Genomic DNA, 230,686 nt, shown 5'->3' with positions numbered 1-230,686 from the left:
TTTTTGACCCCGACGACGGCTTATCCAGCCCCTTCGATTGAGGAAGACTTACAAAGCGATAGCATTCGCCAAAGACTGCATGAGATCGAATCGCTTGGAAAAAGTGCTGCGGGTGAGTTGATCGAAGAAATGTTTGCCAAGAGCTATGCTCTGACACCTTACACTCAATTAGCCAATTTAACGGGGCAGCCAGCCATCAGCTTGCCAACTGCTCTTAGCGAGGAAGGGTTGCCGCTAGGGATCCAATTTATGGCGTCTAAAGGCAGAGAAGATCTACTTTTCCAAGTCGGCTATTTATTTGAAACACAGCAACGATTTCTGTTGCCAAAACAAGGAGACTAAGAGGAGGATATTATGAAACAAGTTAGAAAAGGGAAAATCGTTGCAATGGTTGGCTTTTTAGGTTTATTTGCGGGAGTCTTGTTAAGTGCCTGCAGCAAACCAACGGAAGAAGACACCAGTCTAAGCAAGGTGGAAGAAGCCAAAACATTGGTTGTTGCTACTTCGGGAACCTTGTATCCATCGTCTTACTATAACGATGAAAATGAATTAGTGGGCTATGATGTCGATGTGGCAAAAGAAGTCGCCAAGCGATTAGGCGTAGAGATCACATTTAAAGAGTACAATGTCGATGGACAAGTTTCTTCTTTAACACGTGGAGAAGCTGATTTTGCTGCCAACGATTTTGGTTTGACGGATGAACGGGCGGAAAAATTCAGTCTCTCAACGCCTATCAAATACTCGTTCGATAGTATGATCGTGCGAAAAAGTGATGACTCTGGGATTGCTTCTTTAGAAGATTTGGATGGCAAAAAAGCTGCTGGTGAACCGAATACCAGCTACATGCGCTTAGCGGAATCCTATGGGGCAGAATTAGTGACTTACGACAACGCAACGAATGATCAGTATTTGACAGATGTTGCGAATGGTCGAACGGATGTGATCTTGAATGATTACTATTTGCAAAAAATGGCAGTCGCTGCTTTGCCAGATATCCCTGTAAAAATTTTGGAAGATGTCTACTTTAATCCGAATGAAACGGGCTTCTTATTCGTGAAAGATCATCAAGCATTACAGGAAAAAGTGGATGCTGTTTTAGCAGAAATGAAAGAAGACGGCCGTTTAAAAGAACTTGCGGAAACGTATTTTCAAACCGATATTTCAGTAAAATCTGATCAAGCGATCCAAACGGTTGAAACAGACTAATGTATATTCCAACCCTTGATTTGCCGTTGATGTGGGAGTCATTGCCCTATTTGCTGTCGGGCTTGTCCTACACGGTCGGCATTGCTGTCGTTTCGTTTCTAGGGGGCAACGTATTAGGGATCATGCTCACCTTCTTAGGGATGCTGGAAAACCCCATCATTAGAGGGTTCGTGCGGGGCTACCTCTCGTTTCTAAGAGGCGTCCCAGCGTTGGTCTTGTTGTTCCTACTGTATTTTGGCTTGCCTTATCAATTGTCGGCGCTTACTGCTGCGATCATCTGTTTTACATTGACTAGCAGCGCATTTATCGGAGAAATCTACCGAGGATCAATTGCGGGTGTGGATCGTGGGCAATTTGATGCTGCCTATGCGTTAGGGTTATCCTTTACGAAAACGATGCGTCTGATTATTTTGCCGCAAGCCTTTCGTATTTCTGTACCGGCATTGAGTAATGTGGCAATGGATTTGTTGAAAGGAACCTCCTTGGCAGCAATGATCACGATTCCTGATATTTTTCAAAAAGCTAAGATCGTTGGCGGACGAACCTTTGATTACATGTCCATGTATGTGCTAGTTGCCATCATCTATTGGCTGTTGTGCATTTTGATTGAAGCCGGGCAAAAGCGATTAGAACAACATTTTTCAAAACGCTTTGCCGCTAATGAGGCTGTAAGACAATAAAAAAAGAGCCGAGGCTCGATCACTGCAGAAATCACTCTCTTCTTGAATTGATTTCTGCAGTTTTTGTATTTGAAAAGATAGAAGAAAGGAGATTGCCATAGTAAAACAATGAGCGAAGGCAAGGAAGATAGAGAAATTTCTGTAATGTCAAACTAGTTTCAGTATGAAAATGGTGCTGACCAAGTTATTTTCCTTCACTTAAACAGCCTATATTTCATTCGATCGGCTCAAGTGATTCATGGTAAAATAAAGAAAAGCAAATCGAGGAGGGTCCTTATGAAGTATGAATGGCGCAAACTAGAAAAAGAGCTCTATCTTCCCAAAAAACCAACAGTGATCGAGGTGCCAACGTATCAATTTATCAGTTTAAGCGGCAGTGGCAATCCGAATCGACCTGAATTCAGCGAAGAGATCTCCGCTTTATATACGATTTCTTATTCACTCAGGATGGGATTAAAAAAAGGGGCTTTTGGCAATGAACCCTTTGAATACACGGTCTTTCCTTTAGAAGGTGTGTGGACCTCTCTGACAAAGCCAGACGGTGCCGTCAACAAAGAAGAATTGATCTACAAAATCATGATTCGCCAACCAGAACCAGTCACGGAAACACTGTTTCAAGAACAGCTCTTGGCCGTCAAAGAGAAGAAAGACAATCCAAATCTAGAAAAGCTCATCTTTGAGCGCTATGAAGAAGGATTGTGTCTGCAAGCGATGCATACAGGTTCTTTTGACACTGAAGCGGAAACATTTATGAAAATGAAGGAGCTGTTAAAACAAGAACAGTTAGTGATCCGTCCAACGATGGACACGTTCCAGCATCGAGAAATCTATTTGTCTGATCCGCGAAAAGTTTCACCAGATAAAGCCAAAACCGTCCTGCGATGGGCAGTAGAAGCAGAGGGTGGGATTCAGTGAATAAAAACTATTTAAGCATCGACATCGGCGGCACGAAAATCAAATCGGCTGTCGTTGATCGCTCGGGGAATATTCTGACACGAGGACGGATGGATACGCCGAAAAATCTTACGGAATTTCTGACAGGGATTGAAACGATCGTTGAAGACGTTCATGGGAGCATTCGGGGCATTGCTGTTAGTACTCCAGGAAAAGTCAACCCAGAGACAGGGACGATCTCGTTTGGCGGGGCATTGCCTTTTTTAGATGGAGTCTCCTTAAAACAGCTGCTGGCAAAGTACCAAGTGCCGCTGGCTGTGACCAACGATGGCAAGGCAGCCGCATTAGCTGAATGGTGGCTAGGAAACCTTAAAGGGATTCAAAATGGGGCTGCCATAACCTTAGGTACTGGTTTGGGTGGTGGTGTAATCGTTGAAGGAAAACTGATCCAAGGTGCACATTTTCAAGCAGGGGAATTAAGTTTTCTACTAAATGCCACTAAGAGAAGCGATGCTCCAGAAAACGCTGAGCAACCAAATAATCAGGGATTGACCCTGCAGCAATTGGCAGGTTTTAGCGGTTCAGCGTTCGCCATGATCCGTCGCAGCGCCCAACTGCTAGGCTTAGCTGATCTTGCGGATGGTGAAGCAGTTTTTGACGCTATCAATCAAAAAGAGCCACGGGTCTGGGCACTGTTTACAGCGTATTGCCGAGAAATTGCGTGTGTCATACTCAATGTTCAAGCCGTGATCGACTTAGAGCGCTTCGTGATTGGTGGTGGCATCAGTGCCCAAGCGATCGTGGTGGAAGAAATCGACCGTCAGTATCAGCAACTGCTGGCTAGTTTACCGATTTTGCAGCAGACCTTGACGAAGCCGGAAATCCAAGCCTGCAAATTTCAAAATGACGCCAATTTATTAGGGGCGCTCTATCATTTCTTTTTGGAACATGAGATGAAATAAAATAGAAAAAAACTGCCGCGAACCAACGATTCGCGGCAGTTTTTTTAGGCTTTTTTCTTGGTGTCTTTGTCTTCGTCACCTAGGTAATCTTTGCTAGTGAAGGCACTGTGGAAGTATTTGCCGTCTTGACCGTAATAGCGGTTGTAGCGCTGCTTGAATTTGCGGAACACGTAAACGACAAGAACTTTTAGCAGACAATAAATCGGGATTCCGAAAATCACCCCAACGATTCCCATCAAATCACCCATCACCAATAAAACAACCAGAATCGTAATAGGATGGATTTTCAAACGGTCACCCATCACACGGGGCACGACTAAATCGCCATGAAGTAGCTGTACAGCAAACCAAGCAATCAAAAACTTAACCAACATCCCGGTGGAGTCTTGTGCGGCAATGAAAAGCCCCGGGAAAAAGACGATAAAAGGTCCGATATAGGGGATGATGCAAAGCAGACCAGCAGCGATCGCCAGAATACTGGCATACTCTAGGCCGATCAAGAGAAAAACGACCCAATAGATCGCCCCTAAAATCAAGGATGAAATGATTTGTCCTTTCAAAAAGGCACCGACTTGTAAGTCAGAGATCTTGACGATTTCATTAAAGTCTTTGCGAAAACGTGGTGGCACTAATGAGAGGACCGAAAAATAAAACTTGTTTGGGTTACGCAATAAGAAAAAGGCAATGATCGGTCCAGTAAACAAAGCAATGAACAAGGTCGAAATGGTTGAAAACAAACTGCTGAGCCCAGCGGCACCAGTTTGCCAATAGTCACCAATAAAACTCATCATATTACTGGTGATATTTTGTAGTGTGTCTGTAATTTGTGCCATCTCATCTTGAAATGGGGTATTTTCTAAAAAGGCGGTCGCGTTTTTCTCAAAGTCACTGACCAAACTTGGTAAGCTATTGATCAGATCGGTGGTTTGCTGCTCCAAAATCGGATAAAGCTGGAAACCAGCAAAGACGATCAACAAAAGAATCAACAGATAGATCCCAGCAATCGAAGCACTGCGGGGAATTTTTTTCGTTTCCAATTTATCGACCACCGGATTAAACAGATAGTAAAGGATCAGCCCAAATAAAAAGGGTGGGATAATAGCTGTAAGAATGGCTGAAAAGGGTGTAAATAAAAAAGAAATCTGATTTAGCAAAAAGACAGCAACTGCCGACAAGATAATCAGTCCTAAGACATAATAGCTTGTTTTGCCGCCTAAAAAGTGGATCAATCGGTTATTTTTCATAATAAGCCTCGCTTTCTTAGCTACATTATAACGAAAGACCCCTGTTCTGTAAAAAAACAACGTACCTTTCGAAAAAACCACGCTCACATTCTCAATATCTTTATAATGAAAGAATATCTTTAATAAGGCGTTGACTGGTGACCTCTTTCTTCAAAACAGACCAAAAAACGCTCCCGTGAGCACAATGCAGGAGCGTAAAGGATTATTTGCGCACAGTCGTTAAAGTGCAGCGCCCAACGGCAGTTTTTAACCCGCTAGCTAACCAAATAGTGGCTTGCCAAGTTTGGATACGAGCGCCGATGCGATCAGGACTAGCTTCTACAATCAGGGTTCCTTCTTGGGCGGCGGCTAGATGGTTGACTTGCAGGTCAACGCCGGCGGCAAAGGCCTCTTCTTGAGCCAAAGCTTGATTGGCACCGATGCTGCAGGCAGTCTCGATCAAAACACCGTTAATGCCACCGTGAACGAGACCAAAAGGCTGTTTGTGCTGCGCTTTGATCGGCATCCGTAAACGAACAAAATCGGCTGTTGCTGCTTCTACTTCGATTTCTAAGGCTTCCAGTAAATTCATTTTTTGCTCCTTTTTCTAAGAAAGTTACCATGATTGTAGCACGAGTTTTGGTAGAAATAGCCGAAGATCTCAGAAAGTCGGCAACAGGGGGAGAAGTCTTAAGAAATTCCCTTAACCAAAGCAATTTCTAACGAAAAGCGACTAGATATGTGTATAATAGAGCTATGTGAATTGAGGAGGAACAAGTAATGAGAGAATGGAAAACCTTAAAAGAGTACGATGAAATTTTGTTTGAACAACATGGAAAAGTGGCGAAAATCACGATTAACCGCCCAGAAGTCCACAATGCGTTTACACCAAAAACGGTGTTTGAAATGATTGATGCATTTTCGATCAGTCGCGATGAACCAGGCATCGGTGTGATTATTTTGACAGGCGCCGGCGATAAAGCCTTTTGTTCAGGCGGAGACCAAAAAGTCCGTGGTCACGGTGGCTATGTTGGGGAAGATCAGGTTCCTCGCTTAAATGTATTGGATCTGCAACGCTTGATTCGCACGTTACCAAAACCGGTGATCGCCATGGTCAAAGGCTGGTCGATCGGTGGCGGAAATGTTTTACAATTGGTTTGTGATTTAACGATCGCCGCTGATAACGCTAAATTTGGTCAAACAGGACCAAATGTCGGTAGTTTTGATGGTGGCTATGGTTCGGGCTATCTTGCACGAACGATCGGTCATAAAAAAGCCAAGGAAGTTTGGTTCATGACAAAACAATATACCGCCGAAGAAGCATTGGCGATGAACTGGATCAATACAGTCGTTCCTCTTGATCGAGTAGAAGATGAAACGATGGAATGGGCAGAAACGATGCTGCAAAAGAGCCCGTTGGCGTTACGCATGATCAAAGCATCAATGAACGCCGATACGGACGGATTAGCTGGCATTCAGCAATTAGCTGGCGATGCGACCTTATTGTATTACACGATGGATGAAGCCAAAGAAGGTCGTGACGCGTTTAAAGAAAAACGTCAACCAGACTTCGACCAATTCCCTAAATTCCCATAATGACTGGGAGTTGGCTGCAAAGGCAAGCACAACTTCATCCAGAACGACCAGCTTTTTATTGGCATGAAAAAAGCTGGTCGTTTGCTGCCTTGCAAAAAGAGGTTTATGCTTACGCTGCTTATTATCAAGCCCAATTCGTTGATCAGCCAAACCGGGTAGCTCTTTTTAGCAATAACTCCCCTGAAATGGTCTTTACGATCCTTGCGTTATGGGAGTTGGGGATCGAAGTCCAGCTGCTGAATACGCGATTGACAGCTGCTGAAATCTCCTTCCAATTGCAAGATGCCCACTACGACTGGGTGATCACGGCGGATCAGGCTGCGGTTTCGGATGTTCGCAGCTTGACCTTTGGACAAGCGATCAAACAGGCGGAGGCTTTTATCGGTTCTGTTGTTCCTTCGTTTGTTCCTAATGAAGCAATCTATCAAGCAGAGCAAGTGGCTTCAATTATGTATACCTCTGGTACGACTGGCAATCCCAAGGGTGTGCCTCAAACCTTTGGGAATCATCTAGCAAGTGCCGAAGCGACTCAAAAAAACTTAGCCATCACTAGCGAGGATTGTTGGCTTTGTGCAGTTCCGCTGTATCATATCAGTGGGTTATCAATTCTCTTACGGTCCTTGCGACTTGGGATGAGTGTTCGTTTGTATGAGCGCTTTGATGTTGGAGAAATGGCAAAAGACCTTGAAGCAGGGAAAGGGACGATCGTTTCTTTGGTGGCAAAAATGTTGACAGATTTGCTGCCCTTGGTGCCCCAACAAGGCTTTGATTCGTTGCGTTATATCCTGCTAGGCGGCGGTCCGATTGCCAAAAGTGTATTGGAAAAATGCCAGCAAAAACAGCTTTCTGTGATTCAATCCTATGGGATGACAGAAACCTGTTCACAAGTGGTGGCATTGCCGCCAGAAAAAGCTTCTGAAAAAATCGGCGCCTCTGGGGTTCCCCTGCAAGGTGTTCATTTACGAATTGCGACTGATGGGAAAATGGCAGACCACCAGACTGCTGAAAATACCCAGCCGATCGGAGAGATCCAACTGCAAGGACCTGCGATCACGACTCGTTACTTGAACGATCGCAGTCCACAGCAGTGGGACCAAGAGGGCTGGTTTGCCACAGGAGATCTAGGTTATCTTGATCAAGAGGGCTTTTTGTATGTAGTCAGTCGTGCAAGCGAACTGATCATATCTGGTGGAGAAAATATCTATCCCGCAGAAGTGGAGCAAGCCTTGTTGCAGCATCCAGCGGTCAAAGAGGCAGCTGTGGTGGGGGAACCAGACGAGGAGTGGGGACAATCTGTCGCGGCTTATTTAACGTTAAATCAACCGATCCACTTCCAAGCTTTATTGGATACGTTAGAAGGGCAGATCGCCCATTATAAATTTCCGCGCCGCTTTTATCACGTGCGAGAAATGCCGCGCACAGCAAGCGGTAAAGTTTTAAAAAGGCTATTGCTGAGTGAAGAAAGAGTGAACTACATTGAACAGCAAATCAACAAGTAATTATGAGGCAGCGATCGCTGCCGGGAAAACCTATTTGAGTGAGTATCAACCTATAGAAAGGTGTGTCTTACTGGCTCTTTATGCAGCGGCACAAGAATATCGAGGGGAACGCTATTTCTGGCGTACCCCTGATGAAACGACCAGTATAGTAGGGTTGGGTTGGTTAGCCACTTTTTCGCAACCCAAACTTGCAGACTTTTCAGAAGTCCGCTCTCTCTTAAAGCAAGCCCACTATCAACCAGAGGCACCTTTTCAGGCGCAGTTAGTTGGCGGCTTTGCTTTTGATGAACAGGCAGAAGTCAGTCAGGATTGGGCTGAGCTAGGTGCTGGTCTCTTTGCGTTGCCAGAAATACTGGTCAGCAAAACTGGCGATCAGTGTGGCGTCGTTTATACAGTAGCCGCTTCTTCCGAGGAACAACGACAACAAAAAGTCGCTGCCTTACAGGAAAAAGTCGCAAGCTGGTTGCAGGCCAATTCGGACAAGAGTCTTGTAGCAGAAACGCCTGCTTTTCAGGCACAAGAGGAACTAGATGTGCCCCAATGGCTGCAAGCGGTCGAAGAGACAGTGGCAGCCATTCGCTCAACTGAAACACCGTTGAAAAAAGTGGTTCTGGCAAGACGAATGGAGGTAGAAACGAAGCAGTCGATCATTAGTGCTGCGGTGTTGCAACGGTTGGCGCAACAGCAGCCGAATACCTATCTTTTTGCCATCGAACATGGGGGCCATGTTTTTGCTGGTGCGACGCCAGAACGCTTGCTAAAAGCGACTGTCGATCAGTTTGAAACGGTAAGTATCGCAGGTTCCGCACCAAGAGGCAAAACCAAAGAAGAAGATGAGGCACTGGCACAAGCCCTCTTAGCGGACGCAAAAAATACCCATGAACATCAAGTAGTTGTCGATCGCTTAGAAACGGCATTGGCCACTTTGTTAGCTGACGGCTTTCAATCAGAAGCCCGTTCCGTGATTAAAAATCGTGACATTCAGCATTTGTTTGTTCCTTTAGCAGGGCAAAGAAAGGCAGGAGTCAACTTTCTGACCGCCGTACAAAAACTACACCCGACCCCAGCATTGGGGGGAGAACCGAAAGAAGCAGCCGTCTCATGGATTCGTACCCATGAACCAGCCAGCAGAGGGATGTACGGTGGACCGATCGGTTGGTTGGGTATTCAAGAAGATATTGGCGAGTTTGCTGTGGCGATCCGCTCAGGATTCTTTAGCGGCAATCAAGCAACGCTGTATGCGGGCTGTGGGATCGTTGCCGATTCAGATGCGGAATCCGAACGTCAAGAAACACGGTTAAAATTTCAACCGATGAGGAGAGGGATCTTAGGAGATGAATAATCAGACAGTCATGACAGACTATTTACTAGCGGCGATCCAAGGACTAAAAGCAGCGGGGGCGAAGCGAGCAGTCATTAGTCCTGGTTCACGCTCCACGCCATTGGCGCTACTATTGCATCGTGATCCTGAGATCACCTGTACGGTGGCTGTCGATGAACGTTCGGCTGCTTTTTTTGCTTTAGGGATGTCCAAAGTTGATCTCCAGCCGACGATCTTACTGTGTACTTCTGGAACTGCAGCAGCCAATTATTATCCAGCTGTTTGTGAAGCAGAAGCTACCAACTTGCCACTGATCGTCTTAACGGCTGATCGCCCACCAGAACTGCGGGGCGTTGGGGCGCCACAGGCAATGGATCAACAGAATTTGTATGCCTCTCATGTCAAAAAGATGGTAGAGATGACGGTGCCAGAAAACGATCCTGCTTTGTTGCGTTATAGTTTTTGGCAAGCTGCAACTTGCACGATCGAAGCGCAAAAACAGCCGAAAGGCCCTGTCCAAATCAACTTTCCATTACGGGAGCCGCTGTTGCCTGACTTTAGTCGCCAATGCAGTATGCAGCAAGACGTGAGCTATCTGGCACCACAACAAGAGCTGTCAGCAGAGATGATCACCCAGCTAGCCCCATACTTTGATAAAAAAGGTATTCTGATTGCTGGAGAAAGCCTTACGATCGAAGAAGCGCAGCAGTTGCTGGCTTTTTCGGAGAAATTAGGCTGGCCGATCGTCGGCGATCCATTGACCAATCTGGCGACAGCCGGTACCAAAGTAGGAACATTTATCAGTCAAGCCGATCTTGTTTTCCCGCAATTGACTTCTGCCTTCCAACCAGAAGTGGTCGTGCGTTTTGGTCGCTTACCAGTCACCAAAAATGTCCTATTATGGTTGAACAAAGCAGCCGATACGACGACGTGGCTCTTTGTTGATCCATCAGGGCAGTGGCAAGATCAGCTGCATCGGGCAAACTATTTGATCGATGCAGCAATCAGCGCCTTCGTGGCGGCCATCACCCAGTTGCCGATCGTCAAACATACGGCGTGGCAACAACAATGGCAAGCACTTCAAGCGCGGGCAGATCAGGTGATTGCTGCAAGTCCCCAGTTGCAACAATGGGATGAGAGCAGCGCTGTGCGCATGCTCCAACAATGTTTGCCTGAAGAAGCGCAAATTCTTTTGGCAAACAGCAATGCGATCCGTTTTTTTGATCGCTACGGCAGCAAAACTACCTCCAATTATCGCGTGTATGGAAACCGGGGCGTCAATGGGATCGACGGCCTTGTCTCGACCGTGGCTGGGATTGCTTCCGCCAGTCAAAAGCCTACCTACTTGTTGATTGGTGATTTAGCGTTGTACCATGATATGAACGGCCTACAACTACTGCGCCAGTATCAATTGCCAGTAACGATCATTTTACTGAATAATAACGGTGGTGGGATCTTTTCCTTTCTGTCACAAAATACCTTAGAACCAAACGACTTTGTCCCGCTCTTTGGTACTCCGTTAGATCTTGAGTTTCAAAAAGTGGCGGCCTTATATGAGGCAGATTGGCACACACCGACCTCTTTGCTAGAGTTTCAAACGATTTTAGCGGAAACAAGTCAACAGCCGCGCTTTCAAATAATCGAAGTGAAGGGTGAGCAAAAAGATCCGGTCAATACTTGGCAAGCACTCCAACAGCAGTTTAGCGAGGCGGGAGCGCAGCAATGAAGGACACGATAAATGGCGTCAGTTATTTTTATCAGTGGCTGCAGCCGTATCGACCATCCTTACCAACCCTTGTGGCATTGCATGGCTTCACGGGTTCTTCGGAAAGCTTTCGACCGGTTTTTGCAGAGGAAGGTTCTTACAATGTATTGGCAATCGATTTGATTGGACATGGACGCTCATCGATTTATGTCCATCCCATGCGTTATGAACTTCCTTTACTGGTGGAGGATCTCGCACACCTTTTAGCGAAGTTAGGGATTGAACGTTATGGCCTGTATGGCTACTCGATGGGGGCGCGAATCGCACTTGTCTGGGCGGTCATGGAACCAACGGCAGTGACCCATCTTTTGCTTGAGAGTGGTTCACCCGGGTTAGCTGATCCAGCGGAACGACTCGCTCGTCAGCGGCACGATCGTCGCTTAGCGTTGCGCTTACTAAGGGAGCCTTTGGTCGATTTTGTCGATTACTGGCAAGAACTGTCGTTGTTTGCTAGTCAAAAGGAGCTACCTTTAGCGCAGCAGGCTGCTGTACGGCAAGGACGCTTGCAGCAAAACAAATTTGGCTTGGCAGTAAGCTTGGTTTACGGTGGTACCGGCAAACAGCCAAGCTGTTGGTCGGCACTTCCGCAGCTAGCTTGTGAAATTCTTTATTTAGCGGGGGAAAAAGATGTAAAGTTTCGTAAAATCGCCCACCAAATGAAGCAGCTGCAACCAGAGATGACCATCAAAGTCGTTGCTAATGCTGGACATTGTATCCATTTAGAACAGCCGACACAGGTTCGTCATGAAATCGATCAATGGTTTGTAAAAGGATCGGGGCCACAGTCAGCTGATTGACAAGGAGAGAACGCAATGAAGATTGAAAAAATTGAACGCATCGCCTGTCGCTTGCCCCTCAAACAACCCTTTGTGACAAGCTATGGACAATTAACAGAAAAAGCTTTTGATCTTTATTTGGTGACGACAGAGGATAAAACGATGGGCATCGGTGAATTGGTCGCTTTTGAGCAGCCAGATTACATTGAAGAAACCCTCTTTTCTGCTCGACAAGTGATTGAAACAGCACTGATCCCATTATTGATTGACCAAGAGATCGAGCATCCGCAAGAAGTTTGTCAACTGTTTCGAACGGTCCAAGGAAACTACATGGCAAAATCGGCTTTGGAAACAGCGATTTGGGATCTATATGGCAAGCAAACGCATCAAAGTGTGAAAGAGCTTTATACCGCAACCCGACCGAGTGTCGCTGTTGGCGTTAGTCTTGGCATACAAGACTCTGTCGAAAAACTAGTGGCTCTTGTTGCCGATTATGTCGCCCAAGGGTATCAACGAATCAAATTAAAAATCAAGCCTGGGCAAGATCTGGTACCCTTGCGAGCGATTCGACAAGCCTTTCCAGAATTGCTTTTGATGGCAGATGCAAACGGAGCCTATCAGAGTGAGCCAGAACGCATTTTGGCACTTGATGACTTAGGCTTGGTGATGATCGAGCAACCACTTAAGGTACGAGATCTGGTGGGGCACAGTCAGCTACAGCGGCAGATGAAGACGCCTCTATGTTTGGATGAAGATATTCGAACGGCAGAAGACGTCGATACCGTCGCAGCCCTGGACAGCTGCCGTGCGATCAACCTGAAAATCCCCCGTGTCGGTGGGATCACCGAAGCCTTGCGAATCCTTGATCGATGTCAAACCCATGGACTACTCGTTTGGTTAGGCGGCATGTTTGAGTCTGGTGTGGGACGAGCCATGAATTTGCAATTTGCGAGTCAAGATATTTTCCATTTTCCTGGGGATCTTTCCGCTTCTGATCGTTACTTTTATGATGATGTCATTACACAGCCTGCAACTTTGCATGAAGGCAAGCTGCTGGTACCTGATGGAAAGGGCTTTGGCATCACGCTAGCAGAAACAAAGCTAAGTCAATATGGGCAACCTAAAGAATGTATCTACTCAAGAAAACGATCAGCGAAAGAATAACATCAGCAAAGAAAAAACAGTAAAAATAAAAGAAATGGCCAGCAGGGAAATCTGCTGGCCGTTTCTTTTGCGTTATTCTACATTTTTGAATTCTTTTTCAATTTGTAGTCGTTGGACTTTCATGGTTGCTGTTCGTGGGATATCTTCGTAGTGGCGTAAAATTGGCTGATTGAGGTGAGGGAGATCTTCCACCATTTTCCACCAAGCATCCCAATCCATTTGACGATTTGGTGCTAAAGCAATGATTGGTTGCGGTGAGTTTTCTTTGTCGCGAACGATCACGACTTCGGCAAGGAAGTCTAAATGATCCAGCAAAAGGTCTTCCAAGGCAAGATTGCTTTCAATATTTTTGATCAAGTCCACTTGACGGTCTTTTAAGTAAAGATGTCCCTGATCATCCATCATGCCGTAATCACCACTGTCCCACCAAGCGCCATAGACATTGTCAGCAAAACGCTGATCTTCTTTATAATAGGTCAACGCGCGTCCTTTTGAAAGGAAATGGATGTGCCCATCGGTATTGGCTGGCAGCTCGTTGCCCTCGGCATCGGCGATCCGTGCTCTCGTTAAGTCCTCCAGACCGACACCCATATCACGGGCATCGTTGGTAGCGATGCTTTCTAAGGTATGTGCTTTTAGGATCATTGGCCCGCATTCACTTTGGCCATAGACTTGTAAAAAGAGTGCTTCTTTTGTTGCTGAAGTATTTAAAAAAGTCGCCATTGTTTGATTGTTGATAGCATCAAAGGTTGAGTGATAGTAACGAATATTAGCAAAAGCATCTGGTTGTTCTTTTGCCACAAAGCTCCATTGGACAAAATTGTTTGGATGAGTTTCCAAAGCGATCGGCGGGTATTCTTTTAACATGCCTACGACATGAGCACCGTTGGCATTGGCTAATGGCATCATCGGAAAGCCCATCGCCATCAAGGAGGAGATACCGATATTGAAGCGGGAGTGCACCGGTGAAATATGGAACGCAATTAAATCAGAGTCAGCTTTGGTGCGATCGATCTTGGTGAAGATCGTTTTTTGCCATTTTGTCCGCCAGCCCATGGAGTTTGCTGAATGACAAATCAATTTTGGAATACCCGTCGTTCCAGAAGTATGGGTCATATAGGAAATTTGATCCACCGGTAATTCAGTTTGTTCCACTGGTTCCGCTGGTTGTTGTAGCAAATGGCGAACAGCGATCTGTTTGTCAGTACTGCTATTTTTCACTTGTGCGACGCGGCCTTCGGTTTCTTCATCAAATAAGATGTAAGGATCTTCTAAGCGATCCACAAACACTTCGATGGTTTCAGCAGGAAAATGATAGGAGATCATAGCAGGAACGGCACCAAGGTAAGAAGCAGCCGTTGCTAACAAATACGTATCGAATTTTGAAGATTTATACAGAATGATTTTATCTCCTGCTTGCACGCCAAGTGAGGCAAGTTGATAAGCACGCTTTAAAATCATTTCATGGCTCGAACGGTAGGTACTACGATAGCCAAGCTCAGGAAATGCTGGCAACACTTCATCATGGATGATGGGGGTGTCAGGAAACGTCTCAGCAGCTTCGCGATAATTGGTGTATAGATTCAATGGACGATAGTCTAAAATGGACAAATAGAACACTCCTTTAAAAGTTCGTGAAAAACTTCATTTGATTTCTCCATTTTAGCACAGGAATTCCTCGATACAATAGATATTTTGTGTTTTTTATTTATTTCTAAAAAATCATCCGGGCAAAGACTTTCGAAGAATGAATGACTGTGATGTGTTATCATTCATTCCTCGTACTAAGCGGAAAAAGTGCATAATCAACGGGTGTATTTTGCTACAAAATCTTCGATTGGGAGGCGAAAGTCTAAATAGCGTGCTTTTAATTCTGCACGATTCCAATTCCACCAAGCGATTTCTTGCAAAGCAGTGATCGTTTCTGGATCAAAGCGGTATTTGATCGCTTTTGCTGGAACCCCGCCGACGATCGCATAAGGCGGCACATCTTTGGTTACGACTGCGTTTGAGGCGATCACGGCACCATCACCGACGGTCAAACCAGATTGGATCACGGCACCGTGGCCGATCCAGACATCATTGCCAATGACGGTCGTTTTTGCTTTGCGTTTTTCTAAGAAGGACTCGTCCTTTGGCGCAAATCCATAGCCTTCGCCATTATAGGCAAAAAGATGCTGACTAGGGCGTCCATAGGGATGATTGGTAGGGCCGATGCGGACCATCGCTGCGATACTGATAAAACGTCCTAATTGGCTGTTCTGAATAAAGCAATATTGCCCCGTATAGGTATAATTGCCGATGGAAGAATGATCAATGTGATTGGCTTCGCCAATTTCGACATAGTCTCCTAAAGTTGTGTCTTGAAGCTGCGAGTCTTTGCCAACGATCGGCTGTTCATCTGGAAAATTTGTGATCGATAGGTGCATAGAAATCATCCTCTCTTGCGTATTGCTATCATTTTACCGCACTTTTTTGTACTATTTGACTAATACGCACTAAAGACAAAAGGAGGTCTGCTTTATGGAGACGATTTATCAGTTAGATAAGATGACCGAAACGATAGCTAAGCGAGCAATCAAAAAAGGATACTCGTTAAAAAATCAAGCGGCCCCAGAGGCGCTGTTTGTGCGCAGTTCAACGGTTCCTAACGAATTGATCACTCCAGAATTAGCTGTGATCGCTCGCTCAGGAACAGGCACCAATACGATCGATTTGGCACGGTGTACTCAAAATGGCACAGTAGTTTTCAATAGTCCTGGTGTCAATGCCAATGCAGTCAAAGAGTTGGTGCTATCCAATTTATTTCTCAGCGTTCGCCCCTTATTCAAAGCGATCCAGACGGTAGCCGATTTACAAGAAGAACTAGCGTCCGGTCAAATTGAAGCAGAAGAGGTGTTGAAGGTAGCTGAAGAACGGCGAAAAGAAGTGATTGGCGAAGAATTAGCTGGAAAAACCATCGGTATTTTAGGGTTAGGAGAGATCGGTGAACGGGTGGCAAAAGCCTGTCATCAGCTAGGGATGGAGGTTTTGGGCTATGCCCGAACGAAGAAAGCAGCACACGATTACGAGCAAGTCAGTGACCTGCAAATGCTGTTGACCGAATCAGATTTTGTGGTGGTCTTGCTCCCTTTAAGTCAAGAGACCAAAGGCATGCTGAATCGAGAAACGATTCAGCAGATGAAAAAAAATGCAGTGTTGATGAATTTTGGTCGCGGGGAAATCGTGGAAGAAGCAGCCGTCTTAGAAGCATTAGCCAAAAATCAGCTCAAACAATACATCACTGATTTTCCTAGTGCGGGCTTGATCGGACAACCGAAAGTGTTGTGTTATCTGCATATCGGCGGCAGTACTACCAATGCCTTGGAAAAGGGGGACCACGTAGTTTTTGATCGCATGCATGCCTATTTACTCGCTGGGACGATTCAAGAATCGGTCAATTTCCCCCATGCAGAGTTGCCTTTTTTGGCACCGTATCGCTTAGCGCTGTTTTATCACGACAAGCCTGGTGCTTTTGCCCCATTATTGCGGATCATTTCTGAAGCAGGCGTGGATATCGATAATTTGGCGAGTGAGAGAAAAGCCGGAGTTGCCTATACTTTGATTGATCTTGATGAGACAAATGAAACACTGCTGCAAGATCTACAGCAGCAGATACAGCAAGAAACAGCGATCATTCGTGCCCGCTTGATCAAAAATTCGCGAACCAGTGAATAGTTGCCACCAACAATGTTTCTTGTTATGATGAAAAAAAAGTAAAGGAAGTTCATCATGACGAATAAGTTTCAAGATAAAAAGAAGGTCGCTTTGCCTCGTTATCAGCAGATTGCCGTAGCGATCGCGGAACGAATCGTTGAAAATCGCTACCAAGTTGGGCAAAAGATCCATGCACGCTCAACGTTAGCCAGCAATTTCAATGTCTCTCCTGAAACAGCCCGCAAAGCGATCAATGTATTAGTTGATTTAGAAATCATGGACGTCCGTCATGGCAGCGGCGCCTATATTGCTTCAAAGGAAAAAGCACAGGCCTTTGTGGAACAATACCAAGATGTGCAGTCGATCCAAGAAATTAGACAAGATATTTTAGACAGTGTAGAGCGGCAGCAGCAAGAGCTGGATAATTTTTCTGACTTGTTGAACACGCTAGTGCAGCAAACCAAAAAGGTACACCACATGAGTCCGTTTGTGCCCTTTGAGCTTCAGCTGACGGAACAGGCGCAGCATTTGGAAAAAAGTATCAACGAATTGAATGTTTGGCAGGCCACGGGGGCGACGATCATAGCGATCCAAACAACCGAAGAATTGTTGTTGTCACCGGGCCCTTATGCGAAATTCAGTGCAGGCAATACGATTTATTTTGTCGGGAATGAATTGGCGTTGCAGCGCATGACCAATTTCTTCTATCCAACGGACCATTCAGCGTAATTCTTTTTCCTGATTCCCATGCTTTTTTTGCAAAAGAAAAAGCATTGGGAAATTTTTTTTGACAAAGTGACCACATCTTGTTAAGATAGTATGGTCACTTTCGTGAAATTTTTCAGAAAAAGGAGTATTAATCATTTGAGTAAAGTTAAAGTGGAACACTTAACCAAAATCTTCGGTAAGAAAAAGCAGCAAGCTCTTGCCATGGTCAAAGAACAACGCAGCAAAAACGAGATTTTAGAAAAAACGGGTGCCACCGTTGGGGTCTATGATGTGAACTTTGAAGTCAACGAAGGCGAGATTTTCGTCATCATGGGCCTTTCTGGAAGCGGGAAGTCAACATTGATTCGACTATTGAATCGATTGATCGAGCCGTCTGGCGGAGATATTTACATAGATGGCGTGGATGTTGCCAAAATGAGTAAAGAGGAACTACGAGAAGTTCGCCGTCACAAAATCAACATGGTTTTCCAAAGCTTTGGCCTTTTCCCTCATCGGACAATTTTAGAGAACACAGAATACGGACTAGAAGTCCGTGGGGTCTCGAAAGAAGAGCGAACAGCGAAAGCGGAAAAAGCGTTAGAAAACTCAGGATTGCTTTCTTTTAAAGACCAATACCCTGACCAGCTGTCTGGAGGGATGCAACAGCGTGTGGGACTTGCCCGTGCGTTAGCCAATGATCCAGAGATCCTCTTGATGGATGAGGCCTTTTCAGCATTAGATCCGCTGATTCGCCGTGAAATGCAAGATGAACTTTTAGAATTGCAAGCCAATGTTCAAAAAACGATTATCTTTATCACCCATGATTTGAACGAGGCCTTGCGGATCGGTGACCGGATCGCTTTAATGAAAGATGGTCAGATCATGCAGATCGGTACAGGAGAAGATATTTTGACGAATCCTGCCAATCAATACGTGCGTGATTTCGTGGAAGATGTCGATCGTTCCAAAGTCTTGACTGCGCAAAATATCATGGTCCCAGCATTGACGACGAACATCGAGATCGATGGACCAAGCGTAGCATTGAACCGGATGCGGAAAGAAGAAGTCAGCATGCTGTTAGCCGTCGACAAACGTCGTCACCTAAAAGGAAGCCTGACAGCCGAGTCTGCTCGTGAGGCACGGAAAAACAATCTGACCTTGAAGGAAGTTATTGATAAAAATGTTAAAAAGATCGATAAAGATATGCTGGTAACGGATATCTTCAATTTGATCTATGATTCGCCTACACCTTTAGCCGTGGTAGAAAACGATCGTTTGATCGGAGTCGTGATCCGCGGAAGTGTGATTGAAGCATTGGCTGAGACTGATTCAGCCGCTCAAGCAGAGGAAGGGGTAGTGACAAATGGATAATTTCTTACAACATACGATTCCGGTGGCTGATTGGGTCGAAAACTTTACTGATTGGCTAACAGGAACTTTCAGTGGATTGTTTTCAGCCTTACAGTCTTTCGGACAATTTATCATGGACGCTATTACAAATGTATTACTGTTTGTACCACCGTTATTAATGATCGTCTTATTGACGGCTGCTGCCTTTTTCGTTTCACGCAAAAAATTCGGCTTGCCAGCCTTTACTTTTGTCGGGTTGCTGTTCATCTATAACCAAGGGTTATGGACAGACTTGATGAACACCGTGACGTTGGTCTTATTGTCGAGTTTGGTTTCGATCATCATTGGGATTCCACTAGGGATCTTAATGGCGAAAAGCGAAAAAGCGCAAAGTATCGTGACGCCGATCTTAGACTTTATGCAAACGATGCCTGGTTTCGTTTATTTGATTCCTGCGGTTGCTTTCTTTGGGATCGGGATGGTTCCAGGGGTCTTCGCCTCAGTGATCTTTGCTCTACCACCAACCGTTCGGATGACAAACTTAGGGATTCGCCAAATTTCTCGTGAATTGGTGGAAGCCTCTGATTCCTTCGGTGGGACTGGCTGGCAAAAACTGATCAAATTAGAATTGCCACTAGCCAAAAGCACTATTTTGGCTGGGGTCAACCAAACCACGATGCTGGCATTATCAATGGTCGTGATCGCGTCAATGATCGGTGCTCCTGGGTTAGGGCGCGGCGTCTTGTCCGCCTTACAACGAGCACAAGTCGGTAACGGATTTGTCAGTGGGGTATCCTTAGTTATTTTGGCGATCATCATGGATCGCTTTACCCAGAATTTGAATCGTTCGGCACATCAAAAAGCAGCCAGCAAGACAAGTCGCAAACAAAAGCGTCTTTTTGGCGGGATTGCTGCAGCGGCGGTCGTTGCTTTGATTGGCGCATCGTTTGCCTTTGGAAATGTTTCTGACAGCAAAGGCACGGTGAACTTGGCGTATGTCGAATGGGATACGGAAGTTGCATCTACCCATGTGGTGGCAGAAGTTTTGTCGCAAATGGGCTACGAAGTCAATACGACGCCTTTGGATAATGCCATCATGTGGGAATCGGTGGCAAAAGGGGAAGTTGACGGGATGGTCGCTGCTTGGCTGCCATCTACGCATCAATCCCAGTATGAACAGTACCAAGACCAAGTTGAAAACTTAGGTCCTAACTTAGAGGGGGCAAAACTGGGGATCGTTGTACCAAGTTATATGGATGTTGATTCCATCGCAGACCTTTCTGACGAAGCTGGAAAAACCATCACTGGTATCGAACCAGGCGCTGGTGTTGTAAATGCAGCGGAAAATACAGTTGCAACGTATGACAACCTTTCCGATTGGAATGTCGCTACCTCTTCTTCAGGAGCGATGACAGTGGCATTAGGCCAAGCCATCAAGAACCAAGATGAGATCGTTATTACTGGCTGGTCTCCACATTGGATGTTTGCGAAATATGATCTGAAATATCTGGATGATCCAGAAGGAACAATGGGTGAAGCAGAAAGCATCAACACTGTTGTACGCCAAGGATTAGCAGATGACATGCCAGAAGTCTACGAAGTACTTGATCGTTTCAACTGGACACAAGAAGACATGGAAGAAGTCATGTTAGCAATCAATGACGGAACGTCAGCCGAAGATGCAGCCAAAGATTGGGTAGCCAATCACCCAGAAGAAGTTGCTGCTTGGACGAACTAACTTCTTTCAAATAAATGTATAAAATCTTCAATCGATTTTAATGTTGAGAAAGCACGCATCCACCTTCGGATGTGTGCTTTTTTTGATCGTTTATTTGCTGCACAAACTTCAGGTATAAAGAAAATGAGCGAACAATGACCGATGATTTTTGACAAGAAATAGCAAAGAATGGCCAGTCAATGGAGTCGCTCGTGTAAGAAAATAGAAAAGCAAGTGTTTCAAAATCTTATAAAAGTTCGTTCATCAACTTATACAAATTCACGGGAACTTCTATAAAATGAGAGAGAAGGAAGTCGAGTGCATAGAGAAGGAATTAGGAGGGATTGGATGACGGCTTATTTATTTTGTCATTTCACTGGCGAGCAAAAAAATGGTGAGCAAGTATACTTTAGTGTGAGCAAGGATGGGTTGACTTTTACAGATTTAAATCAAGGCCATCCCGTTTTGAAAAGTGATCTTGGGGAAAAAGGAGTCAGAGACCCTTTTCTGGTTAAGGGGAAGGACACGTATTATCTCATTGCGACAGATTTGCGTATTGAAAAGGGACTTGGCTGGGCACAGGCTCAAACCAATGGTAGCCGCCAGATGGTTATCTGGTCATCAACGGATCTGGTGTATTGGACAAACCCATGGACCGCAACGATCGCTCCAGAAGATGCCGGGAATTTGTGGGCGCCAGAGGCAATTTATGACGCAGAAAAAGAGACATTTTTTGTCTATTTTTCTGCAAATGTCAATGGAAAACATAAGATTTATTCTGTTTCTACCAAGGATTTTCAGACGTTTACTGAGCCAGTGCTATTTATTGAAAAAACGATGGATGTGATCGATACAACGATTGTTTTTAGTCAGGGGTATTATTATCGTTTTACAAAAAACGAAGAAAATAGTCGCATTTTTTTAGATCGCAGTCAACAGCTGACAGGAGACTATCAGGAAGTAACTTCTGAATATCTCGCTCAATTAGAAGGGGTTGAAGGACCGCAATTGTACCAATTACCTGATGGCAAATGGGCGCTGATCGTAGATCACTTTAAAAAAGGCACCGGATATGGGATCGCAGTAAGTGATGATCTCGCAACAGGCGTTTTCGAACCTGTTTCTGCCTTTGACTTCGGTCAATCTATCAAGCGCCATGGTGGAGTGATTACGATCACAGATGATGAGTATCAACGATTACTGACCTATTATCAACAGAAAAACCCGGTTTTAGATGGTCTTTATGCAGACCCTGATTTGGTGTCATTTAACGGGAAATTTTACTTATATCCAACATCAGATGGTTTTACCGATTGGTCTGGGACAAGCTTTTCGGTATTTGAATCAGAAGATCTTACTCAGTGGACAAATAAAGGAACGATCCTTGATCTAGCATCCTCGCAAGTGAAATGGACGATCGGTGGTGCGTGGGCACCTTGTACAGCAGAAAAAGAAGGAACGTTTTATTTTTACTTTACTGGAAAAATGGCGGATGGACGCTCAGGAATCGGTGTCGCTTATGCGGATCATCCAACAGGTCCCTTTATTGCAGATGAGAAACCGCTTTTGAGTCCTGACCTTATCGATGACTATGGGTTAAACATGAGTCAAGTCATTGATCCATCTGTTTACGTAGAAGCTGGAAAGTACTATCTATTGTTTGGCAATTCTGCGGGAGGAACGGCTGCGATCGTAGCGTTGGGAGATGACATGCGAACAGTCAAACTTGATACGCTAGCAGAATATCAAGGGCTGGAAGATTTTCGAGAAGCCATTACCGTTTTGAAAAAAGATGATTTGTATCATTTTACTTGGTCGGGAGAAGATACCCGCAGCGAAGACTATCATGTGAATTATGGTACCTCCTCTTCATTGTATGGACCGATTCACTATCATTATCCTGTCTTACAAAAAAATGGTGAAAAAGGCATTTTAGGAACCGGTCATCACAGTATTTTAGAGCATTCTGATAGGTATTATATTGCTTATCACAGCTTTGCTGTTCCACTTAGTAAGTATCCAGAAGAAGCCCGCGGATTTCATCGACAGGTTCGCATTTCCCCATTAGATTTTGACGAAGCAGGCTATATGAAGCAAGTAATCGTATAAGAAAAAGGGTGCAGCGATGCATCCTTTTTTGTCTGCAAATTCAGTTAGTTTCTTTTACGAACGTTAGAAGGAGCAAGATGATAATGCTTTTTAAATAGTTTACTAAAATAAAAAGGATCATGATAACCTACTTTTTCTGCGATTTCTTTGATGGTCAAATTGGTATGAAGCAACAGCTCATAGGCATGTTTGAGCCGAATCTCGATCAAATATTTAATCGGACTACGACCAGTGATTTTCCGAAAGACTTTTGAAAGTTGGGCAGGACTAATATAAAGCATGTCTGCTAGCATTTCCAATGTGATGTCTTCTTGGTGATGATTCTCCAAATAATAAATCGTATGGTTCACTAGCGTTTGTTTTTGTTTATCTTTTTCAGAGATCACTGCCAGGCAATTGTTTGGATCGGAGGGCGTCAAACTTCTTAAAATCAAAGCTAGCATTTCGAGAATGATTCCTTTGCCCATCAAATCGTGATGAAGGTTATGGCTATTGAACTCCTGGGTCAGCTGCCAAGCTTTTTTGAAAAACGCTTCTTGATAAATTCCCAAGTCTAGTAGGGGATTTTCATTTGGAAAGGTATTAAAAGGAAGTCCTTCGATCAAAATATTGGAAAGGCCGATATGAAGTTCATGGGATTCCATCCCAGCCGGATGGATTTCGGTATGAGGAAGACCAGGGTTAAAAAGGAGGGCATCTCCAGTAAATAACCTTGTGCGGGTCTCATTAAATTCATAATCAACGGTTCCTTCTAATACGATGCTGATCTCAATGAAATCATGATGGTGGTAGCCCCGAAGATTTTTCTTTTTATTCCAAAAGTCAACGACATAAATAATTTCAGGATTAAATATATTCGAATGGATGTGGTACATAGTTCCCTCCTATTACCTACGAAAAGGTAGGCGTTTTTTTTCTTCATATCATATAATACATGAAAATGAATCGGATAGACTATGTTCTTCATTAAATGTTTTAGTAAAATTAAGTGAAAGAAAGCGATTTCTTTACTTGAGTATTGGTAAAAGGGAGGTTAGGGATTAAATGGAAAAACGTTTTTTGAATGAATGGCGATTCTCAAAACAAGAAGAAAAAGAAGCATGGAAAAAAGATTTTGATGATTCTACTTGGGAAAAGGTAACGATTCCTCATGATTGGGGTGTCTCTTATCCCTTTGAAAAACACTTTTCAAGCGGAACAGGATATCTACCCGGAGGGATAGGTTGGTATCGAACCAAACAGTCGCTGCAAGCGTTGGGTGACCTTACGAATAAAGTCGTAAAAATTCATTTTGAAGGTGTTTATAAAAACGCTCGGGTTTGGATCAATGGCTATCATATGGGGATGAGACCTTCAGGATATGCTTCATTTTATTATGATTTGACAGAGATTTTAACTTACAATTCGGATGATAGCTTGCTTATTAGTGTCCGTGTCGAGCACACGGATTTGGCAGATTCAAGATGGTATAACGGAAATGGAATCACGCGTCCTGTTTCTCTTGAAATTCATGATTCTATTTATATCGACGAATACGGAACGAGTTTTTCAACCCCGTGTGTTACAGACCAGCAAGCAGAGCTAGTGATTGAACATCGGCTAGTAAATACCTTAAAACAAGACCGTGTTGTTAGGATCGAACAAATGCTGGAAAGCTTACAAACGGAAAAAGTGAGGAACATAAGTCAGGAAATCCAACTTAACGCAGGGGAACGCCGCACAGTCACATTGAAGGCAAAAATTGAAAAGCCAGAGCTATGGTCACCTGAAGTGCCGAATCTTTATCAGCTACGAACAAAGCTGAGCTATCAAGAAGAATCCTTGAAGGAAAATGAGAGCGTATACAACGAGTATGTCGGGATCAGATCCTTTCAATTTGATGTCAATGAGGGTTTTTCTTTAAATGGGCAGCAGCTGAAAATCAAAGGTGTTTGCTTGCACGAAGATGCGGGCTCTTTCGGTACAGCTGTTCCGATGGAGGTATGGGTACGGCGTTTAATAAAGTTAAAAGAGATGGGGGCAAATGCTATACGAATGGCACACAATCCTCATTCGTTTGCTTTGTATCGTTTATGCGACACCATGGGATTTTTAGTCTTTGATGAAGCGTTTGATGAATGGGAAAATCCTAAAAATAAATGGTGGCAAGGTCATAATGTGTATCCACCCAAGTTAGAAGGAGCAGCAGAACATTTTCCAACTTGGTATGAAAAAGATTTGGAAAATATGATTTTACGCAATCGAAACCATCCATCGATCATTGCTTGGAGCATTGGCAATGAGATTGATTATCCCAATGATCCATATGCTAGTCCATTGTTTGCTGAAATGACAGGGAATAATGACAATAGCAAACCAGAAGCTGAGCGTATCTATAATCCACATCGCCCTGATATGAGAAGGTTACGCACGATAGCCGAAAAGCTGGTCCGTTTGAGCAAAACACTTGATCCGACTCGACCAGTTACCTTGGCAGCAGCTTTTCCAGAATTATCTACGAAAATTGGCTTGATCGATCACTTGGATGTCGTTGGCTATAACTACAAAGAACATCTATACGAAGAGGATCATCGCAAATTCCCAGATAAACCTTTTATTGGGAGTGAGAACAGTCACGGGTTTAAAGAATGGCAAACGGCAAACACTCTTCCGTATATCGCTGGACAATTTTTATGGACGGGCATTGATTATTTAGGGGAAGCCCATGGCTGGCCTATTCACGGATCTGGGGCAGGCTTATTGACATTGGCTGGTATTGAAAAGCCTAGTTATTACAAGAGAAAGAGCTGGTGGAGTCAAGAACCGACTGTTTATTTGACAACGATTCCTTACGAGAAAAACAAACGAAGAGCAGAATGGGAACCCACCTATCGAAAATGGTCTTACCCAGCTGAGCAAGAAATTGAAGTAAGGTGTTATACAAATGCAAAAGAGATTCGATTGAAGGTTGGTAACTTGGAAGTACCCAATGTTCGTTATGATGATACCTTTGGTTATTATGTTGCACGGATCAACTATCAGCCAAAAACCTTGTCGGTGGAAGCGGTATTTGAAGAAACGATTCTGCATGATGAAATAAGACCCGAAGCAGCGCCAACTGCTTTGGTAGCTATGAACTATGAAATTCCTCAAAGATGGCGGGAGAAATTGGCTGCTACCGATTTAACACTAAATAAGAACCTTCATCAAATCGAATGCCAAGTCTTGGATTATGCCGAAAATCCGATAGCAGCAGAAGTAATGGTCTATTTAGAAGTCGAAAATGGGACATTACTAGGTTTGGAGAATGGTGATCTAGCAGATACTACCGCTTATACAGGGTCATTCCGTCGAACGATGCAAGGAAAGTTGCTTTGCTTTGTAGCAGGAGCGCGCAAGAAAGAGACAGTTGTGACGCTGCGCTCACCTGGACTACCAGATACACGATTGACTCTAAAGAATAGAGAGGGAAGTACATGATAAAAAAGCGGACACTCCTTATTCCTTTGGTCTTATTGAGTATACTGACAGCGTGTGGAACGGTCGAGGAAAATACACAGAAAGAAAAAGAGCCAGAGACAGATGAAGTCATTGAAACGGCGACGATCACCTTAAATACGGCAGAAACCTATCAGACAATTGAAAGCTTTGGCGCAAGTGGAGCTTGGTGGAGTCAAGATGTCGGTGGCTGGATCGAAGAAGAAACAGCAGAACTTTCGAAGCGAGAATATATCGCAGAATTATTATTTGATCCGCTTGAAGGGATTGGCTTGACGTCTTATCGCTACAACTTAGGCGCCGGAAGTACGTTACAAAATAGTCCTCGCATTGAAGATCCCTGGCGACGAGCAGAAAGTTTTGAAGAAGGACCCGAAGTCTATGATTGGTCGAAGGATGAAAATGCACGATGGATGCTGAAAACAGCGGTTGATTATGGAATTGATGATATCTATTTATTCGTCAATAGCCCATTGACGAGGCTAACGAAAAATGGTTCTGCGTATGGTGATCAGCTAGAAGAAAAACGCAGTAATCTAGCTCCTGAGAATTATCAAGCATTTGCCAACTACGTCTATGATGTAACGGAACACTTCTTAAAAGAAGGCATCCCCGTCACGCATGTGTCGCCAATCAATGAACCACAATGGGATTGGACTGGTGGTCAGGAGGGAACCTACTACGATCCAGCTGAAGTAGTCGCACTCTTAGAGGTATTTATTGAAGAAAAACAAAAAAGACCAGAGTTGAAACAAATAGCGCTATCGATGCCTGAATTAGGAGAATGGGCAAACACCAGCAAGGAATATTTCGAAGCAATCATCGAAAATGATACATTGATGAATTACTTTGACACGTGGGAAGTCCATTCATATTGGACCACTTACGTCGAGAAAATGAATTTTAAAGAGTGGTTAGACGAAAAGGAAATCGATGTTACCTTAAAAATGTCTGAGTGGACAAAAATGATCAATGGTCGCGACTACACTATGGACTCTGCCCTAAACTTAGCCAACGAGATGCACGATGATTTAACGATCCTTGATGTGGTTGCTTGGCAATATTGGATCGCAGTTAGTAGTTACGATTATCGAGATGGTCTGATTTATGTAAATTTGGGTTCAAAAGAAATTATTCCGACAAAAAGACTTTGGGGGATGGGAAATTTCAGCAAGTTTATTCGACCAGGGTACACGAGAGTTTCCGCAATCAGCGACGACAAAGAGGTGAATGTCGTAAGCTTTTTGGGAAAAAATGAAGCAAACGAAGAAGAACTTATTACAGTGCTTATCAATAATAGTTTTCAGGAAAAAGAGATTGATCTTCAAGGCGTCGGATTTGACGAAATCATCAGCTATACGACAGATAGTGAGTCTGATTTAAAAGAGAGCATCGCTTCTCAGGCTCTGACAATCCCTCGGCAATCGATCGTTACCTTGAAGAGCGTTACAACGAATGAATAAGAAAAGGGGAAATGGCTATGAACTTTGGGAAAATTGCTAAAACATCTTTATTGGCGTCTTCAGTAGTCTTATTTGCTGCTTGTGGGCAAGAAAACAACAATAATGATTCGGATGGAGAAATCACGACGATCCAGTTTTATACGTGGGGAGGTGAAGGTGACCTTCCCATCTATGAGCCACGTATCAAAGCCTTTGAGGAAGCGAATCCTGACATAAAAGTAGACTTCGTACAAGTGCCAAGTGATTATGACACCAAACTGCAAACAATGTATGCCGGAAATGAAGCACCTGACGTTGTCCAAGTGGCAGAAAATGGGCAAAACTTTGCTTCTAAGGGATTATTTATTGATCTTTCAGACTATATTGCGGAATCATCGATTGACGTAGAAAGCAATTGGGGGGATGCAATGACCCAATATACCTATGATGGCCAACCATTTGGTTTGCCGGATAGAGGGGGCCCAGAAATTCTTTACTACAATAAAGACTTATTTGATGAAGCAGGGATCGAATACCCGACGAATGATTGGACGATTGAAGAATACACAGCTGCTGCCGAAAAATTAACAAAAATAGAAAACGGCGAAACGGTTCAGTATGGTGCTAGTGGAATGGATTGGGTGCCAAACTGGGGAGTATTTGTCAAGTCCAATGGCGGTTCCCTTGTGGAAGATAACGAGGTTGTGATCAATTCTCCCGAAAACTTAGAAGTTCTTACTTGGTTTAATAATCTATACCAAGACGGTTATGTTGGCACATATGAATTTTATGAGTCTGTTGCGCAGTCTGGTGCGGATTCAATGTTCTCACAAGGTAGAATTGGTATGTTGACGACAGGATTTTGGAATATTGGCAACTTCACACAACTGGATGATTTAAATTTTGATATTGCACCGATGCCTTTTTTCAATGAAAAAGTTACGTGGCCTTTCGGAAGTGCCTTAGCGATTTCTAAGCAATCGACCAAACAAGATGCCGCCTTTCGATTCATTGAATATATGACGAGCGAAGAAGCACAAAAAATTCTTGGTGAAAGTTTAGTGGATTCCCCTGCCAATATCAAAGTATTGAACTCTGAAGAATTTACCAATAGACAAGTAAATGGGAAAGATCTTCGCTTGGACGTCGTAGGAATCTCGACAGAACGTGTTGTGATCGATGGTATTTTCGAAGGTCCTTACTACGGAGAACTGACCGGAGAGTTCAGCAATCAAGTAAAAGAAATGCTCCTTGGCCGTTTAACACCAGAAGAAGCGCTTGAGAAAATGCAAGAATCTGGCGAAAAAATCATGGAACAATATTAATTCAGAAAAAGGATAGCTTAGGGAAGAAAAATTTTCTTCCTTAAGCACCTTAGTTAAGGAGGGTTTCCTATTGGATCATTCAGCGACACAACTTCAACTAAATCAAAAAAAGCGTAAGCGGACTCAGTCCCGCTGGTTTTTTGCCTTTGTTTCACCTTGGATCATTGGGTTTGTTTGTTTTACCATTGGACCAATGATTTTTTCGATCATCATGAGTTTTACTGATTGGGATATGTTTTCGGAATTTAATTTTATTGGGTTTGATAACTACCTGCGTCTTTTTAAGGATGATATTTTTTTAAAAGCTTTAGCAAATACGTTTCAATATACCTTGATCAGTGTGCCAATCAATTTATTACTTTCATTAGGTATGGCTTATTTATTGAGCTTTCATTTGAAAGGGATGCGTGTTTTTCGTACCATCTATTACTTACCCTCCATTGTACCAATCGTTGCGAGCACGATGCTGTTTACCCGTTTGCTTTCTTCCAAAGGATTAGTCAACCAGCCATTAGCCTTATTTGGTATCGACGGACCAGTTTGGCTGTTGAGTAAGGACCATGTGCTTTGGAGCTTCGTATTCCTTTCTCTATGGGGTGTCGGTGGAACAATGATCTTGATGCTGTCTGCCATCAATAGTGTGGGGGAAGAAATGTATGAATCGGCACTTCTTGATGGTGCATCCAGATTCAGAATGTTTATTAGTATAACCATTCCCCAAATTTCGCCGATTTTATTTTTCAACCTGATTACCGGAGTTATCGGGTCCCTTCAGACCTTTACTCAAGTGTATATGATGACCGGTGGTGGTCCTGATTATGCCAGCGAAATGATCGTTCCCTACCTTTATCGAAATGCCTTTTCATTCTATCGGATGGGCTATGCCTCGGCAATGGCATGGGTGTTGTTTATGATCGTGATGGTCTTATCCTTGATCGTGCTGAAGAGCTCAAGCTTATGGGTATTTTATGAAGAGGAGGTGAAGTAAGTGTTAGATAAAAATCTATCCAAAGTATCTAAATTATTGATCTATCTGACCTTGGTTTTGTTTGCGGGAATTTTGATCATTCCATTCGTTTATATGATTTCGATTGCACTAGCTTCGCCAGAGTCAAATATCAAAGAACAGTTTACTTTACTGCCAACGGAATTCTATTTGTCCAATTTCACCAATTTGTTTAGAGATTCCTTTTCAGGAGAGCGACCAATCTTGTTGTGGTTTTTCAACACGATGCTGATCGTCGTTCTCAGCATTGTTGGACAAATTATTTCTTCGACACTGGTTGCTTTTGGCTTTGCCCGAATGAAGTATAAACATAAAAACAAATTGTTTCTATTGGTATTAGGAACAATGATGTTACCAGGTCAAATCACCTTGATTCCTGTATTTTTGATTTTTAGAAACTTAGGTCTTTATAACACTCTTTGGCCACTGATCATCCCGCAATTCTTTGGCTCTGCCTATAATATCTTTTTTACTCGCCAATTTATTACGGCGATCCCGGGAAACTTATTTGAAGCAGCAGAAATGGATGGTTTAGGACCATTTAGATCCTTTACCAAAATAGTCTTACCGTTGATCAAACCAGCGATGGCTGCTATTGCTATTTTTACCTTTAACTTTGCTTGGAGCGACATCATGGGTCCTTTGATCTATGTATCAGATACGAGCAAAATGACCTTAGCTTTAGGCGCACAATCTATGTCCGCCACCTCCAATCCAGTGGGTACCGTCAATATGTCAATGTTGATGGTAATGTCATTGCTGCTGACACTTCCACAGATCATTATCTATTTCTTAGGACAAAAATATTTATTCCAAATCAATTTGGGGATTGGCAATAGCGGGACAAAATAAGGTGAAGAGCTTATGGAAAAAACTGACGACCTCATATAGAAAAATAGGGTTATAAGGAGCGACAGATGAAAAAAAATGTTCGACAATCGGAGATTAATCAAAAAGATAGCTACAAACTGTTTCATCATCTATCTTATTTAAACTATATTATCTATACTTTTCTAGGGACGCTGCTATTTTGGTTGTTCAATGTACCCCTTCTTTTTTTATTGCTAACAATGGAAATCAAACTTAGCACCTTACCATTGTTTCTCCTGTCCTTCTTGCCAGTAGCACCAGCTTTTACAGCGTTACTCATCTATTTGAAAGAAGCAAAGGAGAAAGATGGTACCCCAAAAGTGTTTTTATTGGCCTATCGCAGGAAATTTAAGCATAGTCTTCTAGGGTGGCTTCCTGTTTTAGTCGTTATTGGGTTATGTAGTGCAAATTTATTGTTACTGAGGGTCACGATCCAAATCACTGAATTGAAATGGTTAAATCTGTTTCTGCTGATCGTCGCCTTGACGTTTGCGATCAACTATTTTTTAGTGGTCGCAACGGCACCGTCTCTTTCAATCAAGGAAGCTCTTTTGCTTAATCTCCAATTATTTATTTTGAAATCCAGCCGATATATGCTAAGTTTTATGATCATCATTAGTAGTTGGCTGCTGTTAGCCTTGGTTCCAATTTATCTGGCATTATTTGGCGTAGGGCTGATTGGGATCTTATTATTACTGAACTTTGCGCCAGTCATGGAGTTTGCGCGAAAGCATTCGGTTCGTTGAGCAACAAAAAATCACCTGATCATGGAGCAACCTCGAACAGTTAGACCAAAATTCTAACAAGTCGAGGTCGCTTCAGTGTGTGTGTTATCAGGTGTTTTTAGGTTAAGCAAAACGATGAAAAATCGGCTGCATCTGTTCAAACGTACAGAGCTTAGTAAATCCTAATGATCGTAAAAGATCTTGGCCCTCTTTGATTTGAAACCCGAGGTGCTCTGGTTTATGACTGTCGCTGCCGATGGTTATCACGCTTCCCCCCAAGTCACGATAAAGCTTGAGGATCTCGATCGATGGCGTATACCCGTTGATTCCGTAACGGTGGGAAGAGGTATTCAGTTCAATGCCTTTGCCATTTTTGATCACGACTTTCAAGATCTCTGCGATTTGTTCTTTCGTTTGTTCAAAAGCGTCCTTCTCTTTATCTAAATAACGACGAATCAAATCCATATGGGCTAAGACGGAATACTCTTTATATGTCGTGACTAGCTGATACATTTCATCATAATAGCGCTCGTAGCATTCCTGTTGGCTGCGTCCTTTTTGAAATTCTCCAGTCCAAAATTCTTGATCGTCTACCTGATGAACGGAAAGTAAAATGAAGTCAAAGGGATGCGAATGATAAAGACGGGTAAATTGTGGGATCGTGTGCATTTGTATCCCAAATTCCAGCCCAGTTTTTAGCTTGATTTGGTCACTGTATGTTTCCTTTAAGCGTGCCAGTTCGTTAAAATACAAGTCGTAGTAGACATTTTTTACAACTTTATTGGCCCCGACGAGGTACGTATCCGTCGCTTGCCAGTCTTCTTTGACTCCATAATCCACATGATCGGTAAAGCAGATTTCTGCTAAGCCTAGTTTAATGGCGTCTTTGACTACATCTTCCATCAAATACCAAGAATCATCGCTGTAATCACTATGGACGTGATAGTCTGTAAAAATCATGGCGTCTCCTTTTGTTTCGTTATTTTTGCTGCTTCTGCCAGTCTGCTCGTTTTTGATGATAGAGCTGGGCGGCAGTTTCCCAATGTTCTTTGTCAGCCGGCTGAATCTCACGGATCACACGGGCTGGATTGCCACCGACGATCGTATTCGGCGGCACATCTTTTGTGACGACGGAACCAGCAGCGACGATGGCATGTTTGCCGATCGTGACACCTGGTAAAATCGTACTATTGCCCCCGATCCAAACGTAATCTTCGACGGTGATCGGTAGGCCAAATTCCAAATCTTGACTGCGGACCACAGAATCGATTGGATGACCGGCGGTATAGAAGCTGACCCGTGGTCCCACCATCACATGATCACCAATCAGAATCTTATTGACATCTAAAAAAATGCAATCCATATTGGCATAAAAGTGATCGCCAATCTCAACATGGCGACCATAATCAACATAAAGGGGTGGTTGGACAAAGCAATGCTGCCCAAATTTGCCAAAGAGTGCTTTTTCTTTGGCGATGATTCGTTCTCGGTCATCGACTGGTAAATGGTTGATTTCCTGGGCACGTTTTTTTCCCTCCGCTGAACCATTCTCAGGGAGAATGCCAGCAGCTTGATACAATTGACCAGCCAACATCGCTTGATAATCAAAGTCTTCTTTCATTGCAAAATCCTTTCTAAGACGGTAAATCGTCGGTGGTTAATTCAATCAAATTGCCTTCGGGGTCTTGGACAACTGCTTCATAATAGCCATCGCCTGTTGTACGAGGACCATTTAAAAGAGGGTAGCCATCTTCAACAAACCGTTGAGCGTATCGATCGACGTCAGCTTGGTCACCAACTGCCATCGCAAGGTGAGTGTAGCCTAAGCTTTCGCTGATACGAGGACTTAAAAATTTCTTGGTCGTTAATTCTAACCGACTTCCAGAATCAAAGGTCAAAAAATAGGACTGAAAGCCTGTTTTCGGATTATGGTATTTTGGGTTGCTGACCGCCTGAAAGTAGGTTTCATAAAATGTCCTCATTTTTTCCAAATCATTGACATATAGTGCGATGTGTTCAATTTTCATTATCGACAACTCCTTTAATAAGCAACATAAATCGTTTTTTTTTACTTAGTAAACTTTGTTTAATAAGTTGCTTCTATTATACCTTTGTTAACAAAATTAATAAAGGTATATTCCCAGCTTTTTATCTGTTAAAATAGGAGCGTTGAGGGGGAGAAAAATGAAAGCTTATCAGCCAACAACCATTAAATTACATAATCAGGCAGTATTGCTGGATTTGCTAAAACAGCAGCAAGCGCCTATGACCAAGCGCCAACTGGCAGATGCCTCTCAATTAAGCGTGGTAACGATCAACAAGCTGCTTTCTGAATTGATTGAAAAGCAGTTGCTTTTGACGACGGATCAACCGCAACGAACGGGAGGACGTCAAGCTGCGGCTTACCAGTACAATGCGCAACGGACACTGTTGTTGATCATTCAGTTTATCGAAGAAGACCAGCAGATCGTGATTCGTTTTTCAGTCGTCGATCTCGTCGGGAACATTTTGCATCATGAGCAGTCAGCAGAGGGCCGATTGCCGCAGTTCTTGCAAGTGATTCGTCAGATAAAACAGGAATACCCGAAAATCAGCTTGGCAGTCGTGGGAATTCCTGGTGTGGAAATTGCTGGAAGACTGAAGATCATGGATGCTCCAGCATTTAAGGACATGGCGCTAGGGGAATTGATTGAAAAGGAGATCGCTGTAAAAACGCTTATTGAGAATGACGTGAATGCTGCGGTATTTCATTTCAAAGAAGAGAAAAAAATCGTGGCTGGCATTTATTTTCCGAAAAATTATCCGCCAGGTGCGGGACTGGTCATCGACCAACAGCTCTTTAAAGGAGCCAACCATTTAAGTGGCGAAATCAAGCATTTGCCGCATCTCTACACGGCTTCTTACCCTTTGGCAACAGAGGCGATCCCAGAACAAGTGACTGCCACTCTTCAAGCGATCGTGGCAGTGACGGACCCGCATCAAGTCATTTTGTTTTTGCCCTCTGAATGGCAGGCGCTCGTGTCGCGCTCCTTTTTGGAAAAGCAGCTGGCAGCAGTGTTTCAATATGGCGTCTTGCCAAAATTACACTTTTCCGATCGGTTTTCAGAAAATTATTTGGCTGGGTTGATCACGATGGGAATCGAAGCAGCTGGCTTAGGGCTTTGATTCCCAGCATTCAACTGGTACTGAGGACAAAAACTGCCGCTGCTTCCTTTATTCAGAAGTAGCGGCAGTTTTTTTGAAAATACGAGAACTCACAGCTTGGCGAGTTTCTGTGCTTTTTCGGTATTCGCAAAATGCAGTTTGGCATATTGGCCTAATAGTGCTATGCCACCTTGCTGCAGTAATTTTGCTGCAACTTGATCAGCAGCTGCGTGGGCGCCAGAAGGCAAGCGCAAACCGACTTCTTTAGAGGCTGCATCTAATTCATCCAAAAAGACTGTACGACATAAAATAGAGGCTGCCGCTACTGCTAAATGATATTGTTCACCTTTCGTCGCAAAATAGAGCTTTTCAGTGACCGCTACTTGTTCCGACTTTAAATAGGTGCGATAATTTTTTTCGCTCGTGAACTGATCGATCAAAATGGCATCTGGTGTCTCAGGAGCAATCTTTTGCAAAAGCAAACGAATGGCTTGATTATGCAAAGCAACTTTCATTCGGACTGTGTTGTATTTTGGTTGGATCTCGTTGTATTTGCTGGGCGTGACGGTGAGCAATTGGTAAGGAACCAATTCTTTGATTTTCGGCGCCATCTTACGAATCTCTGGATCTGTCAGCATTTTTGAGTCCTTGACTCCTAAAGCTTTCAGCTGTGGTAATTGCTCTTTTTTTGCATAGACGGCACAGACCACCAAAGGACCGAAATAACTGCCATTACCGACCTCGTCACTGCCGACGACGCTTTTTTCGCTAAATCCTGCTGGCAACGCAGTGGATGAAACAGTCGCTTTTTTCTTATCTGGTACAGCACTTGCCGTATCGCCCCATAAGGAAGCTTCTTTTTCAGCAGTCGCTCCTTGGAACATGACTTTTCCTGACGTATAAGCAGTGATCGTCGTTGGCCCTTTTTTGGCGACAAACACTGTATAAGGAACTTTCTTAGCTAGCAAATCTCGTTGGTAAAATTGCTGCATCTTTTGGATAGTTGAAGTTGGTACTTTGATAACGATCGTACTCATTTGATTCCTCCTGATTTTTTGTCTTTTTTTAGGTAGACAAAAGGATACTTTAAGATTTTACCATACTTCTTATTCTTTTTTACTAAGACGATCAGCAAACAAACGATTGGCATGGAAATTCATAAGAAAATCACGTATAATAGTTAAGAGTTTGCGACACATGTTCAATAAGTGATAGAATAGAGCAGAATGTAAGCAATGGGAGGAAATATTCCTATGACGGAGCAAAAGAAACGTTATAAAGCAGTTATCGCGAATCAAAGTTACACGATTATTGGACGCGAAAGCAAAGAACACATGGATATGGTGACAAGATTGGTCAATGACCAACTGCTTGAGATCATGCAATTATCGCCACAAACCGATCAAGAACAAGCGTCGATCTTATTAGCGATCAACGCTGTTTCCGACCAGCTGAAAAAACAAGAACAGCTTTTGGTCCTACAAAAAAAGGTGGACGAGCTGCGAGGACAAGCCATTAAAGCAACGGAGCTTGAGAATCGCATTAAGCGGATCGAAGCGATTGAATCCGAAGCACGGAAAGTTCTCGATGAGACAGGTCGCAGTGATGTGGAGATCCATAATCATGTGGAAGCACAACAGATCTTAAATGAACAAAGGAAACGAAAAATTCAAGAAAAGACAGCCCATGGGTAGTGCGGCGTAGAAAGGATACCTAAATGATTGGATTATTTGTCTTGGTTTTGTTGTTGGCAGCATTTTACGGCGGCGCACGGCGCGGAACCAGTTTACAATTGGTCTCAGTTTTGGGCTATTTGATCTCTTTTTTCTTTGCAGTTGCAAATTACCAAGAAATTGCGAAGAAAATTGAGCTCTATGTTCCTTATATGTCAGTAACGGCGGACTCAAAGTTAAAATACTACGATATGGAACTGGCTTTAGATTTAGACAAAGCCTATTATGCAGCCATCGCTTTTGTGATGGTGCTCTTTGCTGGATGGCTGATCACAAAACTAGTGGTGATTTTTGCAGACAGTTTGCGTTACAAACGCCTAAGTTTTTTAGGTGGTTATGACTGGGCAGTTGCGGGTGTTTTGAATGTTATCTTGATGTATATCAATTTGTACATGTTTTTCATGATTCTCTCAATGATCCCGTTTGCCACGATTCAAAATCTGTTTGAAACGAGCGGAACTGCGAATTTCATCGTTGATCGGTCGCCGATTCTCTCAGATTACTTCTATCGATTGTGGATCACAGATGTGATTGGGTAAAAAGCAGGCAGATGGTTGCAGAGCCATTCTGCCTTTTTCTTAGGAACAAAAAGTTAAAACAAAGCAGGTGAGAAAAGAATGAATACTAAGATCCTTGATGTTTTAGGATTTGAACAAGTAAAGAGTCAAATCGGTCAGTATATTGTAACAGCCCAAGGAAAAGAAGCCTTAGCAAAGCTTGTGCCATCAAGTGATGTGCAAGTCATTTCCTCTTGGCTGGCAGAAACAGAAGACGCGATCAAGATCCAACGTTTAAGAGGCGGAATCCCTGTACCAAAGATTGAGAATATTCGTCCCCAAATGAAACGGATCGAAATTGGCGCCGATTTAAACGGCATTGAGTTGGCACAAGTTGCCCGTGTCTTATCAACTACGCAGGAATTGAAACGCTTTTTTGCTGATTTGTCTGAAAGCGAGATTGAATTTTCCCGCTTGTATCACTGGGAAGAACAGTTGGTGTCTTTGCCAACCTTGAATCGACGCTTGAAAGAAGCTATCGATGAGGATGGCCGAGTCACAGATGATGCCTCTCCAGCACTACGTGGAATTCGCCAATCGATCCGACGAGCAGAACGGACGATTCGCGAGACATTGGATGGCATCGTCCGAGGTGGCAATGCAAAGTATCTAAGTGATACGATCGTAACCATGCGAAATGAGCGTTATGTGATTCCAGTCAAACAAGAGTACCGAGGTGTTTTCGGCGGGGTAGTCCACGACCAAAGTTCCTCTGGTCAAACCTTGTTTATCGAACCGAAACAAGTAGTGGAACAAAATAACCGTTTGCGTCAGCATCAAATTGCGGAACGGGATGAAATTACACGTATTCTAGCAGAATTGTCAGCAGAGTTAGCCCCATATCAAAGAGAGATCCTCCATAATGCGTATGTGATCGGGATCATGGATTTCATGAATGCCAAGGCTCGTTTTGGAAAAGAGATGAAGGCAATCGTACCATCGATCAATCAAGACAACCATGTCTTTTTTAAGCAAGCACGTCATCCATTGATCGATCAAGAAAAAGTCGTTCCTAACGATATTACGATTGGAAAAGACTATCAAGCCGTTGTCATTACTGGGCCGAATACCGGTGGGAAAACCATCACCTTAAAAACATTAGGGCTATTGCAGATCATGGGCCAAGCTGGTTTACCGATTCTGGCAGAAGAAGAAAGCCAAATGGGTGTCTTCAATGAGATTTTTGCGGACATTGGGGATGAACAATCCATTGAGCAAAGTCTATCGACCTTTTCTTCTCATATGACAACGATCGTTGAAGTGTTGAAAAAAGTCGACGAGACAAGCTTAGTTCTCTTTGATGAATTAGGCGCAGGAACCGATCCTCAAGAAGGGGCGGCACTAGCGATTGCGATTTTGGACGAACTTGGGGCTAAGTCGGCTTATGTCATGGCGACGACCCATTATCCTGAATTGAAGGTTTATGGCTATAACCGATCCAATACGATCAATGCCTCTATGGAATTTGATGTTGATACCTTAAGTCCGACCTATCGCTTGTTGATCGGGGTTCCAGGACGAAGCAATGCGTTTGAGATTTCGAAAAGACTTGGCTTGCCAGATACGATCATTGATCAAGCCAAAGAGATCATGGATGGAGAAAGCCAAGACCTGAATGAAATGATCGCTGATTTAGAAAATCGAAGAAAAATGACGGAAACCGAGTATCTTGAAGTCCGTCATCATGTAAAAGAAGCGGCCCGCTTGCACCAAGAGCTAGAATCAGCCTATAGTTATTTCTTTGAAGAACGTGAAAAAGAATTGGCGAAAGCTCGGCAAAAAGCCAATCAGATCGTTGAAGAAGCCAAAGAAGAATCTGAAAAAATCATTACCGATATTCGTAAAATGCAGTTAGCCGGCGGTCAAACGAAGGTCAAAGAACACGAGCTGATCGACGCGCGCACCAAGTTATCAGGTCTACAGCAAGAAGAACATCTGCAAAAAAACAAGGTTCTGCAAAAAGCCAAGGCAGCCAAGACGCTGAAAGAAGGAGACGAAGTGCTCGTAACTTCTTATGGGCAGCGAGGAGTCTTGTTGAAAAAAGCAGGCAAAAATCAATGGCAAGTCCAAATTGGTATTTTGAAAATGAATTTGCCAGAAACAGATCTCCAACCAGCAGCGCCAGTGAAGGAGCCTACACAGCGTATCGTCAATACGATTCGTTCTGCTGACAGCAGTCCAGTGGTCAATCAGTTGGATTTACGAGGCAAGCGGTACGAAGAAGCCCTCAATGAAGTGGATCAATATTTGGATGCGGCGATTTTGGCAGGTTATCCGCAAGTGACGATCGTCCACGGAAAAGGAACCGGTGCGCTGCGTCAAGGGATTACCGATTATTTGAAAAACCATCGCTCGGTGAAAAGTTTCGAATTTGCGCCAGCAAATCAAGGGGGCAATGGGGCGACCATTGTGAAGTTTAACTAACCTTTAAGAACCCTTACCTTTTGTAAGCAGACGATTTTAAAAAACTTCCGATACGTGGTATACTTTTTTTAGTTTTAAAAATGGAGGGGAAGTACGATGGCAAAAGAAATTACTGATAAAACTTTTTCAGAAGAAACCGATAAAGGCTTAGTCCTTATTGATTTTTGGGCAACTTGGTGTGGTCCATGTCGGATGCAAGCGCCGATCTTGGAGCAATTAGCGAATGAATATGAGGAAGACGAATTGAAGATCGTGAAAATGGATGTTGATGAAAATCCTGAAACACCAGCTTCATTCGGGATCATGTCTATTCCAACTTTGTTGTTGAAAAAAGACGGCCAAGTCGTTGATAAAGCAATTGGGGTGCATACAAAAGATCAATTGAAAGCTTTAGTTGCGGAACATATGTAATAGAAGAAACGTTTTTGAAGCAATAGCCGAAAGTGGCTATTGCTTTTTTTATTTTGGGGACGTTTTTTTCAAATTTTCTATTAGGCAGTGGTATACTTAAAGTGGGTAGTGGCACTAAAAAATATCTTGTTAATATAGTAAGAAAGTGATACCAAAATAGTCTTAAAGGGGGAATAAAAATGAAAAAGTTGAAACGTGGGTTGCTTCAAGGCGTTGCGATTGTTGGGGTACTGGTCGCACCCATCGCAGGAACGATCACACAAGTTTATGCAGCAAATGAAGGGGATCCGACAGCACAGGAGACGACGTCAGAAAGTTTCTCAGAAGAGAGCGCAGCATCATCTCAAGAGGCAAGCACAGAGAGTACAGAGTCAAGCACGGCAACTGAGTCTTCATCAACGTCTACCTCTTCATCAGAAACAACGTCAAGTACTAGCACGGCTGCAACTGAGACCAGTCAGACCGAGACCACACAAGATTCATCTACTCAATCGACAGAAGAATCTTTTGAAGAACCAGACCTAGGGATCATTGATGTTGAATCAATTGCAGATAAAAACCAATATGTAAAAATCAATCCGGTTGCAGCAGCCAATCCTGAAACGCAAAACATCCTTTACCGTTTAGAGAAGGATCAATTGATCGAGCAAGGAACGATCAATGAATTAGCTGGCAAGGTATACCGTAGTGTCAAACGGTATCAAGGTGTCGATAAGCGGACCTATCTTGAAATTCGTGACGATCAAAAGGTTGTCGGTGTCGTAGCAGAAGCAGCAGTGAAAGTTGCCAGCGGAACCTTCAAAATCGAGAAAAAATATGCAACCGTTACAAGTGCGAAAGAACCGCTTTGGCAAGATGTGTTTTTAGATAAAAAAACGAGCACTTCTTCAAGCATTGCTGGTCAAACCTTTGAAATCAAAGAAGTATTCACGACGAATAATAACGTGGTCTATTACGCATTGTATTCAAATAAAAATGTTCTCATCGGTTGGATAAAAGCTACTGGCGTTAAGTTAGCGACAACTCCTGGGGGTGTGTGGCGTGCTGAATCAAAATATGCGACTATTACTAACAGTAAGTCTACACTATGGCAAAATTTTTTGACAAGAAAAACTAGAGGAAATACAACTAAGTTAAAAGGTAAAACGTATAAGGTTAAGGGAAGCTTTCACCACCTGAATGGTTTCGTTTACTATTCCATTTTTGACAATAAAAATAATTGGATGGGTTATATTTGTGAAACTAATGTAAAACTTAGAGATGGGGCTCAAGGTGCCTATGAAAATTATGGCAAGTATGTTTCTCTGACTAAAAAAAATATGACTATGTTGGGAAGTTTTAATTTAAAAAGCCAAAAATATAATACAAGTAATTTTTATTATAAAACCTATTTAGCCAAAGGGAAATATACTCATTTTAATGGCACAACTTATCTGACAATCTATGACTCACATGACAAATGGATGGGCTATATTGATGAAAAAGCTGTAACGTTAGCCAATACAAAAGGAGGAGTCTGGCAGAGTGAAAAGAAAACTATTCGTATCAAAAATAAAAATGATATCATATGGCAACATTTGAATTTCACAAAAAAATTGGGTACTGCTGAACAATATGTGAATAAAAATATACAAGTTAAAGGGAAATTTTTACATTTCAACGGCTCCACCTACTACTCCCTCTATCTCAACAACAAATGGTTAGGCTACATCAATGCAAGTGGGGTGACCAATGCCCATACGATCACTTCTCAAAGCAACATTAGTCGCTACGTGGTCGTCAAGAATGGGGATGGCAATTTCTTTGAAAAAGCCGATCCAAATAGTGCCAAACTTGGGAAAAAGAGTGCCTACAAAGGCTATATGGCACAAGCGACCAAACTAGCAAAAACGAGTGATGGCAATTACTTGTATCTCGTTTCGCCAGCTGGTCGAATCGGTTGGGTCAAAGAAAATCAAACCACAAATGTAAATAGCAACTTTTGGATGTATACTACAGGAGGGAAATATCCTTCATTAAACGTTAAAAACTTAAACATTGAAGTATCTATCAGCAAACAGCGGGTCTACATCAAATCAGGAAATAAAGTGATTTATACGATGCTTTGCTCGACCGGTGCCTTCAATACGCCAACACCTTTAGGGAATTTCCGTATCCAAGCAGAAAAAGGCTTAGCTTTTTCAGGAGCCGCTTACTACCGTTCCTTTAAAGATCACGGCGTCTATTTATTCCATACGATCCCAACGAGCATTGCTTGGTCCACTAATGCTTTTAGTTCTGTTGAAGGACGAAAATTAGGCACTCGGGCTTCTCATGGCTGCATTCGTTTAGCAGTCCCAGATGCCAAATGGTTTTACTATAACATCCCTTATAATACGCCTGTCAAAATTGCTAACTAATGTTCAAAAAGTCGTTTCCCCTAGTGGAGACGGCTTTTATTTTTCAAAAAAAGATTGACGCTGGTTATATCATTCGATAATATATCATTAAGTGATATAGCTAGTGGGACGGAGGAATCAAATGGATGAGGCATTGACAGATTCAACCTATTTGATTTTATTAGCGCTTTTAAAGCCGAAACATGGGTATCTCATCATGAAACAGATCCATGAGCTGAGCCAAGGGACGTTTGAGATTGGTCCCGCAACGATGTATACGATTTTAAAGAAGCTGACGAAAAAGGGGTGGATCGATTTAGAGGAGAGCGTTGACCGAAAAAAAATCTATCAGATTACACCAGAAGGAAGACAAGTTCTGGAGAAAGATATTCAACGACGCAAATTATTTTATCAAATCGGAGAACAGGTTTTCGAAGCGTTAGGGGGAGAGCAAGATGGGCATCAATAAGAAATACCTTCTTTCACTTGGTGTAGCCTATTACCCAGAAAAGGAAATGGTTCGTCTGCAAAAACAAGCGTCGTTAGGGTGGCACTTTGTGAAGATGAATCGGTTAGGGTTTTTGAAGTTTATCAAAGGAGACCCAGAAACGACCAAATATGCAGTAGACTTTTTCGAAGGAGAGCCCTCTGAGATCGTTGATTACTTAGCGATGTATCAAGCAGGAGGCTGGACTTATATCAGCAATTATAAAGATCGCTATTTTTATTTTAAAGCGTCTCCTGACACACCAGCGATTTTCAGTGACCAAGAAAGCTATCAAGAACGGATCGATAATGAAACACGGTATTTAATGAAAAAATCGATTCTACTTTCGGTGATCAGTTTAGTGATATTAGCAGCAATTTATTTTCTGATCCGTTATTTCAATATTCGCACAAATCCATTTTGGTCCTTTGGACTAGGTTTGATTACGGGGTTGGTGTTTATCCCGATTGGGGTAGGATTGACCACGATCCTGATGAAATTCTTATATAAAAATCGAGCAAGTTATTACAATGAACCAGAGAAACTGGCGAAGCGTCAACGAGTGATCCGCGATACCGTCATCTTGATGTTTGTCGGAGCGATCATTGGCGCCGTTATCGGCTTTTTCTTTAGTGATATATTTTATTAGATAGGGAAGGTGAGCATGTGTTAGAAGCAAAACAATTAGTAAAAACATTTGGCGATTATACAGCAGTCGATCAATTGTCCTTTACCATCAATGATGGACAGATCATGGGCTTGATTGGTCAAAATGGTGCTGGTAAAACGACGACATTCCGATTGATCTTGGATTTCTTGAAAGCCGATCAAGGGGAAGTATTGTGGGATGGCCATAAAATTAGTGAAAAAGAATACAATATTATCGGCTATCTGCCAGAAGAACGCGGCTTGTTTCCAAAAGTAACGATTGAAGATCAATTGATCTATTTCGCGCGGTTACGAGGCAAGAAGAAAGAAGACATCGTACCAAAAATCGACTATTGGATGGACAAATTTAAAGTCAAAGGCAAGAAAACAGATAAAGTCAAATCGCTATCAAAAGGAAATCAGCAAAAAGTTCAGCTGATTTCAACGTTGATCCATGAACCAAAGTTGGTGATTTTAGATGAACCATTTAGTGGGTTAGACCCTGTCAATGCAGAACTGTTGAAAAATGGGATCATTGAACTGAAAAAAAATGGCTCATGTGTCATTTTCTCCAGTCATAATATGGATAATGTGGAAAAAATCTGCGATCACTTGATTATGCTGCGGGATGGTCAAACCGTCTTAAACGGAAAAGTTCATGAAATTCGTGAATCCTTTGGGCGGACGAAAGTCTATTTAGAATCCAACTTGACGAAAGAACAGCTCTTGGCAGTGGCAGGTGTCGAGGAAGTTCTTGCCAGAGAAGATGGCAGCTATGATATTACGATCGCTGATCCTGCAGTAGGAAAAACCTTATTTGATTTAGCAACGGCGGATGGTTATATCCCTATGTTCAATCAACAACCGCCAACGTTAGAAGAAATCTTTAAGCGGAAGGCGGGAAAAATAAATGAGTAAGTTTTGGGTAATCGCATTAGATGTTTATAAAAAAAATATCAAATCAATTTCGTTTTTGATTATGATTCTCGGGCCATTTATTGCAACGGGGGCATTTTATCTCATTGGTTATTTTGCTGATGGTATGAACAGTGTCGACAAAATTGCCGTTTATGCGAATGAACCAGCCATTGCGCAGACCTTTGTGGACCAAAGCGGCGATGATTTTAAATTTGAAATTGTTGACAGCGAAGAACAAGGGCAGCAACAGATGGCAGACAAAGATGCTGATGCTTTGTTACTTATTACTGCTTCTGGGGATACGCTGCAAGGGGAATTATTAAGCGAGTCCTCGATGGGGCAAGCTTTAGAGCTGACGATCCAACAGTTATTGACGAGTTTGCAGTCTTCCTATAGAGCTAGTGAGCTTGGCTTGACTGCTGAGCAAGTGGCAGTCCTTAGTGAAGTCGCACCACTTGATCGTCAAAAAGTATCCTTCGGTGAAGATGGCGAAATGACTTATGGGGAAGACAATACCGCGATGCAATCACTAGTAAGTATGATCGCAACAATCATCCTCTTTTTCTTTATCATTACTTACGCACAGATCATTGCACAAGAGATCGCCTCTGAAAAAGGCACACGCATCATGGAAGTCATTTTGTCTAGTACACGGGCGCAAATCCATTACTATGCCAAATTGACTGGTGTAATCATGGTTGCAGCGACCCAGCTAGTTGCTTATGTTGCGATTTTTGGCGGGAGTTATTTCTGGATCAAGGATAACCCAATGGTAAAAGACTTGTTGGCAAACTTTTCGACAGATGGCATTTTTGGTCCCTTCCTGGTGTTTGCGATCGTTTTCGTCTTCTTAGGAATTTTGATCTACTCGGTCTTGTCAGCCCTTTGCGGGTCGTTAGTGAACAAAGCAGAAGATACGGCGAAGGCCATCATTCCAGTGACGTATCTTTCATTGGGCGGGTATATGCTTGGAATCGTGCTAGGCGGTATGGATCCTCATAACGTGGTCTTGCGAGTAACTTCCTATGTACCATTTTTATCTTCCTTCATTATGCCAGTACGGCTTGCTAATGATACAGTGGGTATCGGCGGTGCATTGATTTCAGTAGGGATCCTTGCTGTTACCACGATCATCCTGATGCTGGTTTCTGCAAAAATGTACAAATCAAATGTCTTGATCTATAACGACAATGGCATTTTAGCAACGTTGAAACAATCATTAGTGTTAATGAAAAACGAAAAATAAGCAAAACGCCCGATCCTTTTCGTGATCGGGCGTTTTTTATTCGCTAAAATCTAGAAACAAGATGCAAGCCTTTAGAATTCCTGCACAAAAAAGTTGAAGATCGATTGCTCAGAAGGCAGCTTGTGAGCGGCTAGCTCAGGATGCCACTGAATGCCTAAGATCGGTGCGCCATAGGCGGTGGATTCAATGGCTTCAACGACACCATCAGGAGCGGTGGCAATCACGTTGAAATCATCCGCAACGGTTTTGACTGCTTGGTGATGAAAAGAATTGACGTGATAGGTTGTGCCTAAAAGAGCAGCCAAACGACTGTCTGCCTTGATTTTTACCCGATGTGTAGGGAATTGAAAGAACGTCGGCAATTGCACGTGTTTGATCGTTGGGTGATCGATCAAAGAGAGATCTTGGTACAAACTCCCACCAAATGCGACATTGAGTAACTGCATGCCGCGGCAGATGCCAAAGATCGGTTTGTTTTGAGCCACTGCTTCTTTGATCAATGCCAATTCAAAGACATCACGTTCAGGATGAATGCCTTGAATCAATGGATGAGGATCTTCGCCATAGTGAACAGGGGAGACATCATGACCACCGGCTAACAAGAGTTTATCGATTTTGCTGATGTAAGTTGCAGCATCTTCCACGACACCCATTGGTAATAATAGGGGGATGCCTTGGGCTTGTTGGATATGGGTCACAAAATTTTTGGGTGTATAGGACAACCAATGTTCTGCTTCTTCAATCATTGGTCGTTCATTAGCAGCGATGCCGATAATAGGCTTCATTTGATCAAACCTTTCTACTAGTAAATGGATCGAAAAAGAAAAAAGGACACGAGGTCCTTTTTTCGATCACCTTCGCTTTATTTTTCGCGAATAACTTCGATTTTGTAGCCATCAGGATCTTTCACAAAATAGTAAGAAGGAGAAGTTCCTGGGAGTCCTTTCAGATCAGTGACATCAAATCCAGCCGCTTGGTGCTTCTCATGAAGCGCTTCTAGATCATCGGTACTGATGGCGATATGGCCATAGCCGTCGCCTAACTCATAGCCAGGATGGTCATAGTTATAGGTCAACTCTAGCTCGTAATCATCACCAGGCAAAGTTAAGTAAACCAAAGTAAATTTATGTTCAGGAAAATCACGACGGCGAGATTCTTCAAAACCAAAGGCAGTTTGATAAAAATCTAGAGAAGCCGTTAAGTCTTTGACGCGGACACATGTGTGAGCCATTTTCATGGGTAAATCATCCTTTCGATCTTGATAGTTGTATGATAACATATTTTCTCTTTTTGTAACGAATAAAAGACAACCGAGCGTTATTTCCAGCTTGTCCAGACTATTGGCATAGGGTAAAATGGAAAGAAAGTGTTGGTGGAGGGAATCATGCCAGAAAAGGAAATTGTGTTCGGGGAAAAAGAAGCGGGGAAACCATACAAATCAAGATATGGGGCGTATGTCGTTCTTCCAAACGAAAAAAATGAAGTGATCTTGGTGCAAGCACCCAACGGCGCATACTTTTTGCCCGGTGGTGAAATTGAACCAAATGAAAGCAAAGAAGAAGCGATCCAACGAGAATTGATTGAAGAACTTGGATTTGAAGGGGAGATTGCTGAGTATCTAGGGGAGGCAGTTGAATACTTCTATTCGCGCCATCGCGATACATTTTACCATCACCCGGGCTATTTCTATTTAATGACACAGTGGAAAAAAGTTTGCGAACCGACAGAAGAAACCAATCAATTGTCTTGGCACACGCCAGAAGAAGCGATCCAACGATTGAAACGCGGCAGCCATAAATGGGCAGTTGAACAGTGGGTGGCAAAATAAAAAAGTCAGGCTTCCGATAAAAAGGAAACCTGACTTTTTTTGCACTTAGTTATTTGTTAAAACATACTTGTTGATCACTTCTGCTACACCGTCTTCTTCATTTGAAGCGGTGAGGACATCAGCGGCATTTTTCACGTTTTCAGTAGCATTGGCCATCGCCACACCGATACCAGCATATTCCACCATGGTTAAATCATTTTCATTATCGCCGATCGCCATGACTTCTTCTTGTTTGATGCCTAAGTGCTCCGCCAATTTTTTGACAGCAGCTCCTTTATGGGCTTGTTTATTTAGGACTTCCAAGAAGTAAGGAGCACTTTTGACCACATTGTAGTTGTCGGTCAAACTGCTCGGCAATTGTGGGATGATCTGATCCAGTATTGCGGGATCATCGATCATCATCATTTTGATGATATTCAAGTCAGCAGTCATTTCTTCTGGTGTCCGATATTTCAATGGCATGTTGACTAAGAAGGCTTCATAAATCGTGTAAGGACTGATATCGCGGTTAGCGGTATACATGGTATCCTCAGTTTCTACATGAAGGTGAACCCCTAATTTTCTCGCAGTCATCTCAACAAAGAGATAGTCATCTTGGGACAAGCCGAATTCAGAGATGATCTCTTGATTTTTGGTTTTTTGAACCAAAGAGCCATTGTAGGTAATCACGAAATCATTGTCCGTAAATAAGTCTAGTTCCTTCAATAAATCTTGGACACCAGTTAAGGGGCGTCCCGTACACAAAACGATGCGCACGCCTTGTGCTTCTGCGTCTTTTAATGCTTTGTAAACTGCTGGAGTGATCTTGCGGTCGTTGTTCAGCAGGGTACCATCGATATCGATGGCGATCAGTTTGATACTCATAAGTTCCTCCTAGTGGCTTGGTTTGATCAAAGCACCATTGCGAATGTGCTTGGCAAACTCTTGATACGTCTCTCCAAATAAATCATAGTGATTTTGGATGTTGGGGTCAATCATTTCTTTTGGAAAATAAAAGCGTTGGTCACCTTGGGTTTGTCCTGCTAAGGCTGCAACAAGTTGACTGGCTTGGGATAATTCTACAAGGGAACCATCTTTTTCCTGTAATTCGATCTGTGTCCGATGCTTACCAGAAGTTGGTCGATAAAAATCATAAGGCAGATCAAAGCTTGAATTGATGGCAGTATAGTAGCGGGGATTGAAGCCGACTTTTTCCACCAGTCCCTGCATTTCTTCAATCATCGGCAACTGCGTCTCATCGTCAAAGCGAGCGGATTTCAACGGTTTACGATTTAAGAACCGCTTGGCTAAATCGCTGAGGATCGGATCATTCTCTTCCGTCCATTGGGTAAAGTAGGTATTCAACACGCCATCGTCGAGTTTCAAGTATTCATCTAAAGTGAATTCTTGTTTTAAAAACGGGAGAAGCAGTTGCGAATGGCTTTGAAACATTTCCTGATCCACTTGATAAAGTTCTGCAGCACGATCCAGCAAATGGGCTAAGATCACTTCCATCCCTCGAGAACTCGCATGGAAATAAACTTGCACATACATTTGGTAACGACTGACGATGTAGTCCTCCACAGCGTGCATGCCATTCATAGAAAAAGCAATACCGCCTTCGTACGGACGAATCACTCGTAAAATTCTGGTCAGATCAAATGTGCCGTATTCAGTGCCGGTAAAATAAGCATCGCGCAGCAAGTAGTCCATCCGATCAGCATCGATTTGACTGGAAATCATTTGAACGACTTGGGGATTTGGATAGGTTTTAGTGATAACACTTGCCACTTTCTCAGGAAATCCAGCCTCCACTCGGTTCAATATCTGATGAACTTCCGTTTCAGGAGAAGTGATGATCGCCACTGTGATGGCTTCATGGTCTGTATGGAAAATATGCTCAAAGGTGTGGGAGTATGGACCATGGCCCACATCATGAAGCAATGCTGCACACAAGGTCACTAAACGCTCCTTATCATCCCAGCCGTTCGGTCCAACTTTTTCAATCGAATAATTGCGTTGGAAAATATCGCAAATGCGGCGGCTGATTTCATAAACCCCCAAGGAGTGAGAAAAGCGGCTGTGTTCTGCTCCGTGAAAGGTGAAAGAAGCAGTCCCTAGTTGTTTGATTCGTCGCAAACGCTGCACTTCTTTGGAATTGATCAAGTCTAAAATCACTTGGTGCTGCACATGGACATAATTGTGAACAGGGTCACGAAACACTTTTTCTATCGCTAAGGTTTGATATTTATATGGTAGACTCATCGCTAAACTCCTTTATTGGGTGATTTCGCTTTTCCATGCCAGCTAAGCGTTGCTGCATTTGTTCGCTAAGGTTATTTTCTGAAAGCCATTGATCCAGTGACTCAAGCGGATATAGGGATTGGTCTGTGATCAAGAAAAGCAGGGCTTTTTGCAAGCGGTCAATCACCTCTTGTGTGGTAAACTTACGGCCGAGAGCCGCTTCTAAAGTGGTCATGCTCGCAGGATTGACGGCTGGATAGCCATCCGTACCAAAGCGCTCTTTTAAACCTGCTTGGTAAAAACGACGAACGAGAGAGCCGCGGGCTGGTTGGTCGCCATTGATGCTCAGATACATCATGACAGCCACGCCGTCTTTGATCCGTCGTTGTGCTGTGCCAGCAATTTTTTTTCCGTCAATACTCAGGTCATAGGTGCCTGGGCAGTACGAGTCAGCAATTTCATAAGCCAAAATTGTCCGCTCAGGAAAGGCTGTTTGCAACAATGTCGCCATCATTTCATAGGCTGCATCCGTAGTGGCAGCCAAATGTTTAGGGAAAATGAGGGAGACATTCAAAATACCGGCATCATTGATGACCCCAAGCCCGCCTGAGTTGCGGATGATCGAGGCATAGCCAGCTTCTTTCAAAACCTGCAGACCATCTATCAAAAAAGGCAGCCGGGTATCTTTCATTCCTAAAATCATCGTATCGGACAACTGCCAAAAATGACAATAAACTTGTTCAAGTTTGCCAGCAGCTTCGGTGGCAACATCGGTGAAAGCAAACGGCTCATAAGGATTGTGGATACGTGGTAAGGTTTGATCCATTATATAGATAGTCAAATCGGTTAAACTCCTTTAAAAATACCTGTTATCCTTATTATATACGATTCTTGGAAAATTACTTGGAGAAAAGAATGAAAACTTGCTTTTGTTTTCGCTTTTTTATTTTCAATGAAGAAATAGACCAAGGAGAATCAACTGAAATGATTGACAAACGAATGAAAAAAAGCAAGAATGAAACTGAAATCTTCAAAGGAGGCACACGTACATGCAAGAATTATCAAAAGGAATCCCAATCTCGATTCATTTAACAACCAATGTACGTCAAGCAGGGGAAACAGAGAACTTTCTGTTTGATCTGCAAGGACAAGCGGTCAAGATCGGTGATACCTTATATATCCGTTACAAAGAGATCCAGCCAGACGGCACCGACGTTCCCGTCACGATGAAAATCATGCCAGACGGATTGATTCAATTGATTCGCTCAGGGGAAATGCGCATGCGCTTGAAATTTTCTTATAAGGAACGTTTAGAGACGAGCTACCAAACCCCGTATGGCTTGATGATGTTCCACACCTTCACCAATCACTTGCACGTTAGCTTGAAAGACCGTCCATATTCGGGAAAGATCGATATCGATTATGACTTGTTCATGGCTGCTGACAAAGTCGGCGAATACAAACTATCTTTAGAATTTACCGCTTGATCAAAGGGAAATTGAAAGAAAAAATTGCAATTTGAGACGTAATTTTGTATGATTAGGAGTAGACTGTGAAAGGACGTGTCCCGTTTGGAAATTAATGTATTTGAAGGTGTAAATAAAAACGAATTGTCGATGATTGAAGTTGCCCATGCGATTTTAGAGCAGCGCGGTGACGTGATGGATTTTTCTGATTTGGTCAACCAAATTCAAAACTATCTTGAAACTTCAGACAGCGAGATTCGTGATTCATTGGCGCAGTTTTATACAGACTTGAATATCGACGGTAGTTTTATTTCTTTAGGCGACAATCGTTGGGGCTTACGTTCATGGTACGCCATTGATTCGATCGATGAAGAAGTCAACCATGGCATCGAAGACGAGGATGAAGATACACCACGTCGTCGCAAACGTAAAAAAGTCAATGCCTTTATCAACGATGATGAAGACGCAATCGATTATAACGATGATGATCCTGAGGATACTGATTTGTCAGATGACGAAGAAGATGATCTCTTTGATGATGATGATGACGAGGATGAAGAAATCTCGGCATACAATTCAGACTTGCAAGAAATCGGCGCCGACAATAGCACCGATGATGAAGAAGAATTACCTGACAGCATTGAGGAAGATCTAACCATTATCGATGACGATGATGAAGATGATTTTGCGGATGAAGAGGAAGAAGAGGAGTAATCCTCTTCTTTTTTTCGCCTTATGGCTGCAAGCAGCTTTTAATCGTTGAAGGACGAGTTCGCCTTCTTACATAGATACAAATAAAAAAAGGAACCGCATCAGCGGTCCCTAAGTGCTTTTGAATTATTGATTTGAATCGAGTATACTTGTAACGAAAAGAAAAAACGCGCCTTGAGGGAATCGAACCCCCGTCTCAAGAACCGGAATCTTACGTGATATCCACTACACTAAAGGCGCGAAGCACAAATATTAGTTTAACCAATTTCAGTGAAAAAAACAAGAGGTAGAATGATGAAATTTCAACAGCAATTTTCACAACAACAAAAACAGACGCAAAAGCTTGCTATGACGCAGAAATTACAGCAATCGATCCAAGTGTTGCAATTTTCTGCAGACGAATTATTGTCCTTCATAGATAACCAAGCATTAGAAAATCCATTGATTGATCTGGGGGAATATGATTCGCCCATCACACCAAGCAAAAGCAATGGCTCATCAGAACAATTGATGGATTATTTAAGCCAGATCCCTGACCAGCATACGTCTTTATTCGAATACCTCATTGATCAAGTGCATTTAAACTACCGAGATACCTTCTTGCGGACGATCGTTTTATTTTTAGTCGAGTACATTGATTTAAACGGCTTTTTGACGATTGATCTGGAAGAAGCTGGAAAGCTTGTTGGTGGGACCCCAATCCAAATGCTTGATGCCTTGACCTTGATCCAGCAGCTAGATCCAGCAGGCGTCGGTGCTCGTGATCTAAGAGAGTGTTTGATGCTGCAAACGGAAAGAGATGACTATGCGCCGCCAATGGCCTATCTCATTTTAGAAGAATTTTTTACGGAAATGGCAGAGCGCAAGTGGGACAAAATCAGCAAAGCGCTGCAGATTCCATTAACTGAGATCCAAAAGGTCTTTGACTATGTTCAAACATTGACCCCCACACCAGGGGCTGCGTTTGGGTCGACCGATGGGCTTTACATCGTTCCTGATCTGCGGGTGACGGTTGAAAAAGGACAGCCGATCGTGAAATCAAACAAACGCGCCTTGCCAGAGGTTCGCTTTCAGCAGCAGTATTTTGATCAATTGAAGCAAAGCGGTGATCCAGAGGTCTTAAGTTATTTAGACAATAAAGCCCAAGAGTTCGAGTGGCTGAAAAAGACCTTGCTGCAACGAGGGGATACCATCTATCGTGTCGGGGTGCAGATCGTTGCACGGCAAAAGGAGTTTTTCACTCAACCAGATCGCCCATTAAAGCCATTGGTTTTAAGAGAAGTTGCCGAAGAATTAGGGATTCATGAATCAACGGTCAGCCGAGCGGTCAACGGGAAATACTTGGAAACCTCCTTTGGGGTGTTTGAATTAAAACTATTTTTTGGACAGAAAGTTTCGACACAAGAAAGCGGTGATGACCTGACGACGGCATCGATCAAACAGCAGCTAAAGGCACTGATCGATGAAGAAAACAAAAATAAACCATTGTCAGATCAGAAGTTGACAGATGCCCTCAAAGCCCAGGGCATCGATATTTCCAGACGAACGGTGGCAAAGTATCGTGAAGCTATGAATATCCCAGGTTCTTCCAAGCGGAAACGATTCGAGTAAAGCAAAACGTACTATTAACGAGTAGGAAAGGCAGCAAAGCCTTTCCTTTTTTTATCGATCCTTTCCTCTTTTTCAAATTATGACGATTTTATGAAAAGCAAGATTTTGTGACTGAAATAGTTGCGTATCAAGGCGATAAGTGCTACTATTATTGGTGTAGGAAACAGATTTAAATTTTTTTTGCAATCGATGGGTCATTTTAAGTCATTGTAGGACGAAAATTGTCCAACGGGAGGATATAAAATGCTCGATGAATTAAAATTGATTGAGGCAATCACCCCGGATATTCTCGCTGTACTCCAGGAACGTTACCGTATCTTAAGAAATATTTATTGGATGCAGCCCGTTGGCCGCCGGACACTTTCGGAAAGTTTATCAATGACGGAACGCGTGTTGAGGACGGAAACAGATATCCTTAAAAAGCTAAAACTGATCGACTCTTCAAAAAGCGGCATGCAATTGACCGCCTATGGAGAAGAAGTGTACACGAAGATCGGTGCACTGATGGATCAGCTGTTCGGAATGCACCAAATCGAAAAACGATTATCAGAGACCTTTGGCATCGAACGTTGTTTGATTGCGAGCGGCGATGGTGATCGACAACCGAAAGTGATTGCTGAATTTGGCCAGTTGCTGAATGAATCGTTGGATCTCTTATTGCCAGAAGGCAAAAACACCATCGCAGTGATGGGAGGGACGACAATGGCGAAAGTTGCCGAGGAATTGGGCAATTTGGAAACCGCCAAACGTCATAACTTGTTTGTTCCAGCCCGTGGCGGTATCGGAGAATCAGTCAACGTGCAAGCAAACTCAGTCAGCTCAGTAATGGCGATGCAGACAAACGGCGATTATCGCTCCTTGTTTGTACCAGAACAATTAAGCATGAACACCTACGAGTTTCTCTTGAAAGAACCCGCCATCGTTGATGTCTTAAACTTGATAAGTCAAGCGAATTGTGTTATTCATAGTATTGGACGGGCGTTGCATATGGCGGCTCGACGAAAAATGTCAGAACAAGAAATTCTGATGTTAAAACAAAAAAATGCAGTTGCAGAATCCTTTGGGTATTTCTTTAACGAAGCTGGCGAGGTCGTCTACAAAGTTCCTCGCATCGGACTTCAATTAAAAGATTTGCAAAAAGTCCCAATCATTTTTGCGGTCGCTGGCGGACAATCAAAAGCCAAAGCGGTCAATGCATACATGAAAAATGCACCAAAACAAACCTGGCTCATCACCGATGAAGCTTGCGCAAATGAGATTTTAAAAGGGGCAACCCTTTAAAATAAATATTTTTATGATTTTCATAAGGAGGAAATCTTAAATGACAGTTAAAGTAGGTATTAATGGATTTGGACGTATCGGACGCTTAGCATTTCGTCGTATCCAAGAAGTAGAAGGAATCGAAGTTGTGGCTATCAATGACTTAACAGATGCTAAAATGTTAGCTCACTTGTTAAAATATGATACAACACAAGGACGTTTCAACGGTACAGTTGAAGTTCACGAAGGTTCATTCAATGTGAACGGAAACGAAATCAAAGTTTTAGCTAACCGCAACCCTGAAGAATTGCCTTGGGGCGAACTAGGTGTTGAAATCGTGTTAGAATGTACTGGATTCTTCACTTCTAAAGCAGCTGCTGAAAAACATTTAACAGCTGGTGCAAAACGTGTAGTTATCTCAGCTCCTGGTGGAAACGATGTTCCAACAATCGTTTACAACACAAACCATGAAACTTTAACAGGTGAAGAAACAGTTATCTCTGGTGCTTCATGTACAACAAACTGTTTAGCTCCTATGGCGAAAACATTGAACGACAAATTTGGTGTAGTTGAAGGATTAATGACTACAATCCACGCTTACACAGGTGACCAAATGACTCTAGACGGACCACACCCTAAAGGTGACTTCCGCCGTGCCCGTGCTGCTGCTGCAAACATCGTGCCTAACTCAACTGGTGCTGCTAAAGCGATCGGCTTAGTAATCCCAGAATTGAACGGCAAATTAGATGGTGCTGCTCAACGTGTTCCTGTTGCAACTGGTTCATTAACTGAATTAGTTACTGTTCTTGACAAAGAAGTAACTGTTGATGAAATCAATGCAGCAATGAAAGAAGCTTCAAACGAATCTTACGGTTACAACACAGACGAAATCGTTTCTTCTGATATCGTTGGTATGACTTACGGTTCATTATTTGATGCAACTCAAACAAAAGTTATGACTGTTGGCGACAAACAATTAGTTAAAACTGTTGCTTGGTACGACAATGAAATGTCATACACTGCACAATTAGTACGTACTTTAGAATACTTCGCTAACCTATAAGAGTTGCGAACGACTTTAATTTAAACCATCGCAAGAGAAAGCGGGGAAGCATCGCGCTTCTCCGCTTTTTTTAACAATTATGCTAGGAGGAATCTGTTCATGGCGAAAATGACAGTTCAAGATATCGATTTAAAAGATAAAAAAGTTCTTGTACGTGTGGACTTCAACGTTCCATTGAAAGATGGAGTGATCGGAGACGATACACGGATCAAAGCAGCATTACCAACAATCAATTACGTGATCGAAAACGGTGGAAAAGCAATTCTTTTCTCACACTTAGGTCGTGTGAAAGAAGAAGCAGATAAAGCTGGAAAATCTTTAGCGCCAGTTGCGAAACGTCTAGGCGAATTGTTAGGCAAAGAAGTAACTTTCGTGGATGAAACCCGCGGCGAAAAATTAGAAGCAGCGATCAACAACATGCAAGATGGCGATGTCGTTGTTTTTGAAAACACTCGTTTCGAAGACATCGATGGCAAAAAAGAAAGCAAAAACGATCCTGAACTAGGTAAATACTGGGCTTCTTTAGGCGATGTTTTTGTAAATGATGCCTTTGGTACCGCACACCGCGCACACGCTTCAAACGTAGGGATCGCTTCAACAGGTATCCCAACAGTTGCTGGTTTCTTAATGGAAAAAGAAATCAAATTCATCGGTGAAGCAGTCGAAGAACCAAAACGTCCAATGATCGCGATTCTTGGTGGAGCAAAAGTATCTGATAAAATCGGCGTAATCGAAAACTTGATTCCTAAAGCAGACAAAATCTTGATCGGCGGCGGAATGACGTATACGTTCTACAAAGCAAAAGGCATGGAAATCGGTAATTCTCTTGTGGAAGCAGACAAAGTAGAATTAGCAAAAGAATTGATCGAAAAAGCTGGCGATAAATTAGTATTACCAGTTGATTCAATCACTGCTGCTGAATTTTCAAATAATGTCCCAACAGAAGAACATACTGGTGATGTTCCTGAAGGACAAATGGGCTTAGATATCGGACCTGAAACTATCGCTTTGTTTGCTGAAACATTAAAAGGCGCAAAAACAGTCGTTTGGAACGGACCTATGGGTGTGTTTGAAATGTCTAACTTCGCAAACGGTACGATCGGTGTTTGTGAAGCAATTGCCAACCTTGAAGATGCAACAACGATCATCGGTGGCGGTGACTCTGCAGCTGCAGCAGAACAATTAGGTTTTGCTGACAAATTTACCCACATCTCAACAGGTGGCGGTGCCAGCCTTGAATTACTAGAAGGAAAAACACTTCCTGGCCTAGCTGCGATCAACGATAAATAATCAATGACAAGCCGTGCAAAGGATCTCCTTTGCACGCTTGATAACGAAAAGGAGTGCCAGAACATGCGCAAACCAATTATTGCCGGAAACTGGAAAATGAACAAAACTGCGAAAGAAGCAAAAGAATTTGCTGAAGCAGTCAAAACAAAAATTCCTAGCAACGATACAGTTGACTCTGTGATCGGTTCGCCAGCTCTATTCTTAGAAACATTAGTGAATGCTGCTGAAGGAACAGAATTAAAAATTGCTGCTCAAAACAGCTACTGGGAAAATGAAGGTGCCTTTACTGGTGAAACTTCACCAGCAGCTTTAGCAGATTTAGGTGTTGACTATGTCATCATTGGTCATTCAGAACGTCGTGAATACTTCCATGAGACAGATGAAGACATCAACAAAAAAGCCAAAGCAATCTTTTCAAACGGCATGATCCCAATCCTATGCTGTGGTGAATCTTTAGAAACCTATGAAGCTGGCAAAACAGCGGAGTGGATCGAAGGACAAATCACTGCTGGCTTAGACGGTTTAACAGACGGTCAAGTAAGTAATCTTGTGATTGCGTACGAACCAATCTGGGCGATCGGTACTGGTAAATCAGCGGATGCAAACATCGCAGACGAAATTTGTGGCGTTGTCCGCAAAACCGTTGAAAAATTATACGGCAAAGAAGTTTCAGATAGCGTGCGTATCCAATACGGAGGTTCTGTAAAACCTGAAAACATTGCTGAATACATGGCAAAAGAAAATGTTGACGGAGCATTAGTTGGCGGCGCAAGCTTGCAAGCTGATTCATTCCTAGCATTATTAGATGCTGTAAAATAATTTCATTTTCATGAAAATAACATTTGCAGAATCGTGATTTTTTCACTACAATTAAGTTGTTCGCAAGGGGCTTTCCCCTTAAGATAAAACAAACTCAAAGGAGAGACAAAACATGTCAATTATTACTGATGTTTACGCACGCGAAGTCTTAGACTCACGTGGTAACCCAACTATCGAAGTAGAAGTCTACACAGAATCAGGTGCTTTCGGCCGCGGAATGGTTCCTTCAGGAGCTTCAACAGGTGAACACGAAGCAGTTGAATTACGTGATGGCGACAAAGCTCGTTATGGCGGTAAAGGTGTAACGAAAGCAGTTGACAATGTAAATAACATCATTGCAGAAGCTATCATCGGCTACGATGTACGTGACCAAATGGCTATCGATAAAGCAATGATCGCTTTAGACGGAACTCCTAACAAAGGCAAATTAGGCGCAAACGCGATTCTTGGTGTTTCTATCGCTGTTGCTCGTGCAGCTGCTGATTACCTAGAAGTACCTTTATACCACTACTTAGGCGGATTCAATACAAAAGTATTGCCAACTCCTATGATGAACATCGTCAACGGTGGTTCTCACTCTGACGCACCAATCGCTTTCCAAGAATTCATGATCTTGCCTGTAGGCGCACCTACATTCAAAGAAGGCTTACGTTGGGGTACTGAAGTATTCCACGCTTTGAAATCAATCTTGTCTAAACGTGGTTTAGAAACTTCAGTAGGTGACGAAGGTGGTTTCGCTCCTCGTTTTGAAGGAACTGAAGACGGTGTTGAAACAATCTTAGAAGCAATCAAAGCTGCTGGTTTAGAACCAGGTAAAGATGTATACCTAGGATTTGACTGTGCATCATCAGAATTCTACGAAAACGGTGTTTACGACTACTCTAAATTTGAAGGCGAAAACGGCGTAAAACGTACTGCTGCTGAACAAGTTGACTACTTAGAAGAATTAGTTAACAAATACCCAATCATCACTATCGAAGACGGTATGGATGAAAACGACTGGGATGGTTGGAAACTATTAACTGAACGCTTAGGCGACAAAGTTCAATTAGTAGGGGATGACTTGTTCGTTACAAATACTGAAATCCTTGAAAAAGGAATCAAAAACGGTATCGGTAACTCAATCCTGATCAAAGTTAACCAAATCGGTACATTGACTGAAACATTCAATGCTATCGAAATGGCGAAAGAAGCTGGTTACACTGCAGTCGTTTCTCACCGTTCAGGTGAAACAGAAGATTCAACAATCTCTGATATCGCAGTTGCAACAAACGCTGGCCAAATCAAAACTGGTTCTCTATCACGTACTGACCGTATTGCAAAATACAACCAATTGCTACGTATCGAAGACCAACTTGGTGAAGTTGCTGAATACAAAGGCTTGCAAGCATTCTACAACTTGAAAAATAAATAATCAATTTCATTGATTTGCTCTGATGTTCTGTGGGCGGCTGATTCTTATCAGCTGCCACGACATCAGAGTTTTTTGTTTAATAAAAGTTAAGAGATCTTATAAATAGACACAAAAATAACCAGAAGGTTTTAAAGAATCTGCTAAAATTTTTTTAATATAAAATGAAAATAAATGGATGTTTTATGAAAGTTTTCATCGGTATTTTCAAAACGATAGTTTCTAATAAGTGAAATTTTGTTGAAGGCGTGGTAAAGGCTTTGGGTAGTTGAGTTGAAACAAAAAGACTTTGGTCACGATCAAAACAATCTTTATCGATTTTGACTATTTTTTATGAAAGTATTATTCTTTTATATTTTGATTTTAAAGAAATCCTATTTCATTTTCACAAATTCGCTTGAAATCAAAAGACAGGTATCAATGGTTTCTCTCACTTTTTTCACAGAATTTAAATTTTACTAGCTTTGCTTTTTTTCTTCTTTCCGATTAGGATAATCACCTGAGTAAAATTTGTTGTTTGGAGGAAGAGAAATGCGTACTTATGTGAAAAAAATATCTTACCCGATTGTTATGTTGTCTTTGCTTGTAATGTCCTATGTGACACCATTGTTACCAGTCGTTACAGCTCATGCGGACATCGAGGGAAACACCAAAATAATTCTATTTCAAAATGAAAAAGGAACAGCGCAAGTGACCTCATTACCAGATCTTACGACAGGAGAAATCACTTGGACGATCGAGGTAGAAAAGAATCAGCAGTCTGCTGCTAATCAACTGGCATTCAGCTTGAGTGAAGGAGAACAAACGGTTCTGCCAGAATCAATCCAAAGCAACGGCACGCTATTTACATATGATCCGCAAAGACAGCAGCTGATGGAAAAAACTACTAGCAGCTCCTTTAGCCAAATGACGCTAACATTTCAGACAAAAGGTCTTGAAACATTGACAATCAAATCCGCGTTTCTTCAAACAGAGGAAGAAAATGGACAAGTGAAAGAAAACATTATCAACACAACAGATGTAGCAGTTGTTCTACCTGACAATCAATCCACAGAAGCAACGAGTGCCGAAGCAGTGCTTGCTGACAGTCAGGAACAAACAGAGGCTTCCGAAAAACAGCCTGCCACAAAAAGCAGCGAGTCACAACCACAAGCAGAATCAACTACCGCATCAACAGCAATCGAATCACCACTTGATACACAAGCAAGTGCGCCAGCAGCTTCACAACTTTCAAGTGGCGGCAGCTTTAAAAATGATGTGCCAGAAGTTGATAACGTACTTCTAGGAGAAGCTCAGTATTTTCATATTTTTGCTAACCATGCGACGCTAAATACTCACACGAACGGAAACTTAGCAGGGGGGGAACTAAATGGCAATGTCAATTTTGGAACCAGTATTCAGGATGGTTCGTTGACAACAGAAATCAATTATATTCAAAAGGTCAATACGATCGCAAATTCTTCTTTTGTGTCAGGAAATGATAGCAGAAAAAACAAAGTTGTCTTTGGCCCATCAGTCACAGTAGATTTAGCAGATCAAAATCAACAACCTGCCGTTTTTGTAAATGGACAGAGAATGGATCACTTGAAAACTTCCGAAGTTTTCCAAGATCAATCCGCAAGTGAACCGTATATAGATTTTAAAAAGGTATTTTCAACGTTACAGGCGACGTCAGAAAGGCTAGGAGCCTATCCGCAAACACCCGGTGTAACCAAAGATTTTACTGATAATAATCAGCGGGTCATCAATACCGCCCGTGCTGAAAATGATACGCAAGAGGTTGTGTTGACCTTAACGGATGAACAAGGCAACCCGCTTGATGACGGTGTTTACGAACTTCAAAATAAAAAGACGCATAAAGAGGTTGATGAAGAGGTCACAAATGATGATGGACAAGTAATCGAAACGGATCTTCCAGAAGGGGACTATTCCTTTGTTGAAACAGAAGCGCCAGATGGTTATCTAATCGACAAGAAACCAATTTCCTTTTCGGCAGATACTATTGATGAAGAAGATCAAAAGGTAGTCGTTACTCTTTCAAAAACAGAATTAGAAAAAGATACACCAATTACCATCAAAGGGCTAACAAAAGGCACGACTCCTGTACTCATCAATGTGGATACCGAAGGAGCAAGTACCGTTAATATCAAGTCGCAAATCAAACTAGAATATACAGATGGCACGACGCGCAATAGTCATGAAACAGAAGATTTTGATGATGCCGTTATCCTGTGGAATTTTATTAATCAGCCAGAAAATCAAATGATTTCGATTAATAGTCCCTTCCAAGGAACAATTTTGGCTGTTGGTGATACAGTTGATGTCCACCAAAATGTTGACGGCAGTATCATTGCTGATACGGTATTGGTCAATGCGGAAACCCACCGCTGGGATCTTCAAGCCAATGAAACGATTGTACCGATAATCAAACTAGCTGCAATGAATCACCTGCTGTCTCTTGATACAACGACAGTCAGCGGAACCAAAACGTGGGACGATTATGACAACAAATTTAATACCCGTCCGACAAGCATCACGGTTCAATTACTGCAAAACGGTGAAGTGTTCCAAACAAAAACGGTTACCCCGAATAAAGAGGGGGAATGGCATTATGAATTTACCGATCTACCAACAACCGACGAATCTGGTCAGACCTATGACTACGCAATTCAAGAAACACCCGTTGAAGGATACACCACCAAAGTAAATGGCTATGACCTAGTCAACACCTACCGCAATACTGAAACAACAGAAGTATCGGGAACGAAGACGTGGAATGATTATGGTAACAAGTTCAATACCCGCCCTGAAAGCATCACTGTCAAGCTGATGCAAAATGATAAGGAAATCGACGATCAAATCGTAAAAGCAGATAAAAAAGGCAACTGGACCTATCGCTTTGATAAGCTGCCAAAATACGACGCCGAAGGAAAAGCATATACTTACAAGATCCAAGAAGAAAGTGTTCCAGGATACACCAGTGAAATCAACGGTTATGACCTAGTCAACACGTACCACAATACGGAAACAACAACAGTTTCAGGTACGAAAACATGGAATGATAACAACAATCAGCTCAACACACGGCCAGAAAGTATTACTGTAGAATTAATGCAAAACGGTAAAGAGATCGACAAACGAATTGTAAAAGCAGATAAAGAAGGCAACTGGACTTATCGCTTTGACAATCTGCCAAAATACGATGCCGAAGGAAAAGCCTACACTTACACGATCCAAGAAGAAAAAGTTTCAGGATACACAACCAAAGTAAACGGCTATGACCTAGTCAACACCTACCGTAACACCGAAACGACAGAAATATCAGGAACAAAGACATGGAATGACTACGACAATAAGTTCAATACCCGCCCTGAAAGCATCACTGTCAAACTGATGCAAAATGATAAGGAAATCGACAAGCAAGTCGTAAAATCAGATAACCACAGCAACTGGACTTATCGCTTTGATAAGCTGCCAAAATACGACACCGAAGGAAAAGCATATACTTACAAGATACAAGAAGAAAATGTTCCAAGATACACCAGTGAAATCAACGGTTATGACCTAGTCAACACGTACCACAATACGGAAACAACAACAGTTTCAGGTACGAAAACATGGAATGATAACAACAATCAGCTCAACACACGGCCAGAAAGTATTACTGTAGAATTAATGCAAAACGGTAAAGAGATCGACAAACGAATTGTAAAAGCAGATAAAAAAGGCAACTGGACTTATCGCTTTGACAATCTGCCAAAATACGATGCCGAAGGAAAAGCCTACACTTACACGATCCAAGAAGGAAAAATTCCAGATTACACCACCAAAATAAATGGCTATAACTTAGTCAACACTTATACAGGGCCAGAGACACCAAAAACACCGAGTGATCCTAAAAAGCCGCAGGTCCCGTTGTCACCTAAAAAGCCAGATACTTCTAAACAATCGGAAGATGACAACAAGAATGACGCAAACCATGCGACTACTGAAAAACGATTGCCTAAGACAAACGAGCGCTCTTCTTATGAGTGGAGTATCCTTGGAAGTATTTTACTCGTTACAAGCGTTGGCATACTTTATCGACGAAAACATAGTTAACCAATTAAAACTTTGTCCTGCTTCTCTGCTAGAAGTCAGGGCAAAGTTTTTTTAAAGTATAGGACTTATTTAAGACGTGCGACAAAACTTTGGCTGAAATCCATTGTAAATGGTAAACTAAAATTAAGGGGGGATCCTATGGTTTGGCTATTGCTATTACTGCTTATTTTTGGTTTTTTGGTGTACTATGTATATCGCACGTCTGTTTTGAAAAAGGGCGTACGCTATTTTGTTTCGGCGATCATTATGCGAAACAATGAATGGTATGAAAAAGAAGGCAGAAAGAAACTGGGGATTCCATACAAAGAGCGGATCGCAACAAAGAGTTCGGCTTTTTGGGCACAAGGTTCGGAATGTACGGTAACGACCGCCGATGATCTGATCCTAACAGCGGAAGTCTTTGATCAGTGTGCAAAAACGTGGGTGATCTGCTTGCATTGGTATCGCAGTGATGGGCAAGCAGATTGTCAAGAGGCGGCCGAGAAATTCTGGTCTGCTGGTTACAATGTTTTAGTTCCTGATTTACGTGCACATGGCCGCAGTGAAGGCAAAGAGATCGGTTTAGGGTGGCTAGATCGGATGGATCTGTTTTTGTGGATCGATAAGATTTTGGAAAAAGACCCACAAACACAAATCTTCCTCTATGGTTTAGGAATGGGGGCTGCGACCTTGCTGCTGGCTAGTGGAGAAGTCATGCCGGTGCAAGTGGCTGGGTTGATCTCAGACAGCAGCTATACGTCCGTTTACAGTGCGATCCGATCAAGCTTGCCGCAATTTTATCGGTTACCGATCAAACGCTTTTTGCGCTTAGCGAATCGCTATAGCAAACAATTAGTCGGTTATCCCTTCTTGCAGATCTCGGTGACCCGACAAGTCGGCAGCAACCATTTACCTGTGCTGTTTTTACAAGGAGAAAAAGATTCGTTTCTTTCGGAAAAAGAGATCAATACCTTAATGGAAGCAACGGCTGGACCGAAACAAAAAGTCCTCTTTGCGAATATGGGACATTTACAGGCAGTGAAAGATGCACCAGAATATTGGCCAACCGTTTTGCAATTCATTGAGAATATCAAACAAAATACAGACATCGTCTGATAGAAAGGAAGAAAGCAATGGAAATCAAAGAAGAAAATAAACGTTTTGCTTTGTATGATGGAGAAAAAGAGGTGGGAGAAATCACATGGCAAGAAACGCCAGATGATGTTCTAGAAGTAGACCACACCTTCGTTAATCCTGATTATCGCGGCCAGCAATTGGCGCAAAAATTACTCAAAGCGGTTGTTGAAAAAGCAAGACGGGAAGAGAAAAAAATTATGCCTGTCTGCTCCTTTGCGGTCAAAGAGTTCAAAGAAAAACCAGAATACGATGACGTACTCGTTCGCTGATTTGAACGAAAGTGATCTATGAGAAAAAGGCTGTCAGAAAGGACAGTCTTTTTTTTAAACCGTCATGCAACGGTCAATGACAAAAAGAGAGTAGTAATTTCCAGCGGAAAATGCTAAAATGGAAAGGACGACTTTAGCAAGCAAGGAGGAGCTAACGTGTATAACATCTTATTAACTGCTGTGATCGTTATTTCGATTTTAATGGTCATTACGATCATGATGCAGCCTAGCAAGCAAAATAGTGCAGCTAGTGCCTTTACTGGCGGTGCAGATCAATTGTTTGGTAAGCAAAAAGCCCGTGGATTTGAAGCGGTGATGCAGCGTTCAACGGCCATTTTAGGTTTTGTTTGGATGGTCTTGCTCTTTATTTTGGCTTTTCTTTCATCAAACTAATCACTTTGTTAGCGAACCTCTCGTAAAGAGAGGTTTTTTTCTTTTTAACGGGAAGATTTTGATCGCATTTGTCGAAGTATTCTTGCTAACTATGGTAGAATTGGACGTGAGGTGAAAGGAAACATGAAAACATTTAATCAACCAAAACCGGTTTTTGCTGAACACGGCAAACGAGCGGTCATTTTGTTCCATGCCTATTCAGGCAGTCCTAACGATGTGCGCATGCTTTGTCGTTCGTTAGAACAAAAAGACTACACGGTTTATACACCGATGTTTACTGGACATGGTACACCGAATCCAGATGATATCTTAAATCAAGGAATGACTGTTTGGCAGCAGGATGCTGCGGATGCAGTTGCTTATGTGAAAGAAAAAGGCTATGAGGAAGTTGCCGTTCTTGGACTTTCGATGGGTGGGATTTTAGCGATGGATCGTTTGACGCAAGACCCAACATTGATGGGCGGCGGTCTTTTTTGCTCACCGTTATTTGAAACCAAGAACGAAGTACCAGTCAATTTTGAAAAGTATGCTGAAATGGTCATACCCTACGCTGATTTAGATGAGGCGACCCAAAAAGAAATATTGGCAGAAGTCCCTCGTAAGGTCAGAGAACAACTGCAAGGAATCGAAACAGTCGGACAAACCACAGCCGAGCATTTAGGAAAAATCGAGCGCCCAATCTTCCTGGCGCAAGCAGGAAGGGACCAAATGATCGATCCACAGACGGTTTTCAAAACCGCAGCGGCATTGTCCCATGTTCCCTATACGCTTCAATGGTATCCTCAAAGTGGTCATGTGGTGACAGTTGGACCAGAACGGAAAAAATTAGAGCAGGATGTGTTTGCTTTCTTAGAAACACTTGCTTGGAAAGAGTGAGTTATGACAGAAACGATTAAAACAAAAATTGTTCAGTTTCTCGAAGAAAGCCGTAAAAAAAGTTTTTCAATGGAAGAAATTGCTGAAGGTCTAGGACTTCAAAAAAGTACAGACTTTAAGAATCTTGTCCAGACAGTAGCGGCGATGGAACGAGAAGGCAGTGTGATTTTTAACAAAAAAGGCAAAGTGAAATTACCAATGAAACGAGTGTTTGTGGAAGGAACCTTTCGTGCCAACGAGCGGGGCTTCGGCTTTGTCACGTTGGATGAAGAAGAAGACGATATTTATATCCCTAAAGAAGCAACAGGCTATGCCATGGACGGCGATACCGTTGCTGTAGACATCGTGCATGTTGCCGATCCTTTTTCAGATCGCGGCGCAGAGGGAAAGGTCGTAGAAATCAAACAACGCGCCATTAGTCAGTTGGTCGGCGAGTTTACATTATTTGACGAAAAAGAGATCGAAGAATCGGATCTATATGGCGTTGTTCAACCTAAAGATAAAAAACTAAGTGATTTAAAGGTGTTTATCGGCGCCCAAGGAATTCGTCCAGTAGACGGCAGCATCGTGATCGTTGAGATCAGCCATTATCCAGAAAAAGGCTATTCGAAAAGCTTAGAGGGGTTGATCACAAAAGTTGTGGGGCATAAAAACGATCCTGGAATGGATATTTTATCGATCGTCGTGGCGAATGGGATTCCCACAAAATTTGAGGAAGAAACCTTGGCATCGGCAGATGCAGTACCCGATACGATCGATCCTGCTGACTTTCCAGAACGACGGGATTTGCGAGATCAACAGATCGTAACGATCGATGGAGCGGATGCCAAAGATTTGGATGATGCGGTGACGGTAAAAGCATTGCCTGACGGCAGCTTCTATTTGGGTGTGCATATCGCAGATGTTTCTTATTATGTGACAGAAAACAGTGCGTTGGACAAAGAAGCTTTTGAGCGGGGAACGAGTGTCTATCTAACGGATCGAGTGATCCCGATGATCCCACAACGTTTATCAAACGGGATCTGTTCGTTGAATCCGAATGTCCCAAGGTTGGCCATGAGCTGTGAAATGTGGATCAACCGAGAGGGGATCGTCACGGATTACAATATTTTCCAAAGTATTATTCAAACAAGTGCCCGCATGACTTATCAGGCAGTCAATCAAATTATTGAAGACAATGATCCAGAAACCAGCAAAGAATATGGGGAACTAGTACCGATGTTCCATGATATGGCCGCCTTGCACCACGTGTTAGAAACGATGCGGATCAAGCGTGGGGCGGTTTCTTTTGAAGACCGCGAAGCGAAAGTCTTGGTCGATGGAGAAGGACACCCGCAAGAAATCGTTCTGCGAGAACGTGGCGTCGGCGAACGATTGATCGAGTCCTTCATGTTGGCAGCCAATGAAACCGTGGCGCGCCATTTCAATCGGAAGCATTTACCATTTATTTATCGGATCCATGAGGAACCAAAAGAAGAGAAAATGCGTCGCTTCTTTGATTTTGCTTCTGCTTTAGGGATTGTAGTCAAACAAACCAACGGCTCGATCTCACCAAAACAACTGCAAAAAGTGGTTGAAGATGTCGCAGATAAGCCAGAGGCAATGGTTGTCAATACGATGCTGCTCAGAAGTATGCAGCAAGCGAAGTATTCAGAAGAAAACGTCGGCCACTATGGTTTGGCAGCGGAAGATTATACTCACTTCACGTCACCGATCCGTCGGTACCCCGACTTGATCGTGCATCGCTTGATTCGTTCTTACAGTGAAGATGTCTCTGAAGCCAACCAAAACAAATGGGCTGAAATCTTGCCTGACATCGCAATGCACAGCTCCCAAATGGAACGACGAGCAGTCGATGCAGAAAGAGAAGTCGATGCGCTTAAAAAAGCTGAGTATATGGCCGATAAAGTAGGAGAAGAGTTTGACGGTATCATCAGTTCCGTCGTTAAGTTTGGCTTGTTTATTGAATTGCCTAACACGATTGAAGGGCTGATCCATATCAATAATCTGAAGCAAGATTACTTCCATTATTTGGAAAACCATCTGGCACTTGTAGGTGAACGAACAGGCTTGACCTTTAAAATTGGTCAAAAAGTTCGTATCAAAGTCGTGAAAGCTGATCCTGAAACAAGAGAGATCGATTTCGAATTGGTAGCAGCAGAAGAAGTCGAAAAACTGCAAGCACCAAAAGCCAACAAACGAAACAACCATCAAAAAAATGAAGCGAACCGTCGCGGGAAAAAACAACACAACCCTGAGAAAAAACAAGGGAAACGCTTTGAACAAACCGGTAAAGGCAAGTCAAAGAAAGGTGGCAAAGTGAAAAAGAAAAAACCTTTTTACAAAGGAATCAAGAAAAAATAATTGGAGGGATGGCCCGTGCCTAAAGGAGAAGGGAAATTAATCGCCCAAAACAAAAAGGCCCGCCATGATTACACGATCCTCGATACGATCGAAGCGGGGATCGTCTTACAGGGAACAGAGATCAAAGCGATCCGTAATAGTCGGATCAATTTGAAAGACGGCTTTGTACGCATTCGCAATGGTGAGGCATTCTTAGTCAATGTGCATATCAGCCCATACGAGCAAGGAAACATTTTTAATCATGATCCACTACGGACAAGAAAACTGTTACTGCATAAAAAGCAGATTGCTCGTCTGATTGGCGAAACAAAAAATACAGGCATGACGATCGTTCCGTTAAAGGTGTATATCAAGGATGGTTATGCCAAAGTTTTGATTGGTTTAGCGAAAGGAAAACGCGAATATGACAAGCGGGAATCCTTAAAACGCAAAGATCAAGAAAGACAAATTGACCGAGTTCTTAGAAATTTCTAATTTTCTAAGAACTTCTTTTAGAATCCGATAGAGGTTATTGCTTTGAAAATCGCGCTAAATTTGGTAGCATTTAAGGGAAAGCTGTTGATATAACAGGCTTTTTCTTCCACATAGCGACACGGGAATTTTTCATTTAATTTAGGATTTTTGGCATTGTGAGTTTTTTGTCTAATTTTCTTGAAAATGCTTTGAAATTTTCCATTCGTGGTGGTATGATACCGATTGTTATGAGAGGAAACGCATTGTAACACCAGATTTTTTTCTGGAGATGACAGGAAAAGAGGTGAGAAAGATTGGAAGATAAATCGCTTATGTTTCATATCGGTCCTATATGGTTTGATGGAACTGTAGCTATGATGACAATCATTTCTTGTATTATTGTTTTTTTGGTGGTCTTTATTTGTACACGTAATCTGCAAATGAAACCGAAAGGGAAGCAGAACTTCATTGAATGGGTCATTGACTTTGTTCGCGGTATCGTAGCGGACAATCTACCAGGATCTCAAGTGAACAACTTTCATTTGCTCGGTGTAACAATGTTTCTTTTTGTGTTTGTGGCAAATGAGATCGGGTTAGTCACAAAAATCGTGACGACAGATGACATTACCTTATGGAAAAGTCCGACAGCAGACCCGTTTGTTACACTGACACTCGCACTTATGGTTATTTCCTTGACACATTTCTTTGGGATCAAGTCGTTGGGCTTCAAAAATTACTTGATCAATTCGTACTTGAAACCGGTGGGGTTCTTATTACCGCTAAAAATCATCGAAGAATTTACGAATGTCATCACGTTAGGCTTGCGTTTATATGGAAATATATTCGCGGGGGAAGTGTTATTAGGATTGATTGCCAACATGTTTATTAGTCTTGGTTGGTGGTCATTACCGATCGTGATGCCGCTAGAAATGATCTGGATTGGCTTCTCACTCTTTATTGGAGCGATCCAAGCTTATGTATTTGTTACATTGACCATGGTATTTATGAGCCACAAAATCGTGGCAGAACATTAATCGAATCGACATACAATTAGGAGGAAAAAAGAATGAACTTTATTGGAGCAGGATTAGCAATTATCGGAGCAGCAATTGGTGCAGGGTATGGTAACGGACAAGTAATCGCAAAAACGATCGAATCAATGGCACGCCAACCTGAAATGTCAGGTCAACTACGTTCAACAATGTTTATCGGGGTCGCGTTAGTCGAAGCTGTACCGATTCTAGGGGTAGTTATCGCGCTGTTATTAGTCTTCCGATAAGACAAGCACGAAAAGGCAGAAACGAACAATTGCACTCGTTTTTGCTTTTTTCTAATGAAACAATGACTTTCAGAAAGGAAGAATCGTTATGCTAAATCAGTTGGTTATAGCGGAAGTTCAAAATCCAATGCTTGGCAATATTATCGTTGTCAGCGGATCAATTCTTCTTTTGCTATTCTTATTGAAACATTTTGCATGGGATGCCATCAGCAGCATGATGCAAAAACGGGAAGATAAAATCGCCAATGATTTGGATTCAGCGGAACAATCACGCTTGAATGCAGCAAAATTAGAAAAAGAACGCCAAGAAAAATTGGCACGTTCTCATTCTGAAGCTGCGGAGATCATCAAGAGCGCCAAAGATAGCGGGGAATTGAGTCGACAAAATATTTTGAGCGAGACCAAAGAAGAAGTGGCTCGTTTGAAAGAAAAAGCAAACTCAGATATCACCCTTGAAAAAGAAACTGCGTTAAAAGAAGTGAAAGATGATGTTGCAGAACTTTCGCTTCAAATCGCAGAAAAAATCTTAGGCCGCGAATTGACTCCCGAAAATCATGAATCCCTAATCAATCAATATATCGAAGGATTGGGTTCAGTTAATGAAACTCGATAAATTCACAGTGGGAAAACGCTATGGAAAAGCCTTGTTCGAATTGGCGATGGAAGAACAGCGCTTGACAGAAGTTTACCAAGAATTAATGACCTTGCGTCAGATTTATCAGGAGATTCCAACATTCGGTCAGATAGTGACGGATAACCGCTTGGATCTCCATGAAAAAAGACAATTAGTCGATCAATTGCTGAAGGGCTTTGAAGGCTTGGTCAGAAATTTCTTAGAGATCGTTTATGAATATGATCGCATGGATGATCTATTGCTGATCATTGATGAATACGAACGTCGTTACGATGAATATCAAGGTCTTGTTCTCGGAACGATCACAACGGCTGTTGCTTTGTCAGCAGAACAAAAAAGCAAAATCGAAAAGCAAATCGCCGATAAGCTTGGGTACAAGCAGGCACAATTGAAAGAAACGGTCGATCCAACGATTTTAGGCGGAGTCATCGTTGAAGCAAATCATCAAGTGATCGACGGTAGTATTAAGAGCCAACTGGATTATCTGCGACAAAAAATCGGCAGATAAACAAGAGATAAGAGGTGAATCGGATGGCCATCAAAGCAGAAGAAATTAGTGCCTTGATCAAAGAGCAAATTAAAAATTATCAGAACGAACTTTCTGTAGAAGAAATCGGTACTGTCACATATGTTGGGGACGGGATCGCCCGCGCCCACGGTTTAGAAAATGCCATGAGTGGAGAACTGCTTGAGTTTTCAAACGGTTCTTATGGGATGGCACAAAACTTAGAATCAAACGACGTCGGGATCATCATCCTAGGTGATTTTGAAACCATTCGTGAAGGAGACAAAGTAAAACGAACCGGTAAAATCATGGAAGTTCCTGTCGGCGATGCATTAATTGGCCGGGTAGTGAATCCATTAGGGCAACCGATCGATGGCTTAGGTCCGATCGAAACAGACAAATCACGCCCAGTTGAAGCAGCCGCACCAGGTGTAATGCAACGGAAATCCGTATCGGAACCAATGCAAACAGGGTTGAAAGCTATTGATGCTTTAGTGCCAATCGGACGCGGCCAACGGGAATTAGTCATCGGTGACCGGAAAACCGGGAAAACAACGATTGCGATCGATGCGATCATCAACCAAAAAGGGCAAGACATGATCTGTATCTATGTCGCTATTGGCCAAAAAGACTCAACGGTTCGTGCACAAGTAGAAACATTACGCCGTTACGGTGCACTTGATTACACGATCGTTGTTTCAGCAGGTGCTTCACAACCAGCACCATTGCTTTACATCGCACCTTATGCCGGGGCAGCAATGGGAGAAGAATTCATGTATAACGGCAAACATGTTTTGATCGTCTTTGATGACTTATCAAAACAAGCAGTCGCTTACCGTGAACTTTCTCTACTTCTACGCCGTCCGCCAGGTCGTGAAGCATACCCAGGGGATGTCTTCTACTTGCATTCTCGTTTATTGGAACGTGCAGCGAAATTAAGTGATGAACTAGGTGGCGGATCAATGACGGCACTGCCATTCGTTGAAACGCAAGCGGGGGATATCTCAGCCTATATCCCAACCAACGTGATTTCTATCACAGATGGACAAATTTTCTTAGAAAATGACCTGTTCTATTCAGGTGTGCGTCCTGCCGTAGCGGCTGGATTGTCCGTTTCACGGGTTGGTGGTTCTGCACAGATCAAAGCGATGAAGAAAGTTGCTGGAACCTTGCGTTTGGACTTGGCAAGTTACCGCGAACTAGAAGCCTTCACACAATTTGGGTCTGATCTAGATGCTGCGACACAAGCCAAATTAAACCGCGGTCGTCGCACCGTTGAAATCTTAAAGCAAAAACTACATGAACCATTGGCAGTCGAAAAACAAGTCGTGATTCTTTATGCGTTGACGCATGGATTCATTGATAGTGTACCTGTCAATAAACTATTGGACTTTGAAGCAGAATTATTTGAGTATATCGAAGCAAACGCAGCAACGATTTTTGAAACCATTCGGACAACGAAAGACTTGCCAGAAGAAAGCTTGTTAGATGACACCATTAAAGCATTCAAAGATATTTTCATGGCATCCAACAGTTCTCGGGTGACACCGCAAGATAAAATATCGACAATGCAAAACGCATAAAAGAGGTGAGAGAAAATGGCTGCTTCATTAAATGAAATCAAGCAACGAATTGCCTCAACAAAGAAAACCAGCCAAATCACAAAGGCCATGCAAATGGTTTCAGCTGCAAAATTAACAAAATCTGAAGCTCATTCGAAACAGTTTCAAGTGTATGCCAACAAAGTACGTGAAATCGTTACGCATTTGACTGCGCAGCAGCTTTCCGATCTTGCAGGTTCTGGTCCTAAAGATGGTGTGAACTATAACAGTATGTTGGTTAGTCGCCCGGTCAAACGCACAGGCTATATCGTCATCACTTCTGATGGCGGTCTAGTGGGCGGCTATAATAGTTCCATCTTAAAACAGATGATGACCATGCTGGATGAAGACCATGCAAAAGAAGAAGAGTATGTCATGATTGCCATTGGTGCAACTGGCGCTGACTTTTTCAAAGCACGGGGCATCAATTTGGCGTACGAGTTAAGAAACCTTTCGGATCAACCAAGCTTTGATGAGGTACGTAAAATCGTAACATTGGCAACCACGATGTACCAAAACGAGGTCTTCGATGAATTATATGTGTGTTATAACCATCACATCAATTCATTGACTAGCCAATTTCGTGTGGAGAAAATGTTGCCGATATCCGATTTAGATCCTGAAGAAGCCGAAAGTTATGAACAAGAATACTTGTTTGAACCTTCCAGAGAAGCGATTTTGAATCAATTACTGCCTCAATACGCTGAAAGCTTGATTTATGGTGCGATTGTTGACGCAAAAACAGCCGAGCATGCTGCCGGAATGACAGCGATGAAAACAGCAACAGATAATGCCAAAAATATTATTGGGGACTTGACGATCTCATACAACCGAGCGCGCCAAGGAGCGATCACCCAAGAAATTACTGAAATTGTGGCGGGGGCATCCGCGTTAGAATAGTTTCAAGAACGAATGGAGGAATACGAATGAGTTCAGGCAAGATTGTTCAAGTCATTGGTCCCGTTGTTGACGTGGAATTCTCTCTAGACCAATCATTACCAGATATCAACAATGCGTTGATTGTTTACAAAAAAGATGAGCAGAAAACAAAAGTTGTGTTAGAAGCTGCCCTAGAACTTGGCGACGGCGTTATCCGTACGATTGCCATGGAATCAACAGATGGCTTACAACGAGGAATGGAAGTAATCGATACAGGCGCCTCCATCTCTGTTCCAGTTGGGACAGAAACATTAGGACGGGTATTTAATGTCTTAGGGGATACCATCGATTTAGAAGCACCATTTCCTGAAGAGGCACCCCGCAGTGGGATTCACAAAAAAGCACCTGACTTTGATGAATTGTCAACAAGTACGGAGATCCTTGAAACTGGGATCAAAGTCATTGATTTGTTAGCTCCTTATTTAAAAGGGGGGAAAGTTGGACTTTTCGGTGGTGCCGGTGTTGGTAAAACCGTCTTGATCCAAGAATTGATCCACAACATCGCCCAAGAGCATGGTGGGATCTCTGTCTTCACAGGTGTTGGTGAACGGACACGTGAAGGAAATGACCTTTATAATGAAATGAAAGAATCTGGCGTTATCGAAAAAACAGCCATGGTGTTTGGACAAATGAATGAACCACCAGGTGCCCGGATGCGGGTAGCCTTGACTGGTTTGACATTAGCCGAGTACTTCCGTGATGTGGAAGGACAAGACGTGCTTTTGTTTATCGATAATATCTTCCGCTTCACCCAAGCAGGTTCTGAAGTATCTGCCTTACTAGGTCGGATGCCGTCTGCCGTTGGGTATCAGCCAACATTAGCAACTGAGATGGGGCAATTACAAGAACGGATCACATCGACGAAAAAAGGTTCGGTTACGTCTATTCAAGCCATCTATGTCCCTGCCGATGACTATACAGACCCAGCACCTGCGACTGCTTTTGCCCATTTGGATGCAACAACCAACTTGGAACGTAAATTGACCGAACAAGGGATCTATCCTGCCGTTGATCCACTGGCGTCTTCTTCTAGTGCGTTAGCACCTGAAATCGTTGGTGAAAAACATTATGAAGTAGCGACTGAAGTACAGCATGCGTTGCAACGTTATCGGGAATTACAAGACATCATCGCCATCTTAGGGATGGATGAACTGTCTGATGATGAAAAAACCTTAGTTGCCCGCGCACGCCGCATTCAATTCTTCTTGTCACAAAACTTCCACGTAGCGGAACAGTTTACGGGACAACCTGGTTCTTATGTGCCAGTTGATGAAACCATCAAAGGATTTGCAGAGATTCTTGAAGGAAAATATGATGATCTTCCAGAAGAAGCCTTCCGCAGTGTTGGACGAATTGAAGATGTCATTGAAAAAGCGAAAAAAATTGGCTATTAATTAACCAGCCTTGAAGAAAGAGGGGAACCTCATGGATCAATTTTTAACAGTCAATGTGGTGACACCTGCTGGTTTGGTTTACGATCATCACGCGAAAATCGTGGTTGCACGTACGACAGATGGTGAAATCGGTATTTTGCCGCACCATGCCCCAATCATCGTTCCTTTGACGATTGATGAAGTCCGAGTCAAACGGATCGATTCAGATACCCATGTCGACTGGGTCGCTGTCAACGGCGGTATATTAGAAGTGCGAGACAATGTTGTCTCGATCGTAGCCGATAGTGCGGAACGTGATCGTGACATCGACGTTTCACGTGCAGAAAGAGCAAAACAGCGTGCAGAACGCCAAATCGAAGAAGCCAAACAAGTCGAGGATATCGACCAGCTTCGGCGCGCAACGGTTGCTTTGCACCGCGCCATCAATCGAATCAACGTGTCAAAACATTCCTAAAAAACAAGGGCATCTTGCCTTTGTTTTTTTGTTTCATCAAGAAAACGTTTTAAAAACTTTTTAAAGTCTTTTCATGAAGGTTTCAAGAAAGATTATTTTTTATCTTGACATCTTTGTGGTATGATAGGAATGTTCAATTATGAAAAAAGGAGCAGGAAGTATGCAAGTGTATGGAATTGATGCAATCATTCGAATCGTGAGTCATTTAGCGTTCATCTATTTAGCATTTTGGGCATTGCAATCTGTGCGGATCGATGCTTTTTTTAAAGCTTTACGAACGACTCAGATACGAATGGTCATGGTGTTTCTTGCGATTGCATTAGGCTACACCGCCAGTACTTTTTTCCTTGAGTTGATTGCGCTATGTCGTAATTTATTTTTAACAGGTTTTTAAGAATTTCATTAATATATGCAAAAACACCGAATATTATGCTATAATTGGCAAGATTTGTGTGAGTCACTGCATTATTTGGAGGGAACATAAATGGAAGAGATGATCGTTCAAGGTGGTAATCGATTAACTGGAACAGTGAAGATCGAAGGGGCAAAAAATGCTGTTCTACCTATCTTAGCGGCAAGCTTATTAGCGGAAGAAGGAACAACGACATTAACAAATGTACCGATCCTTTCCGATGTATTAACAATGAAAGAAGTGATTCGGCATTTAAATGTCGCAATCGATTTTGAAGAAGAAACCAACACAATGACGATCGATGCGTCACAAGAATTAGCAATCGAAGCACCGTATGAGTATGTGAGCCAAATGCGCGCTTCAATCGTAGTCATGGGGCCTTTGTTAGCCCGTAATGGACATGCCAAAGTGGCAATGCCTGGCGGCTGTGCAATCGGCAAACGACCAATTGATTTACATTTGAAGGGATTTCAAGCACTAGGCGCGCAAATCATCCAAAAAGATGGATACATAGAAGCGATCGCCGATGAGTTAAAAGGCAATAGCATTTACTTGGATTTCCCAAGTGTCGGCGCAACGCAAAATATCATGATGGCTGCCGTAAAAGCTAAAGGCATCACCATCATCGAAAACGTCGCTCGTGAGCCAGAAATCGTTGATTTAGCAAACATATTGAATAAAATGGGTGCCAAGGTCTTTGGTGCAGGAACCGAAACGATGCGTATTGAAGGTGTCGAACACCTGCATGCAGTAGACCATTCGATCGTACAAGACCGTATCGAAGCAGGAACCTTTATGGTTGCAGCAGCGATGACTCAAGGAGACGTTATTATTAAAGATGCGATCTCAGAGCACAATCGTCCATTGATTTCAAAATTGATCGAAATGGGCGCAGAAGTGACTGAAGTCGCTGAAGGGATTCGTGTGGTCGGACCAGAACGCTTGAAAGCGACTGATGTAAAAACGATGCCACATCCAGGTTTTCCTACGGACATGCAAGCGCAAATGTCTGCTATTCAATTATTAGCGCAAGGAACGAGTGTTGTGAATGAAACGGTATTTGAGAATCGTTTCCAACATTTAGAAGAAATGCGTCGCATGAATGCCCATGTAAAAATTGACGGCAACGTTGCAGTGATCGAAGGCGGTCATGAATTACAAGGTGCGCTGGTCTATGCGACAGATTTACGTGCCGCAGCAGCGTTGATTTTATTAGGTTTGCGATCAACGGGACGGACGCGTGTTCGCAATCTAAAATATTTGGATCGCGGCTACTACAAATTCCACGAAAAATTGCAACAATTAGGGGCATCTGTTGAACGAGTTTCTGACGCAGTAGAAGAAGTCGTACCAGTTAACGCCTAATAGGAGTAGGAGAGAAAAAAAGTGAAGTTGAACCGTTATATTTTAACTAGCTTGATAAAAATTTTAATCGTCATTTTATTAGCTATTTTATTGTTCCTAGCAGGAACGATGATTGGTTATGGAGTGATCGGTGACGGCAGTCCTTTTAAAGTATTCTCTCCAAGTCTTTGGAATCATATCTTTGAGTTTATGAAATAAACCATAACTAGGACTTACGCCACGTGCTGAGTCCTAGTTTTTTCTATCTATCTTTACTGAATCGTACCTAAAAAGAAAGGCTGGCAAGGAATGAGTAAACTTTTGATCGGCTTTGTTCGTTTCTATCAACGTTTTATTTCCCCATTATTTCCTCCTAGCTGTCGTTATTATCCGACTTGCTCAGGATACATGATCCAAGCCATCCAAGTCCATGGAGCAGCCAAAGGAGGCTTGATGGGGGTAGCTCGTATCTTACGCTGCCATCCCTTTGTAAAAGGCGGAATAGATTACGTACCCCAGACGTTTACTTTAAAACGAAATACGAAAGACAAAGTCAAACCAACGTACCGTTATCGGAAAAGTTAAAAGGAATCAACAGAAATATAAAAAAGGAGCCAAAAAGCCATGATTCGTCCAATCGCCCCTAATGAAGCGTATCCTTGGGCGTTGCTGCTGGATGCAGATCCTGAAAAAGCAGTCGTAGAAAGCTATCTATATAATAGCCAAACACTTGTTTATGAAGAAGCTGGAGAAATGATTGGTGTGCTAGTTTATCAAAATCAAGGCAAGAACTGGGAGATTATGAATGTGGCCGTTTCGCCAGAAAAGCAAGGAATGGGCATCGGTCGTCAATTGCTGCAAGCTGCCGAAGAAGCGATCCTTAGTCAGTACCTCGGGGCAAAACGGCCGATCGTAGTGATCAAAACTGGTAGTCTGCCCTCTGCAGCCTTGACTTTGTACCAAAAGCAAGGCTATGTTGAAAAAGAGCGAGTGAAGAATTATTTCACCACCCACTATGTCGAACCGATTTTTGAGAATGGGCAGCAGCTGTTCGATCAAGTGATTTTGGAAAAACAACTCTAATGGATGAAGAGACAGTCTAAGTGAATGAGACTGTTTTTTTCTTGTCCTCGGAAATCGCTTTCTTCAAGCGCCGACTTGCGGTAAAATAGACAGTATCAGAATAATAAAGGATTGAGGGAAAAAAATGGCGATTTTAGTCTTTGATATGGGTGGTTCAGCAGTAAAATATGGCGTCTGGGCACAAGATTCTTTGGTGAGTAAAGGGAAGTTCACTACTCCAAATACTTGGGAGGAAATGAAAGCACAGCTGCAGCAAGTGAGGGCAAGCGTAGATGAAGAGATTGAAGGCGTTGGAATCAGTGCGCCAGGTGCGGTCAATGCCCAAGAACGGCGGATCGACGGCATTAGTGCGATCCCTTATATCCATGGGTTTGATATTTACTCAGAACTCGAAGCAGCGTTTGGGGTACCCGTAACCATCGAAAATGATGCCAATTGCGCTGGGATGGCTGAATTCTATCAAGGAGCGGGCAAAGAGTATCAGCAAGCAGCCTTCGTTGTGATCGGAACAGGCGTTGGCGGTACCCTGTTTCAAAATGGTGAGCTAGTCCGTGGGGCACATTTATACGGTGGCGAATTTGGGTTGATGATCCTAGATCAAGGCAAAACATTTTCGCAACTAGGGACAGCGGTTCAGATGGCCTGGCGGTATTGTGATCGGATCGGAGTGGATCGAACGACGATTACCGGTGAAGAGGTCTTTCAACGTGCAGAAGATGGCGATGCCATTGCGATCGAGGAAGTCAATAAATTTTACAACTATTTAGCACAAGGACTGTTCAGTATTCAGTTTGCTTTTGATCCTGAAGTGATCATTATCGGCGGTGGTGTCAGTGCCAAAAAAGGCTTGTTAGAAGAAGTTGACCAGCGCTTGGAAAAAATGTTGGCGGATCAAGCATTAAATGATTTCGTCCCATTGATCAAGTTATGTGACTATCGCAATGATGCCAATTTAGTTGGGGCGGCAGCAAATTTTCAAGCATTGTATCCACGAAATAGCCGCTAACATGAGGATGTAATGTTTTCAAACGTCCGTTTGAAGAAAAAAGTATCAAATCAAAGCGTATCGGCAGCAAGCAAAGGGGAAAAACCTTTGCTTGCTTTTCTTTTTATCAAAAAATTAGAAAAGCGATTCCATTGTTGCTGGATCAATGTTTTAAAAGCACCATTTTTTATCGGCGAAAAAAATAAATTCTGAATAGGTGAAATATTCTGATAATTCGTTGACATTTCCTAGATTTTTCAGTATATTGGATAACATATTCAGGGGAAGTAAAGGAGAGGAAAATTATGAAAAAGAAATTTGCATTTTTGTTTGCGAGTTTGTTTTTATTGACAGCTTGTAGTGCAGGACCAACAGGTGGACCAACGGATAGCAGTGGTGCTGCTGAAGGTGGCAATAAACAAGAGGGAGATACCATTAAGATTGGTGCCAACTTAGAGTTGTCTGGAGCAGTTGCTGCTTATGGGACGGCTGAAAAAGAGGGGATCGACTTGGCGGTCGAAGAAATCAATGCTGCCGGCGGCGTTCTTGGAAAACAAATTGAAATCATTTCGAAAGATAACAAATCAGATAACAATGAAGCTGCGACAGTAGCAGCCAACTTAGCAACCAATGATAAAGTCGTTGCCATTATTGGACCAGCAACTTCAGGTGCCACAAAGGCGGCTTTACCGAATGTGACGAGAGCCCAAGTACCGATGGTCACTCCTTCAGGTACCGATGATGCGATTGCTTATACCAGTGGAAAAGTCCAAGAATTTGCGTTCCGTTCTTGTTTCCAAGATAGCTTCCAAGGAACAATCTTGGCAAAATATGCAGCAGAAAATTTGGATGCTTCAAAAGCCGTAATCTTGGGTGATAACTCAAGTGACTACGCAATTGGTTTGACGGAAGCATTTAAAGAAAGCTACCCAGGCGAAATCGTCTTAGAGGATAACTTTACCGAAGGCGACAAAGATTTCCAAGCAGTTCTTACAAGAATCAAAGATGTCGACTTCGATGTCTTGTTCATTCCAGGCTACTACACAGAAGCTGGTTTGATCATCAAGCAAGCGCGAGAATTAGGAATTGATCAAGCAATCATTGGTGCGGATGGATTCGGTGATGAAAAAATGGTTCAAACAGCTGGTGCAGAAAATGTCAGCAATGTTTACTATACAGGTCACTTCTCTTCCAAAGCACCAGCAAACGACAAAGTTGAGCCGTTTGTGGCAGCTTTCAATGAAAAATATGGCAAAGAGCCTTCTGCTTTTAATGCATTAGCCTATGATGCCGTTTATATGATCAAACAAGCGATCGAAGATCAAAACTCAGCAGATTCATTGGCGATCGCAGCTGGTTTGTCTGAACTGAAAGACTTTGTCGGTGTGACCGGTGAAATCACGATGGATGAAAATCATAACCCTGAAAAATCAGCAGTTGTTTTAGGATTGACTGACGGGAAAGAAACCTCAGCAGACACTGTGGAACCTTAAAAAACCCGCAGTTGTTTGGCAGTGAAAACTGGGACAGACCTGATGTGTTTGTCTCAGTTTCTTTTCTCTAAAAGAATGACCATAATAAATGATATTGGAAGTGAGTATATGGAAATGATGATCCAACAATTGATCAACGGCTTGTTTCTAGGCAGTATCTATGCCTTGTTAGCGTTGGGTTATACGATGGTGTATGGCATCATCAAGTTGATCAACTTCGCCCACGGAGAAGTTTACATGATCGGTAGTTTTATCGGTTACTTTTTGATCAATCAATGGCAATTAGGGTTTTTCCCCGCGTTGTTCATTTCAATGATCGCCAGTGCAGCTCTTGGGGTAACGATCGAATTTTTAGCGTATCGTCCCTTACGCAATTCCACGCGAATTTCGGCACTGATCACGGCAATCGGGGTTTCTTATTTTTTGCAAAATGTCATGATCTTTTTCTTTTCAGCCAATGTGCGCCCCTTTCCGCAAGCGATTGAACGACAAACTTATTCCATCGGGTTTGTTCAAGTAAGTAATGTCCAGTTATTGATCTTGGCTGTTTCGGTTACCTTAATGATTCTCTTGCAATTGATCGTGAAAAAGACCCGTATGGGAAAAGCGATGCGGGCAGTAAGTGTTGATGCAGATGCAGCGCGTTTGATGGGGATCAATGTCAATCTAACGATTTCCTTTACCTTTGCCTTAGGCTCGGCTTTGGCTGCAGCTGGCGGGATGCTGATCGGTTTGTATTATAATTCCATTGATCCATCAATGGGCGTCGTTCCTGGTCTGAAATCTTTTGTTGCAGCGGTTCTTGGCGGGATCGGGATCATTCCTGGAGCAGCCTTAGGTGGCTTTGTGATCGGTTTGGTGGAAACAGCAGCGACAGCGCTTGGTTTTTCTGATTATAAGGATGCTTTAGTGTATGTCATTTTAATAATTATATTGTTGGTTCGTCCAGCTGGGATCCTCGGCAAAAATATCAAAGAGAAAGTGTAGGTGGCAGAAATGAAAAAGAATTTACGTTACAACTTAATCTGGCTCGCTCTGGCAGCTATTCTTTATTTTGGATTATTTGCAGCCTACAATGGCGGAATGATCAATTTGTTCTCTGATGCCATCATCGTCAATATCGGCATCAATATCATCTTGGCAGTCAGTTTGAATCTGATCATCGGCTTTTCAGGGCAATTCTCCTTAGGACATGCTGGATTTATGGCAATCGGTGCTTATGCTGGCGCGATCCTGTCGGCAAGCAATCCAACCTTTGGTGGCTTTTTAACTGGTTTACTGGTGGGGATGCTGGTTTCAGGTGCAGTCGCATTAGTGGTTGGGATTCCGACCCTCCGTTTAAAAGGCGACTATCTAGCGATCGCTACCTTAGGTGTGGCAGAGATCATTCGGATCTTGTTGGTGAACCTACGAGGCTTGACCAATGGTCCTGCTGGAATTTTCGGATTGCCCCAATTCAGTAATTGGCAGATCGTCTTTCTCTTTGCCGTTTTATCGATTCTTGTCGTGTCAAACTTTATCCATAGCGGACCAGGTCGGGCGACTTTAGCGATTCGGGAAGATGAGATCGCTGCAGAATCAATGGGGGTCAACACAACGAAATACAAGGTAATTGCGTTTGTAATGGGGGCAGTGATGGCAAGCATTGCTGGTACCCTTTATGCCAGCTATCAGCAGTCGGTTTTCCCACGAGATTACGGTTTTATGAAATCGATCGATGTATTGATCATCGTCGTTTTTGGAGGGCTTGGGAGTACCACAGGAGCAGTTGTTTCGGCAGTAGTGCTAGGAATCTTAAATATGTACTTGCAAGGCTTCTCTGATTTGCGCATGATCATTTATGCATTGGCTTTGATCATCATCATGATCTTTAAACCAAGCGGACTTTTAGGGACATGGGAATTCTCCGTAAAAGGACTGCTGGATAAATTTAGAAAAAAGGGGGATGACAACGATGCCTCTATTAGAAGTTAAAAGCTTAACGAAAAACTTCGGCGGTTTAGCTGCTGTTTCTCATGTAGACCTCCATTTAGATACCAATGAGCTGGTCGGATTGATTGGACCAAACGGTGCTGGCAAGACAACGCTCTTTAATCTCCTGACAGGTGTGTATGAACCTAGTGAAGGGGAAGTGCTTTTTGAGACCCAAGGTAAGCCAAAACGTTTAAATGGCGTGAAGCCCTATAAAATTGCGGATTTAGGTCTTTCAAGAACCTTCCAAAACATTCGCTTGTTTAAAAATTTGACTGTGATGGACAACGTCTTGATCGCTATGAACAGTAAGCATAAAGAAGGACTGCTGACTAGCATCCTGCGTTTGCCAAAGTACTACAAAAACGAAGCGTCCATGAAGAAAAAAGCCTTAGAGCTGTTACGGATCTTTGATATGGATGGCAAAAGTCAAACGTTAGCGAAAAATTTGCCTTATGGCGAGCAGCGTCGGTTAGAGATCGTACGCGCATTGGCTACAGAACCAAAAATTCTGTTTCTTGACGAGCCGGCTGCGGGGATGAATCCTCAAGAAACAACAGAACTGACAAAGCTGATCTATAAGATCCAAAAAGATTTTCAATTGACGATCCTCTTGATTGAGCATGATATGAGTTTGGTCATGGAAGTGTGCGAGCGGATCTATGTGCTGGAATACGGCCAAGTCATCGCCCACGGTGAACCAGAAGAGATCAAAAACAATCCGCGGGTGATCGAAGCTTATCTAGGAGGGGAAATCTGATGCTGGAAATTCAAAATTTAAGTGTACACTACGGCATGATCCAAGCGGTCCATGATGTTTCCTTCCACGTCAATCAAGGGGAGATCGTTTCACTGATTGGTGCCAATGGTGCAGGGAAAACCACGATTTTACGGACGATTTCTGGATTGATCCGCCCCTCAAATGGCTCAGTCACTTTTGAAGGAAAACGAATTGAGAAAGAAGCGCCGCAAAAAATCGTCGCAAACGGCTTGTCGCAAGTGCCAGAAGGGCGGCATGTCTTTTCAGGATTGACGGTTCAAGAAAACTTAGAGATGGGCGCCTTCTTGCGTAAAGACAGTGGTGTCAAAGAAGACTATGAACAAGTTTACCGCAAGTTTCCTGTATTGAAAGAACGCCTCTCGCAAGATGCGTCGACATTATCTGGCGGTGAGCAGCAGATGTTGGCAATGGGGCGGGCATTGATGTCAAAACCGCGCTTGCTCTTGCTGGATGAGCCCTCGATGGGCTTGGCACCGATTTTTATCAAAGAAATTTTTTCAATCATTCAAGAAATCAAGCAGCAAGGAACGACTGTGCTACTGATTGAACAAAATGCAAAAATGGCTTTATCGATTGCCGATCGCGGCTATGTATTAGAAACGGGGAAAATCGTTTTAGAAGGTACTGGAGAAGAATTACTAGCAAGTGATGAAGTAAGAAAAGCGTATCTAGGAGGCTAAACAATGAGCGTAAGTGATTTTATGACGAAGACGGTCGTCACCGTCGATTCGCAGACACCGATCTTTGATGCAGTAGATTTAATGAAGCAGCACGATATCCACCGTCTGCCCGTCGTTGACGATGGTAAATTAGTAGGGTTGATCACAGAAGGAACGATCGCTGAAGCAACTCCCTCAAAAGCGACAAGCTTAAGCGTTTATGAAATGAACTATCTCTTAAATAAAACGACGGTCGCTGATATCATGTTGAAAAAAGTGACCACGATTGAACCAGATGCACTATTAGAGGACGCCATTTCCGTCATGCGTAGTGAAAACGTGGGGGTTTTACCAGTCATGGATGATGATGCCTTAGTGGGAATCATTACCAACAATGATATTTTCGATGCCTTTTTGAAAATCACTGGCTACCATGATGGCGGAACCCGAGTGTCCATCGAGATCACGGATGACCATGTAGGCGTGTTAGCAGACGTGACCAAACTGCTTGCCGATCATCAGATGAGTATTTTGACCATCGTAGTCAATCGGATGGCGCTAAAAACGATTGTTGAGATCCAAGTAGAGTCGCGCCAAGTCGCAGCGATTGAGAAAATCTTAAGCGATGCGGGGTATGCCGTAACCAGTGCTGTCTTGACGAACCAGAAATGAGACAAAGCAGCAAAAGTAGTCGATCGTAACGATTGACTACTTTTTTTCGTTCCAGATGAGATTTTCTTTTTCTTTTGCTGGTTTTCTGTTAAAATAGGAAGGTGCTGTAAAGAAAGAGGTGCAATCATGTCTAAGAAAAACAAAGATATCGAAGTCCGTATTGAAGAAACAACGAAAGCCATTCATGGCAAAGACTATACCGTCAATGAATTATTTATTGGTAAAAAACGTATCGGTGAGATTTTAACGACTGGACCGAAAGAATTTCAAAGCTTTTTAGGGGATGAAGATCTAGGTTCAAGCAGAAGTTTAGAAGCTGCGATCGAGATGATTATTCGCCAATGGCATTTACATGAATAATTTCTAGAAAAATTTACTTTTTGCTCTTGCAATTTGTTATCTTTTTCGGTATTATAACTATTGTCAGGTTTGAGAAAAACCTTTTGGAGGAGTAGCGAAGTGGCTAAACGCGACGGACTGTAAATCCGTTCCTTAGGGTTCAGTGGTTCGAATCCACTCTCCTCCACCATTATTGGGGTATAGCCAAGCGGTAAGGCAACGGACTTTGACTCCGTCATGCGTTGGTTCGAATCCAGCTACCCCAGTCAGATGAATACGCAGAAAAAAACAGCGAATAGTCTTGCTGTTTTTTTTCGTTATTTAACCATTATTTTTTTTGGTTTGAGGAAGGGCTATAAGTTGAAGATTTTTTTTATTTGCGATACGCTAGTAGTAAAGTATTCGGGAGATGAAAACACATGAAATTTAAACTGAATCTAAAAGAAAAAGTAACGGAAGTTGCCGAGCATGTCTATGACGTTGTCAAAAAGGAAGACTATGCGATTCGTGTGGCTCCAAAAGGAATCAAAGTAACAAAACAACGTAAGACAAAAGACACGATCAAATGGCGCGCAAAAAATCATTGATACGAATCACGGAAACATTTTTTTATTAAAGGATCCACCTTGAGAAGCACTTGTGCACAGCACGGTGCTTTTTTTGTTTTCTTGAAAAAATAAAAATGAAGAAATAATTAGCGATAGTTTACTAATTCGTCAGCTTGTCATCACCGATCGTTTTGTATGCTTTGTTATATTATTATAGGCTGTTTTTTCTAATTGAATTTAAATAATCAAAAAATAAAATATTTTGATGTAAATTGCCTTATTTTAGGCGATAATTTATCGATTTTCTAGATAAAATAGGGAGGTTATTTGCACAAATTATAAGTTTTATATTGAGTATCTGTTATCATATGGTACTATTACTTTATAACTGAAGCGCTTACAGATAGGTTTAGTATATTCGGAACCCAATAATTAGATCAAAATGAATAATAGCAGAGTGTATCTTTTCTGGTATTGCAGCGAAAATTAACAACCTAAGAATCAAAGAGAGAGTTTAAACAATGTACCACAGTGAGTAAAAGAATTATGAGAATTTTCCGATAACAATTTAAAAACGACGGCTCGTTAACATGTATCGTTTCTCATCGTTACGATTAAAGGGTGAAGGAAAAGACTCTGGTTAAACGTTTACGTAATACGTACGTAAACGTTTAACTAAAAAAGATTGCCTAGCGCTTAAGGAAAGTTGTCCCATTTCCATTAAGAAATAAAAGACAAAATAAAATTGAGGAGTGTTTTGTATGAAAAATAGCAAAATAGTAAAGTCGGTCTGTTTGTTCTCCAGTGTATTTATTTTGGGAGCGTGTAGTAACTCGGATGATCAAGAAACCATTGGTTCTGGAAATCATGCAACACAAGGGGAAGAAGGGACTCCTGCCTGGCAAGAAGAAGAGATCGATCTGGTTTTTGCCAGCCGCTATTATGGGGAAGAAAATAGCGAAAATCCAATGTGGTTAAACATCGAGAAATTTATGGAGAAGTATCCGAATATCAATGTTATTCGTGATGCGCAATTTGCCAATGGTGAAAATGGAAACTTTGAACAATTGGAAATGCTGAATGCCCGTGCACAAGACAATGACTTACCTGACATTTATTTTTCGCCGATGTCTGCTGAAGTTTACGATCGTGAATTTACGCTTGATTTAACCCCTTATTTAGAAGCAGATGATGAAGCGCAATGGATCTCTGAGAACGCAATGGAGTTTTTACGTACCCATGACGGAGAAGAAATCTATGGCTTGGCGTGGCAGTCTGTTTCTCAATATGTGTTAGTCAATACACGGCTCCTAAGAGAAAACAACATTGCGATTCCAGACTACAACTGGAGTTATGAGGAGTACGAAAATCTTCGAAGTGAAATTGCAGTTCTAACACCAAACAGCCCAATCTTTCCAGGTGTTGTCGGATTTGGTGAAATAGGTCCAAATTACTTTGATGATATTCCCAATGGCTGGAAAGGATTCAATATTGAAACAGAACGCTGGGACTTAGCTAGTGCAACTAATTTTGGTGAATATTATGAGCGATTTGCCCGCGAGGCAATCGAAGGGTTGCATTTTTATGATCTGAGCGAAGAGGAAAGAGTAGCAAAAGTCGGCAACTTGAGTTGGGCGTTTGGTGATGGCTTGCAAGTGTTAGATAGTGGCTGGTTATGGGCGTTAAGTGGCGATGTTTCTGAATTGATCGAAACGCGGGATATGGAGATCGATATTTACCCAATGCCTACTGCTCCTCGTGGTGAAACCTATATTCCAGGTTACTATGATACCTTCAGTATCTCTAGCCAGTTAGAAGATGATCCTGTCAAGGCGCAGGCGGCATTTGAGCTATTGAAGTGGTTGACTTATGGTGAGGAAGGATTGCTGTCCAGATGGGCATTGATCGATGAATATACAGGTCTTCCAGAAGATGCACCACTACGAGCAGAAGATCGCTTGATGGACTTTATTCAAGGATGGCCAATCACGACCAATCCAACGGTACTAGCAAATCATCCACTGGTAAAAGGCTTCGATGAAGAGAGCGGATTAGCAAACTACAATTTTGCTGCCTTTAAAGAAGAAGCATTCCAACAACAGCTTTCAAACCCAGTGGCTTACCCAAGACAGATGCCTGGATTCTCTAATGTTCAAGGAGATGTCGATCCTTGGGAAATCATGCATCAAATCAAAGATGAAGGTGTTCGCTACAGTGACATTGCAAGCGAATGGGATCGCAGAATCAATGAACAGATCGAAGAATACTTACGACAATACAATCGATGATCACTATAGTCAATACCTACCTTGTTATGGTCATTGGAACCATAACAAGGTTTCCTTGCATCAAAAAATGAGTGATAGGTTGGGATGCTATGACGAAGAAGAAAAATAGAAGGACGGTCAAAATCGCCTGGTCGATCGTAGTAACGATTGCGATTGTATTCGCAGCAGCTCTTTCTTCCCAAAACGATAGTGGAGGGGAGCAAGAAGCAGAGGGGAATGAAGTAAGGGCTACTGAAGAAGTAATGGCTTTCTCCTATGAAGCGGACCACTATTATGCGATTGCGATGAGGCGAGCGAAAGAAGGGCTTGAGATTCCCCTTGAGGAATTGACCAATCAAGCGCCAGAACGCACAGGTGGCGAATTAATTCCTCCTTCTCAGAGTAAAAACTATGAGGGCCATGTCACCAGGATTCAAGCTGGGGACAAAATAGTGTTTGACATCAATGTGCCAGTCAGTGGTTTGTATGAAGTGTGGATGGATTATCGTGTAGATGAGCAAACATTTTTAAATCCAGAATTGTCATTGAGAATCAACGACACCAGTCAATTTAATGAGATGAATGCATTGACGTTGCCGCTACAATGGCAGCAAACAAATGATGAAGCCGCTATTCAATTTGACCGTTATGGCGATCAGCTTCAAGTACGATCAGAACTAGCTGGGGAGTGGGCGCAACAACCATTGAAAGACCCAAATCATTTTTTTGCAGAACCATTGAAGTTTGAACTTGAGCAAGGCGCGAATACCTTTTCTTTTGAGGTAAATGAAGGGGTTCTTTTGCTAGGAGATATCATTATCAAGAATACGCAACAATCGATTCCCTCGTACGAAGAATATCTTGCGTTGCATGAAGGAACATCAAGTCAAAATGAACAACAATTGTTGACGATCGAGACGGAAGCGCCTTTGACAAAAAGTCGCAGAAGTATTCGTGGGCAATATCTCCGAAACCCAGCATTGAGCCCTTATGACTATCAAACTCGATTATTGAATGTATTAGATGGTGCTTCTTTTTCAGAACCCGGAGACAAGGTGACGTATCTTTTTGATGTAGAAGAGAGTGGTTTTTATCAGATCACCTTCAAGTATTTACAAAATATGAATAACGGTATGCCTGCTAGAAGACGAATCGAGTTGAATGGCGAAGTTCCATTTGAGGAAATGAGTACCTACACTTTTGATTACGCAAATAAGTGGACGCATGAAACCCTAAGTGATACTGAGGGGAACGCGTATGTTTTTTATTTAGAAGAGGGACAGCACACGATGTCTCTTACGATTGATAGCACGTTAGTAGCAGCACCCTATCATGAATTGCTTGCATTACTGGGAAAAATGGATGCCATTGGTGCAGAAGTCGTGCGCTTGACGGGTGGTTTGGTCGATCGTCAAAGAGACTGGCGGATCGAAACTTATTTTCCAGAACTCAAAGCTTCATTAGCAGAGATCCTAGAGGGATTAGAAACACAAAAAGAAGTGCTTATCGATTTATTCGGCAACGAAAAATTGCCCATTTTAACTGAATTAGCCGTGGCTATCTCAATGGTAGAGAGTTTCTATGAACAGCCTGATACTTTGCCGCATTATTTGACCCGTTTTAATCAAGGGTATTCTTCGGCATACGGAAGGATTCAATCTGTTCTGCCAACATTGATCACTAGTCCGTTATCAATGGATCGCATTTTCATCCACGATGCCAATGCGGAATTACCAAGGGAACGAGCTGGGATCTTTACTACAGCCTTTGAAGGAGTTAAGGCATTTATTTATACCTTCATCAATCCAAGATATAGGCAAGTCAATGAAACTGAGGGAGAAGCAATTGAGGTCTGGGTCAATCAATCACGATTGAACTTGGAGATCATCCAGCGATTGGTTGATGAAGAATTCACACCAAAAACAGGAATCCAAGTGAACTTATCTTTGTTACCAGATGAACAACGAATCATTTTAAATAATGCTGCAGGAAGTGTACCAGATGCTGCTCTCAGTGTCAGTCATGGGATGCCGTTTGAGCTGGGTTTGCGAGGGATCATCGAGGATCTTAGTGCATTGGAGGGATTTGACCAGCTTACTACTGATTACAATCCTAATTCCTTTACGCAATACATCTATGATGAAGGCGTCTATGCGATTCCAGAAACGCAAACCGTCAAACTGCTATATTATCGCAAGGATCTATTGGAGATGATCGGAGAAGAGCCGCCACAAACTTGGGAAGAAATGATCAGTATCATTCCTTTGTTGCAAAGATACGATATGAATATCTATATTCCTTTAGGATCAGATAGCTCACATAAAGGTTTCGACACGACGACACCTTTTATTTATCAGTACGGCGGCAGACTGTTTGATGACACAGGGAGTCAAACGGAGATTCATTTAGGCGGTGCCTATGAAGCGTTTGATTTTATGACTAGTCTATTTACGGTCTACAATATGCCCTTGACTACTGCACAATTTTATCAGAGCTTTCGGGATGGGAAAACGCCGATTGGGATCGGTGATGCGAACCTGTATGTGCAATTAAAACACGCAGCACCTGAAATCGCTGGACAATGGGGGATGATCCCAATTCCTGGTATAGAAAATGCAGAGGGAGAAATCGAGCGCTGGGACCCTACCTATGGTTCTGCATCGATCATTTTTAGCGATAGTGAGAAAAAAGCAGAAAGCTGGTCATTCTTACAATGGTGGAACAGTAGCGAAACACAGGCGACGTTCTCCTATGATCTGAAGGCGACCTTGGGGCACCAATTCCTTTATCTGCCCGCTAATCTAGAAGGGTTCAAAGCAAGCGCTTGGCCGCAAGAATCAAAGCAAGTGATTTTAGACCAATGGCAATGGATTCAAACCACAGGCAGAGTTCCTGGAGATTATATTGTTGAAAGAGAGCTAAGCAATGCTTGGAACAAAGTAGTTTTAGATGGGGAAAATCCACGAATCGCCATTGATCATGCCGTCGGGATTATCGATAAAGAGTTGGAAAGAAAATTGAGGGAATTTGGGTATATCCAAGAAGATGTCTTGGTCCGACCTTTTAATGTCCCCGTATTAGAAACAATTGAAAGGTGGATACCAAGTCATGATGGGGATAACTAAATCAAGTCAAAAGACAACGAAAAAAGAGCATCGCTGGCTAGATCGTCTGCTGAATTCATCGTTTCTCTTTCTTTCGCCTTATGCACTATTATTCGGTTTACTGATTTTATTGCCTGTTTTAGTCGCTTTTATTTTATCCTTCACCTATTTCAATACCGTTCAATTTCCAGAATTTATTGGTTTTCAAAACTATATTGATTTGATCATGGGGGATACGATCTTCTTGCAAAATGCACTGATGAATACGATCTTGTATGGGGTGATCGTCGGTCCAGTAGGCTATATGTTGGCTTTTTTCCTCGCGTGGAATATCTCGCAAGTCACGCATCGGATGCGAACCATATATACGGTGATCATTTACTCGCCTTCAATTACGGGCTCTATTATGATGGGAACGGTTTGGCGCGTTTTATTCAGTGGCGATGAGACTGGCTACTTGAATCATTGGCTTTTAGAATGGGGGATCGTTCGAGAACCGATTCAGTTTTTACAGCAGCCTACGATTTTATTTGTCATTATGATTTTTATCGGGATTTGGAGTAGCATGGGAGTCGGCTTTTTAGCCATGTTAGGTGGACTTTTGAACATCGATCGTTCACTTTATGAAGCAGGAAGTATTGATGGTGTGAAAAATAGATGGCAAGAAGTTTTCTTTATTACAATTCCTTCTATGAAACCTCAAATGTTGTTTGGGGCAGTCATGGCCATCGTTGGCACGTTTAACACAGCCGGATTGGCGGCGACTTTGAGTGGTGGAAATCCACCTCCGCAATATTCCGGTTGGTTGATCGTTGATCATGCGCAAGACTTTGGCTTTACACGGTATGAGTTAGGCTATGCGTCAGCCGTCACAGTTGTGCTATTACTTATTGTGATCCTATTTAATCGTGTCAGCTATAAGCTGTTTAGTGAAAACTAAAATTATTATCTAGAGAGTGGTGAAAAGATGTCGAGTCCCGTTAAAGTGAATCCACAACGATTTCATAAAGACCAAATGAAGATCCACGTACTTTTGATCTTCGTTTCACTGATCATGGGGTTACCAGTGATCTTTATAATTAATCATGCATTTAAACCATTTACCGAGTTATTTGCTTATCCGCCGACTTTTTTTGTTCGGCAGCCTACATTAGAAAATTTTCAGCTCTTGACCAATTTTTCCAATCAATCCGGTATCCCAATGAGCCGTTATTTGTTCAATAGTTTATTCGTAGCGTTCACGTTGATTGTCTTGACGTTGTTGATCAGCTCCTCCGCTGCCTTTGCACTATCTAAGCTGCATTTTAAAGGCAAGAAGACCTTTAACAAAATCAATACTTTGGCGCTTATGTTTGTGCCTGTTGCGGTGGCGATCCCGCGGTTTTTGATCATTGTTCAATTAGGACTTTACAATTCGATTTGGGCACACATTATTCCAATGTTAGCAATGCCTGTCGGTTTGTTTTTATTGAAGCAGTTTATTGACCAAATCCCAGATTCCTTGATTGAAGCAGCCAAAATGGATGGGGCAAGCTTTGCTCGAATTTATTGGAGTATCATCATGCCGATGATCAAGCCCGCGCTGATCACGGTTTCATTACTGACGTTTCAGTCGGTGTGGGGCAATGTAGAAGCTTCCGCTATTTTTATGGATAGTGAAGCCATCCGAACGCTTCCTTTTTACATGTCGACTCTTTCTTCACAAACTGGAAATGTTGTCGCTAGTGCAGGAGTGGAAGCGGTCGGGGGACTCATCATGTTTGTACCGAATTTGTTATTGTTTATCATTTTGCAAAATAAAGTCATGAATTCGATGGCGCATACGGGGATCAAGTGATATGAAAAAGAAGACGATGCTTATTTTATTGGCGCTGCTCTTGGCAACTTTAGTACCGGAATCAGTTCTTGCCCAAGAAGTACCCTATTTCACCTTCACTACAGATAGTGAAAATTACTTTCTACGGACGCAAACGGCCTATACACCTGTAAAAGAAATCACCACCTTTGATGGGCGATCCTTTGTCGAACCTAATCATGTTTTCGTTGATCGCGAAGACAATGTGTACATTTCTGATACAGGGCTGAATCAAGTCATCATTCTTGATAAAGAACTGTCCTATCAAGGAACTTTAGCTAGCGAAGAATTGGTTGAAGTGCAAAGTACCTTCGTCACAGATGAGATTATTTACGCAGTAGATACGAGCCAAAATAAAATCTTTTTATATGACAAAGAGACGCATGAATTCTTACAAGAAATCGGTACGCCAGACGCACCCGTATTCAATGAAGGTTACCCTTTCTTACCGACGCATCTAGCGGTCGACATGCGAGGAAACCTCTATATTCGAGGCTCTGAATCAAGCAACGGCTTGATCATGCTGAATCGCGCTGGAGAGTTCGTTACCTTCTTTGGTGCCAACCCTTTAAATGTTCCACTGTTAGATCAGATTCGTTCTTTCTTTTTAACAGAAACGCAGCAACAAGCAATGGAAACTGTTTTTCCAAATATTATCGCTGATGTGAGTATCGATCAAAAAGGATTTGTTTATACGGTGACTTCTTCATTGGCAGCTGGAGCGATAAAAAAGTTTAATGTCGCAGGAACCAATTATTTTCCGGATGATCTGTTGGGGGAATTTAATATGGAAAGTATTTGGGTCGGTCAACAAGACAGCGTCTATGCCGTTTCCTCAGATGGTTGGATCTATGAATATGATGCGCAAGGACAGTTGCTCTTCGTGTTTGGAGGCAATGATGTGATCTCTAGTCGTTTTGGGATTTTAAGTCGTCCTACGAGTATCGCAGCCACCTCAGACAATGAACTGATCATCGTCGATCAAGGAGCATCTTCCTTGGTAAAGTATGAACGTACTCGTTTTACAGAAGCGGTTCATCAAGCCATGAGTAGTTATCAGCAAGGGGAATACCGAGTGAGCCAAGAGCTTTGGGCGTATACCTTGAATTATAATTCCGTTTTCGATAACGCACGGATTGGATTAGGCAATGCCTATTTACGAGAAGGTGACGCTCAGTCAGCTTACCAGGAATTTATGAGTGCTGAGTTTACCCCTGGAATATCGGCGGCTTTTTGGGAAATTCGGCAAGATTGGCTGAGTGCCAATTTAAATACCTTGTTTGTCCTGATGATGATTGGCTTTCTCCTATGGAGCATATGGCGATTGTTAAAGAAATTTAGTCGCCGTTCTCTTTCGTTAAGTCATAAACTTCAATGGGTGAAAAAGTACAAACTTGTCGATAATTTCTTGTTTATTTTTGAGTTTCATCAAGCGATTTTTGATGGAATCTATACGATCAAACGTCGCAATCGGGTATCAGTGTTTTTCTCTATGATTCTCTTTTTTCTCTATATTGTTTTGTTTCTGAGCTATCATCAATGGACAAATGTAATTTTTGTAGCAAACAATCAATATCTATTATATGAACTAGCACTCCTCATTTTTTTAGTCTTATTATGGGTAGTATCAAATTATTTGATTTGCTCGATCAATGATGGGGAAGGTACGTTTATCCAAAGTGTCAATGGAACTGCTTATGCGATGACACCACTATTATTTGTTTTTCCAGTCGTTATTCTTTTGAGTAATGGTCTTACCTTAGAACAAAGTGTCTTTTTCTACTTTCCACAAGCAGTTACAGGACTTTGGATCTTATTTCTACAATTTATTGTGATCAAAGATCTTCACAACTATGACGTAGGCGAGACGTTTTCGATCATCTTTAAAAGTATTTTTACCATGTTGATTATTGGGCTATGTGTATTTGTCCTGTACACATTAGGTAGCCAGCTTGTCAACTTTATTCTAGATGTGATAACTGAGGTGAGTGCCCGATGAATAAAAAATGGCTGACTTATATACTAATTTTACCAGTAATTGCTTTCCTAGTTGTTTGGCTGATCAGTCCGAAAGAAGAAAAGCCCAGAATCGAGCCGATAATGAACGATTTTCAGGCAGTGACAGTTAACACAGCAGCAAAAGCTTCTGAGGAAAGCTATGATGTACCGTCTGAAATTCCAGCTTCTTTTCGGTTAGTAGCTGAAAATGAGCAACTGATGTTGTATGTCGAAGAAGAGACGGCGGCTATCATCGTCTTTGACAAGGTGAACGGCGAGCAATGGACTTCCTATGACTATCAAGCAGATTATGTTGAGATGCAATATAGTCAAGAAATCGTCAATTATATCAAGTCTGGTGTTTCAATCGTTACGTATGATCGCGCAACACCAGGACGACGGACACTCATGGATTCGGGTGTCACGAAAGAATACCAATTTCACGAGAGTGGTTTTGTTGCCAGTATTGATTTTACTTCACAAAAGATTCGTTTTGAATTGAGGGTCAGTATTCAAGGTGGCGATCTTCTTGTTCATATTCCCAAGGAAAGTGTTGAGGAGTACAATGAGCATCTCTGGCAGCCAGGAAACAATAATATTTCACTGAATCAACTGATCTTGTATCCATTTTTCGCTAGTACAGAAGGTGAAGAAACAGGGTATCTAGTTGTACCCGATGGTCCAGGGGCAATCATTCGCCTAGATGATACCCCAAGATCTCTGGTCGGGTATTCTGCCCCTGTTTATGGCTTAGATCAGGGGTATGAAGACAATCCTCGAGGAGGTGCCTACCCGTCAAAGCCAATTGAGCTTTTGACGTTACCGATCTATGGAGTGATTAAAGAAGAGAACACCGCTGGCGTGTTAGTTATTTCTGAAAACGGAGAAAGCTATGCCACGTATAACTATCGACCCAAAAATACAGATACGCATTTTTATCAATCCTATTTTACTTATACCTATCGTACCGCTTATTCACAATTTCAAAGTCGGATCAATGAAGATCAACATATCTTAGGCTTTCAAGAACTTCCCAATGATTTTGATGTCGTGCAACGCTATGTTTTCTTGCGAGAAGATGAGGCGAATTATGTTGGTCTGGCAAAAAGTTATCGAAGCTTTATTGAACAGATTGGAGAGACCAAAGAAAAAGCGACACCTGTTCAATCGATGCCTGTGAAAGTCGATTTCTTAATGAATGAAGTAAAGCTGGGAAATTTGGGGATTGAGGAGGTAGCGCTGACAGATCATCTGCAAGCACAAGCAATCACAGAGCAATTACTAGAAAGTGGCATCGATCAGTTAACAGTCACTGCTAAATCGTTTTTACAAGATCGCTGGGCATATGGCATTGGCCCGCAAAAAGACCTAAAGAATAACCAAGACTTTCAAGCGTTGTTGGCAACCTTTGATGAGCATGAGATCGCTTTTAACTTTTATGTGGATTATACGAAATCTTATCATAATGCAAGCAATCAGCAAACGTATAAATTAAATAGGAACGATTTTCAGTTTTTTGATCCAGAAAAGGCAACCCTCAATTATATGAATAGTCCTTACTCCTATGCTTCATCATTAGAGAAGGACTTAACGACACTCGCTGAGCTTGAGGGCGTGAGTCTGGCTTTGGCTGGTTTCGATCACAACTTGTTTACTTTTTTTGAAGACCGTCAGATCCATAGCAGCCTGGTGACGATGACAAGTGTCAAACAGTTGCTTGAGCGATTGGAGGAAGCTGAGGTAGCAGCGAATATGTATCGACCAAATGCGTATCTTTTCCCTTACCTCGATGATTATTATGATACGCCTATCTATTCTTCAGGGTTTGTTTTTATTGATGAAACGATTCCATTGTTGCAACTGATTTTAAGTGGACAAGTTGAGATGTATGCCACCTATCTGAATAGTGTTTCCCATGACCAAGATACCCTTTTGCGACTGATCGAATTTGGTGTTTATCCTGCATTCGTCTTGACGGGGGAACCCGCATACAAAATGAAAGGTACCGGTGCGAGTGCAATCACTGTTTCTGAATATGAGTATTTAGCAGAACGAATCACCTTTTATTATGAGGCAATGAACGAAGCCTTGGCAGGTGTCAGAGGAAGTGAGATGATCGGCCATCAACGCTTAGCAGAGGGGGTCGTTCAAGTAACCTATGCCAATCAAAAGACACTAACGATCAATTATAATGAAACGACCTTTGATACAGGGGAAGTCACAGTAGAAGGAAAGGGGGTCGTTGTTCGATGAAATTATCCATGGAAAAGAAAAAGAAGTTAACAGGGGTGCTTTTTGTCAGTCCTTGGATCATTGGGTTTCTGACGTTAGTCGCCTATCCGCTTAGTCGAACGATCTTCTTTAGCTTCCATAACGTCTCCTACGGGATTCGTTCAGGCTGGCGTTATAATTGGGTCGGTTGGGAGAATTATGACCGAATCTTGTTTCAAGATATTGACTTTGTGATCGCCTTGCAAGACTTTTTTGTGGCTACCTTATTTCAGGTACCCGTGATCATCGCCTTATCCGTGATTATCGCCATGCTATTGAACCAAAAAATCCGTGGTAATTGGTTCTTTCGTCTGATCTTTTTTCTACCTATTATCATCTTAAGCGGCAAACTGATGACCATGATCAGTGAGTATGGTGGAACAGGAATTGTGGCGAATCTCGTGATTCTCGATATTTTAGAACTTTTTATTCCTTCACAAGCGGTTGTTCTACTGATTGCAGAGCTATTTGAAATGATTGCGCAACTGCTATGGTATTGTGCAGTTCCAGTATTGATTTTTCTAGCATCCTTGCAAAATGTCAACCCGAGTATCTATGAAGCTGCATCGATCGACGGCGCCTCTTCTTGGGTCAGTTTTTGGAAAATCACTTTACCGATCATTTTTCCGTTGATCAATGTCGCTGTCGTGTTTATAGTCGTTTTTTTAGCAAATTTCGAAGCAAATCCAATAGTTTCCATTATATTAGAATCCACTTATGACGGGGCTAGAAGAGAAGGCTATGCATCAGCGATCGCTATATTGTACACACTGTTCCAATTTTTAATGATTGGTATTTTGTATACGATCATAAAAGAGCGCAAGAAAAGTAAGGCGGGTTAAGAACATGATGATACGACGAAGAGGAAATACCCATAGAATGAAAAAAATGATACTGGGAACGAATGTTACAAATGGTTTACTAGGGAAAATCGCCATATATGCAATCTTGATCGTGCTGAGTTTTGTCTTTATCTTTCCCTTGATCAATATGATAACGGTTGGATTGATGTCAAATTTAGATTTGGCAGATCACTCGATCGAATGGATCCCTTCAGAATTTTATTTAGAAAATTTTCGTCTGACCTGGCGAGCGTTGCGACTGCCAGGGAGTTATTTCACTACTGTGCTGGTTGCAGGGGTCTCCACCGTGTGCTTGATGCTCTCATCTGCGCTGATTGCGTATGGCTTAGCTCGCTTTCAAGTTCCCTTCAAATTTCTGATCTTTTCATTGCTTTTATTTACCTATCTAGCACCCAAAGTATTGTTTTTTATTCCGCGATACCAACTCTTTACTACGTTTGGGTTAAGTGGAAATATGGGTGCGTTGATCTTCCCAGCTCTAATGGGGCAAGGGGAACAAGCAGCTTTATTTATTTTGATCTTCTATCAATTTTTCAAAATGATACCAACGGCATTAGAAGAAGCCGCCTTTCTAGATGGTGCAGGAGCCTTTAAGACGTTTTATAAGATTGCGTTACCGATGGTGAGACCTGCATTTGTAATTGTCGGGATCTATGCTTTTGCGTTGTATTGGAATGAAACGTTGTTGACTTCTTTTTATCTTGAAGGAAATATTCAAACCACACCTATGCTACTCAATTCATTGGAGAGTCAATTTAACAATGTCGTCAATAACACGGCGACCCTAGGCGATCCGGGAACCAATCCAAATCTTAGTTATACGGAGGCAGTGGCATATTCGGGAACGATCTTGAGCATTTTTCCGTTGATATTCTTTTATGTTTTTGTTCAGAAATGGTTTGTGGAAAGTATCGACAAGTCAGGAATCACGGGAGAATAAGCGGTAATCATAGCTCTATTTTCCCTTTTATTCTTGCTTTGACGATAGCTAGAGGACGTTTTTACTTCTTCTAACTATCGTTTTTTCTTCAATATTTGTTAGAATAGAAGAGAAATAAATGGCTATGAATGCTAATGAGATAAAAGTAGCAAGCTTTTTCATTTGATCAGAAGCAACGGATACTAAAGCACACAAAAGGAGATTTGAGATGGCTGCGACTATAAAAGATATTGCTCGAGAGACAGGCGTTTCGATTGCCACTGTTTCGAGAGTGCTGAATAATATTGGCGGGTATAGCAAAGAAGTTGAAGAGCGAGTCCTTTCGGCAGTTAAAATGCTAGGATATCGCAAAAATGAGACTGCCATCAGTTTAGTGACCAAAACAACTAAGACGGTGGGAATCATTATGCCAAATTCTGATACTTCTTTTTATGTGAAAATCATTGAAGGAATTGAAGAAGAAGCACACGCAAGAGGATTTAGCGTGATCGTGACCCATGCAGGGATCGGGGGAGAAGGCTTCCAGAAGAGTTTGGATCTCATGGCTGAACGTAGAGTGGACGGCATTATTGTGTTTTCCATTTTTTTATCAAAGTACGATTTGGCACCAATCGAAAGCTTGAATATCCCGATTGTACTCGTCTCAAGTACGGACACAAACAACAAAATTCCTTCCATAAAAGTGGATGATTATTTGGCAGCGTATACGGCGGTTGACTATTTGATCAAACAGGGACATGCGAATATTGGGCTGGCAGGATTAAGCTATGATGATGAGAATACGAGTGTACCGAGGATCAAGGGGTATATTGATGCCTTAGAGAAGAATCAGATCCCCGTTAAAGAACAATTTATTGAGTATGGGTACTTTGGTTTTCAATCTGGGCGACGAGCAATGAGTGCGTATTTGGAAAGAAAAGAACCGATTACAGCGGTCTTTTGTGCAAGTGATGAAACAGCATTGGGAATCATCTCCATTTGTTACGAAAACCATATCGTCGTACCAGATGATCTTTCAGTCGTTGGTTATGATAATTCCCGTATTGCCGCAATGGTCAGTCCGCCACTGACTACCATTTCACAGCCCTTTCATCAGATGGGAAAACGGGCTTGTTTGAAACTGCTTAATTGTGTACTTAATGGGAAAAAGATCACCTCAGAGATCATCCCTTTCGAATTGATCGAACGTAAATCAGTAAAAAAGAATCGTGAAAAATTGCAAGAAACCCGTCCCTGAGAGCTTATGATCAGGGCGGGTTTTTCTTTGGAGGAAGAAAAGACCATGTGTATGTTATCAAGGGAAGATTTAATGCTTTTTACACGAGTGAGATAGTCAGTGAAGGGAATGGTGATGGGTAACTTTTCTTTAGCAGTTATTCCTCAATTTCAATCCCCAAGACAGTTAGGTGACCGTTTGCCACTAGTTTGATGACGAGTTTTGCTAAATGGTCGGCGTGCATCGTTGTTTCTGCCGTTAGCCACCAATGCAGCGTGCCAACAAATATTGAGGTCATATAATCAATGATGAAGTCTAAGGGCACTTCAAGATCGCCTTCTGTGATCTTCAAGGTTGAAAAGATCTCTTGATACCGTTCCGTTAAAATCAGCCCCAGTTTTTTACGAATGATCTCAATGGCAGACGCATCCATGATCGTCAAATAAAAAGAGCGATTCTTTTGAATGTGTAAAAAAAGTTCGGTCATGGCCGCTTCGATTTTGCGGATCTTGATTCGATTGCCTTGGACGAAATCTTCAAAGTCAAGGATCGAGGTAAAAGATTCGACGGCCAAGTCAAATATTTTTTCATACAAGTCTTGCTTGTCTTTGTAATGGGCATAGAAGGTCGCGCGGTTGATCATGGCTTCGTCTGCGATATTTTGGACAGTCACTTGCTCGAAGCCTTTTTCTTCAACTAAGCGAATAAAGGCTTCAATAATGTACTTATTGGTTCGTTTGACACGTAAATCCAATTTTTTCATATTGTGAATTTCCTTTCAAAATAAACGACAAAAAACGTCTAATTGTTGTTTATCCCACACCTTCGTTGGAATTGTTTGTTGAATTATCAATTAAAAGAATTACAATGAACATAAGTATTATAACAAACGGCTTGTTAGATAATCAACAAAGTGTTGTTTAGATGGAGGCAACAAATGAAAAAATATAAGGCGGGCATCGATGTCGGTTCAACAACGGTCAAGATGGTTCTGTTAGATGAACGCAATCAAACGTGTTTTTCAAGGTATGAACGACACTATGCAGACATCCAAAAGGCAGCGGAAAAAATTATTAAAGAAGCGCAAGCAGTAATCCAAGATCAGTCAGTTGCGCTGGCGATTACCGGATCAGGCGGAATGGGGCTGGCAGAAGTTTTGCGGATCCCTTTTGTCCAAGAGGTCATCGCTTGTACCAAAACAGTCGAGACAGTGATCCCAGAAACGGATGTGGCGATCGAATTAGGCGGTGAAGATGCGAAGATCACCTTTTTTGAAGGTGCGTTGGAGCAGCGGATGAATGGCAGTTGTGCCGGTGGGACCGGTGCGTTTATTGATCAGATGGCGGTTTTATTGAAAACGGATGCCAATGGGGTCAATGAGCTAGCCAAGGGATACCAAACCCTTTATCCAATTGCCTCACGCTGCGGGGTCTTTGCCAAAACTGATGTGCAGCCACTGATCAATGAAGGAGCGGCAAAAGCGGACATTGCTGCGAGTATTTTTCAAGCGGTGGTCAATCAAACGATTGCTGGCTTAGCAGCTGGTCGTAAAATCAAAGGCAAGGTAGCCTTCTTAGGCGGTCCACTGACGTTTATGTCGGAATTGCGTCAACGATTTATCGATACGTTGAACCTGCAAGAGGCAGATATCATTTTTCCCGAGAATCCAGAACTGTTTGTGGCGATGGGGGCTGCACTGTATGCAGAAGAAGCGCAGCAGCTTTCTGTACTATGCGACCGCTTAGCCAATGAAGAAGACGGCACACTTGCGCCAACAGATACGCTAGATCCTTTATTCAAAGACGAAGCAGAACTGGCTGCTTTTCGTGCCCGCCATGCCCAAGCGGTTGCTACAGAAAAACCTTTGTCGGAGCATAAAGGTGCTGCTTATTTGGGTATCGATGCTGGATCAACGACAACGAAAGTCGTCTTGATCAATGATGCAGGGGATTTGTTGTTTTCTTTTTATGGCAACAATGAAGGCGAGCCGTTAGCGACAACGATGGCGGTTTTACAAGAGCTTTATCGTCAGATGCCTTCTGACGTTTACATCGCAAAGTCAACGATCACAGGGTACGGTGAGCATCTGATCAAACATGCACTGAAGGTCGATATCGGTGAAGTCGAAACGATGGCCCATTACAAAGCTGCTGAACATTTCCAGCCAGGTGTTGATTTTATCCTGGACATTGGTGGGCAAGACATGAAGGCGATGACAGTCAAAGACGGTGCACTTTCTTCGATTCAGCTAAATGAAGCCTGTTCGTCAGGATGCGGCTCGTTCATTGAGACCTTTGCCAAATCTATGAATCAGGATGTCAAAGAATTTGCGCTGGCAGCGACAAAAGCCCAAGCGCCGGTTGACCTGGGTTCGCGTTGTACCGTCTTTATGAACTCAAAAGTCAAACAGGTCCAAAAAGAAGGAGCCTCTGTTGGCGACATTTCGGCTGGCTTGTCTTACTCGGTCATAAAGAATGCTATCTATAAAGTGATCAAGGTTCGGCGCCCCGAAGATCTTGGCGAGAAAATCGTCTGCCAAGGAGGGACTTTCTATAATGAAGCGGTTCTGCGCGCCTTTGAATTGATCAGCGGCCGTGAAGTCGTACGACCATCGATCGCTGGCTTGATGGGCGCTTATGGGGCGGCGTTGATCGCGTTAGAAGAAGCGGCGATCGACGATGTCAGTACGTTGTTGTCTCCTGCAGAAATGGCCGATTTTCAAGCAGAAAAAGAATTTACAAATTGCGGTCTTTGCGAAAACAATTGTTTATTAACCGTGACCCTCTTTTCGGATGGTCGAAAATTCATTACGGGGAATCGCTGCGAACGTGGTGCGCGGATCAAAATCAAAAAAGAAGACCGCAAAGTCAATCTCGTGGATGAAAAATACCGCCGCTTGTTCAAGTACCGTTCTTTGCGTAAAAAAGATGCCCTCCATGGGGAAATCGGCTTACCAAGAGTGTTGAATCTTTATGAAAATTATCCGCTATGGCATACCTTTTTCACCCAGTTAGGGTTTCGGGTAACCTTGTCGCCGCGTTCTAATAAAGAACTATATGAGCAAGGGATCGAAACGATTCCTAGCGATACCGTTTGTTACCCAGCCAAACTAGCCCATGGGCACATCCAAGCACTGATCGATCAAAACATACCGTTGATCTTTTATCCAGGAGTCATTTTTGAGCGAGTAGAGAACACTGCCGCTGAAAATCATTTTAACTGTCCAATCGTACAAAGCTATCCAGAAGTGATTCGTAACAACGTCGATGCGATTCGTGAAGGGGCGGTTGACTACCGCTGTCCATTTTTAAATCTGGCGGATGAAGCCTCAATGGTCAAAACCTTAATGGGGACGTTTCAAGATTTTGGTTTTTCTGAAGACGAAATTGCCCAAGCGCTGCGCAGCGGCTTCGAGGAACTAGATCAGTTCAAAGCAGATATTGCGCAACGGGGAGAAGAAACGCTGCGAATGCTGATGACGACCAACCAAAAAGGGATCGTTTTATCTGGAAGACCGTATCATTTGGACCCTGAAATCAACCATGGGATAGCGGAAGTCATTACCCAAGAAGGCTTTCATGTACTGACCGAGGACAGTATTGCTCATTTAGCAAATGTCGGCGATCTGCGGGTCGTGGATCAATGGGTCTATCATTCACGGTTGTATGCGGCTGCACGAGTGGTGGCGAAAAACAAGCAGTTGGAATTGGTTCAATTAAACTCCTTCGGCTGCGGGATCGATGCAGTGACCACCGATCAAGTCGAAGAGATCATGGCGCAATATGGCAAGCTGTATACGGTGTTGAAAATCGATGAGGGTGCAAACCTTGGGGCGATTCGGATTCGGTTGCGTTCCTTGAAAGCAGCAGTCAACGAACGGGATAAACAGCACTTTGTTCCTAAAAAGCAATACGAGGAACCAGCAAAGATTATTTTTACCAAAGAAATGCGCAAGCAGCACACGCTCTTATTGCCGATGTTGAGTCCCATCCACCAAAGCGGATTAGTAGATGTCGCTTTGCAGGCTTCTGGGTATCAAGTGGTCTGTCTGCCCAGTGAAGATCGAGAAGCAGTCAATGTCGGTTTGCGCTTTGTCAATAACGATGCCTGCTACCCGGCCATCATTTCCATTGGACAGCTGGTAGAAGCGTTACAAAGCGGAGAATATGACGTCGAAAACACCAGCGTATTGATGACCCAGACGGGCGGGGGGTGTCGCGCAACGAACTATATTCCCTTGTTACGTAAAGCATTGAACGATGCAGGATTTCCGCAAGTACCGGTGGTATCTATTTCGATGGGCAATACTGGTGTTGAATCAAATCCGGGCTTTCGCTTTACCTTGCCGATGATGAAACGCTTGGCGGTGGGATTTTTATACGGGGATCTCTTTGAACGAGTCGTTTATCGCACCCGTCCATATGAGCAAGAAGCAGGGGCTGTCGATCGGCTCCACCAAGAATGGCTGGAAAAAATTGCCAAAAATGTCCGCAATGGCTCCTTCAGTCTCTTTAATCGCAATATGAAGAAAATCATTCAAGACTTTGATCAAGTGCCGTTAAATGCTATCAAGAAGCCACGTGTCGGTGTCGTGGGAGAGATTTTAGTGAAGTATTCACCGACTGCCAATAATGATGTCGTTCGCCTGTTAGAAGCAGAAGGAGCGGAAGCGGTCGTACCAGATATTGTCGGCTTCATGAATTATTCCCTCTACAATCAGATTTGGCGCTACGAGCATTTGGGGATGGCGAAGAAAAGCAAAATGATCGCTGATTTTGCGATCATGGCGATTGAACGGCTCCAAAAACCAATGGATAAAGCGTTGCGGGCGTCAACGCGCTTTGAGGGCATTCATTCGATCCATCAGCTTGCCGAGCAAGCGAGCGAGATTGTTTCCATCGGCAATCATACGGGAGAAGGCTGGTTCTTGACCGGTGAGATGATCGATCTGTTGGAAAATAATGTCAACAATATCATTTGTCTGCAACCATTTGGCTGTCTGCCCAATCATGTGGTAGGAAAAGGTGTTATGAAAGAATTACGTCGTCAATACCCGCAGGCGAACACTGCAGCGATTGATTACGATCCAGGTGTCTCGATCGTCAATCAATTGAATCGCATTCGCTTGTTGATGGCCACGGCCAATAAAGCGTTGGCTGAATAAATTCTCAAGCCAGCGACCGAACCAATTTAAAAGCAAAGAGACTGCTCTTGTTTGGACAATTTGTGATAACTTCTTTTTCTGCCTATAAAATGGGGGAAGAGTTCGCACAAATTGAGAAAAATTGAGCAGTTTTTGCTTTTTTTATTAGCTATTTAGGTATATACCAGTTATAATAGGAGGGGAACGGAGGAATGTGTAGTGGTGGAAAAATTACCTGTTTATATCCAGATTCATGATCAAATCAAAGCCAATATCGAAAACAATACATACAAAATCGGGGATCGTCTGCCTTCAGAACGGGAGTTGTCAAAACAATTCGGCGTGAGTCGCATGACGTTGCGGCAAGCGATCCAAACCTTAGCGGATGAGGGGATTCTTGAGCGCAAAATCGGTTCTGGCACTTATGTGGCTCGCCAAAAAGTACAAGAGAAAATGACGGGCACGACGAGTTTTACCGAAATTATGAATTCTCTTGGTCGTAAGCCTTCCAGCAAAGCGGTCGCTTATTTCTTGACGGCACCTAGCTCCAGTGAGATGGAAAAGCTGCAATTAGAAGCACACGAAACGATTTTACGGATGGAGCGGATTCGGTATGCGGATGATGTGCCGATCTGTTTTGAAGTAGCGAGTATCCCTGAAAAGTTTATTCATGACTTTAGCAAGGAGGAGATCATCTCTTCCCTCTATAAAGTGTTGGAAGAAAAAGGACAGCGGAAAATTGGCGGCGCTTCGCAAACGATCTCAGCTATGGTCGCTTCCGAGCAAATTGCTGATTACTTACAAATCAAACGCGGCGATGCGATTTTACGTATGCGGCAAATCACTTCATTTGAAGATGGGCAACCATTTGAATATGTGCGCACCCAATATGTCGGCAATCGTTTCGAATTTTATATGGAAAAATAAGCTGCCTGAGACGGCTGGAAACAAAAAAGACGCGAAAAAGCCGAAAGGACACTGCGAGCATACGTGCTGTTGCTCCGCATCGGTCAATTCGGTTTTTCAACGATTGGGCGTTCCTGCATTTGCTGCAGCAAGCGGCATAAGAGTCCGCGCTTTGAGGAAAAAGAGCAAACCTGACAGGTGCTTGTCCTGCATAGTTACTCGGTTGGCTCCTCGATGAGGCGCTCTACATATTCGGTCTTGCCTTTGTTTAGCTTCACTTGCCCTTGCAGCAAATCAATCAAAGCGGCTTCTTGGTCGGTAAGCGTTGCTTCAGGAATCATTAAGGTAACAACGATTTTCTCGGTATAAGCAATGTCTTTTACGTAGATGTTCTGCAGTTCTAAATAGTTTTGCAGCTTACCTAAAAGGGGATAATCAATGGTCAATGCAAGCTCTTGATGCAAAACGCCTTCGACGATTCCCACCGCCTTGATGCCAGCGGAAGCTGAACTGGAATAAGCGCGGATCAATCCGCCAGCGCCAAGTTTCGTTCCACCGAAGTAGCGGGTAACGACAGCGACCATATTGATCAAGTCATTTTTCTTCAATACTTCTAAAATCGGTACTCCAGCGGTGCCGCTAGGTTCACCATCATCACTGCTGCGTTGGATCTCATGGTTTTCACCCAATACATAGGCGCTGCAATGATGATTCGCCTTCCAATGTTCTTTTTTGAGGGCTTGTATAAACGCTTTGGCTTCATCTTCTGATTGGATTCGTTTTAACGAACAGATGAAACGCGATTTTTTGATTTCTATTTCCGTTTCTCCATCTTGTCGGATCGTTCGATAAGTCACGCGTACGATCGCCTCCTTTATGTTTCTAGTATAGGCAATCGGAAGGAAAGTTACAAATAGAAGAAAGAAAAAGGCACCAACACAGACCTGAAAAAGAGGAGGCAGTTGCTTTGGGTAGACGCAAAAAGTACGATACGATCACGCACTATTTAAAAAACAACGGCGGTTCACAAATTACGTTAACCTTTACCCAGTTTGATGAATTTCTTTTCCCAGCATCTGGCTTGCCCAAAAGTGCCCGCACGAGTACGGATTGGTGGGCAAATGATTACCGACATCCTGAAAACGGGGCCTATGCGTGGCTGAATGCCGGCTATGAGGTAGTCCACGTCAATTTAAAAAAAGAGTATGTCGTTTTTAACCGTTTAGTAAAATCAAACTGGCTGCTGGATAGAAAGCGTTGACAAATTTCAAACTTGTTCTATACTAGAGATAGGAAATGTTATCTTATTCTTAAAATTCAAGGAGTGTTCGATATGGCGAAAAAAACAATTATGTTAGTTTGTTCTGCAGGAATGAGTACAAGCTTATTAGTAACAAAAATGCAAAAAGCAGCTGAAGCAAAAGGATTAGAAGCAGATATTTTTGCAGTTTCCGCTTCAGAAGCAGATCAACATTTAGAAAGCAAAGACGTAAATGTTTTATTATTAGGACCACAAGTTCGTTTCATGAAAGGCGATTTTGAGAAACGTCTAGCGCCAAAAGGAATTCCTTTAGAAGTAATCAACATGGCAGATTACGGCATGATGAACGGCGAAAAAGTCTTAGATCAAGCTTTGACATTGATCGGTGAATAAGCAAGACCTGCTGTTGAAGCAAACAAGAAACCTGTAATCGGTTCAAGTACTTTTCAAAAAGTACTTGAACCGATTTTTTTGCGTACTTAAAACTGAGGTGTATGTTATGACCAATCAAAAAGGAAGACAATTTTTTGTTTTAGATGAAACAATGAATGTAGGAAAACCCTTTGATTCTCGACCGGCAATGCTCGAGCAGGGGCAGAGAATCGTTTGTCAGCGATGCGGTTCTTCCCATCGCAAGCCGTCGGTGCAATTACCGATAGGCAGCTATTACTGTCCAACCTGTATTCGCTATGGTCGGATCACATCAAATGGGCGACTGGTGATTCAACCTACGGAAAGTCCAGCCATTGATCACCACATCGTCTGGCCAGGAGCATTGACGCAGTTTCAGCAAAAAATTTCCCAGCAATTGGTGTCTAATTGTCGACAAAAGCGATCCTCGCTTGTTTGGTCGGTCACGGGTTCAGGGAAGACCGAAATGATCTTTGAAACGATCCGCTACGTTCGGCAAGAAGGTGGTCGAGTGGCGATCGTCTCACCTCGGATCGATGTTTGTCGTGAATTGTTTCCGCGGATTCAGCAAGCATTTCCACAAGAGGAAAGCTTGCTCCTTTATGGAAAATCAGAAGAGCCTTATCGCTACACAAACATCCTTATTGCCACCACCCATCAGCTACTGCATTTTTATCGGAGCTTTCAACTGATCGTGGTGGATGAGGTAGATGCATTTCCCTACGAGGGCGATGCGCAGCTGCGTTACGGATTATACAATGCCTTAGCCAAAAACGGGTGTCTGATCTATTTAAGTGCGACGCCTTCAGAACGACTGCTGCAAGAAATTCGTGGAAAATTCGCTGTCTTGAGAATGCCGCTGCGGTTTCATCAGCGTCCATTGATCGTTCCAAAACCTGTTCATTATAGTCACTGGGCGCAGGCTTATCGCAGAAAACGTTGGCTGCGACCATTGCTGCAGCAGTTGCAGCGGCTGCTTCAAAAAAACTTTGTCTTGGTGTTTTGTCCAAGCATTGCGCTGATGAAGGAAGTAGAAGCGGCTGTCCGCCGACAAGGCACGTCATGGTCTTTGACTAGCGTTTCGTCGCAAGATCAAAAACGGAGCGAAAAAGTAGCGTCTGCTCGTCGACAGATTTACAAGGTGTTGTTTACAACGATGATTTTAGAGCGTGGGGTGACGTTTGAAAACGTCTCAGTCATCGTATTGGGTGCTAATCATCCAGTCTTTACAAAATCGGCGCTCGTGCAAATTGCTGGTCGTGTCGATCGTAAAGGGGCCTATACGGAAGGGGAGGTCATTTTTTTCTACGACCAAATGACGGAAGCGATCCGAAAAGCACTCAACGAAATCAAGGAAATGAACCAATTGGCAAAAAGCTGGCTGACCGATGGTGTGTAGTTGGTGTAAAAGGACTTTTCCTAGAGAACGAACGATCATTGAGGTGTTGGCTCCTTGGCGTATCCCAGAAAATGAATTGTGCCCGCAATGTGCCCAAAAGTTTTCAGTGATCGATTGGCGAACCTGCTGCCCTTCGTTTGGAAAAAAAGAAACTGAGTTTTGCAGCGATTGTCTCTATTGGGAAGAAACGTGTCCCATGATACAATTGCAGCACCGAGCGCTATTTGCTTACGATCAAGGAATGAAGGATTGGCTTCACGAATACAAACTGATGGGAAACTATCAGTTGCGGGGGACGTTTGCGCCTGTGATCAAACAGAAACTCAACAGGTTTGACTATGAGTGTTTGATTCCCATCCCACTATCGGCAGAGCGTTACCAACAGCGAGGGTTTAATCAAGTCACCGCTGTGCTGGAAGCCGCCGGAGTCAGATTTCAAGAGTTACTGGAGAAAGTTGTTGATACCGCACCACAGGCACAACGTTCTCGCAGGCAACGATTAGTAGAGGCGCAACCCTTTGCAGTGAAGCCAGATGTAGCGTGTGAAATCAAAGGGAAAAAATTATTGTTGATCGATGATGTGTATACTACCGGTAGAACGTTATATCATGCAGCTGAAGCACTGCAGTCCTTTGGCCCCCAGTCGATTCGTTCTTTTTCTATTGCTCGTTGAAACGTTATTTTGAAAACGCTTAAAGAAAATTGTTCGATTTACTAGGCAAATGACCAAGAGTTCGATATAATAGAGTTAAGAAGAAGAAAAGAGTGGTCCTTTTCCTTCTTTACTGGTAGACGAAAGGGGTAATTTTTATGTTTAGATATAATGTGCGTGGCGAAAATATCGAGGTAACAGAAGCGATCCGTGATTACGTCGAGAAAAAAGTAGGTAAATTAGAACGTTATTTTAATGATGTGCCAGAAGCAACAGCACACGTTAATTTGAAAGTTTATACAGAAAAAACTGCAAAAGTAGAAGTAACGATTCCTTTACCATTCCTAGTTCTACGTGCGGAAGAAACTTCACCTGATCTATATGCTAGTATCGATTTGGTTGTTGACAAATTGGAACGCCAAATCCGCAAATTCAAAACAAAAATCAATCGCAAATCTCGTGAGACAGCGTTGGTTCCGCCAACAGATGGTGATTTGTTCACAACTGAAGCAAACGATGAAGAAACCAATGGTTCTGATTTAGACATCGTACGTACAAAACGTTTGTCTTTAAAACCAATGGATAGTGAAGAAGCTGTTTTACAAATGAACATGCTTGGACACAACTTCTTTATCTTTGAAGATGCGGAAACGAATGGAACGAGCATTGTGTATCGTCGGAAAGATGGTAAATACGGGTTGATCGAAACGGATTAACACGTGTGGAATCCTTTTGGCGACACCCCCAAAAAAAGTCTTTTTTGACAGAGTAGCTGAGAAGCTGCTCTGTTTTTTTATCTTTTGGAATGAAGCAAGAAATCTTTCTATATAAAAGTTGGCTTTGTTTCTCTTTTGTTTTATTGTGTTATACTATAGATGAAATAATACAGGGAGAGTGAATCATGACTACGTTAGCAGATGTCGCCAAAAAAGCAAATGTTTCCGCAATGACCGTTTCTCGAGTGATCAACCATCCAGATAAAGTGACCGAAGAGCTAAAGCAGCTCGTTCATCAAGCAATGCTAGAACTGGATTATCAACCGAATATTGCTGCCAAATCATTAGTTTCCAAGCGTTCCCATATCATCAAAGTGTATATCTTAGAGGAGATGGACACGACGGAGCCATACTATATGAATTTATTAGTGGGGATCGCTCGTTCCATCGGCAAAGCGCATTATTCGTTGCAGCTGGTTACGACGGATGGGGTGGATCGTGGCCCAGCAGATGGTTGTATCATTACGGGATTTCGCCAAAAGGATATGGACTGGATAAAAAATTTAAAGAAACCCGTCGTTCTATTTGGTGAAAATGAAGCTGGATTCAGCTTTGTTGATAGTGACAACTACCAAGGGATCGTTTCTGCTTGTAAACACGCCCTCGATACTGGCTATCAACACTTGGTCTATATTGGTTTAGAGTTGGAAGAAGCATTTACGAAAAGCCGAGAAAAAGGGTACATAGATACAGTCACAAAAACAGGACAAGCACCAAAAATCCATCGTTTTGAAAACCGTTCTTCCGCAGCCCGCACGTTTATCACAGCACAGAAGGAGCAATTTGCGGAAAATACTTGTTTTATTTGTGCGACGGATCGTTTGGCACTAGGCATCAATCAAGGCTTGCAGTCGATTGGCGCGCAGATACCAAAGGATTTTGGGATTGTCGGCTACGATGGGGTATTCTTGGATCAGGTCAGCTCACCCAAGTTGACGACTATGAAGCAAGCCATCGTTGAGATGGGCGAAGCTTGTGGTGAATTACTGATTCAAAAAATTGAACAGAACGATACGAGCCTGCGACAACAGCGCTTTTTACCGCAACTCGTGGTTCGTGAATCCACAAGGTGAAAAATTAAGCAAATGGTTGCGCAATTTCTTTTCAATTCCTCGATATCTTAATTTAAAGGCTTTTTCAATTTTTGTTATCGCTAACATTTAGAAAATGTTTGCCATTTTAAGAAACCGGTTGCATAATAGAGTTACAAATTGCAGGAGGTAAACAGGATGAAAGTGAATTGGAAAAAGGCAGCTCTAGGATTAGTTTCAGGAAGTGCGTTGTTAGCGCTTGCAGCATGTGGCGGCAACGGCGGTAGTACCGATGGTAGTAATGCAGATGCAGGTTCAGGTAGCGATGAAAAAACGATCACGGTCTCTGTAGGCGCAGACTATATTGATTATATCAATGAAGTGAAATCTGACTTTGAATCTGAAAATGATGTCACCATCAACGTTGTGGAAATGGACATGTTCGATCAAATGGATGCGCTTCAACTAGACGGTCCTGCTGGGAAAGGCCCAGATGTTACGATGTCTCCTTATGACCGTGTGGGTCAAGTAGGCTCCCAAGGGCATTTGGCAGAAATGACTTTGCCAGATGATGGACGGTACAGCGATATAGACAAGCAACAAGTGACCATCGATGATAAGATCTATGGCGCACCAGCAATGATCGAAGCGGTTGTCATGTTCTACAACAAAGACTTGATCGATGAAGCACCAGCAACTTTTTCTGATTTAGAAGAACTAGCAAAAGATGATCGTTTTGCAGAAGGCGATGACAATGTTGGTTTCTTAGCTCGTTGGACGGACTTTTATTATACGTATGGTCTATTAGCGGGGCATGGCGGGTATGTCTTTGGTGATGAAGGAACAGATCCATCTGATCTAGGGCTGAACAATGAAGGTTCTGTTGAAGCAATCACGTATGCAACTGATTGGTTCCAAAATGTCTGGCCGCAAGGAATGCTTGATGTATCAGCCAACGAAAACTTGATGTTGGATTACTTCAATCAAGGCAAAACAGCAGCTATCATTTATGGACCATGGGGCGTGAACGGCTTTGAAGAAGCAGGCATCAACTATGGAGTAGCGAAAATCCCAACGCTAAACAACGGCAACGACTATGAAACATTTGGCGGCGGAAAAGCGTGGGTGGTATCTAACTACTCACAAAACAAAGACGTTTCTCAACAATTTGTCGAGTATTTGACCAACGAAGCCAATCAAGAGAAATTGTATGACATGCGTCATGATATTCCAGCGAACATTATGGCTCAAGAAACAGTCGCTGCTTCTGATGATCCAGTAGCAAAAGCAGTGATTGAGCAATACAGTGTTTCACAACCAATGCCAAATATCCCTGAAATGTCTGAGGTTTGGGTAGGGGCTGAAAACATGCTGTTTGATGCAGGTTCAGGCAATATGACTCCTCAAGAAGCAGCGGATAATGCTGCCAAAACAATCGAAGAAGCGATTGAGCAGAAATACTAATAATTAGCCGATTACGGTCTGTCATTCATGTCGACGATTCTATAGAGGATGTTTGTCAAAAGGATTCCTTGCAACGTAGCACGCAAGAAATTGCTTGACGAGATTGTTTTCTATCGATCGTCGGCCGCTTGGCAGACTTTCGATTTTAAGGAGGATACATATGAGGACGAATTCACAAGCCATGCAGACAGCGCTTCTTTCAATCATCCCTGGTGGGGGACAATTCAAAAATGGTCAGAAATTCAAAGCGGGTCTCTTTTTTGCAGCCTTTCTGATTTTTCTGGTCGAAATGCTTTTGTTTGGTGGACAAGCACTTTATAACTTTGTCACACTCGGATCAGTGCCGATGGAAGACAACTCTTTGTTCTTGTTGATTGAAGGAACACTGCAGGTCATCGTTACCGTTATTTTCATTATCTTTTGGGTTTTAAATATCAAAGATGCTTATCAGGTTCGGCAAAGCATTGAAAAAGGCTTCCCGGTAGCTGTTACGAGAAAAGAATTTTTTAAAAAATTATACGAAGATGGGTTCGCGTACTTACTGACGATCCCTGCCTACTTGGTAATGATCGTAGCAATTATTTTTCCAGTAATGGTGACGCTCTTTATGGCATTTACCAACTATGATTTTCGACACATTCCGCCAGCAAACTTAATCGACTGGATCGGTTTTTCGAATTTCACGAATATCTTCACCTTAAGTTCTTACCGCGACACCTTTGTAAAAGTATTCAGTTGGACGGTGATTTGGACCGTTTTAGCAACCACCTTGCAAATTACACTCGGCATACTGACAGCAGTTGTTGCCAACCAAAAATTTGTGAAGTTTCGTCGCGTCTTTGGGGTGATTTTCTTGCTTCCTTGGGCGGTGCCAGCGTTTATCACAATCATGAGTTTTTCAAATATGTTTAATGATACCGCAGGAGCGATCAATACGCAGGTGATCCCGCTATTGAACAATCTGCCTTTTGTGGATATTGGGAACATTGCTTGGAAGACCGATCCGTTTTGGACGAAAACGGCGATTATTTTGATTCAGGGTTGGTTAGGGTTCCCCTACATCTATGTAATGGTTTCGGGGATTTTACAATCCATTTCCGAAGATTTGTATGAAGCAGCAAAAATGGATGGAGCCAATGCGTTGCAGCGTTTTCGGAACATTACGCTGCCGGCAATCTTTTTGGTAGCAGCCCCAACCTTCGTTACGCAATATACAGGGAACTTTAATAACTTCTCGATGATCTATCTATTTAACGAAGGTGGACCAGGAAGTTTAGGCGGAAATGCTGGATCGACAGATATTTTGATTTCATGGATCTACAAACTGACGACCGGCGGCTCACCACAATATTCGATTGCTTCTGCATTGACCTTGATCATTTCCTTTGTGGTGATCTCCATTTCATTACTGGTGTTTAAAAAGACGAATGCATTTAATATGGAGGATTGAGGATGAAAAAGAAGAAGTTTTCTTTCAGCAAATTATTTACCTACTTGTTTATGATCGCGTTATCGATCATTATCATCTATCCCTTGTTGATTACCGCAACCTCAGCCTTCAAGGCAGGGAACATGATCGCTTTTCGCTTAGATTTTGATGCGGATTGGACATTGAACAACTTTCGACGTTTATTCAATGAAACCCCGTATTTGACATGGTATAAAAACACCTTGATCGTGGCCGTTTCGACGATGATCGTTCAAGTAATGATCGTAACGTTAGCAGGGTATACTTACAGTCGTTACCGTTTTGCTGGTCGTAAAAGTAGTCTGATGGTGTTCTTGATCGTTCAAATGGTACCGACAATGTCGGCGTTGACCGCTTTTTATGTCATGGGCTTATTAGCAAACGGTCTAGATAGCTTCTGGTTCTTGACACTGATTTATATCGGTGGTGGGATTCCGATGAATACTTGGCTGATGAAGGGGTACTTTGATACGGTACCGATCGACTTGGATGAATCAGCAAAACTTGATGGTGCAGGGCATTTTCGCATCTTTTGGCAAATCGTTTTGCCCCTCGTAAAACCAATGGTTGCCGTCCAAGCATTGTGGGCCTTTATGGGACCATTCGGCGAATTCTTGCTGGCGCGATTCTTGCTTCGCTCACAAGAGCGTTTGACCGTCGCAGTCGGGCTACAAACCTTTATCAATGATGCCCGTAACCAACGGGTCGCACTCTTTGCGGCTGGGGCGATTTTGATCGCCGTACCGATCGCTGCACTGTTTTTCTTCTTACAAAAATACTTTGTTTCAGGTTTGACCTCTGGCGGAACAAAAGGATAGGAATGATAGGATGTCTGAACAACGATTTCCCTTAACGTACTTTGGGGCCATTTTTTCTCCAACAAAAGTCTATGCATGGCGTAAAAAATTAAATCGCTGGCAGCAAGTGTTCGTCTATGTTTTCTTGATGTCCTTGCTGATGATCCCGTTGACCTTAATGATCAGCAAGCAAACGGATCAAGCCTTTGCGGCATTTTTTCCCCATGCAAAAACACTCGTGACGGCAGAAACGGCAGCAAAATACAATGAGTTGCAGCTGGAAGATGGCAAACTTTTAGCGGATGAGTCACAAGTCTTTTCCCAAACAGAAGCGGGGATCATAGGCGTTGCGCTTTCAGAAGCGGCTCTTGAAAAAGCGAAATACGCCATCAATTTTCGGGAAACAGACTGGACCATCAAAGAAGAAATCGATGGACAAACTTATCACTATGAAATGCGTTACACGGCGGAAATGGCACCTGATCAAGTAGATGATGCGGCTTCGTTTCAAAAAGCAATCGAAGACGGCTTCTATCGCAACAACGAGACAGCGATTTTCTTCAGTCAGACGATCACAGTGGCATTTTTATTGGTGACAATGAATAGTATTCTAGTCATAGGCGCAGCGTTTTTCCTCTGGTTGACGAAAAAATCACGACTATCGACAATCGGCAGCTTCAAAGAAAGTACGAACGTGATTTTAAATGCACTGGGGGCAGGCTCTCTCGTTGCGATGTTGGCAGGATTTATTGGCGCTGATATCGTCTTGATGATCGGGATTCAGTCTTTAGGCATGCTACTAATGCTCTTCTTAGCTTTCTTAAAAACCCGTTTTAAAACGGCATAATTTGCAAACCTTCGCAACAAGACGTTTGGGCGTGTGCTGGACTTTCAGCGCCGATCAATGGCTTGTTGCGTGTTTTTTTTCCCGCGTTTCTTTAAAATCTGTGAAAAAAGGTTAAGAATCCGTTTATCACGCAAGATTGATGCGATAGTTCTATCGAAAAATATTTCATTTATGGTGAACTAGTGCTAAAATAGTTAGGAGAGTTTCCAGCTAGGATAATGCAGAAGTAAAAGGAGAATTATTAAGGTATGGCCAATTTTTTTAGAAAATTAATCGAAAACGACAAAAAAGAATTAAAACGTCTTGACCATATTGCGAATCAAGTTGAATCACATGCGGATGAAATGGCCGCTTTATCTGATGAACAATTACGCGGGAAAACCGATGAATTTCGTCGTCGTTTCCAAGAGGGAGAGACTTTGGATAAATTATTACCTGAAGCCTTTGCAGTAGTACGTGAAGCTGCAAAACGCGTTTTGGGCCTTTATCCTTACCACGTCCAATTAATGGGTGGGATCGTCTTGCATGATGGGAATATCCCAGAGATGCGTACGGGTGAAGGGAAAACCTTGACGGCGACATTACCTGTTTATTTGAATGCTTTGAGCGGTCAAGGTGTCCACGTCGTAACTGTCAATGAATACTTGGCAACTCGTGACTCGACTGAGATGGGGGAGCTGTACAACTTTTTAGGGTTGACGGTCGGCTTGAACATCAACTCAAAATCAGCAGAAGAAAAACGTGCGGCATATGCTTGTGACATCACTTATAGTACAAACAATGAATTAGGGTTTGACTATTTGCGGGACAACATGGTGGTTTACCGTCATCAAATGGTACAGCGTCCACTAAACTATGCCATCGTCGATGAGGTCGATTCGATCTTGATCGATGAAGCGAGAACACCGTTGATCATTTCAGGACAAGCAGAAAAATCAACTGCGCTTTACAATCGGGTCGACAATTTTGTCAAACGCTTGACGGAAGAAGACTACAAAATCGATATCCAATCAAAAACGATCGGTTTGACAGAACGTGGGATCGAAAAAGCGGAAGAGACCTTCGGCTTAGAAAACTTGTATGATATTGAAAACACGGCATTGACCCATCACTTGGATCAAGCACTACGAGCGAATTACATTATGATTCGCGATATCGATTATGTCGTGCAAGATGGGAAAGTAATGATCGTTGACCAATTTACAGGTCGGATCATGGATGGTCGCCGATATTCTGATGGGCTCCATCAAGCGATCGAAGCGAAAGAAAGTGTCGAAATCGAAGATGAAACCAAAACGATGGCGACGATCACATTCCAGAACTACTTCCGGATGTACAAAAAACTGTCTGGGATGACTGGTACAGCAAAAACGGAAGAAGAAGAGTTTCGAGAAATCTATAACATGCAAGTCATTCAGATTCCAACGAACAAACCAATCTTACGGGATGATCGTGCGGACTTGCTTTATCCAACGCTTACGAGCAAATTCCAAGCAGTCGTTCAAGACATCAAAGAGCGTCACCGCAAAGGACAACCCGTGCTTGTAGGGACGGTCGCTGTTGAGACTTCTGAATTATTGTCATCGATGCTTGATCGTGAGAAAGTTCCTCATGAAGTATTGAATGCCAAGAATCACTTTAAAGAAGCAGAAATCATTTTGAATGCGGGACAAAAAGGCGCTGTAACGATCGCGACCAATATGGCTGGTCGGGGAACGGATATCAAGTTAGGTCTTGGTGTTGCAGAACTAGGCGGCTTGGCAGTTATCGGTACTGAGCGTCATGAATCACGACGGATCGATAATCAGTTGCGGGGACGTGCGGGACGTCAAGGAGATCCAGGGATGTCGCAATTTTACTTATCGCTAGAAGATGATTTAATGAAGCGTTTTGGTTCTGAACGAATCAAAGTGTTCTTGGATCGGATGAAGATCGATGAAGGCGACGCCGTGATCCAAAGCAAGATGCTTTCAAAACAAGTAGAATCTGCCCAACGACGAGTGGAAGGCAATAACTACGATACTCGGAAAAACGTCTTGCAATACGATGACGTGATGCGAGAACAGCGGGAAGTTATTTACGGACAACGTCAAGAAGTGATCATGGAAGAAACGGATCTTTCACCACAATTAATGAATATGGTGAAACGTTCCATCAGCCGAGTCGTCGACAGTCATACGCAATTAGAAGAAAGCAATTGGAACTACGAAGGAATCGTTGATTTTGCGGCGAATGCACTTGTTCATGAAGATACTATCAGTATCGAGGACATCAAGGGCAAATCAGCTCAAGAGATCAAAGACTACCTAAACCAACGGGCAGAAGAAGTCTTTGAACAAAAGAAAGCACAACTTAATAGTCCAGAACAATTACTGGAATTTGAAAAAGTCGTCATCTTACGAGTTGTCGATACGAAGTGGACCGACCACATCGATGCTATGGATCAGCTGCGTCAATCGGTTGGGTTACGGGCTTATGGACAAAACAATCCATTAGTTGAGTACCAAACAGAAGGATTCAATATGTTTGAGAACATGGTTGGAGCGATCGAATATGAAGTAACTCGTCTCTTTATGAAGGCAGAGATTCGTCAAAACGTTCAACGGGAACAAGTTGCTCAAGGGGAAGCACAAGGGGTAGAAGAAGCACCTGCTGCCCAAGCACCAAGTTTCAAAAACGTTGGTCGTAACGATCCTTGTCCATGCGGCAGCGGGAAAAAATTCAAGAATTGCCACGGGAAAAATATGTAACACGTTTTGAAAAAGTTGAGAGTAGGCTGGCAGACGTTTTTGTCCAGTCTACTTTCGTTTGTAAGAAAAAAAGAAAGAAGGAATTTTAATGGAAATCGCAGATATTCGGAATCAATTGACCCAGATGAATGAAAAAATAATCAGTTTTAGGGGGTCTCTTTGACTTAGATCAGTTAGAAGAGGACATTGCGGAAGCGGAACACCAAATGGCAGATCCCACCTTTTGGGATGACTCAGAAAAAGCTCAACAAGTCATTAACGCAAACAATGCCAACAAAGAGACCTACGATCAGTTCAATCAGTTAGCAGAAGAATTGGAAGAGCTGGAAGTGATGTTGGAAATGATTCAAGAAGAAGCAGACCCAGAAATGGAAGCAGAACTTGAAGCACGGATCACGAAGCTAAACGAGAAAATGGCGTCTTATGAATTGTCGATGCTGTTAGATGAACCCTATGATCGAAATAACGCCATCATCGAGCTTCATCCTGGTGCAGGCGGTACCGAATCACAAGACTGGGGCAGCATGCTGTTACGGATGTATACTCGTTTTTGCGAACAACACGGGTATCAAGTAGAGACCCTCGACTATCAAGCTGGTGATGAAGCGGGGATCAAAAGTGTCACTTTACTTGTAAAAGGCCACAACGCCTATGGGTATTTGAAATCGGAAAAAGGCGTTCATCGTTTAGTTCGGATCTCACCTTTTGATTCAGCCAAGAGACGGCACACGTCATTTTGCTCGGTGGATGTGATGCCAGAATTAGATGGGGCGATCGATGTGGAAATCAACTCAGATGATTTGAAAATCGATACGTACCGCGCAAGTGGTGCGGGTGGACAGCACATCAACAAAACCGAATCTGCTGTGCGGATCACCCATATTCCGACAGGAACGGTCGTTGCTAGCCAAGCCCAGCGCTCACAATTGAAAAACCGTGAGCAAGCGATGGGGATGTTGAAAGCCAAGCTGTATCAATTAGAAGTGGAAAAGAAAGAGCAAGAGGCAGCAGCTTTGCGAGGCGAGCAGTTAGAAATTGGTTGGGGCTCGCAAATCCGTTCTTATGTCTTCCATCCCTATTCGATGGTCAAAGATCACCGAACGAATTTCGAAACTGGGAATGTACAGGCAGTCATGGATGGCGATTTGGATGGCTTTATCGACGCGTATTTGAAGCTGAAACTGAATCAAAAATAACCTTGTGTGACTTAAACAGATTGAAACATAATTGTAATCTGTTGCAAGCAAGGTGAAATATATTCATGCTATAATAAGCCAGAATGAAAATTTGAGATGGAGAGATAGCTGTATGATAGAAATGAAAGATATAATGAAAAAGTACTCTAATGGTACGACTGCTATCCGTAACCTTTCGATTTCAATTGATCAAGGAGAGTTTGTTTATGTCGTGGGCCCATCGGGTGCCGGTAAATCAACCTTTATCAAATTGATGTATCGGGAAGAAAAAGCAACTAAAGGCGTTTTGAATGTCGCAGGATATGATTTGGTCGGCATGAAAAACCGCGAGATCCCATTGATGCGTCGGGAAATCGGCGTGGTCTTTCAGGATTATAAACTTTTACCACGGAAAACGGTCTTTGAAAATGTTGCTTATGCAATGCAAGTTATCGGCCGCAAACCTCGTGATATCAAAAAACGGGTGATGGAAGTGTTAGACTTGGTCGGCCTGAAACATAAGGTGCGGGTATTTCCAAGTGAGCTTTCCGGTGGGGAACAACAGCGGGTGTCGATCGCTCGTGCCATCGTAAATACGCCGAAAGTATTGATTGCGGATGAACCAACGGGGAATCTAGATCCTGAAAACTCATGGGAAATCATGAAGCTGCTTGATCGGATCAATGCCCAAGGAACAACGGTCGTTATGGCGACCCATAATAGTACGATCGTAAATACGATTCGTCATCGCGTGATCGCGATTGAAAATGGCCGCATTATTCGCGACCAAGCGGAAGGAGAATATGGTTACGATGATTAGAACATTTTTCCGTCATCTCCTGGAGAGTATCAAAAGTTTAAAGCGTAACGGCTGGATGACTATTGCGTCATTGAGTGCGGTAACGATCACACTGACATTAGTCGGTATTTTTCTAGGTGTAATCTTAAATGCAACAAAACTAGCCGAAGACATTCGCGAGAATGTGGACGTTTCGGTTTTCGTTGATATTGGTACGGAACAAGAAGACATGGATGCTTTGGAACAGTCCTTAAATGATCTGCCGAACGTTTCAGAAGTGAAATTTTCTAGCCGAGACGAAGAATTGCAGAAGATCCAAGATGCAATGGGGGATTCATGGAACTTGTTCGAAGGCGACAGCAATCCGCTGTATAACGTGTTTGTCGTCAGTGCAACAGATCCAGAGTATACGACAGAGATCGCTGAGCAAGCTGGCGAATTGCCAAATGTTTTCAAAGCCGATTACGGCGGAGATTCTTCTGACCGAATCTTTGAATTGTCTGCTGCTGTGCGGACTTGGGGCTTAGCTGCTGCTGTCTTATTGATTTTTGTGGCAATGTTCCTGATCTCTAATACGATTCGGATCACGATTTTGTCTCGTCAAAGAGAAATTCAGATCATGCGTCTGGTGGGGGCGAAAAACGGCTACATTCGTTGGCCATTCTTCCTTGAAGGCGGCTGGATCGGACTCTTAGGTTCGATCGTTCCGATTGCATTAATGTACTTCGGCTACCACCAAGTTTATGCAATGGTCAATCCATCCTTACTGCGTTCAAATTACAGTTTAATTGCACCAAATATGTTTCTATTACAAGTTTGCGGTGTGATGGCACTGATTGGGATCGTGATCGGTTCACTTGGTTCTGTCTTATCAATGCGACGTTTCTTAAAATTCTAAACCGATGTTTTCTTAAAGTCGATCGTCAAGATCGGCTTTTTTTGTTTCATCACAGTGTTTCTTTACTTTAGGTACTATTTTTTGATATGCTTTAGTAGCGGGAAATCGGGGAAGAGGTGGAGAAATGGTTGTAATGGATAATTTGGTAACCATTTTATTTATAGTCAATATTTTGTTATCAATCATTATCATTTTCAGAGAAAGGCGGCAGACTGCTCAAACGTGGGCCTGGCTTTTGGTCTTGATGTTCATTCCAATCGTTGGCTTTGTGCTTTACTTTTTCTTTGGTAGAGGGATCTCTAAGGAAAAGATCTTTGATATGCGCTCACAGGCAAAGGTGGGGCTGAATGTTGAATTAGAAGAACAAAAACAAGCCCTCGCTCGTCAGCTGTTTCCGCATCCGCCGACCGCGCAGGTAGAAGTGCAGCAGCTGGTCTACCTGTTGACAGTCTTTGGGCAATCCCTGTATACGACAGCGAATAGTATGACGCTTTATACCGACGGACGGCAGAAATTTGATGCCTTGATCGCGGATATCGAACAGGCAAAAAATCACATTCATATGGAATATTACATTTATCGCAGTGATACATTGGGAAATGAAGTCAAAGAGGCACTGGTGCGCGCGGCGAAGCGAGGCGTAAAAGTAAGAGTCTTATTAGATGCTTGGGGCAGCACCCAAGTATCATTGAAGTTTTTTGATGAGTTGCGTCTACATGGCGGTCAAATTGCCTTCTTCTTTCCTTTATTCGTTCCTTATGTCAATCCGCGAATCAATTATCGAAATCATCGGAAAATCGTGGTGATCGATGGAGAAATTGGCTATACAGGCGGTTTTAATGTGGGAGATGAATATCTAGGGCAAGTGGAAAAATTCGGTTATTGGCGAGACAATCACTTGCGAATTGCCGGTTCAGCTGTCTATTCGCTGCAAAATCGGTTTTTGATGGATTGGAATTCACAACATGCGTTGGAGATCAAATATGATCCTTCCTTGTTTCCTGAAATTAAACAAGTCGGGACAGTTGCAGCCCAAGTCATCACGAGTGGTCCTGATACGGAACATGAAGAAATCAAAATGACCTATCTGAAAATGATCAACTTAGCCAAAAAGGAAATCTTGATCCAAACACCTTATTATATTCCGGATGAAGCCATTCACAATGCCTTGAAGTTGGCACTGCTTTCTGGGGTGAAAGTTCATATACAAATCCCTAACAAACCGGATCATCCCTTGGTATATTGGGCGACCTATTCCTTTGCGGCTGAGCTGCTGCATTTTGGGGCAGTCATCGAAACCTATGAGAAAGGGTTTATGCATGCAAAAACGATGATCATTGACAGTGGGCTCGTTTCGATTGGTTCAGCAAATATCGATGTCCGATCGTTTCGTTTAGACTTTGAGGTCAATACGATCATCTACGATGCACAACTCGCGACGCAAACGAAAGAAGCGTTTCTGGCGGATTCGATCGATTCTAAGCACTTAACGATCGAAGCGTATCAGCAAAGAAAGCTGACGATCAAAATCAAAGAAGGCTTGGCACGCCTTGTGTCACCCTTGCTGTAAAAAAAGTGCCCTTTTCCAAAAGATGGAAGCCATCATTTTGGAAAAGGGCACTTTTTTAATAGGATTAACCCATAATACTTGTGTATGCTGCTAAGAAAATCGAGCCAACAGTGAGAATAAGCATGGTCCAGATCACGACTTGCGTGATTTTTGCAAAGGTACTTTTTGGTTTTTTCTCGTTCATTCTAATCCACCTTTTAGAGTTATTCTAGTGACAGTTTACCCTCAAATACACAAGAACTCAAGTTGAACCAAGGAGAAATTAAGAAATTTTCAATTTCAGGACAAAAAAAATCATTAGAATGGCAAGATAGACTTGTTGAAGATACGCCCTTCTGTTTTAATAGGTAAAGAAATGCATTCTTCAAGACTTTCAAAAGTCGGCTGGTGAACAAAGAGGCTCCTTAAAAAATTTCATGACTGTCTTATTCCAGCTCAGATTTTTAAAAGAACTGAAACACGGATGTAAAGAAAATAAAGTATAGTGACACTAGTTGTTAGAAAGGATTTTGCTGTATGTCTGGATTTAATCCAATCGTTTTGTTTTGGTATATCTTCCCTGTGCTCGTCTATTTCGCCTGTCGGTTCATTGTTTCCGCGTTGTCCTTGAATGATCGTTACCACGTGAAGGCACCGGATTTAGCAGTACCGTTTTTGATGGTCGGGATTCATCAATTATCAAAGTATACTTTTGATCAAGCGATCACATTGTACTATTTGATCTCCATTTTTTTATTAGGGATTCTGCTGGCAGTTTTTCAGGCATATTACTATGAGGAGATCCAATATGGTCGCTATTTAAAGATGTATTGGCGTAGTATTTTTCTATTTACGATCATTTTTCATGTCGTTTTGATCATTCTAAATATTGTTAGTTACTTATAGTGTTTTGACTCTTGATAAACGCCCATTTTTTCACTTAAAGTTTTTTTAAAAACTTTAAGTAGTCGGTTTTCCTCTTTTTCCTCATTTGGTAAAGAAAAGTCAAACAACTTCCCTTTCAAATTTCATATAATTTGTGGTAGAAAGTGGGGGATTGTGGTAGACTGTGAATATCAGGTGGAGATCGGGGGTTATTTATCGATGTTTATGGGTGAATTTCAACATTCGATAGATGCAAAAGGCCGACTAATCGTCCCTTCAAAACTACGAGAAAAACTCGGAGAAAAATTTGTTGTGACACGTGGATTAGATGGCTGTTTATTTGGCTACCCCTTATCTGAATGGGAAAAACTTGAAGAAAAACTAAACGAAATGCCTTTAGCGAAAAAGGACGCTCGGACATTTGTCCGCTTCTTTTATTCTGCTGCAACAGAGTGCGAAATCGATAAACAAGGACGAATCAATATCCCTGTTACATTGAGAAATCATGCAGACCTTACCAAAAGCTGTGTGATCATCGGCGTTTCAAACCGAATCGAGATTTGGGATGAAACGCGTTGGCAAGCATTCTCTGAAGAAGCAGAAGAAAACTTTGATGAAATTGCTGAAACAATGATTGATTTTGGCTTATAGGCTTGATAGGAAGAGGAAAAAACACATGGCAGATTTTCAACACTACACCGTTATGCTACAGGAGACCGTTGATGGGTTAAAGATTCGTCCAGAAGGCGTCTATGTCGATTGTACATTAGGTGGAGCCGGTCATAGTGAATATTTATTGTCGCAACTGTCTGAAGAGGGACATCTCTTTGCTTTTGATCAAGACCAAACTGCTATCGATCATGCGAAAGAACGTTTAGCACCATATGTTGCTAAAGGAATGGTTACGTTCATTAAAAGTAATTTCCGCTATTTAAAGGAAGCATTGCATCAACACGGTGTGAGCCGAGTCGATGGGATTTTGTACGATTTAGGTGTTTCCTCACCCCAATTAGATGAAGCCGAACGCGGCTTTAGCTACCACCAAGATGCACCGCTGGATATGCGGATGGATCAAACTGCAGCATTGACTGCCTATGAAGTAGTCAATCAATTCGACTACCACCAATTAGTCAAAATCTTCTTCCGTTATGGAGAAGAAAAATTCTCGAAACAAATCGCTCGTGAAATCGAGCGGGTGCGACAAGATCATCCAATCGAAACAACGGGTGAATTGGTCGATATCATCAAAACAGCCATTCCGGCGCCAGCAAGAAGAAAAGGCGGACACCCTGCAAAACGGGTTTTCCAAGCCATTCGCATTGCAGTCAATGATGAGCTAGGTGTGATTGAAGAATCACTTGAACAAGCGATTCATCTTTTAGCAGTCAACGGACGTGTGAGTGTCATCACGTTTCACTCTTTAGAAGATCGCATCGTGAAATCGATGTTCAAGGAATACAGCACACCGAAGGATATGCCGCCAGGTTTGCCGATGATACCAGAAGAATTCCAACCAACACTTAAACTTATAACAAGAAAACCACTTCTTCCAACTGAGGAAGAAGTAGCTGAAAATAATCGTTCTCGCAGTGCGAAACTGCGAATCGCGGAAAAAATCAAGGAAAGCGAAGGGTAACAACTATGGCAGAACTAAAAGTTCATGACTATGAATTCAGAGAACCACTTGAATCACGACCTATGGAACACTCTGAACCGACAACTGAAAAACTGCCTACTGATCCCCAGCGTCCTGAGGTCATCCGCGTACCAGCATCTCCGGCTCGTCGGTTAAAAAGCATTTCTACTCTGGAAAAACTGATCGCTGCCTTTGTGATCATCTCTGTATTGACGTTGGCGATCTTGACCATAAATATTCGAACCAATATCAGTCAAGTCGAACACGATATTTCTTTGATCCAATCGGATATCAATGAAAAAACAACACAAGCAGAACAGTTGGAACAAGAGAAAAATGAACTTTCTAAAACCGAGCGCATCCAAAAGATTGCTGAGGATAATGGATTGTCGATCGATGACGGCAATTTAAGGAAAGTGGACTAAATGAAGTTAACAGATAAATTCAAGCAATACTTAAAAAAGAACAATCAAACTACAACGAACAATCGCAAAAAAGTAGGTATTATTCTCTTTGCTACGAGTATTGGATTGTTCTTTTTGTTTGTCACGCGTTTGAGCTACATCGTTATTGTCGGAGATGTCGCTGGGACTTCCTTAGCTGAAAAAACGAAAAATCTTTATGAAGGCAGTGAAGTCATCAAAGCGAAACGTGGAACGATCTATGACCGCAATGGGATTCCAATTGCTGAAGATGTGACCTCGTATTCAATTTACGCTGTTTTGAACCAAAATTACAAAGATGGCAAAAAGAATCTTTTTGCAGAAGAAGCAAACTTCAATAAATTGGGCAAAATCTTGTCGGATGTATTGTCCATCGACCAAGAAACAGCAGTCAATACATTAGAAGAAGGGCTTGAGCAACAATTATGGCGTGTTTCTTTTGGAAGCAAAGGGAACAATATTACATTAGAACAAAAGAATGCGATTGAAGATGCAATGGAAAAAGAAGGGATTGCTGGCTTTCATTTTGACAGTCATCCAGCTCGACTTTATCCGAATGGTGTCTTTTCTTCTCACTTTATCGGGTATGCTGTTGCCAATGATGACGATACTGGTCTAGTTGGGAAAACCGGGCTAGAAGCTGCGTACAATGACGTGCTTTCTGGGACCGATGGCGAGATCGTTTATCAAAAAGACAACAATCAAAATCCGTTGCCAGGAACCGTAGCCGAAACTGTTGCAGCGGTGGATGGGAAAGACGTCTATACGACCATCGATAGTCGGATCCAAAGCTACTTGGAAACGCTGATGGACAGTGTCTTTAAAGAAAACAAACCAGAAAACTTAACAGCGAACTTAATGGATGCAAAAACGGGTGAAATCGTGGCGATGGCGCAACGACCAACCTATAATCCAGAAAATTTGGATTCCATCAATGATTGGCAAAACCTATTAGTTGAAGACAACTACGAGCCAGGATCAACCATGAAGATCTTGACGACGGCAGCAGCGATCGATCAAGGGATCTTTAATGAAAACGAAACTTTTACCCCAAGCCCTGATGGAATGAAACTTTATGATGCAACCATCAACGACTGGGACTTCGGTCAAAAAGGAACACTGACGATGCGCCAAGCACTTTCATGGTCGAGTAATATTGGAATGGTGACCTTGGAACAGCGAATGGCAGATCGTTGGCAGCAATACTTAAAAGAATTTGGTTTTGGTCGCAGTACCTATTCAGGATTGCCTAACGAAAATACTGGGATCACACCAGAGGATAACCCTGTCAGCCAAGCGATGACGTCATTTGGTCAAGCGATTGGTGTGACGAATTTCCAAATGATGCAGGCCTTTACGTCGGTGGCAAATAACGGAACGATGTTGAAACCACAATTTATTAGTAAAATCGTTGATGGCAATACAGGAGAAGAAACGGTCACACAACCAGAAGAAGTTGGCCATCCCATCACAGCAGAAGCGGCAACAAAAGTACGGGAATATATGCGTGATGTTGTCGAAAGTGAAAATTACGGAAGTGCTTATGGTGTCTATGAACTACCGGGCTACAATATTTCCGCGAAAACGGGGACAGCCCAAGTAGCCGATCCAACGACCGGTAAGTATTTGTCTGGGGGTACCAATTATCTGTATTCTGTTGTTTTGATGTTTCCTTCAGAAGAACCTGAATATATTTTGTATTTGACGATCAAATTGCCAGAGAAGCACGAAAGCACCGTGTTGGGTGAAATTGCCAATCCATTGATGAAACGAGTCATGGATCTGAAAAATTCTGCATTAGAAGATAGTACAACCTCAGGTAGTGAAACGACTGTAGGGGATTATCGTAATCTTGATACAGAATCAGCGGCAACTGACGTTCAAAAAGCTGGGTTGACCCCTGTTGTCATCGGTGATGGCGAGAAGGTCATCGCACAGTCCGTTGACAGCGGCACTTCGATCATGCCTGGCGGACGAGTACTGCTGATTACGGATAGCGACAAGTATTACATGCCTGATACGACCTCCTGGTCCAAAGCAGATTTGATCAAATTTGGCAGTCTGTTGAATGTGGACGTCAGTTTTGAAGGGGACGGCTATTGTACCAAACAGAGCGTGGAGCCTTATACTGAGTTATCGGGACAATCGATCAAGTTTACACTAAGCGAAAACGAATAGAATAATAGGAGAGAACGATATGGAATGGACAGAGATGATATTACCTTTGGCAAGCGGCTTTGCGATCGTAACAGCCGCGATGCCTTTGTTTATCGGCTATTTTCAAATGAAGAAATACGGACAGGAAATACGTGGTGACGGCCCTAAATGGCATAATGTAAAGGCTGGTACACCAACGATGGGTGGGTTTGTATTTTTGATTTCTGCAATGATCACTGCAATTTGGGTAGGGGCATGGCAAAATCAACTGACTGCTTCATTGTTCATTCTTTTGTTCATTACCTTGGTTTATGGTGCATTAGGATTTCTTGACGATTTCATCAAGATTTTCCGCAAAAGAAATATGGGCTTAAACTCGCTGCAAAAATTGATTGGACAAATTTTAGGCGGACTCGTCTTTTACTTTGTTTTTCGAGCGGAAGGCAATGCAGACGTGTTAAATTTCTTTGGGATCGATGTGCCACTGTCGATCTTTTACGGAGTGTTCGTCATCTTTTGGCTGGTCGGTTTTTCAAATGCAGTCAACTTGACCGACGGTATCGATGGTCTGGTCGCAGGACTGGGCACGATTTCTTTTTCAACTTACGCACTGATTGCTTGGCGGCAAGATCAAATTGATGTATTGATCGTTTGTCTAGCAATCATTGGCGGATTGATCGGCTTCTTTCCGTACAATCGCAAACCGGCTAAAATTTTTATGGGGGATGTCGGCTCGCTGGCTTTAGGCGGTCTGCTGGCAGCAATTTCGATTCTTTTACACCAAGAATGGACCCTCTTGCTTGTCGGACTGGTCTATGTTTGTGAAACAGCAAGCGTGATGCTGCAAGTTGCCTCATTCAAATTAACGGGCAAACGAATCTTCAAGATGTCACCCATCCACCATCATTTTGAAATGAGCGGATGGTCTGAGTGGAAGATCGACACTGTTTTTTGGTGTATTGCGTTAGGTTGCTCGTTGCTCACAATAGCCCTTGTATGGTAGGAGATGAAGAAAATGAAAAAAATTAAAACATATCAAAATAAAAAAGTTCTTGTGCTAGGATTAGCGCGTAGTGGATTCAGTGCGGCCAAATTGTTACATGATTTGGGCGCACTTGTGACCGTTAATGACGGCAAGCCATTTGCTGAAAATCCCGAAGCACAAGATCTTTTGGCGTTAGGGGTCAAAGTGATCACTGGCAGCCACCCAAACGAATTATTGGATGAAGGCTTTTCGTTAGTTGTGAAAAATCCCGGAATCCCTTATTCACAGCCCCTTGTTCAAAAAGCTTTAGAGAAAAAAATTCCTGTAATCACGGAAGTGGAGCTAGCGTATCAAATCTCTGAGGCTCCGATTATCGGCATTACTGGTACGAACGGAAAAACCACCACAACGACCATGATCGCCAATGTCTTAAACGCCGGGATGCAAAAAGGGCAGGCACTGCTTTCTGGGAACATTGGGTTTCCTGCAAGTTCCGTTGCTCAAACAGCCAAAGCGGAAGACCGATTAGTCATGGAATTGTCTAGCTTCCAATTGATGGGGATCGATACTTTGCGACCAAAAATCGCCGTGATCACCAATATTTATGAAGCCCATATCGATTACCATGGCAGTCGTCCAGAGTATGTCCTAGCAAAGTGGCGATTGCAACAGCGAATGACTGCAGATGATTATTTGGTGATCAACTGGAACCAGCCAGAACTAGAAGCACTGTCGACAAAATCAAAAGCGCAAATCATTCCTTTTTCCACCAAGGAAAAAGTAGCAGGCGCGTACATGCTTGACGGTATCCTCTATTATAAAGAAGAAGTGATTATGGCAGCTGATGAACTTGGCGTGCCAGGAGATCATAATATTGAAAATGCATTAGCAGCGATTGCTGTCGGTAAACTTTGCGATATGCCAAACGAAGCCATTAAGCAAGCGTTACAAACCTTTACAGGCGTGCCCCATCGGACTCAGTATGTCACCACCATCAATCAGGTGAAATTTTTCAATGACTCCAAAGCAACAAACATTCTAGCCACAGAAATGGCATTAGGCGGCTTTGACAATGAGAAACTGATTTTATTGGCAGGTGGTCTGGATCGGGGGAACAGCTTTGATGACTTAGTTCCCGCACTAAAAGGGCTAAAAGCCATCGTGTTGTTTGGTGAAACAAAGGAAAAATTAGCCGCTGCTGCTCAAGCTGCAGGGGTAAAAACAATTGAAATGACAGACAATGTTGAAACAGCCGTCCCATTAGCCTTTTCTTTAAGTGCTGCTGGAGATACGATTTTATTGTCACCTGCGAATGCAAGTTGGGATCAATACCCTAATTTTGAAGTTCGCGGCGACAAATTTATGGCGGCAGTAGCAGAACTTAAATAGAAATGAGTGACGGATATGAAAATACTTGTGACTGGCGGCGGTACTGGCGGACATATTTATCCAGCGTTGTCTTTTGTCGATTATGTAAAAGAGATTGACCCGACAGCCGAATTTTTATACATTGGTGCAACAAGGGGCTTGGAAAATAAAATCGTCCCTCCAACAGGTATTCCTTTTAAAACATTAGAAATCCAAGGCTTTAAGCGTAAGTTGTCCTTCGATAATGTAAAAACGATCCAACTTTTCATGAAAAGTTATTACGCAGCCAAAAAAATCATCAAGGAGTTTCAACCGGATGTGGTGATCGGCACCGGCGGCTACGTTTCTGGCGCGGTGGTCTTTGCTGCAGCGAAGTTGAAAATTCCTACAATTATTCATGAACAAAATAGTGTTCCCGGGATCACGAATAAATTTCTAACCAAATATGTGGATAAAATCGCCATTGCCTTTCACGATGCGTCCCAGTACTTTCCAGCGAAGAAAACAGTGCTGGTGGGGAATCCTCGAGGTCAAGAAGTACGCAACAGTCAAAAGTCAGCGATCTTGTCTTCCTACGATTTAAATCCGGCGAAAAAGACGGTCTTGGTTTTTGGTGGGAGTCAAGGAGCACTGAAAATCAATCAAGCGATCATTGATGCGCTGCCGCTGTTTGCTCAAAAAGAGTATCAGCTTCTCTATGCGTCAGGTGAACGGTATTACAAAGAGATCGAAGAAAAAATCGGCATGTCAAAAGATGCCTTTCCTAATATCAGTATTCGCCCTTACATTGATCAGATGGCAGAAGTGATGGCAAATAGTGATTTATTGATTGGACGAGCAGGAGCCACATCGATCGCAGAATTCACTGCATTAGGGATTCCAGCGATTTTGATTCCTAGTCCTTATGTGACCAATGACCACCAGACGAAGAACGCCCAAAGTTTAGCCAATGCAGGAGCAGTCAAAATGATTGCCGATCATGAACTAAACAGTCAAAACCTCGTGGAAGCAGTAGACAGTATCATGCAAGATGAAGCCCTTCGTAGTAAGATGGCAAAAGCCTCAAAAGAACAAGGGATCAGCGATGCCTCAGAACGATTATTTCGACTTGTGCAAGAGGTAATCAAATAGTACAATGTGTGGGATAGAAAGGAGCGATTATCATTAGTAAAGACAAAACACCTCATGATGATCAAACCCCCTCGTCAACGGAAGAGTTGACCCCTTGGCAAAAAGAAAATCTAAAGTATTTGCAAGAAAAAGGCAATCAGCCAGCTTGGTCTTCTCCTGCTCCTGAAGAAACAGAAGATTCGTCCAAAGACCATGAAGACGAGCAAGAAGAAACATTTTTTGAAGCAGATGAAGCAATGGAAGAGTCTGTTGATGAGAAGGAAGCATTGCCAGAGCCAGAAAATAAGGCCCGCTCCTTTGCTGATCGGCTGCCTAACCTAAAGGCGTACCGCAACCAAGTGTTGATTCGCCGTTTAGCCTTGATTATTGGATTGTTGATGATTCCTTTATTGATTGTTTTGTATTTCGTTTCGCCCCTTAGTCGTTTGGCGAATGTGGTCGTCAAAGGCAATCATGAAGTATCCGCAGAAGCAATTCTCGAAAATTCGGACCTAACCGTCAATGAAGAGATGTGGCCGCAATTTTTCGAACGTAATCAAAGCGTGTCTGCCATCAAAAAAGAATTGCCACGTATAAAAAATGCCTCAATTTCTCTATCTGGTATCAATCGCTTCGATATCACTGTCACTGAATTTCAAGAAGTTGCTTTACTAGCCCAAGATGGTGGCTATGCGCCGGTTTTAGAAAATGGCGTTGTGTTAGATGAAATCAGTGAGCAGCCAGTGGAAGGATTGCCGGTTTTAGAAAATTTTTCGGCTGAAGATAAAATCAAAGCAACACTTAGTGCCTATCAAGAATTAAGTTCAGAAATTCGCGATGGCGTTTCTCAAATCAAATATACCCCCCGTGACAGCAATGATGAGCTGCTGACTCTCTTTATGAATGATGGCAATCAAGTGATCGTCAACATTTCGAATATGGTGAGTCAAATGCAGTATTATCCGCAAATTGCCAAAGATTTGACCGAGGACAGTATTGTGGATATGGAAGTTGGAATCTTTACTTATCCAATTTCAAATACACAAGAAGACGATGCAGACGAAAATCAAACAGCTGATAGTGATTCTTAGGAAAAATTCAAGAGTTTTTTTCATTAACTTGTTTCTAAAAAGCGCCATTATATGGTAGAATTGGTAACAGTGAACAAATTATTCGAATGAACTCTAAAAACGGACTGTGATGGTTCGCTATATATCCAATTTAAGTAGGAGGGAACCCCATCCATGGCAAAAACGGGAATGTATGTTGGCCTTGATATCGGTACGACATCTGTAAAAGTTGTAGTAGCCGAATACGTTGACAGCCAAATGAATATCATTGGTGTAGGTAATGCAAAATCAGAAGGAATCAACCGTGGGATCATTGTAGATATCGATAAAACGGTACAAGCCATTCAAAGAGCAGTAAGACAAGCAGAAGAAAAAGCAGGAATTCAAATTCGCAGTGTAAGTGTTGGTGTACCAGCCAATCTTCTTGAAGTGGAAAATTGTCAAGGAATGATCGCTGTCAATAGTGAATCAAAAGAGATCACCGACGAAGACGTGCGTAATGTTGCCTCCGCAGCACTCGTTCGTTCTACCCCTCCTGAAAGACAGATCATTGCTATTTTACCGCAGGAATTTACCGTTGATGGTTTTGAAGGAATCAAAGATCCTCGTGGCATGATCGGGGTTCGCCTAGAAATGTTTGGTGTTGTGTATACAGGACCAAAAACCATCATTCACAACATTCGCAAATGTGTTGAAAAATCTGGTTTGATTGTTAATGAAGTAGTCATTACGCCATTAGCACTAACAGAATCGATTTTATCAGACGGTGAAAAAGATTTTGGTACGATCGTCATCGACATTGGTGGCGGCCAAACAACCACAGCAGCGATGCACGACAAGCAATTGAAATTCACCCATGTGAACCAAGAGGGCGGCGAATTTGTCACAAAAGACATTTCGACGGTTTTAAATACCTCTTTCAACAATGCAGAAGCATTGAAGATCAATTATGGGGATGCGTATCCTGAACGCACTTCAGCCAGCGAAGAATTTCCGGTTGATGTGATCGGGAAATCAGAACCAGTGAAAATCGATGAACGCTATTTATCAGAAATCATTGAAGCCCGTATGGAACAAATCTTCACCAAATCAAAAGAAGTCCTAGACGAAATCGATGGACTTGATTTACCGGGGGGCGTGATCTTGACTGGTGGCGCTGCAAGTCTTCCTGGTGTCGTAGATCTTGCTCAAGAAGTATTCGAAACAAACGTCAAGCTTTACGTTCCTAATCATATGGGACTTAGAAATCCTGTTTTCACGAATGTGATCAGTATCGTTGACTATTCGGCAAACTTAAGCGAAGTGTACCAGCTTGCCAAAAGTGCGATCACTGGTGAAAAAACAGTGGCGCAACAGCCCGTTGCTATTCAACAACAAGAAGTGCATTACGAACAATATGAAGCGCCAGAAGAAACTTATGAAGAAGCAGAAGAAGAGAAAAAAGGTGAGTCGATCACAAACCGAGTAAAAGATTTCTTCTCAAATATCTTTGAATAATCTAAAACGATTCTCAGGAGGAAGATAAATTATGGAATTTTCAATTGATAATAACATCAATGACGGCGCTGTGATCAAAGTCATCGGAGTCGGTGGCGGTGGCGGCAACGCAGTTAATCGTATGATCGAAGAAAATGTCAAGGGCGTAGAATTTATTGCAGCCAACACTGACGTTCAAGCGTTAAAAAACTCAAAAGCAGAAACAGTCATTCAATTAGGCCCTAAATATACCCGCGGACTTGGTGCTGGCTCTCAACCAGAAGTTGGTCAAAAAGCAGCGGAAGAAAGTGAAGATTCTATTCGCGAATCATTAGAAGGCGCAGACATGATTTTCATTACCGCTGGTATGGGTGGCGGAACCGGAACAGGTGCTGCACCGATCGTAGCGAAAATCGCTAAAGAAATCGGCGCGTTGACAGTCGGTGTCGTTACTCGTCCGTTTACATTTGAAGGACCAAAACGTGGCCGTTTTGCGGCTGAAGGCATCGCTAAATTAAAAGAGAATGTCGATACCTTATTGATCATCTCAAACAACCGTTTATTAGAAGTTGTTGACAAGAAAACGCCAATGCTTGAAGCATTCCGTGAAGCAGACAATGTCTTGCGTCAAGGGGTTCAAGGGATCTCAGACTTGATCACTGCACCTGGCTATGTCAACTTAGACTTCGCTGATGTGAAAACAGTAATGGAAAATCAAGGCACAGCCTTGATGGGAATCGGTGTTGCTAGCGGTGAAGAACGTGTAATCGAAGCAACGAAAAAAGCGATCTCTTCACCATTACTAGAAACGTCGATCGATGGCGCAGAACAAGTGCTATTGAACATCACTGGCGGATTGGATATGACTTTATTTGAAGCACAAGATGCTTCTGATATCGTCGCTCATGCGGCAACAGGCGACGTAAACATTATCTTAGGTACATCAATCAATGAAGACTTAGGCGATGAGATCCGTGTGACTGTCATTGCAACCGGCATTGACCCTTCAAAAAAAGAACGGGGTTCTCGCTCTAGCAGACAAAGCCAAGGTCAAATTCATTCTATCCCTCAAAAACCAACATTAGATATGGATCAAGCACGCCCAGCGCAAGCAGAAGAAAGCAATGGCTTTGGTGATTGGGATATCCGCAAAGAACAAAATGTACGACCTAAAGTAGAAGAAAACACATTTGAAAATGTAGAAAAGAAAGAATTCGATACCTTCAGCCGTGATGAAGTACGTTCGAATGATGACGACGAATTAAGCACACCACCATTTTTCCGTCGTAAACGCTAGGGGGCAGAGCACATGATTTCTGAGAACTTGCACAAGATTCAGCAAGAGATACAGGATTCCTGTGCTCTTGTTTCTAGAAATGCCAATGATGTCTGTTTGACAGCTGTGACAAAATCCGTCGATACAGAAACAACAAGAGTCCTTTTAGAAAATGGTGTGCGGGATTGTGCAGAAAATCGAGTAGAAAAACTACTTGAAAAGAAGGCAGCACTAAAGGATTATCCAGATGTCCGTTGGCATTTTATTGGCAATTTGCAACGCAGAAAGGTAAAATCAATTATAAATGAGATTGATTTTTTCCATGCGTTAGATTCAATCAAACTGGCACAAGAAATTCAAAAACGAGCAGAGCATCCGATCAACTGCTTTGTGGAAGTGAATGTTTCGCAGGAAGCAACGAAACAAGGGATTTTTGTTGAAGAGGTAATGGCTTTTATTGAAGCACTTGCTTCGTTCGACAAAATTCGTGTTGTTGGATTGATGACGATGGCCCCGCTCACTGCTTCCAAAGACGAGCAGCATCAGATTTTTAAAGAATTAAAAAGGATTCAACAACAGATCGCTGACCTGCATCTTACACATGCCCCTTGCTTAGAAACGAGTATGGGAATGAGTAATGATTTTCCCATTGCGATTCAAGAAGGTGCAACATTTATTCGTGTAGGAACAGCATTATTTCAATAAAAAAGGAGGTTGACCGATGTCGCTCAAAGAGAAACTGACCAATTTTTTTGGATTGACTGACGAAGAAGATTACTACGAAGAAACATTTGCCACGGAAGAACCGGCACGCACAGCGTCTAAACAAGCTGTGAACCAAGGAGGAGCTTTTACAGCCCCCAGAGCAACCACGAATACGTATGCATCTGGCCAAGCGGCAACACGTACAACAAGTCAACCACAAAATCAAGCCTATCAATACAGACAGCAACCACAAGCAGCTGTCTATCAACAAGCCTCAGCTGCGGCTGAACGGGTAAGACCGGTGACGAAGACGGAAGAAAAAGTCGTTCCGATGGCACAACAAAGAAGCAATACGAGAGTCAAAGAAACAAAAGCAAAAGAAACACCCGCACAAGCAGCTGGTAAAATAACGATCGTAGAGCCACGCGTCTATTCCGAAGCGATGGGGATTGCCAAGCAGGTCATCAATGGGGATGCTGTACTTGTTAATTTTCATTTAATTGAAGAGTACCAAGCTCGTCGAATAGTTGATTTTTTAACAGGAACAGTGTACGCTGAAGATGGAGATATCAAGCGTGTTGGCGATGAAATTTTTCTTTGCACGCCTAAGGGTATGGAAATTGAAGGCACTGCCCAAACATTAGCAGATACCAATTTTTTTGATATCTAAAGTGAGGAGGAACGCCAATTTTATTTTTGAGATTCGTTAAATTACTAAGTGATGCTGTTTATCTGTATACCATTTTATTAGTGATCTATGCACTTTTGTCTTGGTTTCCAGGAGGGTATCAATCCGCTTTTGGCCGTTTCTTAGCAAAAGTGTGTGAACCGTATTTGAGTTTATTTGATCGATTGAAATTAAGTTTTGCTGGTATTGATTTTACGATTGCGTTTGCAATTATCGTCTTACAGCTAGCATCACAAGCATTGATATTGATCTTACAATCAATTTTATTTTAACGTAAGGGGTGGTTATCGGTGAACGCAAATGTCTATCAACATTTTCGAAACGATGAACGCCCTTTTATTGATTCCGCTCAAGGATGGATCGAACAAGTGCAAATGCAGTATGCGCCTTACTTAACTGATTTTTTAGATCCGAGACAAGCGTATATTTTAGAAAGCTTGATTCGTCAATCAACGGATTTAAGCTTCCGCTTTTTTGGTGGTTACGAAGCTGCTGAAAGACGACGTTGTTTGATTTATCCCGATTATTATGAGCCCACCACCGATGAGTTTGACATGACTTTGTTTACGATTCAATACCCGAAAAAATTTACGGTGTTGAGTCATGGAAAAGTTTTAGGCACGTTAATGGGGACTGGAGTCAAGAGGGAATACTTTGGAGACATTCTTTCCGATGGTGAAATATGGCAAGTATTCGTTGCCGCTGAAGTCAGTCATTTTATCCAACTCCAAGTGGATAAAATCGGAAACGTCTCGGTGCGCTTGGAAGAAACAAAATACACCGAGTTGATCGTTCCTAAAGATGGCTGGACCGAGGAAAGAGAAACGGTTAGTTCATTGCGTCTTGATACAGTGATCTCTGCCGTATATAACATCTCACGTCAGCGTTCGAAACAGTTGATCGAATCAGGAAAAGTAAAAGTAAACTGGACAGAAGCACTACGACCAGATTTTGTTCTGGATTTACTGGATATCGTTTCAGTAAGAGGATTTGGTCGGATTCAAATACAGGGGTTAGAAGGAACCACGAAAAAAGAAAAAGTTAGATTGTTATTAGGTGTATTACGTAAATAAATCAAAGAGGTGTATAGAATATGGCATTAACTCCATTAGACATTCAAAATAAAAACTTTTCAGTAAAAATGAGAGGATACAACCAAGACGAAGTCGATGACTTTTTGGATATGATCGTCCGCGATTATGAAGAAGCGGTTCAACGCAATCGCGAGTTAGAGAAATCATTGAAACACGCCGAAGAAAAACTAGAGTATTTCAATGAACTGAAAGACGCCTTGAACCAATCCATCATCGTGGCTCAAGATACCGCGGATAAAGTAAAAACAAGCGCAAGCAAAGAATCAGAAGTGATCGTTACGTCTGCCCAAAACCGTGCGGATGAAATGGTTGCTACTGCAGAAAAACATGCCCATGCCTTGATGACCTCAGCGGAAGAAAAAGCCAAAGAGATTTTGACGGATGCAACAGACAATGCCCGTCAATTGGCAACAGAAACAAATGACTTGAAGAAGAAAACCAGAGTCTTCCACAACAACTTATTGGTTATGTTACAAACCCAATTAGAACAAGTGAAGAGCCCAGAGTGGGAAGAGATTTTGGCGCCATTTTCAAGCTACGTGCAAGATTCCCATCAAGTAATCAGAGAAGTTTTATCAAAAGAACTTGACAGTGAAAATGGTTCTGGAGTAAACTCAGAAGCAGTGGACACATTTGATGTGGACGTTGTTGAATCAGATGAAAAAATCGTTGATGTAAGCGAAAGCCCTGAAGTGAAAACATTAGATGATGCGAGAAACTTATTAGACGAATTGAACAAAACAGATAACAACTAAGACACAGAACAGAAAAATTTCTTATATTTTTCAAGCGAGTTTGGGAGAGTGGAAGCCAAATAAAACCCTGTAAGAAATCAGATCATCTGTGAGTTGCGTTCTTTAAAGAGCCGATTATCCAAAGACTCAAGTAGAGAACGACGCCTGATCCCGTTACCGATCATCAAAGAATTGTCTAACGACAATTAAAATTTGGGTGGTACCACGAACACGTTCGTCCCTTGCCAGGGACGGACGTGTTTTTTGCTGTTCATCATCTGCTCTGGTCCGCATTGCGGACCAGAGCAGATGATGAACAGTACTAGGCGACCATAAGGAGCGTAGTAACCAAACGAGGAATTACTAGGATTGATTTTTAAAATCAGTGAGACCTAAACACAAGGAAGTCATGGCAACCAATCCATTTTGATACGTTCAATAGAAGCAATTGATTGGTCGAGTCAATGGATTTAGAAATTATACGGAAACGTAGTGAGACGAAAAGGAGCGAAACAAGAATGAAAATGAAAGAAACACTGCATCTTGGAAAAACCGCTTTTCCAATGCGAGGCAACTTGCCGAACCGCGAAGTGGATTGGCAAAAAGAATGGGAAGAAAATCGATTGTATCAACGCCGTCAAGAATTAAATGAAGGCAAGCCAACCTTTGTCTTACACGATGGTCCTCCTTATGCAAATGGGAACATCCATATCGGACACTCATTGAACAAAATCAGTAAAGACATTATCGTACGTTCCAAATCAATGTCAGGTTTCCGTTCCCCTTATGTACCTGGTTGGGATACCCATGGTTTGCCGATCGAGCAAGTGTTGACAAATAAAGGAATCAAGCGCAAAGAAATGAGCTTGGCAGAATACCGCAAAAAATGTGAAGAATATGCTTTGACACAAGTGGATACACAAAGAGCTGACTTCAAACGTTTAGGGGTTTCTGGTGACTGGGAGCACCCATACATCACACTGACGCCCGATTATGAAGCTGCAGAAATTCGCGTTTTCGGAAAAATGGCAGAAAAAGGCTATATCTACAAAGGATTAAAACCAATCTACTGGTCACCATCTAGTGAATCATCACTAGCAGAAGCCGAGATCGAATACAAAGATGTGAAATCACCATCGATCTATGTTGCTTTCCCAGTCGCAGATGGCAAAGATTTGCTTGATTCAGATACATCTTTTGTTATCTGGACGACGACGCCATGGACCTTGCCAGCGAATCTAGGAATCTCTGTGAATCCAACCTTTGCCTATGTTCAAATCTTGGCTGATGGTCGTAAATTTGTCGTGGCAAAAGATTTATTAGAAACCGTGACGAATGAGATTGGTTGGGAATCTGTCGAAGTATTGCAAGAATTGGCAGGCGATCAATTAGAAAAAATGACGGCGCAACATCCTTTCTATGACCGTACGTCTCTGTTGATGTTAGGGGATCATGTGACATTGGATGCCGGTACTGGTTTGGTCCACACTGCACCCGGACACGGGGAAGATGACTACATCGTCAGCAAAAAATATGGACTGGATGTCTTATCACCAGTCGATAGCCGTGGGGTCTTCACAGAAGAAGCACCAGGATTTGAAGGGGTCTTTTATGACAAAGCCAATCCAATGATCACTGAGCTTTTAGAAGAAAAAGGGGCGCTATTAAAACTAAACTTCTTTACTCACAGCTATCCACATGATTGGCGGACGAAAAAACCAGTCATCTATCGGGCAACGCCACAATGGTTTGCTTCAATTGATAAGTTCCGTCAAAACATTTTGGATGAGATCGAAAAAGTAGATTGGATCATTCCATGGGGCAAAACCCGTTTATACAATATGATTCGCGATCGCGGCGACTGGGTGATCTCTCGTCAACGTGCGTGGGGTGTACCATTGCCAATCTTTTATGCAGAAAACGGCGAAGCCATCATCACGCCTGAAACGATCGAGCATGTGGCAAACTTGTTTGCTGAACATGGTTCAACGATTTGGTTTGAAAAAGAAGCCGAAGAATTGCTGCCGGCTGGCTTTACGCATCCAGGCTCACCAAACGGTAAATTCTCGAAAGAAACTGACATCATGGATGTTTGGTTTGATTCAGGTTCTTCTCACGAAGCCGTGTTACGTCAACGTCCAGAATTGACGTTCCCAGCTGACATGTATTTGGAAGGTTCTGATCAATATCGCGGGTGGTTCAACTCAAGTATCACAACTAGTGTTGCGATCAATGAAGTCGCACCATACAAAGCCGTCTTGTCTCAAGGCTTCACTTTAGATGGCGAAGGCCGTAAGATGAGTAAATCTCTTGGAAATACCATTGCACCAGAAAAAGTGATCAACCAAATGGGTGCGGATATTTTGCGCCTTTGGGTCAGCAGTGTTGACTACGAAGCGGATGTTCGAGTGTCTATGGATATTTTGAATCAAGTATCAGAAGTCTATCGGAAAATTCGCAATACCATGCGTTTCTTATTGGCTAACACGAATGATTTTGATCCAGCAAAAGACAGCGTACCATTTGAAAACTTGCGTTCTGTCGATAAATACATGATGGTTCGTTTGAATCAAACGATCAAATCGATCCGAGAAGATGGTTATGAAAAATACAACTTCTTGCATATTTACCGAACAGTCATCAACTTCTTGACAGTCGACATGTCATCCTTCTATTTGGATTTTGCGAAAGATGTCGTTTATATCGAAGCTGAAAATGATTTCCAACGTCGCGCCATGCAAACCGTCTTTTATCAAACAGCGGTTGCGTTGACGAAATTACTGACGCCGATCATTCCGCATACGGCAGAAGAAATCTGGTCACATTTGAAAGAAGAAGAGGAATATGTCCAATTAGCGGAGTTCCCTGGCTATGATACATTTGCTAACCAAGAAGAGCTGCTTGATTTATGGCGTGCTTTCCTTGATTTCCGTGACAATGTCTTAAAAGCATTGGAAGAAGCGCGTAATGCAAAACTGATCGGGAAATCGTTTGAAGCTAAAGTGACTGTCTATCCAACCGAACCAGTTGCGGCATTACTAAAAGCCATTGATTCAGATATCGCTCAGTTGCTGATCATTTCACCGGACTTCTTAACGATCAAAGAAGCAGGTGAAGCAGCACCAGAAGCGGCCTATCAATTCGAAGACGTGGCGATCTTAGTGGAAAAAGCCGAAGGTGAAGTCTGCGAACGTTGTCGTCAAGTCCGTGTGGATGTCGGTGTAGAAGAGCAGCTACCAACACTTTGCGGCCATTGCGCAGCTATTGTCAAAGAAAACTATCCTGAAGCGGTTGCAGAAGGCTTTGAAAAATAAAAAAACGGAAAAAGATGATCCCATTGTGGGTCATCTTTTTTTGGCTCTTTGTCAATAAGGACTGATGAGTTGTGCAAAATCAAATCTGGGTCAGAATGAACCACATTCTGGCTCAGATTTTTTGTTATCTTACATTGATTAATTGATTGATCAAAAAGATTCTAATTCTCATGTTCTCAAATGATTTAAATCCGTAGGATACTCGTTTCATTGTCTTTATGTGGGTATTCTTCGCTTCTATTTTTCCATTGGAATAAGGATAGATCATTGCGTTGGTGATGCCTTCTTCATAGGTCAGAAGGTTTTGAAGCTTTTCCCGAAAGCTGTCATCTAACGTTTCGGGAAGTTCTGCCAATAAGGAGAAAAATAAGTCAGGGTCTTTGTCTCGAAAGGCTTCAACTAATTCATGAAAAAAGGGATACGCCTCCTTTAGGGGCGGAGAAAACTCAAGCAATCGATCAATCATCATTGCTTCAGTAAGAAATGGGTATTTTGGTGCTCGGAAATTTTTCCATGTTTTGTATTCATAATGGTTGATGTTTGCACGATTTTTTAGCAAAAAGCGCCAGTTCTTTTTCAGTTTTTCTGCCTGGCTTTTCTGTCCGGCTTTACGAAGTTCATTCATTTCACGGATACGCAACTCATTGAACGCTTGATTCATGTGTTTGACAATATGAAACCGATCAATCACGACTTTCGCATTTGGCAGAACACGTTTGGTGAGCTGGAAGTAGGCGGCGTTCATGTCTGTCACCAAGAATTCTACTTCTTCTGGATTGGTACAACCTAAGAAATAGCTTGTTAATCGAGGTAATTTACGCGTAGGCAAAACATCTATTAATTTTCCTGTTTCGCCATCTGCACAAATAAAGCTCATTTTATCTTCTATAGAAGCATGCGAACGAAATTCATCAACCATCAATACTCTGGGGAGAATCTTCTTAGATTGCTTTGGTAAATAGCTTTTAAACTCTTTCAATGTACGAATAACGGTGGTCAAAGATACCTGACAGCTTTTCGCAATAAAAGATAAAGATACTTTTTCAGTCAGTAAAGAAGCAATTTTATATCTAACATGATTTGCGATTGAATGTCTGGGTTGGACAAAATAACTTTGAGCCGTCCAATGGGTTCGGCAGTTTTTACAGGTATAGCGCTGCTTTTTTAGGCGCATAACCAAAGGCATATGATTGTATTGTTCAAAACGGACAATCGTTTCCTTCTTCCCATTTTTCACTATAATTGCTTTCCCGTTTCCATCTACCACAGTAGAACCACAACTTCTACAAGCACGAGGAGTAGGCGAGAGAACAGCATCGACGACCAACGTCTTTTTCTTCTGAAGGGTCTCGTAAGAGACCTCTGTAATCATCAAATCTTTCTCTATTATTCTCAGCATTTTTTTGATAGAATCATTCATATAGCATATCGTCCTCTCAGTTGTTTATTTTGTGGTGATTTAATCATACTAGAGAACGATATGTTTTTTAATACCTAAAATGAAAATGGGGCTGAAGAATCAATTCTGATTCATCAGTCCCATAAATTATAGAGCCCTTTTTTTTGAAATCAATCAAGCTTGTTCCTTGAAAATGGGACATAAGCAGCTGTTTGTGACATCCAAATGAGAAAATCTGCGTTAATTGATAACGATTCTCATTTGTTTGCAATAATTTTACGATAGTTTATTGTATAATAAAAAAACCTTATTAGACGAAGACTCCTGCCTGTGATTTACAAGTAACTACTTGTTCGATGGATGTAAGTAACCCTTTAAGGAAGAAAGCAACGAGATCGGATCAAGTAAAAAAACTTGCCAGATAGAAAATCAGGTTGTAAACTGTTAAAAATCGGAATATTCAGAAAATTGAAAGAAAGTGTGATTCCATGAGTGATTTAGAGATGATGAAAACAACGAACCAAACGATGTACGATGCCGCTTTTGAAAAAGATGCTTGTGGGATGGGGTTCATTGCTCAGAAAAATGGTCATTATTCCCGTGAGCTCGTCCAAAATGCCTTAACGATGTTAGAACGGATGAATCATCGAGGGGGAACTGGCGCTGAACCTGACACGGGGGACGGAGCAGGAATCTTGATGGCGATGCCAGATCCTTTTTTTCAGCAGCGGGCAAAAGAGGAAGGAATCCCATTGCCTGAAAAAAGCGCCTATGCTGTTGGGATGTTTTTTTTACCGAAAGAAAAGCTCCGAGCAGCACAGGTCCAAGAAGAAGTAACTAAAGACATCCAACAAATGGGTTTTACGGTTTTATGGCAGCGCGACGTTCCATATGATTATTATCAGTGTGGGCCGGGGGCGCAAAAAGTCATGCCATCTTTTGTGCAAGTCTTTATTGAAAAGCCTGTCGATGTAGCAGCTGGCCGTCCCTTTGAAGATCAGCTTTATCGGCTACGGCGTAAACTGGAAAAAACATATCATACCGATGAGCTGTCTATCTGCAGCTTGTCCAGTAAGACAGTTGTTTATAAAGGGATGCTGCATGCCTATCAAGTTGGCTTGTTTTTCAAAGATCTTCAAAGCCCAGAAATGACTTCGAGTATTGCTTTGACTCATTCTCGTTTTTCAACGAATACCTTTCCAAGCTGGAGTCGGGCGCAACCTTTTCGTTTCTTAGCCCATAATGGCGAAATCAACACGTTACGCGGGGCGGAAAATTGGATGCATGGACATCAGATCGAAGTCTACGATGACGAAAACTCTGATTCTGCGAAGCTGGAAAATTGTATGGAATACTTGTATCGTCAAGGTCGAGACATTCCCCAAGCACTGTTGATGATGGTGCCAGAAGCGTGGTCTAAAGAAGCTGGCTTGACGCCAGAACTGACGGCTTTTAATGAATACAATGCAAGCTTTATGGCTCCTTGGGATGGACCAGCAGCTTTATGCTTTACCGATGGGGAGATGGTGGGCGCTGCCCTTGATCGTAATGGATTGCGACCATCTCGCTACTCGATCACAAAAGCTGGTTTTGTTGTCGTGGCCTCTGAGTCAGGAGTGGTGGATTTACCAGCGTCGGAAGTGATTGAAAAAGGGGTGCTTGGACCAGCAAATATGTTTTTGGTGGATACCCAAAAAGGGATGATCTTACGAAATCAAGAAATCAAAGCGCATTATGCGAATGCCCATCCTTACCAGGAGTGGCTAGCGGAACACCTATTGACACCAGAGCTGCTTCCTGGGACTGAGAAGCAGGAAGAAACAGCAGACGATGCGATCCAGACCCTTTGGAAACGGAATGGCTACACGGATGAGATCATACGCACGTTGATTTTACCAATGGCTCAAACGGGAGAAGAACCAGTGATCTCCATGGGGTTTGATTCACCCTTAGCTATTTTGAGCGAACGTCCCCAATCCTTGTTTACGTACTTCAAGCAACAATTCGCCCAAGTGACTAATCCACCCATTGATGCGATTCGCGAAAAACTAGTGATCGGTACCGAGCTGTTTTTAGGTCGAGATGGGGATGTTTCAAAGGACATTCGAATCAATTGTAATAAGCTGAAGATTGCTAGTCCTGTGTTAAAAACGAGTGAATATGAAAAAATCAAACAGTTAGATCAAAATGGTCAAAAAGCGGTTTTACAGTCGATTCTTTATGATTATGTACCTGAAAACGGAGCAGCTTTGCAACAAGCGTTAGAAGCGCTTTTTAAAGAAACGGAGCAAAAAATCGATGCTGGGGCAACGATCGTCATTTTAAGTGATCGGGAAGTCATCCAAGCGCAAGAAGGAAAAGTGGCGATTCCGATTCTCTTGGCGGTATCAGGCCTGCACAATTATTTGGTGCGAAAAGGCAAACGTTCCTTGGCATCGATCGTTGCGGATACAGCGGAAGTCTGTGAGGTCCATCATTATGCCATGTTAGTCGGCTACGGAGCAAGTGGGGTCCATCCTTATGGGGCTTACCAGACATTGGCGCATTTTGAGCTTTCAGAGAAGATCGAAAGTTACCGCAAGGCATGTGAAAAGGGCATTGTCAAAATCATGTCACGAATGGGAATCTCAACGATCGCCGGTTACCACGGGGCACAATTGTTTGAAGCGGTTGGTATCTCTGAGAAAGTCATCGCTGAATATTTTACCGGCACGGTTACCCGTATCGGTGGTCTCTCGTTAGCGCAAATCGAGCAAGAATATCTGACGCGTTATGAGGCCGCATATGGTGAAAAACGAATGGATTATCTTGATTCTGGCGGTAGTTTCCAGTACAAAGCCGATGGGGAGCATCATTTGTTCAATCCAAAAACGATCTATGGGTTCCAAAAAGCCGTTCGCACAGGCAGTTATGAGCTTTATAAAGAATATGCGGCGGAAATGAATCAAGAGGCATTGGACAATCCAACGACGTTACGGTCTATGTGGACCTTTGCGAACACAAGACGCAGTATTCCGTTAGCTGAGGTGGAGCCTGTCGAAACGATCGTCAAACGATTTAAAGTCGGGGCGATGTCCTACGGCTCACTAAGTGAAGAAGCGCATCGCTGTATTGCTGAAGGAATGAATGCGATCGGGGCAAAATCCAACAGTGGAGAAGGTGGAGAAAACCGAAATCGTTTCAAACCAGTGGATGGCATTAATTATAATAGTCGTATCAAACAAGTAGCTTCTGGCCGTTTTGGTGTCAACGCCGAATATTTAATGAGTGCAGATGAACTTCAGATCAAAATGGCGCAAGGGGCGAAACCTGGAGAAGGCGGTCAATTACCAGGCAATAAAGTCTTCCCGTGGGTCGCCGAGATTCGAGGGTCTACGCCTGGTGTTCGATTGATTTCACCGCCACCACATCACGACATTTATTCGATTGAAGATCTAGCCCAGCTGATCTATGACTTAAAAGCCATCAATCCGTATGCACGGATCAATGTCAAATTGGTTTCTAGTACGGGCGTGGGTACGATCGCTACCGGTGTCGTCAAAGCTGGCGCAGATGTAGTCGTGATCTCAGGCTATGACGGTGGGACTGGTGCTTCTCCGAGAAATTCGATCCGTGATGCCGGCTTGCCTTGGGAGATGGGGCTTGCAGAAGCCCATCAAACGTTAGCTATGAATCATTTGCGGCAGCGAATGACCTTAGAAACAGATGGAAAATTGATGACGGGTCGGGACATCGCCATTGCTGCTCTTTTAGGAGCAGAAGAATATAGCTTTGCCTCTTTAGCGCTAGTTGCGATTGGTTGTGTCATGATGCGGGTATGCAGTATCAATACATGTCCTGTTGGCATTGCTACACAGAACCCAGCGTTGCGAAAATTTTTTGCTGGAAAACCTGAGCACATCATCAACACGATGTACTTTTTAGCAGAAGATCTACGGGAAACGATGGCTGAGTTAGGCTTTCGTACCATCGATGAGATGGTAGGACATGCGGAATTGTTGACACCACGCTTCGTTGCTAAAGGCAAAGCAAAATCATTAGACTTTTCGAAAATGATTGGGACGACGATCCCAATCGAACGCAAAGTGACCGATCCATTCCTTGAGAAACGTCAATGGCCAGAATTAGATGCTTTTGCACAAGCTGCTATCGACAATAATCAAGAAATCGTGACGAATCATACGATCAATAATGTTCAACGCTCAGTCGGCGCGCGTTTAGGAGGCTGGATCGCGGAACGTTTTGGCAATTATGAAGTTACGCCAGGTCTGTTACAGTTTACGTATCGAGGTATTGCTGGACAAAGCTTTGGGGCTTTTGCCACCCAGGGCATCCAGTTGAAACTGATCGGTGAGGCCAACGATTATGTAGCCAAAGGGTTGAGCGGTGCCCGCTTGATCATTGTGCCACCTGAAGATGCCGCTTATGACGCAGAGCATTCACCAATTGTTGGTAATGTAGCGTGCTTCGGGGCAAATCGAGGCGAAGGCTATTTCCGAGGCATTGCTGGCGAACGCTTTTGTGTTCGTAACAGTGGAGCCAATGTCGTTGTCGAAGGTGTTGGCGATCATGGCTGTGAGTACATGACTGGCGGTGTCGTGGTGATATTAGGAAAAACCGGCCGCAACTTCGGTGCTGGAATGTCCGGTGGCGTGGCGTATGTTTACGACCCCGATCAAACCTTTGCCGATAAATGCAATCGGGAAATGGTTGATTTATATCGGATTGGCGAAAGCGGCGATGACCACCAACTAAAAGAGATGATCCAGCAGCATTTCGCCTATACAGATTCATTGAAGGCGGCTGAGATCCTAGAAGATTGGGAAAATCAGCAGCACCATTTCATCAAAGTCTATCCGACAGAATACCATCAGATGATCCAAGCGACGGAGACCTTGGCGGACCAAGGGTTTGTCGGAGATGAACTTGTGACGAAAGCCTTCGAAGCTGTCGTCGGTCCACAATTGACCATCCCAGGAAAGGAGCGTGACTAATATGGCAGATCCATTTGGTTTTTTAAAGTACCCAAGAGTAGAAAATCCTACCCGACCAGTGGCAGAACGAATCGAAGACTGGCAAGAATTACAGACGCCATTGCCTGAAAATGAGCGTCAAGAGCAAGCAGCACGCTGTATGAACTGCGGGATTCCTTTTTGTCATACCGGTTCTTTTTACGGGGGGCAACGAGCGGTTTCAGGTTGTCCCAATGACAACCTGATTCCTGAATGGAATGACTTGGTTTATCAAGGGCGTTTCCAAGCCGCTTTTGAGCGTCTTGCCAAAACCAACCCATTACCTGAAATGACTGGTCGTGTTTGTCCAGCTCCTTGTGAAAAAGGCTGTACCGAAGCACTGAATGGCTCGGGTGTCACGATCCACGACAATGAACGCTTTATTATCGATACTGCTTTTGAAAATGATTGGGTCAAAGCCTCAGGATTGCCTCAAGAAGCGACTGGGTTCAAAGTTGCCATCGTCGGCAGCGGACCAGCTGGTTTATCCGCTGCATGGCGCTTGAATCAACTAGGGCATCAAGTGACGGTCTATGAACGCAGTGATCGCTTTGGCGGTTTACTGATGTACGGTATTCCAAATATGAAATTAGATAAAGACGTCGTTCAGCGACGGATTGACTTGATGGCAGAGCTAGGCGTGACCTTTGTCGCTAATACGGAGATCGGTCGTGACTTGTCAGCAGAAGAATTGGCCGCTCAGTATGATCGGGTCATTTTGGCAACAGGAGCTAGTGTTCCTCGTGACTTGAAGATTCCAGGGCGTGAATTGACTGGGGTGCAATTTGCAGTCGATTATCTGACGGAAGCAACCAAAGATGTGTTAAAGCATGGCAAAGCGGCAACAAGTAAAAAACTTGCTGGCAAGCATGTTATGGTGATTGGTGGCGGCGACACTGGAAATGACTGTATTGGTTCAGCGATTCGGCAAGGAGCCGCTTCTGTGCGTCAATTGGAGATCACGCCCCAACTGCCATTGACACGGACCGACAGCAATCCTTGGCCAGAATACCCAATGACAGCCCGCACAGGATATGGGCAAGAAGAAGCGGCTGAAGTGCTACAAACACAAGTGACGTATCATGGAGTGTCCACAACGGCCTTTATCGGCGCCGAACGCGGCCAGTTGATCGCCATCGAAACAGTCTCAGTGGATCAACAGTTTCAGCCAATCCCTGGCACAGAGCAAGTGATCAAGGCGGATTTGGTCTTGTTAGCAATGGGCTTTGTTGGTGCAGAGACCCAACTCTTCGATGCCTTTGGTGTGCGAGAAGTGTACGATGATTACACGACGAACAATGAACGAGTGTTAGTCGCAGGAGATGCCAAAAGAGGACCGAGTTTAGTCATCTGGGCGATTCGTGAAGGACGCTTAGCGGCAGAAAAAGTCGATCAAGCGTTACGATCGTTGGTGTATCAATAAGCAATCAATAAAAAACAACCTGAGCAGCTATTCCTCCTTCTGAATTAGAAGGGGAGCAGCGAAATGCTCAGGTTGTTTGCCTGTTAAGCGGTTGGTTCAGATGGATGGGGCTTTGACAGCTGTTCATTTTTTTCCATTGCTGCCTTCGGTAGGCGAATCGAAAAGACGATGGTTTCATCACGGCTTTCCGCCCAAATCTTTCCGCCTAATGCTTCAACGATTTCTTTGGCGATCGGCAAACCAAGACCCGTCCCACCCGTCGCTGTTGCTCGGGAAGCATCCATGCGGTAGAAAGGCTCAAAAATCAAGCCGATCTTTTCAGCTGGGATCGTTTTTCCTTGATTGGTCAAACGAATCAGGATATCATCAGACTCGCTGATGGCTAATCGCAAAGGGGAGTTAGGATAGCTATAATTGATGGCATTGCGGATCAAGTTATCAAAAACGCGTTCCATTTTCTCCGTATCAACGGTCGCAAAGACTTTTTTCTGTAGCTGAAGTTGCCAATGGAGGTTTTTTTCTTCTAACAGCGGCAAAAATTCAAACGTCAATTGTTCCAGCATCAAGCTCAGATCCGTGGTTTCAGTTTGCAAGGCGATCGTTGTAAGATTAAAGCGGGTGATTTCGAAAAATTCGCTGATCAATAGTTCCAGCCGTTGGGCTTTTTGCAAGGCGATCTTCGTATAGCGTGCGCGTAGTTCGGTAGAAAGCTGCGGTTCCTCTTCTAAAAGCGTCAAATAGCCGATCACACTGGTCAAAGGCGTTCGTAAATCATGTGCGAGATAGACGATCAAATCATTTTTTCGTTGTTCCGCTTCTTTGGCGGCTCGTTGATCCTGTAAGTTTTTCTCCCGCAACTGGTTCATTTCTTCTTGCACATCAATCATATTGCTGGAAAGAACGATTCGCTTCGTGGGTTCGGCAATCAGTTGGTTTGTGGCTTGAATCGTTTCATTCAAATAACTGATAGCTTTACTCATATAAAAAATCGTTGTGCTCACCCAAATCAGTAAGGCCCCGATGGCTAAGCAAAGAAGCCAATAGTCAGCAAAAAGTCGTAAAATTTGATAAATGGGTTCATAGCCATACCAGACCCTCATTCCAGCAACGAAGCGTACTGCGAAAGGAATGATGATCAAGATCGCCATCAAGATGCCCGTGGTGATAAAGTATTGGGTCAAGAGCTTGCGGATCAATGGACTTCTATTTTTCAATGATATAGCCGACCCCCCATACGGTTTTGATTAATTTCGGTTTGCGGGGTTGTTCGTTCAGTTTTTCCCGCAAACGGGCGATATGTGCCATCACTGTGTTATTGTTGTCTAAATACTTTTCTTTCCAAACTGCTTCAAAAAGGGTTTCCGAGGCAACGACCGATCCTTGGTGTTCAAATAAGTAAAGCAAGATTTTAAATTCGATGGGGGTCAAGAAAACCTCTTTGCCATAAAGAAAACATTGGTGGCTGTTGATTTTCAACAGTAAGCCTTCCTTTTCGTATTCTTCAATCTTCTGGGGATTCGCTGACTGGTTGTAACGCTGGTATCGCCGCAGCTGCGTTTTGACCCGAGCAACGACTTCTAAAGGATTGAAGGGCTTGGTCACATAATCATCTGCCCCAAGGCTTAGACCGGTGATTTTATCCAAGTCTTCCCCTTTTGCCGTGAGCATCAGTACTGGGAAAAAGTGGGTCTTACGAATTTGCTGCAGCAGCTGAAAGCCGTCGATATCCGGCAGCATCACATCTAAAACCGCCACGTCGACCGTTTCTTTTTCAAGATAAGCCAAAGCGCTCGTTCCATCATAAAAAGGTTCTACTTGGAAGCCTTCATTCCTTAGAAACGTCGTGACTAACTCCGCGATTTCTTTTTCATCATCAACAACAATTATTTTTTCTGCCATCCTTGATTCACTCCAACTATCTACGATCATTTTTCATTTACACTACCATTTACTCTACACCCATCATACCGTAATCGGTAAGCGAATGCATTCGTTTTCTACTTTGAACTAGAGGTGATGCGGGAACCTAGGCGGCTGATCAATTCATTGGTAATGGTTTGTGCTTGATCAGCGGTAGTCGTCCAATCGCTGATTACTTCGAGCGAACTTTCGATCGCCAGTTCTGGATAGTCCGTTAAATCGATCAAGAGCATATCCATACAAACCAACCCAATCTGCGGGAGTAAAGCACCCTGATAAGAAAGTTGGAACCCTTGGTTTGATAGGGCACGTGGAACCCCGTCGCAGTAGCCGATGCTAACGATCCCGATCGTGGCTGGTCGATCAAAAACAGTGTCTAATCCATAGCCGATCGCTTCACCAGCGGCAACTGTTTTTTTGTCTACCAGTAAGGCTTTGAGTGTCAAAATCGGTTGTACGTTTATCTTCTGCTTCGTTGGTTCGTTCGGGACGCTCAATGAACCAGTTAGAAGTATACCTGGACGTACATAATCATAGTGTTTCTCTGGGTAATTCAATATTCCGTAGCTGCTTTGCAGATGTGTCAGTCCATAGGCGATATTTCTAGCGGATAAGCCAGCCAACAGATCATCAAAACAAGTGATTTGGGCTTGTGTCCGCAAGATACTTGTCGTATCCAGCTGATCTGAAGAGCCTAGATGGGAAAAAATGCCCGTAATCTTGAGAGATGGCAAGGCGTAAAGTCCAGTAACTGTCTCAAGATCAGGTGCAACGCCTAAGCGGTGCATACCAGTATCTACCGCTAAATGGCATTCGATCGGAATGCTTGTTTGGGCTAAAGCATGCCCATGGGCCTCACTAACAATGGTTTGAATCAAGGAATAATGTTTCAGCTCTTTGGCACGTTGGGCAGAAGTGTACCCTAAAATCAGTAAGCGACTTTTGATGCCAGCTCGCCGTAATTCAATGGCTTCTTCAAGGGTAGCAACGGCAAAGAAATCAACGCCGGCTCTTTCTAGGGTACTGGCGACCGTCTTCGCATCACAACCATAAGCCTCCGCTTTAACCACCGCCATCACTTTTGTTGTTGCTGGGATCAATCGCTTGATTTCCTGCAGGTTGTGCAACAAAGCGGGGGCGGAAAATTCTTTGGCTGCGCGCTGCAAGTGGGGCGGCGTTTTTTTCGAAAACGGGAACAGCTTTTGCAAAGCAAAGAGACCATGCACCACCCCAATGGTCAGTCCTAAGACCACGAAGAAATTGATCAGATTGTTTTGCAGCAAGGGCAGCTTTTGACTAAGAAAATGGGTCACTGCAATGGTATAAGGATGGAGCAAATAGAGCCAAAGGGACAGTCGACCCGCTTGTTTCCAGATCATGGGTGCTTGCCATTGCTGGATGATCGGAAATAAAAACAACAGGACGAAGGGCAAAAAAACATACATGCTGTCATGTTTCGGTGTGGTAAAGTGATGCAAAAGGTAACTTTCCAAAAGCAAGCAAATCAGACTGATCAGCAGATAACTATAGCGATGGGGAGAAGCTGGTTTCTTGGCAAATCTTCTGGCTAGTACCCCTAAGATCAAAAACAAAGGAGCAAAAAAAATGCCGTTGCGAGTTCCATCCAATAGTTGAAAAATCAGTGAATAGAATGGCGTAATGGGTGTTTGTGCAGCCAGGCCAGACCAACTGTCCCCACCTAAACCAACCACATACAAACCGACAGCAATGAAAAACACCTGCTTGAAAGAAAGACGTGTCAAGAGGCCCATCACTAGTAGACTGCCGGTAATGATCGCAGGAAAATACCAAAGATGGTAAAGAATGCCAGTGACCAACAATGTTTGGATAAAGGTGCCCAGCGGCATGTTCAACCCAAGCATACCGCTGTACCAAGCAAGCGGCAAAAAGAGCAGTGTGGCTATGAGGTAGACTTGCAGCTGCTTTTTAATAAACTGCCAGACACGCTGTCTGGCAGGATAGCTGTTTTGGGTGGCTAAGTCGCTGAACACGTAATATCCGCTGATCATAAAAAAGAAGGGAACGGCAATTCTGAAGAGCGTCAACGTGATCAGGATATCACCGTCAGGCCATAAACGATGAAGAGGCAGACAGTGGATCGCCACCACCATCATCGCCAAAATCACCCGGAATTGCTCGATTCCTTGATTCTTCTTCATGCGAACTGCCTCGCAGTTTGTTCAAGGTATTGATGGTATTCTTCCAAGGTCCACTGTTGACTGGCGATGATTTGACTATGAGGCAGACCGACATAACGAAAATGCCATGGTTCATAGCCAATCCCTGTAATCTCCTGTTTGTCTGCGGGATAGCGTAAAATAAACCCATAGTTCATCATTTCCTGGGTAAATAAATCAGCGGCTGCGCTGTCACGAAATCGTGGGCAGATCAAATCATCCTGGCTGCCCTTTAAACCAACATCGATCGCTAAGCCTAACTGATGTTCACTGCAACCGGGCAATGCCACAAATTGTTTCGTATAGGCTAGCCCATTTTCTTTCAAGGAATATTCCCATAAATACCGTTGCTGCTTTTCGGTTCGGTAGCCATCTAACAAGCAGATCACGTTTTCAAGCTTTAAGGCTTTGACGAGCCGTTTCCATTGTTTGGCTGCTTCTGGCTGCAAGTAAACCTCATCTTCGCTGAAGGCAGTAAGGACTAAATGAGGGGGTTCTTGGTTTTTTTCTAACGGAAATTCTTTGCTAACTAACTGTAGATAGGGATTCATTTGACTTCCTCCTTTGCTAAGATAAGCAGTTTTTGTAGTAGTTCTTGATAGGATAAGCCGACCGCTGCCATCATGGCAGGATAGCGGGAGTGACTCGTAAAGCCCGGCATAGTATTGATTTCATTCAAGTATAGTTCTCCTTGATCCGTGACAAAAAAGTCGATGCGAGCAAGACCTTTAAGACCAAGACTACGATAGAGCAGCTGAGCTTGTTCTTTGACCTTGGTTTCAATCGTTTCAGGCAATGGCGCAGGGACGGTGATTTTGGCGCTGATCAGCTGGTACTTTTCTTCAAAATCGAAAAAGCCGTCTTCTAATGAAATGGCGTCACAAGCACCGACAGTCAAAGAGTCGTTGCCCAAAATACCGCAACCGATCTCAACACCGGCAATATTTTTTTGTAGGAGCACTGCGGAACAATAAGTAAAGGCTTCTTTTAAGGCAGAAGCGATTTCTTCAACGCAGGTGACTTTAGTGATCCCTTTTGAGGAGCCCGCTTCATTAGGCTTAAAGAAAACTGGAAAGCCATGGGTCTGGATAAAAGCTTCGATTTGTTCTTGCTGGTTGGCTTGATTTGTCAAGAGAATCGTAGGAGCACTTTGTACGCCAATGGCTGCTGCAGCTTGATGCAGCAGCCATTTGTTCATACATAAGGCAGAACTTGCCACCCCGCAGCCTACATAAGGCAGCTTCATCAATTCAAACAATCCTTGGATACTGCCATCTTCCCCGTATTTGCCATGCATAATGGGAAATAAAACATCAGGTACCAACGTTTGCTGCTCTTCACTTAGCCAAAAGCCGTTTCCTTCGAATAGCGGCTGTATTTTCTGTTTATGTTTCGTATCCAACAACCACGTGTCTTGTCGGATGTTTTCCAGTTCTCCTGTATACAAGTACCAATCCATAGCATCTGGGGCGATCCCGATCAAAGAGAGGTCGTAGTCATAGGGAGATGATTGGAGTGCTTCGATTGCGCTAGTTGCTGAAGCTAAAGAAACGGTGTATTCCGGTGAATTGCCTCCAAAAATAATGGCGATTTTTTTCATATTTTTCTTCCTTCCGCTTTTCGATTCTTACTACATTCAGTCTATCAAGGAAAGAAAAAAGAAATTTGCGGGCTTACTGGTATCTTTCTTTTCTTTTTGTGATGAAATTCTGACGAATTTATGACAAAAGGAAGGCGACAGCTGCCGCTCTTTTTACACCAGGAAGAAACTAGCCTTTGAAGTAGAAAAAGCTGCCATAAGATGGAGTGGAAAAAATAGTGAAAAAAGAGCACTCTGAAGGAAAGGGGGGAGGCAATAGCAGGAACGTTGACACAAAAAAAGCACGCCGAAGCATGCTTTTGTAGTGACCCCAAAAAGTTAGACTTTTATGGAGTGGAGAAATCCACTCCTTTTTTGTACGATAAAATTAACTGTTAGACAGCTGTTTTTACAGCTTCTCGAAACTGAACCGGACTTCGCCAATTTAATTTCTTTTTGATGCGTTTATGGTTGTAATAATAGATATATTGGTCAATTTTTGTTTTCAATTCATCTAAACTCCGATAGACTTCTCCATGAAAAATCTCTTGCTTTAATAAACCAAAGAAGTTTTCCATAGGTGAGTTATCTAAACAATTCCCTTTACGAGACATACTCTGGAAGATTTTATGCTGCTTCAATTTATTCTTATAAGCATTCATTTGATAGGCCCATCCTTGATCTGAATGGAAGGTTCTACGAAATGGACAATCATTTGTCATCTGGATTGCTTCTTCTAATCCTTCCATTATGGCTAGTGCGTTTGGTTTTTCAGAAATCCGATAAGATAGAATTTCACTATTGTAGAAATCCATGAAAGGATCTAAATACAGCTTTTTCTGACGAACGACACCTGTGGTGTCTACTTCATAATACTTAAACTCTGTGGTATCAGTTGTAATTTTTTGGTGACAGATATTTGTATAAAACCGACGATGAATACGATTTTTGGCGACAGTGCCAACCTTCCCACGATAAGAATTGTACCGTCGAGATTTTCGAGTGTAAGACTTTACTTCGATACCTAGTTTTTTTATCAGACGTTGAATCTTCTTTTTATTGACATGAATCCCTTGATTCTCTAATTCTTTTTTTAGTCGCAGACAGCCATAGTCTTTATGCTCCTTGCGAATTTCAATCATTTTTTCTTCAATTTCTTGGTCTGGGTTTGGTCTGTCAAACCGTTTCTGCCAATACATATAGGTTGCTTTAGGAAATTTCAATGTTTCAAGAAGCTCAACTAGTTTGAATGATCCTCGGAGGCTGGCGATGATTCGTGCGATTGATTCTTGCGTCTTTGCTGGGCTTCCTGTTTTCGCAGCTTCCTCAACTCTTTTAAAAAGGCATTCTCAATTTGAAGGGATCGGACTTGCTTTTCTAATGCCTTGATACGATCGCGTTCTTCAGTTGTTGTATTTTCTTTTTTGTTCTCTTTTTTTCTAGCCAAAGTAAGTGATCGCCCTTTCTCTTTTGAGATCCCCTCAATACCTGCTTCTCTGAAATTACGCATCCAATTGGCAATAAGCGCAGGGTTGTTCATTTCTAAAGTGCTGGCAACTTCTCGATAGGACATCTCACTTGTTTGATATAACTCTATCGCATTTAACTTAAATTGAACAGAATATTTCTGATTTTGATGCTTTCTCAATAGACCTTCCTCTCCGTATTCACGATAGGCATTCACCCAATCACTTACTTGAGACTTGCTTGAAATACCGTATTTATTGGCAAGATGCCGATATCCACCCACACCACTAAGATATTCTTTAACGATTTTTAGTTTTAATTCAAAAGGATATTTTGCCATACAAATAGCGACCCCCAAAAGTTAGATTTTTGGTCTAACTTTTGGGGGTCGCTTCATTTTTCTTTTTGATGAGGGCTTTTCGATTATTATACGATTCGCTTATTGTGCGTAATGCGCACGAGGACCACCAATATATTTGGGCCGTGATCCCAGAGCTGTGACATGGGCAGCGCCAAGGGTCTTGATAGAGGGACGGATCGGGATTTGAACATGTTTGACATGCATGCCGATTGCTGTGTCGCCAATATCGATGCCAGCTTTTGCTACTATGTGCTCCACTTCAATAGGCTCATCGAACAGCTGGAAAGCGGCAACTGAGCAAGCACCGCCTGCATGCAACTGGGGCACTACTGCGACTTCTTCTAATTGATATAGTCGAGCTGTTTCACGCTCAACAGCTAAAGCCCGATTGAGGTGTTCACAGCCTTGAACGGCTAAATGAATATTTTTGGGACGCAAGATCGCTCGTAGTGTTTCAACGATAACCATGCCTACTTCTTGACTGGAATTTTTGCCAATCAAGCCGCCTACGACTTCACTTGTTGAACAACCAAGGACAAAAAGATCATTTTCACCAACGTTCGCTGTCGTAATGACTTCTTCAACGATCGTAGTTAAATCCGTTTTTAATTGATTGATATCTGTCATAAGAATCACCTTTCATATAAAGAAAACTTTTTCGTGCGGCGCAAGGCATGCGTCAGGGGTAAAGCAACGATGCTGCCAAAGACCGTTTGGATCAAATTACTTGGGATCGAGGCGATCCCAGCGCCTAAACCGAATAGCAAAACCGTTGCTGCTGCATAGCCGGCGATCATGATTAAACTGCCGACAATGACGGCTGCTAGTGGCCGATGGCTCATTCTACCTACGATCCAGCCTTGCACACCATGGATCACGATGGAAAAGAAGGCCCATTCAGGGTAACCTGATAGAAAATCAATGATGCCGCCGCTCATTCCACCGACGAAGGCACCGGCGCTAGGTCCGAACAAAAGGGCCGAGATATAGATCCCTGCTTCACATAAGGTCACAAAGCCCTTCGTTTGCGGAACAGGAATGATAAAGGTCAAAGAAAGTGCACACGTGAGTGCCGTCAGCATAGCGATCGTCGTTAGGTTTCTTACTTTCATAGGTGTTCCTCCTTTTTAAAATAGGCGAGCTGATTGACGTTGCCAGAGGTACCTAAAGGCAGACCGTCTTCAATCCCTGCCCAAACAAATGCTTTTGCGGTTTGGATAGCTGCTTCCAACGAAGTGCCTTTAGCAAGCATTGCGGCAATCGCTGATGAGAGGGTACAGCCAGCACCGTTGGTTGTGGTTCGCGTACTTTTTTCTGCCTCAAAAACGGTAAATTGTCCTTCTTGATACAAAACATCATAGGCTGTTTCCCCAGTTAGTCGACTGCCACCTTTGATCAGAACATTTGGGGCACCAAGCGCATGGATTTTTTTTGCCGCCGTTTTCATCTCTGCTAAAGAGGTAATGCTTTGTCCAGATAAGTGTTGTGCTTCGAGTAGATTAGGTGTCACTAATGCTGTGTAAGGAAACAATGAGATCAATCCTGCTTGATAGGAGTGGTTAAAGGCAGTATCTCCTTCTTTGAAGGCGAGAACGGGATCGAGCACGATCGGTCCGGTAAATGTTTGTAAAAAATCTCGCAGCAATTCAATGATGGCCGTTTGATGAAGCAGCCCGATTTTGATTGCATCTAGGGATACGACCGAACGCAGTGAATCCAGCTGTGCTTGGATCACAGGCTCAGGGAGATCATGGAACATAAGATCATCCTTGATGGCGACCACACATGTTAATAGGGCATGGCCAAACACCCCGAATTCCTCAAATGTTTTCAAATCAGCCGTCATGCCGCCACCTGCCAAACTGTCGAGACCAGCGATCGATAAGACTTGTTTCATGTCTGCTGCTCCTTTCATTTCTCATTTCTTTCTATTATAAACAGTCGGTAAAAAAGAAAAACGGCCAATTGGATGTTTTTTCCTCATCCAATTGACCATTTGTTTATTTCTCATTTAGTAAATCTCGCTCACGATACCATTCATCGGGACGCCAGATCCATTCAAAGCCATCGGCAGCTAAGAGATCATAGGCTGCTTGGGGGCCCATCGTTCCTGCGGCATAGTTTGGAAAATCAGGTGTTTCTTGGTCCCAAGCGTGACGGATCACATCAACGATGCGCCAAGATTGGGCAACTTCATCCCAGTGGGTAAAGTTAGTGCCATCACCGTTCAAGGCATCTAGAATCAGTTTTTCGTAAGCTTCAGGGGTGTTTTCGACGATTTCAGTACTATTTCGGTAATCGAGCTTCACTGGCAATGTCTCAAACCCTTGGCCAATTTCTTTTCCGTTCAAGGAAAGAGAGAAGCCTTCCGTCGGTTGAATGTAAATCGTCAGCACATTCGGTGCCAAACTCTCGATTTGCTTTTGTTCATTCAGGTCTTGCTTAAAGACATTGACTGGGACTTGTTTAAAGACAATGTTGATGCGAGTGCCTTTTTCCGTCAACCGTTTCCCAGTGCGCACATAAAATGGTACGCCGGACCAGCGGAAGTTATCGATCAAAAATTTCCCAGCAACGAAGGTTTCCGTTGCCGACTCTTCATCCACATTGGCTTCTTCACGGTAGCCAACAAATTTCTTGTCTTCTAATTGTCCTTTATCGTATTGCCCACGAACGAAGTGTTGTTTCACTTCTTCTTCGGAGTAGATACGGATCGCATTTAAGGCTTTGATTTTTTCTGTCCGTAATTCTTTTTCAGAAAAAGCCACTGGCGGTTCCATGGCTAATAAGGAAAGAATCTGCAGAATATGATTTTGGACCATATCCTTCAAGGCACCGCTCTTATCATAATAGCCGCCGCGTTCTTCTACGCCTAAGTTTTCTGCGATATTGATCTGAACATTGTCAATGTAACGATTGTTCCACATTGACTCAAAAATGTTATTGGCAAAACGAATCGCAGAAATATTTTGGATCATTTCTTTTCCTAAATAGTGATCGATTCGGTAGATTTCTTGTTCCGAAAAGACTTGATTGATCTCTTCATTCAAGTCTTTTGCTGAATTATAGTCGCTTCCAAACGGTTTCTCTATGATCACCCGATGGTAGCCGTCAGTATCCAGCATTCCTTGGGATTTCAAGTGAGAAACGATCGTCCCAAAGAAATTAGGGGACATTGCTAAGTAAAAAATCTGATTGCCTTCTAAATGGTATTTCTGATCTAAGGTTTCCGCCAAATCCTTTAATGAATCATAATGGCTCGTATCTGTTACATCATGTGATTGGTAGTAGAAATGAGAAGCGAATGTCTCTGCTTGTTCTTGTGAGTCACTCAACTCTTTGATTGTACCCATCACCACTTCACGATAGTGTTCATCCGACCAAGGACGGCGTGCAGTACCAATGACTGCAAAATCTTCTTTCAAATCGCCTTTTTTGTACAACCGAAACAAAGAAGGATATAGTTTGCGTTGGGCAAGGTCGCCCGTACCGCCAAAAATCGTAAAAAGGACCTTTTTTTCCATCATCTTCACTCCTTACAGTTTATCGACAAAAATCGTGCTGGCGGCTTTGTAGCTGACAGCAATTTCTTTTGTGTCATTTTTGATCGTAATCGGACCCTCGTATGCTGCCGCATCGATGATCTCGTATTCTTCATGAATATTCAATTTGATCGAAACGAGATAATCCAGCAGTTCTCGTTCGTCAAGGACACGGGCGATACGAATCTTGGTTCCTACTGGATAAGAACTCATGGTGTTTTTTTCGCCTTCGTGAATGAGTTCTCCTTGTTCAGGAATCATTCCCCCATGCGGGCAATACCGAGGATGATCAAGGTAGGCTTCTAAGCGGCTCGCCAATGTTTCTGAGGTGACATGTTCTAAAACTTCTGCGTCATCATGAACTTCATTCCATGAATAATGCAGGTGCTCTACAAGAAAGACTTCCCATAAACGATGCTTACGAATGAGGGCACTTGCAGAAGCTAAACCAGTTTCAGTCAACTGTACCCCTTGATAAGGTGAATGTTCCACTAAGCCTTCTTTTAATAATTTTGAAATCATTTCACTTACTGAAGCTGCTGAGACGTCCAGACCTGACACGATTTGTTTGTTATTGATCTTCTTTTGGTCACCACCAAGCTCTAAGATGAGCTTTAAATAATCTTCACGATTTGGTGTCATCGGATCCATCCTCTCTTATCAAAGACTATCAAAGTAGATTTTATCAAAAAAGCCAGCTGATTACTATGAAAAAAGCCGCCGGTTCTCAATATTCTATGTAAAAAGAAGACCGAGGGGAGCAACTCCACCTCAGCCTTTTTTTATTAAGCCCAATCACCATTGCGGAAGACAGGAACTGTGGTGCCATCTTCTTTGATGCCATCGATGGACATTTGGTCAGAGCCGACCATGAAGTCTACGTGGGTTTGGCTGCGGTTTAAACCAGCCGCTGCCAGTTCTTCTTCACTCATCTCAGTGCCGCCTTGTAAGCTGAAGGCATAAGCAGAGCCTAAAGCCAAGTGGTTTGAGGCATTTTCATCAAACAACGTATTGAAGAAGATGATGCCAGATTGTGAGATAGGGGAAGGGTCAGGGACTAAAGCGACTTCACCTAAAGATTTCGCTCCTTCATCGATCGCTAGCAATTTGCCTAACACTTCTTCGCCTTGTTCTGCAGAAAAGTCCACGACTTTACCGTCTTTGAAGGTGAATTTCATGCCAGAAATAATCGTACCTGCGTAGCTCAATGGTTTCGTACTTGAAATATAGCCATCGATGCGACGATTATCTGGGGCAGTAAAGACTTCTTCTGTTGGCATGTTCGCCATGAATTTTTCATTGCGGGTGTTGTAGCTGCCAGCACCTTCCCACAAGTGATTTTTTGGTAGGCCGATGATCAAATCGGTACCCGGTGCTGTATAGTGTAATGCGCTGAATTGTTCTTTGTTCAACTCTTCTGCCTTGAGTTGCAGCGTTTCATCATGTTTTTTCCAAGCGGCAACAGGATCTTCTTCGTAGATACGCGTCGTTTTGAAAATTTGATCCCATAGCTTGTCTTGTGCTTCTTCTGGGGAAGCATCAGGGAACACTTTTTGTGCCCAATCTTGACCTGCAGCAGCAACAACGGTCCAGCTGACTTTGTTGGCTTGTGTTGCTTGACGCAGTTTCATCATCGCTTTACCAGAAGCTGCTTGGAAAGCGGCGACCCGATCTGAGTCAACGCCCGCTAACGCATCGGGATTGGCAGAAACGACACTGATGCGGCTCGCACCTTTTTCGACCCAATCTTCTGTTTGATCAATTTTGTGTTGAGGGATCGTAGACAAACGATCCTCAGCTGCATGCGCAAGAAATTCTTTTTGAACCACATCGTCGGTCCATTGAACGATTACTTCATCAGCGCCTAGCTCATACGCTTTTTTTGTCAATAGTCGAGCTAACGGTGCTTGGTCCACGGCGATTTGGATGACGATGGTGTGCCCTTTTTGGACATTTACACCAACTTCTGTGATCAGTTGGGCATATTTTTCAAGGTTCTGATTAAAGTTTGGTAAAACCATTAAAATTCCTCCATTTATTCTAAAATTATAACTGTCTTCATGATAGCACTAAGTATTTTTGAAAACAAACGAAAAAGAGAGCAAAAAAACAGAGGTCTTCAAATTGAAAAACTGGAAACACTAGGGGCAATAATTTTAAAAGTTTTTTTGCAAACTTAAAAAAACATGATACAATAAGTAAAAGGTATTTCTGAAAGCGATGTATAGCAGAATTAAGGAGATTAAAAAATTATGGCAAGAAAGAAAACTATTACTAGAGACCAGATTTTAAAAGCTGCCTATGAAGTTGTCGCAACCGAAGGATTTACACGTTTTACCGCACGCAATATCGCAGCGAAGATGAAATGTTCAACGCAACCGATCTACTTAGAATTTAAAAATATGGATGACTTAAAAAATGCATTGATCAATCAGATTTACGACTACTTAGCGACAGAAGTTTTTCCAGTTGAAAGACGGGGAGATGTCATCGTTGACTTAACGTTAAATTATATTGGCTTTGCAAATAAAGAAAAACGATTATACCGAGCGCTATACTTAGAAGAGCATGGTGGTGGGGATTCCATGCAGCAGTTTTCATTTGACCTTTTTGTAAAATCAGTAAAAAAAGAACCAAAGTATCAAGATCTATCGGACGTGAAATTACAGTCCTTGCATACTGGTGTCTGGATCGTCGCTACTGGCTTAGCGGCATTGATGTCTTCGGGGATCATTCATCCCACAGAAGATCAGATTGCTAAGCTGATGACGGAAACCACCGATAATATTTTAGCAAGAGAAACACCCATCGATATCAGTTATCATTAAGCAAACAAGAAAACCTCCGACAGAATCAAGTGATTTTGTCAGAGGTTTTCTTGTTTTATTCTGCAAATGCTTCCGCTAGCTTTTTGGCAAAGGCTTCTAAGTTTTGAATATCGTCTTCTTCCGCAGCCAAGTCGACCTTGACGCTATCTGCCCCTTTTGTTGCACCTGTCTTACTAAAGACGGCTTCAAAGTCATCGACGGACTTACAAAAGTCATCATAAAACGTATCGCCAGAGCCGCAGACCCCAAAGATTTTGCCACTTAAATCAAGTTCTTGCAAATCTTCGTAAAAATCGACGATCTCATCAGGCAATTCACCGTCACCGTATGTATAGGTTGCGACGATACAGATATCGGCGTCTTCAAACTCATCGGCATCCACTTGGGTACACTCATTCATTTCAACTTCCATGTCAAGATTTTCAAGGGCTTCAGAAACGATATCTGCAATTTCTTCCGTATTCCCCGTCATACTCGCATAGACGATTTTTGCTAAAGCCATGGGCTTTTTCCTCCAATCTCATTCCTATTCTCAAGGAAAACTCTCTTACAGATTATAGCAAATGCACGAAAGATTGAAAACAAAACTTGAAAAACTCTTTACAATGTCTGTGAATTTTGTAAAATAAGGGATTTCTATGGTAAAATAAGAGGAATTTAATTAAGGGAGACGAGAACATGATTACATTAAAATCTGCCAGAGAAATAGACCGCATGGCCGAATCCGGCGCGCTGTTAGCAGATGTCCACAAACAATTACGCAGCTTCATCAAACCTGGTATCACCAGTTGGGATATCGAAGTGTTTGTCAGAGATTATATTGAAAGCCATGGCGGAATTGCCGCCCAAATTGGTTTTGAAGATTACAAATATGCCACTTGCTGCAGTATCAACGATGAGATTTGTCACGGGTTCCCCCGAAAAAAACCATTGAAAGATGGCGATCTGATCAAAGTTGATATGTGTATTGATTTAAAAGGCGCCATTTCTGATTCTTGCTGGAGTTATGTGGTAGGAAACTCGACGCCTGAGATCGATCGTTTAATGGAAGTAACCAAAAAAGCGTTGTATCTAGGAATCGAACAAGCCCAAGTTGGCAACCGAATCGGTGACATCGGTCATGCCATTCAAACCTATGCGGAAAAAGAAGGCTACGGTGTCGTGCGCGATTTCGTTGGACACGGCATTGGTCCAACGATCCATGAGAGTCCGATGATTCCTCACTACGGAGAAGCCGGCAAAGGGTTACGTTTAAAAGAAGGAATGGTTATTACCATCGAACCTATGATCAATACAGGGACGTGGAAAATGAAAATGGATCCTAACGGCTGGACCGCCTATACTCTAGATGGTGGCTTAAGTTGCCAATACGAACATAGTTTGGCGATCACCAAAGAAGGGCCACGCATTTTGACTTCTCAAGGAGAAGAAGGAACCTACTAAATTTTGGCGGTAGGAGACTTCTGATTGTTACGTATGACAAAGAAAAAAAGGCAGATGATTCGCTGGCGGAGGAAGAAACATGAAAATCGTTGATAAAGTAAAAAGCAATCAAAAGCTGATGCGTTTCATTGAAACAACGCAAAATAGAATAACCGATTCAGAGATGGGGACCACATCGGTCGTCGTCGCCTACTATTTATTGCTTTCACTTTTCCCGTTAATGATTGCGCTGGGAAATCTGTTGCCTTATTTATCGATTGATCCGAACACGGTTTTATCTTATGTACAAGAATTGATCCCTAGTCAAATCTATGACTTTATCGGACCAGCGATCGAAAACCTCCTCACCACAAGCTCTGGCGGGTTGTTATCGATTTCCGCCTTGGCTGCGTTGTGGTCTGCGAGTCAAAGTATCAATGCCTTGCAAATTGCGATGAACAAAGCCTTCGGTGTGGACCAACGTTCCAATTTTATCGTGGTGCGCGCAGTATCATTTGTGATCATCCTGCTCTTTATGATTGCGATCGTTGGTGTTACGATGGTATTTGGGCTTGGAAAAATCATTCTTGATTTTTTGCAGCCGATTTTTAAGTTTCAAGACAATCTGATCGATACGTTCCAAACAGTCAAATGGCCAGTCACGATCGTTGCTTTGCTATTTATCATGATGCTGATCTATTGGTTAGTGCCGAATGCAAAGGTCAAGTTGCGTTCGACTTTGCCAGGGGCGATCTTTGCAACGATTGGCTGGATGTTGCTGTCACAGGTGTTTGGCTTATACGCCCGTTACTTTGCTGCGAAAATCATTGGCTATCAAATTATTGGAAGTTTTATTGTTTTAATGATCTGGTTGAATCTTGCTGCGACGATTATTATCTTGGGTGGAATCATCAACGCAGTGGTAGAAGAGTATGTGTCGGGACAAGAGATCAAAGAACGAACAGATCCTGTTCAGCGGATTTCTTCGAAAATCGAAGATACATTTACCAATAAAGAGAAATAACGGAAAGCGAGAATAAACGATGGATTTTGCATTCAAATTTGTAATGCGCTTATTTATAACAATGATCGTGTCTTTAATCCTAACACCGATCATTAAATTGATCTCTTTTAAGATCGGCGCAGTCGATCGACCAGGAGATCGCCGAATCAACACCAAGACAATGCCGACCGCAGGGGGACTGAGTATTTTTCTTTCGTTCTCTTTTGCATTGCTTTGGGAATTCCGTGCAATGATTCCTTTTGACTATGTCTGGCCGATGCTTTTAGGTGCAGCCATCGTCGTAGTTACTGGATTATTGGATGATATCTTTGAGTTGACGCCCCTGCAAAAAACACTGGGTTTGACGTTAGCGGCTTTGGAGATCTATTTTGTTGCTGGTATCAAAATCAGCACGGTTTCGATCCCTTATCTCGGGGTTTTTGACTTGGGCTGGTTAGGCTTACCTATGACGATCCTATGGATTTTGGCGATCACGAATGCGGTCAACTTGATTGACGGTTTAGATGGTCTAGCGAGTGGGGTCTCCATTATCAGTCTGACAACGATTGGGATCATTAGTTACTTCTTTTTACCAAACTCCGTTGAAGTACCGATGGTGATTTTTACATTGATTGCCGCGATCGTAGGCTTCTTTCCTTACAATTTTTATCCAGCCACGATTTTTTTAGGCGATACTGGGGCGCTTTTTCTAGGTTTCATGATTTCCGTCCTATCGTTGCAAGGCTTAAAAAATGCGACCTTCATTACAGTGATCACCCCAATGTTGATTTTAGGGGTACCCATTACCGATACCGTCTATGCGATGATTCGTAGAAAATTCAATAAACAAAAGATCTCTTCAGCAGATAAAATGCACTTGCATCATCGCTTACTTTCATTAGGGTTTACCCACCGTGGCACGGTCTTGACGATCTATGCCTTGGCGATGGTTTTTTCATTTATTGCATTATTGATGAATTATGCCAGTAACACCGCAATCATCTTGCTGATCATTAGTACAGGTTTTGGCATCGAATTGTTTATCGAGTTGATTGGTTTGGTGGGAGAAAATCGTCAACCACTCATGTGCGCGCTGAAGTTTCTTGGAAACCGTCGATTCAGGCAAAAAGTCTTGAAGGCGCGAGCGGAAAAGAGAAAAGACAAGCAAGAAGAGGAAAGCGAAGATTTAGCTGCTAGCGCTTCTCAAATCAAGGAAAAGCGACGAAAGAGAAAACATTACCAAGCAAAACACAAAAAATAAACGATACAGTTGCGGCAAAGGTGTCCAACAGGTGAGATGAATACGAGCGATCGTTGAAGGTCAGGAGGAGTCAGTGCTTCTTCTAGTGCGTTCTCTTACGATCAGCTGTCGATGATTCGATCAATCCGTTGGCGATACTTGCCGCTTTTTGTTTGTTTGAAAAATGGTCAGACAAACATTATTTCCTGTCGAATTCTTCCGTCTTGAATTGACGGATCTAGCCCTAAACGTCTATACTTAAAAAGAGCAGCAGACTAATCAAAGAAAGAAGGATATGAACGAATGCCAAATGTGAAACAACTGACGTCAGAAAAAATGGGAACAATTTATGAGCTTTCCAATGATAGCGGTACCATCGTAAGGCTAAGTCCTGAAGGCGCACGCTTATTGGATTGGGTCGTTCCAGTAGAAGAAGGTCGCGACATCGTGGTCGGTTATGACACGATCGAAGGACATCGCCAAGCACGTTATTATGGCGCAACGATCGGCCCTGTGGCGGGAAGGATCGCAGGTACTCGCTTTGAGATCGACGGACAAGAATACCAAACGGAAGACAATGATGGCGGCAATACGCTTCATGGCGGTTCAAAGGGGCTGGATACTGATACATGGATCACTGAAACCTTTGAAGAAGCAGACAAAGCTGGGGTGATTTTTACTACCACACGGCAAGATGGCGATAGCGGGTTTCCTGGAAATGTTCGTTATCAAGTCACCTATACGTTGACGAATGACAATGAACTATTGCTTGCTTATGATGCCAACACTGACAAAGCGACTTTATTTAACCCAACGAACCACGGTTATTTCAATTTGACAGGTGATACCCAACAGCCGATCGATGACCACTTGGTTCAAATCAATGCCGAACATGTGGCTGAAACGAATGACGATGTGACGACGACCGGTGAAAAAACGCCTGTCGCAGGCACAAAGTTTGATTTTAGACAAGAACGCCCGATGGGAACGACGATGTTGGATGATCCGTTCTTATTAGACCATACGCAAGAGTGGGATCTAAAAGTAACCAGTCCCGATCAAAAAGTGCAGCTGACTGTAACTACTGACCGTCCTGCCGTTGTTATTTACACAACGGGTGAGGGAGAAGCTGGTGCATCAATGAAGACTGGTCCTTTTGCCAATCATGGCGGGATGGCGATCGAAACACAAGGTGTTCCTGGCTCTGAGAAATTTACCCACTTTGGTGAGATCGTGTTGCGTCCAGAAGAACCCTTCCACTCTGTGACGACGTATCAGGTCCACTTTTAAGCATAGGAACCAAATCATTTTTAATGAAATAGAAAAAAGCATTGTCAAAACGCAGAAAGTTTGGCGATGCTTTTTTTTGACAAAATCCGATTACAGATGTAAACTTAAAAATGTGAATCACTTATGAAAGGAAGTGGACAAATGCAACCTGTGGTCGAACCAATCAAAATCAGCGATTCTGAATGGGAAGTCATGCGTGTGATCTGGACATTAGGACAATCCGACGCGAAAGAGATCACCGCTTTATTGAGCGAAAATAAAAATTGGAAAGCAGCAACTGTCAAGACGCTTTTAGGACGACTCGTCAAAAAAGGCGTATTGAAAACAGAAAGCCAAGGGAAAAAATTTGTTTATTCGCCACTTGTTTCCGAAGAAGCAACCGTTCGCAGCGCAGCTGAGAATCTTTTTTCTCATATTTGTGCCAAAAAAGTTGGGCAGACATTAGCAGAAATGATCCAAGAAGCAGCATTGACGGCAGAAGATTTGGCGATGCTCCAAGCAGCAGTCGACCAAAAAGTGCCAGTAGCAGCGATCTCATGTAATTGTATTCCTGGTCAGTGCCAATGCAAAACCCATGCAACAAAATAAGTAGCCAACGAACTGTTAAAAGAAATGAGGAATCGTAATGAAAAAAAACATGCAAATCAGCGGAATGAATTGTGCCCATTGTGCCGCAAAAGTTGAAAAAGCGCTTAGTGAAGTACCGGGTGTGAAAAAAGCCAAAGTGGACTTGAAAAAAGCTCGCGGAACAGTCAAGTTTGACGAGTCGCAAGTGACAGAAACAGCCTTAGTCAATGCGGTCACCGAAGCGGGTTATCAAGGGGTATTTGAGTAAGCAATGGAATTGCTAAAGTGAAAATGAAAAATCAAAACAAATGAAAAGTGTCCAGCCGCTTGAAGCTTTTGTATGAAGGAGCAAGACTGTACGCACATTCAGTGAAATAGGAAGGGGAATACTAGGATGAATCAGAAAAAAACGTCTTCCGCAAGTAGTAGTCAGACGTCAAGCCATCATAGGCATGAACCTGCTTTGAATGAGCGGGATAATGGTACACAGGGAGAAGAGCAACATGCGCAATCACAAGTGACAGAAGTCCCTGAGCCTAGCCATGAGATGAATGGGATGGATCATCACAAGGCGACATCAAAACAGCAGGAGCATGAAAGCTCCGATAGTAACCATGGTCCTATGGATCATGAAGTGTCCAGCGTGGACTATAGCCATAAGGGCCATGAGATATCTGGCATGGATCACGGCCACAAGGACCACGAGATGTCTGGCATGAACCATAGTCACATGAATCATGAGATGTCTGGCATGGATCACGGCCATAAGGACCATAAGATGTCTGGTATGAATCATAGTCACATGAATCATGAGATGTCTGGCATGGATCATAGTCATATGGATCATGGAATGGGTGGCATGGATCATAGTATGCATATGGGAAATTTTAAGCAAAAGTTTTGGCTATCCTTGGTTTTGGCGATTCCAATCGTCATTTTATCACCAATGATGGGCATCGAATTGCCCTTTCAGTTCACGTTTCCTGGCTCAGATTGGGTCGTATTGCTTTTAGGAACGATCCTGTTTTTCTATGGAGGGCAGCCGTTTTTAAGTGGTGCGAAAATGGAATTGAAACAAAAAAGCCCAGCCATGATGACGTTGATTGCTATGGGGATCACGGTTTCTTATTTTTATAGTCTTTACGCATTTATCGCCAATCATTTTCTTGCTGTTCCTCATGTAATGGATTTCTTCTGGGAACTAGCGACTTTGATCGTGATCATGTTGTTGGGCCATTGGATCGAGATGAATGCCGTTTCTAATGCTGGCAATGCATTACAGAAATTAGCAGAACTATTGCCAAAAGAAGTGATTCGGAAAAATGCGGATGGATCAGAAGAACAGATTCCATTAGAAGAAGTGACCAACAAAACACAGTTGATCGTTCGCTCAGGAGATAAGATTCCTACCGACGGAACGATCCTTGAAGGAGAAACAACAATCGATGAGTCGGCAGTGACTGGTGAATCCAGACGGGTACCTAAAACCGTCGGCAGTACTGTCATTGGAGGATCTGTCAACGGCAATGGTACCATCACGATGGAAGTCACAGGAACTGGGGAAGACAGCTACTTAGCGAAAGTCATGGAAATGGTGCGAAAAGCCCAAGCAGATAAATCCCGCTTAGAAGCACTTTCGGACAAAGTGGCAAAATGGCTGTTTTATATTGCGTTAGTTGCTGGTGTCTTGGCATTTGCTGTATGGCTGTTTGTTGCTGACCTACCGACTGCTCTTGATCGAATGGTCACGGTATTCGTCATTGCCTGTCCCCATGCGTTAGGGCTAGCGATTCCCCTCGTGGTTGCTCGCTCGACATCGATCGCTGCCAAAAATGGCTTGCTCTTAAAAAATCGCAACGCACTGGAGAATGCGCATCATGTTGATTATCTGATCCTCGATAAGACCGGTACGTTAACAGAAGGAACGTTTACCGTAACTGGCATCGAGGCGACAGGCAGTCTTTCTGCATCAGAAGTACTAGCTTACCTAGCAGGTCTTGAGAAAACCGCCAATCATCCGATCGCAGAAGGTATTTTAGCCCAAGCTGAAAAGGAAAACATCACAGCCAAAAAGGCGACTGATGTTCAAACAAGGACAGGGATTGGTCTGGAAGGCGTGATCGATGGACAGAAGTGGGTGATCGTCAATCAAAAAGGATTGGAGCAATTAGCCATTCAGTATCAAGGGAACTCCTTGGAAAATTATCAAGAACAGGGCAATACCATCAGCTATTTGGTTCATGACGGCAAAGTGGAAGGAATCGTCGCATTAGGGGATAAGGTGAAACCAGAAGCGAGTCAATTTATTCAAAAAGTGAAAGACTTAGGCATCACACCAGTTATGGCTACTGGAGACAACCAAGAAGCGGCGCAAGCCGTAGCCGATTACCTAGGAATCGAAGCCTTCCATGCGGCAATGTTGCCAGACGATAAAGAACGTCTAGTCAGTGACTATGTCAAAGAGGGCAAGCGCGTCGTAATGGTAGGCGATGGGATCAATGACGCCCCAAGTCTTGCAAGAGCGACGATCGGGATTGCGATCGGAGCGGGTACCGATGTAGCGATCGATTCAGCCGATGTCGTTTTGACGAATAGCGAACCTCAAGACATCTTGCACTTCTTGACTTTGGCGAAAAAAACAAGACGCAAGATGATTCAAAATCTCTGGTGGGGCGCAGGATACAATATTTTTGCCATTCCTTTGGCAGCTGGCGTCCTCGCACCGATCGGGATCATTTTGAACCCAGCAGTCGGAGCTGTCTTGATGTCTATGAGCACGATCATCGTTGCCATCAATGCAATGACCTTATCAATCGAAAAAAGCGGCGATTAGCCGCTTTTTTGTTTCTTTTCCTAGGAGCAGTGAAATACCTCTATAATCTGCTTCTGGATTTATGCTATAATGTGTTCGTTGAGACAAGGAGGACGTTGATTATGGAACTGAAGAAATTGGATGTTCCCACTACTTCAATTACTGAAGTAAAAAAATCTCCGATGGATGTATTTAATCAAGCGCGAGAAGCAGGAACAGCAGTATATGTATTCAATCGTGAAAAAGTGGCGGGGGTCATGTTGACACAAGAGCAGTATGAAACGTTATTGCAGGAATTAGATTATTTGCGTCAGCGACCGATGATGGAAGAAGAACCCGAACAGCCGCCAGTGGCAGGGCTAGAGGAATTCTTACAAATCATGCGGCAAGCGCTGATCACCGGTGCGAGCATCTCGGCAAAAAATTTAGATGAGCGAATGGTGGCGTTAGGGTTCATCACTCGTAAAACTGGTTTTGGCGGTGTCGTTGACATGGTGAACGAATTGAAAGAAACAGGCAAGATCGTTTACCAGCTACGTAAAAAACAAGATGGTAAATCGGTGACCGCTGAAGTCATTGGAGAACAAGACAATCAAACGCAATTATTTGATAAATTGATCATCAAAAAAATCTTTCTAAAAGAAAAATAAACTCTGGAATTTGTCCCAGCGTTTCAGACGGTAGACAAAGTACGGATGTTTTCGTACTTTGTCTTTTTTTTCTATAAATAGTGGAGCTTGTTAACTTTTTTAAAACTGTGAAAGATACTGCTCATCCAACCAACAAAAGTTCCAGCCAGTTACAGACTAGGTTTTAAGTCAGCCAGTAAGTTTTCCCGTCTTTCGTCCGTTGCATAAATCCGTATTCGATCAAATAACGTCGGACAGTGACGTAATCGGTGATCGCTTGCTTTAATACATCGTTGACGGCAGCTTCTGAATAATTTTTCTTCGGATCAAATTTTTGTGCCAGTACACTCAAGACAACGATCTTGCGCTTTTCTTTGCTGGGAAATTGTTTGATAAACCCCGTTTCATCAAAATAAGTAGCAATGATCTTTTCTCTTTCACTAGCCGTAATGGCATAGCGATCATCAAGCATCGTCGCCCCTTTGTGAGGCGGCAGCAACGGGGTATCTTGCAACAAGGACATGATACTTAAAAAAACAGTCGCTTGTCGCTGCTTTTCTTTTAGTTTAAAGCGATGATTCCTGACGGTCGAAGAAGAGATACCTAAGCGCTGGGCAATCACAGTATCGCTAACATCTTGGGCAAACAGTTGTAAAATCTCCTGTTGGCTCTCTGATAAGCCTGTTTGTTCTTTGGGTAAAGCCAACAATGCGGATAAAACGGTTCCGTGATGCTCAGTGATATGCTGCATCATTCGTTTTTTTGCTGTAAAAAAGGCGCCATCAACGGGATAGATTTCTTCTTTGTCGAAGGTCTCCTGACAAAATACGCAACAATAATCCGTTGGTGTTGCGACATATCCTTGCTGATAATCAGAAATGGTAAACTCTTGATAAGGTTTCATTTTGGTTCTCCTTTTATTGTTTAGATATATACTAACATAAGTTGAATTTGTTTGTAAATAAGCAAACGGATTTATCGTTATTAGATTAATTTCATCCGTTGCTTAAAATCGTCGCCTTTTTGTGTTAGGATTAACAACAATAGCGAATGAATTTGCTTAATTCAAAGGAGTGATACTATGGCAGACGTAAGCCAACGCTTCAATCACGAAGTGTACAATATAGCTGTTTCATTGATTCGTAAATTTGATGAACGGGTTTCTTCAATTCCTGATATTTTAAAGTTAACGTTAGGCGAGCCGGATTTCAACACACCGGAGCACGTGAAAAAATCGGGTGTCCAAGCAATCGAACAAAATTTCAGTCACTATTCTGGAATGGCAGGCTTAGCAGATGTTCGGCAAGCAGCCAGTCTCTTTTTGAAAAATAAATATCAGCTTGATTACGACTTTCAATCAGAAGTATTAGTGACGATCGGTGCAACGGAAGCAATCTCAGCTTCTTTATTAGCCACGTTAGAACCTGGTGATAAAGTGATTCTACCAGCACCAATTTATCCAGGCTATGAACCAGTCATCCATTTAGCTCATGCCAAACCGATTTATCTTGATACGACGGATAATGACTTTGTTTTAGCGCCAGAAGTTTTGGAAGCAGCCTTAAAAGAACATGGGGAGCAAGTCAAGGCAGTCATTTTGAATTATCCTAGCAATCCAACAGGGGTCGTTTATACCCGAGAACAAGTCAAAGCATTGGCAGAAGTTTTAGAAAAATACCCCGTTTTTGTTATTAGCGATGAAATTTATAGTGAGTTGACTTATGATGAAACCCACGTATCCATTGCTGAATACTTGCGGGATCAAACGATCGTGATCAACGGCTTGTCGAAATCACACGCGATGACTGGTTGGCGCGTCGGCTTCATTTTTGCACCAGCAGCGTTGACTGCTCAGATCATTAAGGTCCACCAATACTTAGTGACCGCGGCCTCAACGATTTCTCAAAAAGCCGCAGTGCGGGCATTGATCGAAGGCATCAACGATGCAGAAGTCATGAAAGCCGATTACCGTGAACGCCGAGATTACTTGTTTGAAAAGATGACTGCCCTTGGTTTTGAAATGGCGAAGCCATCTGGTGCATTCTACATTTTTGCCAAAATACCAGCAGGTTTCAACCAAGATTCCATGGCTTTTTGTGTCGACTTAGCCGAAAAGAATCAATTAGCAATCATTCCAGGGATCGCCTTTGGTCCCGAAGCAGAAGGCTATGTTCGTTTAAGCTATGCGGCAAGTATGGAAAACTTGGTGGAAGCGATGGATCGCTTGACACGCTATATGCAAAGCAATTGATTCTACAAACGTTTCTTTAGTTCATAAGTGTTAGCTAAAGTAAGCCCCCTCTGATGGATGCAGCGGGGGCTTTTTTAGGCAATCGACGAACTTTACAAAAGATTTACATCGCTTTATCGATTCTTTACATGAAATCCATCAAGGGTTTACACCGCCTTGCTAAACTAAGCATATAACGAAAGGAGATTTACTAAATGAAAAAATTGGGACTTTTATTTTTTGCAACTGGATTATTATTAGCTGGCTGTGGGAGCGGTGGCGCAAGCACTGAGAGCAGTCAAGCATCAGGCGGATCTTCATCAGGTGCCGCATCAAATGAAAATGTAGAAATTTTAGCTGTGGGCTCAACGGCATTGCAACCCTTGGTTGAAGCAGCAGGTGAAAGCTTCTCAGCAGACAATCCCAATTATACAATTACGGTTCAAGGTGGCGGCAGCGGAACTGGCTTAAGTCAAGTAGAAGCAGGCGCGGTGACGATCGGCAATTCCGATGTGTTTGCGGATGAAAAAGATGGTGTAGATGCTAGCAAATTAGTTGACCATAAAGTAGCCGTAGTTGGTATGGCACCAGTGGTAAATAAAGACGCAGGCGTTACGGACCTTAGCCAACAAGATTTAATCGATATTTTTACAGGCAAAGTGAAGAATTGGTCTGAACTAGGCGGAGCAGATCAAGAAATCTCTGTAATCAACCGCGCATCAGGCAGCGGTACGAGAGCGACCTTTGAAAAATGGGGCTTAGATGGTGCAGAGACAATCCAAACACAAGAGCAAGATTCTTCCGGAACAGTCCGTAAAATCGTTGCTGAAACACCAGGAGCAATCAGCTACCTTGCTTTATCTTATTTAGATGATTCAATCCAAGCGCTATCTCTTGATGGGGTAGAAGCGACCCCTGAAAATATTGCAGATAACAAATGGCCAATCTGGTCTTACGAGCATATGTACACGAACGGCGAGCCAGATGCAAACGTCAAAGCCTTTCTTGATTACATCATGACAGACGATGTCCAACAAGGAATCGTTATCGAATTAGGTTACTTGCCAATCACTGATATGAAAGTAGAACGCAGTGTAGACGGCGAAGTAACGAATGTTGAATAGTGAAATGACCGAAGAAGGAGAATGCTCCTTCTTTTTTTGTGTTTAAAGCATCAAGAAGATGCTATTGGCTGGTGCTTAATTTGGTAATGAAAAACAACTACAAAAACAGCCGATAACAATTATTCACCTGTTATCGGCTGTTTTTTATCAATAATCATCTTTTTCATGAAGCGGCAAAGTCACCGTAAAGGTAGAACCAATTTTGGGGAAACTGTCAACCTTGATGCTGCCACCTAATAATTTGGTATAGTCTTTAACGATAGCCAGCCCAAGTCCAGTGCCGCCAGAATTGCGGGCGCGGGCTTTGTCCACCCGATAAAACCGCTCAAAAATCCGTTCCTGATCTTCTTCATCGATGCCGATGCCTTGATCCTGCACTTGAAATAACAGCTGGTCGTCTTGCTCTGAATAGGATAATGTGATGACACCACCAGGTTTTGAATAGGTGACAGCATTTTCTACCAGATTTTTTACGATGGGCTGCAGCAGCTCTTTTTTGGTAGATAAAATGAAGGGTTCGGGTCCTTCAAATTGAAAGGTCAATTGCTTCTTAGCAGCTGCGGGACCATAGGTTTGAACGACTTGTTGCAGCAGCTCAGAAAAGTTGATCGGTTGGTCGACATACTGGAAAGAATCACTGTCTTGAGACAGTTGGATGATATCTTGTATTAGATTTTTCAAGCGATAAGCATCTTTTTGAATGATCTCTAAAAAGGTCTGCAATGTTTCTGGGTCTTCTTTGGCGCCGTCCAGCAGTGTTTCGGTAAACCCAATCAAGGAAGTTACCGGCGTTTTTAATTCATGGGAAACATTGCCGACAAAATCTTTTTGCATTTTTTCTAATTGTCGGATGCGCGTCAAGTCATAAGAAATACCAATCAACTGGTTTTCTTGGAAGCTTCGCAAGGTAACATCCAAGACTTTTGAACGTTCTCCGCTAAGGGTGGTTTCCGCATGGAAAATAGGGGTCTCGTCGTTAAATTGATAGATCAATTGGATCAGTTGTGTGTCATGGATCACTTCAGTGAAGGGCTGTGGCAAGGTTGGCGCAGTTTCCATCCCCAACTGTTCTTGCATCGTCGGATTCAACAGCAGCAGTTGATTTTCTTCATTAATGATAAAGACACCGATCATCAGTTCACTGAGCAAGCCGTACAGCTGTTGTTCAGATGCCGCATAGGCACGATAGGTCTGGCTCATTTGTTCGCTCAGCTGATTGATCAGTTGATACAACTCGTCATGTTCAGGGGTTTCTTGCATAATGATTGCTTGTTGATCGGGCGAGGTGATCATTTTTTTTACGACGGGCAGAATCGTTTGGATTGGACGATTCCGCTGACGCAGCGTGTGAAAAATCAGCAGGCTGATCAAGAAACAAAAGACAAGATAGACAATCAAGATCGATTGCTTGATTCCTTGGTTTTTCGCAAAAAAAGCAGCAGTCGGTTCTGCGATCCGCAAGATTTGAGTTACGTTTCCATCTTCTTTGACAGGAATCGCCACGTAAAGCAATTCTTCATGCAAGGTGTCGCTTTCCCGCAACGATTGACCAACGGCGCTTCCGCGCAAAACGGCTTGAACTTCTGGACGATCGGAGCGGTTTTCATGGAGGGTATGATCATAAGTATCGAAAATGATTTGGCCTTGATCATCTAACAAAGTGATGCGGCTATTGCTATCTTGAACATAGGCATCGGCAAATTGTTCGAGCGCTGCGGTTTGGTTATCTGAGAGATTCAAAAACACAGCGGCTTTCTCTTGCAGAAAATCCACTTGCTGGGCGATGACTTGCTGACGGTAAAAACTGCTTAGAACTTGCCAACACAGGAAAAAAATCAGCAATAGACCGATTGACCATAAACCATAGCCATAGCGTTTTTTCATTGGGTCGGCTCCTGAAATTTATACCCAAATCCTCGCACGGTCACCAAGTATTCTGGACGCTTTGGATCAGCTTCCAATTTTTCTCTTAAATGACTGATGTGAACATCCACGATGCGACTTTGTCCATCAAAGTCGAAATTCCAAATACGATTGAGTAAGGTATCGCGATCGATCACGCGGCCTTTACGTTTCATAAAGTAAACCAGCAGCTCGAACTCTTTCGGTGTCAGGAAGATTTTCTCCCCATCCACACTGACCTGGAAATTGGTCAGATCGGCTTGGATTCCGCCAATTTGCAAGATTTCTGCAGGTTGATCTTCTTCTCGTGCTTGTTGACGAGGTTCTAAGCGACGGAAGATGGCCTTCATTCGAGCCAATACTTCTCGAGGGCTGAAGGGTTTCGTCAAGTAGTCGTCAGCCCCGATCTCTAAGCCCAAGATCCGGTCGATCGGATCATCTTTTGCGGTCAAGACGAGGATCGGTGTCTCGATTTTTTCTTGACGTAATTTCTTTGTGATTTCGATACCGTCCAAATTCGGCAGCATGACATCCAAGATGATAAAGTCAAAAGGTTTTGACAACGCCAAGTCGAAGGCTTTTTGACCATCTGAGGCGGAAACGACTTGGTAGCCCTCTTTTTCTAAATTAAAGGTTAAAAGTGTGACGATTGAAGGTTCATCATCGACAACGAGTATTTTTTTCATGATAGACTCCTTTCGTTTCTTTTTTTCAAGAAACGATTAAATTTCAATGAACAAGTCCTATTTTAGCATGAATAGACAATTGGTACTATTGCAACCACTAAATAAATGCTATAATAAAGGACGATTTCATAGGAAAGCTGAGGGTGCTAAATGATTGGAATCAGTGCGTGTCTAGGCGGTGCCCTTTGCCGCTACGATGGAAAACATCAAGCAGTACCACAATTGATCGAACTTGTTCGTGCGGGTCAAGCCATGATGGTCTGTCCAGAAGTTCTTGGCGGCTTGCCGATTCCACGTGAACCGGCCGAAATCGTCGGTGGCGATGGGGTGGATGTTTGGGCGCAGCGAGCGAAGGTCGTCACCATTTCAGGAGAAGACGTGACGGAACAATTTACTAAAGGCGCGAAAATTGCTTATCAAAAATTGCAAGAGCAAGGCATCACCCAACTGATCTTAAAAGAGAAAAGTCCCTCTTGTGGCAGTCAGACGATTTATGATGGCAATTTTTCTGGAATCAAAAAAACAGGGGTCGGTGTCGCTTGTGCCTATTTTCGACAACAAGGCATGACTGTTTTGTCCGATGTCGAAGGGCTTGCAAAACAGGAGGAAGCAAATGGAAATTGAAAAGACCAATCGCATGAATGCGTTGTTTGAGTTTTATTCCACGTTATTGACGGAAAAACAGATGAATTACATGGAATTGTATTACGCAGATGATTTTTCTCTAGGAGAAATCGCTGAAGAGTATCAAGTTAGCCGTCAAGCAGTCTATGACAACATCAAACGCACCGAACGTATTTTAGAAGACTATGAAAAAAAACTACATATGTTTTCGGATTATATCATGCGGGAAGACTTGCTGGATCAGCTAAGCGAGTATACGAAAACCCACTATCCAAAAGACGAAACCTTACAGGGGTTTATTCAACAGCTCCAAGAAATTGAAGAATAAAGGAATGAAAAAAAATGGCATTTGAAAGTTTAACTGAACGCCTCCAGCAGGCAATGAGCAAACTGCGCAGAAAAGGAAAAGTATCTGAAGCAGATGTAAAAGAAATGATGCGTGAGATTCGTCTAGCTTTATTAGAAGCCGACGTCAATCTGCAAGTTGTAAAAGAGTTTACCAAAAATGTCCGTGAACGGGCAGTGGGGGTAGAAGTATTAGAAAGCCTATCTCCAGCGCAACAAATCGTTAAGATCGTTGATGAAGAATTAACCAAAACGTTAGGATCAGAAACAGTTGGGATCGAAAAATCACCGAAGATCCCAACGATCATCATGATGGCTGGTTTGCAAGGGGCAGGGAAAACCACCTTTGCTGGGAAATTAGCCAACCATTTGATCAAAACCGAAAACGCACGTCCATTAATGATCGCTGGTGACGTGTACCGACCAGCTGCGATCGACCAGTTGAAAGTATTAGGGCAGCAATTGGATGTACCTGTTTTTGATATGGGAACTGATGTCAGTCCAGTTGAAATCGTTCGCCAAGGATTGGCTTTGGCTCGGGAAAAGAAAAATGACTACGTTTTGATCGATACGGCGGGTCGTTTGCATATCGACGAAAACTTGATGGAAGAGCTAAAACAAATCAAGGACTTGGCACAGCCAAATGAAATTTTACTGGTAGTAGATGCGATGACAGGACAAGATGCTGTCAACGTGGCGGAAAGCTTCAATCAACAACTGGGGATCACAGGGGTAGTCATCACCAAACTAGATGGCGATACTCGTGGCGGGGCGGCATTGTCGATTCGTCAAGTTACGGGCGCTCCAATCAAGTTCACTGGTACCGGTGAAAAATTGACCGACCTTGAAGTATTCCATCCAGATCGGATGTCTAGTCGGATTCTCGGTATGGGTGATATGCTGACTTTGATCGAAAAAGCACACCAAGATTACGACGAGAAAAAAGCAGAAGAGCTTGCTCAAAAAATGAAGGAAAACTCCTTCGACTTCAATGACTTTGTCGAACAGATCGATCAAGTTATGGGCATGGGCCCAATTGAAGATCTCTTAAAAATGATTCCGGGAATGAGTCAAATGCCTGGTATCGAAAATGTCAAAGTTGATCCGAAACAAATTGCTCGACAAAAAGCCATGGTTTATTCTATGACACCAGCTGAACGGGAAAATCCTGATTTGTTGAATCCAAGCCGTCGCCGCCGTATTGCTGCTGGTTCTGGAAACAGTGTCGTCGAAGTCAACCGTATGATCAAACAATTCAAAGAATCTCGCAAAATGATGCAGCAAATGAGTAAAGGGAATATGAACATTCCTGGCATGGATCAAATGTTTGGCGGTGGGGTCAAAGGGAAACTTGGAAAAATGGCCATGAACCGCATGGTCAAGAAACAAAAGAAGAAAAAGAAAAAACGCAAATAATCGTTTAACACTGATAGGAACTGAGAACTGAACCTTATCTTCGTGTAATTTAAAAAACATGATCTGAAAAGGCACCAAATCGAGAAGCTGTACCTGCTAATTCTAGCAACTGCAGCGCCTCAGATTGCCTTCTTCAGGTCATAGTTTTTTATGCTCACAGCGTCCTCTTTAAATGAACTCCTTCAAAGAACATCAAATAGAACATCTAGAGAACATCCTTTTTTATAGAGAAAGCCAGCTTTCTACCGAATATCTCAAATCGTCCAAGAGTCAAAAATAGCGATCAACTATCGTTGCGGACAACTCTAAGAATAGGATAGAAGCAGAACATTCGTGCTTTCTGTTAAATGGTGCTACTATTAAGTTATAGCAAGTATGAAAGGAGTTTTTTACGATGACAAACAAAGATCGCACTGAAGGAAAAGTAACCGAAACAAAAGGGAAACTTACAGGAGATGACTCCGAAGAATTAAAAGGCAAAACCCAAAATAAATATGGGAAAGCCAAAGATAAGGTTGAAGATTTTGCGGATGATGTTTCTCGTAAAGTAAATGACTTCTTTGACAAAAAAGACGACGACAAACCTAGACATTAAACTTAAAAGCATCCCTGCAACATGTTCTTGTTGCAGGGATGCTTTTTTATATTCCACTGATTTGTTTGTTTTTTCGTTTGTACCACCAATTCATCAGCGCTTTAGGATAGACAAGCAGCAAACTGATGAATAAGCAGGCAACCAGTAATAAACCGAGCCGAAGGGCGATGTTCCAAAGACTGACATCATACCCCTCATAAAGATTACGGTAAAAAATTTCTAGTGGGTAATAAGAAATCATGGATAAATAGAACCAAGTTCCCAAAGAAAGCAGCCAATAAACTGGTGCGCGCAATTTAGGGATCGTTATATAATCACCGTCATTTTCTAAAGAGATTTTCGAGAACACTTTTTCGGCAGCAAGAATCAGTAAGCCGCTCAAGCCGAGGTAAAGGAGCAGCAGCCACCAAGGGTAGACATATCCTTGCGGCCAATCGATCCAGGTTTGAAAAGGAATCAGAAAATCCCCATGACCAAGAAACACAAAACTAAAAAACTCGCGGGTACATTGGAAAAAGCTATACCCCATTGATCCTAGCGAAATAGTGAAGAAGACCGAGAGCACGCCAGTAAACAGATTCCCCAGCAAAACGCCTAACAAGAGACCTGCAGCAAATACTAGCAGATTCGTTGCCAAGGTACTAAGGGCAGAAAGCAGCACGTCTTGAAGCGGCACAGCGAGATAGCGAGCTGGGATCATCGTGTATTCGATCAGGATATGACCTAACAGACCCAACACTAAACAAGCGGTCAAGGGTAAGCCGATAAAAAGCAGTTTCTTGTGAAAGACGTGCTTTCTGCTAAAGGGTAAGGCAAATAAAAAGCGATTGAAATTGGTGCGGCCATCGACAAAAAAGGATAAGAAGCCCCAAATAAACAGGAAGACAATCACAAATTGATTCATGGTGGTCATATAAGGGCGATTGTAATAAATCTCATCAGGGGACTCATTGCTGATCGTCAATACCGCATCGCGGTATTCTGTTGCCGAATCAAAGTAAACCGGGGTTTCACCCTTGTAGCTTTTGACATAGTACTCTCGATTTTCGTTGAAATCTTTGATAAATTCTTCAGATGTCAAATAGCGTTCTTGCTGATGCCAGGCTTTTTGTGATTGCCAGCCATCACCAAGATACATTAAGAGTAAGACAAAACAAAAGCCGATCAGCAGCTTGCCGTAGCGTTCTTTAAATATATTGCTTAACATCGTTTTCCACCTCTATCCTTCCACTAATGCCTCTTGTCGTAAATTTGCTTCAAACAGATCTTCCAAGGTCAATGGCAATTCTTCGAAAACCAAAGGATCAAGCTGCTGGATCTCAGCCGCCAGCTCTTTTGTGTAATTGTCAAACAAAGCGGTCAAGACTCGGCCTTGTTTTTGAATCAGCTTGGAGCGCTGCTTGATAAGGGGAGGAATCTGCTTGCTGCGAAAGACGAGTTGAAGTTTGCGAGATTGTTCGCGAATCGTTTCCAAACGGTAGTCTCCTTCAATCGTTTTCCCTTTGATCAACAAGGCACGATCAATAATATGCTCTAATTCATTTAGATTATGGGAAGCGATCAATGCGGTACGATTCGACTCACTGAGGCTTTCCAGCAATAGTCCGATCACTTTTTTTCGGACGATCACATCAAGTCCATCAAAAGGTTCGTCTAACAGTAAGAACGTCGCATTTGAAGCGATCGCTAGAATCATCTTATAAAGACCTTGCATTCCTTTTGACATTCGCCGGTAAGAAAGCGTTAGCGGCAGACCATGGCTTTGCATCAATTCTAAATAAAGATTTTGATCAAAATTCGGATAAGCAAACCGATAAAATTGATTGATTTTTTTTAACGAGTAGGCAGCCAGAAAGTTTTCTTTTTCATCGATATAAAAAAGCTGTTCTTTTAATTCCGGGTGCTGATCCAGGCGTTGGTTATCGATCGAAATCTCGCCATCATCTAGTAAATAATGTCCAGCGATCGTCCGAAACAGCGTGGTTTTCCCAGAACCATTGCGGCCGATCAATCCTACGAGTTCTCCTTTTTCCAAAGAGAAGTTCACGTTTTCTAAGATAATTGTTTGTTCCATTTTCTTGGTCACATGTTCGATCTTCACTGTGGATCGCCTCCTAACTCTTGTTCAAAGCCATTCATCCAATCGCTCAGCTCACGCATGCTGATCTGTAGATGGCGTGCTTCGATCACCAATTCTTTCAAACGTTCTTTCACTTGTAAGATCCGAATCTCATCGCGTGGCAGATCCTCAGTAACTTTCACAAAGGTGCCTTTTCCTTTGATGGTGACAAGCACTTGCTCATTTTCCAATACTTTGTAGGCTTTGCTGACGGTATTTGGATTCATCAACAGGTGCTTGGCCATTTCACGAACCGAAGGCACTTGGTCTCCAGCGGTTAGAACACCGTTCAGAATATCTTCTTTGATACTTAAAACCAATTGCTCATAGTAAGGTTTGCTGCTGGCTTTGTTAATGCGAACCACAAAATCAGCTCCTTTCATTTATGTGTACTAGTATACGTAGTACACTAGTGGAAGTAAAGTCTTTTATGATAAAATAAACAAAAAGGAGCTGATGAGGACAATGGAACGATGTGAGTGGGCCAACAGTACACCAGCGATGCAGGAGTATCATGATACAATCTGGGGGAAACCTGAGTATGAGGATCAGCAGTTGTTCCGAAAATTGGTGTTAGATATGAATCAAGCAGGGTTGAGCTGGCAAACGATTTTAAATAAAATGGCGAATTTTGATGCGGCGTATGATCAGTTTGAAATCACCAAAGTAGCGAACTATACGGAAGAAAAAGTGGAAGAACTGATGATGAATCCAGGAATCATCCGCAATCGGCGAAAGATTGAAGCGGCGATCAGCAATGCCCAAGAAGTTTTAAAAATCCAGCAAGAATATGGTAGTTTCTCCGCATTCTTGTGGCGATATGTCGATCATCAGCCGATCATTAATGAATTTGAGCAGCAATCCGATGTACCGACCCATTCGGAAATCTCCGATCAGCTAGCGAAAGATTTGAAAAAGCGAGGGTTTAAATTTGTCGGAACGACCATTATTTACGCCTTTATGGAAGCTGTCGGCATGGTCAACGACCATTTAGTCACTTGTGTTTGTCGAACATCAGCAGCAAACAAAGAATAAAGGAGCGAGCATAATGGGAAAAGTGATATTCTATGGTGCGATCAGCCTCGATGGCTATTTAGCAGGTCTGAAGGATCAACTGGACTGGCTGTTTCAAACCGATACCGGTGTCGCCACGACTTATGAAGCATTTTTTGCAACCATCGATGCGACAGTGATGGGGAGAAAGACCTATCAAGAAGCAAAGAAACTTATGGATGGAGGACTGTTGTACCCCGAAACGACAAATTATGTTTTTTCTCGTACACAAAAAGAATCGCTGCCAGATGCAACGCTAGTGTCAACAGATCCAGTTGCATTTGTTTCAGCATTAAAACAAGAGGAAAACGTATGGGTAGTAGGGGGAGGTTCCTTATTAAAACCATTGCTGGAAGCTGATTTGATCGATGAATGGTTTATTCAAATCGCGCCGGTGTTTTTAGGAGAAGGCAAGCGACTGTTTGAACCGGGGGATTACTCGAGACGCTTGACGTTTGTTGAAACAAAACAGATGGGGGAACTGACAGAACTCCATTTTGTCCGAAAGTCTGTGTCAGGCAGCGAGTAAAAAGCGCAAACGATTATTCTTCACAGTAAAAAAGACCAAGAAACTTAGTGCCGAGTTTCTTGGTCTTTTTTATGGAATCTTCATTAGTTGAATCGTTGAAAGAATTCAATATATTTTGCAATGATCGTTTCGAAGAAGCTCACTGTATCTGGGTTGATCTCATTGTTTTCATCGATCAAGTTTGTGATACCGCCAATGTAGGCTTCTGGTTGTTGCAGAGTAGGCATATCCAAAAAGACTAATGATTGACGCAAATGATGGTTCGCACCAAATCCAGCGATCGCTCCTGGAGAAACGCTGACGACTAAGGCTGGTTTGCCACCCCAACTGCTTGCACCGTAAGGACGAGAACCAACATCTAAAGCATTTTTCAAGGCTGCAGGAACAGAGCGGTTGTATTCTGGTGTAAAGAAGAAGACCCCATCAACGGCGCTTAATGCTTCACGAAATGCTGTCCATTCAGCAGGAACTTTTCCTTCAACTTCCAAATCTTCATTGTAAAAAGGCAAGTTGCCGATCTCGATGAAAGATGCTTCAAAACCTTCTGGTAATAGTGATGCGAATTTTTTCGCTACGAGTTTATTGTAAGAACCTTCCCGCAAGCTGCCGACGATAAAACCGATTTTTTTTGTCATGTAAAATTCCTCCTTGTTGTTTTCTACTCATTTAGCTTACCAAAAGTAAGTGAATGGTGCAAATAAAACGATTTGGCCTTAAAAAGGTTTCTCTAATATTCATGATACGCGTCCAGATTCATTCTGGCAAAAGATAACCATGCCGAAAAAACAGGAAAGAAAAACTTTTTTCAGCTGTAAAGAAAAAACTCTTTACACCATCAGAAAAACCTGTTAAACTAGCTCTTGTGATTAAATCAATGGAGGTGTAAATAATGGCAGTAAAAATTCGTTTAAAACGCATGGGTTCTAAAAAGAAACCTTTTTACCGTATCGTCGTAGCAGATTCACGTTCTCCTCGTGACGGACGTTTCATCGAAACAGTTGGTACTTACAATCCTTTACTAGACCCAGCTGAAGTAACAATCAAAGAAGATCTAGTTCTTGATTGGTTATCTAAAGGTGCGCAACCTTCAGATACAGTTCGTAACATCCTTTCTAAAGAAGGCGTTATGAAAAAACACCACGAAGCAAAATTCACTAAGAAATAAGGTGACTTTGGATGAAAGATTTGCAAGAATTAGTCTTAACGATCGTTTCACCACTTGTTACCAAACCTGAGGATATCAAGCTTGAGCTGGTAGAGTCAGATGATTTCTTGGAATATAATCTTACTGTGGCACCAGAAGATATTGGTCGTATCATCGGTAAACAAGGTCGGGTTGCCAAAGCAATTCGAACGATCGTTTACAGTGTACGGACAAATGGACCGAAAAAAGTTCGTTTGAATATCATTGATGGTAAATAAGCAAGAGTGTAAAGCATTTCTCAAAGAGAAATGCTTTTTTTGTAAAATTCATGCTTAAGATGGAGGACAAAAAAGGATGGTTTTGAGATAATCAAAAATGAGGAGGTGCTTGTATGTCTCAACTAATCGCATGGATCGTCGTTCTTTTGATTCTCGTCTTTATTTATAAAATCGGTTCTTTTCTTTGGCGAACGCTAGGGATCTTGCTACTACTTTTTTTGATTTGGGTCTATCGTGAGGAAATCATGACCCAATTGAACCAATGGACACAAAACTTTCGTTGGGGCGACCTATCGACGATCGCCAATCAAGTTTGGCAATGGATCAAGGACGGCTTCCAATCACTGCAAAATTGGGTCACTAATCTTTAAAAAATCGACAAAAAAATGACAGACAATCTGACTTGTTTGTCATTTTTTTTATTGAGGGGTATCCTTTGTATAAGGAGGGGAACATCATGAAAAAAGAACTAGGATTATTTGTTACGCTGCTAGCGATCGGAACCTTGGCTGGCTGTAATAATCAAAAAGACCAAGAAACCAGTCAAGCCAGTACAGCTGAAACAACAGCAACGACTATGGTGGAAAGTACCCAAACACAAAAAAGTAGTCAATCAGAAACCAGTCAATCAACTGCATCGACTAGTCAGGCGGTTTCTGAGGATTCTTCAAATACGAGTAGCACCACAGACATCTATAGCCAAATACAAGCGGTATTCCCTGATCTTGTCTTGCCAAAGGACGTTCCACTTGCTTCGGGTAAAGTGTTGAATGCGGCCACAGCTGGCAGTCAATCCGATGCCTCGATTCTTTATTATGGACTTGATCAGCAATTGTCTCTCAATGACAAGGCTTTGAACGAAGAAACACCGCTTGCTGCTTTTCAATCAAAAGAGTATCAATCTGCTGATGAAGCGGCTGCAGCGGTCAATGTAACAGTGGATGATGGCGGACAAGCCGTCGATCTCGGATATGGGATTACTGGGCATATGCAAGGAGCTGCTGGCTCCAGTTATTTGAGCTGGCAAGAAGGAAATTGGTCATTGACTGTTCGAGCAGTCAACCAAGAGGAACAAGATCCAGTTCCGGTTGCCAAAGAAGTGGTAGCGTATCTAGAAGAAGCCATGCTTCCAGCACCTGAGGTCGGTCAAATCACTATCGATATGGGAAAAAATGACCATACAGCAACTACCGTGGTCTGGCAACAAGAAAAGATGCTTCGAACGGTGCAACATCAAGATGCACGTTCAGCTTTGGAAATGGCCGTTTCAATGAATCAATAAGTTTCAGATTAGGACATTGCCCCTTTGATCAAGCGTCGAAGGGGTGTTTTTCGCGCGATGATTTTGAGGAAAACAGGGGGCGCTAGGAAACGGCTAGAATTCGCTACTTTGCTATGCTAAAATAGAACAGAAGTTAGAAGAAATGGGGAACGAACGTGACAGAATATTTAAACGTAGGGAAAATCGTCAATACACATGGGATCCGTGGAGAAGTACGAGTGATATCGCAAACGGATTTTCCAGAAGAACGCTACCGTAAAGGGGCTGAATTGACACTTTTTCGTGAAAATAAAGAGCCATTACCATTGATTGTTTCAGGTCATCGCAAACATAAAAATTTTGATTTGTTAACGTTTGAGGGCTATCCTAACATCAACGACGTTGAACCGTTTCGTAACGGCATTTTAAAAGTTACCAAGGATGATTTGGTGGATCTAGCAGAAAATGAGTTTTACTACCATGAAATTATTGGTCTGGAAGTCGTCGAAGAAGATGGCACAGTCATTGGTAAAGTCAAAGAGATCCTTTCACCAGGCGCCAATGATGTTTGGGTGGTACAGCGAAAAGGGAAGAAGGATGCCTTGATTCCTTATATCGAATCTGTTGTTCATACCATCGATCTTGAAAATGGTCAGGTCATCGTTGAGATCCCAGAAGGGTTGTTAGACGATGAGAATTGATGTGCTGACACTATTTCCACGAATGTTTGAAGGGCCTCTTGGAGAATCGATCATCGGTAAAGCACGGGAAAAGGGATTGTTAGAAATCAATGTCTCTAATTTCCGTGATTATTCTGACAACAAACATCAAACAGTGGATGACTATCCTTATGGTGGCGGAGCAGGAATGTTATTAAAAGTCCAACCTGTCTATGACAATATCAAAGCGATCGAAGAAGCGACACCAGAAACGAAAAAGCGGGTGATCCTATTAGACCCAGCGGGAAAACCCTTTGATCAAAAGATGGCGGAAGAATTCTCTACCGAAGAGCATCTTGTTTTTATTTGCGGTCACTATGAAGGCTATGATGAACGAATCCGTTCATTGGTCACTGATGAAGTGTCACTGGGGGATTACGTCTTGACTGGCGGCGAATTGGGGGCAATGGTCATGATCGATGCGACGGTCAGGCTATTACCAGAAGTTTTGGGCAATCAAACCTCCGCACAAACTGATTCTCATTCCACTGGTTTATTAGAGCATCCGCAATATACACGCCCGGCAGAGTTCAAAGGCATGAAAGTGCCGGAAGTTTTGATGAATGGCAATCATAAACTGATCGAGCAGTGGCAATTAAAAGAATCCTTGCGCCGAACGTATCAGCGACGTCCAGATATGCTGGAAACTTATCCGCTGACCGCTGAAATGCAGAAGCTTTTAAAAGAAATTGAAGACGAAGCGAAGACTGGCAAGTAAAATAGTGCCAGTTTTTTGATATTCTGTGCCATGACAAGAAAATTCTCTTTACAGCCTATGGTCGACTGTGGTAAGATATTTCAGTGAGTGTAAACTCAACTATTACGATGTTCCGCTGGAGCTTTCATGCTTTAAGAATGTTTGGGAATAAGGAGAATGATAAACATGAATCCATTGATTCAAGAACTAACTCAAGAACAATTACGTACTGACATCCCAGCTTTCCGTCCTGGGGACACTGTTCGCGTTCACGCGAAAGTTGTCGAAGGAACTCGCGAACGTATTCAGTTATTTGAAGGTGTTGTCATCAAACGCCGCGGTGCTGGTATCAGCGAAACTTATACAGTTCGTAAAGTATCAAACGGTGTAGGTGTTGAACGTACCTTCCCATTGCACACACCACGTGTTGCACAAATCGAAGTTGTTCGTTACGGTAAAGTACGTCGTGCAAAATTGTACTACTTGCGTGCATTACACGGAAAAGCAGCTCGTATCAAAGAAATTCGTCGTTAATCATTTATTATCAGATGAAGCAAAAGCCCTTGATTTCAAGGGCTTTTTTCTTTTGTCTGAGGTGAAAAAAACTTTCTATTCGTTGTGATAAAATGAAGAAACGACTATACAAATAGGAGGGGTTTTATTGAATGAAAGAAGTAACAATCTTGGACGAGAAGAAATAATCATCGAAAAGGAGTTCGTCAGACGGCCAAAGGTTCCATGGTCGAAGGACGTCCAACGCTTTTTACGTTTTTTGCAAGATCAGCAGATAAATTATGTGCCGAAACCATTAGGGTTTGATCAGGAAGAACATGAGTTAGTTTCTTTTGTTCCGGGGGAGGTATATGATCAGCCATTGCCGGATGAACTTTATACTGATGAGGTTCTTTGTTTGGTAGCTGAACGATTAAGAGATTTTCATGATCGAAGTGTTGGTTTTCTGGAAAGGCTAACTGGTGAGGAACAATGGATGCTGGAATACTCTGGTCCGATAGAGGTGATGTGCCACAATGATTTTGCTCCATATAATATGACGATCGTGGATGGGAAGCCTTTTGGGCTTTTTGATTTTGACACAGTAAGGCCAGGAAGCAGGTTATGGGATGTTTCTTATGCTGCGTACCGCTGGGTACCCTTGTATTTTGATGGGAACAGTCGTCTGAGTGAAACACAATGCCGTCGATTGAAACTTTTTGTGGATACTTATCGGCTGTCCAATAATGACAGAGTACAGATTGTCGATTGTTTGATCGACCGCCTTTGTGCACTAGTTGCTTTTATGAGTAGAAAAGGAGAAGAAGGGAATCGGAATTTTCAGAAAAACATTGACGAGGGACATCTTGCTAAATACCAATATGACATTCAGCGCCTGAAAGAAAATAAATCGCAAGTCATCGAAGGGATAAAAATAGAAGAATAGAAGAACAGTGAGTACAAATCATCCTACAGTCTTCTATCAGATCCTCTTGGTGTTTTTTATTGAAATGATTGTTATTTATAGAGATGAATTATCTCTATCTTTTTAATTTTTAATTTTATGTAATTTGGAAATAAAGAAAAAATTTTGAATGATTTCATTATTGTTTTCTAATAAATGATTACAGAAAAAAAGCAATAAATTCCCCTTTTTTTGATGATTTCTATGGTAATCTTCTCGATAGAGAACTTTCTTTTATCTAGCTATTGCTGACCTCTATGCGTTAGTTAACTACTTCACAAATAAAAGGAAGTTCTTTATTTAATCGAATTGAAAGAGGTGTCTTTGTGAAAGCAGCTGTAGTATCAAAAGATAAGGTTGTAAAAATCGAGGAAAAAGAATTAAGAGCGCTTCGTCCGAATGAAGCATTATTGAAAATGGAGTGTTGCGGTGTCTGCCATACTGACTTGCATGTAAAAGATGGCGACTTTGGAGATGCATCTGGGATCGTACTCGGACACGAGGGAATCGGTAAAGTGGTTGCAATCGGTGATGATGTTACTTCTCTAGCAATCGGTGACCGTGCAAGTGTCGCTTGGTTGTATGAAAGCTGTGGATCATGCGAATACTGTGTGAACGGGAATGAATCATTATGCCGTTCGGTTAGAAATGCCGGCTATTCTGTAGATGGTGGTATGGCTGAAGAATGTATCGTTGTCGCTGACTATGCAGTGAAAGTTCCAGAGGACTTAGGTTCTGCTGAAGCCAGCAGCATTACTTGTGCAGGTGTAACCACATATAAAGCGGTAAAAGTTTCTGACATTAAACCAGGTCAATGGATCGCCATCTATGGTTTAGGGGGATTAGGAAACCTAGCCTTACAATATGCAAAAAATGTCTTTAATGCAAAAGTGATTGGAATCGATATCAACGACAAACAGTTGGACTTCGCAAAAGATCATGGCGCTGATCTTGTAATCAATCCTGCGAAAGAAGATGCGGCAAAAATCATTCAAGAAGCAACCGGCGGCGCACATGCAGCTGTAGTAACAGCTGTTTCAAAAGCAGCCTTCAATTCTGCTGTTGATGCTGTTCGTGCGGGCGGAACGATTGTAGCGGTCGGTCTCCCACCAGAAAGCATGGACTTGAACATTCCTCGACTTGTATTGGATGGGATTAAGATTGTCGGTTCCCTTGTTGGAACACGAACTGATTTAGCAGAAGCTTTCCAATTTGCGGCGGAAGGAAAAGTCGTTCCTAAAGTAGTCATGCGTCAGTTAGAAGAGATCAACGATATTTTTGATGAAATGCTTTCAGGAAAAATCAAAGGACGGATGGTCATTGATTTTCAAGAGAAATAAACGAAAATAGAGAAACCAACTATGAATTTTTAGCGAAGGAGAAAATTTCGTGTGTAATTTATTGATCATTGACAGCGAAGAACGAAGAGCAGTTAGCGAGATGATTCGTTTGATTGATCGTCATTTTCCAAATGTCATCTTGCTTCCAATGATTGATTCGAAAAAAGCACTTCAGCGTACCTGTCTTGAGCAGATGGTTGACATTGCAGTGATCAATGCGGATGGCGAAGAGGACTGTTTTGAATTATACAAAGAGTTGCTTTCTTTTTATCCGAATGCAAAAGCAATTTTGTATTCTGCAGTAGAAAGTTTTGCTATCGCTCAAAAAGCGTTGCGTTACGACTTGATCGATTATTTGGTCGAACCGATCACCAATGATTTTGTTTATGCATTGGACCGAGGGATTCAATCCATCAATCAGATTTCCTTGCTGCACGTCGAGAAAAACAATGAAGCTTCTCCTTCGCTTTCTTTAAGACATAAGATATTGCGCTATATTCATGAAAATTATAGAGAACATATTACTTTAGACACTTTAGCAGATCACCTGCATTTAAGTCGGTATCACACTAGCCGATTGATCAAGAATACATTAGGAATGACCTTTTCATTGTACTTGATGATTTATCGTATTGAAGTTGCCAAAAAAGAACTCACAACAAGTGATCGATCAATCAGTGAAATTTCTGTTAGAGTAGGATTCAATGATCCAAATTATTTTAGTAAGAAATTTAAAAAAGCAACTTCTTATACGCCCAAAGAGTATCGAAAAATTTATCGTGGGAAAGTAACCGTGATCGACTCAAGACTTGAGCTTTGAGTATTAAATAAAGTAGTTTGGGCTGATTGTATTAGCGAAAACATGATTCTTTGCTAATGCTTATCAAGTTACTTTTTCATAGATGAGAAAAGCTAAAAGGCCTATGTGTGGAAGGCCTTTTTTTACTTGAAAAAAATTTTGGATCTGGTTATTCAGACTAGCAGCAGAGAACAAAGACTGATGTTTTTGTGAATGAACCGATAGGTGCTATAATGAGAACGGATTCAGCAGTGCAGCTTACCAAAGAAAGGGAGCAAGAAAATGGCGAACAAAATGGTGTTTATTAACTTGCCTGTCACTGATATCAAACGTGCAACATCCTTTTATGAAGCGTTGGGGTTTGTAAAAAATGAAGAGTTCTCAAACGAGACCAGCAGTGGAATGGTTTGGAGTGAATCGATTTGGTTAATGCTGTTAGAACATGCGTTTTACCAACAATTTCTAAATGGTAGAAGTATTGCAGATACAAAGAATACGAATGGCGCATTGATCGCGTTTAGTTTTGACACACCAGAAGAAGCAAAGAATTTTGCAAAAATCGCTGAAGAAAATGGTGGACAGTCGTTCCAAGTTGATATGGGGATTCCAGAGGACATGATGGTCGGCTATGAAATCGTTGATCCTGACGGCAATCAGATTGAGTCTGCTTGGATGAAGGGCTATTAGCAAAGTGCTCGTTTAAATAAAAAGGAAAAAAATGGTTCAGTAGGCAGTTCCCTCAAGAAGTTAGGCTTTTGTGCTAACTTTTTGAGGGCTGCTTTTTCTTGACGGGATCCTCGAGTTTTGTAAGATTGGTCAGTACCCTTTGTCTAAATCTGAAAAAAGAGGTATGATACAAGAAAAAGGAGTGGAGACGAAGTGAAATATTCAACGAAATACAGCGACGCCATTCACATCCTCGCTTACATCCACCTCTTTAAAGGAACTGATCTATCCAGTGATCGGATCGCCCAGAGTGTTGAAACGAATCCTGCCTATGTTCGCCGGATTATGAGTGATCTGCGTATTGCAGGATTGATCGAAAGCCAAAGAGGAAAACCAAACCCTAAACTAACGAAGGAACCAAATGAGATTTCTTTGTTGGACATCTATGCGAGTGTTGAAAAAGATCAGCATCTTTTACGTGCGGACAAAAAGACCAATCCCAATTGCTTGATTGGGGGGAATATCCAAACGGTATTAGAGGAAACTTACGATGTGCTGCAAAAGAAAATTGAGCAGGAAATGAGCGCTATCTCGCTACAATCCATCATTGAAGGCATTCAAGTAGAAGCCAATCATTAAAAGTGTCACATGGAAGGCTGTAAAAAAAGAACTTTCACCTGCTAGGCAAATTCTTGACAGGGAAGAAAGTTTCTTTTATACTCTAGTTGTAACTTAATTAGTAACAACTGATTTTGAAAAAAACAAAAGTAGGAAGGATGATCATTATGAAAATCGGTATTATTGGCGCAACAGGGAATGCAGGTTCAGCAATTTATCAAGAAGCAGTACAGAGAGGACACGAAGTGACTGCTATCGTGAGAAATGAAGCGAAGGCCAAAGAACAACTTGGTGAGACGGTCAAAACACTTACAAAGGATGCTTTTTCTCTCACAGAAGAAGAGCTCAGTGACTTTGATGTGCTTGTTGACGCGTTTGCGACAAATCCTGACAAAGCTTACTTGCATGTGGATCTGGCAGCAAAATTAGTGCACCTGTTTCGAGAAAAAAACACTCGCTTGTTCTTCATCTTAGGAGCCGGCAGTTTATTCAATGAAGCGGGGGAACGTAATCTCTCTGAGTTGAAAAAAGCACCAGGAAGCGAAAGTTGGATTGCGATTCCAGAAAATCAGCTAGACGAATATCTCTTTTTAGAAACAGTCAAAAATGTCCCTTGGGTGGGGATTTCTCCTGGGAATGTCTTTCAAGAAGGACCAGCTAAACCAGCGATTTTAGGGAAAGATCACTTACTATTCAACGAACAAAAGGAATCGGTGACATCTAGCGGTACCTTAGCTAAGGCAATTATCGATGAGATCGAAACAGTACAACATGAAAACACCCGCTTTACTGTGATTGATGCCTAGTAAGTTTTCAAAGACGACTGAGAAGGAAATGCCGTGAGTAGCGTTGACTATTGGTACGAGTGGATGGATAGGCTATTTTAGGCAACAGTTCTTTTTTCACATTATTGTTTCCCATACTCAGTAATTTAGACAAGACAAATCCTCTGTCTTTGCTTATAATCAAGGACAGAGGTGAGAAAATGAATAAAAAAATCGAAGCGTATGAATTGATGCTTCTGCAATTAAAAGGATTACTAGAAGCGGAGAGTAATTGGATCGCTAATCTAGCAAACTCTTCTGCTTTATTAAATGAAACATTGGAAGATACGGTGTTTGCCGGCTACTATTTGTTTGAAGAAGGCGAACTGATCTTAGGCCCGTTCCAAGGAAGAGTATCTTGCACCAGAATCACTATGGGCAAAGGGGTTTGTGGAGAGTCAGCGGCAAAACAAACGACATTGATTGTCCCGAATGTCAAAGAACATGAGAACTATATCTCTTGTGACTCGGCAGCTATGTCTGAAATCGTTGTTCCTATGATAGCTGATGATCAATTGATTGGTGTGTTGGATATCGATAGTGGCAAAACGAACAGCTATGATGAGATCGATCAGAAATATCTTGAAGAATTTGCGGCGATCCTAGTAGCGAGTCGTAAATAAATCGTCATTTCTTAATAATTAGCAAAAAACAATATAACGTTTACAAAGCAAGTGTTCATTGAATAATGGGCACTTTTTTCATTTTTGTTTTAAATAGACATACATATCTCTTTATTTTATTAGAATTAGATGATAAAATGATAATAAAATTAGAGAAACGAGTAGTAAGGAGCGCATTATGGAAGCAGAAACAATTGTATTAGGTAAAGCATATGAATGTAAACCAGTCGGCTTAGAAAGCCGCGTTATCGGAGAAGTGGTCAGAAAAATGGAACGTTGTGCCGTTTTGCATGTGATCCGTTATGAAGAGACTGATCATGACGAGCTTGAAGAACGTTGTGGACGAGTTGTGGCAAAATACAACGAGATCTATCAACCAGCATTGGTTGAATGCTTTTCTAGCTAAGGGTTAATCCCAATCAAACGAAGCCATGCACGTAAACCAATTCCCTTAACAAAGGGGCTGTTTCTTGGAAGCAGCCTCTTTTTTTGATTCTTGGACACCGCTGCGTAGAAAAATACATGCTATAATGGGCGAGAAACTAGCAGAAAGCAGGGAGCGAAATGGAATTAGAAAAAACGGTCATTGATGACAAACAGATGCTTTTTGAATTGCCGAAGGAAGTAGGGCAACTGCAAATTGTTAAAGGAAAACTTATTGAAACAAAAGACAATACCGTCCTCTTAGCCATAAAAGAAGGCCAATTACTATCAGTAGCAGATGAGAAATCATTTGATGACAAGCAAGAATATGATCGCTTAATGATCCTTACACCACCTTGGGAGATCATGGCGCCATACTTAGCAGCCTATTATCAAGAGAAATATCAACTGTCCAATGCTTCCAACGCACCTATCGTGATTCCACAGGAACTGCAACAAGGGGTCGCTGTTTGTGCGGAACCATTTGATTGCTTGATCGATTTTCTGGGGTATGTATCCACTAGTAAAAAGGAAACGAAAGCGGTGAAAAAAGGGAGCAAGCCTCGTCATAAATGGTCAAAAGAATTACAAGATGAACCCTTTATGGTGGATTATCAAGGAAGTAAAGCAACGGTCTATTGGCAGAAACGCAACGAGGTTCGAATTGAAAAAGGCGCTACCTTGCGTCAAGAGGTTCCTTTGAACAAAGACGGCTCGGTGGGCTTTTCAGCTCGATTAGCAGAAAAGATACGGCAAGAGAATCAATCAGCGATCAAAGAGGGACGAACGATTGAAGACGTCGTATTAAAAAGTGTCAATGAGGTCGGCATGTTTCTTTACTATGGGGGGACCAATGGCTGGCTTCAATTAAAAGATCAGCAAGGAAGAACCCTGAACGAGCGAACGGTGGAATAGAAAAGAAAGACACTGAACAAGAAAGCGATCCACCAAAGCGAACGGAATCAGCTTTGGTGGATCGCTCGTATCGTTTAACTAGGAGTAGGCTCTTCATCGATCAAGACAAATTCTTGACCTGTTTTGGACAAAACAAGGCTCGGTTTTGCAGTTCCTTCCTTTTCTGCTCGATACGCATCTCGGTGCTTTTGCAGATGTTCGGGGCGTTTTAACCAAGCTTGAAATGCTTTTTTCTCAGTCCATTTTGACACCAACTGGAAAACGAGGCGGTCTTTTGATTCTGAAAACCAAGCTTCAGCATACTGACAGCCAGCGAATGTTTTCATTGAGGCGGTATCTTTTTTCATTTTAGCTAGAAATCGTTCTTTACCTTCAGGAATTACTTCAAATGCGACGGTACGGATATACATGAAATTCCTCCTTGCTGTGAGTGATTTCATTTAGTATAGCGCTAATTGAGAATCATTGTCAATTAGCGTGGGAATTTTTACTTTTTTATCGATTTTCATTTTTTGATTAAATCTTTCAAAAGCCTTGAACAAATGAAAAAAGTACGTATAATTAATATACGTACTGAAGACTCCGAAGAGTATTGGAGAAAATGGATACTTGGGGAAGTCTTTCTTTTCTCACGTGCAATACTCTTCGTTTGTTTAGTGTACCACTCCCATTTCAAAATAGATACGTTTTTTTTACTTTCTGAGGAGATTTCTTTTATTCCTTGAGTTGAAAGGCAAAAAAGTGGGAAGGTTCTGCGAAAGCGCTATGAAGACGAAATTTATGTCTTCTTTTTTTGTGTGAAAGGGAAGGAAAATTAAGAAAGTTTTTTTATCCATTTTACCTGCGAAATGATGTATAAGAAAGTATCATAAGTTCTGATCCCTAGAAGATCAGGACTTTTTTGTATGCTTTCTTGGCACGACTCCTTTCAACGATATTCAGCATAAAGTCGCTCTTTTCTACTTTTTACATTCAGAAGAGCGTTTCTGACACAACCATGTAACCTCTTACATTTTTTGGTCGTGTTAAATTGACAGGCTGCATAAACATGCGGTAAACTCGGTACAACAAACAGAATTTTTTGAATTATCTGAATGTTAGAAGGGGATGAGTAGAAATGGGGAAACGGAGCAAATATGCAGTATCGCTTGTGTTACTAGGCAGCTTATTTTTAGCAGCTTGTCAAAATGGCAATGAAGAAAACGAGACGGATTCATCAGCCGCTTCTTCTGCAGAGCAAGTGATCAATGTGCAATTTTCGGCAGAGATGGGCAGTGCAGATATTTCTTTAGCAACCGACTCTTACAGCTTTATCACGTTAAACAACGCCTATGAAGGTCTTTATCGCTTAGATGAAAACAATGTTCCTGTGATTGCTGGTGCAAGCGAAGACGCTGAAGTTAGTGAAGATGGGCTTTCTTACACCATTTCACTGCGGGAAGAGGCAAAATGGTCCAATGGCGATCCAGTTACTGCAGCTGATTATGTTTTTAGCTGGCAGCGAACCGTTGATCCAGCCACTGCTTCCAATTATGCTTATATGCTGGCACCCGTTAAAAACGCTACCGCTATTTCAGATGGTACGCTAGATAAAAGCGAGTTAGGGATCGAAGCAGTCAATGATCATGAATTAAAAATCACGTTAGAAAAACCGACGCCTTACTTTTTATCTTTACTGGCTTTTCCAACTTTCTTCCCACAAAACGAGCGTGTCGTGGAAGAGTTCGGTGACCAATATGCCTTAACCAGTGAAAACGCGGCGTACAATGGACCATTCCTATTGACCAATTATGCTGGACCAGGCACCGACATCCAATGGACATTGGCGAAAAATCCCGATTATTGGGATGCCGATTCGGTCAAACTTGAAACAATTAATTTTGATGTCGTGAAAGACTCATCGACCGCTTATAACTTGTACGAAAGCGGACAAGCCGATGACATTATTTTAAGCGGTGAATTGGCGATGCAGAATGTGAATCATCCTGATTACATTGTTCAGCCTAGTGCAACCACTCAGTATTTAGAAATGAATCAAGCACCAGAAGATTCGCCTTTTCGAAATGCAAATCTGCGCCAGGCCATTTCGTATAGTATGAATCGACAACAAATCGTTGACAATATTTTAGGCAACGGCTCCTTACCGGCGGTCGGTTTTGTTCCTTCTGACCTAGCGTTTAATCCAGAGACAAAGGCTGATTTTGTCGAGGATGCGGCAACCACGTTAGCCTTTGACGAAGAAAAAGCCCAAGAATATTGGGAAAAGGCAAAAGCTGAACTGAGTATCGATACATTGTCTTTTGAACTGTTGACATCAGATACCGATCAATCGAAAAAAATGGCAGAATACATTCAAGGCACCTTGCAGCAAACACTGGATGGGCTGACTGTCGAAGTCACAAACGTTCCATTTTCTGTGCGCTTGGATCGTTCAAATAGCGGCGATTTTGAGATGGTCATGAACAACTGGATCGGGGATTATGCAGACCCAATCAACTTTTTGGAATTGTTCAAAAAAGACAGCTCCTATAATCGTGGAAAATGGCTAAATGATGATTACAATCAATTGATCGAACAAGCCTCCAATGAAAATGCTAACGATCCAGAAGCCCGTTGGGAAAATATGGTAGCAGCAGAAAAAATCTTAAACGACGACTTAGGTGTTATTCCACTCTTCCAAAGTGCTGAAGCACATCTACGGTCGCCAAAAATCAAAGGCCTCATCGTTCATAGTGTTGGCGCGGCCTATGATTATAAAAATGTCTTTGTCGAAGAATAAGGAGAAAAAAGCTCCTTTTGTCTATTCATTGTCTGACTTCGCCAAAGAGGGCAGCAGACGAGAAAAACGTTACTAGAATGTTTAGCAACTTGATAACAAGGAATAAAGCAGTTCTTTTTCTATCAGCGAACAATGACGTATTCATTTTAGCTAGATAAGAACTGCTTTTCTTTTTGGGAGGAACACCAATGAAAATCACAGCAGTTGAAACCAAACGAATTCCGATCCAGCTGAATGCACCCTTTAAAACGGCGCTCAGAGAAGTGCACGCCGTCGAAGTGATTCGAGTGCTGCTTTTTTTTGATAATGGGATCGTTGGCATCGGAGAAGCAGCCCCTACCGAAGTGATCACCGGTGATACAAAAGAAAGTATTTTAAAAGATATCGAAACGGTCTTTGCCCCGTTCCTGTTAGGCAGAAAGGTAGATGCCCAATTGCTAGTAATGGATGAGCTTCATGCGTTGATCCAGCATCATACGAGCCCTAAAGCAGCGATTGATATCGCGTTGCATGATGCACTGGCAAAAGCGGCCAACTTGCCTCTTTATCGCTATTTAGGTGGTTCTGCCAATACACTGCCAACCGACTATACGATCAGTGTTGGCTCACAGGAGCAGATGCTGCATGATGCCCAAGTGAAAGTCCAGGCGGGATTTCGCTCCTTGAAAATCAAACTAGGGGCAGGAACGATCGAAGAGGAAGTTGCGAAAATTCGCCGCATCAATGAACGCTTGGCAGGAAAGATTCCCTTTCGAATTGATGCAAATCAAGGCTGGACCAAAGAAGAAGCGGTGCAGATTTTAGACCAATGGCAAGACATTCCGATCGAGTTTGTTGAACAGCCAGTAAAAGCCCATGATTTTGCTGGACTCAGCTATGTGACTGCTCGTACGACGATTCCAATCATGGCTGATGAAAGTCTTTTTTCCTATGAGGATGCCAAGCGTTTGATTGCTGAAAACTGCTGCAATTATTTGAACATTAAATTGATGAAAAGCGGCGGGATCAAAGAGGGGAAAAAAATTTATCACTTGGCAAAAGAGCATCAAATGCCAGTGATGGTCGGTTCGATGATTGAAGGGTATGGGGGGATGGCGGCAGCCGCCCATTTTGCCTTGGGGATGGCCGACGTCCAATTTTATGATCTGGACGTTCCTTTTATGTGGGAGACCCAAACGACTTCCCCTGAAATGCAAGGGATTCTTCAGCGTCCAGGAAGCTTGAGGGTCACCGAACGCATCGGTCTAGGGATCAACGAATAAATAGTTATGAGAGGAGCAAAGATGAAACAAATTGTTCAGGCTGGCTCTTCCTTCTTATGGAAGGAACCCAAAGAAAACAAAGTACTAGCAAAAATCAAAGCATTTCCTTTAGAAGCGCTGCACACTTTTTTGACTGATGAAGATACGATGCGGCTTTATCAGGAAAGCTTAGTGGACTCCGAAGTATTATATGGGACGATAGTAGAAGTCATCACCCAAACGGATGTTTGGTCCCATGTGATCGTCTTGGATCAAAAAAGCAATAAACACCCACTCGGGTATCCCGGTTATCTGCCGAACGAGGTATTGAAGCCATTGCCACCAGATTATGCACCAGCTAAAAGAAGGATTGGGGTGATTGCAAAAGAAGCCGTGCTTGTTTTTGACTCGACCACACGACTTGTTTCTTTTGGAACAGTTTTACCACTTGTTGGGGAAACCGCAGATTCCTATCAAGTGGCTACGCCTAATGGACCAGCAACGATCGCTAAAGCTTTTGCTCACGTCCTATCGGACACATGGGCAAAGCTCCCAGAAAAAATAATAGCCTTGGCAGAACAATTTATAAACCAGCCCTATGTCTGGGCAGGCATTAGCGGCAGTGGCTTTGATTGTTCTGGATTCATGTATTCGCTGCATCGACTTCATGGTATTTTAATCCCCCGAGATACGATCGAGCAAGCACAACAAGCAAACATCGTACCTTACAGTCAGGCACAACCAGGGGATCTGCTGTTGTTTGCTTATGAAGAAGGAAAAGGCGAAGTCCATCATGTCGGTCTATATTTGGGGGATGACGAAATGATTCATTCAAGAACACCTGAGTCACGGGTCATGAAAACCAAAATCACTGGCTCTAATTATGAACCAGAACTCGCAGTTGTGGCGCGTTATTGGCAAAACCAGCCGAATGCATCACAGGAATGCTCATGAACATTCTTTTCATGATCGTAAGGAAAGGGGCATTTGATGGGAAAAGATGACTTGCGTGTAGCAATTAAGCCTATTCTAGAAAACTATCAGACAACCTTGGAAATGGGTTTATGGATCGGTACGCCAACGGAATGTCTCATTGACTATCAGAGTCAAAAGTCGTTTTCGGCAGCGAGTATCAGTAAGCTTGTTTTGTATGCCTATTATCTTGAACAGATTATCGAAGAAAAAATCGATCCGCAACAGCTGATCGGTGTGAACGCCGTTGATCTGACAGGGGGTGCTGGGGTGATCCGTCTTTTTCCTCAGAAGAAAGGTTGGACCATCAGTGAACTTCTCACGGCGATGATCGCCGTATCTGATAATACTGCGACCAATGTACTATTGGACTTAGTAGGGTTGCCCACGCTTCAGGCCTGGATTCAGGAGCCAGAGATTCAATTTGAACGGTATATGATGCGACCGATCAAAGACAAAGAGAACCGCTTGACCCCCTCGGCGGCTGCTAAACTACTACTAAGGTGTGTTAAACGAGAAGAAGCTGCACTAGGGTTTTCACCCTTAAATCAGCAGCAATTTCAAGAAGGATTAGCGGGAAATTTTGCGGAAACTGCGCAGCCCGCTTGCCGCATTTTTAATAAGACAGGCCGTCTTGACCGCATCGAACACGATGTAGCGTATTTACAAGCCAATGAAACGACGATCATCATTGCGGCATTTTCCTATGATAAAACCGGTAGTGGTCAAGGGATCAGTTGGTTAAGAGAAATTGGTCAAACAGTCTATCAGCAATATTTTTAAGTAAAATGCGCTGCGTATCGCTCCTCACTTAGAGGCACTTGATCCGCAGCGTATTAATTATTTACAACAATAAAATCCCCCATATCATAGCGGTGCCGTGATTGGGAAAATTCAAAAGGCGTCCCATCGCCGAGGTAAACCGTTTGCTCAACTTCTAAAATGGGATCGGTGGCAGCACAAGCTAAGTATTGCTGGTCATAGGTGTCTGCACGATCCGCTTTGATACGACGGACAGATGTTCCAATCGAAGAGTGGAGTTGGTTCGTGATGTAGCTATAGACTGAAGAGGATAAGACTTCTTCGGTAATGCCAGGAATGACATGAAGCGGCATGATGGTATACTCTAAAACAACGGGTACATCGTCAAATAGACGCAGACGAACGATATCATAAATTTGCTGGTCACTGCGAATTTTTAGTTTTTTTTGTTCTTTCTCATCGGGAAAAAGAATGGCAAAAGAAATGATCTTGCTGGTGATTTTTCCTGTCTCTCCAAGGCGCTTCGTCAGCCCGCGATTGATCTTGGCGTTGTAATCGAAGGTTGAATAGGAATCACTGATAAACGTACCCGTGCCTTTTTTACCGTAAATAATGCCTTCCATTTGTAAAATATTCAATGCTTTTTGAATCGTCACGCGGCTCGTTTGATAATCCGCAGCCAGTTCGGATTGCTTCGGCAATTTTTTCTCTTCTTCGTAAAACCCGTGATTGATTTTGCTCCGTAAATCGGCAGCGATGTCATGGTAGTTCGCCATTTGCCTCACCTCAAAATAATAATAAGTGATAAAACGAAGTATGTAAACTTGGAGCTTTACATACCCTGTTTTGAAGGCTTTTCCTGCGTTTACATTCTTCAGGAAATGAATTACATTTGTAATGTAATCGTTTTCTAACAATTGAAGAATAGGGGTATAGGAGGGAGTTTTATGCAAGGATTTATGGATCGACTCGCTGACGTTTTAGGAAAGTTTGCCAATAGGATCAATAATTTACGCTACATCATGGTCATTAAAAATGCCTTTGCTGCTTTGATTCCAGTAATCATTACAGGGGCGTTTGGTACATTGTTTTCAGCAATGGTTTTTGATGCTGAAAATGGATTGGCACAAATCGAGGCACTGCGCTTTTTAGAAAGTTTAAAACCGATCTCATCTGCGGTCAGTTATGTGACGTTGAGTTTCTTAACGATCTATGCAGTGTTTCTGATTGGGATTGAGCTAGCAAAATTAAATAAGATTTCTGGGGTCTTTCCAGGAATCATCGCAGTGATGTCTTATCTTTCTGTTAATCCAATGATCTTTGAATTTTTGCACGAAGATGCGACGGTGGTTGCCGAAAACGTGCTGGCTAAGCAATATACTGACACGAAAGGCCTATTTTTAGGCATGTTCGTTGCGATCGTTTCCATCGAGCTTTATGCGTGGTTAGGAAGACAAAAACGGCTGCAGATCACGATGCCTGATAGTGTTCCTGGGAATGTTTCGGCAAGTTTTTCGGCATTGTTTCCAACGATTTTCACCGTGACCATCATCGCCACCGCTGGTTTTGCTATCAAAGCACTCACAGGGATGTATGCTTACGATATCATCTACAATGTCGTCCAACGACCACTGGAAGGGATTGTCCAAGGATTACCAGGTATCTTGTTGTTGATGTTTATCGCACAAGTTTTTTGGGTCATCGGGATTCATGGGAACCAGATGGTCAAACCCATTCGCGAACCATTGTTGCTGGCAGCAATCGCTGTCAATACGGAAGCTTTTGAAGCTGGAAAAGAAGTACCCAATATTATTACGATGCCGTTTTGGGATATGTATATGAGTATGGGCGGCTCTGGGGTTACGATTGGGTTGCTGATTGCGATTTTGATCGTCGGCAAACGGGAGGACATGCGCCAAATCACTAAATTGTCATTAGCACCTGGGATTTTCAATATCAATGAGCCAGTGATCTTCGGAATGCCAATTATGCTGAATCCCATTTTGGCGATTCCCTTTATCCTGACACCGTTAGTAACAGGAACGATTGGGTACGTGGCGACAAGTCTAGGCTTTGCCGCTAAAGCGGTGGTAATGGTCCCATGGCCGATGCCACCGATCGTCAATGCTTATCTAGCTACTGCTGGGGATATCGGAGCTGTGATCACGCAAGTTATCTGTATTGTCGTGGCGATTTTGATCTATCTACCTTTTGTTTTGGTAATGAATCGTACGACCAATGAAGTTGCATAAAGGAGTTTTAAAAAAATGGTAAAAATACCTAAAACATTTATTTTAGGGGCTGCTTCGTCTGCTTGGCAGACAGAAGGCTGGCAAGGAAAGAAAGAAGGGCAAGATTCGTATCTCGACCGCTGGTACAAAGAAGAACGATTTGTCTGGCATAATGGCTACGGGCCGGCTGTTGCGACGAATTTTATGGAAAAGTTTTCAGAGGATGTTGAACTGATGCAGGAGGTTCATTTGACCCATTACCGAACATCGATCAACTGGGCGCGCTTCTTTACCGACCATGAACAGCTGATCGTTGATGAAGATTATGCTGCTCATATCGATCAGCTTATCGACCAATTGCTTGCGGCTGGGGTCGAACCGATGCTTTGTTTGGAACATTATGAACTGCCAGCTAGTTTGATGGATGCCTATGATGGCTGGAGCTCGCGGAAAGTGGTCGATCTATATACCCGTTATGCCGAAATCGCCTTCGAGCGTTACGGTGATCGAGTCAAACAGTGGTTTACCTTCAATGAGCCGATCGTTATTCAGACTCGTTGCTATCTCGATGCGATCCGCTGGCCCCATGAGCAAAACACAAAAAAATGGATGCTTTGGAATTATCACAAAGTATTGGCATCCGCCCAAGCGGTGGCTGTCTATCATGAAAAAGGCTATGAGGGGCGCATCGGTTGTGTGCTAAATCCAGAAATGGTTTACGCACGCTCTTCCTCACCAGAGGATCAAAACGCGCAAAAAATGTACGATCTTTTTTTTAACCGAATCTTTTTTGATCCAATGGTTAAGGGGCATTATCCAGATGAACTTATCACACTTTGCCAAACCTATGACATCTACTTTGATCCGACAGAAGAAGATTTGGAAACGATCCGCACCCATACGGTGGATTTCTTAGGTGTCAATCAGTACTACCCGAAACGCGTGCGGGCACCACGATATCAATGGCATTCGGATACACCATTTCATCCAGAAATGTTTTATGAGACCTTTGATTTGCCAGGAAAACAAATGAATAACTCCCGTGGCTGGGAAATCTATCCGAAGGTCATGTACGATATGGCTAATTATCTTAAAGAAAATTATGGCAATATTCCATGGCTGATCACTGAAAATGGTATGGGGCGGGAAAATGAAGAACAGTATATGGATGCCACAGGTCAAGTCCAAGATGATTATCGGATTCAGTTTATTACCGAACATCTTTACTGGCTGCTAAAAGCCGTCGAGGAAGGCGCCAACTGCGAAGGCTATATGCTTTGGGCATTTACCGATTGTGTTTCACCTATGAATGCGTTCAAAAACCGCTATGGTCTCGTACGAATCGAGCTAAATGAAGAACGGACTCGGTCATTAAAAAAATCAGCCGCTTGGTATCGTTCCCTGATTGATGAACGGTGGCTTCCATTTGAAGAAAAACCATTGATTCTGTAATAAAAACCCACGTTGATTTCCTCATCCTAAAGGAAATCAGCGTGGGTTTTCAGTTAAAAGGGTTGTTTATGAGGAGCAAGTTTCTCCCAGTCAAAGGTGACGCCAATCCCTGGTTCTTCTGGGGCAATCGCACAGCCATCGGATGGATCGATCACTAACGGTCTCGTGGTGTATTGATCGATTGGGAAACTGTGCATTTCGAGATACCCAGCATTAGGCATCGCTGCCAGTAGACTAACATGCAATTCTTGCATGCCATGTGTAGAAACAGATAAGTTACTTGTTTGTGTTAAGGCAGCAATTTTCAACCAGCCGGTGATCCCACCGCAATTGGAAGCGTCGGGTTGCGGAAAATCGACATTGCCATATTTGATCATATGAGCAAATTCGATAGGGGTGCGCAAGTTTTCTCCACCTGCTACCGCAATTTGCCCTTCTTTAGCGATACGAGCGTAGCCTTCGTAATCTTCGGGGATCGTTGGTTCTTCAAGGAACAAAATGTCATAAGGCGCCATCAGTTTGGCGGCTTTGATCGCTTTTTCAACAGACCAGCTCATGTTGGCATCCACCATAAAGACAACATCTGGACCAATCAATTCTCTGACCGCTTTTATTCGAGCAATATCTTCGGCAAGTGTTTTTTGTCCCAATTTGATTTTGACCGCTTTTAATCCCATGTCTAAATATTTTTGATTATTGGCTAAGAGTTTTTCAAGAGGAAAGTTTAGATCAATCGCACCACCATAGCATTTTACTTTGTTGCTTGCGCCGCCTAAAAGTTTGTAGAGGGGTTCTTGTGCTTTTTTCGCACGTAAGTCCCACAAGGCGATATCACAAGCCGCAATGGCGAAACTTGCTAAACCGCCTCTGGCAACATAGTGGATTCCCCAGTTCATCTGATCCCACAAGGCTTCCACACATGCTGGATCTTTCCCTAAAAGGATCGCTTTTAGTTCTTTATCGATCAGTTTGGCGATCGATTCGCCACCGAAGCCACCAGTATACGTATAGCCGACCCCTTCACGTCCATCATCAGTAACGATCTTGACGATAGGCACTTCAAAGTGGGTGTGTAAGCCATGCTTCGCATCTTCCATGATTTCTGGAAGAGGTATCCGATAATACGCTGTTTGTACATCTGTAATTTTTGCCATTAAAAATCCTCCTCAAATTAATGTTCACGTGTGCATTTTAATGTTAACGTTTGCATAATCATGGTAGCATGGGAAGGCGAGATTGACAAGGCTGAATTTTCTCAAATTCAAAACTTTAAAAGAAGGTGGATCACTAATGAAGGGATCGCATCTCTTCAACTGATGCTTCACGGAACCATTTAGAATATAAACAGATATAGGGAATATTAGCTAAAAATGAAGTGAAACCCCTATAAATTGTCACAAAATAGCATTTTGTTTATTTTTAAAGCATAGTTATTGAATAAAAATCATTTTTGTATTATGATTATCTTAACAACGAGCAATGAAGAGTACTGGGGCAAATGAAAGCTTGGGGAAGTCTTTTATTTGGGATACCTAGTACTCTTATCTTTGTTAAACGACAAGTGAAATACAAAAGAACGACTGAACTTCTTTGGTTCAGTCGTTCTTTTGTATTTCAAAAAGCGAGCGAGAGTAAATTGTCGTAAGGAAGAAAAAGTTTTTTCTCAATTGACAAAGGAATAATCATTGGCGGTTAAAACAGTACGAGCTTGTTCTACCTGATGCTCCTTGATTAAAATATAATCAGTATTGAATGTAGAAACAGCAAAAATACTGATTGACTCCTCGGCTAGAAGGGAAGAGATTTTTGCAATAATGCCAATTAAGCTAAAATCCAGCACACCAATTATTTTCATCGCTTTCCATCCATCTTCTCTGTTTAGTGTTTCAGATGGAACGTTTGCCGTTGGTAACACCAAAGAAAGTTCTTCTGACGTATGGGCAAAAAATAGAGGAACGATCTTCAGTATCGAAGGATCAATACGCTCTACTTGGATGACAGAAAAAGAGGGTGCCAATAAGGTTAGTTTCATTTAATCACGTCCTTCGTTTGATGCAAACATCATATCAAAGGATAAGAAAGAAGGGAAGGCGATTATCATTTGATCACGTATGATTCTAAGCGTTGTGTCGTTTCTGCGAGACATAACAGACGGGTAGATTCTATGCAGAGGAAAATAAGCGGTTAAAACTGATGGGTATACCTCTGTTTCTGGAGAAGAAGAAATATCAATTGGATCCGCAATCTATGCTGAATCAGATTTGAAATCAATCGAATTAATAGAAGATAAATAGCACTCAATCATAAATCAATGGTTGAGTACTATTATTGTACATAAAATTATGGTGGACAGAGGAATGGAATATAAATCACTAATTGTTTGATTGGAAGAAAAATTGATACTGAGGATCATAAAGAGAAGAAAGAACATGCTAAATTTTACGAAGACCTTACAAAATTCAAGGAGAAGATAAAGAACGCTTTGTAATATTTTGATAGACTTTAGTCAAGGAGGTGTGAGGAATGGATAAATTTTTCAACTTTATTGAAAAAGGACTTTCCGAAGAAATTAATTTTTTTATGTTTTCCATAGATTTGGAACATTATTTAGTCGATCACTACGAGGAAATGTATACCGAAAACAAAGAAGCTACATTGTACCTGAATGATTTACTTCCTGATGAGGCTGAGAAAATGGAACCTGGAATGAATCCAGATAGTTTTTGTGAACGAGTAAAGGAAATTGTAGAGAAATCGAAAACACTTTGATTAGCACTTTTTTTACTGAGGCAGAGTCAGATCAAGCCAGCAACGAACTATCATAGATTGTTGATGATCAAGCAGATTATGAAACTTACATCAAGCTTTAATGAAAAGAAACATCTTCAAAAAATTTCATGCGATGAGGCAGGGAAAATAACTATTGTAGAAGCAAAGAAAGCCGTTGATAACGCAAAACAGGAGTGAAAAAAAGTGTATCTAAAGATACTAAGGAGTAAAAAGCCTTAAATCAAAAATAGAGTAAAAAAATCAGCCCAAGAAAAACTCGCAAAAAAGAGATTCGTATACAATTTGGTGAAAAGGTACGCCATTGAAGAGCATTGATTGCTTAAAAAAAGCATCTGACTTCACTTGAACAATTAATGTAGGTTCAATCGGTATAAGAAATACAATCTAAGAAAAGCGAGGAATAGCACATCGGTTTAAAGCTGATAATTAACCACCATTTGACTACCAAACAAGAAAACTACGAAAAACATTGTGGAACTGAAAATACAAAAAAAGTGTTCAAAACCTCTTTAAATCAAGGTTTTGAACACTTAGGAAAAACTACGAAAATCTAATCGATTTTTCTTTATGGAGATGGCGGGAGTCGAACCCGCGTCCAAACATATTGCTACCTAAAAATCTACGCTCATAGTCAACTCATTTGAAGGTTCGCTTTACAGCTTGCCGAGTGACAGGCAGTCTGTATCGCTAGTCTGATGCTCTCTTTTTTATCTTACAGACGGAAAGATAAAACGTATCCCACTTAGAATAGGACCCTTACTCGAGCACATGGGCGATGCCGAGAGGATCTACGCTAACTGTTTTTAGGCAGCTAAAGCGTAAGAGTTTTCGTTTTTAGCAGTTATATTTAACTGTAACGTTTTAACGTAGACGTAACCTACGAAGCGCAATTCAGGCTCAACTATGCCTGTCGAATCCGTAACATCCCCTTGATAAAAGGGGTATCGCTACCATTCATTAGTATACCATAGTTTTGCCTGTATGCAAAGAATCAGATTAAGTCAAAGTGTTTCAGGGCGTGCACGATCCCGCCTTCGGTATTTTTCAGGGTCACGAAGTCTGCCAACTCTTTCAACTCTTGAATTCCATTTCCCATTGCAATTTTGTGGTCGCAGGCTTCTAAAAGAGCGAAGTCGTTGCTGCCGTCACCAAAGCCGAAGGTAGGTACATTTTCTAGACCCAATAATTCTACCAAGGTTTTTACGCCAGTCCCTTTAGAGGTGCCAGATTTTACGACATCGATGGAAAAGGGGGTATTACGATAAAAAGTTAATTCTGGAAAACGCTCATGATAATAAGCATCGTTGCCGACACCTAAAACCAATAACATATTGGTCCGATCTGTTTCATAATGCAGAGGATCGATTTCTGGTAAAGGACTGCGGACATAGTTGTACGCACCAATCATTTCCTCGGTATGTCCAGTCGCCCAATAGCCTTTCTCATTGTAATAGCACAGTTCATCGCCATTGTCTTTGACTGCTTGGAACATCCGTGCGCAAAGTTCAGGTTCAAGGGTATCGGAAAAAACTTCTTTGCCGTCAATACGGATAAAGGCGCCGTTCATGACGATGTTCGAGGTGATCCCAGCTGCTTCACGAATGGCGGTAACTTCAGGTTCGGTTCTTCCTGTTGCAATGATCGGCAGTACTTGGTTTTTTCGCAACATCGCCATCGCTTCAGCGATTTCGGATGTGATTTGCGAGTGTTCATCTAAAAGCGTACCGTCAAGATCAAAAAAAGTTAATGCTTTATAGGTCATGTATCTTACTCCTAAGGTTTATAGTCATAGTCCACTCACAATCTTATCAAAGATTGAAAAAAAGGCAAACCTTTATGAATAATCGGTGAAGTTGTTGGTAGAAGAAAGAAATTCGAGTATACTATAGGAAGAATGGAGTGAAACGATGATTTTTTTAGTAATTGGCATCATTTTTTTCTTGATTGGTCTCACTTTTTTTCTTTTTCCATCAAAAAAAATGAACCTTATTTATGGCTACCGTTCCTATTTAGCAAAACAAAATGAACGCAACTGGCGGCATGCTCAGAAACTATGCGCCCGTTATTTTCTGCTTTTTGGCGGAATCATGGCGCTCATTGGGTTTGTCTTGAAATGGCAAGAATGGACCAATTTTTTCCTAGTTGAAATGATCGCGATCCCTTGGTTCATCGTGCCGATCTTTGGCCTGATCGAAGAGAATCTGCAACGATTTGATAAAGAACATAGAGGTGAAGAAAATGAATATATTAATGATTGAAGACAACGAATCTGTTTCTGAAATGATGCAAATGTTTTTCTTGAATGAAGGATGGGAAGCGGCTTTTAAGTACGATGGCAAAGAAGGGCTGGAAGCCTTTGCTGCTGAACCAGACAAATGGGACATGATCACCCTTGACTTGAACCTTCCTTCCATGGATGGCATGATGGTGGCGCGCGAAATTCGCAAAATCTCCAGTACAGTACCTATTATTATGTTGACGGCCCGTGATTCAGAAAGCGATCAAGTCATCGGGTTGGAGATGGGGGCAGATGACTATGTGACGAAACCATTTAGTCCACTGACCTTGATCGCGCGGATCAAAGCCTTACACCGCCGCAGTGAATTGGTTGAAAAAACAACGCCTGAAGCTTCCGATGCAACTTTTGATGTTGTGACCGATCATTTCAAAATGAACACAAAAACACGGGAAGCCTATTTAAATGGCAAACCCATCGATGGGTTGACGCCGAAGGAATTTGATTTGCTTTATACGTTAGCGAAAAAACCGCGGCAAGTCTTTTCACGAGAGCAATTGTTAGAACTAGTTTGGGATTACCAATATTTTGGTGATGAACGGACGGTTGATGCGCACATCAAAAAACTAAGACAAAAAATAGAAAAAGTGGGACCTCAGATCATTCAAACCGTCTGGGGTGTGGGGTATAAATTTGACGATGCAGGTGCTGCTTAATGCGCTACTTGTATCAACAGCTGATTGCGTTTTTTGTTGTGATCTTCGTGATTTTGATGACGATTGGTATTGCGTTTACACAAATGACGCGCCAAACGTTACAAGAACGAAATTATGAGCAGTTAATGGGGTATGCTTCGTCGGTCGCGACGATTTCGCAAATCAGCGATTCAGAATATTTGCAGCAAAATATGACGCGAGATGGCTATCTGCAATATTCTCTGCATTTGGCTGAAAATATTTTGAGCAACCAAGACATTTCTTTTGCTTTCTTTAAAAGCCCCGATGACATCATTTATCCATTAGATACGACTCGTGCGGTGGATTTTCCAATTTCTGAAAAAGACTGGCAATCCTTAGAAAACGGGGCGCGTCTGCAACTGACGTCGCCTACGAATCTATATGGGGAAAAAGAACTGACTTCCTATGTTTTGATTCCTTTTTCTGTCAATCGAACGGATTTTTACGGGGTGATGGTGGTTTCGCAATCGGCAAGCAGCATCTTGAATCTTGTCAGTGCTTTTAACCAAAACTTGTTTAAAGTATGTTTGATCTCGATCGTCGTTTCTTTATTGATCAGTTACCTATTTGCTACGTTCCAAGTAAGGCGGATCAATCGTATGAAACGAGCAACCAAGGAGATCACCAATGGCAATTTTGATATCTTCTTGCCAGTGCATAATCGGGATGAATTTGATGAGTTAGCCGAAGATTTTAATTTAATGACGAAATCCTTAAAAGAGTCGCAAGAGGAAATTGAACGACAAGAAGAACGTCGTCGACAATTTATGGCAGATGCTTCGCATGAGATGCGTACGCCTTTGACGACCATCAATGGCTTATTGGAAGGGTTAGAGTACAACGCGATTCCTGAGAATCAAAAGGACAATGCGATCCGTTTGATGAAAAATGAAACCAATCGCTTGATTCGATTAGTCAACGAAAACCTTGACTACGAGAAAATCCGAACCAATCAAATCTCGATGGTCATCAAAAAATTCGATGCAACGCAAACCATCAAAAATCTGCTGACGCAACTTGAGAGCAAGGCAGAAATCGCCAAAGATGTGTTGATTTTAGAAACAACAGAGCCAATTGACGTCTATGCCGACTACGATCGTTTCGTCCAAATCATGGTCAATATTTTACAAAATGCGATCCAGTTTACGGAAGATGGAGAAATTCGGGTTCGAATCGAAAAAGGCTACTTGGAAACGATCATTGAGATCAGTGATACGGGAATCGGCATGTCTGAAGAACAAGTCAAGAATATTTGGGATCGTTATTACAAAGTCGATCCTTCTCGTAAAAACCGTCAATTTGGTGAATCAGGTTTGGGTCTATCGATCGTTGAACAGCTCGTACGCCTACACAAAGGAAAAATCAGTGTAGAAAGTGAACTTGGCAAAGGCACGACCTTTAAAATTTCTTTTCCTGATATCGACTTAAATGAAGAATAGCAATCGACCGGCAGCAATTCGCTTAGCCGGTCGATTTTTTTTGCGGTTCAGTGGCAGCAGCCCAAACAAAAAGACCTGCTTTTGCAAGCAAGCCTTCTTGTTTGGGGGCTATGTAAACTATAGATAAGTAGTATAAGGGGTATGGGCAAAGCATTCGTCTTCATGAATCAAATAGATGGCAACAGCAAATTGTTCGGCGATTTCTTGACACAAGGGCAGCAGGGTTTGAACCTCTTTCGTTGTTAATGTGCTCAAGACATTTTCGATTAAAAGGGTTTCTCTTTCTGAAAGTAAAGCTAAGAGCAGTTGAATTTTGAGCTCCTCAAAGGGTGTTAACTCTGTTCGATCTTTTTTCAAAGCCGATAAGGGAAGCTGTACATAAGGCAGCACTTCCTCTAAATCGCCCCCTTTTTTATTTGCAAGAGATACATTGTCCATGACCGATAAAAAGGGGACGGAGGGCCACTGTGCGCGAATCAAGATTGCTTTTTTTTGTGAAAGCAGCAAACTTAATTCAGATGTTTTTGTTTCATTGTCTTTCGCAACATAAAAGAAACCAATTGATTTTGTTAGCTGAGTTGGTTTTTCCATTGTTTTTTCCTCCAATACAGACTATGTCCGCTAGCAATCAGACCAGTAAAGCTGGTAACAGCAGCAAGCAATACGATAAGTGTGTGGCGCGTACTTTCAAATAAAATAGCCAGCCAAGTGGTGCTGTTCAAGTCAACATTTTGAACAAGAATTTGACTGTTTTGCGGGATCGTAATGGCGAATTCTTGACCGGGAAGACTTTGAACAGCCTCCCAAAAGTGATCCGAAGCACGCTCACGATCAAGAGCGATGATATGCCCGCTAAGCAATTCTCGCTGGAAATAAGGCTGGAAGAGCAGCAACAACACAAAGGCGATCACGGCAGCTGCTAAAAGCGGCAAGAGCATTTCAAGCAACTGCATCGCCACCCATTGTCTGGTGGTGGCACCGCTTGCTAACCAGGCAGTGTACTCTGAGCGTTTCGATAATTGGTAATAAACTTGAAAGCCGATAAAGACCAGTGTAAAGGCACTAAAAATCAAATAGAACAGTTGATGATAGATCGTCGTGACTGGTTGGATCTCTTCCGCTACTTTCGTTTGCAAATCTTCTGTTGTTAAGAGATCTCTGGTTTGAGCAATCACTTGATCCATTGAGTAGATCAAGGCGAAGGTCACGATCAAGCCAATCACGGCAAAGAAGGATACAAGCGTATAAAGCACCATTGCTTTTTTATGATAAAATATGCTGGCAATCGCAAAATGTATAGTTTTCATCTAGTTCACCTCATCCTATTTCATAGTATAAAAGGGGAGTTTGAATAAAGTATGAAGTTCTTGTAGTAAAATATCGAAGCTAAAAAAGCAATAGAAAAAATCGGGTTTTTACGAACAAAACAGCCGAAAAAAATCCAGCAAAGCATCCGCCTTGCTGGATCGATCTTGTAGTACTTATAGGTTATTCTTCGCTATCTTGTTCCGTCATCTGCTGGTATTCTTGGAAGGTTTTTGTTTGGTACAGATCGACGGTCGATTGATTGCCGTTTTGAGAAAAGGCGCTGGTTGAATCACTGCCTAGATTCTTTTCGATATCCATCATTTGCTGAAGGGCGTCTTTGTAATTATAGGTCGAAGGATCGACTTCTTCTAAACCGCTCTTCGCATAGAAACGTAAGAGATCACCATTGTTGATCTGATCAGAAACCGACAGCTGTTTGTCAACTTTGGCTTTCCACTCATCGACTTTCGCTTGCAGTTCATCGGATGGATCGTTGATCGGCATGCCGGTACGATTGTCATACAATGTACTGCTATAGTAAGTGTAGTCTGGTGTCACAAAGTCGCCATCGCGGAAGGCAACCAGTTGTTCATTTTGATCAGAGAATAAATCTTGTCCCAATTGAATATAGTTCGATGTATCTACACCGAGTAAGTGCAAGAGGGTTGGCAACGCATCAACTTGGCCACCATACGTATGATTGATGCCGCCGTTTGATTGTCCTGGAATATGGATCATATAAGGGACACGTTGCAATGAAGCATTGTCAAAGTTTGTCCAAGTCGAACTTGTTTTTCCAAGCAATTCTGCTAAGTTGCGGTTCCGAGAATTGGAAATTCCGTAATGGTCACCATATAAAACGATGACTGAGTTTTCGTACAAGCCGCTTTCTTTCAAGTAATTAAAGAACTCTTCTACGGCTTTATCTAAATAATTCGCGGTTGCGAAATACCCGTTGATCGTTTGATCCGAAGTGTTTGCTAGCGGGAAGCCGCCTTCTTCATTGGTAAATTCAGAATATGGGTAGTGGTTAGAAACTGCAATGAATTTTGAATAGAACGGTTGTTGCAGGCGTTCTAAGTATTGTACCGATTGTTCAAAGAACGGTTTGTCATGTAAACCGTATTGGAATGAATTTTCATCATTGACATCATAATACGATGCGTCGAAGAAATAATCATAGCCAAACCGTTTGTAGGTTTCATTTCGGTTCCAGAAGGTACCCGTATTTCCGTGGAAAACCGCACTGGTATAGCCTTGGGTTTGACCTAAAATATCTGGCGCTGCCTCAAAGGTATTTTTTCCACCCAGTTGAGTGAATAATGCCCCCTGATTCAATCCGAACAAGGAATTTTCGAATAACGTTTCCGCATCACTGGTCTTCCCAGCTTTTACTTGATGGAAGAAGTTATCGAAACTAAAGGTGCTATCGCTATGATACAAACTATTGATAAATGGCATCACTTCATGTTCAACACCATCTTCATCTTTTAATTTATAATCGATCAAGAATTGCTGAACACTTTCTAAGTGAATATAAATGACGTTCTTGCCTTTTGCGATACCGAACAGATCGTCATTCGGTTCCGCGTAATGTTCTCTGACATAGCTTTCTACTTCGTTCATGTCGTTGGGACTTGCTTCGGCACGTACTTGCGAAGCTTGATAGGTTTGCACGCCATCATAAACCGTAAAGGCGTTGATCCCAAGGTATTTCACTAAATAGTCACGAGAAAACGTTCGAGTAAGCAATTCAGGACGGTCCGCTTCTGCTAAGAAAAGATTGGCAGAAAAGACCATGACAGCTAAGGTTGAAATCGCAAAAGCCATCCGCGCCCGAACAGGACGAGTGTCCATTTTGATTTTTTTCATTGAAAAGGCTGCAATCAGCACGATAAAGTCAATGAAATACAACACATCGTAGGGACGGAACAAGCGAATCGCGCTTTCTCCTAGACCACTTGCTACTTTTCCTACACCGAGCATCGTATTGATGGTGATAAAGTCAGTGAATTCTCGATAGTACGAAACATTAGAGAACAACAGCAGAATCATCAAGAAATAAATCACAAGCATCGTGATATAAGCTGCTTTGGTTCTTCTTACGTACAATGCGATCGACAGCAGCAACAAAGTCGTTGCGATCGGATTGATGAATAAGATGAAGTACTGAATGCTGCTTTCAATACCTAGGTGGAAGTCCACCATATAGGCAAAGATATTTTTTAGCCAAAATAATAGGGCTAATAGGAAAAAAAAGCCCATTCTTGTATTCACAAAGTTGGATACTTTATTTTTTTTCAAAGGAATCGTCCTCTCTTTTTCCAGTATAACCGGTAAATTACGATTTTACATCACAGTACATTTTACTAGGCTGTGAAAGACGTGTCAAATGAATTCCTTGTCATGACGCGGAATTAAGTATTTCTTTACTTTCAAGGATACAGACAATACAGTCGCTTTTTGCTATACTAAAAAGGAGAATGAATGGAGCAGATGAACATGAAAATAAAACTAACGAAGCAAGGATCAGCGAAGCTTCGCAAAAAGAATCCGTTGATCCAACGAGAAGATCTTCAACAAGCAATCGAGACGAAGGAGTGGGTCACCTTTATTGATCAGGCCAACCATTTCTTAGGTGTCGGCTATCTTGGGGAACAAAATAAAGGGATCGGATGGGTCGTATCCTTTGAAGAAACAGTGATCGACCAAGCATTCTTTGCGCAACGCTTTGCGAAAGCAAAAGGCAAACGCATTGCTTACTATCAAGATGACCTGACAGATGCCTTTCGTCTGTTTAATGGCGAGGGGGATCAATTGGGGGGACTTACCGTAGATTTGTATGGCGAGTATGTTGTTTTTTCTTGGTACAATGCCACCCTTTATCAACATAAAAAAGCGATCGTGGCGGCTTTTCGTCAAATCTTTCCCGAGATCAAAGGGGCTTATGAAAAAATCCGCTTTACGTCTGAACTGCCTGAATCAGCATGGGTCTATGGAAAAACGGCACCTGAACCCTTACTGGTGAAGGAAAATGGCGTCACGTACGCGACGTATTTGAACGAAGGACTAATGACGGGCATCTTTTTGGATCAAAAAGAAGTTCGTGGGCAACTTGTTGATGGCTTGGCAGCTGGCAAGACGGTTTTAAATATGTTCAGTTATACGGGGGCGTTTTCTGTCGCTGCTGCTGTCGGTGGCGCTGCTCAAACAACGAGCGTCGATTTGGCAAAACGCAGTCTAGAAAAGACCCGCGAACAATTTGCAGTCAACGGCATTGATCCAGATACCCAGCGTATCCATGTCATGGATGTTTTCAATTACTTCAATTATGCCAGCAAAAAAGACTTGCGCTTTGATGTGATCGTTTTAGATCCGCCGAGTTTTGCCCGCAACAAGAAAAAGGTTTTCTCGGTTGCGAAAAATTATGGCGACTTAGTCACTGATAGTTTGGCGATTTTAGCGCCTGATGGCTTGTTGATCGCCTCAACGAATGCGGCCAATCTTTCACCGAGGAAGTTTCAAGAAATGATTGAAGCATCCTTAGAGAAAGCACACGTTGCTTATGAATGTATTCAAAGTTATCGTCTACCAGCTGATTTTGCGGTAGATAAGCATTTTTCCGAAGGGAACTATCTGAAAGTATTCTTTTATCAAATGAAAAAGGAGTGAAGTAGATGAGCCGATCAAAACCAGTAACGTTAGACGGGAAAACACCGTTGATTTGTGTGCCATTGATTGGGAAAACCAATGAAGAGATCTTGAAACAAGCCATTGCTGCTGAGGAATCAGAGGCACAGATCGTCGAATGGCGTGTTGATCATTACAAACATGTCGAAGACCAGCAAGCGGTCTTAGATGCGTTATCACATATTCGCACGACATTAAAGCACAAAGAGCTGCTCTTCACTTTTCGAACCTTGGAAGAAGGGGGCGAGCGGGCGTTCACATTGACCCAGTACAAAGAATTGTGTTTAGCTGCTGCTGATTCAGGCTTGATCGATTGGATCGATGTCGAATTAGAGAAAGCTGAATTTTTAGGTCGAGCCTTTATTCAAGAAATCAAAAAGGCACAGGTAAAGCTGATATTGAGCAATCATGATTTTGAGAAAACGCCAGAAGATGCTGTGTTGATTTTAAAGATCGGCGTAATGAATCAATTTGGTGCCGATGTTGGCAAGTTAGCGATGATGCCCAAGCAAGTCCAAGATGTTTTACGTTTGATGGGGATCATTACTAAAGCGCGTGGCTTCAACCAACTGCCGTTGGCGATCATGTCAATGGGGGAGCTGGGGAAAATCAGCCGGGTTAGTGGGGCATTGACTGGTTCGGTCTTTACTTTTGCTTCGTTGCAAGGTGCTTCAGCACCTGGACAAATACCGATCGAACGAATGACCAACTACTTACAAGAATTTTCACTCAATGAGTAAGACCAGCCAAGGCCTTCTCTTAAAAGAAACCAAAACAAAAGAGGGATAAAATGGCGAAGAAGAAACAAAAAACCAATGCGATCCGTCAAGTAGAACAACAGAAAATCGCTTATAACGAATACACCTATGAGTGGTCGGAAGACCATCTCGATGCGCAATCCGTCGCTGTGCAACTAGCACGCCCGCAAGCCATCTACAAAACACTGGTGGCAGTGGGCAACAAAACAGGTCCGCTGGTGGCTGTGATTCCTGGAAACAGAGAAGTGGATCTGAAAAAGTTAGCCAAAGTCAGTGGAAACAAAAAAGTAGAGATGCTGCATCTGAGAGATTTAGAAGAAACGACTGGCTATATTCGCGGCGGCTGTTCGCCGATCGGGATGAAAAAGCTCTTTCCTACTTATATTGATCATAAGGCAGAGACACTGGAAGAAATCGTGGTTTCTGCAGGAAAGCGCGGGTTGCAGATGGGGCTTGCCCCACAAGCGTTGCAACAATTGACTAGGGCGGTCTTTGCCGATTTGTTGGCACCTGAACACGAATAAAAAAATCCCCGTGAACCATCTTGAAATGCCGTTCACGGGGATTATTTTGTACTATTTTATTCCATTACTTCAATATCGAAAACCTCAATATTTTCTAAACCACCATAAAAGTCAAACCACGGAGTGGCATATTGTTTTAGAATGGCGTTTAATTCTTCAACATTTTCTTTCCCTTGGGTGTCCAGCCATTCCAGTAATGCTTTGGCGCCTTGCTTCCCATAGATTTCCACGCTATCGCGCCAAGTTGCTCGTCCACCTAAGATCCCTGAGAATTTAGCACCGTGTTGACCAGCAAAGGTCAATTCATCGCGAAAGACATTCGCTGGGACACCCGCACTCAAATAGATAAATGGTCGCGTCGCAGCGTCACTAGCTTCTTTGAAGTAATTGGCGGCTTCTTCTTGCGTATAGACGGCCTCTAAGCCTTCTTTTTGGAAACCTTCAACTAAGTCGAACTGAACCGGTACTTCGACTTTCAAAATATCGATATGGTAGTGATCTTTCGTTAGTTCCTGAATGGTTCGGATGACCTTGTTCGGTTTGATCTTGGCAAAAGCAGGTGATTTGTCATCTGTGATCTCATCGTCGTAAACGATTGGCTCTACAAATAACGGAATATCGGCCGCTTGTGCCTCCGTACCTAAACGTTCTAAAAACGCATGTTTGGTATCTAAAATCTCTTGCGGTTCATCTGGATTATAATAAACCAAGACTTTCGCAGCATCTGCCCCTTTTTTCACTAAGCGCTGCAGCGATTCATTGGGTAGAATTTCTGGTAAACGACCCGGCGTATTGACATCATACCCTGTTTTTTCATAGGAAAGGATCAATCCAGCGTTGGGATTCTTTGCTTCGATCCCTAAGAAGCCATATTCCTCGTCTAACAAAATACTGCTGACATATTTGGTCAATTCTTGGGAAACCAACTGCTTGAATTCATAGATGTGTTCCATCGTAAAGTCATCCGGTCCAGTTGCCGCCTTCATCATTTTTTTCATGGAACCACGTTGGTCGATCGCTAGTGCGGCAATCACACCATCCTCATTTGAAAGTTTTTGCATTCGTTCAAATTTACCTCTTGAAATTCGTTTCATTAAAAAAACCTCCCTCGATCTTGCTATCTTTAGTCTACGCCTACTTTGAGAAAAACCCAACTAATAAGCAAAAAGAGAAGAGACCCAGGTGTTGGTAGCAACGGCAAGGATATTGCTGCCAACACCTGGGTCATCGATCAATAACTGAAATAACTAGCTGTTTCTGCTGCGTTTTTCCCTGAAACATGTCCAGTACAAAACGCTGCTGTAATGTTGAAACCACCTGTATACCCATTGATATCCAATAATTCACCAGCAAAATACAAGCCGTTGATTTTCTTGCTCTCCATGGTTTTTGGATTGATTTCTTTCAGATGGACCCCGCCACCAGTCACGAAAGACTTTTCTAACGGGAACGTGCGAACGATAGTGACTGAAAAGCCTTTGATCAAGGAAGCGAGCGCAGCCAACTGTTCTGGTGAGGCTTTTTCAGCAACCAGCTCATGCAGGTCTAGCTGCTGCAAAAAGAAGGTCATCAAGCGCTCAGGCAAAAAGCCAGCTAAAGCATTCGGCAATTGTTTCTTCGAAGCTGCAGACTGAATCAATTCCTGGGTCAAGGCTTCATGGGATTTTGCTGGCAGACAATCCAGAACAACCGTCACGGGTTGTTGCTTTTTCAATTCTTGGTTCACAAAAGAGGAACAGCGCAAAGCAGCTGGACCAGATAACCCAAAGTGGGTAAACAAAAGATCCATGGTATGGGCGACGATGGGCTTTCCTTTTTGATCCAAGACACTCAACGTGATGTCTTGCAAGGAAATGCCTTGCAACGTCCGCTCTTGAATAAAGGAGTCTTCTGAAACAAGCGGCGATTCGGTTGGATAAAGTGGCGTAATGGTATGGCCGACTTTTTTTGCCATCTTATAGCCGTCCCCCGTTGCGCCCGTGGAAGGATAGGTGCGGCCACCTGTCGTCAAAATCACACTAGGGGCAGAGAACTCATCGGTTTCGGTTCGCACGCCGCGAATTTGACTGCCGTCATGGATCAGCTTTGTGACGACTGTGTTCGTCAATAGGGTGACGTGATGATCGTTGATTGCTTGAAGCAACGCTTCGACGATGGTTTTTGATTTGTTCGTCACAGGGAACATCCGTCCGTGGTCTTCTTCTTTTAAGACGACACCTAAGTCTGCGAAAAACGCCATTACATCATAATTATTGAATTGAGAAAACGTGCTATACAAAAACTTGCCGTTTCCTGGAATATGAGCAACTAAATCATCTACCGGCCGATTATTGGTTACATTGCAGCGTCCGCCGCCAGTCATCAATAATTTCTTGCCGATTTTTTTGTTTTTTTCGATTAATAACACCCGCGCACCTTGTTTGGCAGCAGTGATCGCAGCCATCATGCCGCTCGTACCTGCACCAACAACAATGACATCATAGGTTTTTTCCATTCTTTTCACCTCTTTGGGATTGTAACACATCGGCTATAAGTGCTGAAAGGATTGGTCGATTTTTTTCGAATAATAAAAAATTCTGACAATTCTAAAAAAAAGCGTGCAATTTCAGAAAATTTCTTTAAAATAGAAAATATCTTAAAGGAGGTAATGCACTATGACCAAAGCTTCAGCTTACGTGAAAGAAATTCAAGCGAAGATTCACGAGAAAGACCAACACCAACCGGAATTTCTTCAAGCAATTGACGAATTTTTGCCTACGATCGTTCCCTTTTTAGAGGAGCATCCAGAATATATTGAATCAAATATCCTTGCACTCTTAACTGAACCAGAGCGTTTTATCCAATTCAGAGTCCCGTGGCAAGATGATCAAGGCAACTGGCAAGTAAACCGTGGCTATCGGATTCAATTCAACTCGGCAATGGGGCCTTACAAAGGCGGCTTGCGTTTTCACCCAAGTGTAAACTTGAGTATCTTGAAGTTTTTGGCGTTTGAGCAAATCTTCAAAAACAGCTTGACAGGTCTGCCGATCGGCGGCGGCAAAGGCGGAAGTGATTTTGATCCAAAAGGCAAATCAGATGCCGAAGTGATGCGTTTTTGCCAAAGCTTTATGACGGAGCTGTCAAAACATATCGGACCTGACTTAGATGTTCCTGCTGGCGACATTGGTGTCGGAGGCCGAGAAATCGGCTATTTGTTTGGTGCCTACAAACGATTGAAACAATACGATGCTGGTATTTTAACTGGTAAGCCATTAGACTTCTGGGGCAGTAAAAACCGCACAGAAGCAACGGGTTATGGCGCCGTGTATTTCGTTAAGCATTTATTGACAGACCTAGGTGAAACCTTTGCAGGCAAAAAAGCGATCGTTTCTGGAAGCGGCAATGTTGCGATCTATGCAATTGAGAAATTGCAAGAATTAGGTGCGATCCCTGTCACGTGTTCTGATTCCTCTGGTTTTATCTATGACAAAGACGGCATTGATCTGGCCTTGTTAAAAGAGATCAAAGAAGTGAAGCGTGAACGGTTGACGGCTTACGCCAAGGAACGTCCATCAGCCGAATATCATGAAGGGGCATCTGTCTGGGATTTTGATACACCAGCGGAATTAGCCTTTCCTTGCGCGACCCAAAACGAGATTGATCTCTCACAAGCCAAACGTGCAAAAGCCAATGGTGTCCGGGTCGTTTCTGAAGGCGCGAATATGCCTAGCTCATTAGAAGCAGCAGAATATTTTATTGAAGAAGGAATTTTCTACTGCCCAGGAAAAGCAGCCAATGCTGGCGGCGTAGCCGTTTCTGCGTTAGAAATGAGTCAAAACTCCCAACGACTGCAATGGGAAAAAGCTGAAGTCGATGCCAAATTGGACGATATCATGAAGTCGATCTATGAAGCATGCCGTGATACTGCTGAAACCTTCGATCAAAAAAATAATTTTATGTTAGGTGCGAACGTCGCAGGCTTTGAAAAAGTTGCTAAAGCAATGTTTGCTCAAGGACTTGTCTAAAATCACCCAACAGGCTACCTATCAGGAATTACTTGAAAAAAGTTGAAAAAAAACGTAAAGTAGGTAGTGTATGAAAAACTATTTTTTCAAGGAGGACAAATCATGTCACACATCAAGTTTGACTATTCGAAAGTAGCACCATTCGTGAACGAATACGAATTGAGCTACATGCAAAGTCAAGTTACAGCAGCAGACAAACAATTACGCGAAGGAACAGGTGCTGGTAGCGACTTTTTAGGTTGGATCGACCTTCCTAAAAACTATGACAAAGATGAATTTGCGCGTATCAAAAAAGCGGCTGAAAAAATTCAATCTGATTCTGAAGTATTAGTCGTGATCGGGATCGGCGGATCTTATTTAGGAGCGAAAGCAGCGATTGATTTCTTAAATCACTCTTTCTTTAACTTGCTACCAAATGAAGGACGCAAAGCACCACAAATCTTTTTTGCAGGTAATTCGATTTCTTCAACATACTTAGCAGATTTGATCGAAATCATCGGTGACCGTGACTTCTCTGTGAATGTGATCTCAAAATCAGGAACAACTACTGAGCCAGCGATCGCTTTTCGTGTTTTCAAAGAACGTTTGATTGAAAAATACGGCAAAGAAGAAGCCAACAAACGGATCTACGCAACAACGGATAAAGCGAAAGGTGCAGTAAAAGTTGAAGCAGATGCTGAAAACTGGGAAACCTTTGTGATTCCAGATGACGTCGGCGGCCGTTTCTCTGTATTGACTGCTGTTGGTTTATTACCAATCGCTGCCAGCGGAGCGGATATCGATGCCTTGATGCAAGGGGCAGCAGATGCTAGCGATGCTTACGCAAGTGACGACCTTGAAAAAAATGAAGCGTATCAATATGCAGCAATGCGTAACATCCTTTATCGTAAAGGCAAAGTAACCGAATTGCTGATTAACTACGAACCAGGCATGCAATACTTCTCAGAATGGTGGAAACAATTATTCGGCGAGTCTGAAGGAAAAGACCAAAAAGGGATCTATCCTTCAAGTGCAAACTTCTCGACAGACTTGCATTCTCTTGGTCAATACATCCAAGAAGGCCGTCGCAATATCTTTGAAACAGTTGTTAAAGTTGAAAAACCACGCAAATCAATTGCGATCCCTACACAAGAAGCAGATCTTGATGGTCTTGGCTACTTAGAAGGAAAAGAAGTTGATTTTGTTAATACGAAAGCCTTTGAAGGAACACTACTTGCACATACAGATGGGGATGTACCAAATCTGTTAGTAAAAATTCCTACAATGGATGCATACACGTTAGGTTACACCATGTACTTCTTTGAGATCGCTGTAGGTATCTCTGGCTACTTAAATGGCGTGAACCCATTTGACCAACCAGGGGTTGAAGCGTACAAGAAAAACATGTTCGCCTTACTTGGCAAACCAGGTTTTGAAGATCTTGCAAAAGAATTGAACGAACGTCTATAATTCGATAAAGAAACGCCTTGAGCCAGTCTGATTGGCTCAAGGCGTTGTTTTATTTTCGTATTTGTTGTGTTACTAGATCGTCGGGCCAATAAATCAGCGGTCTTCTTTTAATCCCCAAAGCAACGCAGCAGACAATAGTCCAAAGATACAGGTTTGAATAATTGGCATTTGACTCATCTCCTTTTGATTTCCTTTAGTATAAAATGCTTTTTAAGAAGTGGCACGAACAAACCAGTGCGTTTCAACGAACGAAACTGTCATTTCTTGGTGACAAATGCGTGATGAATTGAAATAAAACGTTTTCAATTTGATGCTTTTTTGTTATTATATCTTTAAGAAAGAAAACGGTTGAGGTGAGGATATGGAGAATATTACGATTGGTGAAAAATATGTCTGCCAACCTGTCGGGGCGAGCAAGCCTGTGATTGGTGTGGTTGAAAAACTATACGTAAATACGGCGTTGATCGTCGTTTCAAGTTATGAAGAAGAAGATCAAGCACAAGTAGAAGCTTGTAATCGTCGGATGATCGTCAGTTTCAATAAAATTTGTACGCAAACGAACGTTGCCTAACCAACTAGCAAAAAATGCTGCTCAACGGAACACCGTGAGCAGCATTTTTCTTCGTGTGAGATCAGCCAACGCCGATCACAAAATTCAATAGTTTGTCTGAATAAGTCATATCTTCTTCCGTCACACTCAACTCTTCATTTAAGATCCCCATCTGGTCAGTAATGATCCCGTCCACCCCGTAAAAACGCATCCGGCTGATAGTATCCGCATCATTGGGGGTCCAAACGAACACTTCCTTGCCATCGGTTCGGGCAGAAGCGATGAAGTTGCGGTTGATCGTACTGTATTCCATCGTCAGAAAATCAGCACTGGTCAGTGGTGGCCCCACGACATTGAAAGGCATGATGTATCCTGAAATCAATTGAGGCGCCTGCGCCTTTAATTCCTCAACAACTGTATAGGAGAGACTTTGCATAATATGACCATTTGCAAGGAGGTCCTCTTGATATCTTGCTAAAAAGGCATTTACAAGTTCCGCGGTATCTTTTCGCTGCGTTTTGATCTCCACCAGCAGTTTTTGGTCCAATTGGTTGGCAAGTGCCAAGTACTCATCAAAGGTTGGAATACGCGCTGTCTGGTTGTTTTCCGAAACTGTCAGTGATTCGGCGTAACTCAAAGGCAATTGCTCTGGTTTGCCATGACCACCTGTCAACGGACGGTAAGAAAAATCATGATAGACAATAAAATGACCATCACTGGTTTGCTGGACGTCCATTTCAACATAATCTGGTTGGTACTTCTCGCTAGTAAAGCGTAGTGCTTCAAGAGAATTTTGGACTCCTTGTCCGTCGCTGACCCCTCGATGGGAGATCGTTACCGGATGGATCGAAGCAGCTGAAGTCAGATAGTTCATATTATATAGACTAACACCGACACCGAAAAGCACCGTTACCAAGGTAAACAACGAACTTTTTAGACCTAAGAAATGACGCTGGTTCAATGGTTCTTGGTGGAACCATGAAGGAATCTCTGGTAAAAAGCCTTCATCATCCATGAAATCAACGATGATGTAAAAAATGGCTACCGTCGATAAAATGACATTCAGTAACAAGATAAATTGCAAGAAAGTCATAATAAAAACAGCACTATACAACGCATAGTCCGGTGTAACAACTTCAATCACCGCCTGAATGGTAATCAGCAAAGTGAAGCCCAGTGTCGAAATCAACAAGATGCTACCACCGATAAAGACAAATTGTCCAACGATGGCAAAAAAACGGCGTTTTGTTACTTGGAGGCTTTCTTTGATCGCTTTTCGAAAGGGCAGATCACGTAATATCATTTCTGGCAAGGCAAAGATCACGCGAATCCCCAAGTAAATCAACAAAACATAAACCAACAGCACTGCCCCGATGATCAAGACACGGTTGGCAAAAATGAAATCCATGATAAATGCGGGAATTTTGATTTTTGCGAGTAAATCAGAATTAAAACTCAACCCACCGATCGGTAAAATCAGTAAGAAGTAAAACAGGAAAAATAAAAAGGTCATCGGCCGTAATTTACGCAACTGCAAAACAGTCATCCTTAACAATTGCCGCAAGCTGATGGGCTGTTTCTTTTTAATAAAATAGACACTTAGCAGCAAAAAAGTAAACTCAAAAAAGACAGCTAATAAAATCAAAAGTAAAATCAGTGTTAATGAGAGCAGCACGACTGGGTGGTCGGTAAAGATACTGCCGATATTATCAAAAGAAAGGTAAGGCAAGCCCCCACGTTTTAAGACGAACTTGGTGGAAGCCGATAAGATTGGGATCACTAAGAACAACAAAGCACCGTGCATCAGTAACACATCACGGAAGTAGGCGTTGCTGTCTTTCAAAAAATCCCAAGTGTTGACTAAGCTGTTTTTTAAATAATTCATGGTCGTCATCCTAACAAAAGTAAGTATTTTAGTTCCAATTTATTCTAGAAAGGCGGAAAAAAAGAGTCGAACAGTTTCAGAAGCACATTCGCCACAGGTATAGATCCCTGTATGAAAAGCAGCTCCTTCATGTTCGGCTCAATGAATTGATCGTTTTTCTTACCTATTTTTCTTATCCGCCTAACAAACCAGTTAAGAATGTTCCACCATAAATCAAAGCCATGCTGTACAAGAAAATTGAAGCAGGTTTTGCCAACAAAATAATCAACGTAAATTTCTTCACTGTCATGTTGGTCAAGCCAGCCATTAGACAAAGGGCATCATCTGGGGCGACTGGTAGAAAGATTGCAAGGGCGAAAAGTTTTTCAAATCGGCTTTGGTTATCTAACCAGCCAATATATTTATCGTAAGTTTTGTCACTGATCATACTTAAAATGAATGGTTTACCGTATCGTCGGCCTAGCAGGAAAATAATGACAGAACCAATACTGATTCCTACATAGTTATAAACGAATCCTAGATAAGGACCGAAAATCAAGACACCTGCAGCGCTGGAGACACCACCGGGAATGATCGGGATCACTACTTGCAAGATCTGCAAAAGGATAAAGACGATTGGTCCTAAGATAACGGAATTTCCAACTAGACCTCGCAGTGCATTAATGTCTTTGAAAACACCTAGATTGATAAAATAGATCGTTAATGCGATAGATAAACCTAAGCCAATAATAGAAATCGTATTAATGATACGACGAGAAGTTGCTATGCTCACAGGACTTCATCTCCTTTATGTTTCATAATCCCACTATACGGGGTGAGACCAGAAAAATCCAGTAAAACAAATGACAAACGTCAAACAGTTTTGTAAGGTATGCCTTTATTATAAAAGAAGTCCGAAAAGAAAACATTGTACTAAAGTCTGAAATAAGAAAAATTTATAGTTTCTGCGCACCAATAGTTTTAGGAGATTTTTTTATCTGAGGGATGTTTTTTCGTTCGCTTCATTTGCCAACGATTAACGATCTTTTCAACCACACTCGTCATCATGAAGCCTCCAGCGATCGCCCCAGCCGTGATGACAACGATCATCAGATTTTCAAAGCCGACAAAGTTGTCGCCCAAAGCGAATTCTCGAACGGCTTTGTAGGCAGGACCACCTGGTACGAGAGGAACGAGGCTAGGAATGTTAAAAATGATCATGGGCATTTTTTTTCTGCGGGAAAAAAAGATGCTGACGCAACCGACGGCAAATGCGGCTAAGAAGTTGGCGCTTCCTAGACCGTAGCCAATCGTTTTCAATGACCAATAGATCATCCAGCCAACCGTTCCAGCGATGCCTGTTGCAACTAAGGCTCTTTTAGGAATATTGGTCAAGATACCAAAGGTCACGGTGCTTAAAAAGCTAAAGGAAAGGTGAATAAAAATCGTCATGAGATCCCTCCAAATAAGGTGAAGACCGTGGCGATGCCAACACCGATCGCGGCAGCTGTGAAAATAGCTTCAGTTCCCCGAGCAGTCCCACTGATGAGATGGCCTGCCAAAATATCCCGAAAGGAATTGGTGATCGCTACACCAGGAACTAAGGGCATGACGGCACCGATAATCAAATTATCGACGTTTTGTGCGACATGAAGAGAGACCGCTAGAAGAGACAAAGTACCGATCAGTAAAGAGGCGCAAAACATATCCAAAAAGCGGATATCGATGACTTTTTTGACCCAATAGGCGCATAAAAATCCCAGACAGCCAATGACAAACGTTGCTAGAAAATCAAACCAAGCACCGCCGAAAATAATCATTAAAGTACTGCTGACCACGCCCGCACTAAACACCTGCAGCCAATAAGGAAAACTTGGTGTCGTTGGATTGACCTTTTTTAATGCCTCGTGCAGTTCCACTAACGAGATTTTTTTTTCAGCATAGGCACGGGACAATCCGTTGACGGCAACAATTTTTTCGAGATTGATGACTCGATCATGAACATTTTCTACTTGTGCATAGTGGCTACTGCGTAAGCCCATAAAAAGTCCAGTTGCTGTTACATAACTAATGCTGCCTTGCTCCCCAGCATTTGCTGCAATTCGATTCATTGTATCTTCCACTCGATAGACTTCCGAGCCGTTTTCCATCATGATTTTTCCTGCCAACAAACAGGTCTCCAATAATAGCTCTTTTGATTCAGCCATTTCCAAACTCCTTTTTCAATCGAATTTGCG

General features: G+C 42.6%; 215 protein-coding genes, 3 tRNA genes, 1 other RNA gene, 2 pseudogenes and 1 other annotated feature (1 of these 222 only partly in view). Of the genes and pseudogenes, 167 read left to right on the top strand and 54 right to left on the bottom strand.

The window, feature by feature from the left end; genetic code table 11:
- The 5 genes from QN079_RS12960 to QN079_RS12940 form a co-directional block, all read left to right on the top strand.
- Window positions 1-342: the final stretch of an amidase gene (locus QN079_RS12960; RefSeq protein WP_289229897.1), read on the top strand. It extends 1,110 nt beyond the left edge of the window; the window shows 342 of its 1,452 coding nt (coding positions 1,111-1,452); its start codon lies beyond the left edge, outside the window; it ends in the stop codon at window positions 340-342.
- A 12-nt stretch (window positions 343-354) separates the two neighbouring features.
- On the top strand, window positions 355-1,206 hold the full coding sequence (locus QN079_RS12955; protein ID WP_015510211.1) for a transporter substrate-binding domain-containing protein: 852 nt from the start codon (window positions 355-357) through the stop codon (window positions 1,204-1,206).
- Window positions 1,206-1,886 (top strand): amino acid ABC transporter permease, encoded by a 681-nt coding sequence (locus QN079_RS12950; RefSeq protein ID WP_289229896.1) that lies wholly within the window; start codon window positions 1,206-1,208, stop codon window positions 1,884-1,886. The genes QN079_RS12955 and QN079_RS12950 overlap by 1 nt, the downstream gene beginning before the upstream one ends.
- 276 nt (window positions 1,887-2,162) lie before the next feature.
- Window positions 2,163-2,801, top strand: coding sequence for a GyrI-like domain-containing protein (locus QN079_RS12945; protein ID WP_289229895.1), 639 nt, complete (start codon window positions 2,163-2,165; stop codon window positions 2,799-2,801).
- Window positions 2,798-3,742, top strand: a complete 945-nt coding sequence (locus QN079_RS12940) for an ROK family protein (protein ID WP_289229894.1) — start codon at window positions 2,798-2,800, stop codon at window positions 3,740-3,742. The genes QN079_RS12945 and QN079_RS12940 overlap by 4 nt, the downstream gene beginning before the upstream one ends.
- A gap of 44 nt (window positions 3,743-3,786) precedes the next feature.
- Here QN079_RS12940 and QN079_RS12935 read toward each other — a convergent pair whose 3' ends face one another.
- Complete coding sequence (locus QN079_RS12935) at window positions 3,787-4,986, bottom strand: AI-2E family transporter (protein WP_289229893.1); 1,200 nt, start codon at window positions 4,984-4,986, stop codon at window positions 3,787-3,789.
- A 202-nt stretch (window positions 4,987-5,188) separates the two neighbouring features.
- The gene (locus QN079_RS12930; RefSeq protein WP_005228593.1) at window positions 5,189-5,557 is read right to left on the bottom strand and encodes a PaaI family thioesterase; all 369 of its coding nucleotides are present in this window, start codon (window positions 5,555-5,557) and stop codon (window positions 5,189-5,191) included.
- A gap of 188 nt (window positions 5,558-5,745) precedes the next feature.
- Between QN079_RS12930 and menB the strand changes: the two genes are divergently transcribed.
- The 6 genes from menB to menC are packed head-to-tail and all read left to right on the top strand — an operon-like array spanning window position 5,746 to window position 13,086.
- On the top strand, window positions 5,746-6,561 hold the full coding sequence (gene menB / locus QN079_RS12925; protein ID WP_005228595.1) for a 1,4-dihydroxy-2-naphthoyl-CoA synthase: 816 nt from the start codon (window positions 5,746-5,748) through the stop codon (window positions 6,559-6,561).
- Window positions 6,561-8,060 carry an o-succinylbenzoate--CoA ligase gene (gene menE, locus QN079_RS12920; RefSeq protein WP_289229892.1) on the top strand — a complete coding sequence of 500 codons (1,500 nt, stop codon included), beginning with the start codon at window positions 6,561-6,563 and terminating at the stop codon, window positions 8,058-8,060. Before menB ends, menE begins: the two co-directional genes overlap by 1 nt.
- A complete protein-coding gene (locus QN079_RS12915) occupies window positions 8,038-9,402 on the top strand; it encodes an isochorismate synthase (protein WP_289229891.1) in 1,365 nt (454 codons plus the stop codon). Before menE ends, QN079_RS12915 begins: the two co-directional genes overlap by 23 nt.
- Window positions 9,395-11,107 carry a 2-succinyl-5-enolpyruvyl-6-hydroxy-3-cyclohexene-1-carboxylic-acid synthase gene (menD, locus tag QN079_RS12910; protein WP_289229890.1) on the top strand — a complete coding sequence of 571 codons (1,713 nt, stop codon included), beginning with the start codon at window positions 9,395-9,397 and terminating at the stop codon, window positions 11,105-11,107. The genes QN079_RS12915 and menD overlap by 8 nt, the downstream gene beginning before the upstream one ends.
- On the top strand, window positions 11,104-11,943 hold the full coding sequence (gene menH, locus QN079_RS12905) for a 2-succinyl-6-hydroxy-2,4-cyclohexadiene-1-carboxylate synthase (protein WP_289229889.1): 840 nt from the start codon (window positions 11,104-11,106) through the stop codon (window positions 11,941-11,943). Before menD ends, menH begins: the two co-directional genes overlap by 4 nt.
- A 15-nt stretch (window positions 11,944-11,958) precedes the next feature.
- The gene (gene menC, locus QN079_RS12900) at window positions 11,959-13,086 is read left to right on the top strand and encodes an o-succinylbenzoate synthase (RefSeq protein ID WP_289229888.1); all 1,128 of its coding nucleotides are present in this window, start codon (window positions 11,959-11,961) and stop codon (window positions 13,084-13,086) included.
- A 72-nt stretch (window positions 13,087-13,158) separates the two neighbouring features.
- Here menC and QN079_RS12895 read toward each other — a convergent pair whose 3' ends face one another.
- Window positions 13,159-14,697: an AMP-binding protein gene (locus QN079_RS12895; RefSeq protein ID WP_289229887.1), complete on the bottom strand. Its 1,539-nt coding sequence runs from the start codon at window positions 14,695-14,697 to the stop codon at window positions 13,159-13,161.
- A gap of 194 nt (window positions 14,698-14,891) precedes the next feature.
- Window positions 14,892-15,515, bottom strand: coding sequence for a DapH/DapD/GlmU-related protein (locus QN079_RS12890; RefSeq protein ID WP_289229886.1), 624 nt, complete (start codon window positions 15,513-15,515; stop codon window positions 14,892-14,894).
- Between the two features lie 94 nt (window positions 15,516-15,609).
- Between QN079_RS12890 and QN079_RS12885 the strand changes: the two genes are divergently transcribed.
- The 5 genes from QN079_RS12885 (at window position 15,610) to QN079_RS12865 (ending at window position 22,666) form a co-directional block, all read left to right on the top strand.
- On the top strand, window positions 15,610-16,803 hold the full coding sequence (locus QN079_RS12885; RefSeq protein ID WP_289229885.1) for an NAD(P)-dependent oxidoreductase: 1,194 nt from the start codon (window positions 15,610-15,612) through the stop codon (window positions 16,801-16,803).
- Window positions 16,804-16,857: 54 nt separating this feature from the next.
- A complete protein-coding gene (locus tag QN079_RS12880) occupies window positions 16,858-17,511 on the top strand; it encodes a GntR family transcriptional regulator (RefSeq protein WP_005228608.1) in 654 nt (217 codons plus the stop codon).
- 135 nt (window positions 17,512-17,646) lie between these two features.
- A complete protein-coding gene (locus tag QN079_RS12875) occupies window positions 17,647-18,861 on the top strand; it encodes a quaternary amine ABC transporter ATP-binding protein (protein WP_005228609.1) in 1,215 nt (404 codons plus the stop codon).
- A complete protein-coding gene (locus QN079_RS12870; protein ID WP_005228611.1) occupies window positions 18,854-20,578 on the top strand; it encodes an ABC transporter permease/substrate binding protein in 1,725 nt (574 codons plus the stop codon). The genes QN079_RS12875 and QN079_RS12870 overlap by 8 nt, the downstream gene beginning before the upstream one ends.
- 327 nt (window positions 20,579-20,905) lie before the next feature.
- Window positions 20,906-22,666, top strand: coding sequence for a glycoside hydrolase family 43 protein (locus tag QN079_RS12865; protein WP_289229884.1), 1,761 nt, complete (start codon window positions 20,906-20,908; stop codon window positions 22,664-22,666).
- 44 nt (window positions 22,667-22,710) lie between these two features.
- Here QN079_RS12865 and QN079_RS12860 read toward each other — a convergent pair whose 3' ends face one another.
- Window positions 22,711-23,541 carry a helix-turn-helix transcriptional regulator gene (locus QN079_RS12860; RefSeq protein WP_087627855.1) on the bottom strand — a complete coding sequence of 277 codons (831 nt, stop codon included), beginning with the start codon at window positions 23,539-23,541 and terminating at the stop codon, window positions 22,711-22,713.
- A 169-nt stretch (window positions 23,542-23,710) separates the two neighbouring features.
- On the opposite strand from QN079_RS12860, the gene QN079_RS12855 reads away from it, so the two are divergent.
- The 6 genes from QN079_RS12855 (at window position 23,711) to QN079_RS12830 (ending at window position 31,532) form a co-directional block, all read left to right on the top strand.
- A complete protein-coding gene (locus QN079_RS12855) occupies window positions 23,711-26,125 on the top strand; it encodes a glycoside hydrolase family 2 TIM barrel-domain containing protein (protein ID WP_289229883.1) in 2,415 nt (804 codons plus the stop codon).
- Window positions 26,122-27,606 (top strand): glycoside hydrolase family 30 protein, encoded by a 1,485-nt coding sequence (locus QN079_RS12850; protein WP_289229882.1) that lies wholly within the window; start codon window positions 26,122-26,124, stop codon window positions 27,604-27,606. The genes QN079_RS12855 and QN079_RS12850 overlap by 4 nt, the downstream gene beginning before the upstream one ends.
- Before the next feature lie 17 nt (window positions 27,607-27,623).
- Window positions 27,624-28,910: an ABC transporter substrate-binding protein gene (locus QN079_RS12845; RefSeq protein WP_289229881.1), complete on the top strand. Its 1,287-nt coding sequence runs from the start codon at window positions 27,624-27,626 to the stop codon at window positions 28,908-28,910.
- Window positions 28,911-28,980: 70 nt separating this feature from the next.
- Complete coding sequence (locus QN079_RS12840) at window positions 28,981-29,898, top strand: carbohydrate ABC transporter permease (protein WP_289229880.1); 918 nt, start codon at window positions 28,981-28,983, stop codon at window positions 29,896-29,898.
- Window positions 29,899-30,768, top strand: coding sequence for a carbohydrate ABC transporter permease (locus tag QN079_RS12835; RefSeq protein WP_289229879.1), 870 nt, complete (start codon window positions 29,899-29,901; stop codon window positions 30,766-30,768).
- A gap of 65 nt (window positions 30,769-30,833) precedes the next feature.
- On the top strand, window positions 30,834-31,532 hold the full coding sequence (locus QN079_RS12830) for a DUF624 domain-containing protein (protein WP_074535526.1): 699 nt from the start codon (window positions 30,834-30,836) through the stop codon (window positions 31,530-31,532).
- A gap of 102 nt (window positions 31,533-31,634) precedes the next feature.
- Here QN079_RS12830 and QN079_RS12825 read toward each other — a convergent pair whose 3' ends face one another.
- Genes QN079_RS12825 through QN079_RS12815 form a run of 3 tightly spaced genes read right to left on the bottom strand, consistent with a single transcriptional unit; the run spans window position 31,635 to window position 33,538 of the window.
- Complete coding sequence (locus tag QN079_RS12825) at window positions 31,635-32,471, bottom strand: histidinol-phosphatase HisJ family protein (RefSeq protein WP_005228616.1); 837 nt, start codon at window positions 32,469-32,471, stop codon at window positions 31,635-31,637.
- Between the two features lie 19 nt (window positions 32,472-32,490).
- Window positions 32,491-33,132 carry a sugar O-acetyltransferase gene (locus QN079_RS12820; protein ID WP_016608797.1) on the bottom strand — a complete coding sequence of 214 codons (642 nt, stop codon included), beginning with the start codon at window positions 33,130-33,132 and terminating at the stop codon, window positions 32,491-32,493.
- A gap of 13 nt (window positions 33,133-33,145) precedes the next feature.
- Window positions 33,146-33,538: a VOC family protein gene (locus tag QN079_RS12815; RefSeq protein ID WP_213356830.1), complete on the bottom strand. Its 393-nt coding sequence runs from the start codon at window positions 33,536-33,538 to the stop codon at window positions 33,146-33,148.
- Between the two features lie 157 nt (window positions 33,539-33,695).
- On the opposite strand from QN079_RS12815, the gene QN079_RS12810 reads away from it, so the two are divergent.
- Window positions 33,696-34,676, top strand: a complete 981-nt coding sequence (locus tag QN079_RS12810; RefSeq protein ID WP_289229878.1) for an ROK family transcriptional regulator — start codon at window positions 33,696-33,698, stop codon at window positions 34,674-34,676.
- An 89-nt stretch (window positions 34,677-34,765) separates the two neighbouring features.
- Here QN079_RS12810 and rnhC read toward each other — a convergent pair whose 3' ends face one another.
- Window positions 34,766-35,692, bottom strand: a complete 927-nt coding sequence (rnhC, locus tag QN079_RS12805; RefSeq protein ID WP_005228632.1) for a ribonuclease HIII — start codon at window positions 35,690-35,692, stop codon at window positions 34,766-34,768.
- A gap of 216 nt (window positions 35,693-35,908) precedes the next feature.
- Here rnhC and zapA point away from each other — a divergent pair, with 216 nt between their 5' ends.
- The 9 genes from zapA (at window position 35,909) to QN079_RS12760 (ending at window position 45,457) form a co-directional block, all read left to right on the top strand.
- Window positions 35,909-36,349, top strand: coding sequence for a cell division protein ZapA (gene zapA, locus QN079_RS12800; RefSeq protein WP_005228634.1), 441 nt, complete (start codon window positions 35,909-35,911; stop codon window positions 36,347-36,349).
- Between the two features lie 23 nt (window positions 36,350-36,372).
- Window positions 36,373-36,927: a CvpA family protein gene (locus QN079_RS12795; RefSeq protein WP_010749817.1), complete on the top strand. Its 555-nt coding sequence runs from the start codon at window positions 36,373-36,375 to the stop codon at window positions 36,925-36,927.
- Between the two features lie 78 nt (window positions 36,928-37,005).
- Complete coding sequence (locus QN079_RS12790; RefSeq protein WP_289229877.1) at window positions 37,006-39,369, top strand: endonuclease MutS2; 2,364 nt, start codon at window positions 37,006-37,008, stop codon at window positions 39,367-39,369.
- 96 nt (window positions 39,370-39,465) lie between these two features.
- Complete coding sequence (gene trxA, locus QN079_RS12785; protein ID WP_005228645.1) at window positions 39,466-39,780, top strand: thioredoxin; 315 nt, start codon at window positions 39,466-39,468, stop codon at window positions 39,778-39,780.
- Between the two features lie 179 nt (window positions 39,781-39,959).
- Window positions 39,960-42,179 (top strand): L,D-transpeptidase family protein, encoded by a 2,220-nt coding sequence (locus QN079_RS12780; protein ID WP_289229876.1) that lies wholly within the window; start codon window positions 39,960-39,962, stop codon window positions 42,177-42,179.
- Between the two features lie 121 nt (window positions 42,180-42,300).
- Window positions 42,301-42,627 (top strand): PadR family transcriptional regulator, encoded by a 327-nt coding sequence (locus QN079_RS12775; protein WP_015510192.1) that lies wholly within the window; start codon window positions 42,301-42,303, stop codon window positions 42,625-42,627.
- The gene (locus QN079_RS12770) at window positions 42,614-43,294 is read left to right on the top strand and encodes a DUF2812 domain-containing protein (protein ID WP_010749814.1); all 681 of its coding nucleotides are present in this window, start codon (window positions 42,614-42,616) and stop codon (window positions 43,292-43,294) included. The genes QN079_RS12775 and QN079_RS12770 overlap by 14 nt, the downstream gene beginning before the upstream one ends.
- A 17-nt stretch (window positions 43,295-43,311) precedes the next feature.
- Entirely contained in the window at window positions 43,312-44,211 is a 900-nt protein-coding gene (locus QN079_RS12765) for an ABC transporter ATP-binding protein (RefSeq protein ID WP_005228654.1), read from the top strand.
- Window positions 44,204-45,457 carry an ABC transporter permease gene (locus QN079_RS12760; RefSeq protein ID WP_289229875.1) on the top strand — a complete coding sequence of 418 codons (1,254 nt, stop codon included), beginning with the start codon at window positions 44,204-44,206 and terminating at the stop codon, window positions 45,455-45,457. Before QN079_RS12765 ends, QN079_RS12760 begins: the two co-directional genes overlap by 8 nt.
- Window positions 45,458-45,528: 71 nt before the next feature.
- Here QN079_RS12760 and QN079_RS12755 read toward each other — a convergent pair whose 3' ends face one another.
- Entirely contained in the window at window positions 45,529-46,242 is a 714-nt protein-coding gene (locus tag QN079_RS12755; protein ID WP_289229874.1) for a gamma-glutamyl-gamma-aminobutyrate hydrolase family protein, read from the bottom strand.
- A gap of 77 nt (window positions 46,243-46,319) precedes the next feature.
- Window positions 46,320-46,694, bottom strand: a complete 375-nt coding sequence (gene gloA, locus QN079_RS12750) for a lactoylglutathione lyase (protein WP_005228659.1) — start codon at window positions 46,692-46,694, stop codon at window positions 46,320-46,322.
- 147 nt (window positions 46,695-46,841) lie between these two features.
- On the opposite strand from gloA, the gene QN079_RS12745 reads away from it, so the two are divergent.
- Entirely contained in the window at window positions 46,842-47,285 is a 444-nt protein-coding gene (locus QN079_RS12745) for an NUDIX hydrolase (protein WP_289229873.1), read from the top strand.
- A gap of 45 nt (window positions 47,286-47,330) precedes the next feature.
- Here QN079_RS12745 and yidA read toward each other — a convergent pair whose 3' ends face one another.
- Genes yidA through QN079_RS12730 form a run of 3 tightly spaced genes read right to left on the bottom strand, consistent with a single transcriptional unit; the run spans window position 47,331 to window position 50,334 of the window.
- Complete coding sequence (yidA, locus tag QN079_RS12740) at window positions 47,331-48,149, bottom strand: sugar-phosphatase (protein WP_005228663.1); 819 nt, start codon at window positions 48,147-48,149, stop codon at window positions 47,331-47,333.
- Window positions 48,150-48,158: 9 nt separating this feature from the next.
- Complete coding sequence (locus QN079_RS12735; RefSeq protein ID WP_010749809.1) at window positions 48,159-49,529, bottom strand: HD domain-containing protein; 1,371 nt, start codon at window positions 49,527-49,529, stop codon at window positions 48,159-48,161.
- The gene (locus QN079_RS12730) at window positions 49,513-50,334 is read right to left on the bottom strand and encodes a lipoate--protein ligase family protein (protein WP_502875154.1); all 822 of its coding nucleotides are present in this window, start codon (window positions 50,332-50,334) and stop codon (window positions 49,513-49,515) included. The genes QN079_RS12735 and QN079_RS12730 overlap by 17 nt, the downstream gene beginning before the upstream one ends.
- A 223-nt stretch (window positions 50,335-50,557) precedes the next feature.
- On the opposite strand from QN079_RS12730, the gene QN079_RS12725 reads away from it, so the two are divergent.
- Window positions 50,558-50,995, top strand: a complete 438-nt coding sequence (locus tag QN079_RS12725; protein WP_005228669.1) for a YwiB family protein — start codon at window positions 50,558-50,560, stop codon at window positions 50,993-50,995.
- An 84-nt stretch (window positions 50,996-51,079) separates the two neighbouring features.
- Window positions 51,080-51,688: a DNA-directed RNA polymerase subunit delta gene (rpoE, locus tag QN079_RS12720; protein ID WP_005234347.1), complete on the top strand. Its 609-nt coding sequence runs from the start codon at window positions 51,080-51,082 to the stop codon at window positions 51,686-51,688.
- 165 nt (window positions 51,689-51,853) lie between these two features.
- Here the strand turns inward: rpoE and QN079_RS12715 are convergent.
- Window positions 51,854-51,925: transfer RNA gene (locus QN079_RS12715), tRNA-Arg, on the bottom strand.
- 51 nt (window positions 51,926-51,976) lie between these two features.
- On the opposite strand from QN079_RS12715, the gene rpoN reads away from it, so the two are divergent.
- The 46 genes from rpoN (at window position 51,977) to QN079_RS12485 (ending at window position 100,339) form a co-directional block, all read left to right on the top strand.
- Window positions 51,977-53,296, top strand: a complete 1,320-nt coding sequence (gene rpoN / locus QN079_RS12710; protein ID WP_176323943.1) for an RNA polymerase factor sigma-54 — start codon at window positions 51,977-51,979, stop codon at window positions 53,294-53,296.
- A 243-nt stretch (window positions 53,297-53,539) separates the two neighbouring features.
- Window positions 53,540-54,577: a sugar-binding transcriptional regulator gene (locus tag QN079_RS12705; protein WP_005228675.1), complete on the top strand. Its 1,038-nt coding sequence runs from the start codon at window positions 53,540-53,542 to the stop codon at window positions 54,575-54,577.
- A gap of 40 nt (window positions 54,578-54,617) precedes the next feature.
- Window positions 54,618-55,619 (top strand): type I glyceraldehyde-3-phosphate dehydrogenase, encoded by a 1,002-nt coding sequence (gap, locus tag QN079_RS12700; RefSeq protein WP_005228677.1) that lies wholly within the window; start codon window positions 54,618-54,620, stop codon window positions 55,617-55,619.
- 99 nt (window positions 55,620-55,718) lie between these two features.
- Complete coding sequence (locus tag QN079_RS12695) at window positions 55,719-56,909, top strand: phosphoglycerate kinase (RefSeq protein ID WP_289229871.1); 1,191 nt, start codon at window positions 55,719-55,721, stop codon at window positions 56,907-56,909.
- 63 nt (window positions 56,910-56,972) lie between these two features.
- Window positions 56,973-57,728 carry a triose-phosphate isomerase gene (gene tpiA, locus QN079_RS12690; RefSeq protein WP_010749804.1) on the top strand — a complete coding sequence of 252 codons (756 nt, stop codon included), beginning with the start codon at window positions 56,973-56,975 and terminating at the stop codon, window positions 57,726-57,728.
- A gap of 112 nt (window positions 57,729-57,840) precedes the next feature.
- Entirely contained in the window at window positions 57,841-59,142 is a 1,302-nt protein-coding gene (gene eno, locus QN079_RS12685; RefSeq protein WP_005228686.1) for a surface-displayed alpha-enolase, read from the top strand.
- 528 nt (window positions 59,143-59,670) lie between these two features.
- On the top strand, window positions 59,671-63,240 hold the full coding sequence (locus tag QN079_RS12680; RefSeq protein ID WP_289229870.1) for a Cna B-type domain-containing protein: 3,570 nt from the start codon (window positions 59,671-59,673) through the stop codon (window positions 63,238-63,240).
- A 138-nt stretch (window positions 63,241-63,378) separates the two neighbouring features.
- Window positions 63,379-64,335 carry an alpha/beta hydrolase gene (locus QN079_RS12675; RefSeq protein WP_289229869.1) on the top strand — a complete coding sequence of 319 codons (957 nt, stop codon included), beginning with the start codon at window positions 63,379-63,381 and terminating at the stop codon, window positions 64,333-64,335.
- Between the two features lie 17 nt (window positions 64,336-64,352).
- Window positions 64,353-64,625 carry a GNAT family N-acetyltransferase gene (locus QN079_RS12670; RefSeq protein WP_015510184.1) on the top strand — a complete coding sequence of 91 codons (273 nt, stop codon included), beginning with the start codon at window positions 64,353-64,355 and terminating at the stop codon, window positions 64,623-64,625.
- 156 nt (window positions 64,626-64,781) lie between these two features.
- Window positions 64,782-65,018, top strand: a complete 237-nt coding sequence (gene secG, locus QN079_RS12665) for a preprotein translocase subunit SecG (RefSeq protein ID WP_005228700.1) — start codon at window positions 64,782-64,784, stop codon at window positions 65,016-65,018.
- A 123-nt stretch (window positions 65,019-65,141) separates the two neighbouring features.
- A complete protein-coding gene (locus QN079_RS12660; protein WP_074536100.1) occupies window positions 65,142-65,894 on the top strand; it encodes an alpha/beta hydrolase in 753 nt (250 codons plus the stop codon).
- 3 nt (window positions 65,895-65,897) lie between these two features.
- The gene (rnr, locus tag QN079_RS12655) at window positions 65,898-68,258 is read left to right on the top strand and encodes a ribonuclease R (RefSeq protein ID WP_289229868.1); all 2,361 of its coding nucleotides are present in this window, start codon (window positions 65,898-65,900) and stop codon (window positions 68,256-68,258) included.
- 15 nt (window positions 68,259-68,273) lie between these two features.
- A complete protein-coding gene (gene smpB / locus QN079_RS12650; RefSeq protein WP_008380870.1) occupies window positions 68,274-68,732 on the top strand; it encodes an SsrA-binding protein SmpB in 459 nt (152 codons plus the stop codon).
- A gap of 293 nt (window positions 68,733-69,025) precedes the next feature.
- Entirely contained in the window at window positions 69,026-69,745 is a 720-nt protein-coding gene (gene atpB / locus QN079_RS12645) for a F0F1 ATP synthase subunit A (RefSeq protein ID WP_008380872.1), read from the top strand.
- Window positions 69,746-69,777: 32 nt separating this feature from the next.
- On the top strand, window positions 69,778-69,990 hold the full coding sequence (gene atpE, locus QN079_RS12640) for an ATP synthase F0 subunit C (protein ID WP_005228705.1): 213 nt from the start codon (window positions 69,778-69,780) through the stop codon (window positions 69,988-69,990).
- Window positions 69,991-70,078: 88 nt separating this feature from the next.
- Window positions 70,079-70,603 carry a F0F1 ATP synthase subunit B gene (atpF, locus tag QN079_RS12635; protein ID WP_005228706.1) on the top strand — a complete coding sequence of 175 codons (525 nt, stop codon included), beginning with the start codon at window positions 70,079-70,081 and terminating at the stop codon, window positions 70,601-70,603.
- Window positions 70,590-71,132: a F0F1 ATP synthase subunit delta gene (locus QN079_RS12630; RefSeq protein ID WP_010749797.1), complete on the top strand. Its 543-nt coding sequence runs from the start codon at window positions 70,590-70,592 to the stop codon at window positions 71,130-71,132. Before atpF ends, QN079_RS12630 begins: the two co-directional genes overlap by 14 nt.
- A 23-nt stretch (window positions 71,133-71,155) precedes the next feature.
- Window positions 71,156-72,712: a F0F1 ATP synthase subunit alpha gene (atpA, locus tag QN079_RS12625; protein ID WP_005228708.1), complete on the top strand. Its 1,557-nt coding sequence runs from the start codon at window positions 71,156-71,158 to the stop codon at window positions 72,710-72,712.
- A 15-nt stretch (window positions 72,713-72,727) separates the two neighbouring features.
- The gene (locus tag QN079_RS12620; RefSeq protein ID WP_005228710.1) at window positions 72,728-73,630 is read left to right on the top strand and encodes a F0F1 ATP synthase subunit gamma; all 903 of its coding nucleotides are present in this window, start codon (window positions 72,728-72,730) and stop codon (window positions 73,628-73,630) included.
- Window positions 73,631-73,656: 26 nt separating this feature from the next.
- The gene (gene atpD, locus QN079_RS12615) at window positions 73,657-75,063 is read left to right on the top strand and encodes a F0F1 ATP synthase subunit beta (protein WP_289229867.1); all 1,407 of its coding nucleotides are present in this window, start codon (window positions 73,657-73,659) and stop codon (window positions 75,061-75,063) included.
- A gap of 31 nt (window positions 75,064-75,094) precedes the next feature.
- On the top strand, window positions 75,095-75,517 hold the full coding sequence (locus QN079_RS12610) for a F0F1 ATP synthase subunit epsilon (protein ID WP_005228716.1): 423 nt from the start codon (window positions 75,095-75,097) through the stop codon (window positions 75,515-75,517).
- A gap of 160 nt (window positions 75,518-75,677) precedes the next feature.
- Window positions 75,678-75,911 (top strand): DUF1146 family protein, encoded by a 234-nt coding sequence (locus QN079_RS12605; protein WP_008380880.1) that lies wholly within the window; start codon window positions 75,678-75,680, stop codon window positions 75,909-75,911.
- A gap of 90 nt (window positions 75,912-76,001) precedes the next feature.
- Entirely contained in the window at window positions 76,002-77,294 is a 1,293-nt protein-coding gene (gene murA / locus QN079_RS12600; protein ID WP_289229866.1) for a UDP-N-acetylglucosamine 1-carboxyvinyltransferase, read from the top strand.
- Window positions 77,295-77,315: 21 nt separating this feature from the next.
- Entirely contained in the window at window positions 77,316-77,492 is a 177-nt protein-coding gene (locus QN079_RS12595; protein ID WP_005228723.1) for a DNA-directed RNA polymerase subunit beta, read from the top strand.
- Window positions 77,493-77,582: 90 nt separating this feature from the next.
- Window positions 77,583-77,858, top strand: a complete 276-nt coding sequence (yidD, locus tag QN079_RS12590; RefSeq protein WP_016608771.1) for a membrane protein insertion efficiency factor YidD — start codon at window positions 77,583-77,585, stop codon at window positions 77,856-77,858.
- A gap of 39 nt (window positions 77,859-77,897) precedes the next feature.
- Window positions 77,898-78,356, top strand: coding sequence for a GNAT family N-acetyltransferase (locus QN079_RS12585; protein ID WP_289229865.1), 459 nt, complete (start codon window positions 77,898-77,900; stop codon window positions 78,354-78,356).
- A 124-nt stretch (window positions 78,357-78,480) separates the two neighbouring features.
- On the top strand, window positions 78,481-79,362 hold the full coding sequence (locus QN079_RS12580; protein WP_289229864.1) for an ROK family protein: 882 nt from the start codon (window positions 78,481-78,483) through the stop codon (window positions 79,360-79,362).
- A gap of 284 nt (window positions 79,363-79,646) precedes the next feature.
- Window positions 79,647-80,834, top strand: coding sequence for an ABC transporter substrate-binding protein (locus tag QN079_RS12575; protein ID WP_289229863.1), 1,188 nt, complete (start codon window positions 79,647-79,649; stop codon window positions 80,832-80,834).
- Window positions 80,835-80,942: 108 nt separating this feature from the next.
- A complete protein-coding gene (locus QN079_RS12570; protein ID WP_289229862.1) occupies window positions 80,943-81,821 on the top strand; it encodes a branched-chain amino acid ABC transporter permease in 879 nt (292 codons plus the stop codon).
- Window positions 81,822-81,830: 9 nt separating this feature from the next.
- Window positions 81,831-82,808, top strand: a complete 978-nt coding sequence (locus QN079_RS12565) for a branched-chain amino acid ABC transporter permease (RefSeq protein ID WP_005228744.1) — start codon at window positions 81,831-81,833, stop codon at window positions 82,806-82,808.
- The gene (locus tag QN079_RS12560; RefSeq protein WP_015510179.1) at window positions 82,789-83,565 is read left to right on the top strand and encodes an ABC transporter ATP-binding protein; all 777 of its coding nucleotides are present in this window, start codon (window positions 82,789-82,791) and stop codon (window positions 83,563-83,565) included. The genes QN079_RS12565 and QN079_RS12560 overlap by 20 nt, the downstream gene beginning before the upstream one ends.
- Entirely contained in the window at window positions 83,565-84,266 is a 702-nt protein-coding gene (locus tag QN079_RS12555; protein ID WP_015510178.1) for an ABC transporter ATP-binding protein, read from the top strand. The genes QN079_RS12560 and QN079_RS12555 overlap by 1 nt, the downstream gene beginning before the upstream one ends.
- A 3-nt stretch (window positions 84,267-84,269) precedes the next feature.
- Window positions 84,270-84,917 carry a CBS and ACT domain-containing protein gene (locus QN079_RS12550; RefSeq protein WP_289229861.1) on the top strand — a complete coding sequence of 216 codons (648 nt, stop codon included), beginning with the start codon at window positions 84,270-84,272 and terminating at the stop codon, window positions 84,915-84,917.
- Window positions 84,918-85,043: 126 nt separating this feature from the next.
- A complete protein-coding gene (locus QN079_RS12545; protein WP_289229860.1) occupies window positions 85,044-85,277 on the top strand; it encodes a DUF2969 domain-containing protein in 234 nt (77 codons plus the stop codon).
- Between the two features lie 85 nt (window positions 85,278-85,362).
- Window positions 85,363-85,446: transfer RNA gene (locus tag QN079_RS12540), tRNA-Tyr, on the top strand.
- A gap of 4 nt (window positions 85,447-85,450) precedes the next feature.
- A tRNA-Gln gene (locus QN079_RS12535) sits at window positions 85,451-85,522 on the top strand.
- Window positions 85,523-85,675: 153 nt separating this feature from the next.
- Window positions 85,676-85,843 (top strand): hypothetical protein, encoded by a 168-nt coding sequence (locus QN079_RS12530; RefSeq protein WP_005228760.1) that lies wholly within the window; start codon window positions 85,676-85,678, stop codon window positions 85,841-85,843.
- 722 nt (window positions 85,844-86,565) lie between these two features.
- Window positions 86,566-88,092: an ABC transporter substrate-binding protein gene (locus QN079_RS12525; RefSeq protein WP_289229859.1), complete on the top strand. Its 1,527-nt coding sequence runs from the start codon at window positions 86,566-86,568 to the stop codon at window positions 88,090-88,092.
- Window positions 88,093-88,181: 89 nt separating this feature from the next.
- Window positions 88,182-91,196, top strand: a complete 3,015-nt coding sequence (locus QN079_RS12520; RefSeq protein WP_289229858.1) for an extracellular solute-binding protein — start codon at window positions 88,182-88,184, stop codon at window positions 91,194-91,196.
- On the top strand, window positions 91,180-92,115 hold the full coding sequence (locus tag QN079_RS12515) for a carbohydrate ABC transporter permease (RefSeq protein WP_289229857.1): 936 nt from the start codon (window positions 91,180-91,182) through the stop codon (window positions 92,113-92,115). The genes QN079_RS12520 and QN079_RS12515 overlap by 17 nt, the downstream gene beginning before the upstream one ends.
- A gap of 27 nt (window positions 92,116-92,142) precedes the next feature.
- The gene (locus QN079_RS12510; RefSeq protein ID WP_087627828.1) at window positions 92,143-93,012 is read left to right on the top strand and encodes a carbohydrate ABC transporter permease; all 870 of its coding nucleotides are present in this window, start codon (window positions 92,143-92,145) and stop codon (window positions 93,010-93,012) included.
- A gap of 1 nt (window position 93,013) precedes the next feature.
- Window positions 93,014-95,029, top strand: a complete 2,016-nt coding sequence (locus QN079_RS12505) for a hypothetical protein (protein ID WP_289229856.1) — start codon at window positions 93,014-93,016, stop codon at window positions 95,027-95,029.
- The gene (locus tag QN079_RS12500) at window positions 95,026-97,281 is read left to right on the top strand and encodes a DUF5696 domain-containing protein (RefSeq protein WP_289229855.1); all 2,256 of its coding nucleotides are present in this window, start codon (window positions 95,026-95,028) and stop codon (window positions 97,279-97,281) included. Before QN079_RS12505 ends, QN079_RS12500 begins: the two co-directional genes overlap by 4 nt.
- The gene (locus tag QN079_RS12495) at window positions 97,278-98,141 is read left to right on the top strand and encodes a carbohydrate ABC transporter permease (RefSeq protein WP_289229854.1); all 864 of its coding nucleotides are present in this window, start codon (window positions 97,278-97,280) and stop codon (window positions 98,139-98,141) included. Before QN079_RS12500 ends, QN079_RS12495 begins: the two co-directional genes overlap by 4 nt.
- A gap of 37 nt (window positions 98,142-98,178) precedes the next feature.
- On the top strand, window positions 98,179-99,102 hold the full coding sequence (locus tag QN079_RS12490) for a carbohydrate ABC transporter permease (RefSeq protein WP_270289872.1): 924 nt from the start codon (window positions 98,179-98,181) through the stop codon (window positions 99,100-99,102).
- 208 nt (window positions 99,103-99,310) lie between these two features.
- Window positions 99,311-100,339 (top strand): LacI family DNA-binding transcriptional regulator, encoded by a 1,029-nt coding sequence (locus tag QN079_RS12485; protein ID WP_087627823.1) that lies wholly within the window; start codon window positions 99,311-99,313, stop codon window positions 100,337-100,339.
- 136 nt (window positions 100,340-100,475) lie between these two features.
- Here QN079_RS12485 and QN079_RS12480 read toward each other — a convergent pair whose 3' ends face one another.
- Complete coding sequence (locus QN079_RS12480; RefSeq protein ID WP_005228762.1) at window positions 100,476-101,081, bottom strand: TetR/AcrR family transcriptional regulator; 606 nt, start codon at window positions 101,079-101,081, stop codon at window positions 100,476-100,478.
- Between the two features lie 174 nt (window positions 101,082-101,255).
- Between QN079_RS12480 and QN079_RS12475 the strand changes: the two genes are divergently transcribed.
- Together QN079_RS12475 and QN079_RS12470 are read left to right on the top strand one after the other, a co-directional pair.
- Complete coding sequence (locus QN079_RS12475; protein ID WP_289229853.1) at window positions 101,256-105,482, top strand: 2-hydroxyacyl-CoA dehydratase; 4,227 nt, start codon at window positions 101,256-101,258, stop codon at window positions 105,480-105,482.
- Window positions 105,483-105,680: 198 nt separating this feature from the next.
- Window positions 105,681-106,388, top strand: coding sequence for a GntR family transcriptional regulator (locus QN079_RS12470; protein WP_289229852.1), 708 nt, complete (start codon window positions 105,681-105,683; stop codon window positions 106,386-106,388).
- A gap of 194 nt (window positions 106,389-106,582) precedes the next feature.
- On the opposite strand, the gene QN079_RS12465 is transcribed toward QN079_RS12470, so the two are convergent.
- Window positions 106,583-107,224: a YigZ family protein gene (locus QN079_RS12465; RefSeq protein WP_016608762.1), complete on the bottom strand. Its 642-nt coding sequence runs from the start codon at window positions 107,222-107,224 to the stop codon at window positions 106,583-106,585.
- 110 nt (window positions 107,225-107,334) lie between these two features.
- Here QN079_RS12465 and QN079_RS12460 point away from each other — a divergent pair, with 110 nt between their 5' ends.
- The 16 genes and pseudogenes from QN079_RS12460 to cls all read left to right on the top strand — a co-directional run bounded on the left by QN079_RS12460 (window position 107,335) and on the right by cls (window position 123,665).
- Complete coding sequence (locus tag QN079_RS12460) at window positions 107,335-107,628, top strand: DUF7662 domain-containing protein (RefSeq protein ID WP_010749784.1); 294 nt, start codon at window positions 107,335-107,337, stop codon at window positions 107,626-107,628.
- 72 nt (window positions 107,629-107,700) lie between these two features.
- Entirely contained in the window at window positions 107,701-108,021 is a 321-nt protein-coding gene (locus tag QN079_RS12455) for a PTS sugar transporter subunit IIB (RefSeq protein WP_005228768.1), read from the top strand.
- 106 nt (window positions 108,022-108,127) lie between these two features.
- On the top strand, window positions 108,128-109,438 hold the full coding sequence (locus QN079_RS12450) for a DEAD/DEAH box helicase (RefSeq protein WP_289229851.1): 1,311 nt from the start codon (window positions 108,128-108,130) through the stop codon (window positions 109,436-109,438).
- Between the two features lie 196 nt (window positions 109,439-109,634).
- Complete coding sequence (locus QN079_RS12445) at window positions 109,635-110,111, top strand: ComF family protein (RefSeq protein ID WP_016608760.1); 477 nt, start codon at window positions 109,635-109,637, stop codon at window positions 110,109-110,111.
- A gap of 137 nt (window positions 110,112-110,248) precedes the next feature.
- Entirely contained in the window at window positions 110,249-110,806 is a 558-nt protein-coding gene (hpf, locus tag QN079_RS12440) for a ribosome hibernation-promoting factor, HPF/YfiA family (RefSeq protein ID WP_005231866.1), read from the top strand.
- Between the two features lie 185 nt (window positions 110,807-110,991).
- On the top strand, window positions 110,992-111,939 hold the full coding sequence (locus tag QN079_RS12435; RefSeq protein WP_005228774.1) for a LacI family DNA-binding transcriptional regulator: 948 nt from the start codon (window positions 110,992-110,994) through the stop codon (window positions 111,937-111,939).
- 156 nt (window positions 111,940-112,095) lie between these two features.
- Window positions 112,096-113,361, top strand: coding sequence for an extracellular solute-binding protein (locus QN079_RS12430; RefSeq protein ID WP_289229850.1), 1,266 nt, complete (start codon window positions 112,096-112,098; stop codon window positions 113,359-113,361).
- A gap of 160 nt (window positions 113,362-113,521) precedes the next feature.
- Window positions 113,522-114,811 (top strand): carbohydrate ABC transporter permease, encoded by a 1,290-nt coding sequence (locus QN079_RS12425; protein ID WP_010749778.1) that lies wholly within the window; start codon window positions 113,522-113,524, stop codon window positions 114,809-114,811.
- A 2-nt stretch (window positions 114,812-114,813) separates the two neighbouring features.
- The gene (locus tag QN079_RS12420; RefSeq protein WP_289229849.1) at window positions 114,814-115,647 is read left to right on the top strand and encodes a sugar ABC transporter permease; all 834 of its coding nucleotides are present in this window, start codon (window positions 114,814-114,816) and stop codon (window positions 115,645-115,647) included.
- Window positions 115,648-115,657: 10 nt separating this feature from the next.
- Entirely contained in the window at window positions 115,658-116,473 is an 816-nt protein-coding gene (locus tag QN079_RS12415; RefSeq protein WP_289229848.1) for a DUF1189 family protein, read from the top strand.
- A 248-nt stretch (window positions 116,474-116,721) separates the two neighbouring features.
- A pseudogene (secA, locus tag QN079_RS12410) lies at window positions 116,722-119,103 on the top strand (preprotein translocase subunit SecA); the annotation flags it as partial.
- 45 nt (window positions 119,104-119,148) lie between these two features.
- Window positions 119,149-119,223, top strand: a pseudogene (locus QN079_RS16700) (SEC-C metal-binding domain-containing protein); the annotation flags it as partial.
- Between the two features lie 88 nt (window positions 119,224-119,311).
- Window positions 119,312-120,419, top strand: a protein-coding gene (prfB, locus tag QN079_RS12405) for a peptide chain release factor 2 (RefSeq protein ID WP_100214389.1) whose coding sequence is annotated in 2 segments (ribosomal slippage) — window positions 119,312-119,383 and window positions 119,385-120,419 — 1,107 coding nt in all. Because the reading frame shifts where the segments join, the coding sequence is not laid out codon by codon here.
- A gap of 112 nt (window positions 120,420-120,531) precedes the next feature.
- Entirely contained in the window at window positions 120,532-121,218 is a 687-nt protein-coding gene (ftsE, locus tag QN079_RS12400) for a cell division ATP-binding protein FtsE (RefSeq protein ID WP_005228783.1), read from the top strand.
- Window positions 121,211-122,095 carry a permease-like cell division protein FtsX gene (gene ftsX, locus QN079_RS12395; RefSeq protein ID WP_010749773.1) on the top strand — a complete coding sequence of 295 codons (885 nt, stop codon included), beginning with the start codon at window positions 121,211-121,213 and terminating at the stop codon, window positions 122,093-122,095. The genes ftsE and ftsX overlap by 8 nt, the downstream gene beginning before the upstream one ends.
- Before the next feature lie 124 nt (window positions 122,096-122,219).
- The gene (gene cls, locus QN079_RS12390) at window positions 122,220-123,665 is read left to right on the top strand and encodes a cardiolipin synthase (RefSeq protein ID WP_005228785.1); all 1,446 of its coding nucleotides are present in this window, start codon (window positions 122,220-122,222) and stop codon (window positions 123,663-123,665) included.
- 64 nt (window positions 123,666-123,729) lie between these two features.
- Here cls and QN079_RS12385 read toward each other — a convergent pair whose 3' ends face one another.
- Window positions 123,730-123,849 (bottom strand): DUF4044 domain-containing protein, encoded by a 120-nt coding sequence (locus QN079_RS12385; protein ID WP_005237290.1) that lies wholly within the window; start codon window positions 123,847-123,849, stop codon window positions 123,730-123,732.
- Between the two features lie 332 nt (window positions 123,850-124,181).
- Here QN079_RS12385 and QN079_RS12380 point away from each other — a divergent pair, with 332 nt between their 5' ends.
- The 17 genes from QN079_RS12380 (at window position 124,182) to ileS (ending at window position 142,585) form a co-directional block, all read left to right on the top strand.
- Window positions 124,182-124,550 carry a DUF3397 domain-containing protein gene (locus tag QN079_RS12380; protein ID WP_005228786.1) on the top strand — a complete coding sequence of 123 codons (369 nt, stop codon included), beginning with the start codon at window positions 124,182-124,184 and terminating at the stop codon, window positions 124,548-124,550.
- A 198-nt stretch (window positions 124,551-124,748) separates the two neighbouring features.
- Window positions 124,749-125,180, top strand: coding sequence for a division/cell wall cluster transcriptional repressor MraZ (gene mraZ / locus QN079_RS12375; protein ID WP_005228792.1), 432 nt, complete (start codon window positions 124,749-124,751; stop codon window positions 125,178-125,180).
- Window positions 125,181-125,205: 25 nt separating this feature from the next.
- The gene (rsmH, locus tag QN079_RS12370) at window positions 125,206-126,165 is read left to right on the top strand and encodes a 16S rRNA (cytosine(1402)-N(4))-methyltransferase RsmH (RefSeq protein WP_005228794.1); all 960 of its coding nucleotides are present in this window, start codon (window positions 125,206-125,208) and stop codon (window positions 126,163-126,165) included.
- Window positions 126,166-126,170: 5 nt separating this feature from the next.
- Window positions 126,171-126,590, top strand: a complete 420-nt coding sequence (ftsL, locus tag QN079_RS12365) for a cell division protein FtsL (RefSeq protein ID WP_289229846.1) — start codon at window positions 126,171-126,173, stop codon at window positions 126,588-126,590.
- Window positions 126,591-128,786: a penicillin-binding transpeptidase domain-containing protein gene (locus QN079_RS12360; RefSeq protein ID WP_151195492.1), complete on the top strand. Its 2,196-nt coding sequence runs from the start codon at window positions 126,591-126,593 to the stop codon at window positions 128,784-128,786.
- Between the two features lie 19 nt (window positions 128,787-128,805).
- Window positions 128,806-129,768: a phospho-N-acetylmuramoyl-pentapeptide-transferase gene (gene mraY, locus QN079_RS12355; protein ID WP_010749769.1), complete on the top strand. Its 963-nt coding sequence runs from the start codon at window positions 128,806-128,808 to the stop codon at window positions 129,766-129,768.
- Window positions 129,769-129,780: 12 nt separating this feature from the next.
- Window positions 129,781-131,139: a UDP-N-acetylmuramoyl-L-alanine--D-glutamate ligase gene (gene murD / locus QN079_RS12350; protein WP_289229845.1), complete on the top strand. Its 1,359-nt coding sequence runs from the start codon at window positions 129,781-129,783 to the stop codon at window positions 131,137-131,139.
- Window positions 131,140-131,154: 15 nt separating this feature from the next.
- A complete protein-coding gene (gene murG / locus QN079_RS12345) occupies window positions 131,155-132,249 on the top strand; it encodes an undecaprenyldiphospho-muramoylpentapeptide beta-N-acetylglucosaminyltransferase (RefSeq protein ID WP_010749767.1) in 1,095 nt (364 codons plus the stop codon).
- An 86-nt stretch (window positions 132,250-132,335) separates the two neighbouring features.
- Window positions 132,336-133,319 (top strand): cell division protein FtsQ/DivIB, encoded by a 984-nt coding sequence (locus tag QN079_RS12340; RefSeq protein WP_016608748.1) that lies wholly within the window; start codon window positions 132,336-132,338, stop codon window positions 133,317-133,319.
- Window positions 133,320-133,472: 153 nt separating this feature from the next.
- Window positions 133,473-134,795: a cell division protein FtsA gene (ftsA, locus tag QN079_RS12335; protein WP_005228814.1), complete on the top strand. Its 1,323-nt coding sequence runs from the start codon at window positions 133,473-133,475 to the stop codon at window positions 134,793-134,795.
- Window positions 134,796-134,826: 31 nt separating this feature from the next.
- Complete coding sequence (ftsZ, locus tag QN079_RS12330) at window positions 134,827-136,071, top strand: cell division protein FtsZ (protein WP_005228816.1); 1,245 nt, start codon at window positions 134,827-134,829, stop codon at window positions 136,069-136,071.
- 12 nt (window positions 136,072-136,083) lie between these two features.
- Window positions 136,084-136,755: a YggS family pyridoxal phosphate-dependent enzyme gene (locus QN079_RS12325; RefSeq protein WP_074536072.1), complete on the top strand. Its 672-nt coding sequence runs from the start codon at window positions 136,084-136,086 to the stop codon at window positions 136,753-136,755.
- 16 nt (window positions 136,756-136,771) lie between these two features.
- Entirely contained in the window at window positions 136,772-137,425 is a 654-nt protein-coding gene (locus QN079_RS12320) for a cell division protein SepF (protein WP_010749764.1), read from the top strand.
- A gap of 26 nt (window positions 137,426-137,451) precedes the next feature.
- A complete protein-coding gene (locus QN079_RS12315; protein ID WP_005228822.1) occupies window positions 137,452-137,715 on the top strand; it encodes a YggT family protein in 264 nt (87 codons plus the stop codon).
- A gap of 18 nt (window positions 137,716-137,733) precedes the next feature.
- The gene (locus tag QN079_RS12310) at window positions 137,734-138,516 is read left to right on the top strand and encodes a YlmH family RNA-binding protein (protein ID WP_010749763.1); all 783 of its coding nucleotides are present in this window, start codon (window positions 137,734-137,736) and stop codon (window positions 138,514-138,516) included.
- A gap of 20 nt (window positions 138,517-138,536) precedes the next feature.
- A complete protein-coding gene (locus QN079_RS12305) occupies window positions 138,537-139,292 on the top strand; it encodes a DivIVA domain-containing protein (protein WP_005228824.1) in 756 nt (251 codons plus the stop codon).
- Window positions 139,288-139,517 (top strand) — a binding site (T-box leader). It overlaps the preceding gene by 5 nt.
- Before the next feature lie 272 nt (window positions 139,518-139,789).
- Window positions 139,790-142,585: an isoleucine--tRNA ligase gene (ileS, locus tag QN079_RS12300; protein ID WP_289229844.1), complete on the top strand. Its 2,796-nt coding sequence runs from the start codon at window positions 139,790-139,792 to the stop codon at window positions 142,583-142,585.
- A gap of 124 nt (window positions 142,586-142,709) precedes the next feature.
- On the opposite strand, the gene QN079_RS12295 is transcribed toward ileS, so the two are convergent.
- Window positions 142,710-144,005: an ISL3-like element ISEfa11 family transposase gene (locus tag QN079_RS12295; protein ID WP_289229717.1), complete on the bottom strand. Its 1,296-nt coding sequence runs from the start codon at window positions 144,003-144,005 to the stop codon at window positions 142,710-142,712.
- Between the two features lie 467 nt (window positions 144,006-144,472).
- Here QN079_RS12295 and gltB point away from each other — a divergent pair, with 467 nt between their 5' ends.
- Together gltB and QN079_RS12285 are read left to right on the top strand one after the other, a co-directional pair.
- Entirely contained in the window at window positions 144,473-148,978 is a 4,506-nt protein-coding gene (gene gltB, locus QN079_RS12290; RefSeq protein WP_289229843.1) for a glutamate synthase large subunit, read from the top strand.
- A gap of 1 nt (window position 148,979) precedes the next feature.
- Window positions 148,980-150,419, top strand: a complete 1,440-nt coding sequence (locus QN079_RS12285) for a glutamate synthase subunit beta (protein WP_289229842.1) — start codon at window positions 148,980-148,982, stop codon at window positions 150,417-150,419.
- An 83-nt stretch (window positions 150,420-150,502) separates the two neighbouring features.
- Here QN079_RS12285 and vanS read toward each other — a convergent pair whose 3' ends face one another.
- The 12 genes from vanS to QN079_RS12225 all read right to left on the bottom strand — a co-directional run bounded on the left by vanS (window position 150,503) and on the right by QN079_RS12225 (window position 163,507).
- The gene (vanS, locus tag QN079_RS12280; protein WP_301996014.1) at window positions 150,503-151,633 is read right to left on the bottom strand and encodes a vancomycin resistance histidine kinase VanS; all 1,131 of its coding nucleotides are present in this window, start codon (window positions 151,631-151,633) and stop codon (window positions 150,503-150,505) included.
- A complete protein-coding gene (vanR-C, locus tag QN079_RS12275) occupies window positions 151,623-152,318 on the bottom strand; it encodes a vancomycin resistance response regulator transcription factor VanR-C (RefSeq protein ID WP_005228837.1) in 696 nt (231 codons plus the stop codon). The genes vanS and vanR-C overlap by 11 nt, the downstream gene beginning before the upstream one ends.
- Before the next feature lie 98 nt (window positions 152,319-152,416).
- Entirely contained in the window at window positions 152,417-154,519 is a 2,103-nt protein-coding gene (gene vanT, locus QN079_RS12270) for a membrane-bound serine racemase VanT (protein WP_289229841.1), read from the bottom strand.
- Window positions 154,516-155,088 (bottom strand): D,D-carboxypeptidase/D,D-dipeptidase VanXY, encoded by a 573-nt coding sequence (gene vanXY, locus QN079_RS12265; RefSeq protein ID WP_289229840.1) that lies wholly within the window; start codon window positions 155,086-155,088, stop codon window positions 154,516-154,518. Before vanXY ends, vanT begins: the two co-directional genes overlap by 4 nt.
- Window positions 155,085-156,137 (bottom strand): D-alanine--D-serine ligase VanC, encoded by a 1,053-nt coding sequence (vanC, locus tag QN079_RS12260; RefSeq protein ID WP_289229839.1) that lies wholly within the window; start codon window positions 156,135-156,137, stop codon window positions 155,085-155,087. Before vanC ends, vanXY begins: the two co-directional genes overlap by 4 nt.
- A gap of 374 nt (window positions 156,138-156,511) precedes the next feature.
- Window positions 156,512-157,923 (bottom strand): IS3 family transposase gene (locus QN079_RS12255; protein WP_428206824.1). Its coding sequence is split into 2 segments (ribosomal slippage): window positions 156,512-157,455 and window positions 157,455-157,923, totalling 1,413 coding nucleotides; the frame shifts between segments, so codons are not numbered across the junction.
- A 99-nt stretch (window positions 157,924-158,022) separates the two neighbouring features.
- Window positions 158,023-158,571: a TIGR01440 family protein gene (locus QN079_RS12250; protein ID WP_289229838.1), complete on the bottom strand. Its 549-nt coding sequence runs from the start codon at window positions 158,569-158,571 to the stop codon at window positions 158,023-158,025.
- Between the two features lie 5 nt (window positions 158,572-158,576).
- Window positions 158,577-159,056: an ECF transporter S component gene (locus QN079_RS12245; RefSeq protein WP_289229837.1), complete on the bottom strand. Its 480-nt coding sequence runs from the start codon at window positions 159,054-159,056 to the stop codon at window positions 158,577-158,579.
- A complete protein-coding gene (locus QN079_RS12240; protein ID WP_005237263.1) occupies window positions 159,053-159,841 on the bottom strand; it encodes a bifunctional hydroxymethylpyrimidine kinase/phosphomethylpyrimidine kinase in 789 nt (262 codons plus the stop codon). The genes QN079_RS12245 and QN079_RS12240 overlap by 4 nt, the downstream gene beginning before the upstream one ends.
- A 103-nt stretch (window positions 159,842-159,944) precedes the next feature.
- A complete protein-coding gene (gene zwf / locus QN079_RS12235; protein WP_289229836.1) occupies window positions 159,945-161,471 on the bottom strand; it encodes a glucose-6-phosphate dehydrogenase in 1,527 nt (508 codons plus the stop codon).
- A gap of 9 nt (window positions 161,472-161,480) precedes the next feature.
- Window positions 161,481-162,128, bottom strand: a complete 648-nt coding sequence (efaR, locus tag QN079_RS12230; RefSeq protein WP_015510150.1) for a transcriptional regulator EfaR — start codon at window positions 162,126-162,128, stop codon at window positions 161,481-161,483.
- Between the two features lie 143 nt (window positions 162,129-162,271).
- The gene (locus QN079_RS12225; protein ID WP_289229835.1) at window positions 162,272-163,507 is read right to left on the bottom strand and encodes an aminopeptidase; all 1,236 of its coding nucleotides are present in this window, start codon (window positions 163,505-163,507) and stop codon (window positions 162,272-162,274) included.
- Between the two features lie 231 nt (window positions 163,508-163,738).
- Here QN079_RS12225 and QN079_RS12220 point away from each other — a divergent pair, with 231 nt between their 5' ends.
- Entirely contained in the window at window positions 163,739-164,314 is a 576-nt protein-coding gene (locus QN079_RS12220) for a TetR/AcrR family transcriptional regulator (protein WP_005228861.1), read from the top strand.
- A 55-nt stretch (window positions 164,315-164,369) separates the two neighbouring features.
- Here QN079_RS12220 and QN079_RS12215 read toward each other — a convergent pair whose 3' ends face one another.
- Window positions 164,370-164,816, bottom strand: a complete 447-nt coding sequence (locus QN079_RS12215) for a flavodoxin (RefSeq protein ID WP_015510148.1) — start codon at window positions 164,814-164,816, stop codon at window positions 164,370-164,372.
- Window positions 164,817-164,992: 176 nt separating this feature from the next.
- Here QN079_RS12215 and map point away from each other — a divergent pair, with 176 nt between their 5' ends.
- From map to QN079_RS12175, 8 genes are all read left to right on the top strand, one after another.
- The gene (map, locus tag QN079_RS12210; RefSeq protein ID WP_005228863.1) at window positions 164,993-165,757 is read left to right on the top strand and encodes a type I methionyl aminopeptidase; all 765 of its coding nucleotides are present in this window, start codon (window positions 164,993-164,995) and stop codon (window positions 165,755-165,757) included.
- A 79-nt stretch (window positions 165,758-165,836) separates the two neighbouring features.
- Window positions 165,837-166,760: a YihY/virulence factor BrkB family protein gene (locus tag QN079_RS12205; RefSeq protein WP_005228865.1), complete on the top strand. Its 924-nt coding sequence runs from the start codon at window positions 165,837-165,839 to the stop codon at window positions 166,758-166,760.
- A 19-nt stretch (window positions 166,761-166,779) separates the two neighbouring features.
- Window positions 166,780-168,000, top strand: a complete 1,221-nt coding sequence (locus tag QN079_RS12200; RefSeq protein WP_015510147.1) for a glycosyltransferase family 4 protein — start codon at window positions 166,780-166,782, stop codon at window positions 167,998-168,000.
- A gap of 282 nt (window positions 168,001-168,282) precedes the next feature.
- Window positions 168,283-169,269, top strand: coding sequence for an aldose epimerase family protein (locus tag QN079_RS12195; RefSeq protein WP_289229834.1), 987 nt, complete (start codon window positions 168,283-168,285; stop codon window positions 169,267-169,269).
- Window positions 169,270-169,410: 141 nt separating this feature from the next.
- Window positions 169,411-169,857 (top strand): CopY/TcrY family copper transport repressor, encoded by a 447-nt coding sequence (locus QN079_RS12190; protein WP_060792542.1) that lies wholly within the window; start codon window positions 169,411-169,413, stop codon window positions 169,855-169,857.
- 37 nt (window positions 169,858-169,894) lie between these two features.
- Entirely contained in the window at window positions 169,895-170,104 is a 210-nt protein-coding gene (gene copZ, locus QN079_RS12185; RefSeq protein ID WP_005228873.1) for a copper chaperone CopZ, read from the top strand.
- 126 nt (window positions 170,105-170,230) lie between these two features.
- The gene (locus QN079_RS12180; RefSeq protein ID WP_289229833.1) at window positions 170,231-172,669 is read left to right on the top strand and encodes a heavy metal translocating P-type ATPase; all 2,439 of its coding nucleotides are present in this window, start codon (window positions 170,231-170,233) and stop codon (window positions 172,667-172,669) included.
- 101 nt (window positions 172,670-172,770) lie between these two features.
- Complete coding sequence (locus tag QN079_RS12175; RefSeq protein WP_010749742.1) at window positions 172,771-173,298, top strand: hypothetical protein; 528 nt, start codon at window positions 172,771-172,773, stop codon at window positions 173,296-173,298.
- A 163-nt stretch (window positions 173,299-173,461) separates the two neighbouring features.
- Here QN079_RS12175 and QN079_RS12170 read toward each other — a convergent pair whose 3' ends face one another.
- Window positions 173,462-174,181, bottom strand: a complete 720-nt coding sequence (locus QN079_RS12170) for a DUF2087 domain-containing protein (protein WP_010749741.1) — start codon at window positions 174,179-174,181, stop codon at window positions 173,462-173,464.
- Between the two features lie 177 nt (window positions 174,182-174,358).
- On the opposite strand from QN079_RS12170, the gene QN079_RS12165 reads away from it, so the two are divergent.
- Together QN079_RS12165 and QN079_RS12160 are read left to right on the top strand one after the other, a co-directional pair.
- Window positions 174,359-175,528, top strand: a complete 1,170-nt coding sequence (locus tag QN079_RS12165) for a pyridoxal phosphate-dependent aminotransferase (protein WP_081116389.1) — start codon at window positions 174,359-174,361, stop codon at window positions 175,526-175,528.
- Between the two features lie 194 nt (window positions 175,529-175,722).
- Window positions 175,723-176,631 carry a phosphate ABC transporter substrate-binding protein PstS family protein gene (locus tag QN079_RS12160; RefSeq protein WP_016608721.1) on the top strand — a complete coding sequence of 303 codons (909 nt, stop codon included), beginning with the start codon at window positions 175,723-175,725 and terminating at the stop codon, window positions 176,629-176,631.
- 147 nt (window positions 176,632-176,778) lie between these two features.
- Here the strand turns inward: QN079_RS12160 and pnpS are convergent, their stop codons facing one another.
- Together pnpS and QN079_RS12150 are read right to left on the bottom strand one after the other, a co-directional pair.
- On the bottom strand, window positions 176,779-178,515 hold the full coding sequence (gene pnpS / locus QN079_RS12155) for a two-component system histidine kinase PnpS (RefSeq protein ID WP_289229832.1): 1,737 nt from the start codon (window positions 178,513-178,515) through the stop codon (window positions 176,779-176,781).
- Window positions 178,512-179,219, bottom strand: a complete 708-nt coding sequence (locus QN079_RS12150) for a response regulator transcription factor (protein WP_005228895.1) — start codon at window positions 179,217-179,219, stop codon at window positions 178,512-178,514. Before QN079_RS12150 ends, pnpS begins: the two co-directional genes overlap by 4 nt.
- 150 nt (window positions 179,220-179,369) lie before the next feature.
- On the opposite strand from QN079_RS12150, the gene QN079_RS12145 reads away from it, so the two are divergent.
- The 4 genes from QN079_RS12145 (at window position 179,370) to QN079_RS12130 (ending at window position 182,199) form a co-directional block, all read left to right on the top strand.
- Complete coding sequence (locus QN079_RS12145) at window positions 179,370-179,843, top strand: 2-thiouracil desulfurase family protein (RefSeq protein ID WP_289229831.1); 474 nt, start codon at window positions 179,370-179,372, stop codon at window positions 179,841-179,843.
- On the top strand, window positions 179,833-180,171 hold the full coding sequence (locus QN079_RS12140) for a putative DNA-binding protein (protein ID WP_005228897.1): 339 nt from the start codon (window positions 179,833-179,835) through the stop codon (window positions 180,169-180,171). Before QN079_RS12145 ends, QN079_RS12140 begins: the two co-directional genes overlap by 11 nt.
- A 14-nt stretch (window positions 180,172-180,185) precedes the next feature.
- Window positions 180,186-181,604 (top strand): signal recognition particle protein, encoded by a 1,419-nt coding sequence (gene ffh / locus QN079_RS12135; protein ID WP_289229830.1) that lies wholly within the window; start codon window positions 180,186-180,188, stop codon window positions 181,602-181,604.
- Window positions 181,605-181,998: 394 nt separating this feature from the next.
- On the top strand, window positions 181,999-182,199 hold the full coding sequence (locus tag QN079_RS12130; RefSeq protein WP_289229829.1) for a CsbD family protein: 201 nt from the start codon (window positions 181,999-182,001) through the stop codon (window positions 182,197-182,199).
- Between the two features lie 46 nt (window positions 182,200-182,245).
- Here the strand turns inward: QN079_RS12130 and QN079_RS12125 are convergent, their stop codons facing one another.
- The 3 genes from QN079_RS12125 to QN079_RS12115 are packed head-to-tail and all read right to left on the bottom strand — an operon-like array spanning window position 182,246 to window position 184,683.
- On the bottom strand, window positions 182,246-183,406 hold the full coding sequence (locus QN079_RS12125) for an ABC transporter permease (RefSeq protein WP_167826978.1): 1,161 nt from the start codon (window positions 183,404-183,406) through the stop codon (window positions 182,246-182,248).
- A gap of 12 nt (window positions 183,407-183,418) precedes the next feature.
- Entirely contained in the window at window positions 183,419-184,300 is an 882-nt protein-coding gene (locus QN079_RS12120) for an ATP-binding cassette domain-containing protein (protein ID WP_289229828.1), read from the bottom strand.
- Window positions 184,297-184,683: a GntR family transcriptional regulator gene (locus QN079_RS12115; protein ID WP_005228910.1), complete on the bottom strand. Its 387-nt coding sequence runs from the start codon at window positions 184,681-184,683 to the stop codon at window positions 184,297-184,299. Before QN079_RS12115 ends, QN079_RS12120 begins: the two co-directional genes overlap by 4 nt.
- 100 nt (window positions 184,684-184,783) lie before the next feature.
- Here QN079_RS12115 and QN079_RS12110 point away from each other — a divergent pair, with 100 nt between their 5' ends.
- Entirely contained in the window at window positions 184,784-185,353 is a 570-nt protein-coding gene (locus tag QN079_RS12110) for a DNA-3-methyladenine glycosylase I (RefSeq protein ID WP_034869182.1), read from the top strand.
- Between the two features lie 13 nt (window positions 185,354-185,366).
- Window positions 185,367-185,900: a dihydrofolate reductase family protein gene (locus QN079_RS12105; RefSeq protein ID WP_271812913.1), complete on the top strand. Its 534-nt coding sequence runs from the start codon at window positions 185,367-185,369 to the stop codon at window positions 185,898-185,900.
- 83 nt (window positions 185,901-185,983) lie between these two features.
- Here QN079_RS12105 and QN079_RS12100 read toward each other — a convergent pair whose 3' ends face one another.
- On the bottom strand, window positions 185,984-186,535 hold the full coding sequence (locus tag QN079_RS12100; RefSeq protein WP_121260874.1) for an NADPH-dependent FMN reductase: 552 nt from the start codon (window positions 186,533-186,535) through the stop codon (window positions 185,984-185,986).
- 254 nt (window positions 186,536-186,789) lie between these two features.
- Between QN079_RS12100 and rpsP the strand changes: the two genes are divergently transcribed.
- From rpsP to QN079_RS12020, 16 genes are all read left to right on the top strand, one after another.
- Window positions 186,790-187,065 (top strand): 30S ribosomal protein S16, encoded by a 276-nt coding sequence (gene rpsP / locus QN079_RS12095; RefSeq protein WP_005228917.1) that lies wholly within the window; start codon window positions 186,790-186,792, stop codon window positions 187,063-187,065.
- Between the two features lie 11 nt (window positions 187,066-187,076).
- Window positions 187,077-187,322 (top strand): KH domain-containing protein, encoded by a 246-nt coding sequence (locus QN079_RS12090; protein ID WP_005228918.1) that lies wholly within the window; start codon window positions 187,077-187,079, stop codon window positions 187,320-187,322.
- A gap of 113 nt (window positions 187,323-187,435) precedes the next feature.
- Window positions 187,436-187,693 (top strand): hypothetical protein, encoded by a 258-nt coding sequence (locus QN079_RS12085; protein ID WP_005228919.1) that lies wholly within the window; start codon window positions 187,436-187,438, stop codon window positions 187,691-187,693.
- A gap of 86 nt (window positions 187,694-187,779) precedes the next feature.
- Window positions 187,780-188,604, top strand: coding sequence for a hypothetical protein (locus QN079_RS12080; protein WP_289229827.1), 825 nt, complete (start codon window positions 187,780-187,782; stop codon window positions 188,602-188,604).
- Window positions 188,605-188,759: 155 nt separating this feature from the next.
- Window positions 188,760-189,284 (top strand): ribosome maturation factor RimM, encoded by a 525-nt coding sequence (gene rimM, locus QN079_RS12075; RefSeq protein WP_010749728.1) that lies wholly within the window; start codon window positions 188,760-188,762, stop codon window positions 189,282-189,284.
- On the top strand, window positions 189,274-190,020 hold the full coding sequence (gene trmD, locus QN079_RS12070; RefSeq protein WP_115232613.1) for a tRNA (guanosine(37)-N1)-methyltransferase TrmD: 747 nt from the start codon (window positions 189,274-189,276) through the stop codon (window positions 190,018-190,020). The genes rimM and trmD overlap by 11 nt, the downstream gene beginning before the upstream one ends.
- Before the next feature lie 165 nt (window positions 190,021-190,185).
- Window positions 190,186-190,533 carry a 50S ribosomal protein L19 gene (gene rplS / locus QN079_RS12065; RefSeq protein ID WP_002357176.1) on the top strand — a complete coding sequence of 116 codons (348 nt, stop codon included), beginning with the start codon at window positions 190,186-190,188 and terminating at the stop codon, window positions 190,531-190,533.
- A gap of 127 nt (window positions 190,534-190,660) precedes the next feature.
- A complete protein-coding gene (locus QN079_RS12060) occupies window positions 190,661-191,437 on the top strand; it encodes an aminoglycoside phosphotransferase family protein (protein WP_289229826.1) in 777 nt (258 codons plus the stop codon).
- Window positions 191,438-191,781: 344 nt separating this feature from the next.
- Window positions 191,782-192,795 carry an alcohol dehydrogenase AdhP gene (gene adhP / locus QN079_RS12055; RefSeq protein WP_005229064.1) on the top strand — a complete coding sequence of 338 codons (1,014 nt, stop codon included), beginning with the start codon at window positions 191,782-191,784 and terminating at the stop codon, window positions 192,793-192,795.
- A gap of 100 nt (window positions 192,796-192,895) precedes the next feature.
- Window positions 192,896-193,615 carry a helix-turn-helix domain-containing protein gene (locus QN079_RS12050; protein WP_353957183.1) on the top strand — a complete coding sequence of 240 codons (720 nt, stop codon included), beginning with the start codon at window positions 192,896-192,898 and terminating at the stop codon, window positions 193,613-193,615.
- 261 nt (window positions 193,616-193,876) lie between these two features.
- Complete coding sequence (locus tag QN079_RS12045; RefSeq protein WP_151195470.1) at window positions 193,877-194,281, top strand: VOC family protein; 405 nt, start codon at window positions 193,877-193,879, stop codon at window positions 194,279-194,281.
- A 192-nt stretch (window positions 194,282-194,473) separates the two neighbouring features.
- Window positions 194,474-194,899, top strand: a complete 426-nt coding sequence (locus QN079_RS12040; protein WP_289229824.1) for an Rrf2 family transcriptional regulator — start codon at window positions 194,474-194,476, stop codon at window positions 194,897-194,899.
- A gap of 137 nt (window positions 194,900-195,036) precedes the next feature.
- Window positions 195,037-195,684, top strand: a complete 648-nt coding sequence (locus tag QN079_RS12035; protein ID WP_289229823.1) for an NAD(P)H-binding protein — start codon at window positions 195,037-195,039, stop codon at window positions 195,682-195,684.
- A 179-nt stretch (window positions 195,685-195,863) separates the two neighbouring features.
- A complete protein-coding gene (gene msrC / locus QN079_RS12030; protein ID WP_015510123.1) occupies window positions 195,864-196,325 on the top strand; it encodes a free L-methionine (R)-S-oxide reductase MsrC in 462 nt (153 codons plus the stop codon).
- Window positions 196,326-196,503: 178 nt separating this feature from the next.
- The gene (locus tag QN079_RS12025) at window positions 196,504-196,731 is read left to right on the top strand and encodes a hypothetical protein (protein WP_005229082.1); all 228 of its coding nucleotides are present in this window, start codon (window positions 196,504-196,506) and stop codon (window positions 196,729-196,731) included.
- 158 nt (window positions 196,732-196,889) lie between these two features.
- Window positions 196,890-197,663: a hypothetical protein gene (locus QN079_RS12020; RefSeq protein ID WP_289229822.1), complete on the top strand. Its 774-nt coding sequence runs from the start codon at window positions 196,890-196,892 to the stop codon at window positions 197,661-197,663.
- A 74-nt stretch (window positions 197,664-197,737) separates the two neighbouring features.
- Here the strand turns inward: QN079_RS12020 and QN079_RS12015 are convergent, their stop codons facing one another.
- Window positions 197,738-198,073: an antibiotic biosynthesis monooxygenase family protein gene (locus tag QN079_RS12015; RefSeq protein ID WP_289229821.1), complete on the bottom strand. Its 336-nt coding sequence runs from the start codon at window positions 198,071-198,073 to the stop codon at window positions 197,738-197,740.
- Between the two features lie 707 nt (window positions 198,074-198,780).
- Between QN079_RS12015 and QN079_RS12010 the strand changes: the two genes are divergently transcribed.
- The 4 genes from QN079_RS12010 (at window position 198,781) to QN079_RS11995 (ending at window position 203,438) form a co-directional block, all read left to right on the top strand.
- A complete protein-coding gene (locus tag QN079_RS12010; RefSeq protein WP_289229820.1) occupies window positions 198,781-200,442 on the top strand; it encodes a peptide ABC transporter substrate-binding protein in 1,662 nt (553 codons plus the stop codon).
- A gap of 188 nt (window positions 200,443-200,630) precedes the next feature.
- Window positions 200,631-201,704 (top strand): dipeptide epimerase, encoded by a 1,074-nt coding sequence (locus QN079_RS12005; RefSeq protein ID WP_289229819.1) that lies wholly within the window; start codon window positions 200,631-200,633, stop codon window positions 201,702-201,704.
- Between the two features lie 21 nt (window positions 201,705-201,725).
- Window positions 201,726-202,637 (top strand): C40 family peptidase, encoded by a 912-nt coding sequence (locus QN079_RS12000; protein ID WP_289229818.1) that lies wholly within the window; start codon window positions 201,726-201,728, stop codon window positions 202,635-202,637.
- A 36-nt stretch (window positions 202,638-202,673) separates the two neighbouring features.
- Complete coding sequence (locus QN079_RS11995) at window positions 202,674-203,438, top strand: serine hydrolase (RefSeq protein ID WP_060792526.1); 765 nt, start codon at window positions 202,674-202,676, stop codon at window positions 203,436-203,438.
- A gap of 53 nt (window positions 203,439-203,491) precedes the next feature.
- On the opposite strand, the gene QN079_RS11990 is transcribed toward QN079_RS11995, so the two are convergent.
- Complete coding sequence (locus QN079_RS11990; RefSeq protein WP_289229817.1) at window positions 203,492-204,193, bottom strand: GntR family transcriptional regulator; 702 nt, start codon at window positions 204,191-204,193, stop codon at window positions 203,492-203,494.
- Between the two features lie 171 nt (window positions 204,194-204,364).
- Here QN079_RS11990 and QN079_RS11985 point away from each other — a divergent pair, with 171 nt between their 5' ends.
- A complete protein-coding gene (locus QN079_RS11985) occupies window positions 204,365-205,669 on the top strand; it encodes a PTS sugar transporter subunit IIC (protein WP_015510115.1) in 1,305 nt (434 codons plus the stop codon).
- 15 nt (window positions 205,670-205,684) lie between these two features.
- A complete protein-coding gene (locus QN079_RS11980) occupies window positions 205,685-207,100 on the top strand; it encodes a glycoside hydrolase family 1 protein (RefSeq protein WP_289229816.1) in 1,416 nt (471 codons plus the stop codon).
- Between the two features lie 53 nt (window positions 207,101-207,153).
- Here the strand turns inward: QN079_RS11980 and QN079_RS11975 are convergent, their stop codons facing one another.
- Both QN079_RS11975 and QN079_RS11970 read right to left on the bottom strand, forming a co-directional pair.
- On the bottom strand, window positions 207,154-208,254 hold the full coding sequence (locus QN079_RS11975) for a mandelate racemase/muconate lactonizing enzyme family protein (RefSeq protein ID WP_081116486.1): 1,101 nt from the start codon (window positions 208,252-208,254) through the stop codon (window positions 207,154-207,156).
- Window positions 208,255-208,763: 509 nt separating this feature from the next.
- Complete coding sequence (locus QN079_RS11970; protein ID WP_005229110.1) at window positions 208,764-209,132, bottom strand: ACT domain-containing protein; 369 nt, start codon at window positions 209,130-209,132, stop codon at window positions 208,764-208,766.
- 491 nt (window positions 209,133-209,623) lie between these two features.
- On the opposite strand from QN079_RS11970, the gene QN079_RS11965 reads away from it, so the two are divergent.
- A complete protein-coding gene (locus QN079_RS11965) occupies window positions 209,624-209,869 on the top strand; it encodes a hypothetical protein (protein ID WP_010749707.1) in 246 nt (81 codons plus the stop codon).
- Between the two features lie 586 nt (window positions 209,870-210,455).
- Here the strand turns inward: QN079_RS11965 and ssrA are convergent.
- Window positions 210,456-210,819: a transfer-messenger RNA gene (gene ssrA / locus QN079_RS11960) on the bottom strand.
- 62 nt (window positions 210,820-210,881) lie between these two features.
- Window positions 210,882-211,652 (bottom strand): Cof-type HAD-IIB family hydrolase, encoded by a 771-nt coding sequence (locus QN079_RS11955; protein WP_289229815.1) that lies wholly within the window; start codon window positions 211,650-211,652, stop codon window positions 210,882-210,884.
- 145 nt (window positions 211,653-211,797) lie between these two features.
- Between QN079_RS11955 and QN079_RS11950 the strand changes: the two genes are divergently transcribed.
- The 3 genes from QN079_RS11950 to QN079_RS11940 are packed head-to-tail and all read left to right on the top strand — an operon-like array spanning window position 211,798 to window position 214,302.
- Window positions 211,798-212,148: an SdpI family protein gene (locus QN079_RS11950; RefSeq protein WP_010749705.1), complete on the top strand. Its 351-nt coding sequence runs from the start codon at window positions 211,798-211,800 to the stop codon at window positions 212,146-212,148.
- The gene (locus tag QN079_RS11945; RefSeq protein WP_010749704.1) at window positions 212,129-212,842 is read left to right on the top strand and encodes a winged helix-turn-helix domain-containing protein; all 714 of its coding nucleotides are present in this window, start codon (window positions 212,129-212,131) and stop codon (window positions 212,840-212,842) included. Before QN079_RS11950 ends, QN079_RS11945 begins: the two co-directional genes overlap by 20 nt.
- The gene (locus QN079_RS11940; RefSeq protein WP_005229120.1) at window positions 212,842-214,302 is read left to right on the top strand and encodes an ATP-binding protein; all 1,461 of its coding nucleotides are present in this window, start codon (window positions 212,842-212,844) and stop codon (window positions 214,300-214,302) included. The genes QN079_RS11945 and QN079_RS11940 overlap by 1 nt, the downstream gene beginning before the upstream one ends.
- A gap of 117 nt (window positions 214,303-214,419) precedes the next feature.
- Here QN079_RS11940 and QN079_RS11935 read toward each other — a convergent pair whose 3' ends face one another.
- The 3 genes from QN079_RS11935 to QN079_RS11925 all read right to left on the bottom strand — a co-directional run bounded on the left by QN079_RS11935 (window position 214,420) and on the right by QN079_RS11925 (window position 217,875).
- Window positions 214,420-214,893: a hypothetical protein gene (locus tag QN079_RS11935; protein ID WP_074536007.1), complete on the bottom strand. Its 474-nt coding sequence runs from the start codon at window positions 214,891-214,893 to the stop codon at window positions 214,420-214,422.
- Window positions 214,872-215,609 (bottom strand): hypothetical protein, encoded by a 738-nt coding sequence (locus QN079_RS11930; RefSeq protein ID WP_005229124.1) that lies wholly within the window; start codon window positions 215,607-215,609, stop codon window positions 214,872-214,874. Before QN079_RS11930 ends, QN079_RS11935 begins: the two co-directional genes overlap by 22 nt.
- Before the next feature lie 181 nt (window positions 215,610-215,790).
- Window positions 215,791-217,875, bottom strand: coding sequence for an LTA synthase family protein (locus QN079_RS11925; protein ID WP_289230739.1), 2,085 nt, complete (start codon window positions 217,873-217,875; stop codon window positions 215,791-215,793).
- A 237-nt stretch (window positions 217,876-218,112) separates the two neighbouring features.
- Here QN079_RS11925 and QN079_RS11920 point away from each other — a divergent pair, with 237 nt between their 5' ends.
- Genes QN079_RS11920 through ybaK form a run of 3 tightly spaced genes read left to right on the top strand, consistent with a single transcriptional unit; the run spans window position 218,113 to window position 220,582 of the window.
- Window positions 218,113-219,282 carry a class I SAM-dependent rRNA methyltransferase gene (locus QN079_RS11920; RefSeq protein ID WP_010749701.1) on the top strand — a complete coding sequence of 390 codons (1,170 nt, stop codon included), beginning with the start codon at window positions 218,113-218,115 and terminating at the stop codon, window positions 219,280-219,282.
- 5 nt (window positions 219,283-219,287) lie between these two features.
- Complete coding sequence (aroD, locus tag QN079_RS11915; RefSeq protein ID WP_005229128.1) at window positions 219,288-220,040, top strand: type I 3-dehydroquinate dehydratase; 753 nt, start codon at window positions 219,288-219,290, stop codon at window positions 220,038-220,040.
- A 50-nt stretch (window positions 220,041-220,090) separates the two neighbouring features.
- The gene (gene ybaK / locus QN079_RS11910; RefSeq protein ID WP_010749699.1) at window positions 220,091-220,582 is read left to right on the top strand and encodes a Cys-tRNA(Pro) deacylase; all 492 of its coding nucleotides are present in this window, start codon (window positions 220,091-220,093) and stop codon (window positions 220,580-220,582) included.
- A gap of 56 nt (window positions 220,583-220,638) precedes the next feature.
- Here the strand turns inward: ybaK and QN079_RS11905 are convergent, their stop codons facing one another.
- Both QN079_RS11905 and QN079_RS11900 read right to left on the bottom strand, forming a co-directional pair.
- On the bottom strand, window positions 220,639-221,676 hold the full coding sequence (locus QN079_RS11905) for a tagatose 1,6-diphosphate aldolase (protein WP_015510104.1): 1,038 nt from the start codon (window positions 221,674-221,676) through the stop codon (window positions 220,639-220,641).
- Between the two features lie 137 nt (window positions 221,677-221,813).
- Entirely contained in the window at window positions 221,814-223,076 is a 1,263-nt protein-coding gene (locus QN079_RS11900; RefSeq protein ID WP_010749698.1) for a BaiN/RdsA family NAD(P)/FAD-dependent oxidoreductase, read from the bottom strand.
- Between the two features lie 160 nt (window positions 223,077-223,236).
- Between QN079_RS11900 and gdhA the strand changes: the two genes are divergently transcribed.
- From gdhA to QN079_RS11885, 3 genes are all read left to right on the top strand, one after another.
- Window positions 223,237-224,586 (top strand): NADP-specific glutamate dehydrogenase, encoded by a 1,350-nt coding sequence (gdhA, locus tag QN079_RS11895; protein WP_010749697.1) that lies wholly within the window; start codon window positions 223,237-223,239, stop codon window positions 224,584-224,586.
- Window positions 224,587-224,688: 102 nt separating this feature from the next.
- Window positions 224,689-226,035, top strand: coding sequence for a glucose-6-phosphate isomerase (locus QN079_RS11890; RefSeq protein WP_289229814.1), 1,347 nt, complete (start codon window positions 224,689-224,691; stop codon window positions 226,033-226,035).
- A gap of 361 nt (window positions 226,036-226,396) precedes the next feature.
- Window positions 226,397-226,606 (top strand): hypothetical protein, encoded by a 210-nt coding sequence (locus tag QN079_RS11885; protein ID WP_005229136.1) that lies wholly within the window; start codon window positions 226,397-226,399, stop codon window positions 226,604-226,606.
- Window positions 226,607-226,667: 61 nt separating this feature from the next.
- Here the strand turns inward: QN079_RS11885 and QN079_RS11880 are convergent, their stop codons facing one another.
- The 4 genes from QN079_RS11880 to QN079_RS11865 form a co-directional block, all read right to left on the bottom strand.
- A complete protein-coding gene (locus tag QN079_RS11880; protein ID WP_167821556.1) occupies window positions 226,668-228,470 on the bottom strand; it encodes a glycerophosphoryl diester phosphodiesterase membrane domain-containing protein in 1,803 nt (600 codons plus the stop codon).
- Window positions 228,471-228,642: 172 nt separating this feature from the next.
- Window positions 228,643-229,242, bottom strand: coding sequence for a TVP38/TMEM64 family protein (locus tag QN079_RS11875; protein WP_005229140.1), 600 nt, complete (start codon window positions 229,240-229,242; stop codon window positions 228,643-228,645).
- A 188-nt stretch (window positions 229,243-229,430) separates the two neighbouring features.
- Window positions 229,431-229,901 (bottom strand): threonine/serine exporter family protein, encoded by a 471-nt coding sequence (locus QN079_RS11870; protein WP_016608602.1) that lies wholly within the window; start codon window positions 229,899-229,901, stop codon window positions 229,431-229,433.
- On the bottom strand, window positions 229,898-230,656 hold the full coding sequence (locus QN079_RS11865) for a threonine/serine exporter family protein (RefSeq protein WP_010749694.1): 759 nt from the start codon (window positions 230,654-230,656) through the stop codon (window positions 229,898-229,900). The genes QN079_RS11870 and QN079_RS11865 overlap by 4 nt, the downstream gene beginning before the upstream one ends.
- Window positions 230,657-230,686: the final 30 nt, after the last annotated feature.

It is taken from the genome of Enterococcus sp. FZMF, from assembly GCF_030263915.1.
GTDB lineage: Bacteria > Bacillota > Bacilli > Lactobacillales > Enterococcaceae > Enterococcus_D > Enterococcus_D casseliflavus.
Note: the sequence above shows the minus strand (reverse complement) of the source record. Positions and strands in the feature narration are given on the sequence as shown.

Bases quoted from the DNA above. Each gene is read 5' to 3' on its own strand.
- QN079_RS12955 (WP_015510211.1), top strand. From the start codon at position 355: ATGAAACAAGTTAGAAAAGGGAAAATCGTTGCAATGGTTGGCTTTTTA.
- QN079_RS12950 (WP_289229896.1), top strand. From the start codon at position 1,206: ATGTATATTCCAACCCTTGATTTGCCGTTGATGTGGGAGTCATTGCCC.
- QN079_RS12945 (WP_289229895.1), top strand. From the start codon at position 2,163: ATGAAGTATGAATGGCGCAAACTAGAAAAAGAGCTCTATCTTCCCAAA.
- QN079_RS12935 (WP_289229893.1), bottom strand. From the start codon at position 4,986: ATGAAAAATAACCGATTGATCCACTTTTTAGGCGGCAAAACAAGCTAT.
- QN079_RS12930 (WP_005228593.1), bottom strand. From the start codon at position 5,557: ATGAATTTACTGGAAGCCTTAGAAATCGAAGTAGAAGCAGCAACAGCC.
- menB (WP_005228595.1), top strand. From the start codon at position 5,746: ATGAGAGAATGGAAAACCTTAAAAGAGTACGATGAAATTTTGTTTGAA.
- menE (WP_289229892.1), top strand. From the start codon at position 6,561: ATGACTGGGAGTTGGCTGCAAAGGCAAGCACAACTTCATCCAGAACGA.
- menD (WP_289229890.1), top strand. From the start codon at position 9,395: ATGAATAATCAGACAGTCATGACAGACTATTTACTAGCGGCGATCCAA.
- menH (WP_289229889.1), top strand. From the start codon at position 11,104: ATGAAGGACACGATAAATGGCGTCAGTTATTTTTATCAGTGGCTGCAG.
- menC (WP_289229888.1), top strand. From the start codon at position 11,959: ATGAAGATTGAAAAAATTGAACGCATCGCCTGTCGCTTGCCCCTCAAA.
- QN079_RS12890 (WP_289229886.1), bottom strand. From the start codon at position 15,515: ATGCACCTATCGATCACAAATTTTCCAGATGAACAGCCGATCGTTGGC.
- QN079_RS12885 (WP_289229885.1), top strand. From the start codon at position 15,610: ATGGAGACGATTTATCAGTTAGATAAGATGACCGAAACGATAGCTAAG.
- QN079_RS12880 (WP_005228608.1), top strand. From the start codon at position 16,858: ATGACGAATAAGTTTCAAGATAAAAAGAAGGTCGCTTTGCCTCGTTAT.
- QN079_RS12870 (WP_005228611.1), top strand. From the start codon at position 18,854: ATGGATAATTTCTTACAACATACGATTCCGGTGGCTGATTGGGTCGAA.
- QN079_RS12865 (WP_289229884.1), top strand. From the start codon at position 20,906: ATGACGGCTTATTTATTTTGTCATTTCACTGGCGAGCAAAAAAATGGT.
- QN079_RS12860 (WP_087627855.1), bottom strand. From the start codon at position 23,541: ATGTACCACATCCATTCGAATATATTTAATCCTGAAATTATTTATGTC.
- QN079_RS12855 (WP_289229883.1), top strand. From the start codon at position 23,711: ATGGAAAAACGTTTTTTGAATGAATGGCGATTCTCAAAACAAGAAGAA.
- QN079_RS12850 (WP_289229882.1), top strand. From the start codon at position 26,122: ATGATAAAAAAGCGGACACTCCTTATTCCTTTGGTCTTATTGAGTATA.
- QN079_RS12845 (WP_289229881.1), top strand. From the start codon at position 27,624: ATGAACTTTGGGAAAATTGCTAAAACATCTTTATTGGCGTCTTCAGTA.
- QN079_RS12830 (WP_074535526.1), top strand. From the start codon at position 30,834: ATGAAAAAAAATGTTCGACAATCGGAGATTAATCAAAAAGATAGCTAC.
- QN079_RS12825 (WP_005228616.1), bottom strand. From the start codon at position 32,471: ATGATTTTTACAGACTATCACGTCCATAGTGATTACAGCGATGATTCT.
- QN079_RS12820 (WP_016608797.1), bottom strand. From the start codon at position 33,132: ATGAAAGAAGACTTTGATTATCAAGCGATGTTGGCTGGTCAATTGTAT.
- QN079_RS12815 (WP_213356830.1), bottom strand. From the start codon at position 33,538: ATGAAAATTGAACACATCGCACTATATGTCAATGATTTGGAAAAAATG.
- QN079_RS12810 (WP_289229878.1), top strand. From the start codon at position 33,696: ATGAAAGCTTATCAGCCAACAACCATTAAATTACATAATCAGGCAGTA.
- rnhC (WP_005228632.1), bottom strand. From the start codon at position 35,692: ATGAGTACGATCGTTATCAAAGTACCAACTTCAACTATCCAAAAGATG.
- zapA (WP_005228634.1), top strand. From the start codon at position 35,909: ATGACGGAGCAAAAGAAACGTTATAAAGCAGTTATCGCGAATCAAAGT.
- QN079_RS12795 (WP_010749817.1), top strand. From the start codon at position 36,373: ATGATTGGATTATTTGTCTTGGTTTTGTTGTTGGCAGCATTTTACGGC.
- QN079_RS12790 (WP_289229877.1), top strand. From the start codon at position 37,006: ATGAATACTAAGATCCTTGATGTTTTAGGATTTGAACAAGTAAAGAGT.
- trxA (WP_005228645.1), top strand. From the start codon at position 39,466: ATGGCAAAAGAAATTACTGATAAAACTTTTTCAGAAGAAACCGATAAA.
- QN079_RS12780 (WP_289229876.1), top strand. From the start codon at position 39,960: ATGAAAAAGTTGAAACGTGGGTTGCTTCAAGGCGTTGCGATTGTTGGG.
- QN079_RS12775 (WP_015510192.1), top strand. From the start codon at position 42,301: ATGGATGAGGCATTGACAGATTCAACCTATTTGATTTTATTAGCGCTT.
- QN079_RS12770 (WP_010749814.1), top strand. From the start codon at position 42,614: ATGGGCATCAATAAGAAATACCTTCTTTCACTTGGTGTAGCCTATTAC.
- QN079_RS12760 (WP_289229875.1), top strand. From the start codon at position 44,204: ATGAGTAAGTTTTGGGTAATCGCATTAGATGTTTATAAAAAAAATATC.
- QN079_RS12755 (WP_289229874.1), bottom strand. From the start codon at position 46,242: ATGAAGCCTATTATCGGCATCGCTGCTAATGAACGACCAATGATTGAA.
- gloA (WP_005228659.1), bottom strand. From the start codon at position 46,694: ATGAAAATGGCTCACACATGTGTCCGCGTCAAAGACTTAACGGCTTCT.
- QN079_RS12745 (WP_289229873.1), top strand. From the start codon at position 46,842: ATGCCAGAAAAGGAAATTGTGTTCGGGGAAAAAGAAGCGGGGAAACCA.
- yidA (WP_005228663.1), bottom strand. From the start codon at position 48,149: ATGAGTATCAAACTGATCGCCATCGATATCGATGGTACCCTGCTGAAC.
- QN079_RS12735 (WP_010749809.1), bottom strand. From the start codon at position 49,529: ATGAGTCTACCATATAAATATCAAACCTTAGCGATAGAAAAAGTGTTT.
- QN079_RS12730 (WP_502875154.1), bottom strand. From the start codon at position 50,334: ATGGATCAAACCTTACCACGTATCCACAATCCTTATGAGCCGTTTGCT.
- QN079_RS12725 (WP_005228669.1), top strand. From the start codon at position 50,558: ATGCAAGAATTATCAAAAGGAATCCCAATCTCGATTCATTTAACAACC.
- rpoN (WP_176323943.1), top strand. From the start codon at position 51,977: ATGATGAAATTTCAACAGCAATTTTCACAACAACAAAAACAGACGCAA.
- QN079_RS12705 (WP_005228675.1), top strand. From the start codon at position 53,540: ATGCTCGATGAATTAAAATTGATTGAGGCAATCACCCCGGATATTCTC.
- gap (WP_005228677.1), top strand. From the start codon at position 54,618: ATGACAGTTAAAGTAGGTATTAATGGATTTGGACGTATCGGACGCTTA.
- QN079_RS12695 (WP_289229871.1), top strand. From the start codon at position 55,719: ATGGCGAAAATGACAGTTCAAGATATCGATTTAAAAGATAAAAAAGTT.
- tpiA (WP_010749804.1), top strand. From the start codon at position 56,973: ATGCGCAAACCAATTATTGCCGGAAACTGGAAAATGAACAAAACTGCG.
- eno (WP_005228686.1), top strand. From the start codon at position 57,841: ATGTCAATTATTACTGATGTTTACGCACGCGAAGTCTTAGACTCACGT.
- QN079_RS12680 (WP_289229870.1), top strand. From the start codon at position 59,671: ATGCGTACTTATGTGAAAAAAATATCTTACCCGATTGTTATGTTGTCT.
- QN079_RS12675 (WP_289229869.1), top strand. From the start codon at position 63,379: ATGGTTTGGCTATTGCTATTACTGCTTATTTTTGGTTTTTTGGTGTAC.
- QN079_RS12670 (WP_015510184.1), top strand. From the start codon at position 64,353: ATGGAAATCAAAGAAGAAAATAAACGTTTTGCTTTGTATGATGGAGAA.
- QN079_RS12660 (WP_074536100.1), top strand. From the start codon at position 65,142: ATGAAAACATTTAATCAACCAAAACCGGTTTTTGCTGAACACGGCAAA.
- rnr (WP_289229868.1), top strand. From the start codon at position 65,898: ATGACAGAAACGATTAAAACAAAAATTGTTCAGTTTCTCGAAGAAAGC.
- atpE (WP_005228705.1), top strand. From the start codon at position 69,778: ATGAACTTTATTGGAGCAGGATTAGCAATTATCGGAGCAGCAATTGGT.
- atpF (WP_005228706.1), top strand. From the start codon at position 70,079: ATGCTAAATCAGTTGGTTATAGCGGAAGTTCAAAATCCAATGCTTGGC.
- QN079_RS12630 (WP_010749797.1), top strand. From the start codon at position 70,590: ATGAAACTCGATAAATTCACAGTGGGAAAACGCTATGGAAAAGCCTTG.
- atpA (WP_005228708.1), top strand. From the start codon at position 71,156: ATGGCCATCAAAGCAGAAGAAATTAGTGCCTTGATCAAAGAGCAAATT.
- QN079_RS12620 (WP_005228710.1), top strand. From the start codon at position 72,728: ATGGCTGCTTCATTAAATGAAATCAAGCAACGAATTGCCTCAACAAAG.
- atpD (WP_289229867.1), top strand. From the start codon at position 73,657: ATGAGTTCAGGCAAGATTGTTCAAGTCATTGGTCCCGTTGTTGACGTG.
- QN079_RS12610 (WP_005228716.1), top strand. From the start codon at position 75,095: ATGGATCAATTTTTAACAGTCAATGTGGTGACACCTGCTGGTTTGGTT.
- QN079_RS12605 (WP_008380880.1), top strand. From the start codon at position 75,678: ATGCAAGTGTATGGAATTGATGCAATCATTCGAATCGTGAGTCATTTA.
- murA (WP_289229866.1), top strand. From the start codon at position 76,002: ATGGAAGAGATGATCGTTCAAGGTGGTAATCGATTAACTGGAACAGTG.
- yidD (WP_016608771.1), top strand. From the start codon at position 77,583: ATGAGTAAACTTTTGATCGGCTTTGTTCGTTTCTATCAACGTTTTATT.
- QN079_RS12585 (WP_289229865.1), top strand. From the start codon at position 77,898: ATGATTCGTCCAATCGCCCCTAATGAAGCGTATCCTTGGGCGTTGCTG.
- QN079_RS12580 (WP_289229864.1), top strand. From the start codon at position 78,481: ATGGCGATTTTAGTCTTTGATATGGGTGGTTCAGCAGTAAAATATGGC.
- QN079_RS12575 (WP_289229863.1), top strand. From the start codon at position 79,647: ATGAAAAAGAAATTTGCATTTTTGTTTGCGAGTTTGTTTTTATTGACA.
- QN079_RS12570 (WP_289229862.1), top strand. From the start codon at position 80,943: ATGGAAATGATGATCCAACAATTGATCAACGGCTTGTTTCTAGGCAGT.
- QN079_RS12565 (WP_005228744.1), top strand. From the start codon at position 81,831: ATGAAAAAGAATTTACGTTACAACTTAATCTGGCTCGCTCTGGCAGCT.
- QN079_RS12560 (WP_015510179.1), top strand. From the start codon at position 82,789: ATGCCTCTATTAGAAGTTAAAAGCTTAACGAAAAACTTCGGCGGTTTA.
- QN079_RS12555 (WP_015510178.1), top strand. From the start codon at position 83,565: ATGCTGGAAATTCAAAATTTAAGTGTACACTACGGCATGATCCAAGCG.
- QN079_RS12550 (WP_289229861.1), top strand. From the start codon at position 84,270: ATGAGCGTAAGTGATTTTATGACGAAGACGGTCGTCACCGTCGATTCG.
- QN079_RS12545 (WP_289229860.1), top strand. From the start codon at position 85,044: ATGTCTAAGAAAAACAAAGATATCGAAGTCCGTATTGAAGAAACAACG.
- QN079_RS12530 (WP_005228760.1), top strand. From the start codon at position 85,676: ATGAAATTTAAACTGAATCTAAAAGAAAAAGTAACGGAAGTTGCCGAG.
- QN079_RS12525 (WP_289229859.1), top strand. From the start codon at position 86,566: ATGAAAAATAGCAAAATAGTAAAGTCGGTCTGTTTGTTCTCCAGTGTA.
- QN079_RS12520 (WP_289229858.1), top strand. From the start codon at position 88,182: ATGACGAAGAAGAAAAATAGAAGGACGGTCAAAATCGCCTGGTCGATC.
- QN079_RS12515 (WP_289229857.1), top strand. From the start codon at position 91,180: ATGATGGGGATAACTAAATCAAGTCAAAAGACAACGAAAAAAGAGCAT.
- QN079_RS12510 (WP_087627828.1), top strand. From the start codon at position 92,143: ATGTCGAGTCCCGTTAAAGTGAATCCACAACGATTTCATAAAGACCAA.
- QN079_RS12505 (WP_289229856.1), top strand. From the start codon at position 93,014: ATGAAAAAGAAGACGATGCTTATTTTATTGGCGCTGCTCTTGGCAACT.
- QN079_RS12500 (WP_289229855.1), top strand. From the start codon at position 95,026: ATGAATAAAAAATGGCTGACTTATATACTAATTTTACCAGTAATTGCT.
- QN079_RS12495 (WP_289229854.1), top strand. From the start codon at position 97,278: ATGAAATTATCCATGGAAAAGAAAAAGAAGTTAACAGGGGTGCTTTTT.
- QN079_RS12490 (WP_270289872.1), top strand. From the start codon at position 98,179: ATGAAAAAAATGATACTGGGAACGAATGTTACAAATGGTTTACTAGGG.
- QN079_RS12485 (WP_087627823.1), top strand. From the start codon at position 99,311: ATGGCTGCGACTATAAAAGATATTGCTCGAGAGACAGGCGTTTCGATT.
- QN079_RS12480 (WP_005228762.1), bottom strand. From the start codon at position 101,081: ATGAAAAAATTGGATTTACGTGTCAAACGAACCAATAAGTACATTATT.
- QN079_RS12475 (WP_289229853.1), top strand. From the start codon at position 101,256: ATGAAAAAATATAAGGCGGGCATCGATGTCGGTTCAACAACGGTCAAG.
- QN079_RS12455 (WP_005228768.1), top strand. From the start codon at position 107,701: ATGGCGAAAAAAACAATTATGTTAGTTTGTTCTGCAGGAATGAGTACA.
- QN079_RS12450 (WP_289229851.1), top strand. From the start codon at position 108,128: ATGACCAATCAAAAAGGAAGACAATTTTTTGTTTTAGATGAAACAATG.
- QN079_RS12445 (WP_016608760.1), top strand. From the start codon at position 109,635: ATGATACAATTGCAGCACCGAGCGCTATTTGCTTACGATCAAGGAATG.
- hpf (WP_005231866.1), top strand. From the start codon at position 110,249: ATGTTTAGATATAATGTGCGTGGCGAAAATATCGAGGTAACAGAAGCG.
- QN079_RS12435 (WP_005228774.1), top strand. From the start codon at position 110,992: ATGACTACGTTAGCAGATGTCGCCAAAAAAGCAAATGTTTCCGCAATG.
- QN079_RS12430 (WP_289229850.1), top strand. From the start codon at position 112,096: ATGAAAGTGAATTGGAAAAAGGCAGCTCTAGGATTAGTTTCAGGAAGT.
- QN079_RS12425 (WP_010749778.1), top strand. From the start codon at position 113,522: ATGAGGACGAATTCACAAGCCATGCAGACAGCGCTTCTTTCAATCATC.
- QN079_RS12420 (WP_289229849.1), top strand. From the start codon at position 114,814: ATGAAAAAGAAGAAGTTTTCTTTCAGCAAATTATTTACCTACTTGTTT.
- QN079_RS12415 (WP_289229848.1), top strand. From the start codon at position 115,658: ATGTCTGAACAACGATTTCCCTTAACGTACTTTGGGGCCATTTTTTCT.
- ftsE (WP_005228783.1), top strand. From the start codon at position 120,532: ATGATAGAAATGAAAGATATAATGAAAAAGTACTCTAATGGTACGACT.
- ftsX (WP_010749773.1), top strand. From the start codon at position 121,211: ATGATTAGAACATTTTTCCGTCATCTCCTGGAGAGTATCAAAAGTTTA.
- cls (WP_005228785.1), top strand. From the start codon at position 122,220: ATGGTTGTAATGGATAATTTGGTAACCATTTTATTTATAGTCAATATT.
- QN079_RS12385 (WP_005237290.1), bottom strand. From the start codon at position 123,849: ATGAACGAGAAAAAACCAAAAAGTACCTTTGCAAAAATCACGCAAGTC.
- QN079_RS12380 (WP_005228786.1), top strand. From the start codon at position 124,182: ATGTCTGGATTTAATCCAATCGTTTTGTTTTGGTATATCTTCCCTGTG.
- mraZ (WP_005228792.1), top strand. From the start codon at position 124,749: ATGTTTATGGGTGAATTTCAACATTCGATAGATGCAAAAGGCCGACTA.
- rsmH (WP_005228794.1), top strand. From the start codon at position 125,206: ATGGCAGATTTTCAACACTACACCGTTATGCTACAGGAGACCGTTGAT.
- ftsL (WP_289229846.1), top strand. From the start codon at position 126,171: ATGGCAGAACTAAAAGTTCATGACTATGAATTCAGAGAACCACTTGAA.
- QN079_RS12360 (WP_151195492.1), top strand. From the start codon at position 126,591: ATGAAGTTAACAGATAAATTCAAGCAATACTTAAAAAAGAACAATCAA.
- mraY (WP_010749769.1), top strand. From the start codon at position 128,806: ATGGAATGGACAGAGATGATATTACCTTTGGCAAGCGGCTTTGCGATC.
- murD (WP_289229845.1), top strand. From the start codon at position 129,781: ATGAAAAAAATTAAAACATATCAAAATAAAAAAGTTCTTGTGCTAGGA.
- murG (WP_010749767.1), top strand. From the start codon at position 131,155: ATGAAAATACTTGTGACTGGCGGCGGTACTGGCGGACATATTTATCCA.
- ftsA (WP_005228814.1), top strand. From the start codon at position 133,473: ATGGCAAAAACGGGAATGTATGTTGGCCTTGATATCGGTACGACATCT.
- ftsZ (WP_005228816.1), top strand. From the start codon at position 134,827: ATGGAATTTTCAATTGATAATAACATCAATGACGGCGCTGTGATCAAA.
- QN079_RS12325 (WP_074536072.1), top strand. From the start codon at position 136,084: ATGATTTCTGAGAACTTGCACAAGATTCAGCAAGAGATACAGGATTCC.
- QN079_RS12320 (WP_010749764.1), top strand. From the start codon at position 136,772: ATGTCGCTCAAAGAGAAACTGACCAATTTTTTTGGATTGACTGACGAA.
- QN079_RS12305 (WP_005228824.1), top strand. From the start codon at position 138,537: ATGGCATTAACTCCATTAGACATTCAAAATAAAAACTTTTCAGTAAAA.
- ileS (WP_289229844.1), top strand. From the start codon at position 139,790: ATGAAAATGAAAGAAACACTGCATCTTGGAAAAACCGCTTTTCCAATG.
- QN079_RS12295 (WP_289229717.1), bottom strand. From the start codon at position 144,005: ATGAATGATTCTATCAAAAAAATGCTGAGAATAATAGAGAAAGATTTG.
- gltB (WP_289229843.1), top strand. From the start codon at position 144,473: ATGAGTGATTTAGAGATGATGAAAACAACGAACCAAACGATGTACGAT.
- QN079_RS12285 (WP_289229842.1), top strand. From the start codon at position 148,980: ATGGCAGATCCATTTGGTTTTTTAAAGTACCCAAGAGTAGAAAATCCT.
- vanR-C (WP_005228837.1), bottom strand. From the start codon at position 152,318: ATGGCAGAAAAAATAATTGTTGTTGATGATGAAAAAGAAATCGCGGAG.
- vanT (WP_289229841.1), bottom strand. From the start codon at position 154,519: ATGAAGAAGAATCAAGGAATCGAGCAATTCCGGGTGATTTTGGCGATG.
- vanXY (WP_289229840.1), bottom strand. From the start codon at position 155,088: ATGAATCCCTATCTACAGTTAGTTAGCAAAGAATTTCCGTTAGAAAAA.
- vanC (WP_289229839.1), bottom strand. From the start codon at position 156,137: ATGAAAAAAATCGCCATTATTTTTGGAGGCAATTCACCGGAATACACC.
- QN079_RS12250 (WP_289229838.1), bottom strand. From the start codon at position 158,571: ATGACAGATATCAATCAATTAAAAACGGATTTAACTACGATCGTTGAA.
- QN079_RS12245 (WP_289229837.1), bottom strand. From the start codon at position 159,056: ATGAAAGTAAGAAACCTAACGACGATCGCTATGCTGACGGCACTCACG.
- QN079_RS12240 (WP_005237263.1), bottom strand. From the start codon at position 159,841: ATGAAACAAGTCTTATCGATCGCTGGTCTCGACAGTTTGGCAGGTGGC.
- zwf (WP_289229836.1), bottom strand. From the start codon at position 161,471: ATGATGGAAAAAAAGGTCCTTTTTACGATTTTTGGCGGTACGGGCGAC.
- efaR (WP_015510150.1), bottom strand. From the start codon at position 162,128: ATGACACCAAATCGTGAAGATTATTTAAAGCTCATCTTAGAGCTTGGT.
- QN079_RS12225 (WP_289229835.1), bottom strand. From the start codon at position 163,507: ATGGTTTTACCAAACTTTAATCAGAACCTTGAAAAATATGCCCAACTG.
- QN079_RS12220 (WP_005228861.1), top strand. From the start codon at position 163,739: ATGGCAAGAAAGAAAACTATTACTAGAGACCAGATTTTAAAAGCTGCC.
- QN079_RS12215 (WP_015510148.1), bottom strand. From the start codon at position 164,816: ATGGCTTTAGCAAAAATCGTCTATGCGAGTATGACGGGGAATACGGAA.
- map (WP_005228863.1), top strand. From the start codon at position 164,993: ATGATTACATTAAAATCTGCCAGAGAAATAGACCGCATGGCCGAATCC.
- QN079_RS12205 (WP_005228865.1), top strand. From the start codon at position 165,837: ATGAAAATCGTTGATAAAGTAAAAAGCAATCAAAAGCTGATGCGTTTC.
- QN079_RS12200 (WP_015510147.1), top strand. From the start codon at position 166,780: ATGGATTTTGCATTCAAATTTGTAATGCGCTTATTTATAACAATGATC.
- QN079_RS12195 (WP_289229834.1), top strand. From the start codon at position 168,283: ATGCCAAATGTGAAACAACTGACGTCAGAAAAAATGGGAACAATTTAT.
- QN079_RS12190 (WP_060792542.1), top strand. From the start codon at position 169,411: ATGCAACCTGTGGTCGAACCAATCAAAATCAGCGATTCTGAATGGGAA.
- copZ (WP_005228873.1), top strand. From the start codon at position 169,895: ATGAAAAAAAACATGCAAATCAGCGGAATGAATTGTGCCCATTGTGCC.
- QN079_RS12180 (WP_289229833.1), top strand. From the start codon at position 170,231: ATGAATCAGAAAAAAACGTCTTCCGCAAGTAGTAGTCAGACGTCAAGC.
- QN079_RS12175 (WP_010749742.1), top strand. From the start codon at position 172,771: ATGGAACTGAAGAAATTGGATGTTCCCACTACTTCAATTACTGAAGTA.
- QN079_RS12170 (WP_010749741.1), bottom strand. From the start codon at position 174,181: ATGAAACCTTATCAAGAGTTTACCATTTCTGATTATCAGCAAGGATAT.
- QN079_RS12165 (WP_081116389.1), top strand. From the start codon at position 174,359: ATGGCAGACGTAAGCCAACGCTTCAATCACGAAGTGTACAATATAGCT.
- QN079_RS12160 (WP_016608721.1), top strand. From the start codon at position 175,723: ATGAAAAAATTGGGACTTTTATTTTTTGCAACTGGATTATTATTAGCT.
- pnpS (WP_289229832.1), bottom strand. From the start codon at position 178,515: ATGAAAAAACGCTATGGCTATGGTTTATGGTCAATCGGTCTATTGCTG.
- QN079_RS12150 (WP_005228895.1), bottom strand. From the start codon at position 179,219: ATGAAAAAAATACTCGTTGTCGATGATGAACCTTCAATCGTCACACTT.
- QN079_RS12145 (WP_289229831.1), top strand. From the start codon at position 179,370: ATGATTGGAATCAGTGCGTGTCTAGGCGGTGCCCTTTGCCGCTACGAT.
- QN079_RS12140 (WP_005228897.1), top strand. From the start codon at position 179,833: ATGGAAATTGAAAAGACCAATCGCATGAATGCGTTGTTTGAGTTTTAT.
- ffh (WP_289229830.1), top strand. From the start codon at position 180,186: ATGGCATTTGAAAGTTTAACTGAACGCCTCCAGCAGGCAATGAGCAAA.
- QN079_RS12130 (WP_289229829.1), top strand. From the start codon at position 181,999: ATGACAAACAAAGATCGCACTGAAGGAAAAGTAACCGAAACAAAAGGG.
- QN079_RS12125 (WP_167826978.1), bottom strand. From the start codon at position 183,406: ATGTTAAGCAATATATTTAAAGAACGCTACGGCAAGCTGCTGATCGGC.
- QN079_RS12110 (WP_034869182.1), top strand. From the start codon at position 184,784: ATGGAACGATGTGAGTGGGCCAACAGTACACCAGCGATGCAGGAGTAT.
- QN079_RS12105 (WP_271812913.1), top strand. From the start codon at position 185,367: ATGGGAAAAGTGATATTCTATGGTGCGATCAGCCTCGATGGCTATTTA.
- QN079_RS12100 (WP_121260874.1), bottom strand. From the start codon at position 186,535: ATGACAAAAAAAATCGGTTTTATCGTCGGCAGCTTGCGGGAAGGTTCT.
- rpsP (WP_005228917.1), top strand. From the start codon at position 186,790: ATGGCAGTAAAAATTCGTTTAAAACGCATGGGTTCTAAAAAGAAACCT.
- QN079_RS12090 (WP_005228918.1), top strand. From the start codon at position 187,077: ATGAAAGATTTGCAAGAATTAGTCTTAACGATCGTTTCACCACTTGTT.
- QN079_RS12085 (WP_005228919.1), top strand. From the start codon at position 187,436: ATGTCTCAACTAATCGCATGGATCGTCGTTCTTTTGATTCTCGTCTTT.
- QN079_RS12080 (WP_289229827.1), top strand. From the start codon at position 187,780: ATGAAAAAAGAACTAGGATTATTTGTTACGCTGCTAGCGATCGGAACC.
- trmD (WP_115232613.1), top strand. From the start codon at position 189,274: ATGAGAATTGATGTGCTGACACTATTTCCACGAATGTTTGAAGGGCCT.
- rplS (WP_002357176.1), top strand. From the start codon at position 190,186: ATGAATCCATTGATTCAAGAACTAACTCAAGAACAATTACGTACTGAC.
- QN079_RS12050 (WP_353957183.1), top strand. From the start codon at position 192,896: ATGATTCGTTTGATTGATCGTCATTTTCCAAATGTCATCTTGCTTCCA.
- QN079_RS12045 (WP_151195470.1), top strand. From the start codon at position 193,877: ATGGCGAACAAAATGGTGTTTATTAACTTGCCTGTCACTGATATCAAA.
- QN079_RS12035 (WP_289229823.1), top strand. From the start codon at position 195,037: ATGATCATTATGAAAATCGGTATTATTGGCGCAACAGGGAATGCAGGT.
- msrC (WP_015510123.1), top strand. From the start codon at position 195,864: ATGAATAAAAAAATCGAAGCGTATGAATTGATGCTTCTGCAATTAAAA.
- QN079_RS12025 (WP_005229082.1), top strand. From the start codon at position 196,504: ATGGAAGCAGAAACAATTGTATTAGGTAAAGCATATGAATGTAAACCA.
- QN079_RS12020 (WP_289229822.1), top strand. From the start codon at position 196,890: ATGGAATTAGAAAAAACGGTCATTGATGACAAACAGATGCTTTTTGAA.
- QN079_RS12015 (WP_289229821.1), bottom strand. From the start codon at position 198,073: ATGTATATCCGTACCGTCGCATTTGAAGTAATTCCTGAAGGTAAAGAA.
- QN079_RS12010 (WP_289229820.1), top strand. From the start codon at position 198,781: ATGGGGAAACGGAGCAAATATGCAGTATCGCTTGTGTTACTAGGCAGC.
- QN079_RS12005 (WP_289229819.1), top strand. From the start codon at position 200,631: ATGAAAATCACAGCAGTTGAAACCAAACGAATTCCGATCCAGCTGAAT.
- QN079_RS12000 (WP_289229818.1), top strand. From the start codon at position 201,726: ATGAAACAAATTGTTCAGGCTGGCTCTTCCTTCTTATGGAAGGAACCC.
- QN079_RS11995 (WP_060792526.1), top strand. From the start codon at position 202,674: ATGGGAAAAGATGACTTGCGTGTAGCAATTAAGCCTATTCTAGAAAAC.
- QN079_RS11990 (WP_289229817.1), bottom strand. From the start codon at position 204,193: ATGGCGAACTACCATGACATCGCTGCCGATTTACGGAGCAAAATCAAT.
- QN079_RS11985 (WP_015510115.1), top strand. From the start codon at position 204,365: ATGCAAGGATTTATGGATCGACTCGCTGACGTTTTAGGAAAGTTTGCC.
- QN079_RS11980 (WP_289229816.1), top strand. From the start codon at position 205,685: ATGGTAAAAATACCTAAAACATTTATTTTAGGGGCTGCTTCGTCTGCT.
- QN079_RS11975 (WP_081116486.1), bottom strand. From the start codon at position 208,254: ATGGCAAAAATTACAGATGTACAAACAGCGTATTATCGGATACCTCTT.
- QN079_RS11970 (WP_005229110.1), bottom strand. From the start codon at position 209,132: ATGAAACTAACCTTATTGGCACCCTCTTTTTCTGTCATCCAAGTAGAG.
- QN079_RS11965 (WP_010749707.1), top strand. From the start codon at position 209,624: ATGGATAAATTTTTCAACTTTATTGAAAAAGGACTTTCCGAAGAAATT.
- QN079_RS11955 (WP_289229815.1), bottom strand. From the start codon at position 211,652: ATGACCTATAAAGCATTAACTTTTTTTGATCTTGACGGTACGCTTTTA.
- QN079_RS11950 (WP_010749705.1), top strand. From the start codon at position 211,798: ATGATTTTTTTAGTAATTGGCATCATTTTTTTCTTGATTGGTCTCACT.
- QN079_RS11945 (WP_010749704.1), top strand. From the start codon at position 212,129: ATGAATATATTAATGATTGAAGACAACGAATCTGTTTCTGAAATGATG.
- QN079_RS11940 (WP_005229120.1), top strand. From the start codon at position 212,842: ATGCGCTACTTGTATCAACAGCTGATTGCGTTTTTTGTTGTGATCTTC.
- QN079_RS11935 (WP_074536007.1), bottom strand. From the start codon at position 214,893: ATGGAAAAACCAACTCAGCTAACAAAATCAATTGGTTTCTTTTATGTT.
- QN079_RS11930 (WP_005229124.1), bottom strand. From the start codon at position 215,609: ATGAAAACTATACATTTTGCGATTGCCAGCATATTTTATCATAAAAAA.
- QN079_RS11925 (WP_289230739.1), bottom strand. From the start codon at position 217,875: ATGGGCTTTTTTTTCCTATTAGCCCTATTATTTTGGCTAAAAAATATC.
- QN079_RS11920 (WP_010749701.1), top strand. From the start codon at position 218,113: ATGAAAATAAAACTAACGAAGCAAGGATCAGCGAAGCTTCGCAAAAAG.
- aroD (WP_005229128.1), top strand. From the start codon at position 219,288: ATGAGCCGATCAAAACCAGTAACGTTAGACGGGAAAACACCGTTGATT.
- ybaK (WP_010749699.1), top strand. From the start codon at position 220,091: ATGGCGAAGAAGAAACAAAAAACCAATGCGATCCGTCAAGTAGAACAA.
- QN079_RS11905 (WP_015510104.1), bottom strand. From the start codon at position 221,676: ATGAAACGAATTTCAAGAGGTAAATTTGAACGAATGCAAAAACTTTCA.
- QN079_RS11900 (WP_010749698.1), bottom strand. From the start codon at position 223,076: ATGGAAAAAACCTATGATGTCATTGTTGTTGGTGCAGGTACGAGCGGC.
- gdhA (WP_010749697.1), top strand. From the start codon at position 223,237: ATGACCAAAGCTTCAGCTTACGTGAAAGAAATTCAAGCGAAGATTCAC.
- QN079_RS11890 (WP_289229814.1), top strand. From the start codon at position 224,689: ATGTCACACATCAAGTTTGACTATTCGAAAGTAGCACCATTCGTGAAC.
- QN079_RS11885 (WP_005229136.1), top strand. From the start codon at position 226,397: ATGGAGAATATTACGATTGGTGAAAAATATGTCTGCCAACCTGTCGGG.
- QN079_RS11880 (WP_167821556.1), bottom strand. From the start codon at position 228,470: ATGAATTATTTAAAAAACAGCTTAGTCAACACTTGGGATTTTTTGAAA.
- QN079_RS11870 (WP_016608602.1), bottom strand. From the start codon at position 229,901: ATGACGATTTTTATTCACCTTTCCTTTAGCTTTTTAAGCACCGTGACC.
- QN079_RS11865 (WP_010749694.1), bottom strand. From the start codon at position 230,656: ATGGCTGAATCAAAAGAGCTATTATTGGAGACCTGTTTGTTGGCAGGA.